Raw genomic sequence first — 225,373 nt, 5'->3', positions numbered from 1 at the left:
GGCTCGCTCGGCGACTCGTTCACGCAGAGCGATCTGGAAGCGGCGTCGGAGGAGGTCCACCGCGCGCTGGTGGTCTCCCAGCGCCAGCTCAGGCTGCGTGACGTGATGGACCCGGCCACGATCGAGCCGCTGCTCTTCCGGTGGCGGGTGGCCCGGGGCGCACGCCACCGGGGCCGGTCCTTCTCCGCGGCCATCAACTGGCGCCAGGACGAACGGGTGCCGCTGCGCACCTCGTTCTCCGAGGCCGAGGTGGAGGCGGCGCTGTGGGCCGAGGGCGCGGCGACGGCACGCCAGGTCTTCAAGGGCACGGCCCACCTCGGCACGGTCGTCTCGGCCGGCGCGTACGCCGACCCGGTCATGGTGCGCAGGAAGGTGGGCACGGGCAGCCCGATCGAGCCGCGGTTCCTCGTCGAACACGCGGTGCTGCGGGCCATCGAGGACTCGGGGGCGGGCGTCAGGGCGCCGAAGGTCCTGGCGCTGGGGGTGAGCGATTTCGCGGAGCCGTTCACCATCCACACCTATGAGGGGCCGCCGGACACGGCGCAGCGCCCCCAGCACCCCGTGCACGGCCTGCTCCCGGGCGAGGCCCACGACCTGATCGATCAGCTGAGCCGGCTGGCCCGGGTGGACCCGTGGCTGCTCACCCAGGACATGAAGGGCACCGGTTTCTACGGGTGGCTCTGCGACCGGCTCGTCGAGATGGTCGCGGGCCTGTCGCGCGGCTCGAAGGAACTGGCCGCCCGGCTCGGTCTGCCGGACGCGACGGGCCTCCAGGAGCGGCTGCGCCAACACGCGGTGCACGAGCGCCCGTACGTCCTGCTCCACGGCGACCTGAACCCGTGGAACCTGGTGCGCGGCGAGCGCGGATTCGGGCTCACCCTCATCGACTGGGAGATGGCCATGGTCGGCGATCCCCTCTACGACCTGGTGCGGCACATCCACCTCACACCGACGACCCGCGAGACCCGGGAGCGCATGTACACCCGCTGGGCGCGGCTGCTGCCCGAGCCGTACACGCACGGCTGGGACGACGACGTCCCGGTCTACCAGGGGGTCGAGGTCGTCCGGTCCGCCTACGTGGACCTGGACCGGCTCGTCACGGGTTCCGGTCTGGACGCCCCCAACGTCCGGCGGGCCGTGGGCTCGTACACCACCACACTCCATAAGGCTCTCAAGTGGCTGGGAACGATTCCCGGCTCCGGAGCCGCGGCCAACCCCTATCTTGCCCTGGCCCTGCCGCACGCGGACCATGAGGGAGGGGGCGCGCCGGGAGCACTCGCGGCGGTCTGAGCACGGCGTGCCTTCCTGTCCCGGGGGGAGGACGAGCATGGTCGACAGCAGACGCGGCGGTGCGGACACCGGCGGGGTTCGAAGGGCGCTGAAACGCTTTCAGCAGCGGGTCGAGCCGACGGTCGTCCGCTGCCTGCTCCTCGCCATCGCCGTGACCGGCCTGGTCGCCCAGTTCGTACGGCCCGTCGGCGACGCCCTCGAAGGCAAGACGTTCCTCGGCGGCGCGCTGCTCAGCCTCGTCGGCTACCTCCTCTACGACGCGCTGAAGGAGCTGACCGCGTCGGCACGCCCGCCCGAGCGGGGGCGGGTCGACTCGCGCGATCTCGGGGGGTACGTCGCCGACGCCTTCGGCGCCCGCCACGTGGAGGTCAGCTTCTTCGGATACACCGGGGAGACCCTCTACAACGAGCTGTACCACCGCCTGGAGCAGCTCGCCCGCAATCCGGGCGTGACGCGGCGGGTGCGTGTGCGCTTCATCGTCCCGGACTTCGCGCGGCCGATGAAGATGCCGGCCAGGGTCGGCGCGGGGGACCGGCCCGAGGACGATCCCGCGTTCCGGCGCCGCCTGGAGGAGAAGTGCCGGGAGTACGACGAGATCCTCTCCAACCTCGCGGTCGGGCTCACCGCCATCGGCCGGATGGACGTGCAGTGCGAGTACCGCGTCTACCAGGGGCCTCCGCTGTACAAGCTCTGCATCTTCAACCGCAAACGGGTGCTGCACGGGCTGTACGACCTGTCGGCCCGGATGCCCCTGCGCGGCCCCGAGTACTACGACCCCAAGGGTTACGACACGGATCTCTCCATGTTCGCCGGTGAGAACGGGGCGGAGGACGAGCTGGCCATCGCTCAGTGGGCCAAGCACTTCGACGACCTGTGGACGCTGGTGGCGGACCCACCGGCGTGGCGGCGGGCGACGGCGGCGTGAGCGCGGGCCATACCGGGGGGTGTCTACGGCTGCCTGGGTGCCGGTCCGTACCCGTGGCTCGGCGGCTGACGGCAGTCGCCTGGGTGTCGGTCCGTACCCGTGGCCCGGCGGCTGACGGCGGTCGCCCGGCCGCCGGCCCGTACCCGTGGCCCGGCGGTGAGGGGCGGGGCCGGCGCGCGGACCAGTACCGGCGGCCCGGCGGCTGACGACGGTCGCCCGGCCGCCGGCCCGCACCCGTGGCTCGGCGGCGAGGGGCGGGGCCGGCGCGTCGGCCCGTACCCTCCTCCCCATGACCACCCCCGCCCCCGACCCCACCTCCGGGCCCGCGCCGGCCCCCGCCCCCGCCTCCGCCCCCGGTCTCCGGGAGCGGAAGAAGCGGCGGACGCGGCAGAACCTGTCCGAGACCGCCGTCCGGCTCTTCCTGGAGAAGGGCTACGACCAGGTGTCCGTCGCGGAGATCGCGGCGGCGGCGGAGGTGTCGAAGCCGACGCTGTTCCGGTACTTCGCGGCCAAGGAGGACCTGGTCCTGCACCGGTTCGCCGACCACCAGGACGAGGCGGCCCGGGTCGTGGCGGGCCGGGACGAGGGGGAGGCGCCGCTGGAGGCACTGCGGCGGCACTTCCTGGCGGGGCTCGCGCGGCGCGATCCGGTGACGGGGCTCTGCGACCACCCGGCGGTGCTCGCCTATCAGCGGCTGCTGTACGGGACGCCGTCCCTGGTGGCGCGGTTGTACGGGTACCAGGAGGCGGCGGAGCGGGCGTTGGCCGAGGCGCTGGGCGGGCCGCCCGTCGCGGCCCGGCTGGCCGCCGGGCAGATCGTGGCGGTGCAGCGGATCCTGGCCGAGGAGAACGTCCGGCGGATCCGGGAGGGGGAGGAGGCCGACGCGATCGCGGCCGACGCGGTGCGCGCCGCCGCGCTGGGGTTCGGGCAGCTGGCGGACGGGCTGCCCAGTGAACTGTGCGTGACCGAGTAAAAAACGTAACCTGGTAACAGAATATGGGTTACCGTAGCGGGATGAGTCCGCCGTCCCTGGATGCCGAGCGCCGTTTCCACGACACCTGCCGCGCCGCCCTCACCGCCATGATCGAAGGCGCCGACGAACAGGTCGTCATCGGGGAGGACGCCTCCGCGTCCGGCGCCGACGCCGAAGTGCTCGGGTACCAGCTGCGCAGCCACGCCAAGGAGCTCCACGAACTGCCGCAGGCGCCCCTCTTCTTCGGCCGGCTCGACTTCGGGGCCTCCGGCGAGCACGCGGGCCAGAGCTACCACGTCGGCCGGCTGCGCATCACCGAGCACCCGGCCGCGCCACCCCTCGTCGTCGACTGGCGGGCCCCGGTCTCCCGCGCCTTCTACCAGGCCGGCGCCGACGATCCACAGGGTGTGGACGTACGCCGCCGGTTCGGCTGGGCGCCGGGCAGCCTCGGGGAGTCGGCCGACCTGACCGGCATGGAGGACGAGCGGCTCGGCGCGGGGGAGGCGGGCACCGGCGGCCGCATTCTCGCCGGGGAGATCGAACGGCCCCGGGTCGGACCGATGCGGGACATCGCCGCCACCATCCAGCCCGACCAGGACGACCTGGTGCGCGCCGCCCTCACCACCTCGCTGTGCGTGCAGGGCGCGCCCGGCACCGGCAAGACCGCGGTCGGCCTGCACCGGGCCGCGTACCTGCTCTACACCTTCCCCGGACGGGTCCAGCGGGACGGCCTCCTGGTCATCGGCCCCAACCGCACCTTCCTGTCCTACATCTCCGCCGTGTTGCCCGCGCTCGGCGAGAGCGGCGTACGCCAGGCGACCGTCGAGGAACTCGTCGCGCTCGGCGAGGTGCGCGGGCACGACGACCCGCGCGCCGCCGTCGTCAAGCACGACGTACGGATGGCGGAGGTGCTGCGCCGCGCCCTGTACGCGCGGGTCTCCTCGGACGCGCTCACCGACGCGCTGGCCGTCCCGGACGGCTCGTACCGGTGGCGGGTACCGCTCGCCGAACTCCGCCGCATCGTGGCCGACGTACGCGCCGAGGAACCGCTCTACGCCGTGGGGCGCGAGCGCGTCCGCAGCCGGGCCGTGCGGTACATCCAGGAGCGGGCGGAGCGGCGCGGCGTGAGCGCGACCGGACTGTGGCTGCAGAAGATCGGCCGGTCCCGGGCGATGAGCGCCTACGTGGACGCGGTCTGGCCCCGGGCGCGGGCGCAGGAGGTGCTGTGGCGGCTGCTGTCCGACGCCGGGGAACTGGCCGCGGCGGCTGACGGGGTGCTGGACCGCGCCGAGCAGGAAGCGGTGTGCTGGGCGCGCCCCGCACGCTCGTACAAGTCCGCGAAGTGGTCCGCCGCCGACCTGGTGCTGCTCGACGAGATCGCCGGGCTGCTCGACCGCCCCGAGGGGTACGGGCACATCGTCGTCGACGAGGCGCAGGACCTGTCGCCCATGCAGGCGCGGGCCGTCGCGCGGCGGTCCTCCTACGGTTCGCTCACCGTCCTAGGCGACCTGGCCCAGGGCACCACGCCCTGGGCGGCGCGCCGCTGGGCCGACCTGCTGGGGCATCTCGGCAAGCCCGACGCGCGGGTGGTGCCGTTGACGACGGGGTTCCGGGTGCCTGCGGCCGTCGTCGCGCTCACGAACCGGGTCCTGGAGCGGATCGACGTCGACGTGCCGGCCGCGCGGTCGCTCCGCGGGGACGGGGAGGTACGGCTCTCGCCGGCCGCCGACGTACCGGCGGGCGTGGTCACCGCCGTGCGCCGGGCACTCACCCGCGAGGGCTCGGTCGGGGTCATCGCCGCGGAACAGGACGTCCCCCGCGTACGAGACGCACTGACCGCCGCCGGGCTGCCGACGGCGGGCCCCGAAGTCCTCGGCGCCCGCGTCACCCTGCTGCCCGCCACCGTCGCCAAGGGCCTGGAGTACGACCACGTGATCGCGGTCGAACCGGCGACCGTGGTGGCCGCGGAGGAGCGGGGCCTGGAACGGCTGTACGTGGTACTGACCCGGGCGGTGTCGCGACTGGAGGTGGTCCACGGGGGGTCGTTGCCGTTCGGGGTGGGGTGAGGAGGGGATGGGGGAGAGGGCCGGGCAGGCGGCGTACGCAGCCGCGTCCACGCCTGTGGCCGACCGGGAACCTGCCCCCGGGCGCCCTCGTGCCGCTCAGATGTGGAGAGCCCCGAACCCGCCCTCACCGCTTCGGATCTGCACCCGGTGATGTGCTGTGCGCTGTGCACCTTTACCTGTACGCCGTGCTGAACTGCACTGTTGATGGGGAGTCGAACCCCCGCGTTGCTCTTCACGCGCCAGGAGTGGACCGGAAACCGCCGGCCCGCGGTGTGTGCACGCCTCCGAAGCGGCTACCTGCTCCACATCGTCCTCGCCTGCTGGACCACTCAGTCCAGCAGATCGGCCTCCCAGTTCGTGCGCTGGATCCGCACATCGATCTCGCGGATCTCCCGCGCCAGGACATCGGCCTGACCGCGCAGTTCCGCCACCGGGAGCGCGGACAGCATCATCAGCTCGGACCGGAGCTGCCGCCCGTACCCGCGCTCGCCGCTGCCCGCCGCCGCGTCCGCCGCCGCGGTGACCACGGAGTGGCGCAGCCGCAGGACGTCCCGGCGGGCGAGGGCGTCGGTGAGTGTGCCGTCGGGGCCCATGTCCACGGCGGCGTTGGTCCGGTTGATCCGCCGGATCAACGTCTCCAGAGCACCCAGCACCTCACCGGCCTCGGCCAGCAACTGGGCGGCGTCCTCGGCGGGCGTCTCCCCCTCCTGGTACCGCGCACTGCTGACGACGCGGGCTCGCAACTGCTCCACACGGCGCGTCGCCTCCGCCCGCTCCGCCAACGCCTCGGCAAGCTTCACGGTCTCCACCTCCCCCTCTGTGAACTCGGGCAAGTATGGAGCGAGCATCGGCGCACATGCACGCGAATTTCCAGCCCGAGGGCGCTCTGACCAGGGGCTGGAGCGGGCGCAAGACGGATACGCGTGCCCGAGTCGGTCCAGTCACTCGACTTGGCCGCGCACGTTGTTGATGGCCGCCTGAAGCTGGAGCCACGTCGGATCTGCCTCGGACGCTGTGTCGACGGTCGCCAGGTCCTCCGCATCCCAGGTGGTGACTCCGTTCGTGAGGATCAGATCGCTGTCCAGATCGGCCTCGTCGGAAACCTCGGAGGTCGAGTCCAGGAATGCCGTGACTGCGGCCTTCGCCCTGGCGTCGTCGGCTCCATCGGTCGGGGCGGCGTCCACGGACAGGAACACGAGTTCGCCGGAGCCGCCGGCCACGACGAGTTCGCCTGACGCGGCGCGGCCCACCGCGGACACCGGGGAGCCGGCGAAGATGTCGTGCTCCCGGGCGGCCAGGGCCTCGATGTCGACCTCGACGAGTGCCCCGGTCGGCGTTCCGACCCAGAGGACACCGCGCCGGGTCCCGAAGACGAGGTTCTGCCGTGACCAGGCGCGCATTTGGTCGCGCCACTGCCGTGGGTAGGGGTAACCCGGGTTGGGTTCGCCGAGAGTTGTCGAGAAGACGCGGCGGAGGGAGGGGAACTCGAAGACGTCCAGTGAGTTGCCGTACGCGTTGCCGCGGATCGCGAGGTGGCGTCCGTCGGAGCTGAAGACCGGGGGCTCGTACCCGTCGGCGTCCAGGATGAGTGCGTGTCGCAACAGACGCATCGTCGCGGGGGCGTTACTGACATCGACCCGGGCGAAGAGCGCGAGGGTCGCGCCCTGGTCACTGGAGAGCGTGGTCACGAGACCACCGCCGGGGTGCTCCGCGATGCCGGTGTCCCACTGCGGACCGACGCTGACGGCTCCGGAGGTGAGGTCGAGGACGTCGGATCGTTCCCATGCGTCGTCCGCGCCGTCCGACGACGGCGAGGCCCACAGGGTGTGACCGTCCGGGCTGAACGCCAGGTTGTTATAGCGGGCAGTGGGCGGCAGGTCGACCGGTGCGGTCGGTCCGGATGGTTGCCACTGCACCGTCGTGTCCTCGAAGGCCACCATCAGCAGCGGCTGGTGGGGGTGCCACGCCACGGCCGGTGTCCGTCGCGCTCGTTCCCATCCGAGGGCCTCACCGTAGACAGCCGATTCGGCGCCGATCGAACCGAGTTCACGTAGTGACCCCGCGTCACAGGTCCAGACACTGACGGCAGGACGCTGAGAGTCCAGACAGGCGAACAGTGGAAGCCGCGGATGGCAGACCAGCCGCTCGACAGGCTGCCCGTCACTGATGCGCGCACGCGCGACAACCTCGACATCAGTCATCCGGGCACCGTAGTTCTTGGCACTGACACTGACACTGGCACTGGCGGTGGCATCGGCATGCAGGGCCTTTGCGCCAGGCCAGCCTGCGGCATCCTCGCGGGTGGCACCCGACGCAGAGGGCAAGAAACGGCCGACGCCGCTGAGATCACCTGCCGGGAACTCCGTCGACATGGGCCGCTGTGCGAGAGACCCTCGACGCGGATCGCACCGAGGAGACGACTTGATCACGGAGTACCAGCAGAAGCTGCAGATCGCCCGCGACCGGGACCCCGCCCCGGAAACGAGTACCCCCGACGCCCACCCGGACCTCACCTGCCCTGGGCCCGGCCCGATCGCGGGCGTCCCGGTACGCGTAGCCGGACTCTTCGGCGGCGGCCTGCACCGCACCACTTCCGACGGCTGGACCCTGGACGTCGTCAGCCCCGAGCGGCCCCACGACCGCGTCATCCTCTCCGCCGACGGCGGGTCCCACCAAGGCCCGGCGGGAGGGACGTGGTGGCAGGTCTTCCACTCCGAGTACTCAGAACTTCGCGCGGCCGGGTTCTCCCCCTCCGGCCGGACCCTGGCGGTCGCCACCAGCAGTGACCTCACACTCTGGACCCGGCCCGGCCTCCGCTTCGACGACTGATCGACAGCGGGACAGCGGGACAGCAGGCGGGAGGAGGACAGATGGACCGGGCGGAACTCGCCGGGATGCTCGGCGTCCAGACCACGGCCTGCGAAGCCGCCAGGGAGGCGCTTCTTGCTGGAGGCGACTTTGTCGTATGGGACGGCGGCGTTGCCAGTCAGCAGCTTGCCGGCATCTACGCGGCTCGTCTCCGACGGGCGAGCAAGCGAGGTGCTGAGACTCTCGCCCTGCCGTCCACCGTCGACATCCTCACCCGGCTCCAAACCGATCAGGTCAGGATCGGCTGCATCTTCTCACCGGACCGGACGTGGGCCTTCATGCTCTTTCTCGCCGGCGACGCCGACGCAGTCCTCGCCTGCACGGGAGTCCGCCGAACTGAACGGTGACGGCGGTCTGTTGTCCCGGCTACGTCGTTCGGGCGTGCTGGTGAGTGCCCCAGAGGCGCCGGAGGGCTTCGAGTTCGGTTCGGGGGAAGTGCTCGCCCCACTTGCCTCGATAGCCGCTCTCGCCGTAGGTCTGCGCGACCTCGTCGAAGCAGCGGATCATGGTGCGGGCGAGCTGGTCGATGCCGAGCCGGCTGGACCAGATCTCGGTTCCCTTGTTGTCGTGATCGCTGCCGTGCCGCAGTTCCAGCACGCGGAACCAGGCGTCCAGGCCTTCGCGGTAGAAGATCCACCGGTAGGCGATCGGTTCGGCCTCGAACTGGGCACGGGTCTCTGTCTCGCCCGCGACGAGCCGGGCCACCGCGGTCAGGAGCTCCTCGGGCGCACTGGTGATGTCGGACGCGGTGAGTTCGGCCTTCGCCCGGTGATCTTCAAGGGTGCAGTCGGCCCACCCAGACCCCGCCAGCGTCCAGGTGACGCGCATCACCGAGGCGTCCCAGCGGCCTGCGGCCCGAGGCCATGGCCGCAAGGTCCGGTCAGCCGACGCGGTGCGCGCCGCCGCGCTGGGGTTCGGGCAGTCACGGTGACTTCGTGATCAGTGCCGACGTCTGGGGTGGTCATGGGTGGAACGCTAGGTCAGCGGCCCGTTCGAGGTCACTTGGATTCGTTGTCGGTGGGGTGGAGAACTGCTTCGGCGATTGCACGGACGCGCTCCATGGTGATGCCGGTCCGCTGTTCGACTGCGAGAGGGTGGTCGGTCGGCTCCAGCTCGATGAAGGGACGTTGTCCGATGGGACGAGTGTGGACGCGGGTCTTCAAGTTGATGGTGCTGGGCGAGTAGAGGAAGAAGTCGGTGGACAGCCACCCGAAGTACGGTTCCTCGTTCTCCCGTCCCGCGGTGTCCCAAAGGTCTGCAAAACGGGAGAAGTTGTCCCGGCTGAGGGAGACCCATGCGGCCCAGGAGAACGCCTTGTCGCTGCCGATGATCGGTATCTCGACCAGGCCCTTGACGAAGTAGTGCTGTGCCTGGATCACGCACTGATCCGACGAGAGAAGGCAGTCAGCAGAGTCGGCGAAGCTCGGGTCCCAGACGTACGGGGCGTGGGCCGAGTAGTTCATCGGTAGCTCGGCGTGGTGACTGCCGCAGCATGAGCAGGTGAATCCGAGGTTGCTGGTCATGAGCGGAGCCTAGTGATCGCCTCCGATGCAGCTGTCGTCAGCGTCTCGGTGAGGGCGGAGGCCGTTCACCGTGCGTGTGCTGGGGAACGCTTCAAGATCCTTCGGACAAGAATCTGCCTGCTCACCGATGGAGCTTGACGCAGAGCTGGTCAAGGTTGACTGAGACGAGCGACCGGATGGTCCAGGCAGACCGAGGCTGGTCCACCCTCAGCGAGACACGTCACCGGGCCGTCGCGAGGCGGGGCGGGGCGGGGTGCAAGGCGTGGTGTGGAACACTTTTGCAAGCGGGCGCTTGCAATAGTTAGCGGGGGTGCGGCAGTATCGGGGTATGGCATCGCTCAACGTCGGAAGTCTCGGCGAGTACCTGCGCGAGCAGCGGCGCACCGCGCAGCTGTCGTTGCGTCAGCTCGCCGATGCCGCCGGGGTGTCCAACCCGTATCTGAGCCAGATCGAGCGCGGGCTGCGCAAGCCGAGCGCGGAGGTGTTGCAGCAGGTCGCCAAGGCGCTGCGGATCTCCGCCGAGACGCTGTACGTGCGCGCCGGCATTCTGGACGCGGAGCGGGAGCGGGACGAGGTGGAGACGCGTGCGGTGATCCTCGCCGACCCTTCCCTCAACGAGCGCCAGAAGAACGTTCTGTTGCAGATCTACGAGTCATTCAGGCATGAGAACGGGACCAGCTCCGGCGACGGCGCCGGCGGCGATGCCGAGCCCTCGAGCACGTAAGCAGATGTGATCCGGGAGGACCACGCAATGGCCATCAAGGACGACCTGCGCAAGACCTTCTCCGACCCGACCCCGCTCTACTTCGCCGCAGGTACCGCCGAGTTGGCGTTCCAGCAGGCCAAGAAGGTGCCCGGGCTCGTCGAGCAGTGGCGGAGCGAGGCGCCCGCGCGCTTCGAGGCCGTGCGCAACACCGACCCCAAGGACGTGCAGGACAAGGCCGCCGCGCGGGCCCGGGAGGCCCAGGCCACCGTCAGCGCGAAGGTGACCGGGTTCGTCGCGGCCCTCGACACCGACCTGAAGAAGTTCGGCGAGAGCGCCCAGGACCTCGCCCTGCGCGGGGTGGGTCTCGCCGCCGAGGCGGCGGTGAAGGCCCGTGAGGCCTACGAGAAGGTCGCCGAGCACGGCGAGGAGACCGTGAAGGCCTGGCGCGGCGAGGCGGCCGAGGAGATCAACGAGATCGCCGTGGCCGTCGAGCCGGACCCGGAGCCCGCCACCCCGCCCGCCCCTGCGGCCGCCGCACCGACGGCCACCCCGGTCGCCACTCCGCCCGGCGAGGCCGCCGCCAAGAAGGCCGCCACCGCGAAGAAGGCACCGGCCGCCAAGAAGCCGGCCGCCGCGAAGAAGGGCCCGGAGGCCGCGGCCTCCGACGACGCCAAGGACAAGTAGGGGCCACATCACGAGCCGGGCACGCAGCGCGTGTCCGGCTCGTTGTACGGGTACGGTGGCCGCAGACCGGCGGGACCGATCCCGGGGACGCCGAGGAAGACGATTTTGGTGGTGGCGTTGTGCTGATGCAGGGGTTCGCCAATGTGATGTGGCTGCTGAGCCTTGCGCTGATCGTCTTCAGCGGCTTCGCGCTCTTCGACGCCGCCATCCGCCGCGAGGACGCCTACCGCGCCGCGGACAAGAAGACCAAGCCGTTCTGGCTGATCATCCTCGGGCTCGCGTTCGTCGTGAACCTGCTGTTCCCGATCCTGTCGTTCCTGCCGATCATCGGCCTCATCGCGACCATCGTGTACATGGTGGACGTCCGGCCCGCCGTCCGGCAGATCACCGGCGGCGGTGGCCGCAAGGGGCGCGGCTCCAGCAGCGACGGGCCGTACGGGCCGTACAACGGCGGGCGCTGAGCCCCTCCCGGCCCCCGGCTGCCGCCCGGGGCCACGCCCGCGGGCTCAGCGGTCCAGGAGCAGGACCGCCACGTCGTCCGTCAGGTCGCCGCCGTTGAGGTCGCGGACCTCGTTCATCGCCGCTTCCAGGAGCTCCTCGCCGCCCAGGCCGTCGGCCCGGCGGCGGCGGATCAGCTCCAGCATCCCCTCCTGGCCCAGGCGCTGGTTGCCCTCGCCGATCCGGCCCTCGATCAGGCCGTCCGTGTAGAGCATGAGGCTCCAGGACGCGCCAAGCTCCACCTGCATCCGCGGCCAGCGGGCCTTGGGCAGCAGCCCCAGGGCCGGTCCGCTGTTCTCGTACGGGAGCAGCGCCGCCGGCCGGCCCGGGCTCGCGATCAGCGGGGACGGGTGGCCCGCCAGGCACAGGCCCGCGCGGCGGCCGTCCGGCGCTATGTCCACCGTGCACAGCGTCGCGAAGATCTCCTCGCTCTCCCGCTCGTGTTCCAGGACCTGCTGGAGCGTGGAGAGCAGTTCGTCGCCGCAGAGGCCCGCGAAGGTCAACGCCCGCCAGGCGATGCGCAGTTCGACGCCGAGCGCCGCCTCGTCGGGGCCGTGCCCGCAGACGTCGCCGATCATCGCGTGCACGGTGCCGTCGGGGGTGCGGACCGTGTCGTAGAAGTCGCCGCCGAGCAGGGCGCGGGAGCGGCCGGGCCGGTAGCGGGCGGCGAACCGCAGCGGGGAGCCGTCGAGCAGCGGGGTCGGCAGCAGGCCGCGCTCCAGGCGGGCGTTCTCCTGTGCGCGCAGCCGGGACTCGGTGAGCTTGCGCTGGGCGATGTCGGCGCGCTTGCGCTCCACGGCGTAGCGGACGGCGCGGCCGAGCAGCCGCGCGTCCAGCTCGTCGCGGAACAGGTAGTCCTGGGCGCCGACGCGGACCGCCTCGGCGGCGCGCTCGGCGTCGCCGGACGTGGTCAGCGCGAGCACGGCGTGGCGGGGCGCGAGGCGCAGCACGTGGCGCAGGGTCTCCAGCTCGTCGCTGCCCGCGTCGGCGCCCGCCTTCGGGCCGGGCAGCGCGAGGTCGAGCAGGACGCAGTTCACGTCATGGGTGAGCAGCCGCTCGGCCTCGGTGAGGTTGCGGGCGGTACGGACCCGGATCGGCCGGCCCGCGGCGTCGGGCATCTCCGGGATGCTGAGGGACCCGGCCGGGTCGTCCTCGATGACCAGGAGGGTCAGCACGGACGGGCCGGAGCCCTGCCGGTCGGGGTCGGTCCCCGGCCGGGGCGGTGGTGCGGTCTGCGTGGTCGCTGTCGTCGGGGCGGCGTGAGCCTGACCACCTTCCACGGCGGGGATGGCTCTCTGCCGCGGTACGGGTACGGGCATCGCTCGGTTCCTTCCCTCCCCCGAGGGCGCGGTGGGACGAAGGTCCTCGTCCACCAGACGGGGACCTTAGCGGTACCCGGCGCTCGAACGGAATGGCGAGCTGTGAACGGCCAGTGTCATATGCCGCAACCGGTACCGGAATTGGGCACCTTCGCGCCCCGGCGCCCCGCCACGGAATGACGAACATCACCCCACCCCCCAGGAACCACCCCACCCGACGTGCGCTTCCTCACGTGCCCCGCATCACGAACCCCGGTCAGGCAGCAGAGGAACGACACACCCCACCTCGCCAGGGGCGCGGGGAACCGCGCACGCCCGCCCCAGCCCCGCCGAAGGCACCAGCACCCCTACCCAGACCCCGCCAGGGGCGCGAGGAACCGCGCACGTACTTCCCAGCCCCGCCGAGGACACCAGCGCCCTCACCCAGACCCCGCCAGGGGCGCGAGGAACCGCGCACACCCGCCCCAGCCCCGCCGAAGGCACCAGCACCCCCCACCCAGACCCCGCCAGGGGCGCGGGGAACCGCGCACACCCGCCCCAACCCCGCCGAAGGCACCAGCACCCCCCACCCAGACCCCGCCAGGGGCGCGGGGAACTGCGCACGCCCGCCTCAGCCCCGCCGAGGGCACCAGCACCCCCCACCCAGACCCCGCCAGGGGCGCGGGGAACTGCGCGCCCAGCCCAGAACAACCCGCACCCGCGAGACAACCCGACCCACCCCCAGGCAGGGCAGGGCACACCAAGACCCCCGGCACCCCCAGCCCCACCCCCCCCGCCGGCCAGGCGTCACGCGTCGGGCCGCACCACCCCGAGAATCACCATCGACCCCGCCCCCGCGACCGTCACACTCCGCCCCGGCCGCGGCGCGTGAATGATCGCCCCGTCCCCGATGTACATCCCGACATGGCTGGCGTCGCCGTGGTAGATGATCAGGTCACCGGGCCGCATGTCCCGCACGGCGATGTGCTTCAGCTGCTTCCACTGCTCCTGGGACGTGCGCGGGATCGGCCGCCCCGCCGCCGCCCACGCCTGCGAGGTGAGCCCGGAGCAGTCGTACGACTTCGGCCCCTCGGCCCCCCACACGTACGGCTTGCCGAGCTGGGCGGTGGCGAACTCCACCGCTTCCTTGCCGGCCTTCGTCGCCTTGCCGTCGATCTCCTTCAGGACGCCCGAGGAGAGCCAGGCCGTCTGCGCCGCGCGCTCGGCGTCCTCCTCCAGCTTCTGGAGCCGCTCGCGCTCCTTCTTCTCGAGCTTGCTCTCCAGCGCCTGGGCCTGCTTGATCTGCTTCTCGACCTTCTTCTTCGCCGCGGCCTTCTTCTTGCGGCCCTCCTCCAGCTCCTTCCAGCGGGCGGAGGCGTCCTCGGCGTACCCGGCGAGGTCCTTCTGCGTGCGGGTCAACTCGGCCAGCAGGTTCTTCGTGGCCTGCTGGCCCTGGTACATCCGCCCGGCGTGGTCGAGGAACTGCTGCGGGTCGCCGGAGAGCATGAACCGGGCCTCGCGCGGGATCCCGCCGGAGCGGTACTGCTCGCGGGCGGCGGCGCCCGCGCCGCTCTTGAGCCGCTCCAGCCGCTGCCGGCCCGCCGCGATCTTCTGGGCCAGCTTCACGATCTCGGCGGACTGCTTGTCGGCCTTCTCCTCCGCCGCGTTGTACTCGTCGGTGGCGACCGCGGCGTCGTGGTACAGCGCGTCGATCTTCTTGCGGACCGCCTCCAGGTCCTCGCTCCGCAAGGCGCTCGACGGGGTCGTCGCCGCCCCGGAGCCGGACGCGGAACCGGACGCGGAATCGGACGCGGAGCCAGACGCAGCGCCGGCGCCGGACGCGGCACCAGAACCGAACGCGGAGCCGGAAGGCGAAGGACCGGGGGCCGGTGGTGCCGCGAAAGCCGCGCCCGGCGCCGTCAGGACGGTCACGGCACAGACCAGCGCCACGGCCGCCATCGTCGTCGTGCTCCGCTTGCCCATCCGCCCCGCCCCCACAGCCGACTCACACCTGATTTACCGTCAGTAACTTGTGCGCGCTCCGGGGATCGTGCCACGCGAACGCCGAAACCGACAGACCCCGCACGGTGTGACGAATGGCGCGCGGTGATCGTTCCCCGGAACGGCGGACGGATGCCGCTCAGCCGGCGAAGGGTGCGCGCGGCGCCAACGCGGACCAGGCCACGGTCAGTTCACCCTGGCGCCACCGCGCGGGCCCGTCCACCACCGGCCAGTCGCCCGCCAGCGCCAGCGCCGTACGGATCCAGCGCTGGCGCGCCCCGTACGAGGCGTAGGGCGCGGCGGCCGCCCAGGCCCGGTCGAAGTCCCGCAGGAAGGCGTGGACCGGCTCGCCCGGCACGTTCCGGTGGATGAGCGCCTTGGGCAGCCGCTCCGCGAGGTCGGAGGGGGTGGCCAGGGAACCGAGCCGGGTCGCGAAGGTCACCGTGCGCGGGCCGGACGGGCCCAGCGCCACCCACACGTGCCGCCGCCCGATCTCGTCGCAGGTCCCCTCCACCAGGAGCCCGTCCGGTGCGAGCCGCCCGCAGAGCAGGTCCCAGACCCCGGCGACCTGCTCCTCGTCGTACTGGCGCAGCACGTTCGCGGCCCGGATCAGCACGGGCGCGGTGGTCAGCGGCAGCTCGAAGCCGCCGTGCCGGAAGGTCAGCCCGTCCCGCTCGTAGGGCAGCGCGGCGGCGACCCGGGCCGGTTCGATCTCGATGCCGACCACGCGCGCGTGGGGCGCCGCGCGCCGCAGCCGGGCGAGCAGCTCCACCGCGGTCCAGGGCGCCGCCCCGTAGCCGAGGTCGACCGCCAGCGGGTCGCCGGCGCGGCGCAGCGCGGGCCCGTGCGCGGCCGCGATCCAGCGGTCCATACGGCGCAGCCGGTTCGGGTTGGTGGTGCCTCGCGTCACTGTTCCCACGGGGCGGGAAGGGGTACGCGGGCTCATGGCTACGAGGGTATGCGCTCGGCCGCCCGGGCCCGCCGTCGAGCCCCGGACGGTAATGATTCGGCAAACTGGAAATGGAGCGGACCGCTCCGGCGTTGCCCCCCTTGGACGAGGGCCACCGCCCTCCCCTTGCCGTGCCCGCTGTACCGCTTGTACGCCCCATCGAGGAGGGCCCGCCACGTGACTCAGTACGTGACCAGGTTCCGCCGGACCGGGGCCCCGCCGGCCCGGCTGAGGTTCCCCGGCGGCTCCCGGCGCCCCCGCCGGATCGCCATGCTCAGCGTGCACACCTCCCCGCTGCACCAGCCCGGCACGGGTGACGCGGGCGGCATGAACGTCTACATCGTGGAGCTGGCCAAGCGGCTCGCCGCGATCAACATCGAGGTCGAGATCTTCACCCGGGCCACCACCGGGGGCCTGCCCCCCGAGGTCGAGCTGGCCCCGGGCGTCCTGGTCCGCCACGTCGACGCGGGCCCCTACGAAGGCCTCGCCAAGGAGGAGCTTCCGGCCCAACTGTGCGCCTTCACGCACGGCGTCATGCAGGCCTGGGCCGGCCACCGGCCCGGCCACTACGACCTCGTGCACTCGCACTACTGGCTCTCGGGGCACGTGGGCTGGCTGGCCGCCGAGCGCTGGGGCGTGCCGCTCGTGCACGCCATGCACACCATGGCCAAGGTCAAGAACGCGGCGCTCGCCGAGGGCGACACCCCCGAGCCCGCCGCCCGCGTCATCGGTGAGACCCAGATCGTGCGCGCCGCCGACCGGCTCATCGCGAACACCTCCGAGGAGGCCGCCGAGCTGGTGCGCCACTACGAGGCCGACCCCGGCAAGGTCGCCGTCGTCCACCCCGGCGTGAACCTCGACCGCTTCCGTCCCGCCGACGGACGCGCCGCGGCCCGCGCCCGCCTCGGCCTGCCGCAGGACGCCCTGGTCCCCCTCTTCGCCGGCCGCATCCAGCCGCTCAAGGCCCCCGACATCCTGCTCAGGGCCGTCGCCGTGCTGCTCGACGAGCGGCCCGAGCTGCGCGCGCGGATCGTCGTGCCGGTGGTCGGCGGCCCCAGCGGCAGCGGCCTCGCCAAGCCCGCGGCCCTGCAGAAGCTCGCCGCCCGGCTCGGCATCGCGGACGTCGTCCGGTTCCACCCACCGGTCGGCCAGGACCAGCTCGCGGACTGGTTCCGCGCCGCGTCGCTGCTGGTGATGCCGTCCTACAACGAGTCCTTCGGGCTCGTCGCCATAGAGGCGCAGGCCGCCGGGACACCCGTCCTCGCCGCGTCCGTCGGCGGTCTGCCCGTCGCCGTGCGCCACGACGAGACCGGCTTCCTGGTCGAGGGGCACGAACCGGCCCACTACGCGCGCGTGCTGCGCGAATTCGCCGACCATCCCCGCCTGGTGGACACCATGGGCGACGCGGCGGCCCGGCACGCCCAGCGCTTCGGCTGGGACACGGCGGCCGCGGCGACGGCCGACGTCTACACCGCGGCCATGCACGAACACCGCCGTCACGTACCCTCGCACCATGGCTGACCAATCACGGGCCGCGGAGACCGTCGAGGCGACGCTCAAGGACGCCGAGCTGACGTGGGAGTGCCCGCAGCCGGGGTCGTACGTGGTCACCCTGCCCGGCACCCGCAAGCTCTCCACGACGCTCTCGCTCCGCGTCGGACAGCACAGCCTGTCGCTGAACGCCTTCGTGATCCGCCACCCCGACGAGAACGAGGGCGGCGTCCACCGCTGGCTCCTGGAGCGCAACCTCCGCCTGTACGGCGTGAGTTACGCGGTCGACCCGCTCGGCGACATCTACCTGACGGGCAAGCTGCCGCTGGCCGCCGTCACCCCCGAGGAGCTCGACCGGCTGCTCGGCTCGGTACTGGAAGCGGCCGACGGCGCGTTCAACACCCTCCTGGAGCTCGGGTTCGCCGGCGCGATCCGCCGGGAGTACGAGTGGCGGGTCGCGCGCGGCGAGTCCACGCGCAACCTGGACGCGTTCACACATCTGATCGAGCGGCCGTCGTCGGACACCGCCGAGTAGCGCCGAGGCGGGGCTGATCGGCCTCCACTGCTCCCCGCTGCGGCTCTACTGTTCCCCGCTGCGGGACCCCTTCCGCGTCGGCGGTCGCCGTGGCATGCTCGCGCCCGGCATAGACGTGAATATCATTCACGTATGTGTACGCACATTGGTCGGTCGGTTCGGTCGGTGGAGGGTGGCAGCGATGCGGGACATCAGTAGGCGTGGCGTACTGGGCGCGTCGATCGCGGTGGCGGCGGCCGCGGTGACGGGAGGGGCGGCGAGCGCGGCACCGGGCGCGGGGCAGGCGGCGGGTGCGGCCACGAGGACGGGGTGGACGGCGGGCGCCGCCGCGGGACCGGGGCCGGGGCCGGTGGCGAGCGGTGCGCACGGTGTCGGTCAAGTCCCCGCGATCTGGCGGGAGTTCACCCGGGCCCCCTTCACTCACCCGCAGATCCCCTACGTCGGCCGCGCCGGAGACCGCACCGGCCGCGACCGCCCCGCGCGCCCCGCGCGCCCCGCACGGTCCGGAAAGGTCTTCCGCGCCGAGTCCTACGGCGCCGTCGCCGACGGCACGACCGACAGCGCCCCCGCGATCAACCGTGCCCTCGCCGCCGCCGGACGGGCCGGCGGGGGCACGGTGCACCTGCGCCCGGGCACGTACCGCATCGACGGCCTGATCCACATCGGCCACGACGACGTGGTGCTCAAGGGCGCGGGCAGCAGCCGCACCACCCTGTACGCCACCAAGAACCTCACCGAACTCATCGGCGTCTACGGCTCCCGCTACGGCGGCACCAAGTCGTCCTGGTCCTGGGCGGGCGGCCTGATCTGGCTCTGCCCCGAGGACCGGTTCCGGACGCTGACGGACGCGATCCGGGCCCAGGAGTGGCCGTTCGAGGGCTGGACCGGCAACAAGCGCGACGCCTGGCGGACGCTGACCACGCTCGCCCCGGCCCGCCAGGGCTCCTGGTCGGTGACGGTCGCCGACGCCTCGCGGCTGCGCGCGGGCGACCTGGTCCTGCTCCGCCTGGCCGACGACGCCGGCCACACGCTCCTGGAGCACATGGCGGGCGGCGGCCCCGGCCCCGAGGCCTACACCTGGGACGACAAGACCAAGCTGACCTCGTACGTGCCCTACGAGTGGCCGGTGCGCATCGCCTCGGTGCGGCGCGACCGGGTCACCTTCGAGCGCCCGCTGCCCCTCGACCTCCGCCCGGAGTGGGACCCGCGGCTCACGACGCACGTGAAGGCGCTGACCGGCGCGGGGGTCGAGGGCCTGACCCTGGAAGCCGTCGAGACGCCGCAGTCCCCGCACCTCCTCGACAAGGGCTACAACGGCGTCGCGCTGCAGTGCACGTACGACTGCCGGGTCGACGACGTCACGGTCCGCAACGTCGACAACGGCTTCGGGTTCGTCGCCGCCTCGGCCTCCACCCTGCGCCGTACGAAGGTCGCCGGGCGCGGCGTCCACCACCCGTACTTCTGCCGCGAGGGCTCGCACGACAATCTGGTCGAGGACTTCACGATCGAGCGCAGCACGGTCGAGCCGCCCGCGGGCACCCAGCTGCACGGCATCAACGTGGAGGGCCTCTCCTCCTACAACGTGTGGTCGCGCGGCCGGATGGAGCGGGGCACCTTCGACTCGCACCGCGGCCTGCCGTTCGCGAACGTCCGCACGGACATCACGGTCCTCAACGACGGCCAGCACGGCGGCGACGCCTCCGCGGGCCCCCTGTTCGGCGCGCGCTTCACCCACTGGAACATCAGGGTCACCAACGAGCGGGCGGGCCTGATGAAGATCGACGGGCTCGCGCCGTGGAGCGCGACGGTCGGCCTCAACACGGTCCGCGAGTTCGGCCAGACCGACGTGCCCGACTTCACCGGGGACCTCCACTCCCGTCTGGAGCTGTACGGGACGACGGACGTCGTGCGGCCGGCCAATCTGTACGAGGCGCAGCGGGGGGGGGGCGGTGCGCTGAGCCCGTTGCCGAGGCGTCCGCCGGCGGCCGGTGACCGGTGACCGGCGGCCGGTCGCCGTGGTGACTGCTCCTCGGCGGTGATCTCCGGCGGCGGCCGGCTACCCCAGGGCGACCATCCGCACGACGGTCACGGTGAGGACGGTCCCGGACACGTAGTAGAGGACGATCGCCCCGCCGATCGTCGCCTCCCGGCGGTCCCGCTCGCCGGACACCGAGCTGGAGCCGTGCCCGTACGGATCGTGCGAGAGGGTGCGGGCCATCTCCGCGCGGAAGACGTCCGGGTCCGCCATCTTGGCCAGGGTGTCGTCGGCGGGCGGGGCGTACGCGATACGGCAGGCGCTGCGCCTGCGGCGACGGCTCAAGCCGGGCCCCGCCTCTCCGCCTCGTCCCGGGCGAGCCGGGCGAGGATCGCGTCGGCCTCGGGATCGGGCACGGCCTCCAGCATCCAGTGCCGCATGACGGCGTGGATCTCGCCGACGCCCGCCGCGTTGATGGCCCGGTCGAACTCCGTGCGGCGCCGCAGCGGGAGGGCCGCACGGATCGCGGGGATGCTGTTGGGCACGGAGACCTCGACACCGCCGACCAGCGTTCTGGGCGGCTCGTCGGTCCGGGAGACGTCGGCCATGTACGGTCCCGTACCCAATGCGCTGTGCGGTCAAGCGGGGGGCGCGGGGGTCGCCGGGGTCGCCGGGGTCATGGGCGCCGCCACCACGGGTGCTGCCGCCACCACGGGCGCTGCTGCCACCACGGGTGCTGCTGCCACCACGGGTGCTGCTGCCACCACGGACGCTGCTGCCCCCACCGGCGTGGCCGTCCCCACCGGCGTGGCCGTCCCCACCGGCGTGGCCGCCACCACCGGCGTGGCGAGCTCCGTGTGTCCGGGCAGGCCGCGCATCAGCAACCGGTACCCCACCGCCGTCACCGTGCCGAGCGCCGCGCACCCCGCCCACAGCCACCCCGCGCCCGCGGAGTCCAGCACCCAGCCGCCGGCCAGCGGCGCGACCAGCGCGGCGGCGGACCACGACAACGTATAGACGCCCTGGTAGCGGCCGCGGCCCTCGGCGGGGGCGAGACGGGCGACGAGACCGGACTGGGTGGGCGCGTTGACCATCTCGCCGAGCGTCCACACCGCGACGGTCAGCGCGTACGCGCCGAGGGAGCCGGCGAACGCGGTGAGCGCGAAACCGTAGCCGATCAGGAGCGAGGAGACCGTCAACAGGCGGCCGGGGTCGCGGCGTTCGATGAACCGGGTCAGCGGGATCTGCAGGGCGACGATGATCACGCCGTTGACGGCGGCGACGAGCCCCACGTCCGCGCTGGACAGCCCCTCCTGCCCCATCACGATCGGCAGGCCGACCGAGCTCTGCGTGAAGACGACGGCGACGAGGAAGGAGAGCCCGACCATGACCATGAACCGCCGGTCGCGCAGGACCGTCCCCATGGTGACGGGCCGCGCCGGGGCGGTGCCCGCGCCGGGGACGGGCCGCTCGGGCCGCGACTCCTTCACCTTCACGAAGACGACGCAGGCGCAGGCGAACGTCATGCCGGCCTCGACGAGGAACCCGAGCGCGTAACTCTGGGCGACGAGGAACCCGGCGTACACCGACGAGACGGCGAACCCCAGGTTGATCGCCCAGTAGTTCAGGGAAAAGGCCCGCACCCGGTCCTCGGGGCGCACGATGTCGGCCATCATCGCCTGGATCGCGGGGCGCGAGGCGTTCGAGGCGAGGCCGAGCGCGAGGCCGGTGGCGGCGATGGCGACGGGGTCGCGCACGAAGGCGAGGACGGAGACGGTCGCGGCCGTGGCGAGCTGCGCGCCCAGCAGGGTGGGCCGCCGCCCGAACCGGTCGGCGAGGATCCCGCCGAGCACCGAGGCGATGACGCCGCCGAGCCCGATGAGCGAGGCGACGAGACCGGCGTACGCGGCCGAGAACCCGCGCTGGGCGGTCAGGTACAGGGCGAGGAAGGTGAGGACGAAGCCGCCGAGCCGGTTCACCAGGGTGCTGGTCCACAGCCACCAGAACTCGCGGGGGAGCCCGGCGACGGACTCCTTGGCGGCACGTCTGAGCGCGGTGACTGGCATGGGTGCGTCCCCCGGGGTGATGTAAGCGGTGCGGCAGGTCCCCGAAACTTACGATCCGGGTGCGGGCCCGGGCCACCGGATTGACGGTGACCGTCAATCGAGACTCGTTCGGCGTGCTCCGAGCGGGCCGATTAGTCTGGCCCCATGGCCGACGCACCGTACAAGCTGATCCTCCTCCGCCACGGCGAGAGCGAATGGAACGCCAAGAACCTGTTCACCGGCTGGGTGGACGTCAACCTGAACGAGAAGGGCGAGAAGGAGGCGATCCGCGGCGGTGAGCTGCTGAAGGACGCCGGCCTGCTCCCGGACGTGGTCCACACCTCGCTCCAGAAGCGCGCGATCTGCACCGCGCAGCTGGCGCTGGAGTCCGCCGACCGCCTCTGGATCCCCGTCCACCGCTCGTGGCGCCTGAACGAGCGGCACTACGGCGCCCTCCAGGGCAAGGACAAGGCTCAGACCCTCGCCGAGTTCGGCGAGGAGCAGTTCATGCTCTGGCGCCGCTCCTACGACACCCCGCCGCCGCCGCTCGACCGCGACGCGGAGTACTCGCAGTTCGCCGACCCGCGCTACGCGACGCTCCCGCCCGAGCTGCGCCCGCAGACGGAGTGCCTCAAGGACGTCGTCGTCCGCATGCTCCCGTACTGGTTCGACGGCATCGTCCCCGACCTCCTGACCGGCAGGACGGTCCTGGTCGCGGCCCACGGCAACAGCCTGCGCGCCCTGGTCAAGCACCTCGACGGCATCTCCGACGCCGACATCGCGGGCCTGAACATCCCCACGGGCATCCCGCTCTCCTACGAGCTCGACGCCGACTTCAAGCCGGTGAACCCGGGCGGCACGTACCTCGACCCGACCGCGGCGGCGGCGGCGATCGAGGCGGTCAAGAACCAGGGCAAGAAGAAGTAGCCCCACGCTTTTCCGGCCCCCTGCCTGCGGGTTCTTCGCCGGCAGGGGGCTTTTGTGTACCCGGCGGGGGCCAGCGGTACTTAATGGCGGCATGAAGTTCTTGATCGTGGTGCTGGCCGTTGCCGCCGGGTTCGGGGTGCCGACGGGGGTGTGCTGGGTCCTGGGGCGGTGGGCCCGGATTCCCGTCGGGCCGCTTGTGGTGGCCGTGGTGGCGGGGTGGGTGGCCGTGATCGCCGGGGGCGTTCTGTACTTCCGGACGGACGCGGGGCTGTTTCCCGAGACGGGGCCCTGTCATGGGATGCGGGGGGCCGTGCGGCAGGTCGTACCGCCGGACTCGTTCTGTCTGCATGACGACGGCGAACTGCGGTCCGTCAACGGGCCGAACGGCAAGGCCGTCTTCTGGGCGGGCGCCGCGGTCGCCATTGGCGTACCGGTGAGCGTGCTGGTGCGGCGGGGGTGGGGGCGGGGGCGCCGGTCCGGGTGACGGTGGCGGCCGGGTGCGTGGGGGCCGCCCCTCGCGCGCCGGGTGCGGGGCCGAGCTGGTGCGCCGGGCCCGCTCCTCGTGCGCCGGGTTCGGGGCCGGCCCGGTGCGCCAGGTTCGGGGTCGTGCACGGACCGCAGGGGACCCCGCCCGTGCACGGACCGCAGGGGGCCCCGCCCGGGCGACCCGTTATTCTGCCTCGTCCCGAACCGGCCAGGAGGCCCCCGCATGCGCAGCAACCCGTCGTCCTTCCCCGAGCGGATCGAGCTCGTGGGGGAGGGGCTCGTCCTGCGGGACTGGACCGAGGGGGACCTGGGGGCGATGCCCGCGCTGTTCGACCACCCGGATGTCGCGTACTGGACGCCGATCGTCTCCCCGTTCGACGACGCGGCCGCCCGCGCCCGGCTGGACCTGGTCCGGCGGCTGCGGGCGGAGGGGACGACGATCCTGCTCGCCGTCACCGTCGACGGCGGCGCGCCCCTCGGCGAGGTGATGGTGCGGCGGGCGCCGGAGGGGACGGAGATCGGGTACGTCATCGGCCCGGCCCACCGGGGGCAGGGGCTCGCGGCGCGGGCGGTGCGGGTGATGGCCGCGTACGCCTTCGCGGAGTTGGGGGTGGAGCGGGTGATCCTGGAGCTGGAGGCCGAGAACGCCGCCAGCGTCGCCGTGGCCACCAAGGCGGGCTTCACGCTGCTGGACGTACCGCTCATCACGGGCGAGGAGAAGGGCCGGCCCTTCGCTCTCCAGACGTGGGGTCTGGAACGCCCCTGAGCGCCGGAGCGGCGGCGCTCCCCGCCGTATGAACTTCCGCCGAAGCGTGCCTGGCCCGTAGCTGTACGGGTGCCGTCCACTCCCTCATCCGTGCAGCTCAGGGTGGGTGTGAGTGGCCACAGCGCACCTATGTGTGGCCTGCAACCAAAAGCCTCCTCCCGGGGTCACCTGTAGTCGGAACCACGGACCACGGACCACGGACTCCCCATGGAGGTTCAGCAATGCGCTCCCACCCCATCGGTCACCGCTCGCTGACGGGCGCCGCCGCCGCGGCGGCCCTCGTCCTCGCCGCCGCACCCGTCCTGCTGGCGGGCACGGCCACCGCCGCGGCGCCGGCCGCCGCCACCGCCGCGCTCGACCCCAGCGGACACTTCGCCGTGTACACCGCCGCTCCCGGCCAGGTGAACGACGCTGTCGTCACCGCCACGAAGGCCGACGGCTCGGCCGACATCAGCTACGTCATCGACGACGTCGTCCCCATCGACGCCGGGGACGGCTGCACCTACCCCGACGCCACCGACCGCACCGCGGTCACCTGCACCGTCACCACGCTGGACAGCCAGGACCCGTACGCCACCCTGCAGTTGGGCCTCGGCGACCAGGACGACACCGTCCGGTACGCCAACGCCACCGGCCAGACCTACAACTTCGCCGCGATCGACCTCGGCGACGGCGCCGACGCGCTCACCGACACCGGCGACGAGGACGGCAACTCCGTGCGCGGTGGCGCCGGCGACGACACCATCGAGGTGGGCGCCGCCGCCGTCGTCCTCGGTGACGACGGCGCCGACACCGTGCGCGCCACCGGCGGCGGAGCCGTCGTGCAGGGCGGCATCGGCGACGACACGATCGACGCCGACGGCGACTCCAGCTCCGTGTCGGGCGGCGCGGGCGACGATCTGATCCGCGGCGGCGCCTACGACCAGAACCTCTCCGGCGACGACGGCGACGACGAGATCCACGGCGGCCCCGGCAACGACTGGCTCTACGGCGGCAAGGGCGCCGACCTCCTCTACGGGGACGGCGGCGACGACACCCTGTACGGCAACAGCGGCAACGACACCCTCTACGGCGGCCCCGGCACGGACACCCTCTCCGGCGGCCCGGGCACGAACACGGTCCACCAGAACTGACCCCGTCCCCGCCGGACCCGGGAACCGCACATCGGCGCCCGGGGTCCCCGCACGCCGGTCCGGCACGCCCGTGCGCGCGTATGCGCCGTTGATGCGCCCGCCCGGTGCGGCATCCAATGAGAGCGGTACTCCACCGGGGAGGCCAGCGAGGAGGTAACCCATGGCTGCCGAGTCCGCCGGGCCCGCGCCCGTCCGGGTCCCCGAAGCGTCCGCCCGCGCCGACCGTGGTGGTGGGGCCGTTCCGCGGCTGGTGCTGCTCGGGGCCTGTGGCTGCGGTTCGGGGTGCGGGTGCGGGTGCCAGTCGGGTGCGCCCTGCCAGTGCGGCGGCTGCACCGGCTGAGACGTACCCGTGCACCACGGACGGCATACGACCGCGGGGCCCTCACCGATGCCGGTGCGGGCCCCGCGGGCACGGTGGAGCGGAGACTCGGGCCGGTTATTCGAGGGCCACTCCGACGCGCCCGGACTCAGGCCGGTTCGACGGCCGGCGCGGCCGGCCCCCCGGCGGAACCGGTAGAGCCCGCAGAGCCCGCGGCGCCCGCTGCGTCCGCCGAGCCCCCCTGCGCACCCGCGTGCTCCCCCGTCACCAGGTACACCACCCGCTTGGCGACCGAGACCGCGTGGTCCGCGAAGCGCTCGTAGTAGCGGCCGAGCAGCGTCACGTCGACCGCCGTCTCGATGCCGTGCTTCCACTTCTCGTCCATGAGGTGCTGGAAGAGCGTGCGGTGCAGCAGGTCCATCTCGTCGTCGTCCTGCTCCAGCTGCATCGCCAGATCGACGTCCTTGGTGATGATGACCTCGGCCGCCTTCGCCATCAGGCGCTGCGCGAGCTGGCCCATCTCCAGGATGGTGGCGTGCAGGTCGTGCGGCACGGCCCGGTCGGGGAAGCGCAACCGCGCCAGCTTGGCGACGTGCTGGGCCAGGTCGCCGCTGCGCTCCAGGTCCGCGCTCATCCGCAGCGACGTGACCACGATCCGCAGGTCCGTGGCGACCGGCTGCTGCCGGGCGAGCAGCGCGATCGCGCGCGCCTCCAGGTCGTGCTGGAGGTCGTCGACCTTCTGGTCGGCGGCGATCACGTTCTCGGCGAGCTTCAGGTCGGCGTCGAGCATGGCCGTGGTGGCGCGCCCGATCGCCGACCCGACAAGGCGGGCCATCTCGACCAGGCCCTCGCCGATCGAGTCCAGTTCCTCGTGGTACGCGTCACGCATACGAACGTTCCCTCTCTGTACGTGAGGCTCTACGTGGGGCCGGATCAGCCTCACGGTCCCACGTTCGGCCCCGTACGCGTCCGGATCCGGCACCCCAAGTGAACCAACCCCGTATCCAAGGTGAACTCTGGGCGACGAGTGTTCGAGCTACCACTCGGACGGCTGTGGAGGAACGGCCCGGGCCGCATAACCTGAGGACATGGACGTGAACGCGGCGGTCGCCGCAGCGGCAGCGATCGCCGGAGTGTGCACCGGTGTCATCGCCATGCTGGCGTTTCGCTGGAGCGAACGCGACCAGAAACGCCCCACCCGCACCTCCCTGCACACGGACCCGGTCCTGCCGCCCGGCGTCGACACCGTCCTGTCGGTGCTGCGCTCCTCCGCCGTCGTCCTCGACGAGGGCGACAGCGTGGTCAAGGCCAGCTCGGCGGCGTACGCGCTCGGCCTGGTGCGCGGCGGCAAGCTCGCCGTCGAACCGATGCTGCAGATGGCCCGCGACACCCGGCGCGACGGCGAGATACGCCAGGTCGAGCTGGACCTGCCGCGGCGCGGCACCGGCCGGGGCGACGCCCTCGCGGTCTCCGCCCGCGTGGCCCCGCTCGGCTCCCGCCTGGTCCTGCTCCTCGTCGAGGACCTGACCGAGGCCCGCCGCATCGAGGCCGTCCGGCGCGACTTCGTCGCCAACGTGAGCCACGAGCTGAAGACGCCGGTCGGCGCCCTGTCGCTGCTCTCCGAGGCCGTGATGGACGCCTCCGACGACCCCGAGGCCGTCGAGCGGTTCGCGGGCCGCATGCAGATCGAGGCGACCCGGCTGACCAGCCTCGTGCAGGAGCTCATCGACCTCTCCCGGGTGCAGAACGACGACCCGCTGGAGGACGCCGAACCGGTCCGCGTCGACGAACTCGTCACCGAGGCCATCGACCGCTGCCGCCAGCCCGCCGCCAGCAAGCAGATCACCATGGCCGCGGGCGGCACCGCCGACCTGCAGATCTGGGGCAACCGCGGCCAGCTCGCCGCCGCGCTCGGCAACCTCGTGGAGAACGCGGTCAACTACTCGCCCGCCCGCACCCGCGTCGGCATCGCCGCGCGCCGGGTGGCCGCGCCCGGCGGCGACCTCATCGAGGTGGCCGTCACGGACCAGGGCATCGGCATCTCCGACAAGGACAAGGAGCGCATCTTCGAGCGCTTCTACCGCGTCGACCCGGCCCGCTCCCGGGCCACCGGCGGCACCGGCCTCGGCCTCGCCATCGTCAAGCACGTGGCCGCCTCGCACGGCGGGGAGGTCACCGTGTGGAGCTCCGAGGGACAGGGCTCCACCTTCACGCTGCGGCTGCCCGAAGCGGTCGCGACCCGCACCCTCAAGAAGACCCCGCAGACCCCGCAGACCTCGCAGACCTCGCAGACCTCGCAGACCTCGCAGACCTCGCAGGTCACGCAGTCCTCGCAGACCTCGCAGGTCACGCAGTCCCCGCAGACCCCTCACGCCTCAGGCCCCGGAGACGTACGCGACGAAGACGACGCACACGGGCCCGACCGCTCCACCGCATACGAATCCATTCCTGCCGCCCCGGAGGTCCTTCCGTGACCCGAGTGCTTGTCGTAGAGGACGAGGAGTCCTTCTCCGACGCCCTGTCCTACATGCTCCGCAAGGAGGGCTTCGAGGTCGCCATCGCGGCAACCGGGCCCGACGGCCTGGACGAGTTCGAGCGCAACGGCGCCGACCTGGTACTGCTCGACCTGATGCTGCCGGGCCTGCCCGGCACCGAGGTCTGCCGCCAGCTGCGCGGCCGTTCGAACGTCCCGGTCATCATGGTGACCGCCAAGGACAGCGAGATCGACAAGGTCGTCGGTCTGGAGATAGGGGCCGACGACTATGTCACCAAGCCCTTCTCCTCGCGCGAGCTGGTCGCCCGCATCCGGGCCGTCCTGCGCCGCCGCGGCGAGCCCGAGGAGGTCGCCCCGCAGGCCCTGGAGGCGGGCCCGGTCCGCATGGACGTGGACCGGCACGTCGTCACGGTCGCCGGAGCCAAGGTCGACCTGCCGCTCAAGGAGTTCGACCTCCTGGAGATGCTGCTGCGCAACGCGGGCCGCGTCCTGACCCGTATGCAGCTCATCGACCGGGTCTGGGGCGCGGACTACGTCGGCGACACCAAGACCCTCGACGTGCACGTCAAGCGGTTGCGCGCCAAGATCGAGCCCGACCCGGGCGCGCCGCGCTACCTGGTGACGGTGCGCGGCCTGGGCTACAAGTTCGAACCGTAGGCCGCGGGCGGCGCGGGCCGCGCCGCACACGCACACGCCTGAGGGCGGACCCCATGGAAGACGGGGTCCGCCCTCAGGCGTGTGTGCCGCGCGCGCGGCGGGGGTCAGTTGCCCTCGGCCTCGCCCGACGCGGAGGAGGACGCCGAGGTCGACGCGGAGGCCGAGCCCGAGGCGGCGTCCGACGGGGACGCGGAGTCGGAGGGCGAGGCCGACGTGCTCGCCGAGGCGCTCGCCTCCGGCGTCGCCGGGACCTCGCTCGGCCCCCACTTCTTGAAGTAGCTCTCGGCGGGCACCACGAACGCCTTCAGCTTCACGTCGCCGGTCTTGCTGAACCCGAAGGTGATCGGCTGCGCGTTCCCGTCGAGGACGGCCGTGCGGCTGTTGGGGAGCTCGGCGGTGGCGTTGCCCTCGCCGCCCAGGGTGAGCGACCCGCCGGCCGGGACCGTGAGCTTCGAGCCGCCCTTGGCGTCCGTCAGCTTCGCGGTCTTGCCGACGCCGTCGACCGTGATCGCGTCGAGGGTCTGGTCCGTCGAGCCGTTGTTGAAGACCGTCGCGGTGACGACGGCCGGGCCCTTGGAGGCGCGGTCAGGCTGCGTGATGACGGTGGCGTTCTGGATCTTGATGTCGCCGACCGAGGTGGCGGCGTTGTCCGGCTTGACCTCGAGGGTCTGGGCGTTGTTGCCGGCACCGCACGCGGCGAGCGAGGCGATCGAGAACGCGATGGCGGCGGCGGCGAGGGCGCCGCGTCGAAGGCTGCTGCTCACGGCGGCGGCATCTCCTTGAACGTGGGCGGGCAGGGGCGGCTCACTTGTAAAGCCGCCCTAAGGGACTGTCAGCGGCCTTAGGCTACCGAGCCGTTCCCACGTCATCGCACCCGACCCGCCCCTACGGGTCCGCCGGGTGCGCGGACCCGGCCTCGTTCGGCGCCCCGACGCCCCGTGCGTCCCGCGCTCCCCACGGTCACCACCGTCACCATCGCTGTCACCCCCCAGGACCATTGGTCTCCTGTTCATCATTCACATAACCGCTGGCCACCGGGTGTGGGGATTTCCGGTAAGGAATGCGGGGGCGGTGCGGAAAAACGATCATCCGGTGGCGGGAATCCCGGTGATCAATTCTTCTTCCGGTCCGAACGGGCGAGGTCTCTCCCGAACGGAGTAGCGGAAGTTCAGCGCTTCGAACTACGCAAACCGGGACGTTCTTCCCCTCGGGGGTCTCTTCAGGCGTGTGTGACGGAACCGTTTCGGGCCTGCCGGAGAGCCGCTCCGACCTGCGAATACCGTGCTCCGCTCGCCCTCCGCAGCACGTTCCTGTTGTTGTTGTCAAGCCCCGAGATGTGCCCTGACCTGCGAAAACGCCATTCAGAACCCGCCGTTTCCGTGTTACCCTGGATAGCCACGGAAGGGGTACCTGTCACATGACGTTCAAGGTTGGCGACACCGTGGTCTATCCCCATCACGGGGCCGCGCTGATCGAGGCTATCGAAACTCGCCAGATCAAAGGCGTGGACAAGACCTACTTGGTGCTGAAGGTCGCCCAGGGCGACCTGACGGTACGTGTGCCAGCGGACAATGCGGAGTTCGTCGGCGTGCGTGATGTGGTCGGTCAGGACGGGCTGGACCGGGTCTTCGAGGTACTGCGCGCGCCGTACGCCGAGGAGCCCACGAACTGGTCGCGTCGTTACAAGGCAAACCTGGAGAAGCTCGCCTCCGGTGACGTCATCAAGGTCGCGGAAGTCGTCCGTGACCTGTGGCGTCGGGAGCGTGAGCGCGGTCTGTCCGCGGGTGAGAAGCGCATGCTCGCCAAGGCTCGCCAGATCCTGGTGAGCGAGCTTGCTCTCGCGGAGAACACGAACGAGGACAAGGCCGAGGCCCTGCTCGACGAGGTTCTCGCGTCCTGATACGCGCTGTTGCCGCGTAGGAACAATGCCGTGGTGCCCGCTGACCCTGATGGTGTCGCCGGGCGCTGCGGCATGTTCGTACCCGCACATGCGTCCCCCGGAGGATCACGCCCGTACGCGGGTGTGCCGGGCCCGGAGTGCTGGCTCGACCAGTGTCACGGAAGGGTCCGGTCAAGAAGTCGCGCCCGACACGATGTGGCCATACCCACCACCCCCGAGCGCACAAACCTGAACGGAACCGATGTCTGACGAAACGCGTCCCGTTGCTGGTGGCAGCCGTACCGCGGCCGTGATTCCGGCCGCCGGACGGGGCGTACGCCTCGGTCCGGGCGCCCCCAAAGCGCTCCGCGCGCTCAGCGGCACCCCGATGCTGATCCACGCCGTCCGCGCCATGGCGGCCTCCCGCTCCGTCTCCCTCGTCGTGGTCGTCGCCCCGCCGGACGGCGCCGCCGAGGTCAAGTCGCTGCTCGCCGACCACTCGCTCCCCGAGCGGACCGACTTCGTCGTGGTGCCCGGCGGGGCCTCGCGCCAGGAGTCCGTGAAGCTCGGGCTCGACGCGCTGCCGCCCGGCATCGACATCGTGCTGGTGCACGACGCGGCCCGGCCGCTCGTCCCGGTCGACACCGTCGACGCGGTCATCGAGGCCGTCCGCGACGGAGCGCCCGCCGTCGTCCCGGCGCTGCCGCTCACCGACACGGTCAAGGAGGTCGTCCCGACGGCCGACGGCTCGCCCGAGCCCGTCGTCGCGACACCGCCGCGGGCCCGGCTGCGCGCCGTCCAGACGCCGCAGGGCTTCGACCACGCCACGCTGGTGCGGGCTCACGAGTCCGTCACCGACGCCGTCACCGACTGCGCCGGCATGGTCGAGAAGCTGGGCGGCCAGGTCGTGCTGGTGCCCGGCCACGAAGAGGCGTTCAAGGTGACCCGGCCGCTGGACCTGGTGCTCGCCGAGGCCGTGCTCGCCCGCAGGAGGGCCAACGATGGCTACTGAGCAGCACCCCGCCCCGTCCCCGTCCTCATCCCCGTCCCCCTTCCCCTACGCCTTGCCGCAGGTCGGCATCGGCACCGACATCCACGCCTTCGAAGAGGGCCGCGAGATGTGGTGCGCCGGGCTGAAGTGGGAGGCCCCCGACTACGAGGGCCCCGGGCTCGCCGGGCACTCGGACGCCGACGTCGTCGCCCACGCCGCGTGCAACGCGCTGTTCTCGGCCGCCGGACTCGGCGACCTCGGGCAGCACTTCGGCACCGGCCGCCCCGAGTGGTCCGGCGCGAGCGGCCTGACGCTGCTCGCCGAGGCCGCCCGCATCGTCCGCGCCGCCGGCTTCACCATCGGGAACGTCGCGGTCCAGGTCGTCGGCGCCCGGCCGAAGATCGGCAAGCGGCGCGACGAGGCGCAGAAGGTGCTCTCCGAGGCGGCCGGGGCACCGGTCGCCGTCTCCGGCGCGACCACCGACGGACTCGGCTTCCCGGGCCGTGACGAGGGCCTCCTCGCGATCGCCACGGCACTGGTGCTCCGCCTCCCGGCGTCCTGAACCGGGGACCTCCCTGCGTCCCGCCGAGCGCCTTCCGGTGTCCTGACCGGCTCTCTCGCGACGGCCCGGCCGGGCGGTCTCGCGGTGGCCGTCCGGTGTGTTGACCGGGCGGTCTCGCGGCTGCCTCCCGGCGTCCCGCCGAGTGCCTGCCATCGTCCCGACCGGCCCTCTCGCGACGGCCCGGCCGGGCGGTCTCGCGGCGACCTGCCCGGGCGGTCTCGCGGTGGCCATCTGGTGTCCCGGCCGGGCCGTCTCGCGGCTGCCGTCCAGTGTGCTGACCGGGCCGTCTCGCGGCTGCCTCCCGGCGTCCCGACCCGTCTCCCGGCGCCTGACCTGTTGCCTCCCGGCGCCCCGGCCGGTCGCCTCCCGGCCGCCTGATCGACGGCCCCCTTGCGCCCCGTCCGGCGGCCCCCCCCGCGTCCCGACCGGCGGGTCCCTCGCCCCCGGCCGGCGGGCCCCCGCAGCCAGACCGGCAGGTCCCCGCCCCCCTGACCGGCACCGATGCCCGCCCCGCGCGGCTTACTGCGCATTCGTCGCAGTTACCATGGCTGGGCAGGTGTCCCGCACGGTGAAGGCAGAGCAGGCTATGGGTGAGTACGCGATCCGCGTGGCCGGTGACGGGGACGTGGACGGGGCCCGTGCCGTCATGCTGGACACCGTCTACCGCGACCTGCGGTCCGGGTACGTGCCGCGCTGGCACGCCGACATCATCGATCCGGCCGCCGCCTACCTGCGGCCCGAGCGGTGCACCCTGCTCGTCGCCGAGCACCTGCCGAGCGGGGAGACCGTCGCCACCGGCGCGGTCCGCGACCGCGGGCCCGCCGCCCCGCCCAACCCGCCCTGGGTCGCCGACCGCTTCCCCTCCGGCACCACCGCCCAGCTCTGCCGCGTCTACGTCCGCCCCGAGCACCGCCGCCAGGGCCTCGCCAGGACCCTGGTGCGCGCGCTCTGCGACTTCGCCGCGACGGCCGGCGGCTACGAAGACCTCTACCTGCACACCGACCCGGCCGTGCCCGGCGCCGAACCCTTCTGGCGCTCGCTCGCGCACGAGGTCTGCGACGAGCGCACGCTGCCCGGCGGCGGCCAGGGCATCGTCCACTTCTCGCTGCCGCTGCCCGCCGCCGTGCCCGCCGCCTGATGCGCCGCCGCGGCTTCCTGCTGGCGGCGGCCGGAACCGCGCTCACCAGCGCCTGCGGCTCCTTCACCGGCACCGCGGGCGGCGGCAGGCTCGCCGTCGACCTCGCCTTCGCCCCGACCCAGGGCCTGTCCCCGTACGGCGACGACGGCCTGCTGCTCAGCCGGCTCGCCGTCGTCGACGGGCTCACCCGCATGGACACCGACGGCGCCGTCCACCCGGCGCTCGCCCGCACCTGGACCAGGACGGCCGCCACCACCTGGGAGTTCACCCTGCGCGACGCGCGGTTCCAGGACGGCGGGCCGGTCACGGCGGCCGCCGTCGTGGGCGCGCTGCGCGCCGCGGCACGCGCCGAGGTCACGCCGCGGGTGCTCAGCGACGTCGAGCTGACGGCGCGGGCGACGGGGGAGCGGACCGTGCGGATCACCACCGGCACCCCCGACCCCCTGCTGCCCGCCCGGCTCGCCAACCCCTCCCTCGCCGTCCTCTCCCCGGCCGCGTACCGGTCCGGGGACGGCACGGTCGACCCCGTCGGGACCGCCACCGGGCCCTTCGCGCTGACGGAACTGAACGGGGCCGTCTCCGCGACCCTCGACCGGTTCGACGGACACTGGGCCGGGCGAGCCGCCGCCCCCGGCGTCGACGTGACCTTCGTCGCCGACAACAACGCCCGCGCCAACGCCCTGCGCTCCGGCCAGATCGAACTCGCCGAGTTCGTCCCCGCCGCCCAGGCCCTGCTCCTCGGCGGCCGGGCCCGCAAGGTCCCCACCGTCCGCACCACCACGCTGTACCTGAACACCCGCACCGGACCGCTCGCCGACCCCGCGCTGCGCGCCGCCGTCCGCACCCACACCGACACCTCCGCGCCGGCCCGCAGCGTCTACGAGGGGTACGCCGAACGCGCCACCGGACTGTTCGGCCCCGGATTCGCCTGGGCCCACGGCGCCCGGCGCCCCGTCACCGGCCGCGCGGCCCCCGCCGCGCCACGCGGCCGGAGCCTCACCCTCGCCACGTACCCGAACCGCGCCGAACTGCCCGAGGTGGCCGCCGCCCTGCAACAGCAACTGGAACGCGCAGGCTTCACCGTCCGCCTCGTCGTCAAGGACTACGCCCGCCTGGAGTCGGGCGCCCTCGACGGGCAGTACGACGCCTTCCTCATGTCCCGCTCCACCGCGCTCGACACCGGCGACCCCGTCTCCTACCTCGCCTCCGACTTCACCAGTGACGGCAGCTTCAACATCTCCCAGCTGCGCGACAAGGCCGTGGACACCGCGGTGCGCACGGCCGCCCGGCTCGACGGCGCCGAGCGGCAACAGGCCGTGCTCGCCGCCGAAGCCGCCATCCTGCGCACCGACGCGGCCGTGCCGATCGTCCACGAGGAACACCTGCAAGGCGTCGGCGGCACCGTGCGCGGCGTCGTCCTCGACCCCTACGAGCGACAGTTCGTCGGACTGGAGACCCGCACCCGATGAACCACGCCCGGACCGTCGCCGGCCGGGTGGCCGCCGCCGGCGCGCTGCTCGCCCTCACCGCCCTGCTGCCCCGGCTCACCCGCACCGACCCGGCGCTCACCGTGCTGCACGCCCGCTACGGCGACGCCCCCACCACCCCGCGCCAGCTCACCGACGTACGCCGCCAACTCGGCCTGGACGACGGCACCTTCGGCTTCCTCGGACAGTGGGCGCGCGGCCTGGCCCACGGTGACCTGGGCACCTCCTGGGTGACCGGGGCCGACGTCGGCGCGGACGTCCGCGCCGCGTCCGGGGTCTCCCTGTCCCTGATGGCGTACGCGATGGCGGTCGCCGTCACCGTGGCCGCCGCGCTGTGCCTGCCGGCGCTGCGCCGCGCGACGACCACGCCGCCGGGCGGCGCCGCAGCCGGGACCCTCGCCGCGCTCCCCGAGTTCCTGCTCGCCTCCGTCCTCGCGACGCTCTTCGCGGTCCGCCTCGGCTGGTTCCCCGCGCAGGGCTGGCAGTCACCCGCCTCCGCCGTGCTGCCCGCCCTCGCCCTCGGCATCCCCGCGGGCGCCGTCCTCGGGCGGCTCGCCCAGGACGCGCTGCCCGCCGCGTTCGCCGAACCCTGGGTGCGGACCTGGCGGGCGAGCGGCCTGAGCCGGGCCCGCATCGCCCGGCACGCGGCCCGCCGCGCCCTGCCCGCCGTGCTGCCCCAGGCCGGCTTCACCGTCGTCGGCCTGACCGGGGCCGCCGCCGCCGTCGAGGCCGTCTTCGCCGTCCCCGGACTCGGCGGCACCGCCGTCGCCGCCGCCCTCGACCTGGACCTGCCGCTCCTCCAGGGCTGCCTGCTCGTCCTGCTCGCGCTCGGCCTCGCGGCCGCCGTCGCCGTCGGGCTGCTGCGCCGCCGGCTGCTCGGCCCCGCCCTGCGCGCGGGCGCGCTGCCCGCCCTCGCCAGGACCCCCGGCGCGGGACCGGCGCGGCGCCGCGCCGCCGCCGCGCTCGGCGCAGTCCTCCTCGCCGTCCTCGTGTGGGGCCTCACCCGCGACGCCCTCCACGTCGACCTCGCCGCCCGCCTCACCGCACCCGGCGCCGCGCACCCCTTCGGCACGGACGCCCTCGGCCGGGACGTGCTCGCCCGGCTCGGCCACGGCGCGCTGCGCACCCTGGCGGTGGCCGCGGCGGTCTGCGCGGTCTCCTTCGTCGTCGGCGTCGCCCTCGGTCTGACCCGCTGGGCCACCGGACTCACCGAGGTCGCCAACGCCCTGCCCGCGATCCTCGCCGGACTGCTCGTCACCGGCCTGTTCGGCGCGGGCCCCGCGGGCGCGGCCGTCGCCGTCGCCGCGGTCGGCTGGGCACCGCTCGCCGCGCACACCGCCGCCCTCGCCGAGACCGAACGGGCCGCAGGACACGTCGAGGCCGCCGTCGTGCACGGCGCCGGACGGTGGCACATCCTGCGCCGGCACGTCCTGGGCGGCGTGCTGCCCCCCGTCGCCCGGCACGCCCTGCTCCGCCTCGCCCCCACCACGCTGGCCCTGGCCTCCCTCAGCTTCCTCGGCCTCGGCACGCAGCCCCCCGACCCCGAATGGGGCCGCCTGCTCATGGAGAACCTGCCGTACGCGGAGCGGGCCCCCTGGTCGGTGCTGGCCCCGGCGGCCGCGCTGGCCTGCGTCGGCGCCCTGGTGGCACTGGCGTCGGCGGCCCGCGCACCGGCCGGACCGGGCCGCGCCCGGCGCTCGCCCGCCGGGTGACACCCGGGAACCGCCTGCCGGGAAATGCCGCGCGGCACCGCGGCGTTCCCGCAGGATCGGGTACGCGTCCACCGATGCCACGTACACCGTCCGAGAAGGAGTGCGGCCCATGACCGCTCAGCTGTCCGACGAACTCAAGGCACTGCTCGACAGCAAGGTCTTCATCAACGTCGCCACCGTCCAGCCCGACGGCAGCCCCCAGGTCTCCCCGGTCTGGGTCAAGCGCGACGGCGACGACGTCCTGTTCTCCACCACCGTCGACCGCCGCAAGGAGAAGAACCTCCGCCGCGACCCCCGGGTGACCGTCCTGGTCCAGCCCGCCGACAACCCGTACACGTACGCCGAGATCCGCGGCACCGCCGAGATCACCACCGAGGGCGGCCAGGAACTCATCGACGAGCTCTCCCTCAAGTACACCGGCAAGAAATACGCGGAGTTCAACCCGGCGTCCGGGCAGGACGCGGAGCGGGTCGTGGTGCGCGTGCGGGCCCGCAAGGTCGTCGGCGGGCTGTGACGCCGTCGGGCCCATGGCACCCCTCCGGGCCCACTACCCTGGAGGGGTGACTATTCGCCTGTACGACACCAGCGCCCGGCAGACTCGTGACTTCACCCCGCTCACGCCGGGCTGCGTCTCGATCTACCTGTGTGGCGCTACCGTCCAGGCCGCCCCGCACATCGGACACATCCGCTCGGGGCTGAACTTCGACATCATGCGCCGCTGGTTCACCTACCGCGGCTACGACGTCACCTTCGTGCGCAACGTCACGGACATCGACGACAAGATCATCCGGAAGGCGGCCGAGCAGAACCGCCCCTGGTGGTCGATCGGGTACGAGAACGAGCGGGCGTTCAACGACGCCTACACCGCGCTCGGTTGCCTGCCCCCCACCTACGAGCCGCGCGCCACCGGCCACGTCACCGAGATGGTCGAGATGATGCGCGGCCTCATCGAGCGCGGCCACGCCTACGAGGCCGAGGGGAACGTCTACTTCGACGTCCGCTCCTTCCCCGGCTACCTGGAGCTGTCCAACCAGGACCTGGACGAGCTGCGCCAGCCCTCCGGCGAGGGCGAGACCGGCAAGCGAGACCCACGCGACTTCGCCATGTGGAAGGCCGCCAAGGAGGGCGAGCCCAGCTGGGAGACGCCCTGGGGCCGCGGCCGGCCCGGCTGGCACCTGGAGTGCTCGGCCATGGCCCACAAGTACCTCGGCACCGCCTTCGACGTCCACGGCGGCGGCATCGACCTGATCTTCCCGCACCACGACAACGAGATCGCGCAGGCCAAGGCCTTCGGCGACGAGTTCGCGAAGTACTGGGTGCACAACTCCTGGGTCACCATGTCCGGCGAGAAGATGTCCAAGTCGCTGGGGAACTCGGTGCTCGTCTCCGAGATGGTCAAGCACTGGCGCCCCATCGTCCTGCGGTACTACCTGGGCACCCCGCACTACCGCTCCACCATCGAGTACAGCGAGGACGCGCTGCGCGAGGCCGAGTCCGCCTTCGCCCGCATCGAGGGCTTCATCCAGCGCGTCGCGGAGAAGGCCGGCGGGATCGTCGACCCGGCCGACGAGGTGCCGCCCGCCTTCGCCGAGGCGATGGACGACGACCTGGGCGTGCCGCAGGCGCTCGCCATCGTGCACACCGCCGTGCGCCAGGGGAACTCGGCGCTCGCCGCCGACGACAAGGAAGCCGCCGTGGCCCGCCTCGCCGAGGTCCGCGCCATGCTCGGCGTCCTCGGCCTCGACCCGCTCGACCCGCAGTGGGCCGACGAGAGCGACCGCGGCGACGACCTGCACGGTGTGGTCGACAGCCTCGTCCGGCTCGTGCTCGACCAGCGCGAGTCGGCCCGCGCCCGCAAGGACTGGGCCACCGCCGACGCCATCCGCGACCAGCTCGGCCAGTCCGGGCTCGTCATCGAGGACGGCCCGGCCGGCCCGCGCTGGAGCCTCGGCCCCCGCTGAGCCCCGGATGTGCCGCCCGCGCCGTCGGGCGGCACACTTCATAGACGTACACACATTCACGAACGTAAGAGACAGGTAGGTCATGGCCGCCAACAACAACCGCCGCATGTCCGGCAAGAAGGGCGCGCAGGTCGGCAGTGGCGGCCAGCGGCGCAAGGGCCTCGAAGGCAAGGGCCCCACCCCGCCCGCCGAGGCACGCAAGGGCCACAAGAAGAACCGCGTCGCCAACGCGGCCGCCAAGCAGGCCGCCCGCCGCCCCACCAGCCGCACCGGCGGCCCCCGCGGCAAGGCCACCTCCGAGATGGTCGTCGGCCGCAACCCCGTCGTCGAGGCGCTGCGCGAGGGCGTGCCCGCCATCACCCTCTACGTCCAGCAGTTCATCGACAACGACGAGCGCGTCCGCGAGGCGCTCCAGCTCGCCGGCGAGCGCGGCGGCATCCACCTGATGGAGGCCCCCCGCCCCGAGCTGGACCGGATGACCAACGGCCTCAACCACCAGGGCCTCGTCCTCCAGGTCCCGCCGTACGAGTACGCGCACCCCGAGGACCTCGTCGCCGCCGCCTTCGACCAGGGCGAGGACCCGCTGATCGTCGCCCTCGACGGCGTCACCGACCCGCGCAACCTCGGCGCGGTCGTCCGCTCGGTCTCCGCGTTCGGCGGCCACGGCGTGGTCGTGCCCGAGCGGCGCGCCGCCGGCATGACCGCCGGTGCCTGGAAGACCTCCGCGGGCACCGCCGCCCGCACCCCGGTCGCCCGCGCCACCAACCTGACGCGCGCCCTGGAGCAGTACAAGAAGGCCGGCGTGACCATCGTCGGCCTCGCCGCCGACGGCGAGAGCGAGATCGGCGACCTCGCGGCGCTGGCCGGACCGGTCGTCATCGTGGTCGGCAGCGAGGGCAAGGGCCTGTCGCGCCTGGTCGGCGAGACCTGCGACCACCGCGTCCGCATCCCCATGCCGGGCGGCGCGGAGTCGCTGAACGCCGGTGTGGCGGCCGGAGTCGTCCTCTACGAGGCGGCGCGGCGCCGCGCCTGAGCGGTCCGGTCCGGGCCCCGCCCCATCGGCACCATTTCGACCGGGTTGCCAGGGTTGACGGGGCCCGGACATTTCGGTGCGGTCAAGGCAGTGTCCTAAACACACATCACTCGGTTAGATGAGTGTGGACACCAGAACACCCCGCACTCCCTCGGGGGACCGCTCGTCGGGATTCGACGACGCTCCCGCGCTGAGCATGGTGAAGGTTCCGTGCGACCCGGCGCAGGTCATCGTCAATCACGCGACCTTCCGCGTGCAGCTTCCCAGGGCGCAACAGACGCAACTCCCGCGCATCGCACGGCACGTGAGCGCCATGGGCCCGGCCGGAGCCGCCGCGGCGACCGCCCGCATCCCCGTCATCACGGCGGCCGGCACGCCCGGCGCCCGGCGGCGCCCCGTCGTCATGAGCGGAGCCGGGGACCTCGCCGCCAGCGGCCTGCTGCGGACCGCGCGTCGCGCAGGCGGCCCGGACGAGGCAGGCGACGGCGGTGCCACGCAGGTCATCCCGCGTGTCGACCTCGACCGCGACCTCGCCGACGGGCGGTACGCGGGGGACGGCACGGACGAGACGTCCGTCGTCATCGGCCCCCGCCAGGGCGGCCCCGGCACCCGCATCCTGCCGCAGATGCGGCAGGCGGGCAGCGCCTTCGAGGAGACCGGCGAACTCCCGCACCTGCCGTACGAGGACGAGGAGTTCGACGACGGCGAGGGGCCGGGCGAGAGCACCGCCGCACGGCGCTACGGACCCGTCCGGCACGCCTACTACCCGGGCCGCCGGATGAACCTCGGCGTCGTCCTGCTCCCGCTGCGCGTCTTCCTCGGCTTCATCTCCATCTACGCCGGCATGGGCAAGCTCTGCGACCCCGTCTACTTCGACGGCGGCGAGCGCGGCTCCATGGTCAAGTGGCTGAACTCGCTGCACCCCTGGGCCCTCGCCGAACCCATGCGCGACTGGGCGCTCCAGCACCCCGTCGGCGCCGGGCTCGTCATCGCCTTCCTCCAGGTCATCGTCGGTGTCCTCACCGTCCTCGGCCTGTGGCAGCGGATCGCGGCCGTCTTCGGAGCACTGCTCTCGGCCGCGCTGCTGCTCACCGTGAGCTGGAAGACCGTCCCCGCCTACGACGCGCCCGACATCATCTACCTGGCCGCCTGGTCACCGCTGATCATCGCGGGCGCCCCCGTCTACTCCATCGACGGACGGCTGGCCGGCGGCGCCTGGCGGCGGCTCGGCCCGCGCACCTCCCTGTGGGACCTGCGCCGCTACGTACTGCGCCGGGGCACCGTCGTCGCCACCCTCGTCATCGGCGGCACGCTGCTCATCGGCTCGGTGCTCGGCGGCGCCGTCCGCGACGCCGACCGGGTCACCGCGCCAGGCCCGGGCGACACCCCGCGCAACGAACTGCCCGGCTCCCCGCTGCCCTCCGCCCCCGGCCACAAGCAGCGCCACTCGCAGAGCCCGTCGGCCTCGAACTCGCCGACCCAGGGCACCACCGCGAGCCCCTCCGGAGCGGCCGGCACGCCCGGCGCCGCCCGCGAGACCGGCAGCGTCAGCGGCTCCACGACCACGCCGACCCAGGGGTCGACGGCCGGTCAGGCCCCGTCGCGCCAGACCACGCCGCAGCAACAGCAGCAGCCCCCGGCCGGCGGCACCGGCGGACCGACCTCCGGCGGCACGACCGGCGGCGGCACCAGCACGGACGGCGGCACCTCCACCGGCGGCACCGACGGTGGCGGCGGCGCCGGAGACGGCGGTGGCAGCACCGGTGGCGGCAGCGGCGGGAGCAGGCTCGTCGGCGGCCTCCTCGGCTGACCGCCACTCCGGCGGCCATGGCCACTCCGGCGGTCACGGCCTCCTCGGCTGACCGCCGCCCCGGCGGTCACGGCCACTCCGGCGGTCACGGCCACCTCGGCTGACCGCCGCCCCGGCGGTCACGGCCACTCCGGCGGCCATGGCCACCCCGGCGGCCACGGCCACCCCGGCTCCACCGCCACGGCGAAGGGCCCCGCACGGATGACGTGCGGGGCCCTTCGCCGTGGGCCGGGAACCTTCGCCCCGCGCCGGGGTCGAGGACCTTCGCCCGCGGCGGGCGGCCGAGACCTTCACCCCAGGCCGGGGACGCTCACCTCCACCGGGGCACGAGTGCCCTCAACGCCCCTGCGCCGCCAGCTCCTTGGCCGCCTCACGCAGATCCTTCGCCGTGTCGATCGCCCGCCAGTACGCGCCCTGCGGGATCGGGAAACCGGCCAGCCGCTCGGCGCGGGCCAGCCGCGGGAACGTGGTGCGCTCGTGATCGCCGACACCCGGCAGCAATGACGCGAACTCGGCGGAGAAGACGTACACCCCCGCGTTGATCAGGAACGGCGACGGCGGGGCCTCCACGAAGTCCGTGATGTGGCCGAACGCGTCCGTCTCGACCGCCCCCCACGGGATACGCGGCCGGGCCAGCGCCAGCGTCGCCGTCGCCTCCCGCTCATGGTGGAAGTCGGCCATCTCACGCAGCGAGAACCGGGTCCAGATGTCGCCGTTCGTCGCGTACCAGGGGCGGTCCGGGTGCGGCAGGTGCCCGGCCGCGAACTTCAGGCCGCCGCCGCGCCCCAGCGGCTCCTTCTCCACCACCGTCGTGACCCGCAGCGGCAGCTCGGCCCGGTCCAGCCACTCCTGGAGGACCTCGGCGAGGTGCCCGCAGGAGACGACGGCGTCCGTGACGCCCTCCTCGGCGAGCCAGTTCAGCTGGTGGCCGATGATCGGCGTCCCGGTCCCCGGGATCTCCACCATCGGCTTCGGCCGGTCGTCGGTGTACGGGCGCAGCCGGGAGCCCTGGCCGCCCGCCAGGACGACGGCCTGCGTGGGGCGGTGCGCATACGGGTGCGGGCCGTGCGCGGACGGTTCATCGGTCGTCATGACCGGAACTGTACGTGCGCACGGCCCGCCGGGGGCGTCGAGGCTCAGGCGCGGAAGCCGGCCACCCCCGAGGCGAAGGACGTGTCGCAGACCGGCCGCGCGTACGACTGCGCGCGCGCCGGGCCGTAGGCCTGCACCGCGGCGCGGCCGAGGGCCTTGGCGATCGTCATGCAGTGCTTGGCCAGCGAGGGACGACGGTCGATCTCCTGCTGGAGATGGGTCAGGGCGACACCGGGATTCTCCTCCTGGAGCTCCTGGAGGAGGCGGTCGCGCAGGAGGTCCTGCGGGGCGCGGGACTTGGCGCGCGCGGAGACGTCCTGGGCGGAGGCCGTGAGGATGGAGTCCGAGTCGCTCCCGGACCAGTTGACCCGGGTGACCGCGAGGGTCCCGGAGAGCACCAGCATCACCGGCAGGACGAACGCGAGCGTGCGGGCGGCGCGGCGGGCGGGGCCCTGGCCCCGGGCTCGGCGCGGCTTCTGGGTGTAGTCAGCGGAGTGCGTCACGCGAGTGAGCGTAGCGGTCAGTGATGATTTGGCGACATTTAGTCACTCGACCGAGGGATGGGCAACTGGGTTTCTTTGCTTACCCGTTGACGCCACTGGCCTATATGTCCTACTTGCCGGGGTATTTGTCGACACCGTCGGCGGTACGCGAAGGACCCCGCGCCGGAGCGCGGGGTCCTCGGGACCGCTGCAAGTATGTCAGCCGAAGCGCCGGTCGAGGCGTCAGTCGGAGAGGCGCTCGCCGGTCGACGTGGAGAAGACGTGGGTCTCGCCCGGCCGCGGCACGACGTGGAGCTGCGCGCCCTTCTCGGGCACCTGGCGGCCGTTGACCCGCACGACCAGGTCCTTGTGCTCGCCACCGACCTGCGCGGCGCCGTAGACGTAGCCGTCGGCGCCGAGCTCCTCCACCACGTTCACGGAGACCGCGAGGCCCGCCGGGGCGTCGGTGGCGTCCTTCGTGAGGGTCTTCGCGGCCTCGCCACCGTGCTCGACGATGTCGAAGTGCTCCGGGCGGACGCCGACCGTCACCGTGGTGTCGCCGCGGTCGGAGGCGGCCTTGAGGGCCTCGCGGCTGACCGGCACGACCGAGTTGCCGAACTTCACGCCGCCGTCGGTGATCGGGACCTCGACCAGGTTCATGGCGGGGGAGCCGATGAAGCCGGCGACGAAGAGGTTGGCCGGGCGGTCGTACATGTTGCGCGGCGAGTCGACCTGCTGGAGCAGGCCGTCCTTCAGCACGGCCACCCGGTCGCCCATGGTCATGGCCTCGACCTGGTCGTGGGTGACGTAGACGGTGGTGATGCCGAGGCGCCGCTGGAGCGAGGCGATCTGCGTACGGGTCGACACGCGGAGCTTGGCATCGAGGTTCGACAGCGGCTCGTCCATGAGGAAGACCTGCGGCTCACGCACGATCGCGCGGCCCATCGCGACGCGCTGGCGCTGACCGCCGGAGAGCGCCTTCGGCTTACGGTCCAGGTACTCGGTGAGGTCGAGGATCTTCGCGGCCTCCTCGACCTTCTGCCGGATCTCCGCCTTGTTCACGCCGGCGATCTTGAGCGCGAAGCCCATGTTGTCGGCGACCGTCATGTGCGGGTACAGCGCGTAGTTCTGGAACACCATGGCGATGTCCCGGTCCTTGGGCGGCAGGTGCGTGACGTCGCGGTCGCCGATGCGGATCGCGCCGCCGTTGACGTCCTCCAGGCCCGCGAGCATCCGCAGGGAGGTCGACTTGCCGCAACCGGACGGGCCGACGAGGACGAGGAACTCGCCGTCCTCGATCTCGATCTCCAGGCCGTCGACGGCGGGCTTGGTGGAACCCGGGTAGACGCGGGTCGCCTTGTCGAACGTGACAGAAGCCATGGCTGTGAAGCCCCCTTCACCGGCAGGAACGTGCCGGACGATCCGTTGTAAAGGTGGGGCCGCCACGGCAGGTGCCACGGCGGCGTGAAGCACGGAAGGAACCACTGCGGACTACAGATGAAGCACTGGTGTAGTCCACGCGGGTGAACTGATCGGACCGTACCTGGCAGGCGGGGGATCTGTCAGTAGGTCGGAGCCTGTGAGATTCGCCGGAATTTTCGAGCAGGCAGAGCCACGCACTTTTGACCCCGCCTCATGGCTTCCTGCTTCACAGCCCGCCGCCAACGGGCAACGGACTCCTCCGCCGCACCGCACGGTCTCACGCAAGCTCCACAGGCATTCCGGCCGACAGCCCATCGGTCCGTACCGCACACACACGCACCAGCCGCCGTCCTACGCGGCCACCACCACCTCACCCGGCAACTCCGACGCCCTGATCACCGAAGGCACCGCCCGCCCCGGCGGCAACGCCGACGCCACCAGCCAGTACAGCCGCATCCCCTCGTCCCGCAGGTTCACCGCCGCGTTCACATCACGGTCATGCACCGCACCACAGCCGGCGCACACCCACTCCCGCACCGACACGTCCAGCTTCGGACCCTTCTCGTGGCAGTGCGAACAACGCCGCGTCGACGGAAAGAACCGGTCCACGACCACAAGCGTCCGCCCGTACCACGCGCACTTGTAACGGAGCTGCCGCAGCAACTCACCCCACGACGCATCCTTGATCGAATCGTTGAGCCGTGCCTTGCGCCGCCGCCCCTTCCCCTTCGCCGCGGCCATCAGGGTCATGACGGACAGCTCCTCCACCACGAGCACTTGGTTCTCGCGCACGAGGCGGGTGGTGAGCTGATCCAACATGTCCCGGCGCACATCCCCCATCAGGACGTACAACCGCGCGATCTTCTGCCGTGCCTTCGCCCGGTTCCGCGAACCCGGCTTCTTACGATGCAACTCCCGCTGCAGACCGCTCAGTTCAGCCGCGTACTTCCGCAACAACCGCGGATGATCCACCTTCGTACCGTCGTCGAGCGTCACCAGCGACGCCAGACCGAGATCGATCCCCACCGCCCGCGGCTCCCGGGACCCCGCGACGAACACCGCAGGCAACGAGTCGACCACCTCCTCCACCAGAAACGCCACGAAGAACCGACCCGCCCGATCCCGCTCCACCGTCAACCGGACCGGCAACAACCCCGACGGCAACGGCCGCGACCACCGCACCTCCAGCGGTTCACTCTGCAACGCCAGCTTCACCGCACCCGTCCCCGGCCGCCCCGGATCCTCCCGCCACGTGAAACCGGTCCGCACGTACACCGCCGTATCCAGCGACCGCCCCTTCTTCTTTCGCCTCGGATACTTCGACGAACCACCGAAGAACCCCTGGAACGCCGCCTGCAAGTGCCGCAGCGGCTGCTGCAACACCGTCGACGACACCTCCTTCAGCCACGACGTCCCCTCCGCGCGCCGCCACCCGGTCAGCGCCCGGCAGGTCTCCGCGAACCCCACCGACACACGATGCTCACGCCACGCCTTCTCCCGCAGCGCCAGACCCTCGTTGTAGACCCAGCGACACGCGCCGAACGTCTTCGCCAACTGCTCGGCCTGGGCCTCTGTCGGATAGAAGCGGTAGCGATACACCCGCTCCCGGGTCCCCTCGTCCTTCACGCGGCGCTTCACGGGACCGGCGGAGCGACTACGCGGCCTGCTGCTGTCGGCGATACCAAGCGCCTCGCGCTTGACGCGCTTGGCCTCGGCGCCGGTCAGCGAGCGCGGCTTCTCCGCCGGAGTGTCCATGAGCCCCCGCCCAATCGTGCAGTCCGATATTCGGAACAGCATGTCTGTCCGTTCAACGAACGGGTGCACGGGTGGTCACGCACCAATTTCGATCGATCGGGCGCGCGAGAAGTTCTTGGCCTGCGGTAAGGGGGACTGTGTAAGGTGGGGGAGATTCCGTGCGCGGCAGTGTGGCGCGCGGTGCCGCCTTAGCTCAGTCCGGGAGAGCGGCGCACTTGTAATGCGTAGGTCGTCGGTTCGATTCCGACAGGCGGCTCTGTAAAAGCCCAGGTCACACTCCGTGTGGCCTGGGCTTTTCGCTGTCCGGGGGCCGGGTCAGTGGCGGCCCGTGATGCGGTCCGCGATGCGGGCCAGGCGGGAGGAGGTCGTCGAGGGGGTGGTGCGTTCGCGGTGGTCGGCTGCCGCGTAGGTGGCGTAGAGGCCGTGGACGCCGAGCCAGCGGAAGGGTTCGGGCTCCCAGTTGCGGACCTTGTGGTTGACCCAGGGGAGCGTGGTGAGGTCGGTGGGGCCGCTCTGGCCGGAGTCCTGCTGGACGAGGTCGCGCAGGGTGCGGGCGGCGAGGTTGGAGGTGGCGACGCCCGAGCCGACGTAGCCGCCGGCCCAGCCGAGGCCGGTGGAGCGGTCGAGGGTGACCGTGGCGCACCAGTCGCGCGGGACGCCGAGGACGCCGGACCAGGCGTGGGCGACGGGGACGCCGGTGAGCTGGGGGAAGAGGCGGGTCAGCAGGGTGGTGAGGGCGTCGATGGTCGCGGGCTGGGTGCGGCCGTCGTTGTCGGTGCGCGAGCCGTAGCGGTAGGGGATGCCGCGGCCGCCGAGGGCGATGCGGTCGTCGGCGGTGCGCTGGGCGTACATGTAGGCGTGGGCCATGTCGCCGAGGGTCTCGCGGCCTTCCCAGCCGAGGGAGTCCCACTGGGCCGGGGTGAGCGGCACGGTCGCGATCATCGAGGAGTTCATGGGGAGCCAGGTGCGGCGGCGGCCCTTGAGCGAGGCGGTGAAGCCCTCGGTGCAGCGCAGGATATAGGGGGCGCGGACGGTGCCGTAGGGGGTGCGGGCGTGCTTGGGCTCGATGGCGGTGACCGGGGTGGATTCGTGGATCGTGACGCCGAGGGCCTCATCGCGTGCTGGAGGCGGACGGCGGCGTCGTGGCCGTGCAGCGCGGCGTAGCGGTCGCGGCCGGCGATGCCGTTGTAGAGCCAGCCGCCGTTGCGGCCGGAGGCGCCGTAGCCGCAGAACTTCTGTTCCAGGACGGTGATCCGCAGGAAGGGTGCGGCTTTTTTGAGGTAGTACGCGGTCCACAGGCCGGTGTAGCCGCCGCCGACGATGACGACGTCGGCGCTGGCGTCGCCGGGGAGGGGTTCGCGGGCGTCGGGGAGGCCGTCGTCCGCGTACCAGAACGATATGCCGCCGTTGACGGTGGCGTGTGCGCCGCTGCCGGTGCTGTTCGCGCTGCTCATGGCGGTGGAGGTTACTGTGCGGGCCGCGTTCGCGGCAGGGGTGCGCGGCGGCCGGGGCACAGCGGGTAGCAGGCGAGGCCGATCAGCAGGGCGGTGAAGTGGCCGAGGTCGGTGAAGGTGCGGCTGGTGGCGAGCGGGCTGCCGAAGAGGGTGAGGACGACGGCGAGGTACACGTAGCGCCAGGGGGGCGGCAGCCGGTAGGTGAGGATGCCGATGGTGCCGGCGAGGGCGTAACTGACGCCGATGTCGAGGGTGTTGACGGCGCTGGCCGGGGCGTGGCCGGTGCTGATCGCCCACAGCAGGGCGCCTTCGCTGATGAGGGTGGCCAGTACGTGGGCGGCGGCGACGACGACGAGCCAGCGGAGGGTGCCGAGCCAGTGTTCGGCGTGGGCGTGCAGGACGGTGTAGAGGAGGGCGTAGGGCCACCAGGGGCCGTCGGTCCACAGGGCGGAGGAGACGAGGACGCGTACGGGGTGGGTGGACAGCTCGTGCAGGTTGGTGGAGCGCTGCCGGAGGAACTCCTGCTCGAAGTGCGGGTCCATGCGGTGCAGGGCGACGGTGGTGATGAAGAGCGCGAGCAGCCAGGTGTACGTGCCGGGGGCGCGGCGCAGGTACGACCCGGCGGACGTGCGCAGGCGGCGGAGGAAAGGGCGCATGGTCGATTCAGGCACGTGGGTAGGGTCGGTGGGGTGATCGACATTCCGCGGGGGCTTGCCGAGTCGCTGGACGCGTATGCGGGGGAGGCGGGCCGGGCGTTCGTGGCGGCGTTGCCGGCACGGGTCGAGGAGTTCGTGGAGCGGTGGGGGCTGCGGGTCGAGGGCCCGCCGATGCACGGTGTGGCGGCGCTGGTGCTGCCGGTGGTGCGGCGGGCGGGCGGGGTGCGCGCGGCGGTGAAGTTCCAGGTCCGCGACGAGGAGACGGCGGGGGAGCCGGTGGCGTTGCGGGCGTGGGACGGGCGGGGCGCGGTGCGGCTGCTCGACCATGACGCGGAGACGGGCACGATGCTGCTGGAGCGGCTCGACGAGCGGCGGATGCTGAGTTCGGTGGCGGATCCGCGGGAGGGTGTGCTGGTGATCGCGGAGTTGCTGGCGCGGCTGACGGCGGGGGCGGCGCCGGAGGGGATGCGGACGCTGTCCGGTATCGCGGCGCGGATGCTGGCGGACGTGCCCGGGGCGCTGGTGAGGATCGGCGATCCGTGGCGGCGGGGGATCGTGGCGTCGTGCGCTGCGGCGGTGCGGGAGGTGGCGGGGGAGGCCGGGGACCGGCTGTTGCACTGGGATCTGCACTTCGAGAACGTGCTGGCCGGGGCGCGTGAGCCGTGGCTCGCCATCGATCCGAAGCCGCTGGCCGGGGACCCGGGGTTCGAGCTGTGGCCCGCGCTCGACAACCGGTTCGACGCGCAGGACGTGGTGTGGCGGTTCGAGGCGATGACCGGGGTGCTCGGCCTGGACCGGGAGCGGGCCCGGGCGTGGACGCTGGGGCGGGTGCTGCAGAACGCGCTGTGGGACGTGGCGGACGGCCGGCCCCTGGCGGACGACGGGATGGAGATCGCGCGGCGGCTGCTGGGGTGGAGCGGCGCGGGGCGGGTGGTTACCCTGCGCGCATGATCCGTACTGCGACACCGGCCGATGTGCCCGTCATCCACGCCATGGTGCGTGAACTCGCCGAGTACGAGCACTGCCTGGAGGAGGTCCGGGCCACCGAGGAGCAGTTGCGCGAGGCGTTGTTCGGGGAGCGGCCCGCGGCGTTCGCGCACCTCGCGGAGGATCCGGGCAGCGGGGAGCCGGTGGGGCTCGCGCTGTGGTTCCTGAACTTCTCGACGTGGCGCGGGGTGCACGGGATCTACCTGGAGGACCTGTATGTACGTCCGCACGCGCGGGGCGGTGGTCACGGGAAGGCGCTGCTGACCGAGCTGGCGCGGATCTGCGTGGAGCGCGGGTACGACCGGCTGGAGTGGGCCGTGCTGAACTGGAACGAGCCGTCGATCCAGTTCTATCGCTCTCTCGGGGCCCGGCCGCAGGACGAGTGGAGCGTGTACCGGCTTGCGGGGGAGGCGCTGGGGCGGCTCGGGGCGTGAGCGGGGGCGGGGGGCGGGGAGTGCCGGTGCGGGGTGTGTCAGTGGCGGCGGGCAGCATGGGGGGATGGCGGACAGGAACGGTGCGGCGGTACGGGTGAAGCAGGCGCGGCGGCCGGAGGTGCGGCTGCCTCCGCTGGTGCCCTGGGAGGAGGGGGGCCGGCTGGAGCCGGACGGGGACTACGACGGGGTGGAGTTCGGTGGGGCGGATCTCGCGGGGCAGGAGGGGCACGGGGCGCGGTTCATGGACTGCGCGGTCCGGGGCTGTGGCCTCGACGGTACGCAGTTGCGCCGGGCGCGGGTGCTGGACTCGGTGCTGAGCGGGGTCCGCGGGGTCGGTACGGACCTGGCGGAGGCGACGCTGCGGGACGTGGAGGTGGTGGACGCGCGGCTCGGCGGGGTGCAGTTGCACGGTGCCGTCCTGGAGCGGGTGGTGTTCCGCGGCGGGAAGATCGACTACCTGAATCTGCGCACGGCGCGGCTGAAGGATGTCGTCTTCGACGGCTGTGTGCTGGTGGAGCCGGACTTCGGGGGCGCGCGCCTGGAGCGGGTGGAGTTCCCGGGGTGCGTGCTCAGGGGCGCGGACGTGACGGGCGCGGTGCTCGCCGACGTGGATCTGCGGGGCGCCGCCGAGCTGGGGATCGCGCGGGGCGTGGACCGGCTCGGCGGGGCGGTGATCTCGCCGCCGCAGCTGTTCGACCTGGCTCCGGCGCTGGCGGCGCAGTTGGGGGTGCGGGTGGTGGGGTGAGCGGGGGTTGAGGGGGGTGCGGGGGGTGCGGGGGGGGGTGCGGGTTCCGGGTGGCGGGGGCCCGGGAGGGTCAGCGGTTGTCGGAGACGCGGGGGAAGCGGGCCTGGAGGTCCCAGATCACCGGGTTCTCCGCGAGGTCCTCGTGCATGTCGGCGAGGTCGGCGATCAGGTCGTGGAGGAAGTCGCGGGCCTCGCGGCGCAGTTCGGTGTGGGAGAAGGTCAGCGCGGGCTCGTCGCCCGCCATCCAGTCCGCCTCGACGTCGACCCAGCCGAAGCGGCGCTCGAACAGCATGCGGTCGCTGGACTCGGTGAAGTCCAGCTCCGCGTACTGGGGGGTGGCGCTGCGGCTGCCGCGCGGGTCGCGGTCGAGCCGCTCGACGATGTCGCACAGGGCCCAGGCGAAGTCCAGGACGGGGACCCATCCCCAGGCTGTGGACAGTTCCCGGTCGGCCTTGGTGTCGGCCAGGTAGACGTCGCCGCAGAACAGGTCGTGGCGGAGCGCGTGGACGTCCGCGCGGCGGTAGTCCGTCTGCGGGGAGTCAGGGAAGCGGCGGGAGAGGGCGTAGCCGATGTCGAGCACGTAGGGATGGTGTCACGGGGCGGGCGGGGTGTGCCCGGGGGCGTCAGGGGAGCAGGCGCTGCTCCTTGGCGAGGGCGACCGCGCCCGCCCGGGTGTCCACGCCGAGCTTGTCGTAGATCCGGCCGAGGTGGGTCTTGACCGTGGCCTCGCTGATGAACAGGGCCTTGGCGATCTCCCGGTTGCCCAGGCCGCGGGCGAGCTGCGCCAGGATGTCCCGCTCGCGGTCGGTGAGCGTGGGGCGCGGCGTGCGCATGTTGGCCATGACGCGGCTGGCGACGGGGGCGGAGAGGGTCGTACGGCCCTGGGCGGCGGCGTGGATCGCGGCGAACAGCTCCTCGGGGCGTTCCGCTTTGAGCAGGTACCCGGTGGCGCCCGCCTCGATGGCGCGGGTGATGTCGGCGTCGGTGTCGTACGTCGTCAGGACGAGGACGTGCGGGTGGGTGGCGCCGGGCGCGGAGGTGAGGCGGCGGGTCGTCTCGACGCCGTCGATGCCCGGGCCCAGCTGGAGGTCCATCAGGACCACGTCCGGGGTGAGGCGGGCCGCCAGGGCGAGGGCCTCCTCGCCGGTGCCCGCCTCGCCCACCACCTCGATGCCGGGGGCGCTGCCCAGGAGGGCGAGGAGGCCGGCCCGGACCACCGCGTGGTCGTCGCAGAGCAGGGTGCGTACCGGGCGGTCGGGCGGGGTGGTGGGTTCGGGCATCTCCGGGGGCTTTCTGTGGGGTGTGGGTGGGGCCGGCCGGGTGGTTGCCCGCGCCCCTGAGCGGCTCGCGTCCCTGCGGCCGGTCACCGGGGGGTCAGGGGGATGGCCGCTGAGAGGACCGTGCCGTCGGTGGGGTCGGACTCGATGGTGAGGGTGCCGCCCAGCTGGTGGACGCGGGCCCGGATCGCGGGGAGGCCGTGGCCGCGTACCCCGGCGGGGGTGTCCGGCAGCGTCGCCGGGTCGAAGCCGTGGCCGTCGTCGGCGACGTCCAGGACGACCTGGTCGTCGAGGAGCGTGAGCGTCAGCGCGGCCCGTGCCGCCCCGGAGTGCTCCCGTACGTTGGCCAGCGCGCCCTGCGCGATCCGCAGCAGGGCCGACTGGATCCGGTCGGGCAGCGGCGGCGCGGCCGGGGCGCCGCTTGCCGCGTCGACGTGGACGCGGACCGTGAGCCGTTCGCCGGACTCCCGCGCGGCGACGGCCCGCAGTCCCTCCTCCAGGCCGTGGGCGAGGTCGGCGGGGGCGAGGTCGTGCACGAAGCGGCGGGCCTCGGTGAGGTTGTGCTCGGCGACGGACTCCGCGGTCCGTACGTGGGCGCGGGCCCTGCCGGGGTCGGACTCCCAGACCCGGCCGGCCGCCTGGAGCAGCATCTGCTGGCTGGACAGGCCCTGCGCGAGGGTGTCGTGGATCTCCATGGAGAGGCGCTGCCGCTCGGCGAGGGTGCCTTCGCGGCGCTCGGCGGCGGCGAGTTCGCGCCGGGTGCGGATCAGGTCGTCGATGAGGGCGCGCTGGCGTACGCCCTGGCGCTGCATCTGGAGGAAGACGGCGGTGGCGATCACCACGACCGCGGGCGGGCCGAGCACCAGGTCCGGGTCCCAGCGCCCGGCGAGCCGCAGCTGTGCGGCGATCACCAGGCCGGTCAGCAGCGTCACCAGGACGAGCGCGGCGCGGGTCGGCAGGGTCCGCAGACCCGTGTAGAAGAGCGGCACCGCGCACCAGGCGAAGCTGGGGGCGAGCGCGACGAGCACCACCCAGACCACGACCACGGTGGTCAGCCAGATCCGCCGGCGCGCCGTGGACCGTTCCGCGGTGCCGCCGCCGCGCCCGCTGCTCCTGATGCCTTCGATGCCTCCGATGCCCCGGGTGAGTCCGGTGCCGTACGCGAGTGCCAGTACGGCGCTGAGGCCGATGATCCATGGGGTGCGCTCGCCGCCGGGGTGGCGCAGCAGGAAGCGGGCGAGGGCGACGGCCAGCAGCAGGAAGAACGCGGCGTGCATCACGGTGGCCAGTCGGCGGGTGTCCGCTTCGTAGCTGTCGTCGATCCGGTCGACGGGTGTCCGCCGCTGCGTGTCGGGCACGGCACCTGCACCTCCTCCACGCCCCTGGCGACCTGGCCGGTCCGGCCCGTGCGGTGGCTCCGGGCCGGGCACACCCTTCCATTGTCGGGGGGCCGTGCGCCCGCGGGGTCAACCGATCGGATGACGCCGGCGTCGGCCGCTCGGCCGCGCGTGAGCAGCCGGTTCGTCGACGGGTGGGAGGTCGTGGCGGGCCCAGGCTGGAGAGCGGAAGGAACGCCGGTCCGGTTCGGGCCGGCCGGTAGCGGATCGGCCTGGTCCGGTCACCACCCCACCCGCTCTCCCGAGGAGTCACCATGAAGAAGCTCTCCCGCCGCTCCACCGTGCTCACCAGTGGCGCCGTGCTCGCCGCCGTCGCCGCGGGTACGTTCGGGACGGTTGCCGCCAGTGCGTCGGCGCCGGCCGCGCCCGCCGCCTCTTCTGCCGGTGCCGGTGCCGCCGCCTCTGCCAAGGGTGGCAGCACCATGACGACCACCCACCTGACGCTGGCGTCCGCCACCAAGGCCGCCGAGGCCGCGCTGGACGCCGCGAAGAAGGAGAACCAGAAGGTCTCCGTCGCCGTCGTCGACCGTGACGGCAACACGATCCTGACGATGCGCGGGGACGGTGCGGGGCCGCAGGCCTACGAGGCGGCCGAGAAGAAGGCGTTCACCGCCGTCTCCTGGAACGCGCCCACCTCTGAGCTGGCCAAGCGGCTGGAGAAGGCGCCGACGCTGAAGGACATCCCGGGCACGCTGTTCCTCGGTGGCGGGGCGCCCGTCGCGTCCAAGGGGGCGCCCATCGCGGGGGTCGGGGTCGCGGGTACGCCCTCGGGGGAGCTGGATGAGAAGTTCGCCCAGGCGGGGGTTGCGGCTGTCCGTTAGGGCCCGGTGGTGAGTTCGGCCGGGGTCCGGCGTGCCCGGTGGTGAGTTCGGCCGGGTCCGGCGTGCCCGGTGGTGAGTTCGGCCGGGGTCCGGCGTGCCCAGCGGTGAGTTCGGCCGGGGTCCGGCGCGCCGACGCGGGGCTCTGCCCCGGACCCCGCTCCTCAAGCGCCGGAGGGGCTGAATTCTGGCCCGCTTCTCAAGGCCGGAGGGGTTGGATCGGGGCCGAAATTGTTGGAGATTCGAATGGAGCCGTCCCTTATGCGTGATCCCGCCGCCCGTGCCCTCCTCGACGCCGCTGCCGTCGGTGACGCCGACTCCGTGCGGGGTGCGCTCGCGGCCGGCGCGGGTACCGAGTGCCGCGACGCGCAGCAGCGCACCCCCCTCCTGCTCGCGGCCCTGAACGACCACGTCGCCGCCGCCGGGGCCCTCGTCGCGGCCGGTGCCGATCCCGACGCGCAGGACGCGCGCGACGACAGCCCCTGGCTGGTCACGGGGGTCACCGGCAGCGTCGCCATGATGCGGGCCCTGTTGCCCGCCCGGCCTGATCTGAAGGTGACCAACCGGTTCGGCGGCATCGCTCTCATCCCGGCCTGCGAGCGCGGCCACGTCGATTACGTACGCGCCCTGCTGCGCGAGACCGACATCGACGTCGACCACGTCAACCGGCTGGGCTGGACCGCCCTGTTGGAGGCCGTCATCCTCGGTGACGGCGGCCGCCCGCACCAGGAGATCGTGGAGCTGCTGATCACGGCGGGCGCCACGCCCGGCCTGCCGGACGGCGACGGCGTCACCGCCCTGGAGCACGCCGAGCGGCGCGGGTTCACCGAGATCGCCGGTCTGCTGCGGGCCGTACGGTGAGGCGCCCGCGACGCCTCGTGTCGGGCGCGGGCATCGCCCTGGGGCTGGTGCTCTCCGGGTGCGCCGCGCAGAGCGAGGACGTCCCGTCGCGGGCAGCCGACAGTCCGGGCGCGCAGGCCTCGGCCGGGGCCGGGCCCCGGGAGACGGCCCCGGGCCGGACCGCGACCGGCGGAGGCGCTCCCCGCGGGACGACGCCCGACGGAACGCTCCTCGTCACCGACTCCGGCTCCGACACGGTCACCTTCGTCGACCCCGGCACGGGCCCGTTCGACTCGGTGGAGGTCGGCACCGCGCCGTACGGTCTCGCCGTCGGCGACGACGGCCGGGCCTGGGTCGCGACGGCCGAGGGCATCGCGGTCGTCGACACCGGCAGCCGCACGCGGACCGCGCTGATCCGTTACGAGACGCCGAATCTCGGCGCGCCCGCGCACGGCGAGTACCGCGGCGGCGGCATGGGCATCGCCCTCGCCCCCGACGGCGCACACGTCTACGTAGGCGTCAACGTCCCCGGTGCGAAGGGGACGTTGGAGGCCGTCGACACCCGCACCCTCAAGGTCACCGGCACCGCGGACGTCGGCCGCCGCCCCTTCGACGTGGACGTCTCCCGGGACGGCCGGCAGGTGTACGCCACCGGGCACGACTCGTTCGACGTCACCGTCGTCGACCCCGCCCGCCTCGGTGCCACCCGCCGTATCGAGGTGGCGCCGTACGGGACCGAGGGCGGCCTCGGCTCCTGGCTGAAGCCGCACTACGCGGCCGTCCGCCCCGCCGACGGGAAGCTCCTGTTCCCCTTCGAGGGCGAGAAGCTGGTGGTCGTCGACCCGGACACCGGGCGCTCGACGGTCCGCCGGATGACGGCAGACACGCACCAGCACGGTGTCGCGGTCGCCGCCGACGGCACCTTGTTCGTCGTCGGCACGGGCCCCATCGACCCGGACCGGGACGAGGGCCCCTCGCTGACCGTCCGTGCGCCCGGCGGGTCGGAACGGGTGATCCCGCTCGACGGTCCGCACGAGGACGTCACCGTCTCCGCCGACGGCCGCACGGCCTACGTCACCGGGGGCTTCACCCGCGACGGCTACTGGAACGGGCTCACCGTCGTCGACCTCGACAGCGGTACGACACACCGGCTCACGGCGGGCGAACGGCCGTTGGGCATCGCCGTGCTGAAGCGGCGGCCGACCGGCTGACCGCTCGGCTGACCGCCTCCGGGCACGACCGGCCGGGCGCGGGGCGTCCGGCCGACCGGGTGCGGGGCGTAAGGCCGACCGTCCCCGGGGCTTCGGCCAGCTGTCCCCGGGAACTCCGGCCGGCCGATCGCGGGGGCTCCGACCGGCTGACCGCCTCGGGGGGGCGTCCGCCCGGCTGTCCCCGGCGGCTCCGGCCGGCCATCCGCGGGGGTACCGGTCGGCCGATCCCGGGCGTGACCGGTCCACCAGCCGTGGGGGCGACCCGGAATGGCCTCGCGGCCCACTGGCTGACGGGCCCCCGGGGCCGACCGCCGGCCGATCGACACCAGCGCCGGCCGGCCGCGGCCCCGGGCACGACCGGCCGGCCGGTTACGGGCCCACGGGTCGGCCGTTCCCGGGGACGGCCGGCCGCGTGGCCCCGGGGCGCCCCGCGCTCGGCCCCTAGGATCGAGCGGTGCGTACCCCCCGCCCCCTCCTCGCCGTCCTGCTCCCGCTCCTCGCCGTGGCCGGATGTTCCGGTGGGGTGCACGGCACTCCGGGGGCCGCCGGGGTGCGGGATCCGTACTTCGGGCGGCTGGGCAACGGCGGGTACGACGTCCGGCACTACGCCCTCGACCTCGCCTACGACCCGGCCACCCATCACCTCTCCGGCACGGCCACCCTCACCGCGAGGGCGACGCAGGACCTCAGCGCCTTCGACCTCGACCTCAAGGGGATGACGGTCCAGGGGATCACCGTCGACGGGGAGCGCGCCGCGGGCAGCCGCGCCGGGCAGGAGCTGCGGGTGCGGCCGCACGGCGAACTCGCCGAGGGCAGCACGTTCCGCACCACCGTCCGCTACTCCGGCGAGCCCGTCACGATCACCGACCCGGACGGTTCACGGGAGGGCTGGCTGCGCACCCCCGACGGCGCGCTCGGCCTCGGCGAACCCACCGGCTCCATGGCGTGGTTCCCCGGCAACCACCACCCCTCCGACAAGGCGACGTACGCCATCAGGGTCACGGTCCCGCGGGGCGTCCAGGCCGTCTCCAACGGGGACCCGGCCGGCGCGGAGCCGTCCGCCGACGGGCGCCGCACCACCTACACCTGGCGCGTCGCACAGCCCATGGCGAGCTATCTGGCGACCGTCGCCGTCGGGAGGTTCCAGCGGAAGGACACCCGGACCGCCTCCGGCCTGCCCCTGCACACGGCGGTCGACCCGGCGGAGGCGAAGGCGAGCGCCAAGGTCCTCGGCCGCCTGCCCGAGGTGCTCGACTGGGGGACGGAGACGTTCGGCCCCTACCCGTTCACGTCCGCCGGGGCGATCGTCGCCCGGGACGGGGCCGCGGAGTACGCCCTGGAGACGCAGAACCGGCCCGTCTTCCCCGGCGCACCCGATCTGCCCACCCTCGTCCACGAGGTGGCGCACCAGTGGTACGGCGACTCGGTCACCCCGGCCTCCTGGCGGGACATGTGGCTCAACGAGGGGTTCGCCACGTACGCGGAATGGCTGTGGGCCGAGGAGCACGGCGGTGCCACGGCCGCCGCGACCTTCGAGGGGCTCTGCGCCCGTCCGGGGGGCGACGGCGTCTGGGCCTTCCCGCCCGCCGTCCCGCCCTCCGCCGCGCAGCTGTCGGACCCGCCCGTCTACCAGCGGGGCGCGATGGTGCTGCACCAGGTGCGCCGGACGGTCGGCGACCGCGCGTTCCGCGCGCTGCTGCGCGGCTGGCCCGCGGCGCACAAGTACGGCGTCGCGGACACCGGCGACTTCACGGCGTACGTCGAACGGGAGAACCCGGGCAAGGCGCGGGCGCTCGCGCACGTCTGGGACGTGTGGCTGCGCGGGTCGGGCAAGCCGGCCCGGGCGTGCGGGAGTTAATGCGTTGCGCCGGGCGCGGGCGGGGTCGCAGGATGCCGGCATGACCTCGTCCGCGTACACCTCGCGCCCGCTGTCCGCCCCGGCCCGTGCGGCCCGGCGACAGCAGCGGACCCTCCCGGGGCGGAGGCCGATCCCGCCCGTCGCATGAGCGGGGCGGTGGTCGCGGGGGTGCTCGCGGGGTACGGCATCGCCGTCCCGGTCGGCGCCGTCGGGGCCTACCTGGTCTCCCTGTCGGCCCGGTCGGGCTGGCGGACCGGTGCCTCCGGCGGGCTCGGCGTCGCCACGGCGGACGGGCTCTACGCGCTGACCGCCGTCGCGGGCGGCGCGGCGCTCGCCCCGCTGATCCGGGCCGTGCGGACGCCGCTGAGCTGGGGCGCGGCGGCGGTGCTGCTGGTCCTCGCCGTGCACGGTGCCGTCCGGGCGGTGCGCGGGCGGCACGTCGACGTCCCGCCGGGGCCGCGGCTCGCGCCGTCCCGTGCCTACGTGGGGCTGCTGGGACTGACGCTGCTCAATCCGATGACCGTCCTGTACTTCGCCGCGCTCGTCCTCGGCGGCGGCAGCGCGGCGGACGGTGTCGCCGCGCGGGCGGCCTTCACCCTGGCGGCCTTCGCCGCGTCCGCCAGCTGGCAACTGCTCCTCGCGGGCGGCGGCGCACTCCTGGGCCGCGTCCTGACCGGCCCGCGGGGGCGGCTCGCGACGGGGCTGGTGTCGAGCGTGCTGGTCGGGGGGCTGGGGGTGCGGTTGGTGGTGGGGGCGTAGCGGGCGGGGCGGGTCCCTTGTGGGTGCCCCGGCGACCCGGTGCGGGGCGGGCGGTGTGGCACCGGGCACACCTGTCCGGTGCCGGGCGGTTCGGTGCCGGGCGGTTCGGTGCCGGGCGGTTCGGTGCCGGGCGGTCCGGTGCCGGGCGGTGCGGTGCCGGGCGGTTCGCTGCCGGGCGGTGCGCAGGGCGGTGGGACCGGCCACGGTGACAGGGACGGGCCCCGGCACGCCCTGTTCGGCGCGTGCGGGGCCCGTCCTGTCAGGTCCGGTCGATCCGGGTGACTGCGGTCGGCGCCGGGCTCAGACGTTGACGCCGAAGTCCTGCGCGATGCCGGTGAGGCCCGAGGCGTAGCCCTGGCCGACGGCGCGGAACTTCCACTCCGCCCCGTTCCGGTACAGCTCGCCGAAGACCATCGCCGTCTCGGTGGCGGCGTCCTCGGAGAGGTCGTAGCGGGCGATCTCGGTGCCGCCGGTCTGGTTCACGATGCGGATGTACGCGTTGCGGACCTGGCCGAAGTTCTGCGAGCGGGTCTCCGCGTCGTAGATCGAGACCGGGAAGACGATCTTGTCGACGTCGGCCGGGAGAGCCGACAGGTTCACGTTGATCGCCTCGTCGTCGCCGGCGCCCTCGCCCGACCGGTTGTCCCCGGTGTGGACGATGGACTGGTCCGGCGTCGCCTTGTTGTTGAAGAAGACGAAGTGGCCGTCCGAGTAGACCTTGCCCTGCGTGTTCACCGCGATCGCGGAGGCGTCGAGGTCGAAGTCGGTGCCGGTGGTGGTGCGGACGTCCCAGCCGAGGCCCACGGTGACGGCCGTCAGGCCCGGAGCCTCCTTGGTGAGCGAGACGTTGCCACCCTTGGACAGGCTTACAGCCATTGCTGGAGTCCTTCCCTCGTTACGTTCGTACCCGGCGTACATGCGTAGCCGAAGCTACTCGTACCCGTATGAACGCGGAGCGGGTACCGGAGGTTCCAGCTCTCTTTACTTTCTTTACCCGTGGGAAAACCGGGTGACGTGGCGGCGCGGGCACGCGACCATGGAGGCATGTCCGGTCCCTATCCCATCCGCGGTTCGGTCGTCCTTCCGGAGGCCGAGCTCCAGTGGCGTTTCTCGCGGTCGTCCGGGCCGGGCGGGCAGCACGTGAACACCAGTGACACGCAGGTGGAGCTGCGGTTCGACCTGGCGGCCACGGCGGCGCTGCCCGAGGTGTGGAAGGCGCGGGCCCTGGAGCGGCTGGCGTCCCGGCTCGTCGACGGGGTCGTCTCCGTGCGGGCCTCGGAGCACCGTTCGCAGTGGCGTAACCGTGAGACGGCGGCGGTGCGGCTTGCCGCGCTGCTGGCGGAGGCGTCCGCGCCGCCGCCGAAGGTTCGGCGGCCCACGCGGAAGTCTCGGGGGGTCAATGAGCGGCGGTTGCGGGAGAAGAAGGCTCGGTCCGAGACGAAGCGGGGGCGGGCCGGGCGGGACTGGTAGGCGGTCACGGGGGTGCCGCCTATCAGTCCCTGCCCGACCATGACCCGGCGCGGCTCCAGGCGCAGTTCCCCGCGCCCCTGAAAGGCGGTTTTTCGTCTGCGGGCCCGGTGGGGGCTGGTCGCGCAGTTCCCCGCGCCCCTGAGATGCGCACTTCGTGCGCTCCGGTTTTCGTCTGCGGGCCCGGTGGGGGCTGGTCGCGCAGTTCCCCGCGCCCCTGAGGTGCGCACTGCGTGCGCCCCTGTTTTTCGGCTGCGGGCCGGTGGGGGCTGGTCGCGCCGTTCCCCGCGCCCCCAAGATGCGCACTTCGTGCGCTCCGGTTTGTCTGCGGCGCCGTCGTGGCTGGTCGCGCCGTTCCCCGCGCCCCTGAAAGGCGCACTGCGTGCGCCATCTCAGGGGCCCACCAGCCCCCCGGGGGACCCAGCGGCAAAGCCACAACCCCCTCAGGGGCGCGGGGAACTGCGCGAGAAGCCCCACCGGCCGGCAGCCGACGAACTGCCTTTGAGGGGCGCGGGGAACTGCGCGAGCAACCACGACGGCGCGTCAGCCGAAGAACCGCCCTTTGAGGGGCGCGGGGAACTGCGCGAGCAACCACGACGGCGCGTCAGCCGAAGAACCGCCCTTTGAGGGGCGCGGGGAACTGCGCGAGCAGGCCCCACCGGCCCGCAGTCGAGGAAACTGCCTGTTAAGGGGCGCGGGGAACTGCGCGAACTGACCCCGCCGGGCCCCCTGGGGGCAGATCGTTCCTCGCCGCCCCCCGGGACAGGTCAGCCGAGTTGGCGGTAGCGGCCGCGGAAATAGGTGAGGGGGCCGCCCTCCGCGCTGGGGAGCGCCGCACTCAGGACCCGCCCGATCACCAGCGTGTGGTCCCCCGCCGGCACCAGCTGCTCCGTACGGCACTCCAGCGTGGCGAGCGCCCCACCCACCAGAGGCGCCCCGGTATGGGCCCCCCGGACGTACGGGATGTCCTCGAAGAGGAGCCGGTCGCTGAGGCGGCCCTTCATCGCGAAGCGGCCCGCGATGTGCTTCTGCGACTCCGAAAGAAGCGAGACGCCCCACAGGGGCTGGTCGTCGAGGAGGTCGTCCATCCGGGAGCCGTTGCGGATCGAGACCAGGACGAGCGGGGGGTCGAGCGAGACGGACATGAAGGCCGTCGCCGTCATGCCCGCGTCCTCCCCGGCGGGCCCGTCGGGGTCGAGCGGGGCCTCGTACGCGGTCAGCAGGACGACACCCGCGGCGAGGCGGGACAGGGCGGCGCGGAACTCGTCGGTGCTCACCCCCTCAGCATGCCCGGAGCCGTCACCGGCGGCCGGTATGGGGGAAGCGGAGGAAGAGGGAGGAGAGGGGGAAGGGGCGGCGGGCTTGGCGGGGGAGGTGTTCAGCACAGCTGAGACGCTAGCCTTACCCGCGCCCGCCCCACATCGGACCGATGACCGAGTCCGGTCCTAGGACCGACGGACCGAGCCGGACCGAGCCGGACCGAGCCGGGCCAGCGGGACCCGCCGGGCAAGGGGCCCGGGGTCCACGGACCAGGCCACCCGGCGGACGCCGAGTTCTCACTGCGCAAACAGTTACCGTTGCCCCACCCTCGTCCCCCAACCCACCCACGCCACCTGTGACTTGAGTCACAGGAGCCAGATTTTGTTGACCCTGTGTACCGGGTGGGCAGCTCGCTGTGATTCAGTGGCGTTGATACTGCGAGATGAACGTGCTCCTGCACGTGCGCGTAGAGAGCCGATCAGAATTCTGGAGTGCTGTCGAGGTCTCGGGGAGAACTGAGCATGGAGACCGAGTCGGAGCCCTACGTCCGTCTTGCGACCCTGCATCAGCTGCACCAGGTGATGGCGGACATGAACACCGCCCGCAGCCTGGCCGACACCCTGCAGACGGTCGCCGACGGCGTGGTCAACGGGCTCGGTTACGAGCTGGCCTGCGTCAACCTCGTGCGCCCCGACGGCGACCTGGTCGTCGCCGCCTTCGCCGGGAACAGCGCCGCGGAGGCCCTCATCACCGGCCGCGTCGGCTCCCGCGACTCCTGGGACCGCCGCCTGGCCATGGGCGAGGCCTGGGGCGAGCTGCGCTTCATCCCGTACACCGAGGGCTGGGTCCTCGACGAGGACGACGTGCCGCAGTGGTTCACCGACGGCCCCCCGCCCCGGTTCGACGACGAGTGGCACCCCTCCGACCGCCTCTTCGCCCCGATGTACGCGACGGGCGGCGCCGGCGGCGAACTGCTCGGCGTGATCTCCGTCGACCGCCCGCGCAACGGCCGCAGGCCCGGCGCCTGGGGCCGCGAGGCGCTCCAGATGTACGCCTTCCAGGCCGCCATCGCGATCAGCAACGCGCGCCTGCGGGCCAACATGCAGCGCGCCCTGGTCCGGCTCGAACGCGAGCAGCAGGCCCTGCGCGCCAGCGAGGAGAGCTTCCGCCAGGCCTTCGAGTACGCGCCCTCCGGGATGGCCGTCGCCGAGATGGGCGGTGACCAGCACGGACGCATCCTGCGGACCAATGACGCGCTGTGCCGCCTGCTGGGCCGCCAGGCCTCCGCGATGCGCCGCTACTCCTTCTCCGACCTCGTGCACCCGGAGGACATAGGCACCCTGCTGCGCACCTCGGCCGAGGGCGGCCGGGCGGAGCTGCGGCTGGCGCGGCGCGACAACACGTACGTCTGGGTCAGTCTGCGCAACTCGGTGGTCGCCGACGCCGCCGACGGGCCCCGCTTCCTGCTCACGCACGTCGAGGACATCGAGGAGCGCAAGCGCCGCGAGCTGCAGCTCGCCCACCGCGCCTCGCACGACTCCCTCACCGGCCTGCCGAACTCCGCGGAGCTGCGGGCCCGGCTCTCCGCCCGGCTGTGCCGCCGGCCGCAGGAGACCAGCAGGCCGAGCGCGGTCGACTCGCTCGACGCGGCCTACGGGGACCACGGCGGTCAGGGCGGACAGCTCGCCGCCGCGGCCGGCGGGCACGGCTTCGACTACGACGCGCCGCTGCCGGCGCCCGCCCGCTCCGGCCTCTACGACGGGTTCGAGGGGTACGACGGGTTCGACCACCATGTGCACGTCATCGCCCCGGAGGGCCCCGAGGGCGAGCCGGTGGGGGCCGACGACGGCACCAAGGGGCTGGCCGTCCTCTTCTGCGACCTCGACGGCTTCAAGTCGATCAACGACCGGTTCGGGCACAACGCGGGCGACGCGGTGCTCATCGAGGTGGCGCGCCGGCTGACCAGCGGGGTGCGCGACGGGGACACGGTGGCCCGGCTCGGCGGGGACGAGTTCGTGGTCCTGGCCGACGGTCTGGGCCGCGCGGACGCCGAGGACCTCGCCGTCCGGTTGCGGAACGCCATCATTCCGCCGATCCGTGTCGATGGCCGGGCGGTGCGCGTGGGGGCCAGTTTCGGCATCGGCTGGGCCCACTGCGGGATGACCGCGGAGGACGTGCTGCGCTCCGCTGACCAGCGGATGTACGTGGAGAAAAGATCACGTGCCAAGCAGCACCGGCGGGCCGGCTGACCGGAGGGGAGCGCCGTGTTCCCGGGTGTCGGTGAGGTCAAGGCCACGTCGTCGGGGCGCGCGCAGCGGGTACGCTCGCCCCGGTAAGCAAACGCGTAGGGAGTGATCAGGGATGGCGCCCGGCAACAACGGCGCGAGCACCACGCCCGAGGACGACGATCCGTTCGGCTATCTGTACGCCGACGGACAGGCGGCCGGGGCGACCCCGCCAAGCGGCGGGGGTGGCGGCTACGGCTACCCGAATCCCCGCTCCTCGTACCACCACGTCCGCACGGTCGGTGAACGCCAGTACGGCGGCCAGCAGCAGCCCACTTACGGCCAGCAGGCCCCGTACGGGCAGCAGCAGGTCCCGCAGCAGCAGCAGACGGCCGCGTACAACCAGCCGAACGCCCACTACCAGGCGCCCGAGACGCTGCCCGGTGGCGGCGCCCCGACGCAGCCGGGCCCGCCGCAGCCCGCGCGCGGCGGTGGCGGCCGGGGCCGCGGGCCGAACACGAAGGCGCTGCTGATCGGCGCGGTCGCCGTGGTGGCGGCCGTCGTGATCGGCATCGGCGTCGCCATGATGAGCGCCGACTCGGGCGACGACAAGGGCGAGGCCGGCGGCAAGCCGACGGCCGGCTCGCAGACGGTGGAGCCCAGCGCGACGCCGTCCAAGTCCGCCTCGGCCGAGCCGGTCGACCTGCCGAAGACCGACGCCAAGGCGCTGAAGCTGGACGGCGGCACCACCACGGCCTCCGACGTCAAGGGCGCGAAGGCGACCGGCGGGGTGTACGTGGCGGGCTTCAGCCAGGTCGGCGCCAGCGTCACCTGGACGGTCAACGACATCCCGAAGGACGGCGCGTACCGGCTGTACGTGAACTACGGGGTGCCCGGCAAGGACTCCGACGCCACGATCAACGTGAACGGCACGAAGCAGACCCGGCCGCTGAACATGGAGAACTTCGCCCACGCCAAGGAAGGCGACTGGGCGAACGGCTGGACGAACACCTGGGCCCTCGTCCAGCTCACCAAGGGGACGAACGCGATCACGGTCTCCTGCGAGCAGGGCAACACCTGCGACGCCAACCTCGACCAGATGTGGCTGGCCAAGGACCAGTAGGGACGACCGGGACGGATCAGGCCGCGTCGGCCTGGTCCGTCACCCGCACCTCGCCGACGAGCCGCTCGTACGTCGCCCGGTCGAACTCGCCCGCCACCGGGGCCACCACCGTCGCCGCCGACAGGGCGACCGCCCGGGCCAGCCGCTCGGGCCACGTCAGCTTCTCCACGTAACCGCAGAGCAGGCCCGCGACGGCGGAGTCGCCGGCGCCCGTCGGGTTGCCGTCGAGGCGGGCGGGGGGCGGGGCCTGCCAGGTGCCGTCCGGGGTGAGGGCCCGCAGGCCCTGCGCGCCGAGCGAGGCGACGACGGCGTGCGCGCCGCGACGGCGGGCGTCCTTCATCGCCACCGACGGCTCGTGGGAGCCGGTGAGTTCGGCCAGCTCGTCCGCGTTCGGCTTCACGATGTCGGGGCGGGCCGCGATGCCGCGGCGCAGCGGTTCGCCGCTGGTGTCGAGCAGGACCGGGACCTCGGCGGTGCGCGCCGCCCGGATCAGGGTCGCGTAGGCGCCGACCGGGACGCCCGGCGGCAGGCTGCCGCACAGGGCCACCGCGGACGCGGAGCCGAGCAGCCGCTCGTAGGCCTCCTGGAAGGCGGCCCACTCGGCGGGGGAGACCAGCGGGCCCGGTTCGTTCAGCTGGGTGGTGTCGCCGGTGGAGGCGTCGACCACCGCGACGGTGCGGCGGGTCGCACCGGAGACGGGGACCAGCGCGTCGTGCAGCCGCTCGGCGCCCCGCAGCCCGTCCTGGAGCATGCGGCCCGTGGCGCCGCCCGCGAAGCCGGTGACCGTCACCTCGTGGCCGAGGGCGGCGAGCACCCGGGCCACGTTCAGGCCCTTGCCGCCCGGGCGCTCGGTGACGGCGCTGACGCGGTGCGAGGCGTGCGGACGCAGTGCCTCGACCCGGTAGGTGATGTCGAGCGCGGTGTTCATGGTGACCGTGAGGATCACAGGACCTCGCCCCCCGATAAATGACGCGTACGTGCGGTGACGCTTTTCGGCTACGGGGGCCGATCATGCCAAAGTCACGGCGGTTGGCCCAGCCGTGGGGCCGACCGCCGTGCTGTTCACGCCAGGTGCGGCTCGACGATCCACTCGCCCTTGCGCATGACACCGGTCAGTTCGAACTGCGCGTCCAGGACCACGAGATCGGCGTCCTTGCCGGGCTCCAGGGAGCCCACCGTGTCGTCGATGCCGAGGAGCCGGGCCGGATTGGCCGAGATCGCCCGGACGATGTCCTCGACGGGGAGCCGGTCGACGGTGGCGGCGCGCTTGAACGCCCGGTCCAGGGTGAGCGTCGAGCCCGCGATGGAGCCGCCCTCGACCAGCCGCGCCACGCTGTCCTTCACCTCGACCTCCATCGGGCCGAGCATGTAGCGGCCGTCGCCGAAGCCGGCCGCGTCCATCGCGTCGGTGATGAACGCGACGCGCTCACCGCCCTTGTGGTGGAAGGCCAGTTGGAGGGCGGCGGGGTGCAGGTGCGTGCCGTCGTCGATCAGCTCGACGGTGATCCGCTCGTCCTCCAGGAGCGCCGCGATCGGGCCGGGCGCGCGGTGGCCGAGCGGCGGCATCGCGTTGAACAGGTGCGTGGCGACGGTGGCGCCCGCGTCGATGGCCTCGACCGTCTGCTCGTACGTCGCGTCGGTGTGGCCGATCGCGGCGATCACGCCCAGTTCGGCGAGGAGGCGTACGGAGTCCAGGCCGCCGGGCAGTTCGGTGGCGAGGGTGACCATCTTGGCCTTGCCGCGCGCGGCGTCGACCAGCTTGCGCACCTCGGCCGGGTCGGGGTCGCGCAGCAGCGTCTCGTCGTGGGCGCCCTTGCGGCACGGCGAGATGAAGGGGCCCTCGAAGTGGATGCCCGCGATCTCGCCCTGCTCGGCCAGCTCGGAGAGCAGGCCCGCGCGCTGCACGAGGAAGTCGCTCTCGCCGGTCACGAACGAGGTGACGACCGTCGTGGTGCCGTGCAGCCGGTGGGTGTGGACGCCCTGGAGGATCTCCTCGACGGTCCCGGAGGTGAAGGAGGCGCCGCCGCCGCCGTGGTTGTGCATGTCGACGAAGCCGGGCACCACCCAGTGGCCGGAGAGGTCGAGGGCGGGCGTGTCCGCGGGGGCGTGGCCCGCGATCCTCGTGCCGTCGACGATGACGCGTCCGTCGGTGACGGTCCCGGTGGGCAGTACCACCCGGGCGCCCGCGAGCACCTTTGCTGTGGCCATCAGGCGGTTACCTCCGCGCTGTCGGTGGATGTGTGGTCGAGCAGGTCCCAGGCGAGCAGACCCGCGCCCAGGCAGCCGGCGGTGTCGCCGAGGACGGCCGGGACGATCGTGGGGAGGGTCTGGAACGACACGCGCTCCGCGACCGCCGCCCGCAGCGGTGTGAACAAGGTTTCCCCGGCTTCGGCGAGACCGCCACCGATGATCATGGTGCGGGGGTCCAGCAGGGTGAGCGCGAGGACGAGCCCGTCGGCGAGCGCGTCCACCGCGTCCTGCCAGACGCGGGCCGCGCGCGGGTCCCCGGCGTCGACGGCGCGCGCGCAGTCCGCCGCGGTGGCCTTCTCGTCGCCGCTCGCGGCCTGCCAGGCCAGGGTGACGGCGGAGGCGGACGCGTACCGCTCCAGGCAGCCGCGCTGGCCGCAGCCGCAGGAGACCCCGCCGGGGCGCACGACGACGTGGCCGATCTCGCCGGCCGAGCCGTGGGCGCCCGGCTCGATGCGCCCGTCGATGCCGATGGCGCCCGCGATGCCGGTGCCCAGCGGCATGAACAGGAACCGGTCGGCGTCCTTGCCCGCGCCGAGCCGCCCCTCGCCGAGGCCGCCGGTGCGCACGTCGTGGCCGAGCGCGACGGGGATGGAGCCGAGCCGCTCGCTCAGCAGGGCCCGCATCGGCACGTCCCGCCAGCCGAGGTTGGCGGCGAAGACGGCGACGCCGGCCGCCTCGTCGACGACGCCCGGCACGGCGACCCCGGCGGCGACCGCGGGCCCGCCGAAGTGCGCCTCGCCGTGGGCGCGCAGCTCGGCGGCGAAGCCGAGTATCGTCTCGACGACCGCGTCGGGGCCGCGCTCGCGCAACGTCGCCCGGCGCGCCTGGTGCAGCAGCGTGCCGTCCGCCGCGACCAGGGCGGCCTTCATCCCGGTGCCGCCCACGTCCAGGGCGATGACATGTTCCACGGGGCACAGTGTCGCGCGAACACCCTTGAGAGGTCTAGTCCATTCACCGGGATCTTGACCGGGACCGCCCTGTTGCCGGACCGAGATCCGGGTGGTGTAGACCTTAGGGTTCGGGCCTGGGGACCCCCGGGGGACCCGCGGACACATCACGTGACACACAGACGAGGGTGGGAACAGCGGTGCAGCGGCACATCACCGGGATGATCGCGGCGGCTGCCGCACTGGGCATGGCGGGCACGCTCACCGCCTGCGGCGGCGCGGGGTCGGACGACGTCACGCTGAAGCTGGTCGCCGCCGACTACGGCGACTCCGCGGGCAACAGCTCGCAGAAGTACTGGGACAAGCTCGCCGCCGCCTACGAGAAGGACCACGAGGGCGTGACGGTCGACGTCGACGTCTACTCCTGGAACGACGTGGACGCCAAGGTCAAGGCCATGGTCGCCGACGGGCACGCCCCGGACATGGCGCAGATCGGCGCCTACGCGGACTACGCGGCGGACGGCAAGCTCTACCCGGTCGGCGACCTGCTGAACGTGCCGACCCAGGCCGACTACCTCTCCCAGCTCGCCGACGCGGGCAAGGTCGACAGCACCCAGTACGGCATGCCCTTCGCCTCCTCCACGCGGCTGCTGTTCTACAACAAGAAGCTCTTCAAGGACGCCGGTCTGACGCCGCCCACCACCTGGGCCGAGCTGGCCGCCGACGCCAAGGCGCTCAAGGCCGACGGGGTGAAGATCCCCTACGCGCTGCCGCTGGGCCAGGAGGAGGCCCAGGCCGAGACCATGATCTGGATGCTGAGCGGCGGCGACGGCTACACCGACGACGTCGGCTCGTACACGATCGACTCCAAGCAGAACGTCGCCACGTTCGACTGGCTGAAGGACGACCTCGTCGGCAAGGGGCTCACCGGTCCCACCGCGCCCGGCAAGCTCGACCGGGCCACCGCGTTCGCCGCGTTCGCCAAGGGCGAGGTCGGCATGCTCAACGGCCACCCCACGCTGATGCGGATGGCCGCGCAGCAGGGCGTCGACTACGGCACCGTGCCGCTGCCGGGGCCGAACGGGCCCGCCAAGTCCACGATGGGCGTCGCCGACTGGATGATGGCGTTCAAGCAGAACGGCCACCGCAAGGAGGTCGGCGACTTCCTCAACTACGTGTACAGCGAGAAGAACGTCCTGGAGTTCTCCCGCGAGTACAACCTGCTGCCGGTCACCAACAGCGCCTCCGAGGCCATGGCGGGCGCCGAGCAGGACAAGAAGCTCTGGCCGTTCCTGGAGAGCCTCTCCAACTCCGAGATCTACCCCGTCGGCAAGACGTCCTGGGCCTCCGTCAGCGCCGACATCAAGGAGCAGATCGGCGCGGCCGTCTCCCCGCAGAGCAGCGCGGGCGCGGTGCTCGGCCGGATCCAGAACCAGGCGGCGGCCGCGGAAGCCGCCGAGTAGCGTGGCGGGCATGGAACCCCTGGGCGAGCGGGAGCGGGCGGTGCTCGCCTTCGAGGGGCGGGGCTGGGAGTCGCCGGGCGCGAAGGAGCGGGCGATCCGCGAGGAGCTCGACCTCGCGCCGGTCCGCTACTACCAGGTGCTGAACGCCCTGCTCGACGATCCCCGGGCCCTGGAGGCCGCCCCGGTGACGGTGAACCGGCTGCGGCGGGTGCGGGAGGGCAAGCGGCTTCAGCGGTGACGCTGGGCGCTTGGCGGGGGGATCGGCCGGGCCGGGGTTCTTCAGGTGGGTTCGCCCGGTGCGGCTCGGTGGGGGCTGGGCGCGCAGTTCCCCGCGCCCCTGAAGGCGCACTGCGTGCGCCTCCGCGGGCGCGCTGGGTGCGGCCCCGTTTTTGGGTGCGGGGCGTGGATAGGGTTTGTTGCATGGTGAGCCATGAGGATGACCTTCTGACCCCGACCACCTCCGCCGGCCGCGACGGGCTGGCCGCCATCGTCGACCGTCCGGCGCGCAGTGTCATCGCCGTGGACTTCGACGGGACGCTCGCGCCGATCGTCGCCGACCCCGAGCGGGCCCGCGCCCACCCCGACGCGGTTCCGGCGCTCGCCGCGCTGGCGCCCCGGGTCGCGTCCGTCGCCGTCATCACCGGCCGGCCCGCGGGGGTCGCGGTGCGGCACGGCGGGTTCGCGGGCGTTCCCGGCCTGGAGCACCTCGTCGTCCTCGGGCACTACGGGGCCGAGCGGTGGGACGCCGTCACCGGTACCGTCAGCGCGCCCGCGCCGCACCCCGGGGTCGCCGCGGTGCGCTCCGAACTCCCCGGTGTGCTGGCCGAGTTCGGACTGTGGCAGGACACGTACGTGGAGGAGAAGGGGCGGGCCGTCGCGGTCCACACGCGGCGGGCGGGTGATCCGCAGGGGGCGTTCGAGACGCTGCGCGAGCCGCTTTCGGCGCTGGCCGCGCGGAACGGGCTGGTGGTCGAGCCCGGGCGGATGGTGCTGGAGCTGCGGCCGCCGGGGGTCGACAAGGGGGTCGCGCTCACGGAGTACGTCCGTGAGGTGGGGGCGGAGTCGGTGTTGTACGCCGGGGACGATCTGGGGGATCTTCCGGCGTTCGCGGCGGTGGAGAAGTTGCGGGGGGAGGGGGTGCGGGGGGTTCTTGTCGCCGCCGGCGTGGAGGTTGCCGAGTTGGCGGAGCGGGCCGATCTTGTGCTTGACGGGCCCGTGGGTGTGGTGCGGTTGCTTCGCCGTCTCGGGGGGAGCCTGGCCGCGCCCGGCGCCTGAACGGCCCCCTTCCGGCCGCGGCCCGGTGGGGCTTCTCGCGCAGTTCCCCGCGCCCCTGAAAGGCGCACTGCGTGCGCCCCGCTTTCGTCTGCACGCCCGGTGGGGGCTGGTCGCGCAGTTCCCCGCGCCCCCAAGATGCGCACTGCGTGCGCTCCCGGTTGTCCGCGGCCCGGTGGGGCTTCTCGCGCAGTTCCCCGCGCCCCTGGCGCGTGCGGTTTCGCCGCAGCCCCAGCGGCCGATGAGATGGCGCACGAAGTGCGCATCTCGGGGGCGCGGGGAACTGCGCGACCAGCCACGACGGTGCGTCAGGTGAAGGACGGCCTGTTAGGGGCGCGGGGAACTGCGCGACCAGCCACGACGGCGCCGCGGACGAAGTCCAGGTCGTCAGGGGGCGCGGGGGCGTGTTACTCCCGCAGCGCGGCCAGCTGGTCCAGGAACCACTGGCCCGGGGGAAGCGCGGTCCCGGCGGCAGCCAGCCGCTTCGTGCGCTCCGCCCGCTCCTCCCCCGGAAGGGCAAGCGCAGCGCCCAGCGCCGACGCCGTCCCGGACACGTCGTACGGGTTCACCACGAGCGCGTCCTCGCCGAGCTCCTCGTACGCCCCCGCCTCCCGCGAGAGCACCAGCACGCACCCCTCGTCGGAGACGACCGGCACCTCCTTGGCGACGAGGTTCATGCCGTCGCGGATCGGGTTGACCAGCGCGACGTCCGCCAGCCGGTACGCGGCGAGCGAGCGCGCGAAGTCGTCCTGCACGTGGAGCACGACCGGCGTCCAGGACGGCGTACCGAACCGGGAGTTGATCGCCTCGGCGACCCGCGCCACCTCGTCCGTGTAGTCGCGGTACACGGCGAGGTCCTGCCGCGAGGGGTAGGCGAACGCCACGTGGACGACCTGTTCGCGCAGGTCGGGGCGGGTCTCCAGGAGCAGTTCGTAGGCGTGCAGCCCGCGCACGATGTTCTTCGACAGCTCGGTCCTGTCCACCCGCACGATCACCTTGCGGCCCTCGCCCACCTGCTCGCGCAGCGCGGCGAGCCGCTCCTCGACGTCCGGGCGGCTCGCGCGCTCCCGCAGGAAGTCCGCGTCGGCGCCGAGCCCGTGCACCCCGATCCGCGTCCCGGACGTGCCCCCGAGGATGCGCGTACAGCAGTCGGTGAAGGCGTCCGCCCAGCGGCGGGTCAGGAAGCCGAGCCGGTCCGCGCCGAGCATCCCCCTGAGGATCTGTTCGGCGATGTCGTCGGGGAGCATCCGGAAGTAGTCGACGGGCGCCCAGGGCGTGTGCGAGAAGTGCCCGATGCGCAGGTCGCCGCGGAGTTCGCGGAGCATGCCGGGGACCAGGGTCAGGTGGTAGTCCTGCACGACGACCGTCGCGCCCGGCGCGGCCTCCTCGGCCAGCGCCTCCGCGAACGCCCGGTTGTACGCCTCGTACGACGCCCACTGGCGGCGGAACTCCGGGCCGAACGACGGCTCCAGAGGCGTCTGGTACAGCATGTGGTGCACGAACCACAGCACCGAGTTGGCGATCCCGTTGTACGCGTCCGTGTGCACGTCCGCGTCGATGTCCAGCATCCGCACGCCCGGCTCGGCGACGCCGCGCCGGACGGCCTCCCGGTCCCCGTCGCTGAGCGCCGCGCAGACCCACAGTTTGTCCTCGACGACGCTGAGCGCGGAGACCAGTCCGCCGCCGCCGCGCTTCGCCTCGATCGTGCCGCCGTCGTCACCGTCCCCGAGGACGTAGGAGACGGGGCCGCGGTTGGACGCGACGAGAACCTCAGCAGCACCTTGCGTGGAAGCCATAGGGGCACGCTAGCCCGGCTCACCCGGGTTCAAACGTACGACCGGATTCCGTCAGGGATCCGGCCGTACGTCCGTGCGCGGGGCAGGTCAGCCGCGGCGGCTGCGGACCGCCGCCAGGGCCAGCGCGCCGAGGCCGCACAGCGAGACGGCGAAGCCGCCGTACAGCAGCAGCGGCGACTCGTCGGAGCCGGTGTCGGCGAGTTCGGAGCCGTGCGCGTGGTGCGCGGGGGCGGGCCCGGACGGGTGGTGCTGCGGGGCGCCCGCCGCGGGGCACGGGCCGTCGGCGCCGGCGCCGGTGGCCGTGGCGCACGGGGACGGGGACGGGGGCGTGGTGGCCGGTCGGCGGGTGCTCGTCGGGGACGGGACGGGTGGGCGCGGGTCGCGCCGCTTCTGGATGACCGGCGCGGTCCCGCAGTTCGGGTCGGGCGCGCCGGCCGCGCAGTTGGTGCGCGGGGTGTCGGCGGTGACGTGGTTGGTCAGTCTGCCGTCGCCGCGCAGCGGGTCGTGCAGCGTGACGCTGTAGGTGATCTTCGCGGCGGCGCCCGCGGGCACGTCGCCGCGCCAGGTCAGTCTCGGCCGCTGGTAGGAGACCCGGCCGAGGGTGGCGCGGGCGTCGCCGTCGTAGTCGGCGTCGTCGAGGACGTCGCTGAGGTCGTCGCTGAGCCTGGCGCCCGGGTAGTCGACCTCCCCGATGTTCTTCGCGGTGATCGTGTACGTCACCTTGCCGCCGGGCGCGACCTTCTTGGGGGCCGCGGTCTTGGTGACCTCCAGGTCCGGCACCGGCACGGAGAAGGCGAGCGCCGAGGGCAGGTACGTGTCGCCCTTGGTGCGGAACGTCAGGGCGGCGGAGGTGGCGCCCGGCGGCAGTGCGGCCGAGGGGATGACGGCCGCCTTCGCGTCGATGCTGAAGTTGTTGTGGTCGTCCGGGTCGAGGGCGCCGTCGGCGTGGCTGTCGAAGAAGTTGCCGGTGCCGCCGCCGTCGGGGTCCCCGATCCGGTGCCCGTTGACGAGGAACTGGTCGCCCGCCACGTTCGCGTCGCCCTCGTAGGCCGTGACGCTGGCGCGTACGTCGCCGCCGCCCGCCCGGTAGAAGTCGTCGATGGGGATCGTGGTGTCCGGGTCCTTGGACTGCTGCACGACGTGGCCGCCGTACACGTAGACGTTGCGGCGCGTGGGCGCGTACGTGCTGTCGGGCCCGGGGTACTTGTAGACGACGGTCAGTGACCAGCCGCCGACGCAGCCCTTGCCGGTGGGGGCCCATACGTCGCCGACGGAGACGGGCACCTCGACGCCGGTGGCGACGCCGGAGAAGAGCGAGGTGACGTCGGACTCGGCCGTGTAGTAGTGCGGGCCGCCGACCCCGGCCGGGGTGCGCACCGCGTCGCGCACGGCGACCCGGGACGCGGCGGCGCCGCCGACCGAGACCAGGGGCCGCCGGGTGAGCGGGCTGCCGGGCGGCGCGGTGGCGGGGCCCGCGGTGTCGCACCGGGCGATCTGGTTGCGGCCGAGCTTGTACGTGCCGTCGTTGCCGCCCCAGAAGAGCCGGGCGTGGGCGACGGTGGCGCCGGGCGGGACCGTCACCCGCCCGGTGGAGGAGTTCAGGACCGCCGTGCCGAGGCCGGCGGTGTCCGCGTACTCCATGGCGAACTGGTTGTTGTTCTCCGAGGTCCGCCCGGCCTGCGCGCCCGCGCAGCGCGCCGCCGCGGACCGGGGCGCGGACGGGCACCGCAGGACGGTGTTGCCGAGCGTCAGGAAGTCCCCGTAGAGGGCCTCCTCGTAGCGCTTGGCGAACGGTTGCACGACGACGGCGGAGGCGGGCGGCGCCGTGGCGAGGAGGGACGCGACGGCCGTCGTCACCGCGGCGAGCACCGCGGGGCCTCTGAGATGTCTGAGCCACATAAAGGGGCAATGTAGGCACAAAACCTGATCAGCCCAGGATTACGCCACGCGACGCTCCGCGTACTCACCGATCTCGGTCATCGGCGGCCGCTCCTCGGTGTCCACCGGGTACGTCCGCGGTTCGAAGCCGTGCGCGCCCCGCTCGAACTGGGTCAGCTCCGGGCGCACCAGGTGTCCGCGGGCCAGCCGCAGCTGCGCGGTGCGGTAGATCGCGGCGGCCATCCGGCCCAGCGCCGGTCCGTCCTGGTAACGGTGGCGGCGCACCCCCACGTCGACCTGGGCGAGCGCCTCCAGGCCCACGGTGTGCAGCGCGTCCACCAGCAGCCCGAGCTCGACGCCGTAGCCGACGGGGAACGGCAGCCGCTCCAGGAGCGAGCGGCGCGCCGCGTACTCGCCGCCGAGCGGCTGGACGAACCCGGCCAGGCGTGGCCAGTGCAGATTGAGGACCGGGCGGGCCATCAGCTCGGTGACCCGGCCGCCCTGGCCGCCGGTGTCGCCGAGCGGCCGGTCGTACATGGCCTTCACGAAGCTGACGGCCGGGTCGGTCAGGAGCGGGCCGACGATCCCGGAGACGAAGTCCGCGGAGAACTCCTTCAGGTCCGCGTCCACGAAGCAGACGATGTCGCCGCGGGTGGCGTACAGCGAGCGCCACAGCACCTCGCCCTTGCCGGGCCGCGCGGGGATGCGCGGCAGGATCGCGTCCCGGTGCACGACGCGCGCCCCGGCCGCCGCGGCCACCTCGGAGGTGCGGTCCGTGGAGCCGGAGTCCACGACGACCAGCTCGTCGACGAGCGGCACCGCCGCCGTCATCAGCTCGCGCCGGATCGTGGCGACGATCGCGCCGACCGTCTCCTGCTCGTCGAGCGCGGGCAGCACCACGCTCACTGTCTGCCCGGTGGCGCGCTTCGCGGCGAGCAGATGGTGCGGCGGCCGGTCGGCCACGGACCAGGAGCGCCGTTCCAGCCAGCGCTCGACTTCTTCCAGCACGGTCTGCGGCTCCTTGACGGCGGGGGGTGGTGCGGGTGGTGGGGGCGGGCGCGAAGGCCGGTGAGAGGGCCGGTGTGATCCATCTCGCGGTTCGGACGACTATCTCAAGGGTGCGGGCCTTCGGTTACAGTCTTGAACAAGGCCGGTGACCATCGCATGCCGGGGTCGCCGCCACTCAACCGCTCCACATAATCGAATACCGCTCATCCAGAGGGGCAGAGGGATACGGCCCGTTGAAGCCCCGGCAACCCTCCAGCCGGTCTCGTCCGCACACGCCAGTGCGCCCGCGAGGCTCCCGGCTAGGGAAGGTGCCAAATCCGTCTCGTGGCGAGATGCGCCGCGAGGAAGATGAGGAGAAAGGGCCTCGCCTCTCATGGCTGTACAGACCGTCGCCACCGCAACCGCCGCTTCCCCCGCGGGCACCGTCGACCTCGGGCCCGCCTCCGGCCTCTCCTGCCGGGAGTGCGGCACCACCTTCGAGCTCGGCCCGATCTTCGCCTGCGCCGAGTGTTTCGGTCCCCTGGAAGTCGCCTACGACCTGCCCACCGGTGACCCCGAGGCGCTGCGCAAGCAGATCGAGGCGGGCCCGGCCAACGTGTGGCGCTACGCCCCGCTGCTGCCCGTCCCGGCCGACGTCGCCGAGAAGCCGAACCTGAACCCGGGCTGGACCAAGCTCGTCAAGGCCGACAACCTCGCCCGTGAACTCGGGGTCGAGCAGGGGAAGTTGTTCGTCAAGGACGACTCCGGCAACCCGACGCACTCCTTCAAGGACCGCGTCGTCGCGCAGGCCATCGAGGCCGCGCGCGCCTTCGGCTTCACCACCCTGTCCTGCTCCTCCACGGGGAACCTGGCGGGTGCGGTCGGCGCCGCCGCCGCGCGGGCCGGCTTCCGTTCGTGCGTGTTCATCCCGCACGACCTGGAGCAGGGCAAGGTCGTCATGGCCGGTGTCTACGGCGGTGACCTCGTCGCCATCGAGGGCAACTACGACGACGTGAACCGCTTCTGCTCCGAGCTGATCGGCGACCCGCTCGGCGAGGGCTGGGGCTTCGTCAACGTGAACCTGCGCCCGTACTACGGCGAGGGCTCCAAGACGCTGGCCTACGAGATCTGCGAGCAGCTCGGCTGGCGGCTGCCGGACCAGCTGGTCATCCCGATCGCGTCCGGCTCGCAGTTCACGAAGATCGACAAGGGGCTCCAGGAGCTGATCAAGCTCGGCCTCGTCGAGGACAAGCCGTACAAGCTGTTCGGCGCCCAGGCCGAGGGCTGCTCGCCGGTCTCGGTGGCGTACAAGGCCGGGACGGACGTGGTGCGGCCGCAGAAGCCGGACACCATCGCCAAGTCGCTGGCCATCGGCAACCCGGCCGACGGCCCGTACGTGCTCGACATCGCGCGCCGGACCGGCGGCGCGGTGGAGGACGTGAACGACGAGCAGGTCGTCGACGCCATCAGGCTGCTCGCGCAGACGGAGGGCATCTTCGCCGAGACGGCGGGCGGGGTGACGCTCGGTGTCACCAAGAAGCTCATCGAGGCGGGGCTGATCGATCCGTCGCTCACCACGGTCGTGCTGAACACGGGTGACGGGCTGAAGACGCTCGACGCCGTCGCTGAGTCCTCGCAGGCCACCGCCACGATTCGGCCTTCGCTGGAGGCGTTCCGGGCCGCGGGGCTCGCCGCCGAGTAAGTTCCCCACCCCGCCCCTTCCCGAAACCGGGGGCTCTGCCCCCGGACCCCCGCTCCTCAAACGCCGGAGGGGCTGACAGTCGAGGTGAATTCATGAGCGTCAACGTCCGCATCCCCACCATCCTGCGCACCTACACCGGCGGGCAGGCCGAGGTGAGCGCCGAGGGGGCCACGCTCTCCGACGTCCTCGCCGACCTGGAGAAGAACCACACCGGGATCGCCGCGCGCGTCCTGGACGACCAGGGCAAGCTGCGCCGGTTCGTGAACGTCTACGTCAACGACGACGACGTCCGCTTCGAGCAGGGCCTGCAGACCGCCACGCCCGACGGCGCCGGCGTCTCGATCATTCCGGCCGTGGCCGGCGGATGATCGTCGTCCGCTTTACTGCGCGTCACTGAAATTGCCCCCTCCGCGAGAGAAGCGGAGGGGGCAATTCTGCATGGTTGAGCGGGGTACAGTTGGGGAAGCCGCTTCTTTTCCGTATGTGGTGCATGACGGGCGCATATGAGTTCTCGCGCGAGCCGCGACGAGAAGCAGCCAAACTGCCCGGCCCATTCGGGCCCTTTATGGCATTTACGCGGCCCGACTTGCCCCGGGTTCCGGTGGGTCGCCCCGGTTCCGCCGGTCCACGCTGCCCAGAATTCTCGTCCGATTGACCTGTTGCAGACGGCAGTTGGGCAGATACATTCAGCCGCGGTCGACGCGTTCCGGCGCACACCCCCACCCATTGGGGAGGGTGAGGTCTGACCCGGATCCGCGAAGTGCGGGTCTGTGCAAGGGCCAGTAATAGGGGAGTTAGGCATGGCTCAGGGCACCGTCAAGTGGTTCAACGCGGAGAAGGGGTACGGCTTCATCGCGGTCGACGGTGGTGCGGATGTGTTCGTCCACTACAGCGCGATTCAGATGGACGGCTACCGCACCCTCGAAGAGGGTCAGCGAGTGGAATTCGAGATCTCGCAGGGCCAGAAGGGGCCGCAGGCCGACATGGTCCGCCTGGCCGCCGGCTGACGCGCGTCGCGACTGACAGCAGGCTTGGTACGGCACGCAGGGTCCGTGTCCCCACCGGGGGCGCGGGCCCTTCGTGCTGCTCGCGCCGGTCCCAGGGCTCCCGCGCGCGCCCCCTCGGGCGCCCCTGGCTTCGCGGGAGCACCTTGCACTCGCCGGGGTCGAGTGCTAATCATTGGGCTTAGCACTCTCCGCGTGAGAGTGACAGAACTTGGATCGGGTCGGTGAGGCCCGCAGGCCGGGTGGGGCAAGGAACCACAAGGGCTGCAGGCCGTCCGTCGCGGGCACCAGCACGGTCCGTTTGCTTGCTTTTCCACCCCGTCCGGGAGGACCACTTCACATGGCCAAGATCATCGCGTTCGACGAGGAGGCACGGCGCGGCCTCGAGCGCGGCATGAACCAGCTCGCCGACGCCGTCAAGGTGACCCTGGGCCCCAAGGGTCGCAACGTCGTCCTCGAGAAGAAGTGGGGCGCCCCCACGATCACCAACGATGGTGTGTCCATCGCCAAGGAGATCGAGCTCGAGGACCCGTACGAGAAGATCGGCGCCGAGCTGGTCAAGGAGGTCGCGAAGAAGACGGACGACGTCGCCGGTGACGGCACGACGACCGCGACCGTCCTGGCCCAGGCCCTGGTCCGCGAGGGCCTGCGCAACGTGGCCGCCGGTGCCAACCCGATGGCCCTCAAGCGTGGCATCGAGAAGGCCGTCGAGGCCGTCTCCGCCGCCCTCCTTGAGCAGGCCAAGGACGTGGAGACCAAGGAGCAGATCGCTTCGACCGCCTCCATCTCCGCCGCCGACACCCAGATCGGCGAGCTCATCGCCGAGGCCATGGACAAGGTCGGCAAGGAAGGCGTCATCACCGTCGAGGAGTCCCAGACCTTCGGTCTGGAGCTGGAGCTCACCGAGGGTATGCGCTTCGACAAGGGCTACATCTCGGCGTACTTCGCCACCGACATGGAGCGTATGGAGGCGTCGCTCGACGACCCGTACATCCTGATCGTCAACTCGAAGATCGGCAACGTGAAGGACCTCCTTCCGCTGCTCGAGAAGGTCATGCAGTCCGGCAAGCCGCTGCTGATCATCGCCGAGGACGTCGAGGGCGAGGCCCTGTCGACCCTGGTCGTCAACAAGATCCGTGGCACCTTCAAGTCCGTCGCCGTCAAGGCCCCGGGCTTCGGTGACCGCCGCAAGGCCATGCTCGGCGACATCGCCATCCTCACCGGTGGCACCGTCATCTCCGAGGAGGTCGGCCTCAAGCTGGAGAACGCCGGTCTCGACCTGCTCGGCCGTGCCCGCAAGGTCGTCATCACCAAGGACGAGACGACGATCGTCGACGGCTCCGGTGACAGCGACCAGGTCCAGGGCCGCGTCAACCAGATCCGCGCCGAGATCGAGAACAGCGACTCCGACTACGACCGCGAGAAGCTCCAGGAGCGCCTGGCGAAGCTCGCGGGCGGCGTGGCCGTCATCAAGGCCGGTGCCGCGACCGAGGTCGAGCTCAAGGAGCGCAAGCACCGCATCGAGGACGCCGTTCGCAACGCGAAGGCGGCCGTCGAAGAGGGCATCGTCGCCGGTGGTGGCGTGGCCCTCCTCCAGGCCTCCGCGGTCTTCGAGAAGCTGGAGCTGGACGGTGACGAGGCGACCGGCGCCAACGCCGTGAAGCTCGCCCTGGAGGCCCCGCTCAAGCAGATCGCCGTCAACGGCGGCCTTGAGGGCGGCGTCGTCGTGGAGAAGGTCCGGAACCTGGCCGTCGGCCACGGTCTGAACGCTGCCACGGGCGAGTACGTCGACATGATCGCCGAGGGCATCCTCGACCCGGCCAAGGTGACGCGCTCCGCGCTGCAGAACGCCGCGTCGATCGCCGCGCTGTTCCTCACCACCGAGGCCGTCATCGCCGACAAGCCGGAGAAGGCCGCCGCGGCGGGCGCTCCGGGCGGCATGCCGGGCGGTGACATGGACTTCTGATCCGGTCCCCGACCTGATCGGCCTGTCCTGACGTACCGAGGGCGGCACCTCCTCTTCGCGAGGGGGTGCCGCCCTCGGGCGTTGGCGCGCCCGCCGCCGGGTCCCGGAACGCCCTTGTCCCCTTGATCGCCGCGGGTTACTGTCCCCGGGCGCGTACTGGGGAGTAGAGCGCATTTCACGGTGGGTGGGGACATGAGTGACAGCAGTGGCGGGCCGGAGCAGGGCATGAACCCGGTGGGGCAGGCCATCTCGGCCGTGGCCCTGGTGGGGGCGCTCGCCGTCGGGTTCTGGGCGGTCTCCCGGGACACGGCGTCGGACCAGGGCGGCGCGCCCGAGGCCGCCGTCTGCTCCGGGGGCGGGGCGGAGAAGGGCGACCGGGCGGCCGGGCGGGTGCACGGGAACCAGCTGTGCACGGCACTCAACCAGCCGGAGCTGGCGTCTTGGCTGGGCACGCCCGGCGAGAGGGCGAAGAGCGCGTCCGGCAACAGCAGCTCGGCCGGGACCGGCACGAACGAGATCTACTATCCGTCGGCCCGGATCGAGTTCGAGACGTACACCGTGGAGCTGCACGCGTCCTACGACCGGTACCCGGTCGACGCGCGGACCGCCGACCTCATCGGCCGGGACGTCCACACGCAGCAGGTGCTGCGCCGCCCCGCGGTCTTCTTCTCGACGCAGACGATGGGTATCCGCTTCCGGCTCGACGGATCGGACGCCGAGAGCGCGCCGGGCAAGCCGGCGGAGGCGCTCAGTGTGGCGTTCGACGCGAAGAACCGCGGTGGTTCCTACGAGTTGGTGGTGTGGCGCAACAGCGGCGGCTACCCGGACCGCAGTGTGCTCCTGGACGTCGCCGAGCACGTGCTGCCGGTGATCCCCGGCTTCGACTCACGTACGGCGCCGGGCACGACCGCGGGCCCGGCTCAGGACACGGCCTCTTCCTGAGGGGCCTCTTCCTGAGGGTGCTCCTCGACGCTGTGGGAGTCGGTGAGGCTCAGCGCGCCGCCGGCCGCGATCAGTCCGACGACGACGGCGAGCAGGCCGTAGGCGATCCGCTCCCCGTGGAAGAAGGACGCGACGAGGCCGTCGCTCCAGGCGCCCGCGGGCAGCTGGGTGGTGACCAGGGCGGCGATCAGGGTGCCGACCACGGCCGTCCCGACGCTGGTGCCGACCTCCTGCGCGGTGTCGTTGAGCGCGGCGCCGATCGACGTGCGGTTGGCCGGCATCGCGTCGACGAGGGCGACCGCGCAGATCGTCATCACGGTGCGCAGCCCGACGGTCATGAGCACCATGCAGGCCGCGATGACCGCGTAGCCGTGGGAGACGCCCCAGGCCAGGCCCGCCAGGGACACGGCCAGGCAGGCCGCTCCGACCAGGCAGGCGATCCGGTGCCCGTAGCGGCGCGCGAGCCCTTCGGAGAGCGGGGTCGCGAGGAGCATGGTCACGATGATCGGCAGGTTGGCGAGGCCGGCCCGCACGGGGCTCCACCCGTAGGCGAACTGGAAGTGCAGGATCAGGCCGAACATCACGCCGGCCATCGCGATGGACGTGCCGATCTGGGCGACGGCCGCGCCGCGCACAGTGCCGTTGCGGAACAGGCGCAGGTCCAGCATGGGGGCCTTGCTGCGGCGTTCGTGCGCGACGAAGGCGACCGCGGCCAGGACGGCGCCGGCGATCGAGGCGAGGGTGGGCGCGGAGTGCCAGCCGTGCTCGACGCCGCTGGTCAGCGCGTAGCAGGCGAGGCCGATGGCGGCGACGCTGAGGGCGGCGCCGGGCACGTCGAGCCGGTCGCGGGTCAGGTCCTCGGGCCGGTCGGCGGGGACGCCGAGGCGGACGCCGACGCAGGCGATGAGTGCGATCGGCGCGTTGACGAGCAGCAGCCACTCCCAGCGGACATGGGCCAGGGCGGTGCCGCCGAGCAGCGGGCCGAGGACGAAGCCGGACATGCCGACGACGATCATCACCGTCATCGCGCGCATCCGCAGCGCCTTGTCGTCGAAGAGGCGGAAGACCAGTGAGTTGGTGATCGGCGCCATCGCCGCGGCGGCTATGCCGAGCGCGGCGCGCAACGCGATGAGCTGGCCCGCGGTGGTGACCCAGACGACGCACAGGCTCAGCGCGCCGAAGACGGCGAGCCCGGTCAGCAGCACGCGGCGGCGGCCGAGCCGGTCGGCCATCGATCCCGCGGTGAGCAGCAGGCCGCCGAAGGTCAGTGAGTAGGCGCCGGTGACCCATTGCAGCGCGGTGGTGCCGCTGCCGAGGTCGCGGCCGATGGTGGGCAGCGCGATCGACAGCAGCGTGTTGTCGACCATCTCCACGAAGAAGGCCAGGCAGAGCGCGGCCAGCGGGATCCACGCGGCGCGCAGGGAGGTGTAGGTGCGGGAGGTGGGCGGGGGCGGGGGTTTCAGCGGGGTGGTGGTCATGGCGGCGGTCCCTTCATCGAACAGCGATCGGTTATCGAACCTCGTTCGATAAGGTACGATAGAACAACGTTCGATGCGATGCAAAGGGATTGAGGTAAGGCCCATGCCACGCCAGCAGAACCGCGCCGCCGGGGGCCGACGGCGGGCTTCGCACTCGATGGAGTCCGTGCTGACGGAGGCGGTCGCGCTGCTCGACGAGGCGGGGCCATCGGCCCTGACGTTCCGGGCGCTCGCGCAGCGGCTCGGCGGCGGTGTCGCCAGCATCTACTGGTACGTCGCGAGCAAGGACGAGCTGCTCGACCGCGCCACGGACCACGCCATCGGCGGCGTCCTCGCCGCCATCGAGGCGCGCACGCCGAGCGAGGACCCGATCGAGGACCTGCGCGCGATGGGCCTGATGCTCTTCGACGCGATCGTCGAGCGGCCCTGGCTCGGCAATTACTTCATGCGCAACACCGACGTGCAGGGCAACGCCCTGCGGCTCTACGAGGCCCTGGGCCGGCCGACGCTGCGGCTCCGGCTGACCGCGCGCCAGCGCTTCCACGCGGTCTCCGCGGTCACGGGTGTCGTCGTCGGCTCGGCCGTCGACCTCGGGCAGGAGCCGCCGCAGGAGGTGCTCGACGGCGCGGTCTCCCGGGAGGACTTCCTCAGCCGCTTCGCCGCGACGTGGCGCGAGCTGGACCCGGAGGCCTTCCCGTACGTGCACGAGATCGTCGACGAGTTCGACAACCATGACGACGTCGTGCAGTTCCGGGCCGCGCTGGACCTGACCCTGGCGGGGCTGCGCCTCCAGGCCGGGGCCGGGGACCAGTCCTAGGGCGCTAGCGGACCGGCGTCTCCTCGTAGCTGGTCCAGGCGTCCCGGCCCGCCTGGGCCGCGCTCTGCGCCTGGTGCAGGGCGCGCGAGGCCAGCACGCCAGGCGGCACCTGCCACGCATTGGTCCAGGTGCGTCCCGCCCGGTACAGCTCGTACGCCAGGACGCCCGCGCCCGCCGCGGCGACGAGCATGCCCGCGCCCGTCACGACGGCGCCGGTGACCAGGCGCCGCCGGTCGGGACGGAAGTCGGACCAGGAGATGTTACGAAGGGTGCTCTCAGCCATACGGCCAGGATGGGGGAGGGGCGGCCCGGCCGCATGTGGAGCGGGCCGCGCCCGTCACGGCCGGCGCCGCAGGCCACCGATGAACGCGGACCAGGTCTCCGCCCGCAGCACGAGCGCCGGGCCGGCGGGGTTCTTGGAGTCGCGGACGGGGACGACGCCGGGGAAGTCTGTGGCGACTTCGAGGCAGTCGCCGCCACTGCCGCCGCTGTACGTGGACTTGTGCCAGGCGGCGCCGGGGAAGTCTTTGGCGACTTCCAGGCAGTTACCGCCCTCGCCACCGCTGTATGTGGACTTGTGCCAAGTGGCCGAGGTGAGGTCAGGCCCCGGGTGCGTGATCTTCATGCGCGTAATCCTCCGCCACTGATTCGATCAGGGCCAGGGACTGCTTCGGAGTGAGTGCGTCGGCCCTGAGCAGATCGTAGGTCAGGTGGTGGCGTGTGACGGTGGCCGGATCGTCGGTCAACTGGCCCAAGCCGGAGGCCTCGACGAAGGACATCGGGGGCGCATCTTCGAACTGCATGAGGTTGAGGGGGCCGCTCAGAGACGCGTGCGCGCCAGCGTCGAACGGCAGTACTTGCAGGATCACGCGGCGTCGATGCACCAGTGCGGCCAGATGTAACAGGACTCCCGCCATCACCGCCGCGCTGCCGATCTTCCGGCGCAGGGCTGCCTCGTCAACGACCGCCCACAACTGCGGCTTTGTTGGATGGTCAAGCAGCCGCGCCCGCTCCATCCTGTTCGCCACCAGCCCGTCGATGACCTGCTCCGGCGCTGTCGGCTGGTACGCCAGGAAGACCGCGCGGGCGTACTCCGGGGTCTGGAGCAGGCCCGGGATCAGCAGCGACTCGTACTGCCTGATCTCCACGGCGACGGCCTCCGCTTCGGCGGCTTCCGCGAAGTGCTCCGGGTGCTTCGACGCGTTCGCCTTCGTGCAGTGCCGCACGAAGAAACCCCCCGTCTCCAGGATCTCGTCCAACCGCACCGCCATGTCCGGCAGGATGCGCCGCGTGCCCGCCTCCATCTGACCCACGTACGAGCCGCTGACGAACAACTTCTCACCCAGCGCTTGTTGGGTGAGCGGAGCGCGCTCGCGGGCGTGGCGTAACTCCTCGCCGATCATGATGCGGCGGGACGAGGGATCGAGGTCCTTGGGTCCGGTCATGTACATCACTCCCCGTACAACAGTCGGTTCTGTTGCTCAGTTGCCCCTGGTCAGCGTAGACCCGCGATGGTCACGCTGGGTGCCGAAAGCGGAACTCGGCGTGAAGGAGAGTGAGATGGTGGTGCGCGACGCGGAACGGCTGCGGGTGGTCGAGGAGACCATCGGCCAACTGCGGGCGGAACTCGGGGTGCTGGGGGTACTGCTGCCCTCGCTGCGGGTCGACGCGGCCTCCGCGGCGTCCGAAGTGGCGTATCCGCTGGTGAACCTGGGGTGCGTCAACCTGGACACCGCGATGCGGCTGGTGGCCGTCCTGCACGAGCGCCGGAGGCTGGGATGAGCCTAGGCCCCTACGTGATCGACACCCGGGACGGGCGCGTCGGGCAGGTGATGGCGCGCGAGGGCGGGTTCGTCCAACTGCGGCCGCCCGGCGGCGGCGTGGAGTGGGACTGCCCGCCGGAAGCGGTCGCGCCCGCGCCCGAGCCGCAGGGGCCGGGGGCGCGGGCGACGCGTCAGGAGGGGCGACGGCCCTGATCAGGGCCGCTCGTAGTGGTACCGGCAGGCGGCCACGCGGATCTCGTCGTCGACGATCCGGTACAGGAGCCGGTGCTCCTCGGTGATGCGCCGGAACCAGTACCCGTGGAATCCGTGGCGCAGGGGCTCCGGTTTGCCCAGGCCCTCGTTGCCGTTGCGGGCGATGTCCTGGAGCAACATGTTGATGCGCTTGGTGATCTTGCGGTCCTGAGTCTGCCACCAGACATAGTCCCGCCAGGGGTCTTCGTCGAAGACGATCTTCACTCCGCGAGCTCCCTGACCGTGCCGCCGCCGTTCTCAAGGCGTTCGATGGAGGCCAGGATGCGGCGTGCGTTCTCCGGGCTGCGGAGCAGGTACGCCGTCTCCTTCAGGGACTCGTACTCGTCGAGGGCCACGATCACCACCGGGTCGTGGCCCGCCCGCGTCACTATCACTTCTTCGCGATCGTCCACGACCGCGTTGAGCGTCTCGGCGTACTTCGCCCGCGACTCGGTGTAGGTCATGGTGCGCATCGCAGCCTCCTGGGTCGACGTACGTGTGGCTGTACGTACAGAAAAGAGTACGTCAACCCCGGAAGGCGCTGCAAACAAGCAGCTCAGCCCGGTCAGGCCCGGGCCGGCTCGGGGGAGGCCGGGGCGGCCTCCGCCTGGGCCGCGGGGGACTCGCCCGCGTCGACGTCCTGGTTCAGCTCGGTCAGCATCTGCTTGCTGAAGCCGAAGAAGTACGTGGCCAGGAAGCCGACCGCGTAGCCGATGAGCAGGCCGCCGCCGTAGATCAGGCACGTGCTGCCCAGGCCGTGGTTGCCCTTGAGGAGGGGGAACAGGGCCCAGCCGGACGGGCCGATCGCCGTCGAGCCGACCTTCGTGCCGAGCATCGAGAAGAGGCCGACGAACGCGCCGCCCGCCGCGCCGCCGACGCACGCCGTGATGAAGGGACGGCCCAGGGGGAGCGAGACGCCGTAGATGAGGGGCTCGCCGACGCCGAGGAAGCCCGCGGGCAGCGCCGACTTGATCGTCGTACGGATCGACTTGTTGTGCTTGAGCCGCTTGAAGACCGCGATCGCGCAGCCGACCTGGCCCGCGCCCGCCATCGCCAGGATGGGCAGCAGCACGGTGTAGCCCTGCTGCTCGATCAGCGTGGTGTGGATCGGGATCAGCGCCTGGTGCAGGCCCAGCATGACCAGCGGCAGGAAGAGGCCGCCGAGGACCAGGCCCGCGAACGCGCCCGTGTTGTCGAGCAGCCAGTTGGCCGCCGTGCCGATGCCGGTGGAGACCTCGCCCGCCACGTACATCAGGCCGAAGATCGTGACCAGGCCGGAGACGAGGACCGTGAGCGTCGGCGTGACCAGGACGTCGACCGCCTCGGGCACCCACTTGCGGCACCACTTCTCGACGTACACCGCGAGGACCGCCGCGCCCAGCGCGCCGAGGACGCCGCCCTGGCCGGGGCTGAGCTTCTGGCCGAACGCCGAGATGTTCGCGACGCCCGCGTACACGATGATCGCCGCGACCGCGCCGCCCAGGATCGGGGTGCCGCCGAACTCCTTCGCCGTGTTGTACCCGACGAAGACCGCGATCAGCGCCATGAAACCGGAGGCGATGGCGGCGAGCGCGGGGGTGATGCCGGGCAGCCACTCCAGGTTGATCAGCAGGCCGTTGATGCCGGCGATGATGCCGCAGCCGATCAGGGCCGGGATCAGCGGCACGAAGATGTTGGCGATCCGGCGCAGGAAGAGCTTGAGCGGCGTCGCGTTCTTCGCCTTGCGGGCGGCGCGCAGCTCGGCGCCCCGGTCGGCGAGTTCGCCGGCGGTGGTGGCGTGGGCGGGGGCGGCGGCCTGCGGGGTCCCGCTCACCGGGGTCTCGCTCGCCGGGGCGGTGGCGGCCGGGGTGCCGGCCTCCGCCACCAGCGCCTCGAACTCGGGGGTGACCCGGGCGACCTTCCCCGGACCGAGGACGATCTGGTACGTCTCGTCCTCGACCACGCCCATCACGTCGGGCAGCGCCTTGAGCGCCTCGTCCTGGACGAGCGAACGGTCGGCCAGACCCAGCCGGAGCCGGGTCATGCAGTGGACTACGGAAGTGACGTTCGCGGCGCCGCCCACGAGGGGGAGGATCGAGGCCGCCACGTCGCGGTTCTTGTTCTCAGCCATGGTGCGTGCTGCCTTGCTGTGCGGGTGGTGCGGTGACAGGGGTGTCAGGTGGGTCAGGGGGCGGGGGTGGTGCGGGCGGACGCCGCGAGCGCGGCGCGCAGGTGGCCGTCGGACTCGGCCAGCAGACGGGCCGCCGTCGGCCCGTCGACCTCGCCGAGGACGACGAGGATCGCGTTCTTCACCTCCCCGTCCGTCGCGGCGAGCGCGGCCTCGATGGCGGCGTCGTCGGCGCCCGTGGCCAGGGAGACGATGCGGCGGGAGCGGGCCCGCAGCTTCTCGTTCGACGCGCGTACGTCGACCATGAGGTTCCCGTACGTCTTGCCGAGCCGGATCATGGTGATCGTCGACAGCATGTTCAGGACGAGCTTCTGCGCCGTGCCCGCCTTCAGCCGGGTCGAGCCGGTGAGCAGCTCCGGGCCGACGACGACCTCGATGCCGTGGTCCGCGGCGGCGGCCAGCGCGCTGTCCGCGTTGCAGGACAGGCCGATGGTGAGCGCGCCGACGGCGGTGCGGGCGTGTTCGACCGCGCCGATCGCGTACGGGGTGCGGCCGGAGGCGCTGATGCCGACCACGACGTCGTCCGCGGTCAGGTTCAGCGCGTCCAGGTCCTCGGCCGCCAGCTCCTTGGAGTCCTCGGCGCCCTCCACCGCGGTGACCATCGCGGAGGGGCCGCCGGCGATCAGGCCGAGGACCTCGCCCGGGTCGGTGTTGAAGGTCGGCGGGCACTCCGAGGCGTCCAGGACGCCGAGCCGGCCGGCCGTGCCCGCGCCCGCGTAGATCAGGCGGCCGCCGCGGGCCATGCGCTCCGCGGTGCCGTCGATCGCGGCGGCGATCTGGGGGAGCTGGGCCGCGACGGCGGTGGGGACGGTGGCGTCCTCGCCGTTCATGATCCGGGCGATCTCCAGGGTGGGCTGCTGGTCGATCTCGGCGAGTTCCGGGCGGAACGCCTCCGTCGTGAGGGTGGCCAGCTGGGCGCGGAGTTCTTGGTAGTCGCCGTTGGTGGAGGGGGCGGCGTCGGTGGAGGTCATGGTCGGTTCGGCTCTTTCTGGGTGGCGGGTTCAGAGGGGGCGGGGCGGGGGCGTCGCCGGGTGCGGGTGGGTCGTGGCTGGTCGCGCAGTTCCCCGCGCCCCTGGGGCGTCGTTCGTCCGCGGGCCCGGTGGGGCTTCTCGCGCAGTTCCCCGCGCCCCTGGAGCATGCGGCTCCGCCGCAGCCCCAGCGGCCGCTGGGATGGCGCACGCAGTGCGCATCTCAGGGGCGCGGGGAACTGCGCGACCAGCCACGACGGCGGGTCAGGCGAAGTCTTTTCAGGGGCGCGGGGCCCCGTCGACGGGCCCGGGGTCATGATCTGGCTGCCCGCGGAGCGGAGCGGTGGCGGTGGGCCAGGGCCTCGTACGACGCCGACAGGGCAGGCGCCGCAGTCTCGTAGGAGCGCTGCGCCACCCCCACGAACAGGCAGTCCACGACGAGCAGCTGACTGGTCCGGGAGGACATCGCCGCGGGCCGCAACTCGCTCTCGCGGGCGATGGACGTGGTGAGGATGTGGTCCGCGTACTGCGACACGGGCCCGTCGGGCCGCCCCGTGATCGCGATCGTCGTCGCCCCCTGCTCGAAGGCGACCCGCAGCGGTTCGATGACGTCCCCCGTGGCGCCGGAGTGCGTGATGGAGACGGCGACGTCCCCGGAGCGCAGCGTCACCGCGTTCGTGATCGCCAGGTGCGGATCGGAGTGCGCGTGCGCGATCTGCCCGATGCGCAGCAGCTTCTGCGCGAGGTCCTGGGCGACGAGCCCGGAGGCCCCGACCCCGTACACGTCGACGCGGCGGGCGCCCGCGAGCGCGCTCACGGCGGCGCCGAGCTGCACGGTGTCGAGCCCGGCCGCGGTGTCGGCGAGGGTCTGCTGCTCGTCGTAGGCGAGCTTGGCGACGACGTCGGCTATCGGGTCGTCCACGGCGATGTCGGCCGTCACGGCGGGGGCCCGGCCCGACTGCTGCTGGGCGGCGAGCCCGGCGAGCGCGAGACGCAGGTCACGGTAGCCGGGGTAGCCGAGGATGCGGGCGGTGCGGACCACCGTCGCCTCGCTCGTGCCGGTGAGCTCGGCGAGGCCGGTGACCGTGAGCGCCGCGCACCCCGCGGGGTCCGCCGCGACCGCCTCGGCGACCCGCTGCATGGAGCGGGTCATCGACGGCGCGAGCGTGCGCACCTTGGCCGCGAGGGCCGCCGGGGCGGGCGGCGCGTCGCTGGAGAAACTTTCCTTCACATCATTGCTCACGACTGAAAGATATTTTCAAAAGGTCGGGGGGTCAAGAGGCGCACAATTGCTGCATGGACACCATCAGCCCCCTGGAGCAGGCCCTGCACGCGGCCCGCGCGCTCGTCCTCGCCGACCTGAGAGCGGTGGACGCCGCTGACCCCGACGTCGTCTCGCTCGTCGAGGAGTCGATCACCTCCCGGCGCTGGTGGGTGGAGCAGTGGCCGGAAGGGGTCGAGTTCGTCGCCGGGCTCGTCGCCCAGGACGTCAAGGACGGCATCCTGGAGCGGTACGGCCGCTGGCCGCTCTGCCCGGTCTGCGGCCCCGGCTCGGGGACCCAGGGCCCGCACGCCCTGGACGTCGAACCGGAGCTGGGCGCCGACCCGCACTGGGTCTGCTCCGAGGCGGGCGTCGTGGTGGCGCCGGTCGGCTCGCTCGGCAAGGTCACGGGCTGAGCGACCGGTGACCCTCTACATCGACCCGCCGACCTGGCCCGGCCACGGCCGGATGTGGTCCCACCTGGTCAGCGACGTGTCGTTCGACGAACTCCACGCGTTCGCCGAGCGGTTGGGCGCCCCGCGACGCGCCTTCGACCGCGACCACTACGACCTCCCGTCGCACCGCTACGAGGACGCGGTGCGCGCCGGGGCCGTCACGGTCGGCTCGAAGGAACTGGTGCGCCGGATCACGGACGCGGGGCTGCGGCGGCCCAAGGGGCGGCCCGCGTAAGTTTTTTGCCGGTTCGGCTCTGCGCCGCGTCTAGAGGGTGAAACTTCTTTGGTTACACGCAGAGCGGAGCAGCGGTGGTCGGTCACGAGAACGTCCGAGGAGGCTGGGGCCGTACGGCACCCGGCCGGGGGCAGTGCGCGCCGTGGGCGGGGCACGACATCGTGGACGGCGACCGCCGTCCTCAGGTCGCCGGGGCGCCGGCATTCGGCTGGGCCGAGCCCGAACGCGGCGCTGAGCAGCGTGAGTCCGGGCCCGGGGCGTTGCCGCGGGCCTGCCTGACGGTCACCCCGACGCGGGGGCTCCGGGGGCTGTCCGCATGGCTGGCGGCAGAATTGCGTGCCGTGCTCGCGCGCCGGGGGCGGCGGTGCGGGTGCTGCGCGGAACGCTCCGGCCGGTGGTCGACCCTGGTGTTCTGGCCCTCGACCGTGGCGGGACCGGACGGCTTGCCGGAGTATCCGCCGGGGTGGCGCAAGTGGAGCCACGGGTCTCTCCCGGGCCTGCGGAGCTACTTCTGGTTCAACGCCGAGCACCTCACCAGCCCCGGCATGGGGAAGACCGCCTACATCGCGGCCCTGCTGCGCGAACTGAGCGACAACGCCTATGAGTCAGGGCCCCCCACCCCGGCCGCCGACTGGGCCCGTTGCGCCTACACCGCGGCCCGCTCCGCCCGGGACGCCGCGCTGCGCGGGGACCACGCCGAGGTGGACGTGTTCTCCCGGGTCTGGCTCGGTGTGAAGGACGCCGAGGCGTGGCGCGACGGCGTGGTGGACGCGCTGCTCAGCGAGGGCTGGGACCGGGGGCCGCTACAGCCCGACCACACGTTCGCCAAGTGGCTGAAGCTCCGCGCACAGCGGCTGCTGGCCCTGTGGAAGCCGCTGTGGGAACGGATGCAGGGCCGTCAGTACGTACGGCTGCTCTCCGAGCCCCTGGTGCCGGGCCGGGAGGACCTCGGCACCCTCGCCGACGCCCTCCGCTCCACCTCGCCGAGCGCCGAGGACATCGTGCTGGGGCGCGAGCCGGAAGACCCGCGCCTGGGCTGGGTCCTCGACCGGCTCGCCAAGGACCCGATGGACGTGCGGGTCGCCCACGCCTTCGCCGAGAACCCGGGACTCACCTGGTCCCAGGCGGCCCGGCTGGCGGGCGCCCGGGATCCGCAGGACGCCGAGCGGCGCGGCGAACGCGTGCGCAGGAAACTGAAGCGGCTCGCCGCGCAGTACGTCGCGCTGCACCCGGTGGCCACGCCATGAGCGCCGGGTCGCACCCGTCCCCGTCGGTCAGGCTCACGGTGACCGCCCGGCTCACCGTGAACAGCAGCTGCGTGCGGCCGCTTCTGCGGGGACTGCGGGCGGTGGGCCGGACCGCGCGGGCCATGGCCGCCTCGGCCGCGGTGGCGGCCGTGGCCGCCGCCGGACACGCGGGAGCGCAGTGGCCGGTCGGCCGGGAGACCGCGCCCGAGCTGCTGTTCTGCCTGGGATGCGCGGTCTTCACCGACGGCGTACGCCATGTCGCGGCCGCTGTCCGGAGCCGGAGCGCGGCCCGCCGGTAACCGTGAGGTTCCGGGATCAGGCCGCGCCGGACTCCAAGGCCGCCGCGACAGGCTCGCCCGGCACGGACGTCGCCGTAGAGCCCGTGACCACCTTTGACGGGGTGCGGCGGTGCAGACGCAGGGATGCCGCGGTGAGTGCCAGGGCGGTCACCGTCATCGCGCCGCCGGCCCACGCCGTGGCCGGATAGCCGAGACCGGCGTCGATGACCGTGCCGCCGAGCCAGGGGCCGCCCGTGTTGCCGAGGTTGAAGGCCGCGGTCGTGGTGGCGCCGGCCAGGGTGGGCGCGGCGCCCGCGACGTTGAACATGCGGGCGTTGAGCGCCGGAGCCGTGAAGAACGCGGACAGGCCCAGCAGGAAGGAGAGGGCCACCGCCGCGATATGGCGACCGCCGCGCCCACCGCCCAGAACCCGGCGCAGGCGAGCGCGGAGACGACGCGGGAGGCGAACAGGACCGCGTAACCCGGAGCGAGCGCGCCCGCGATCTGGCCGAGGCCGAAGAGGGAGATGAGCGCGATCAGGGTCGTGCGGCGGGGCAGGCGCAGCGTCGCCACGGCGAGCAGCGGGGCGCCCACCACCATGCCGATCGCGAACGCCGAGATCAACAGCCCGGCCTGCGGGATCGTGACGTCCATGTCGTCGGCGACGGCCGGGAGCAGCCCGGAGAGCATGAACTCGGACGTGCCCAGGGCGAAGACGCTGAGGCCGAGGATGTAGACGGCCAGGGGCATGCGCGTGGTGGTGGTGGCGGCGGGTGAGGGCATGTACGGGGCAACGGGGGGTGGGTGGGCGGCATTCCCGGGGTGGCGGTATGCCGGGTTTGTCCGCCGGGGGCGTCAGGTGGGGGTGCTGAGGAGGTCCAGCTCCGTCGCCAGGTTCTCCCGGGCCGGGGACTCCCAGTGCGTGGCGCCGTGCGGCGTGCGGAAGAGGCGGGGCTGGTCCAGGAGCCGGCGCAGGATCGCCGCCCGGCCCGTACGGAACGCCTCGGCCGGGACGAAGGCGTACTCCTCACGGATCGCCTTGGTGTACGCGGCGTACGCCTCCGGGGGCGACGCCAGGATCGCCAGGTCGGCGTCGCACAACGCCTCGCCGTTGGTGTCGCCGTCCGCCGGGTCGTGGTCGACGGTGAGGCGGACCAGGCGGGCGACCTCGGTGACGGCTGCCGGCGGCAGGCCCGCCTCGGTCAGCGCGCGCTCGGCCAGCACGGCGGAGCGCTCCTCGTTCTCGGAGCGGTCCGGGCGGTACACGGCGTCGTGGAACCACGCGGCGAGCCGCACCAGGTCCGCGTCGTCCGCGTGGTCCGCCAGCGCGTCGATCCGGTCGAGGACCGCCGCGAGGTGGGCGGTGGTGTGGTACTTGCGCTGCGGCTCGGCCCAGCGGGCCAGCAAGTTGTCGGCGTAGGGGTACGGGTCGGCGTCCGGGCGCCGTGTCGTCGCGCGCAGGGCGCGGGCCCAGTGCTCGCGCAGGCGCGGTGGGGCGTCGTGCTCGGGGTCCATGGCTCGACCCTAGCCCGGGGCTCCGCCGGTTCTGCGGGTCCGGTCCGCGCCGGGTCGTTCGTCGGCCGCGCGCCGGTGGGGCTTCTCGCGCAGTTCCCCGCGCCCCTAAAAGACTTCGTCTGCGGGCCCGGTGGGGGCTGGTCGCGCAGTTCCCCGCGCCCCTGAGATGCGCACTTCGTGCGCCATCTCATCGGCCCTCCGGGAAGCGGCCCTCCGCCAGGGGCCCCTGAGGCTGCGGCGAAGCCGCATGCCTTCAGGGGCGCGGGGAACGGCGCGAGAAGCCCCACCGGACCCGCACCCGAAAACGGGGGCGCACGCAGTGCGCATCTTGGGGGCGCGGGGAACTGCGCGCTCAGCCCCCGCCGGGCGTGCGGACAAATGCGGGGCGCGCGCAGTGCGGAAAATCGTTGGAAGCGGCACCCACCCGTCCCGTACAATCGCGCGTCTGCCCGCCTCCCTTCGCCGCCCCCGCGCCGCTGAAGCCGGAGCGCCGCCGACCGGACGGAAACCGGCCGGACCCCGTCGCACACGCGTACCTGGAGCCGGAGGCACCACCCCGTGAGCCCGTCAACGCCCTCGCCGACATCGACATCGACATCGACCTCACCGCTCGACCGCGAGCGCGCCCACCTCGACTCCTCCCGCGCAGCCCTGCGCGCCATGCGCGAGGACGCCGAGGCGCTGGACATCCGCGACGTCACCGCGAACTGGGTCAACGCCGAGGTGCTCCAGCGCCAGGTCGACGAGCGGATCAAGGCGCTCGCCGACCTGAGCCACACCCCGCTCTTCTTCGGCCGCCTCGACTACCTGCACGCCCCCGGCGTGGACCTCGCCGAGGGCGCGGAGGGCGAGCAGTTCTACATCGGGCGGCGGCACGTCCACGACGCCGACGGCGACCCCATGGTCATCGACTGGCGCGCACCCGTCTCCCAGCCGTTCTACCGGGCCTCGAAGAAGGACCCGATGGACGTCGCGCTGCGCCGCCGCTTCGGGTACACCGGCGGCGAGCTGACCGCGTACGAGGACGAGCACCTCTCCGACCCGGCCGAGGCCGAGCGGACCAGCGCGCTGCTCCAGCGGGAGATCGAGCGGCCCCGCGTCGGCCCGATGCGCGACATCGTCGCCACCATCCAGCCCGAGCAGGACGAGATCGTGCGCAGCGGGCTCGCCGGTTCGGTGTGCGTCCAGGGCGGGCCCGGCACCGGCAAGACCGCCGTGGGCCTGCACCGCGTCGCGTACCTGCTCTACGCGCACCGGGAACGGCTGGCCCGCACCGGCACCCTGGTCATCGGGCCGAACGCCTCCTTCCTGCACTACATCGAGCAAGTGCTGCCCGCGCTGGGCGAGTTGGAGGTGCGGCAGGCGACCGTCGACGACCTGGTGGCCCACGTCGAGGTGCGGGGCACGGACAGTGCCGCGACCGCCCTGGTCAAGGGGGACGCCCGGATGGCCGAGGTGATCCGGCGCGCGCTGCGTTCGCACATCACCGCCCCGGACGAGGGCGTCGTCGTGGTGCGCGGCTCGCGCCGCTGGCGCGTTCCCTCGTACGAACTCGCCGACATCGTCCAGGAGTTGCGTGAGCGCGACATGCGGTACGGGGCCGCGCGCGACGCCCTGCCGCAGCGCGTCGCGCACGCCGTGCTGGTGCAGATGGAGCGGGCCGGGGAGGCCCCCGACGACCGGGTACAGGACGCCGTCGCCCGCAACACCGCGGTGAAGGCGCTGGTCAAGGCGGTGTGGCCGGCGGTCGACCCGGCCAGGCTGGTGCTGCGGCTGCTGTCGGACGCGGAGTTCCTCGCCGTGCACGCGGACGGGCTGCTCGACGAGGAGGAGCAGCGGGCGGTGCTGTGGGAGAAGCCCGCGCGCAGCACGAAGAGCGCCAAGTGGTCCGCCGCGGACGCCGTCCTGATCGACGAGGCGAGCGATCTGATCGGGCGCACGCACTCGCTGGGGCACGTCGTCCTCGACGAGGCGCAGGACCTGTCGCCGATGCAGTACCGGGCGGTGGGGCGGCGCGCGACGACCGGTTCCGTGACCGTCCTCGGGGACCTCGCGCAGGGCACCACGCCGTGGGCGACACGGAGCTGGGACGAGGCGCTGGCGCATCTCGGCAAGCCGGACGCGGTGGTGGAGGAGCTGACGGCCGGGTTCCGCGTGCCGACCGACGTCATCACGTACGCCTCGCGGCTGCTGCCGTCCATCGCGCCCGGGCTCGCGCCGGTGGAGTCCGTGCGGGAGAACCCGGGGGCGTTCGAGGTGCGGGCGGTGTCGGAGGTCGCGGAGGTCGTCGCGGCGTGTGTCCGGGCGCTGGAGAACGAGGGGTCGGTGGGGCTCATCGCGGCGGATGCGCGGTGCGGGGCTCTGGGGGCGGCGCTGGAGGCGGCGGGCCTGACGTTCCTCGCCCCGGGCGAGGAGACGACGGCCCGGGCCCGGTTGACGCTGGTGCCTGCGTCGCTGGCGAAGGGGCTGGAGTACGACTATGTGGTGCTGGACGAGCCGGCCGCGGTGGTGGGCGCCGAGCCCGACGAACGTACCGGGCTGCGCCGCCTCTACGTGGCCCTGACCCGAGCCGTCTCCGGCCTCACGGTCACCCACACGTCTCCGCTCCCGCTCCAGTTGACCCGCCTCTGATGTGACCCCGCTGGGGGGCGCGGGGAACTGCGCGCCCAGCCACGACGCTGCCGCGCCCGGCGATGGTGCTGAGCCCCGGGGCTCCGCCCCGGCCCCCGCTCCTCAATCGCCGGAGGGGCTTGATTCAGCCCCGCTCAGGGGCGCGGGGAACTGCGCGCCCAGCCACGACGCTGCCGCGCCCGGCGATGATGCTCAGCCCCGGGGCTCCGCCCCGGCCCCCGCTCCTCAATCGCCGGAGGGGCTTGAAACTGCCGGTGGAGCTGGGTGCCGCCAGGGGCGCGGGGAACTGCGCGCCCAGCCACGACGCTGCCGCGCCCGGCGACGGACCCGCCCGGCCCCCCCTACGCCGCGACCGCGTCAAGCGCCTCGCGCCACACCCGCACCGCCTCCGCAGAGACCGGCTCGCTCCAACCCCCCGGCCGCGCCGCCCCCCCGATGTGGAACGCCGACACCCCGCCGGCCCGCAACCCCCGCACATGCTCAAGACGGAGCCCGCCCCCCACGAGCAGCTGCGGCTCGTACCCGGGTTCGGTGCCGCGCGCCGCTTCCGTGAGGAGGACGTCGAGCCCGGCGTCGACCCCCTCCGGCGACCCCGCCGTGAGGTACGTGTCGAGCCCGGGCAGATCCGCCAGCTGCTTGCGCAGGGCGTCCCGGTCCGCGGCCCGGTCGATGGCCCGGTGGAACGTCCAGCCGCAGCCGTCCAGCTCCGCCACGACCCGCTCGACGGCGACCAGGTCGGGCGCCCCGTGCGCGTCCAGGAACCCGAGCACGAACTCGTCCGCCCCGGCCGCCCGCAGCGCCCGCGCGGCCGCGACCAGCTCCGCCGTCCCCTCGGGCCCGCCCGACGAGAAGCCGTCCGCGAGCCGCAGCATCACGCGCAGCCGGATGCCGACGGCCGCGCGGATCGCCGCGAACGTCTCCACCGACGGCGTCAGCCCGTCCGCCGCCATGTCGGTGACCAGCTCCAGACGGTCCGCACCCCCGGCCTCGGCGGCGACCGCGTCCTGCGCGTCGAGGGCGATCACCTCCAGGACTGCACGCTTGCTCATGAGGATGAGGCTCCTGTCGCGATCGACCCGCCCGGAGCACCGACGACAGGTCTAGTCCAATGTCCCGCTCACCCTACGCCGCGTGCACGGTGAACGCAGCCGTCCTGACCTCCCCGCCGTGCCGGAAGTCCAGGAAGAGCCGGTACGTCCCCGTGCTCGGCGCGGTCGCCGTGAAGGAAACCCCGGGCCCCGGCCCGCCGTCGTGCGGGTGAACGTGGAGGTACGCCAGGTCGCCGGAGCGCAGCGCGACCAGATGCCCGTACGCGCCGAGGTAGGGCTGGAGGTCGGTCACCGGCCGTCCGTCCTTGCTGACGCGCAGGGTCAGCCCGCTCGCCGCGCCCGCCTTCAGGCCGCCCTCCAGCCGGACCTCGTACCCGCCCGGTACGCGCGCCGTCGCGGAGGGCGCGGGCAGCGGCGCCGGTGCGTACCGCCCGGCCACCCCGAGGCCCGCGCCGAGAGTGAGCCCCTCCTTCTCGCCGCGGGGCGTGAAGTCCGCGAAGATTCGGTAGTCGCCGGCCGCGGGCAGCGCGACGGGTGTCGACCAGGTGCCGTCGGCGGCGCGCACGGGGTGCAGATGCCGGTACCCGGTCAGGTCGCGGGAGACGACGATCAGGTGCAGCTCCTTGCCGTGCTCCTTCCGGTACGCGGTCACGGCCGCGCCGGTGGCGTCCTTGCGGATGGTGAAGCGCAGCTCGCCGGTCCTGCCGGGGAGCCGGTCGCGCTCCAGGTCGAGCGAGTAGCCGCGCTCGGAGACCTGGAGCCCGCCGGGCACGGCGTCACCGAGCCCGCCAGGCACGGCGTCACCGAGCCCGCCGGGCACGGCGTCACCCGCGTGCCCGGCCTCCGCCTCCCCGTGTGTCTGCTCCTTCTGCGCGTGCGCGCTGTCGTGCCGCGGCGCGGGAGGCGCCTCGGCGGTGACGGGGCCGACCCCGCTCCCCACCCCGTACGCGGTGCCGAAGGTGGCGGCGACGGCGGCGGCGAACGCGGCGATCTTCGTTCCGGTGTGCATGGCGGGCTCCTCGAGAGGAATGGACGGCGGGCTTGTACGCGTAAGACGACAGTACCCCCCGGGGGTATGGAGTCAAGCGGCGGAGCGGCTTGCGTTTGATACCCCCCGGGGGTACAAATGGATCTCAGTACGGGGTACCCGCCCCGGGTATCCGTCCGACCTCAGGAGGCACCATGCCGGCGCAGACCGTCGCCCCGCCCGCCCAGGTGGAGCTCGCCATCGGCGGCATGACGTGCGCGTCGTGCGCCGCCCGCATCGAGAAGAAGCTGAACCGGATGGACGGCGTCGAGGCGACCGTCAACTACGCGACCGAGAAGGCCAAGGTCGCCTACGCCGACGGGGTCGAGGTCGCGGACCTGATCGCCACGGTGGAGGCCACCGGGTACACCGCGCGCCGGCCCGCGCCCCCGGCGCCCCGGGGCCCGCGGTCCGCGGCGGGCAGCGGAGACAGCGCCGGGAGTGGTGGGAGTGGCGGTGACGGCGGCCTGGACGACGAGCTGCTGCCCCTGCGCCAGCGCCTGACCACGGCGGTCGTGCTGGCCGTCCCGGTGATCGCCATGGCGATGGTCCCGGCCCTGCAGTTCACGTACTGGCAGTGGCTCTCGCTCGCCCTGACCGCCCCCGTCGTCACCTACGCGGCCTGGCCCTTCCACAAGGCGGCCGTCACGAACGCGCGGCACGGCGCCGCGACGATGGACACGCTGATCTCGGTCGGCACCTCGGCCGCGTTCCTCTGGTCGCTGTGGGCGCTCTTCTTCGGCACGGCCGGGGAACCCGGCATGACCCACCCCTTCGAGCTGACCATCGCGCGCAGCGACAACGCCGGGAACATCTACCTGGAGGCCGCCGCCGGGGTGACCGCCTTCATCCTCGCGGGCCGCTACTTCGAGGCGCGCTCCAAGCGCAAGGCGGGCGCCGCGCTGCGGGCCCTGCTCGAACTGGGCGCCAAGGACGTCACCCTCGTCCGGCAGGACGGCCGCCAGGAGACCGTGCCGGTCGGGGAGCTGACGGTGGGCGACCGGTTCCTCGTCCGCCCCGGCGAGAAGATCGCCACCGACGGCACCGTCGTCGAGGGCTCCTCCGCCGTGGACGCCGCCCTGCTCACCGGCGAGTCCGTACCGGTCGAGGTCGAGGCCGGCGACGCGGTCACCGGGGCCACGCTGAACGTCGGCGGCCGGCTCGTCGTCGAGGCCACCCGGGTCGGCGCCGACACCCAGCTCGCCCGGATGGCCCGCCTCGTGGAGGACGCGCAGAACGGCAAGGCCGCCGCCCAGCGCCTCGCGGACCGCATCTCCGCCGTCTTCGTGCCGGTCGTCATCGCGCTCGCCGTCGCCACGCTCGGCTTCTGGCTGGGCAGCGGCGCGGGGCTCACCGCCGCGTTCACCGCCGCCGTCGCCGTCCTGATCATCGCCTGCCCGTGCGCGCTGGGCCTCGCCACCCCGACCGCGCTCATGGTCGGCACCGGGCGCGGCGCGCAGCTCGGCATCCTCATCAAGGGGCCCGAGGTACTGGAGAGCACCCGCAAGGCCGACACGATCGTCCTCGACAAGACCGGCACCGTGACGACCGGCCGGATGACGCTGCTGGCCACGCACGTCGCCGAGGGCACCTCCGAGGAGGACGTCCTGCGGCTGGCCGGCGCGGTGGAGCAGGCCTCCGAGCATCCGGTCGCGCGGGCCGTGGCCGCGGGGGCGGCGGCGCGGGTGGGCGAGCTGCCCGGCGTCGAGGAGTTCGCGAACAGCGCGGGGCTCGGCGTGCAGGGCGTCGTCGACGGGCACGCCGTCCTCGTCGGGCGGGAGCGGCTGCTCGCGGAGTGGGAGATCCCGCTGCCCGACGCGCTGGCCCGCGCCAGGGCCGAGGCCGAGGCGGGCGGGCGTACGGCCGTCGCCGTGGCCTGGGACGGGCAGGCCCGGGCCGTCCTGGAGGTCGCCGACGCGGTCAAGGAGACCAGTGCGGAGGCCGTCCGGCGGTTGCGGGGGCTCGGGCTGCGGCCGGTGCTGCTGACCGGGGACCACGAGGTGGTGGCGCTCGCGGTGGCCGCGCAGGTCGGGATCGCGCCGCAGGACGTCATCGCCGGGGTGCTCCCCGAGGAGAAGGTCCGGGTCGTCGAGCGGCTCCAGGCGGAGGGGCGGTCGGTGGCGATGGTCGGGGACGGTGTCAACGACGCGGCGGCGCTGGCGCGGGCCGATCTGGGGCTTGCGATGGGGACGGGGGCGGATGTGGCCATCGAGGCGGGGGACTTGACGCTGGTGCGGGGGGATCTGCGGGTCGCCGCGGATGCGGTGCGGTTGGCGCGGCGGACCCTGGGGACGATCCGGGGGAATCTGTTCTGGGCGTTCGGGTACAACGTGGCGGCGGTTCCGCTGGCCGCGGCGGGGTTGTTGAATCCCATGATCGCCGGGGCGGCCATGGCGTTCTCCTCGGTCTTCGTCGTGACCAACAGCCTCCGCCTCCGCGCCTTCCGCCCCACGCCCTGAGCCCCCGTATGCGCAGTTCCCCGCGCCCCCCTGTTTTGTCTGCACGCCCGGTGGGGGCTGGTCGCGCAGTTCCCCGCGCCCCTGAGATGCGCACTGCGTGCGCCATCTCATCGGCCGCCCGCGCCCCTGGAGGCAGCGGCGAAGCCGCATGCCTCCAGGGGCGCGGGGAACTGCGCGACCAGCCCCCACCGGGCCGGCAGGCGAAGTCTTTTAGGGGCGCGGGGAACTGCGCGAGAAGCGCCACCGGAGCCGCGGACGGAGTCTTATAGGGTCGCTCAGCGTGATGACCCATCTCCGCACAGTGACCCCGTACTTCACCCTGGCCGCCTCCCTCACCACCCTCCTCACCCTGTGCACCACCCACCCCACCCCCATGGCCGACACCCTCGTCTACCGCGCGGAGGGCGCATCCGCGGCGAACGGCGGCGCCGACCTGTACGGGTTCACGGTCACCGCATGGCACCTCCCCGCCACCTACCCCCCGTTCGCCGCCCTCCTCTTCATCCCCACCGCCTGGCCCCCGCTCCCCGTGCTCAAGGCCGCCGTCCTCCTCGGCAACATCGCCCTGACCGGAGCCCTGGTCCACCACGCGTGCCGCCTCGCGGGGCTGCGGCCGACCCGGGCCACGGTCTGCCTGCTCACCAGCGGAGCGCTCTGGCTCGAACCCGTCTTCCAGACCGTCCTGTTCGGCCAGATCAACCTCGCCCTGGCCGTCCTGGTCCTCTGGGACCTGAACCGCCCGCCCGGCGCCCGCGGCAAGGGCCTCGCGCTCGGCATCGCCGCGGGGATCAAACTGACCCCGGCCGTCTTCATCGGCTACCTGTTCCTGACCGGCCGCCGCAAGGAGGCGGCCCGCGCGACCGCCGCAGCAGCCGGCACCGTACTGCTCGGGGCGGCCGTACTCCCGTACGCCAGCGTGGAGTTCTGGACGCGGCGGATCTTCGAGACCGGGCGGGTCGGCAAGGCCTGGATCGTCGACAACCAGTCGTTGCAGGGGCTCGTCGCCCGCGCCTTGCACACGGCGGAGCCGGGCGCGCTGTGGGCCGTCCCCGCGGTCCTGGTCGCGCTGGCCGGGCTCCGCGCCGCCGGCCGCGCCCGCACCGAGGCGCGGGGCGTCACGCTCATCGCGTTCACCGCGCTGCTCGTCTCGCCCATCAGCTGGACCCACCACTGGGTGTGGTGCGTGCCGCTGCTCGCGGTCCTGTGGGCGGAGGGGCACCGCCGTACGACGGTCGCGGTGGCGGCGCTGTTCACCGCCCGCACCATGTGGCTGCTGCCCCACCAGGGCGACCTGGACCTGCACTTCGCCTGGTGGCAGCAGCTCCTGGCGAGCCCGTACCCGCTGTTCGGCCTCGGGCTCGTCCTGCTCGCGCCGCGTCAGCCCTCGGCGAGCAGCTCGTCCGCGTCGACGATCCGGTACGCGTAACCCTGCTCGGCCAGGAAGCGCTGGCGGTGCGCCGCGAAGTCCTGGTCGATGGTGTCGCGGGCGACCACCGAGTAGAACCGGGCCTCGTGCCCGTCCGCCTTCGGGCGCAGCACCCGGCCGAGCCGCTGCGCCTCCTCCTGGCGGGAGCCGAACGTGCCCGACACCTGGATGGCGACCGTCGCCTCCGGCAGGTCGATGGAGAAGTTCGCGACCTTGGAGACCACCAGGACCGAGATCTCGCCCTGGCGGAAGGACTCGAAGAGCTTCTCGCGCACCGCGTTGGTGGTCTCGCCCTTGATGACCGGGGCGTCCAGGTGCTCGCCCAGCTCGTCGAGCTGGTCGATGTACTGGCCGATGACCAGGGTCTGCTCGCCCGCGTGCTTGCGCACCAGCGCCTCGGTCACCTTCCGCTTCGTCGCCGTCGTGGCGCAGAACCGGTACTTCTCCTCGGTCTCCGCGGTGGCGTACGCGAGCCGCTCGGAGTCGGTGAGATTCACGCGGACCTCGACGCAGTCGGCGGGCGCGATGTACCCCTGCGCCTCGATCTCCTTCCACGGCGCGTCGAACCGCTTCGGGCCGATCAGCGAGAAGACGTCCGACTCGCGGCCGTCCTCCCGTACGAGAGTCGCCGTCAGGCCGAGGCGGCGGCGCGCCTGGAGGTCGGCGGTGAACTTGAAGACCGGCGCGGGCAGCAGGTGCACCTCGTCGTAGACGACCAGGCCCCAGTCGCGGGAGTCGAACAGCTCCAGGTGCGGGTAGACACCCTTCCGCCTCGTCGTCAGCACCTGGTACGTGGCGATGGTGACCGGACGGATCTCCTTGCGCGTCCCGCTGTACTCGCCGATCTCGTCCTCGGTCAGCGAGGTCCGCTTGACCAGTTCGTGCTTCCACTGGCGGGCCGAGACGGTGTTCGTGACGAGGATCAGGGTGGTCGCCTTGGCCTGCGCCATCGCCCCGGCGCCCACCAGCGTCTTGCCCGCGCCGCAGGGCAGCACGACGACCCCGGAGCCGCCGTGCCAGAAGCCCTCCACCGCCTGCTTCTGGTACGGGCGCAGCGACCAGCCGTCCTCCGCCAGCTCGATGGGGTGCGCCTCGCCGTCCACGTACCCGGCGAGGTCCTCGGCCGGCCAGCCCAGCTTCAGCAGCGTCTGCTTGATCTGGCCGCGCTCGGAGGGGTGCACGGCCACCGAGTCCGCGTCGATCCGCGCTCCGACCAGCGGCTGCACCCGCTTCGAGCGCAGGATCTCCTCCAGGACGGGCCGGTCGGTCGTGGTCAGGACCAGGCCGTGCGCCGGGTGCTTGGAGAGCGTGAGACGGCCGTAGCGGTCCATCGTCTCCGCGATGTCGACCAGCAGCGCGTGCGGCACCGGGTACCGGCTGAACTCCACGAGCGCGTCCACGACCTGCTCCGCGTCGTGCCCGGCCGCCCGCGCGTTCCACAGGCCGAGCGGCGTCAGCCGGTAGGTGTGGATGTGCTCGGGCGCCCGCTCCAGCTCGGCGAACGGGGCGATGGCCCGGCGACAGTCGTCGGCCCGCTCGTGGTCGATCTCCAGGAGCAGGGTCTTGTCCGACTGGACGATGAGTGGACCGTTCACGCGCGGCACCCTTTCTGCATGGGCCAGGCCCCCGGGCTCGGTGTGGCCAAACGTCCAGTGTGCCGCATGCCGGGGCGGGCGCGGAGTGACGCAGGTCGCCTCCGGCTCCCGCCGCGACCCCGGTCCCCTCCGGCTCTTGCCGCGACCCCGGCCCCCTCCGTCCCCGGGCCCCTCCGTCCGCGGCCCGCGCCTCGGCCGGCCCCTCCGCCTCGGGCCCGCGCCCCTCAGCTCGCGTCCGGCCCCTCCGCCTCGGGCCCGCGCCCCTCAGCTCGCGTCCGGCCCCTCCGCTTCCGGCCCGCGCCCCTCAGCTCGCGTCCGGCTCCAGCTCCGCCACGCCCGTCACCCGGTGCAGCGGATACGTGCGGACCTCGTCCGCCGTGTGGTCGTACGCCGTCACGAAGCCGCCCTCGACCCGGATCGGGGCGATGACGCGCTGGCTGGCGGCGCCCTCCGCGTTCACGTACCCGATCCACAGGCTGTCGCCGGTCAGCACCGCGGCCTGCATCGTGGCCAGCGTCTCGGCGGCCGCCGTGCGGGGCAGCTCGCCGTCGCCGGGGTGCGCGGGCGCCGTCCTGCGCGGGGTCGTCGCCGCCCGGTCGCCCGCCCTGATCGCGCGGATCGCCGCGTCCAGCAGCGTGCCGTCCGGCAGCGCGGGCCCCTCCGGAACCGGCTCGGGGGCCGCGCGCGGCGGCGTGCGGTGCGCGTGGGCGCGGGTGATCAGCACATCGCCCTCGGCGGTCTCCGCCGCGGGCGCGAACCCCATCGAGCGCAGGCCCTCCAGGAGCGTGCCCGGGTCCACCTGCGCCGCCAGGACCGTCGGGGCGAGCCGGCGCAGCCGCAGCGGCGCCGCCCGCTTGTCGGCGAGGATCTCGCTCATCACCGCGTCGTCGTCGCAGCGCACGTACGCCGAGGCCGCCCCGATCCGCAGGTGCCCGTGGCGCCGGGCCACGTCGTCGATCAGGTACGAGAGCGGCTGCGGGACCGGGGTGCGGGAGTGCCGGGCGAGGAAGGCGTGCACGTCGGACGCGGTCCGGCCGGCGTCGAGCGCGCGCCGCACCGAACCCGGCGTGAACCGGTACACCGTCGCCCCGCCCTTCGACTCCACGTCCGCCAGCACGGCCAGGGCCTCGGCGAGCGGGCGCACCAGCGGGCCCGGCGCCACCGCCGTCAGGTCCGCCTGCAACAGCACGTGGTCGAGCGGCTCGGGCAGCAGCGGGGCGATCAGCTTCTGCGCCCGCGCCGTCGCCGCCGCCCGCTGCTCCGGGTCCGGCCCGCCTCCCTCGGCGAGCAGCGCGCGGCCGTGCGCCGACAGCGCGCCACGGCCCGTCACACCGAGGAACTCGGCCTCCGACAGCGTCCACTCGGCCAGCCGCGTCCGCAGCTCCCGGGCGGCCGGGGAAGGCCGCTCCCAGGTCAGCCGGGCCACGACCGACTCCGGCTCGGGAGCCGTGCCCTCCGGGAGGTCCGCGAGGAGGGCGAGGACGCGGTGGCGCACCTCCGGCGCCGCCGAGCGGTCCAGGTGCGGGCCGAGCGCCGACAGCGTGCGGTCCTTGCCGTCCCGGCCGCCGACCAGGCCCGCCGTGCGCGTCGCCGCCAGCCAGGCCGCCGCGAGCCGCGTCCACCGCTCGGCCGGCGGCCGCTCCAGCCACGCGTCGTAGGCGGGCGTCGCCGCGTACCGCTCGTCGGCCTCGCCGTCCGCCGCCAGCAGCCCCGCCGCGTAGGCCAGTTCGACCCAGAAGGCGGCCTGCGGTTCCGTACTGTCCAGGGCCGACGCCGTCCGCTTGAGGTCCCGCACGCTCAGGCCGCCCGCGCGCAGCACCGCCGGGCCGCCCTCGTCCCAGTCCTTCAGCAGCTCCTCGACCGTGGCCAGCGCGGTGTACGCCTGCGCGGCCGCCGTCGCGTCCACCACCTGGGGGCGGTGCGCCGCCTTCGGGCGCACCTCGGGCGCCACCGGCTCCAGCTCCCGGTGGGCCCGGCCGCCGCGCAGGTGCAGCGCCGCCTCCCGGGGCAGCACGACCGTGCCCGGCGCGGTCGGCAGCAGCAGGCCCCGGTCGAGCAGCCAGCGCAGGTGCGCGGCCGGCTGCGCGGTCACCTGCCCGTAGGGCGGCCCCCACACCAGCCGGTTCAGTACGTCGATGGACTGCGGCGGCGCCTCGTCGAGCAGCGCCGACATCCGGGGGGCGTCGGTGAACAGCCCGGTCAGCGCCGCCACCGCCGACACGCCGTCGTGCGTCGACGGCAGCCCCGCCGCCGCGACGATCTCCTGGACGCGGGTCGGCGACAGGCCCGAGGTGGCCTCGGCGACGGTCGGGCCGAGCCCGGTCGGGGACGGGTGCTGCGGGGCGGGCGCGAGCAGTTCGCGGGCCGTGCGGACGAGGCGGATCTGGTCGTCCGCGCCCCAGAGCAGGGCCTGTTCGCGCAGGGTGGCCACGGCGCCGGGCAGCGCCCGTCCGGCGTCCTCGTCCGGCAGCAGCCCGAGCAGCGTCCCGTACGCGGTCGGCTCCGGGGCCACCGCGAGGGCCTGCGCCACCTGCTGCGTGAACCGGTCAAGGCGGTCCAGGGCCCGCACCACGGAGGCCCGGGTGCCCGCCCGGGTGGCCAGCTGCGTCAGGTCGTTCGGAACCGGGCCGAGCAGGTCCGGGCGGGCGCGCAGCAGGCGGGCCAGGGAGGCGTCGTCCCTGGCACGGAGGGCCTCCGCCAGGGAGCGCGGGGCCGTGGGCGCCGCCGGGTTCTGCTCGTTGAGGCTCATCTGACCCACGGTAGCGGCCCCACGCCCCCCGCCCCCGCTTCAACCACGACGCGGGCCCCACCCTTAACCGTCAGCCCAAATCCAGCCCCCTGGGGGTCCCCCCGGACGGAGTCTGGGGGAGTTTGAGGAGCGGGGTCCGGGGCGGAGCCCCGTGTCCCGAGTCCAGACCCCGGGCCGCCCGCCTCCGGCCCAGTTCCAGCCCCCCCGGCGCAAATCCAGCCCCCTGGGGGTCCCCCCGGACGGAGTCTGGGGGAGCTTGAGGAGCGGGGTTCCGGGGCAGAGCCCCGTGACCCGCACCCCGACCCGGAGGTCGCCACAGCCCCCGCCCAGGCAACCCCCCTCATCCGCGATACCGTCGACCCAACAACTGCACCACCCCGGAGGGGACTTCGTGGGGATCGAGAGTGATCAGCTCGTCTTCGACTACCTGAGCCGCGTCGGCGACCTGGCCCAACAACGCCAACTGCCGTCCGCCACCCGCATGCGCCTGGTCACAGAGCTGCGCGGCGAGATCGACCGCCACCGCGCCCAGGCCACCGTCGACAGCCCCGGCGCGGTCCGCCGCATCCTCGACCGGCTCGGCACCCCGGACCGGATAGTCAGCGAAGCCCAGGGCGGCGGCGCCACCCCCGCAGACCCGGCAGCGCCCCTGACCCGCCCGGTCCCGATACAACGCACCCCCGAACCCCCGCGCCGCGCCCGCCGCATCGTGCCCCGCCCCCGCCGCTCACCCACCTCCGAGCCCGGCCCGGAGGCCGACTCCGGCGACCGGCGCGACCGGCGAGACCGGCACGACCGGCAGGACGCCCCCTCCCCGCCGCACCTCGCCGGCACCGACGAACTCGGCACGGCCGACGGCGACACCGACTGGTGGCGGCTCGGCGCCTCGGGCGGCGGACCGCTCGCGGAGACGGACAGCGTGCCCGGCTTCACCGGCGGGGTCGAACTCCCGGAGCTTCTCAAACCGCCCCCGGGCGAGCGCAGGGGCCCGGACCTGCGCAAGCCCGTACCGCCACCCGCCGCGGCTGCCACCCCCGCCACGCCCGACGCCGACGCGGCCGGCACCGAGGCGACCCCACCACCCCGGGGCGTCCGGCGCCTGCTGCCCCGCCGCACCCCCGGCATCCCCCGAACGCCCCGCACCCCCGCCGTCGTGGTCGCAGGTGGCTGGACCAACCCCGTCCTGCTGCTCGCCGCCGCGGCCCTCGTCGCCGGCGCCGTCCTCGGCAACATCCTCGTCCTGCTCATCGGCTGGGCCGTCGTCTACCTCTCCCGGCGGCTGACCCTCAACCAGAAGAAGCTGGCCGTCTTCGGCCTGCCGGGCCTCGCCGTCCTGGGCGGCGTCGCCTGGCTCTGGGGCCGCAGCGTCGGCAAGTGGGGCGCGCCGATCCCCGACGGGCAGATGAGCGGCGCGCTCGGGGAGACCTGGCCCTGGGTCCTGCGGTGCGCAGCGGTCGCCTCGGCGCTGTACCTGGTGTGGCGGTCGCAGCGCCCCCGCGGCTGAGCGCGAACGCCCCGGGCCTGCTGACGTGCCGGCTCAGCCGGTCAGATCCGACTGGAGCTCCGAGAGGATCTGGCCGGCCGCGGTGTAGCCGATGCCCTGGATCCACAGTTCGTCGTCCACCGGGAACACCCGGTCGTCCCGGACCGCCCGGAGCCCCCGCCACAGACCGCTCGTCGTGGTCCGGGTGACCTTCGCCCGGCCCGGATTCCCGTACGTGGACGTGAAGATGACGTCCGCGTCCGCCTTGTCGATCTGCTCGGGGCTGACGTCGTACGAGAACCCGTCCGCGGCCTTGTCGGTGACCGCGGGGCGGCCGAGGCCGACGTCGGCGAGGAGCGTGCCGATGTAGTTCTGCTTGCCGTAGATGCGGATGTCGGCGCCCTCGACGAAGCGGACGACGTTGACCTCGGTCGCCGCGGCCTTCGCCCGCCCGCCGAGGGCCTTGGTGACCGCCTTGGTGCGTGCCTCGTACGCCGCGATCGCCTTGTCGGCCCGGTCGGTGCGGCCCAGCGCGGCCGCGTGCGTACGGAAGTTCTGCTTCCAGGGGTAGCCGGTCGACTCGGTGAGGACCGTGGGCGCGATGGCGCTGAGCTGCGGGTAGCGCCGGCCGTCGCGGACCTTGCTGCTCAGGATGAGGTCGGGGTGGAGGCCGGCGATCTTCTCCAGATCGGGGTTGGCGATCTCGCCGACCTCGGTGATGCCCGCGGTCAGGGACTTGGGGAGGTAGGGGAGGAAGGAGTGCGCGGCGCCGGCGCGGGTGGCGCCCACGGGCTTCACGCCGAGCGTGACGGCGGAGTCGAGTTCGGCGGTGTCCAGGACGACGACGCGCCGGGGCGCGGCCGGGACCTTCACGTCGCCCATCGCCGTCTCGACGGTGTGCGTCGCGCCCTTGCCCCCGCCGTCCGCGCCGCCCCGGCCGGCGCCGCGGTCCGCCGGGTCGGAGCCGGTGCAGGCGGTGAGGCTCGCGGCCGTGCCGAGGAGCAGGGCCAGGGCCAGGGTGGTGACGAAGGTGCCGCGGCGGGTGGGGAGGACGGGCATGGCGGGTGCCTTTCGGGTCCGGGTTCCTCGGTGCGGTGCGATACGTCTTTCTTCGGTACGTCTGTCTTCGGGTCTTTCTCCGGGACGTCTTTCTCCGGGGCGTCCTACTCCGGTACGTCCTTCTTCGAGCCCTGCGGTGATCCGGCCCCCGGATCAGACCGACGGCGACCACGGCGTGCCGGGCACCACCAGCGGCGAGCCGGTCACCGGGTCCGGGACCACGACACACGGCAGCCCGAAGACCTCCCGTACCAGCTCCGCCGTCACCACCTTCTCCGGCGCCCCCTCGGCCACGATGCGCCCCTCCTTCATGGCGACCAGATGGTCGGCGTAACGCGCCGCCTGGTTGAGATCGTGCAGGACGAGGGCGACGGTACGCCCCTTGTCATGGTTCAACTGCCGGACCAGGTCCAGGACTTCGACCTGATGGGCGATGTCCAGGAACGTGGTGGGCTCGTCGAGCAGGAGTATCTCCGTCTCCTGGGCGAGCGCCATCGCGATCCAGACACGCTGGCGCTGCCCGCCCGACAGCTCGTCGACGTCCCGCTCGGCGAGCGCCGCGACGTCCGTACGGGCCATCGCCTCGGTGACGGCCCGCTCGTCCGCGTCGGACCACTGCTGCCACCAGCTCTGGTGCGGCTGGCGCCCGCGCGCGACGAGGTCGGCGACGGTGATCGCCTCCGGCGCGGCCGGGGACTGCGGCAACAACCCGATCTGTTGGGCGATCCGCTTCGTCGGCAGCTCGGCGAGGGCCTTGCCGTCCAGGAGCACCGAGCCGCCGGCCGGCTTCAGCAGACGGCCGAGCGCGCGCAGGGTGGTGGACTTGCCGCAGGCGTTCGGGCCGACGATCACGGTGACCCGGCCGTCCGGCACCGTCAGGTCGAGGTCCCGGACGACCGTGCGGTCGTCGTAGGCGAGCGTCAGGTCGCGGGCCGTGAGCCGGCTCATGCGGTGCCTCCGGAAGTGCGGACGGAGCGGCTGCGGATGATCAGCCAGATCAGGTACGGGGCGCCGACGGCCGCCGTGAGGACGCCCACCGGCAGCTCCGTCGGCGCGAACAGGCGGCGCCCCAGCAGGTCGGCGACGACCACGATCACCGCGCCCAGCAGCGCCGAGCAGAGCAGCGGGATCTGCGCGGTGCGGGTCAGGCGGCGGGCGATCTGCGGGGCGAGCAGCGCCACGAAGTCCACCGGGCCCGCCGCCCCCGTGGCGAGCGACGCCAGGACCACGCCGAGCGCCACCAGGCCCAGCCGCACCCGGCCGAGCCGCACGCCGAGCGCCGTCGCCGTGTCGTCGTCCAGCAGGACCGTGCGCTGCGCGCGGGCCGCCCACACCACGCAGGGCGCCAGCAGGAGCAGGCTCCAGGCGAGCGGCTGCGCCTCGGGCCGGCCCCGGCCGTTGAGGGAGCCCGTCATCCAGATCTGCGCCTGCTGGGCGACGAGGTAGTCGCCCTTGGTCATGAACAGCGTGGTCACCGAGCGGAGCGCGATCGCGAAGCCGATGCCGATCAGGACGAACCGGGTGGCGTGCAGGCCGCCGCGCCACGCGAAGACGTAGACGAGGGCCGCGGCCACCACGCCGCCGGCCACGGACACGTAGGGCAGGACGGTGTACGACGTCAGGCCGAAGGTCATCGCGGCCACCGTGACCGCGCTCGCGCCCTGGCTGACGCCGATGATGTCCGGGCTGGCCAGCGGATTGCGCGCCACCGTCTGGATGAGCGCGCCCGCCACCCCGAACGCCGCGCCCACCAGCAGCCCCACGGCCATGCGCGGCTCGCGCAGCGTGCCGACCACGAGGGTGTCCGGGGACGGTTGCCCCGTGACCACCTTGAAGACCTCCACCGGGCTGGTGAACGTCTCGCCGACACACAGGTACGCCACACAGCCCGCGACCAGCGCCAGCGCGAGGACCACCGCCACCACGGCCGCCCTGCGGTGCAGCAGGAAACGGGCGCGGCCCGCGCGCACCAGCGTGTACCCGGCCGGGCGGACCCCGGTGAGCGCGCTCACGCGGGCACCGCCTTCCTGCGGACCAGGGTCACCAGGAACGGCACCCCGATCAACGCCGTCATCACGCCCGCCGGCACCTCGCTCGGCGGGAAGACCACCCGGCCGACCGTGTCGGAGACCAGCAGCATCACCGGCCCGGTCAGCGCCGCCATCGGCAGCAGCCAGCGGTGCTCCGGGCCGACCAGCGCCCGCGCGATGTGCGGCACCGCCAGGCCGACGAACGCGATCGGGCCGGCCGCCGCCACCCCCACACCGGTCAGCACCGTCGCGCCCAGACCGCCGACGACCCGGACCGTCGCCACCCGCCGGCCCAGGCCCCGCGCCACGTCCTCGCCCAGCGCCAGCGCGTCGAGCCCGCGCGCGACCGAGAACACCAGCACGGCGCCGGCCAGCAGGAACGGCCAGACCTGCTGGACGAGGTCGCCGTCGCGCCCGGAGAGCGACCCCACCTGCCAGAAGCGGAACTCGTCCAGCGCCGAGGCCTTCGTGGTGAGGACCGCCGTGGTGACCGAGACGAGCAGCGCGTTGATCGCCGCGCCGCCCAGTGCCAGCTTCACCGGCGTCGCGCCGCCCCGGCCGCTCGACGCGATGGCGTACACCGCCACCGAAGCGGCCCCCGCCCCGGCGAACGCCAGCCACACGTACCCGGTGAGGGTGTGGATGCCGAGGTAGGCGATGGCCAGGACCACCCCGACCGACGCGCCCTGCCCGATGCCGAGGATGCCGGGGTCCGCGATCGGGTTGCGGGTGATGCCCTGGAGCACGGTGCCGGCCAGCGCCAGCGCCGCCCCGACCATCACGCCGACGACCGTCCGCGGCAGCCGCAGGCCCCTGATCACCTCGGCGGCGTCGCTGTGCCCGCCGTGCAGCAGGGCGTCCAGGACGGCGGACGGCGCGATCGCGCGGGCCCCCACCGCGAGGCTGAACAGGACCGCCAGGACCAGCGCCGCGGCCGCCGCCACGAGCGCGAGCACTCTGGCGTCACGGCGTCTGACAGGCATGGGGCCCCCGGGGAGTGGTGACGGGTAAGGCTTGGCTTGGCTAAGTACGAGCGGTGAGGCCGTCATCGTATGCCGGGCAGAATGGGGGCCATGACAGACCGCATAGCCCCGGCCCCCCTCGGGCCCACCGTCGGATTCGACCTGGACATGACGCTGATCGACTCGCGTCCCGGAATCCGGGCGACCTGGCTGGCCCTGTCCGAGCGGACCGGCACGTACGTCGACGCCGACCTGGCCGTCTCCCGGCTCGGGCCGCCCCTCGTCGACGAACTCGCGCAGTGGTTCCCGGCAGCCGAGATCCCGGCCGTGGCCGACCTCTACCGCGAGATGTATCCCGCCTACGCCATCGAGCCGACGCTGCTGATGCCCGGCGTCCACGAGGCGATGGACGCCGTGCACGCCACGGGCGGCCGCACGATGGTCGTCACCGCCAAGTACGAGCCGAACGCCAAGCTCCACCTCGCCCACCACGGCATCGACGCGGACGTCGTCGTCGGCGGCCTGTGGGCCGAGGGCAAGGCGGAGGCGCTGCGCGCACACGGCGCGAGCGTCTACGTCGGCGACCACGTGGGCGACGTCCGCGGAGCCCGCGCCGCCGCAGCGGTCGCGGTCTCCCTCACCACGGGCCCCTGCGACGCCGCCGAACTCGAAGCGGCGGGCACCGACGTCGTCCTCCCGGACCTGACGGCGTTCCCGGCCTGGCTACGGGGGCACGTCCAGGGCTAGGACGCCTCCGGGCCGGGTCCTACGTGGAGCGGGCCGAGCGGCGCTGGGCCGAGACCGCGCGGAGGAGGCCGGCCGCGGCCAGCAAGAAGCCGGCGCCCATCAGCATGCAGACGCCGTAGGCGGCGGGCGGGAACGGGTCGGTGCCGAGGAAGAGCGGGGCCACCGTGACGAGGGTGGCGATCGCCCCCACGACGAAGACGATGCCGCCCGCCCTCACGAGGCCGTCACCGGGTCCCGCCTCGGCCGACCGGGAATTGACTTGGGTTTTGTCGCGCACCCCGCCAGGGTAGTTCCCACCCCGGAGCAACAACCCGCCGCCGTCCCGCCACCGGCCACGGGACCCCTAGTCTTGGTCGCGGCGGGTCGTCCCACGACCCGCTTCCCTGCTGTCCAGAGCCCTATCCACCGCGTTTTTTCCTAGTACGAGGACGAGGACTTCACGTGCCTACCGGCAAGGTCAAGTGGTTCAACAGCGAGAAGGGCTTCGGCTTCCTCTCCCGCGACGACGGCGGTGACGTCTTCGTGCACTCCTCCGTACTTCCCGACGGTGTCGACGCCCTCAAGCCCGGTCAGCGCGTCGAGTTCGGCGTGGTCGCCGGGCAGCGTGGTGACCAGGCGCTCTCCGTCACGATCCTCGACCCGACGCCGTCCGTCGCCGCGGCCCAGCGCCGCAAGCCGGACGAACTGGCCTCCATCGTGCAGGACTTGACGACGGTCCTGGAGAACATCACGCCGATGCTGGAGCGCGGCCGCTACCCCGACAAGGCGGCCGGGGCGAAGATCGCCGGGCTGCTGCGGGCGGTGGCGGACCAGCTCGACGTCTGAGCCGCCACCACCGGCCGCGACAGGCGCGTCCTAGGGGAACGCGAGCGCGTCCGGGGCGAGCGCCGGGACCAGGCCCTCGGCCGCGGCCCGGGTCAGCAGGCCCCGGATCGCCGCGTAGCCGTCCTCGCCGAGGTCGGCCGTGAACTCGTTGACGTACAGGCCGATGTGCTGGTCCGCGACGGCCGGGTCCATCTCCTGGGCGTGCGCCATCACGTAGGGGCGGGACGCCTCGGAGTCGTCCCAGGCCATCCGGACCGAGGTGCGGACCGCGTCCGCGTACCCGCGCAGCTTCTCGGTCCCCAGGTCGCGGCGGGCGATGATCGCGCCGAGCGGGATCGGCAGGCCGGTCGTGGCCTCCCAGTGCTCGCCCATGTCGGCGAGCTTGTGCAGGCCGTAGTTCTGGTAGGTGAAGCGGGCCTCGTGGATGACGAGCCCCGCGTCGATCTTCCCGTCGCGCACCGCGGGCATGATCTCGTGGAACGGCATGACGACGATCTCGCCGACCCCGCCGCCGGGGACGGTGTCCGCCGCCCACAGCCGGAAGAGCAGGTAGGCGGTCGAGGTCTCGCTCGGTACGGCCACGCGCTTGTCGGAGAGGTCCACGCCCGGCTCGCGGGTGAGGACCAGGGGGCCGCAGCCGCGGCCCAGGGCGCCGCCGCAGGGCAGCAGCGCGTAGTCGTCGAGGACGTACGGCAGGACGGCGTAGCTGACCTTCAGGACGTCGTAGGCGGGGTCGCGGCGCTCCGCGACGCCGTTGGTGATGTCGATGTCGGCGAACGTCACGTCGAGCGCGGGGGCGCCGGGGACGCGGCCGTGGGCCCAGGCGTCGAAGACGAAGGTGTCGTTCGGGCAGGGCGAGAAGGCGATGCGCACCGGCTCGGTGGCGCGGGCGGGGTCCGTCGTGTCCGTCATGTGTTCTTCCAACTCTCCAGTACGGGCGCCGTCTTCCCGAACGCGTCGGTGAGCGCGGCGAGCGCGTCACCGATGCGCCAGGCGGCGCGGTCGCGGGGCCCGACGGCGTTGGAGACGGCGCGTATCTCGGCCACCGGCACGTCGTGCGCGGCGGCGGCCTCGGCCACGCCGAAGCCCTCCATCGCCTCGGCGACGGCGCCGGGGTGGCGCTGGGCGAGCAGCGCGGCGCGGTCGGCGGTGCCGGTCACCGTGGAGACCGTGAGGACGGTGCCGACGCCGGCGGCGGGGACGGCCGCGGCCAGCTCCCGTACGAGGGACGCCGGCGGACGGTGGGTGACGGTGCCGAAGCCGAGGCCGGTGACCGGCACGAAACCCTCCGGGGTCTCGGCGCCGAGGTCGGCCACGGTGATCGCGTCGGCGATCAGCACCGTGCCGGGCGGGGCGGCGAACCCGCCGCCGATGCCGGCCGAGACGACCAGCGTGTACGGGCGGCCGGTCACCTCGGCGCGGGTCAGGGCGGTGGCGGTGCCCGCGGCGGCCGCGGCGGGGCCGACCCCGACGGCGCTCACGTCGAACGCCGGGTGGTCGTGGAGCGCACGCGCCACCGCGTCCCGTTCGGCCGGGACGGCGGTGGCGACCAGTACGCGGGCTCCGGTGTCCGTCAGGAGTCCTTCTTCAGCTTGAACGACCACAGGCCGTACGCCTTGGAGTCGCCGCCCTCCAGGATCGTCACGGTCGTGGAGCCGCCGGTGGCGCCGTACTGCTGGTTGAAGAAGACGCTGCCGGGGACCGTGCGGTACGTCTTCTTGCTGGAGTCGGTGAGGGGCTGACCGTTCATCAGGATGGTCCAGCCCTTGTCGGCGATCTCCGGGTCGACGCCGAAGCGGACCGTCTCGTCCGGGTCCACCTTGATGGTCTTGGCCTTCTTGTCCTTCAGGCAGCCCTCCAGCGACGACGCGGCGAGTGCCTTGCCGTCGTTGTGGCAGGAGGCCTCGGAGTTCACCGTGTCCCGGCCCACCGTGACGGTGGCCAGCGGGGTCGGCTTGTCGCAGGCGGAGAGGGCGAGCAGGCCGGCGCCGAGGGCACCGACGGCGGCCACGGTGCGCCTGTGGCGCCCTACGAAACGCTGGGAGGTCATGCCCGCAGGTTATCTGGCTCCGCCGGGGGGGTGGGGGGTGGGTCGGTCGCGCCGCGCGCCGTTCGCTCCGCGTGGTGCCGGGGTGTCTGCTGGCCGGGGTGCTCGTGGGTGCGGTTGCGCCGTTCCCCGCGCCCCTTGAGCGGCAGTTCTTCGGCTGCCCGGCCGGTGGGGGCTGGTCGCGCCGTTCCCCGCGCCCCTGAAAGGCGCACTGCGTGCGCCCCGGTTTTCGGCTGCCCGGCCGGTGGGGGCTGGTCGCGCAGTTCCCCGCGCCCCTGAAAGGCGCACTGCGTGCGCCCTGTTTTTCGGCTGCGGGCGGGTGGGGGCTTCTCGCGCCGTTCCCCGCGCCCCTGGAAGGCGCACTGTGTGCGCCTCGGTTTTCGGCTGCCCGGCCGGTGGGGGCTGGTCGCGCCGTTCCCCGCGCCCCTGGAAGGCGCGCTGTGTGCGCCCTGTTTTTCGGCTGCGGGCGGGTGGGGGCTGGTCGCGCCGTTCCCCGCGTCCCTGGAGGCTTGCGGCTTCGCCGCAGCCCCAGCGGCCGATGAGATGGCGCACGTAGTGCGCATCTCGGGGGCGCGGGGAACTGCGCGACCAGCCCCCACCGGGCCCGCGGACGAAGTACCGCCCAGGGGCGCGGGAACCGCCGAGCGGGGCCCAGGCTAGGACACCTTCGCACGCGCGGCGGCGCCTCCGTGGGGGGACGAGAGGAGGCCGCGGACCGTCGTGGTCCAGCCGATCGCGACGATCCCGGCCGCCACGGAGAGCCCCAGCACCCCGTTCAAGGGCAGCGCGATCCCGATCGCACCCCCCACCACCCACGCCATCTGCAACAACGTCTCGGACCTGGCGAAGGCGGAGGTCCGCACGGCCTCGGGCACATCCCGCTGGATCATCGCGTCGAGCGAGAGCTTGGCCAGCGCCTGGGCGAACCCGGCGACCGCCGCGAGGCACGCCGTCATGAACGCCCCGAAGAAGACCGCGGAGACGACCGCCGCCCCGAGCACCACCGCCACCACCGTCACGACGATGATCTCGGGCGCCCGGGACCGCAGCCACGCCCCGACGGCCGTCCCCAGCGCGTTGCCCGTCCCTGCCGCCACGCCGACCAGGCCGAGGGAGACGGCCGCGCTCTGCCCGGTCAGCGGATGCTCGCGCAGCAGGAACGCCAGGAAGAAGATCAGGAAACCGGAGAGGCACCGCAGCGCGGCGTTGGCGGCGAGGGCGTGGGTGACGGCCGTGCCGACGGTCCGCAGCCCCGGTTTGCGCTGCCGCTTGCCCGGGCCGTGCAGATGCGCCTCGTCCGCCGCGAGCAGCGCCTTGCTCTCGCCCTTGGCCGAGTCGACCCCGGGCGGCAGCGAGAACGAAAGGAACATTCCGGCGACGAAGAGCACGAAGGCCCCGTACAGCGGCCAGCGCGCCCCGATGACCTGGAGCCCCGCCCCGACGGGCGCCGCGGCCCCGGTGGCGAGCAGCCCGCCGAGCGTGACCCGCGAATTGGCCTTGACCAGGGAGAACCGTGGTGGGAGCAGGCGGGGCACGACCGCCGATCTGACGACGCCGTACGCCTTGGAGGAGACGAGGACGCCGAGCGCGGCCGGGTACAGCTCGATGCCGCCGGTCACCACCGCCCCCGACAGGACGAGCGCCAGCAGGGCCCGCGCCAGCATCGCCCCGGCCATCGCGGCCCGCCGGCCGTGCGGCAGCCGGTCCAGGAGCGGCCCGATGACGGGGGCCAGCAGGGTGAAGGGGGCCATGGTGATGGCCAGGTAGAGGGCGACCCGGCCGCGCGCCTCGTCCGTGGGCACCGAGAAGAAGACCGTCGAGGCGAGCGCGACGGTGATCATGACGTCGCCCGCGCCGTTCACCGCGTGCAGTTCGATGAGTTTTCCAAGGCCCGACTCGCCCGCGCCGTGCGCGTGTGTCACTTTCCTGATGCCGCGCGCCGTGCCGGTGAACGGCAGCCGCAGGGCACGCCCGACCTTGCGGACGGCCCCGCTCACCGGGCCCGAACCGCTGCGCGCGTACGCCGACCGTGCGGTTGCCACCCAGTCATAGTGCCCCGGGAACGCGCCACTAGTGCCGTTATGCGGGGCGCGGGTCGGCTTTCGTGTGGGGTGCCGCTCGTACGTCGGTGTGGGCGTCGGGCGCGGGAGGAGGTAGCGTGCGTAGCGCGCCCGCGGCGGTTGTTATCGGCCGCGCGCCTCTCGGCCATCCCGCAGAATGGATGACGTAGGTGCGCCCGGAACGTCGGGTGCGGACGTCGACGCGGCCCTCCGGTCCGCTCCGTCCGCGCTCCCGCAAGGATGGCGCACTCGAGAGACGGCGTAGGAGAGAAGCGATACCTGTGAGCGCAGCGACAACGCGAAGCCGCACCCCTGACCGTCTGTGCGCCGAGGCGGTCGACCTCGCCCGGACAGCGGCCGAGGAGGCCGCCGCGCCCGGTGTGGTCGGCGAGCACGTCGACATGGTCGTCGAGGGCGACCGGGTCGTCACGCACCTCTTCGAGTGCAAGGAGTTCGGCTACCGGGGCTGGCGCTGGGCCGTCACCGTGGCCCGCGCCTCCCGTGCCAAGTACGTCACGCTCGACGAGACGGTGCTGCTGCCCGGGCCCGACTCGCTCCTCGCTCCCGAATGGGTGCCGTGGAGCGAGCGGCTGCGCCCCGGCGACATGGGGCCCGGCGACCTGCTGCCCACCGAGGCCGACGATCTGCGCCTGGAGCCCGGCTACACCGGTGAGGACGGCCCGCCGCCGAATTCACCGCTCTCCGCGGAGATGGCCGAGCTGGTCGAGGCGGAGGACGCCGAGGTGACGGCCGGGCCGGTCGGCGAGCTGCCCGTCGCGCCCGCCCGCGGTTCGATCGCGGCGGTCGCCGAGGAGCTGGGGATGCGGCGGGCGCGGGTGCTCTCGCGGTACGGGCTGCATGTCGCGGCCGATCGCTGGGAGGAGTCCTACGGCGCGAAGACGCCGATGGCGCAGGCCGCGCCGGCCACGTGTGTCTCCTGTGGGTTCCTGCAGCCCGTCGGGGGGTCGCTCGGGCAGGCGTTCGGGGTCTGTGCCAATGAGTTCTCGCCGGCGGACGGGCGGGTCGTCTCGTTGTCCTACGGGTGTGGGGGGCATTCGGAGGCGGCGGTCATGCCTGCCGCTCCGCGGCCTGCTCCGCCGGTTGTGGATGAGATGCGGGTGGATGCGATGCCGCTGGGGCCTGACGCGGGCGGGGACGCCTCCGCCCCGGGTCCCGCCTAGCCCCTTCCCGGGGCCGGGCCCCGGGGTCCTGACGGTCGCCTTTACGGCCGCGGGCCGGTGGGGCTTCTCGCGCCGTTCCCCGCGCCCCTGAAGGCGCACTACGTGCGCCCCGTTCGTCTGCACGTCCGGTGGGGGCTGGTCGCGCAGTTCCCCGCGCCCCTGAGATGCGCACTGCGTGCGCCATCTCATCGGCCGCTGGGGCTGCGGCGAAGCCGCATGCTCCAGGGGCGCGGGGAACCGCGCGAGAAGCCCCACCGGCCGGCAGACGAAGAACGAGGCATTGAGGGGCGCGGGGAACTGCGCGAGAAGCCCCACCGGCCCGCAGCCGATCAACCCACTCGGCCCCACCCGCCCGCGGGGAACCGCACACGCACCCGCGCGGGCCGTCGCGATACCGTGCGGCGGTCCCGCAGCAACCCCCCGAAGGAGACACCCGTGAGCGTGAGCACCAGCGCACCGGAGGGCATGGACCCGTTCGGCACCGCCAGGCTGCGCCGCGGGGTGCTGGACGCCTGGACCGGCAGCGCGGCCCGCTTCCGCGAGGACGCCAACGCCGAGGAGGACCTCGCCCTCGGCGGCTACCGCGACCGGCTCGTCGTCGAACTGGCGCAGAACGCCGCCGACGCCGCCGCCCGCGCCGGCGTCCCGGGCCGCCTCGCGCTCACCCTGCGCGACGGCGTCCTGGCCGCGGCGAACACGGGCGCGCCGCTGGACGCCACCGCGGTCGAGTCGCTGTCCACGCTGCGGGCCTCCGCCAAACGGGGGGACGCGGGGACGGCCGTGGGCCGGTTCGGCGTCGGGTTCGCCGCGGTGCTCGCCGTCACCGACGAGCCCGCCGTGGTCGGGCGGACCGGCGGCGTGCGCTGGTCGCTGGGCGAGGCCCGGCTGGCCGCCGCCGACGTGGCCCGGCACAGCCCGGCCCTCGGCGACGAGCTGCGCCGCCGCGACGGCCACGTACCGCTGCTGCGGCTGCCGTTCGCGGCCCAGGGCCAGGCCCCCGAGTCGTACGACACCGTGGTCATCCTGCCGCTGCGCGACCAGGCCGCGGAGGCGCTCGCGGCCCGGCTCCTCGCGGACGTCGACGACACGCTGCTGCTGGCCCTGCCGGGCCTGACGGAGGTCACGCTCACCACGGACGCCGGGACCCGGGTGCTGCGCCGCTCGGCGGCGGACGCGTACACGGTGATCTCGGACGACGCCCGGGACCCCGCCGAGCTGCGCTGGCGCACCGTCACCCGCAGCGGGGCGCTCACCGCCGACCTGCTGGCCGACCGGCCCGTGGAGGAGCGCCTGCGCCCGCACTGGTCGCTGACGTGGGCGGTGCCGGTCGACGCGGCGGGCGCCCCGCAGCCGTTGCGCGGCGCGCCCGTGCTGCACGCGCCCACGCCGAGCGACGAGGCGCTCGGGGTGCCCGCGCTGCTCATCGGTTCGTTCCCGCTGGACACCGCCCGGCGGCACGTCGCGCCGGGCCCGCTCACCGACCACCTCGTGCAGCGCGCCGCCGACGCCTACGCCGAGCTGCTCGGCGACTGGCGGCCGGTGGGCCCCGGCGTCCTGGACCTCGTGCCGGGCCCGCTCGGCCGCAGCGAGCTGGACGGGGCGCTGCGCGCCGCCGTCCTGGAGCGGCTGCCCCGCACCGCCTTCCTGCCGCCCGCGCTGACACCCGCCCCGGACGACGACGAGCGGCCGTCCGCGCTGCGGCCGCGGGACGCCGAGGTCGTCGAGGGCGTCGGGGCCGACACCGTGCGCGTCCTCGCCGAGGTGCTGCCCTGCCTGCTGCCCGCCGGGCTCGAACGCCGGGCCGAGCTGCGGACGGTGGGGGTGGCCCGGGTCCCGCTGACCGAGGCGATCGACCGGCTCGCCGGCCTGGAGAAGGATCCGGGCTGGTGGCGGCGGCTCTACGACTCGCTGGCCGGCGTCGACCCGGACCGGCTGACCGGCCTTCCCGTGCCGCTGGCCGGGGGCCGGACCGTCATCGGGCCGCGCCAGGTGCTGCTGCCGACCGGTGAGGCCGCGGCGCTGCCCGGCGACGCGCTCGCCCGGCTCGGCCTGAAGGTCGCCCACCCGGACGCCGCCCACCCGCTCCTGGAGAAGCTGGGCGCGCTGCCCGCCACGCCCCGCGCCGTGCTCCTGACCCCGCAGCTGCGGGCCGCCGTCGCCGCGTCCCTGGACTCCGAACCGGCCTGGGACGACGAGGGCGCGCTGGGCGCCGACGAGCTGGCCGACGTCGTCCTCACCCTGGTGCGCGACGCCCACCTGGACGTCGGCGACGAGCCCTGGCTCGGCGCCCTCGCCCTCCCCGACGAGCACGGCGAGCTGGCCCCCGCCGCCGAGCTGGCGCTCCCCGGCAGCCCGATCGCCGCCGTCCTGCGCGAGGGCGAGGTGCCCTACGCCGACGAGGAGCTGGCCGAACGGTGGGGCGAACAGCCGCTGGCGGCCTGCGGGGTGCTCGCCACCTTCGCCCTGGTCCGCACCACCGACGTCGTCCTGGACCCCGACGAGCTCGACCCGCGCTACCCCGACACCACCGACTTTCCCGAGCCCGACGACCCGGGGCTGCTCGACGCCGTCGACGTGTGGTGCGAGGACGTCCTCGACCGGCTGCCGGACACCCCGGTCCCGCCGGTCGCCACCGAGCTGATCGCCGTCCGCGACCTGGACCTGGTCGACGAGGACCGCTGGCCGCAGGCGCTCGCCCTGCTGTCCCGGCCGCCGCTGCGCGACGCCCTCACCCAGCCGGTCCGGGTCCTGCTGCCCGACGGCACCCACGAGCTGGTCCGCCCGTACACAGCGTGGTGGCTGCGCGGCAACCCGGTCCTGAACGGCCGGCGGCCCGCCGGGCTGCGCGCCGAGGGCTCCGACCCGCTCCTCGTCGGCCTGTACGAGGCCGCCGACGCGAGCGGCTTCGACGACGAGCAGGTGCTGCGCACCCTGGGCGTGCGCACGTCGGTGGCCGCGCTGCTCGACGAGCCGGGCGGCGCCGCGGAACTCCTGGACCGCCTCGCCGACCCGGACCGCCCGGTGAGCGCGGCCCAACTGCACGCCCTGTACGGCAGGCTGGCCGAGCTGGACCCCGAACAGGTGACGCTCCCCGACGAGTTGCGTGCCGTGCGCGACGGCGAGGTCGTCGTGGTGGACGCCACGGACGCCCTGGTCGCCGACGCCCCCGACCTGCTGCCGCTGGCCGCCGGGCGCCCGCTGCTGCCGGTCGCCCCGGGCGCCGCCGCGCACCTCGCCGAGCTGTTCCAGGTGCGCCTGCTGAGCGCGGCGGTCGACGCCGCGGTGTCGGGGGAGGGGACCGAGCACCCGGTGCCGGACCCGGTGCGCGCCCTCCTCGGACCCGCGGCCCCGGCCTCGTACGTCGAGTACGAGGAGCTGTACGTCGCCGGGGCCGAGGCCGACTGGCGGCGCACCCCGGACGGCACGGTGCACGCCGCCACCCTGGAGGGCGTCGCCGCGGGCCTCGCCTGGGCGGCGGGGCAGTGGCCGCGCCGGTTCGAGGTGGCGGCGCTCCTCGAGGATTCCTCCCGGACCGCGGAGTTGGCGCGGGACCGCTGGTTCGACTGAGATGTAGATCACGTGAAGATCCGGCGAACATCGTGCAACCGCCGAGGTGATCGACCGGTCTACCTTCCGAGTCAACAGACTCCTAGGTCACTTCGGGCCCGCGTGACGGCACCAGCACCGCGGGCCCCCTTCTCCACCATGGGGAACACATGCGCATTCGTGCCACCGCGGCCGCCGTGACGGTCTCCGGCGCCCTCGCCCTCACCGCGCTCGCCGTCCCGGCGCAGGCCGCCGACACCACCCTGGCCGCCTCGGCCGCCAAGGTCACCGCCGGCTACAAGGCCGCCGGTCACGCGACCGCGCGGGCCACCACGCTCGCCGCGTCCTCCACCGAGGACGAGCAGGTCGGCGACACGGCCATCTCGAACGTCGTCGTGCACGGCGGCAAGGACGTCGTCCTCGGCATCTCCGCCAAGGCCAACTTCAAGGTGACCTACACCGCCACCGACGACTCCGGCATCGACAACAAGTCCGGCTGGGCGGTCGTCTACCACGGCACCGACCTGGACTCCTCCGACATGGGCGCGCTGCCGAACGAGGCGGTCGACGCCACCGTCTGCAAGACGGTCAGCGCCACCCGGTCCACCTGCACGCTGTCGTTCACGGTCGACCCGCGCACCCTGTACAACAAGGACGCCGGCTCCTGGAAGGTCTGGGTGGGCGTGCAGGCCAAGGACTACGACTACTCCGTGCGCGAGAAGGCCAAGTCGTACAACACCAAGCGTTTCTCCAAGCTCACCACCAACGCCGCCCCCGAGCCCGTCAAGAAGGGCAAGACCCTCACGGTCACCGGCCTGCTGTCCCGCGCCAACTGGGACACCAGCAAGTACGCCGGCTACACCAAGCAGAAGGTGACGCTCCAGTTCCGTAAGAAGTCCGCCAGTACGTACTCCAACGTCAAGACGGTCACCTCGGACACCAAGGGCAACCTGAAGACCACGGTCAAGGCCTCCGCGGACGGCTACTTCCGCTACCAGTTCGCCGGTACCTCCACCACCCCGGCGGTGACGTCGACCAGCGACTTCGTCGACGTCCGCTAGACAGCACGCCGCGCTAGTCGGGGAAGCGGCGGCCGACCCACCTCCACAGGAGTTCCAGGGCGGCCGCCGCCACCGCCGCGACGCCCACCGCCGTCCACGGCATGCTCGTGCCGACCAGCTTCAGGGCGAAGAAGTCCTGGAGCCACGGCACGGCCAGCACCAGCAGGAAACCGAGGCCCATCGCCGCCACCAGCGCCACCCGCCACCACGTGTACGGGCGGGCGATGATGGCCAGCACCCACATCGAGATCAGGAACAGCGTCAGCGTCGCCGAACTGGTCTCCGCGTCGAGGGCCCCCGCGCCCGTGTAGAAGTGCCGGGCGATCATGTACATCAGGAAGGTGGCGATCCCGGCGACGGCGCCGCCCGGGATCGCGTACCGCATCACGCGCTTCACGAAGTGCGGTTTCGCGCGCTCCTTGTTCGGCGCGAGGGCCAGGAAGAAGGCGGGGACGCCGATGGTCAGCGTGGACAGCAGCGTCAGGTGCCGGGGCAGGAACGGGTACTCGACCTGGCAGCAGACCACGAGGAGCGCCAGGATCACCGAGTAGACCGTCTTGACCAGGAACAGCGTCGCCACGCGCGTGATGTTGCCGATGACGCGCCGGCCCTCCGCGACGACGGAGGGCAGCGTCGCGAACGAGTTGTTCAGCAGGACGATCTGGGCGACCGCCCGCGTGGCCTCCGAGCCCGAGCCCATCGAGACCCCGATGTCGGCGTCCTTCAGGGCCAGTACGTCGTTCACGCCGTCGCCGGTCATCGCGACCGTGTGCCCGTGCGACTGGAGCGCGCCCACCATGTCCCGCTTCTGCTGCGGGGTGACGCGGCCGAAGACGGTGCCCTCGTCGAGCGCGTCGGCCATCCGCGAGCGGTCCGCGGGCAGCGAGCGGGCATCCACGGTGTGCTCGGCGCCGTCCAGGCCCAGCTTGGCGGCGACCGCCCCGACGGAGACGGCGTTGTCGCCGGAGACGACCTTGGCCCGCACGTCCTGCTCGGCGAAGTAGCGCAGGGTGTCGGCGGCGTCGGGGCGCAGCCGCTGCTCCAGGACGACGAGTGCGGCCGGTTCGGCGCCGTGCGCCACCTTCGGGTCCTCCAGCTCCGCCGAGGTGCGGGCCAGCAGCAGCACGCGCAGGCCCTCCTCGTTGAGCTGCTCGATCCCGCGCAGGGTTGGGTCGTCGTCGGGCAGCAGCACGTCGGGCGCCCCGAGCAGCCACGCGCTGTGCGTCCCGTCGTCCTCGCGGAAGGCGGCGCCGCTGTACTTGCGGGCCGAGGAGAAGGGCAGCGCCTGCGTGCACCGCCACCCCTTCTGGTCCGGGTAGGCGTCGATGACGGCCTGGAGGGAGGCGTTGGGCCGCGGGTCGGAGGCGCCGAGCGCGCCGAGGACGTCGCGGACGCGGTCCTCGCCGGTGGCGCCGAGCGGGCGCAGCTCGGCGACGTCCATGCCGCCCTCGGTGAGCGTGCCGGTCTTGTCCAGGCAGACGGTGTCGACGCGGGCCAGGCCCTCGATGGCGGGCAGCTCCTGCACGAGGCACTGCTGGCGGCCGAGGCGGATGACGCCGATCGCGAAGGCGACCGAGGTGAGCAGGACGAGCCCCTCGGGGACCATCGGCACGATGCCGCCGACGGTGCGGGCGACGGAGTCCTTGAACCCGTGCTCCTTGACCACGAGCTGGCTGATGACCAGGCCGATCGCGGTCGGGATCATCATCCACTGCACGTACTTGAGGATGGTGGAGATGCCGGAGCGCAGCTCGGAGTGGACGAGGGTGAAGCGGCTGGCCTCCTCGGCGAGCTGGGCCGCGTAGGCCTCCCGGCCCACCTTCGTCGCGGTGAACGCGCCGCCGCCCGCGACCACGAAGGAGCCCGACATCACGGCGTCCCCGGGCCGCTTGACGACCGGGTCGGCCTCGCCGGTCAGCAGCGACTCGTCGATCTCCAGGCCGTCGGCCTCCACGCAGGTGCCGTCCACCACGATCTTGTCGCCCGGCCCGGTCTCGATCAGGTCGCCGAGGACGATCTCGGAGGTGGCGACCTGGGTGGCGGCGCCGTCGCGGCGCACGGTGGGCCGCGCCTCCCCGATCACGGCGAGGGAGTCCAGGGTCTGCTTGGCGCGCCACTCCTGGATGATGCCGATGCCGGTGTTGGCGAGGATCACGAAGCCGAAGAGGCTGTCCTGGATCGGCGCCACGCAGAGCATGATCACCCAGAGCACGCCGATGATCGCGTTGAAGCGGGTGAAGACGTTGGCGCGGACGATCTCCGCGAGCGAGCGCGAGCTGCGGACCGGTACGTCGTTGACCTCGCCGCGGGCGACGCGCTCGGCGACCTCGGCCGCGGTCAGTCCGCCCGCCCGGTCCGGGGCGGGTTCCGGCCGCGCCGGTCCGAGGCCGGTGCCCGCGTCGGTGTGCGTCATGGATTCGACAGTACGGGCGATTTGGGGGGTTCACCCGTCGGCCGGGCGAAAGATCCGACCTGCGGAGGACCCGTGTCGTCCGGCGGGCGTACGCGGGTCCGGGCGACCCGGAAGGCTCCCCTCGGGGGCTCCCCTAGGAGGCCTGGGCCGCCGCGCGCTTGATCGCCGCGTCGCGCTTGCGGACGTACCAGATGCCGATGAGGCCGAGCCCGGCGCCGGCCAGGCAGGTCCAGACCCACCAGGTCTGCCCGCGGTCGTCGAACCAGCCGTAGAACGGCAGCTGGACCAGGAAGAGGACGAACCACAGGATGGTGCCGCCGGTGATGGTGGCGACGACGGGACCCTCCAGGGGTTCCGGTGCCTCGTGCTGCGGGGTCCACTTCGCCATGCGCACAGTTTACGAGGGTCCCCGGCCGCGGGCGGCCCCAGCCCCGCTCGGGGCTCACCTCACCCAGCTGCCGCAAGGGTCTACGCGCAGAGATAGCGATTTCGGCCTCATATGTTCATACTGAAACGGCCCGAGTCTGGCCACTTCTGTTCGTACGAAACACCAACGGAACCTCGGGGAAACCGCTCGGTGATCACGCACCGGCCAGACTCGCTTCCGTCCCCGCCCGCAGATGCGCCCTTCCGAACACCGCTGAGGTCACCCATGTCCACTTCGGCCACCGCCCCGGTCGATGCCCACGAACAGCCGCCGTCGGCGCCGAAGAACGGTTTCGACCGGTACTTCAAGATCTCCGAGCGCGGCTCGACGGTCGGCCGGGAGATCCGCGGCGGCCTCGCCACGTTCTTCGCGATGGCCTACATCATCGTGCTGAACCCGATCATCCTCGGCAGCGCGAAGGACATGTACGGGCACCAGCTCGACAACGGCCAGCTGGTCACCGCGACCGCGCTGACCGCCGCGTTCACCACGCTGCTCATGGGCGTCATCGGCAACGTGCCGATCGCGCTCGCCGCCGGGCTCGGCGTCAACACCGTCGTCGCGCTCCAGCTCGCGCCCCGCATGTCGTGGCCGGACGCGATGGGCATGGTCGTCCTCGCCGGCTTCGTGGTGATGCTGCTGGTCGCCACCGGGCTGCGCGAGCGCGTGATGAACGCCGTGCCGCTCGGCCTGCGCAAGGGCATCGCGATCGGCATCGGCCTGTTCATCATGCTGATCGGCCTGGTCGACTCCGGGTTCGTCTCCCGGATGCCCGACGCCGCGCAGACCACGGTCCCGCTGCAGCTGGGCGCCGACGGCCACCTCAACGGCTGGCCCGTGCTGATCTTCGTCCTCGGCGTGCTGCTGACGCTGGCGCTGCTGGTGCGCAAGGTGCCGGGCGCCATCCTCATCTCCATCGTCGTGATGACCGTCGCCGCGGTGATCGTGGACGCCGTCGCCAAGGTGCCCTCCTGGGGCCTGACCACCCCGAAGTGGCCCGGGAACCCGGTCTCCACCCCCGACTTCGGGCTGGTCGGCGACGTCAGCCTGTTCGGCGGCTTCCACAAGGTCGGCGTGCTGACCGGCGTCCTCTTCGTCTTCACCGTGCTGCTGTCGTGCTTCTTCGACGCGATGGGCACGATCATGGGCATCAGCGACGAGGCCCACCTGACCGACGACAAGGGTCAGATGCCGGGCATGAACAAGGTCCTGTTCATCGACGGCATCGCGGTCGCCGCGGGCGGCGCCTCCTCGGCCTCCGCCACCACCTGCTTCGTGGAGTCCACGGCCGGGGTCGGCGAGGGCGCGCGCACCGGCTTCGCCAACGTCGTCACCGGCGGTCTCTTCGCGGTCGCGCTCTTCCTCACGCCGATCGCCACGATGGTCCCGTCCCAGGCGGCCACCCCGGCGCTGCTCGCGGTCGGCTTCCTGATCCTGTCCGGCGGCATCCGCGCCATCGACTGGAGCGACTACACGATCGCGATCCCGGCGTTCGTGACGATGCTGATGATGCCGTTCACGTACTCGATCACCAACGGCATCGGCATGGGCTTCATCACCTTCACCGTGCTGCGCGTGGTGGCCGGCCGGGCCAAGGAGGTGCCGGTCGCCATGTACGCGGTCGCGGCGGTCTTCACCTTCTACTACCTGATGCCGGCGCTCGGTCTGACCTGACCTGATCTGACCTGGCCCGACCGGGCCGCACGGGGCGGCGGCTCAGGCCGCCCCGTAGAACCTCTCCGTCTCCTCGACCGCCGACTTGAAGCGTTCGTCGAAGTCGTCTCGAATGAGCGTCCGGGCCACATAGTCCTGGACGCTCATTCCGCGTTTCGCGGCATGCCCCTTGAGCCGGTCGAGCAGCTCACCGTCTATCCGCAGGCTGAGCACTGTCGATCCCATGCGGACCAGGGTCCCCGGCCCGCCGCGCCCGGCGTGTCGCTTTCTGCAGCCGACTCACTCGTTCGGGTGATGAAGTGGTTCGGTGGCGCGTATCACGGGCACCTCGCGCCCCCCTGGGTAGTCGTTAGACACAGTAATGAGTTACGCTAACGAACATGCCGGACCTCTCCCATGGCGATGACGTAGCCGCCGTGAACTCCCTGCGCTCCGCCGTGATGCGCCTGTCCCGTCGGCTCAAGCACCAGCGCGTCGATGAATCGCTGAGCCCCACCGAGATGTCGGTGCTCGGCACCCTGGCCGGCTGCGGCTCGGCGACCCCGGGCGAGCTGGCCCGCAAGGAGCACGTGCAGCCGCCGTCGATGACCCGCATCGTCGCGCTGCTGGAGGCCAAGGGACTGGTCGGCCTCGAACCGCACCCCGAGGACCGCCGGCAGAAGGTCGTCACGTCGACCGAGCGGGCCGAGACCATGCTCGCCGAGTCCCGCCGCAAGCGGAACGCGTGGCTGGCCGACCTCGCCGCCGGCCTCGACGAGGACGACTGGGCCAAGCTGCGCGCGGCCGCCCCCGTCCTGGAGAAGCTCGCCCATCTGTGAGCCGCCGCTGACCCCGACCGCCGAGGAGGCGAACCCACTTTGAGTACGGGATCCGGAGCAGACTCCGCCCCCGCACCAGCCGCCCACGACTCCACCCGCCCGTCCCCCGACCGCCGCTCCTGGCGGAACCTGCTGCGCAGGCGCACCCCCGCCGGCGCCCGCAAGAACTCGATGTTCGCCAGCCTGAAGATCCGCAACTACCGGCTCTTCGCGACCGGCGCCGTCATCTCCAACACCGGCACCTGGATGGCCCGCATCACCCAGGACTGGCTGGTGCTGTCCATCACCGGCTCGTCGGCCGCCGTCGGCATCACCACGGCCATGCAGTTCCTGCCGATGCTCCTCTTCGGGCTGTACGGCGGCGTGATCGCCGACCGCTTCGCCAAGCGGAGCCTGCTCTTCTGCACGCAGGGCGCGATGAGCCTGTCCGGCCTGTTCCTGGCCGCGCTGACGCTCTCCGGCCACGTGCAGGTCTGGCACGTCTACCTCGCCGCGTTCTTCACCGGCCTCGTCACGGTCGTCGACAACCCGACGCGGCAGTCCTTCGTCTCCGAGATGGTCGGCCCCGACCAGGTCCGCAACGCGGTCTCGCTGAACTCGGCGAACTTCCAGTCCGCCCGGCTCATCGGCCCCGCCGTCGCCTCCGCGCTGACCGCGGCCGTCGGCCCCGGCTGGGCGTTCCTCGCCAACGGCCTCTCCTTCCTCGCGCCCATCACCGGGCTGCTGCTGATGCGGACCGGCGAGCTGAGCGAGATCAAGCGGGCCCCGCGCGGCAAGGGACAGCTGCGGGAGGGGCTGCGGTACGTGTCGCTGCACCCCGAGCTGATCTGGCCGATCGTCCTCGTCGGGTTCGTCGGCACCTTCGGCTTCAACTTCCCGATCTGGCTCAGCGCCTACGCCGACGACGTCTTCCACGGCGGGGTCGGCCAGTACGGCCTGTTCAACACGTTGATGGCGATCGGATCGCTGGCCGGGGCGCTGCTCGCCGCGCGGCGGCGCTCGACGCGGCTGCGGGTGCTGGTCGGCGCCGCGGTCGGGTTCGGCGTCCTGGAGATGCTGGCCGCGTGGTCGCCGGGGGTCTGGGCGTTCGCGCCGCTGATCGTGCTGCTCGGCATCCTCGGGCTGACCGTCAACGTGACGGCCAACTCAACGGTGCAGATGGGGACGGACCCCGAGATGCGGGGGCGCGTCATGTCCCTGTTCATGATGGTGTTCACCGGGGGTACGCCGCTGGGCGGGCCGCTCTTCGGCTGGCTCGCCGACCAGTACGGGGTGCGGGTCAGCTTTGCGCTGGGCGGGGTGATCTGTGCGGGGGCCGCCGTGGGGGTGGGGCTGATGCTGGCCCGGGCCGCGAATCTGCGGCTCAAGGTTGATCTGCGGCGGGGGGAGCGGCATGTGCAGTTCGTTCCACGGGAGTTGACGGTGGTGGCGTAGCGGCCCCTGCCACGGCCCCGGCCCCGGTTCTTCGTCGGCTGCCGGCCGGTGGGGGCTGGTCGCGCAGTTCCCCGCGCCCCTGGAGGCATGCGGCTTCGCCGCTGCCTCAGGGGCCGATGAGATAGCGCACGCAGTGCGCATCTCAGGGGCGCGGGGAACTGCGCGAGCGGCCACGGCGGCGCCGCAGACGAAGGACGTACCGGGAAGGTCGCCGCCCTGCCGCGCGGGGCCGCGCGTTAGGCTCAGGTACGTGGACCCGAAGACGCGGAACCGGATCATGGCCGGTGTGCTTGTGCTGATGTTCGTCGTGGTGGCCGTGGCGGCGGCCGTCGGCTCGTAGCCGATCCCGGTCCGCCGCCACGCACGCCGCGCGCGCCCGCTACCAGGCGAACGCCTCCGGGGACGGCCCCGGACCCGGGAAGATCTCGTCCAGGCCCGCCAGGACCTCCTCGCCCAGTTCGAGCTCGACGGCGCGCAGCGCCGAGTCCAGCTGCTCCTGGGTGCGCGGGCCGACGATCGGCCCGGTGACGCCGGGACGGGTCAGCAGCCAGGCCAGGGCGGCCTCGCCGGGCTCGATGCCGTGCTTGTCGAGCAGCTCCTCGTACCGCTGGACCTGCTCGCGCACCTGGGAGTTCTCCAGGGCGCCCGCGCTGCGCCCGCCGTTGCGCCGCTTCCCTTCGCGCTCCTTCTTCAGCACGCCGCCGAGGAGACCGCCGTGCAGCGGGGACCACGGGATGACGCCGAGGCCGTACTCCTGCGCGGCCGGGATCACCTCCATCTCGGCGCGCCGCTCGGCCAGGTTGTAGAGGCACTGCTCGCTGACGAGGCCGACCCGGCCGTGCCGGGCGGCGGCCTCGTTGGCCTGGGCGATCTTGTAGCCGGGGAAGTTGGAGGAGCCCGCGTAGAGGATCTTGCCCTGCTGGACGAGGACGTCGACCGCCTGCCAGATCTCCTCGAACGGGGTGGCCCGGTCGATGTGGTGGAACTGGTAGATGTCGATGTAGTCGGTCCGCAGCCGCCTGAGGCTGCCCTCGACGGCCCGCCGGATGTTCACGGCGCTGAGCCGGTCGTGGTTGGGCCAGACCTGGCCGGCACCGGTCATGCTGCCGTAGACCTTGGTGGCGAGGACGGTCTTGTCGCGCCGGTCGCCGCCCTGCGCGAACCAGTTGCCGATGATCTCCTCGGTGCGGCCCTTCTCGCTGCGGCCGTACACGTTCGCGGTGTCGAAGTAGTTGATGCCACTGGCCAGCGCCGCGTCCATGATGGAGTGGCTGGCTGCCTCGTCGGTCTCCGGACCGAAGTTCATCGTGCCGAGGACGAGGCGGCTGACCTTGAGTCCTGTGCGTCCGAGCTGCGTGTACTTCATAACGTCCCAGCCAAGGACGTGGAGTGCGCTCTAGGCAAGCACCGCGGGCGGGTGGATCTCTGGGAGCCGGTAGGGGGCGCCGATGCCCCAGGCCTGGTGCAGGGCGTCCGCGAACGCCCCGGCCAGCTTGTGTTCGCCGGACGCGTTCGGGTGCGTGCCGTCGTAGGTGTCCGTGTGGATGTCGTACGACTCCGGGACCGAGGCGAGCAGCAGCGGCGAGCGGGGCTCGTCCAGGTCGGCGACCGCCTTCGCGAGCAGCGTGTTGAAGTGGGCGACCTCGGCGGCGAAGGGGGCGTCCGTCTCGGCCCGGATGTTCGGGATCACGGGGAGGGCGACCATGCGCAGCGCCGGGTTGGCGGTGCGGGCGCCGGTGACGAAGCGGCGTACGTTCTCCGCGGTCTGCTCGGCGTTCGTGTAGAAGCCGAGGTCGATCAGGCCCAGGGAGACCAGGAGGAGGTCGGCGCGGGCCTCGGTGACCGCGTCCGCGATGGCCGGGGCCATGTGCAGCCAGCCCTCGCCCCAGCCCGCGAAGTGGTGCTGCGGGAAGTCCGGTTCGGCGTAGTCGTGGCCGCCGCCGTGCAGGGCGGTGCGGGGGCCGGTCACCGTGCAGTCGGTGCCGGTGGCGCGCAGGTGCTGCCACATGCGGTGGCGCCAGGTGTGCTCGCCCGCGCTGCCTATCGTCATCGAGTCGCCGACGAACATGAACCTGAGCATCCGCTCATCATCGTCGATCACCGGGGCCGCGTGCGTGTGAGACCGAACACGCCTGGCAAGCTGGGGGCATGCGTTCGTACCAGGCGTCGTCGCGTGTGGGTGGGGTCGCGGCCGCCGCCGTGCTGTTGTGGGGGCTCGCGGCCGGACCGGCCCTCGCCGACGCGCGGCCCGCGGGCTCCGACGGCTTCACCATCCAGGACCCGCGGATCACCGAGTCCAGCGGCCTGGCCGCCTCCCGCGCCCACCCGGGCGTCTACTGGACCCACAACGACAGCGACGACGGCGCGTACCTGTACGCCGTCGACGGGCGGACCGGCAAGACACTCGCCACGCTCACCCTCACCGGGATCGGCTCCCCGCGCGACGTCGAGGCGATCTCCGTCGGCCCCGACGGCGACCTGTACGTCGGCGACATCGGGGACAACCTCGGCGGCACCTGGGACCACGTGTGGATCTACAAACTGCCCGAGCCGAAGGAGCTGCGCGACCAGACCGTACGCGCCACGCAGTACGTAGTGAAGTACGCGGACGGGCCGCGCAACGCCGAGGCGATGATGGTCCATCCCAAGACCGGCCGGGTCTACATCGTGGAGAAGGACGAGGACGGCGGCGGCCTCTACGAGGGCCCCGACCCGCTGAACCCCTCGGCCACGAACGTCTTCAGGCGCATCGCCGACATCGACCTGTGGGTGACCGACGGCGCCTTCTCGCCCGACGGGAAACAGCTTGCCCTGCGCGGCTACTTCGGCGGCATCGCCTACTCCTGGAACGACGGGAAGCCCCGGCGGCAGGGCCAGTTGAGCGTGCCCCTGCAACCGCAGGGCGAGTCGGTGACGTACACCGTCGACGGCCGGACCCTGCTCTACGGCAGTGAGGGCAAGGGGAGTTCGGTGCGGGCCGTGGAGGTCGAGGGCGCGGGCGGGAACTCCGGCGGCGGTGGTGGTGGCGGGAGTGCGAGCGGGGACGGCGGCGGCGACGGGGGCGGGTTCACCGGCAAGGCCGGGGCCGTCGGGGCGGCCGTCGTGCTGATCGCGGTGCTCGGGGTGGGGCGGCTGGTGCGCAGGCCCCGGGCGAAGTGATGCGCCGGGCGGGGTGACGCGCCGGGCGGGGTGTGTGCTGAGGTCACGGGGCTCCGCCCCGGACCCCGCTCCTCAAGCGCCGGAGGGGCTGAAAACGGCCGCCGCCGGGGCCGGAGTGACCGCCGGAGGGGCTTGCACCCCTCCGGCTGCTGGGCGGAGCGTCAGAGCTTCTCGATGACGTGGTCGATGCAGGCCGTCAGCGCCTGGACGTCGGCCGGGTCGATCGCCGGGAACATCGCGACACGCAGCTGGTTGCGGCCCAGCTTGCGGTACGGCTCGGTGTCGACGATGCCGTTGGCGCGGAGCACCTTCGCGACGGCGGCGGCGTCGACGTCGTCGGAGAAGTCGATCGTGCCGATGACCTGCGAGCGCTTCGCCGCGTCCGTCACGAACGGCGTCGCGTGCTTGGACTCCTCGGCCCACGAGTACAGGCGGGACGAGCTGTCCTTGGTCCGCGCGGTCGACCAGGCGAGACCGCCCTGCCCGTTGATCCAGTCCAGCTGCTCGGCGAGCAGGAAGAGCGTGGCGAGGGCCGGGGTGTTGTACGTCTGGTTCTTGCGGGAGTTGTCGATCGCCGTCGGCAGGGAGAAGAACTCCGGGACGTGGCGGCCGGAGGCGTGGACGCGCTCGGCGCGCTCGATCGCGGCCGGGGAGAACACGCCGATCCACAGGCCGCCGTCGGAGGCGAAGGACTTCTGCGGGGCGAAGTAGTAGACGTCCGTCTCGGCGATGTCCACGGGCAGGCCGCCCGCGCCGGACGTGGCGTCCACCAGGACGAGGGCGCCCTCGTCGGCGCCGGCCACGCGCTTGATCGGAGCGGCGACACCGGTCGAGGTCTCGTTGTGGGTCAGGCCGTAGACGTCGACGCCGGCCTCGGCGCGGGCCTCCGGGTGGGTGCCCGGGTCGGAGGCGATGACGGTCGGCTCGGCCAGCCACGGGGCCAGCTTGGACGCCTTCGCGAACTTGGAGGAGAACTCGCCGAAGTTCAGGTGCTGCGACTTGTTCTCGATCAGGCCGTGGGTCGCCACGTCCCAGAAGGCGGTCGAGCCGCCGTTGCCGAGGATGACCTCGTAGCCCTCGGGGAGCTGGAACAGGTCCTTCACGCCCTCGCGGACGCGGCCGACCAGGTTCTTGACCGGGGCCTGGCGATGGGAGGTGCCGAGCAGGGAGGTACCGGTGGCGGCCAGGGCGTCCAGCGCCTCCGTACGCACCTTGGAGGGGCCAGCGCCGAAACGTCCGTCGGCGGGCTTGATGTCAGCGGGAATCTGGATCTCAGCCACGTCTTGGAGGGTAGCGGGTGGATATGGCGGGGCTGGGAGGTGTCCGGCGTCTGAGATACGGGGTCTCGTCCGAGGGGGGCGGGTTCTGACGTGGGCGGCGTCCGTCGCGGCGGGCTGCCCTGCCGGCGGGCTGTTCGCCTGCCCGCCCGGCGGGGCTCCGGCTTGCGCAGTTCCCCGCGCCCCCAGGTGATACGTCGGCTCCCGGCCGGTGAGGCTTCTCGCGCAGTTCCCCGCGCCCCCAGGTGGTACGTCGGCTCCCGGCCGGTGGGGCTTCTCGCGCAGTTCCCCGCGCCCCTGGGGCGTGCGGCTTCGCCGCAGCCCCCTGCCGATGAGAGGCCGCACGAAGTGCGCCTCTCAGGGGCGCGGGGAACGGCGCGACCAGCCACGACGACGGGACAGTCGAACGACAGCCGCGTAGGGGGCGCGGGGAACTGCGCGAGACGCCCCACCGGCCGGTAGACGTACGACTGCTCAGGGGCGCGGGGAACTGCGCGATCAGCCACGACGGCCGGGTCAGCCGAACGACAGCCGCGTAGGGGGCGCGGGGAACTGCGCGAGATGCCCCACCGGCCGGTAGACGTACGACTGCTCAGGGGCCGGGGGGCGCATGCTGGGGGGATGGCTGACGACATCGGTAGGGTCCTGCGGGACACCGTCCGGGGCGACGTCGACTTCGGCGCCCGCGCCCGCGCACTGCACACGATGGACGCGTCCAACTACCGAAGAGTCCCGCGGGGCGTAGTCGCGCCGAAGGACGCCGCCGACGTCCACACCGTCCTCGCGATCTGCGCGGAGCGAGGCGTCCCCGTCGTAGGGCGCGGCGGCGGCACCTCCATCGCCGGCCAGGCCACCGGCACCGGCGTGGTCCTCGACTTCACCCGCCACATGAACCGGCTGATCGACCTCGACCCCGCCGCGGGAACGGCCACCGTACAGCCCGGCCTCGTACTGGACCGGCTCCAGGCGGCAGCCACCCCGCACGGGCTGCGGTTCGGCCCCGACCCCTCGACGCACAGCCGCTGCACCCTCGGCGGGATGATCGGCAACAATTCGTGCGGCTCGCACTCCGTGGCCTGGGGCACGACCGCCGACAGCGTCGTCGCGCTCGACGTCGCGGGCGCGGACGGCACCGCGTACCGGCTCGGGCGGGGCTGGGACGGCGCCCCGGGCGGCCTGCGGGCGCTGGTGGAGGGGGAGCTGGGGACGATCAGGACCGGGTTCGCCCCGTTCGCCGGGCTGCCCCGGCGGATCTCCGGGTACGCCGTCGACGCGCTGCTGCCCGAGCACGGCACCGACCTGGCCCGCTTCTTCTGCGGCACCGAGGGCACCCTCGGGCTCGTCACGGAGGCGACCGTGCGGCTCGTCGAGGCGCCGCGCGCGAAGGCGCTGGCCGTCCTCGGCTACGGGGACGAGAGCGCCGCCGCCGAGGCCGCCGCGGGCCTGCTGCCGCTGGGCCCGCTGACCGTCGAGGGCATGGCCGCCGACCTCGTACCGGCGGACTCGGGGCTGCCGAGGGGCGGGGCGTGGCTGTTCGTGGAGACCGGGGGCGCGACGCCCGGCGAGGCGCGGGCCGCCGCCGAGCGGATCGTGCGGGCGGCGGACGTGACGGACGCGCTCGTGGTCGACGACCCGGCCGGGCAGCGGACGCTGTGGCGGATCCGGGAGGACGCCAGCGGCACGGCGACGCGGATGCCGGACGGCAGCGAGGCGTGGCCCGGCTGGGAGGACTGCGCCGTGCCGCCCGCCCGACTGGGCCCGTACCTGCGGGAGTTCCGGGGGCTGCTGCGGGAGCACGGGCTGCGCGGGACCCCGTACGGGCACTTCGGTGACGGCTGCATCCACGTACGGATCGACTTCGACCTGCTGACGGCGGCGGGTGTCGGGCGCTTCCGGCGGTTCTCCGAGGAGCTGGCCGTGCTGGTCGCCGCGCACGGCGGGTCGCTCTCCGGCGAGCACGGGGACGGGCAGGCGCGGGCCGAGCTGCTGCCGACGATGTACGGCACCGAACTCGTCGGGCTCTTCGCGCGCGTGAAGGGCGTCTGGGACCCCGGCGACGTACTGAACCCGGGGATGCTGGTGCGTCCCGCCCGCCTCGACGAGAACCTGCGCTTCGCCGTGCTGCCGCGCGAACCGGTGGACGTCGTCTTCGGCTACCCGCACGACGGCGGGGACTTCTCGGCCGCGGTGCGCCGCTGCGTCGGGGTCGCCAAGTGCCGTACGGAGTCGGCTGGTTCGGGCGGTGGCGTGATGTGCCCCTCCTTCCGGGCCACCGGCGACGAGGCGCACTCCACGCGCGGGCGGGCCCGGCTGCTGCACGAGATGCTGGCCGGTGAGATCGTCACCGACGGCTGGCGCTCGGAGGAGGTGCGGGACGCGCTCGACCTGTGCCTGTCCTGCAAGGGGTGCCGCAGCGACTGTCCGGTGGGCGTGGACATGGCCACGTACAAGGCGGAGTTCCTGCACCACCACTACGAGGGGCGGCGCCGGCCGGCGGCGCACTACGCGATGGGGTGGCTGCCGCGGTGGCTCCGCCTGGTCGAGCGGACGCGGACGGCGGGGATCGTCAACTACCTGGCTTCGGTACGGGTGTTGGCGGGCATCGCGAAACGGGCCGGGGGGATCGCGCGGGAGCGGGGGATTCCGCGGGTGGCCAGGGGGACGTTCAGCGGGGCCTGGCGCCGGGGGCTCGGGCGGCGGTTCGCGGCGGCGCGGGCCGGTGGCGGGGGGTTGGAGGTGGTGCTGTGGCCGGACACGTTCACCGACCATCTGACGCCGGCGGTGGCGCTGGCCGCGACGCGGGTCCTGGAGGCGGCGGGGCTCGCCGTGACGCTGCCGCCGACACGGACGCGGGGCGGCCCGCGTCCGGGGGTGCGGGGCCGGGTGTGCTGCGGCCTGACGTATGTGTCCACCGGGCAGCTCGACCGGGCCCGCGCCGTGCAGCGCCGCACCCTCGACCTGCTGGAGCCGGTGCTCGCCGGGGAGCGGCCGGTCGTCGTCCTGGAGCCGTCGTGCGCGGCCGCGCTCCGCTCGGACCTGCCGGAACTGCTGCCGGGCGATCCGCGGGCGCGGCTGCTGGCCGAGCGGGTCGTCACCTTCGCGGAGGCGCTGGAACGGTTCGCGCCGCACTGGCAGCCGCCGCGGATCGACCGGCCGGTCGTCGGGCAGACCCACTGCCACCAGCACGCGGTGCTCGGCGACGCGGCAGACCGCAGCCTGCGGGAACGGGCCGGTCTGGGCGGTGAGTTGAGCGGCGGCTGCTGCGGCCTCGCGGGCAACTTCGGTTTCGAGCAGGGGCATTACGAGGTGTCGCTGGCCTGCGCGGAGGAGGCGCTGCTGCCCCGGGTGCGGGCGGCGGGCGACGACACGCTGGTCCTGGCGGACGGCTTCTCGTGCCGGACGCAGGTGGAGCAACTGGCGGGGGTGCGCCCCCGCCACCTCGCGGAGATCCTGGCGGCCGCCCTGCCGGCCGACCCACCCTCCGACTTCTGAGGCTCTTTTGAAAGCCCCTCCGGCGATTGCGGAGCGGGGTCTGGGGCAGCGCCCCGGGGTGTGTCGCCGGGCGCTCGTCTCATTGGGCCGTGGCGGAAGCCGTGCTCCACGGCCGGGAGCCGTGAGGCCGTGCTCCACGGCCGGGAGCCGTGAAGCCGTGCTCCACGGCCGGGAGCCGTGAAGCCGTGCTCCACGGCCGGGAGCCGTGAAGCCGCGCTCCACGGCCGGGAGCCGTGAGGCCGTGCTCCACGGCCGGGAGCCGTGAGGCCGCGCTCCACGGCCGGGAGCCGGAGCCAGGCCCGGGCCCCTGAGCCAGGCCCGGGCCCCTGAGCCGGAGCGCCTACGCCCGGGCCACCTCATGCGCGAGAGCGATGAGCGCCGGGGCCGACGGATGCCCCGGACCCTGGCGCCGGGCCAGGTGGACCGGCAGCGCGGGCGCGTCGGTGAGCGGGACGTAGACGACCCCGGGATGCGGATGCATCCGTACCGTGGCGGTCGACGTGACGCCGACCGCCCGGTCCGCCGCGATCGCCGCCAGCCAGTCGTCGGTGTTGGCGACCGGCAGCGTCGCGGCCGGCCGGACCGCCGCGGGCCACAGGCCGAGCGTGGTCGTGCCGGAGACCGTGTTCAGGGCGATGACCTGGTCGCTCAGGTCTGCGAGGGTGAGGGAGGCGTGCCGGGCCAGCGGGCTGTCGGAGGGCAGCGCGGCCACCCGGGTCTCCTCGTGGAGCACCTCGGTGACCAGGCCGGGCGCGTCGACCGGGCCGCGCAGCAGGGCGACGTCGACGGCGCCGCGGGTCAGCCCGGCCGTGCGGTCGTCGATCCGCAGCAGTTCCAGCGGGACGTCCGGGTGCGCCTGACGCCAGCGCCGCAGCAACGGCGTGGTGAGGTCGCCCGCCGCGGACCACGCGTGGCCGAGCCGCAGCGGCCTGCGCTCGGCGCGGGCGGTGGCGAGCGCGTCCTCGAACGCGGCGACCGCCACGGCGGCCTTCTCGCGGAACGCGTCGCCCTCCGGGGTGAGGGCGAGGTGGTGCGTGGAGCGGTCGACGAGGCGCACCCCGAGCGCGCTCTCCAGGGCGGCCAGCGTCCGGGAGACGGCGGGCTGGGTCAGGCCGAGCCGGGCCGCGGCGCGCGTGACGCCGCCCTCCTCGGCGATGGCGAGGAAACAGCGCAGGTGACGCAGGTCGATGGGGTGGTCCCGGTCCCGGCTCATGTCCGCGGAGCATAACGGGAGCGCAGAAGGCATTTCACAGGCCGCGCCCGGCGGTCCTAGCGTGATGGTTCACGGGCCGCCCTCGGTGCAGTACGGTGGACGTGTAAGTCCAACATAATGAACATCGCGCACGCGTGCGCAGCAGGAACGAGAGGGCCGGGGCCCTCCAGGGCGAGGAAAGGGGCGAGGCACAGTGAGCGGCTCGCACACCGAACAGCAGCTGCCGGTGCCGGACGCCGCCGTCCTCGTCGGCGGCGACGGCGCCGCCGCCGCGTCCGCGGAGACCGGCCGCGGCGGGGCCCTCGGCCCGGTCGGCCTGGTGCTCGCGGGCTGCGTGTCGGTCCAGTTCGGCGGCGCGCTCGCGGTGAGCCTCATGCCGCGGGTCGGCGCGGTCGGCGTGGTCACGATCCGGCTGGTCGTGGCGGCGCTGGTCCTGATGGTGGTGTGCCGGCCGCGGCTGCGCGGGCACTCGCGTGCGGACTGGGGCACGGTCCTCGCGTTCGGCGTCGCCATGGGCGGCATGAACATGATCTTCTACCAGGCCGCAGCGCGTATCCCGCTCGGCCTCGCCGTCACCTTCGAGGTGCTCGGCCCCCTCACGCTCTCCGTCCTGGCCTCGCGCCGCGCGGTGAACTTCCTGTGGGCGGGGCTCGCCCTGTGCGGCGTCTTCCTGCTCGGTGGCGCAGGGGACGGGCTTGGCGGCCTGGACCCGGTCGGGGTGGGCTGCGCGCTCGCCGCGGGCGGCATGTGGGCGGCCTACATCGTCTTCAGCGCCCGGACCGGCCGCCGCTTCCCGCAGGCGGACGGGCTCGCGCTGGCGATGGCGGTCGCCGCGGTGCTCTCGCTGCCGCTGGGCGTCGTCGCGGCTGGGACCCGGCTCCTGGACCCGGTGACGATCGGCCTCGGCGCGGCCGTCGCCGTCCTCTCCTCGGTGCTGCCCTACACCCTCGAACTCATCGCCCTGCGCCGCCTGCCCGCGTCCACGTTCGCCGTGATGATGAGCCTGGAACCGGCCATCGCGGCGCTCGCCGGCTTCCTCGTCCTGAGCCAGGCCCTGTCCTGGCTGGAGGCGCTGGCGATCGCCCTGGTCATCGCGGCGAGCATGGGGGCGGTACGGACGCAGGTGGGGCGGCGACGCAAGCGCTGACCGCGCGGAGGGCGGTCTCAGACCCGGCCGAGCGAGGCTGCCGTCACGAACGCGGTGAAGGCGGCCGGTGTCACGCGGAACGGTCCCGCGTCCAGGTTCTTGGAGTCGCGGACGGCCACGGCTGCGGGGAGCGCCGCGACCTCGACGCACTCGCCGCCGTTGGTCCCGCTGTAGGACGACTTACGCCACAGCGCGGCGACCTCGACGCAATCACCGCCGTTGGTCCCGCTGTAGGACGACTTACGCCACTGTGTCGCCGCTGGAATCCGGTGGTTCCTGCCCATAGCGCTCCTCCGTCGGATTCGGCGCCGGGTTCAGACCCGGCCGTGTGAGGCCGCCGTCACGAACGTGGCGAAGGCGGCCGGTGTCACGCGGAACGGTCCCGCATCCAGGTTCTTGGAGTCGCGGACGGCGACGCTCGTAGGCAGGGGGGCGACCTCAACACAATCACCACCGTTAGGTCCGCTGTAGGACGACTTACGCCACTGGGCGTTGGTCGAGATCGGGTTCCTGTCCATAGCGTTCCTCCATGACACGAACGATCATTTGGGCCGACTCCTCGGGGGCGAGAGCGCAGGCTTGCAAGCGAGCGTAACCGACCGAACGCTCCCTGATGAGCTGCGGGTTGGCCGTCATGTGTCCCTGGTCGTAACTCTCGGAGTAATAGAGGTCGGGGTCTTCGTCGAAGCGCAGTAGATTGAACGAGCCCAACAATCCCGCATGTTGCCCCACCGCGAACGGCAGAACCTGGATCTTCACCCAAGGGTCCCGCGCGAACGCCGCCAAGCGCCCGAGCTGGTCCCGCATGACTTCCGGGCCACCGATCTCCTGGAGCAGCACTGCCTCGGAGAGCACGACCCAGAGGGCCGGGGGAGTGCCCCGATCAAGGATGCGCTGCCGTTCCATGCGCGCCGCCACCTGCTCCTCCACCCGCTCGGGATGGTTCATGCAGATCAGCGCCCGCGCGTATGCCTCCGTCTGGAGCAGCCCGTGCACCAACTGGCACTGATACGTAGAGATATACGCAGCCCGCGCCTCCAGCTCCGCATACGGCTGGAACCACGTAGGCAACCGGCTGCGCAGCACCAGACCCAGCAGGCGGGAGAAGAAGCCGCCCGTGCCGAGCGCCGCGTCCGCCCGCTCGCTGAAGTCCCGGGTCGGGATGCGCTTGGTCGTCTCGATCTGACCCACGAGTGAACCCGTGCAGAAGATGCAGGAGCCCAGCTGATCCTGGCTGAGCCCCGCGTCCTCACGCAGGCGGCGCAGTTCGGAACCGTAGAAGTCGAGTGGGGAGGCGCTCGGGTCGAGCGGGCGGACGATGGGCATGTGGGGCACCCCGTTCCTGTCGTCTCGTCGCAGAAGGTAGCGGAGCGGATACGTTGCGGTGGCCGGAATTTTCCATGCAAGCACGCTTGATTGTTTCCTGACCCGCTGCCATGCTCCTCGCACGCCGCACACACACCGCCGTGCCCCCGGGAGCGCTCCGTGTCCGAAATGACGGCCCCGTTCGACGACTTGCGGGATGAGAGCCAGCAACTCGACTCCCTGGTAGCCGCGTTGACGCCCGAACAGTGGGCCGCGCCGACCCCCGCCCCGCGCTGGACCGTCGCCCACCAGATCGCCCACCTCGCCTGGACCGACCGCGCCGCGCTGCTGGCCATGGGCGACCCGGAGGCGTTCGCCGCGGAGGTCGCCAAGGCGCTCGCCGCGCCGGAGTCGTTCGTGGACGACGGGGCCGACGAGGGAGCGGCGCAGGAGCCCGCGGCCCTGCTGGCGCGCTGGCGCGACGGGCGGGAGGAGTTGCAGGAGGCGTTGCGGGCCGCCGCGGCGTCGAAGGCGAAGTTCCCCTGGTACGGGCCGCCCATGTCCGCCGCCTCCATGGCCACCGGGCGCCTCATGGAGACCTGGGCGCACGGCGAGGACGTCGCCGAGGCGCTCGGGGTCGAGCGTCCGCCCACCGGCCGGCTGCGGCACGTCGCCCGGATCGGGGTCCGCGCCCGGGACTTCGCCTTCGCCGCGCACGGGCTGCCCGCACCCGATGCCGAGTTCCGCGTCGAACTCGTGGGGCCGGGCGGCGAGTTGTGGGCCTACGGGTCCGAGGGCGCGGGCCAGCGGGTGACCGGGCCCGCCCTGGACTTCTGCCTCCTCGTCACCCAGCGTGCTCACCGTGACGACCTCGCCGTCCGCGCGGACGGGCCGGACGCCGACCGCTGGCTGGACATCGCCCAGGCCTTCGCCGGACCGCCGGGGCGGGGGCGCCCGCCCAAGGGGCCGCGGCCGGGGCCCGCCGCGTGAGCCGCCCGCCGCTGCGGATCGGCAACGCGTCCGGCTTCTACGGCGACCGCTTCGACGCCCTGCGCGAGATGCTGACCGGCGGCCCCCTCGATGTGCTGACCGGCGACTACCTCGCCGAGCTGACCATGCTGATCCTGGGCCGGGACCGGCTCAAGGACCCGGGGCGCGGCTACGCCCGTACCTTCCTGCGCCAGCTGGAGGAGTGCCTCGGGCTCGCCGTCGAACGCGGCGTCAAGATCGTCGCCAACGCGGGCGGGCTGAATCCCGCCGGACTCGCCGCCGCGGTGCGGGAGTTGGCGGATCGGCTCGGCGTCCCGGCCCGGGTCGCCCACGTCGAGGGCGACGACCTGCTGGCCACCGGACGCTTCCCCGGCGCCCTCACCGCCAACGCCTACCTCGGCGGCGCCGGGATCGCCTCCTGCCTGGGCGCGGGCGCCGACATCGTCGTCACCGGCCGCGTCACCGACGCCGCCCTGGTCAGCGGGCCCGCCGCCTGGCACTTCGGCTGGGCCCCCGACGCGTACGACCGGCTCGCCGGGGCCGTCGTCGCCGGGCACGTCCTGGAGTGCGGGACCCAGGCGACCGGCGGCAACTACTCGCAGTTCGCCGCGCACGCCGAGCAGGTGCGCCGGCCCGGGTTCCCGCTCGCCGAGATCCACGAGGACGGCACCGCCGTCATCTCCAAGCACCCCGGCACCGGCGGCCTCGTCGACACCGGCACCGTCACCGCCCAGCTGCTGTACGAGACCGGGGGCGCCCGGTACGCCGGACCCGACGTCACCGTCCGCCTCGACACCGTCCGCCTCGCGCAGGACGGGCCCGACCGGGTGCGCGTGCACGGCGTACGCGGTGAGGCGCCGCCGCCCACCCTCAAGGTCGGGCTCAACCGGCTCGGCGGGTTCCGCAACGAGGTCGTCTTCGTACTCACCGGGCTCGACATCGAGGCCAAGGCCGCGCTCGTACGACGGCAGATGGACGAGGCCCTGCGCGCAGCCAAGTCGAGTCCCGCCGAGGTTCGTTGGGAGCTGGCGCGGACCGACCGGCGGGACGCCGACACCGAGGAGACCGCCAGTGCCCTGCTGCGGCTCGTCGTACGCGACCGGGACCAGGACGCGGTCGGGCGCGCGCTGAGCGGGGCCGCCGTGGAGCTGGCGCTCGGGTCCTACCCCGGGTTCCACGTCACCGCGCCGCCCGGCAAGGGCTCCCCGTACGGCGTCTTCGAGGCCGCGTACGTCGACCGCGACGACGTCCCGCACCTCGCTGTGCTGCCGGACGGTGAGCGCCGGGACGTGCCGCGGTACGAAGGCGCCACCCGCGCCCTGGAACCCGTCGACGAGCCCGGGCTGCCCCCGCCGCCGCCCGCCGGACCCACCCGCCGCGCGCCGCTCGGCCGCGTCGTCGGGGCCCGCAGCGGCGACAAAGGCGGGGACGCCAACATCGGCGTCTGGGCCACCGGCGAGGCGGCCTGGCCGTGGCTGGCCCACACCCTCACCGTCGACCTGTTCCGCCAACTGCTGCCCGAATGCGCCGGACTGCCGGTCACGCGGCACGTCCTGCCGAACCTCCGCGCCCTGAACTTCACCGTCGAGGGCCTCCTCGGCGAGGGCGTCGCCGCGCAGGCCCGCTTCGACCCGCAGGCCAAGGGCGTCGGCGAATGGCTGCGCTCCCGCCACCTCGACCTCCCGGAGGCTCTGCTGTGACCGTCCTGGCCAGCGCCCTGGACACCCGGTCCGACGACTATGCCGCCCACCGCGCGGCCCTCCTCGACAAGCTCGCCGCGCTCGACGCCGAGCACGCGAAGGCCCTGGCCGGGGGCGGCGAGAAGTACGTGCGGCGGCACCGCAAGCGCGGCAAGCTGCTGGCCCGCGAACGCATCGAGCTGCTCGTCGACCCCGACACCCCCTTCCTGGAGCTGTCGCCGCTCGCCGCCTGGGGCAGCGACTACACCGTGGGCGCCTCCCTCGTCACCGGGATCGGCGTGGTCGAGGGCGTGGAGTGCCTGATCACGGCCAACGACCCGACCGTGCGCGGCGGCGCCAGCAACCCCTGGTCCCTGAAGAAGGCGCTGCGCGCCAACGAGATCGCCTTCGCCAACCGGCTGCCCTGCGTCTCCCTCGTCGAGTCCGGCGGCGCCGACCTGCCCTCGCAGAAGGAGATCTTCATCCCGGGCGGCGCGATCTTCCGCGACCTCACCCGGCTCTCCGCCGCGGGCATCCCCACGGTCGCCGTCGTCTTCGGCAACTCCACGGCCGGCGGCGCCTACATCCCCGGCATGTCCGACCACGTGATCATGGTCAAGGAGAAGGCCAAGGTCTTCCTCGGCGGACCGCCCCTGGTGAAGATGGCGACCGGCGAGGAGAGCGACGACGAATCGCTCGGCGGCGCCGAGATGCACGCCCGCACCTCCGGCCTCGCCGACCACTTCGCCGTCGACGAACAGGACGCGATCCGCCAGGCGCGCCGCGTCGTCGCCCGCCTCAACCACCGCAAGGCGTACGGCGATCCGCCGCTCGCGCAGGAACCCGAGTACGACCCGGAGGAACTGCTCGGGATCGTGCCGGAGGACCTGAAGGTGCCCTTCGACCCGCGCGAGGTCATCGCGCGGATCGTGGACGGCTCCGACTTCGACGAGTTCAAGCCGCTGTACGGAACGAGCCTCGTCACCGGCTGGGCCTCCCTGCACGGCTATCCCGTCGGCATCCTCGCCAACGCGCAGGGCGTGCTGTTCAGTGAGGAGTCCCAGAAGGCCGCACAGTTCATCCAGCTCGCCAACCAGCGCTCCATCCCGCTGCTCTTCCTGCACAACACCACCGGCTACATGGTCGGCAAGGAGTACGAGCAGGGCGGCATCATCAAGCACGGCTCGATGATGATCAACGCCGTCAGCAACAGCCGCGTCCCGCACCTGTCCGTCCTCATGGGCGCCTCCTACGGCGCCGGGCACTACGGCATGTGCGGGCGCGCCTACGACCCCCGCTTCCTCTTCGCCTGGCCCAGCGCCAAGTCCGCCGTCATGGGGCCGCAGCAGCTCGCGGGCGTGCTGTCGATCGTGGCGCGGCAGTCCGCCGCCGCGAAGGGGCTGCCGTACGACGAGGAGGCCGACGCCGGACTGCGCGCCATGGTCGAGCAGCAGATCGAGGCCGAGTCGCTGCCGGCGTTCCTGTCCGGCCGGCTCTACGACGACGGGATCATCGACCCGCGCGCCACCCGTACCGTCCTCGGCATCTGCCTGTCCGCCATCCACACCGCACCGTACGAGGGCGCCCGCGGCGGCTTCGGCGTCTTCAGGATGTGACCCCGATGATCACCAGTGTTCTTGTGGCGAACCGCGGCGAGATCGCCTGCCGCGTCTTCCGTACCTGCCGTGACCTGGGCATCCGCACGGTCGCCGTGCACTCGGACCCGGACGCGGGCGCGCTCCACGTCCGCGAGGCCGACCTCGCCGTACGCCTCCCCGGCGCCACCCCCGCCGAGACCTACCTCCGCGCCGACCTCGTGGTGAAGGCCGCCCTGGACGCGGGCGCCGACGCCGTCCACCCCGGGTACGGCTTCCTCTCCGAGAACGCCGCCTTCGCGCGGGCCGTCACCGACGCCGGGCTCGGCTGGATCGGCCCGCCGCCCGCCGCGATCGAGGCGATGGCGTCCAAGACGCGCGCCAAGGAGCTGATGGGTATCGCGCCGCTCGGCGAGGTCACCGAGGCCGACCTGCCGGTCCTGGTGAAGGCCGCCGCGGGCGGCGGCGGCCGCGGCATGCGGGTCGTCCGCGAACTTGCCGCGCTGGAAGATGAGTTGGCGGCGGCGCGGGCCGAGGCGCTGTCCGCGTTCGGGGACGGCGAGGTCTTCGTCGAGCCGTACGTCGAGGGCGGACGCCACGTCGAGGTGCAGGTCCTCTCCGACGCGCACGGCACCGTGTGGATGCTGGGCACGCGCGACTGCTCGCTGCAACGACGGCACCAGAAAGTGATCGAGGAGGCGCCCGCGCCGGGCATCACGGGTGAACTCGAAGCGCGCGTGTATGGGTTGGCCGAGCGGGCCGTACGGGCCACCGGGTACGTGGGCGCCGGAACCGTGGAGTTCCTCGTCGCCGACGGCACCGCGCACTTCCTGGAGATGAACACCCGCCTCCAGGTCGAACACCCCGTCACCGAAGCCGTGTTCGGCGTCGACCTCGTCGCCCTGCAACTGCGGATCGCCGAGGGCGAGGCGCTCGACAAGGAACCGCCGGGCCCGCGGGGGCACGCCGTCGAGGCCCGCCTGTACGCGGAGGACCCGGCCGCCGGATTCGCCCCGCAGACCGGCACCCTGCACCGGCTCCGCGTCCCGGGTGGCGTACGGCTCGACACCGGGTACACCGACGGCGACCCCATCGGCGTGCACTACGACGCCATGCTCGCCAAGGTCGTCGCGCACGCGCCCACCCGGGCCGCCGCCGTCCGCGCCCTCGCCGGGGCCCTGGAGCGCGCCGAGGTGCACGGCCCGGCGACCAACCGGGAGCTGCTCGTCCGCTCCCTGCGCCACCCCGAGTTCACGGACGCCCGCATGGACACCGGGTTCTACGAGCGGCACCTCGCCGCCCTCACGGCCGCGGAACCCGACCCGTACGCGCCGCTCGCCGCCGCCCTCGCGAGCGCCCGCGGCCACCGGTTCGCCGGGTTCCGCAACGTGCCCTCGCAGCCCCAGCTCAAGCGCTACCGCACCGAACCGGACGGCACCGAGCACGAGGCCCGCTACCGGCACACCCGCGACGGCCTCGAAGCCGACGACGTGCACGTCGTGCACGCCTCCCCGGACCAGGTCGTCCTCGAAGTGGGGGGAGTGCGGCGCAAGTTCGCCGTCGCCGCGTACGGCGACCGCGTGTACGTGAACGGCACCGCCCTCACCGCCCTGCCGCGCTTCACCGACCCGAGCGAGCAGCGTGCCCCCGGCTCCCTGCTCGCACCGATGCCCGGCACCGTCGTCCGCGTCGCCGACGGACTCGCCGAGGGCGCCGCCGTCACCGCCGGGCAGCCCCTGATCTGGCTGGAGGCGATGAAGATGGAACACCGCATCACCGCGCCCGCCTCCGGCACGCTCACCGCGCTGCACGCGGCTGTCGGGCGGCAGGTCGAGGTGGGGTCGTTGCTGGCCGTGGTGGAAGGGGCCGCGCCCTCTGAAGGCGCTGCCGCCGCCGAGGGACCGGCCGCCACCAACGCAGGACCGGCCCCCACCGCAGGAGTGGCCCCCACCGCCGAAGAGTCACCCGTCACCGCAGCACCGTCCGGGGAGGAAACCACCGCATGAGCACTGTCGGCACCGTCGTCGAGACCGAAGAGCACCAGGCGCTGCGCGCCGCCGTCGCCGCACTCGGCAAGCGGTTCGGCCGCGACTACCTGACCCGGGTCACCGCGGCCGGCGGCCACCCCGAGGAGCTGTGGGCCGAGGCCGCCAAGCTCGGCTACCTCGGCGTCAACCTCCCCGAGGAGTACGGCGGCGGAGGCGGTGGCATCGCGGAACTCTCCATCGTCCTTGAGGAGTTGGGGGCGGCCGGGTCCCCGCTGCTCATGATGGTCGTCTCGCCCGCGATCTGCGGCACCGTGATCGCCCGGTTCGGCACCGAGGAGCAGAAGCGGGCCTGGCTGCCGGGGCTCGCCGACGGCAGCCGCACCATGGCCTTCGGCATCACCGAACCCGACGCCGGATCGAACGCGCACCGCATCACCACCACCGCCCGCAGGGACGACGACGGCTCCTGGATCCTGACCGGCCGCAAGGTCTTCGTCTCCGGGGTCGACATCGCCGACGCCACGCTCATCGTGGGCCGCACCTCCGACGCCCGTACCGGAAAGCTCAAGCCCTGCCTGTTCATCGTCGGCCGCGACACCCCGGGCTTCGGCCGCCGGCAGATCGACATGGAGCTGCACGCCGCGGAGAAGCAGTTCGAGCTGACCCTCGACGAGGTGCGGCTGCCCGCCGACGCGCTGGTGGGCGACGAGGACGCGGGCCTGCTCCAGCTCTTCGCCGGGCTCAACCCGGAGCGCGTGATGACCGCCGCCTTCGCCATCGGCATGGGCCGCTTCGCGCTGCGCCGCGCCGTCGCGTACGCCCGCGAACGCACCGTGTGGCGCGAGCCCATCGGCGCCCACCAGGCCATCGCCCACCCGCTGGCCCAGGTCCACATCGAGCTGGAGCTGGCCCGCCTGATGATGCAGAAGGCGGCCCGGCTGTACGACGCGGGCGACGACGCCGGCGCGGGCGAGGCCGCCAACATGGCCAAGTACGCCGCCGCGGAGGCCTGCGTCCGCGCCGTCGACCAGTCCGTGCACACGCTCGGCGGCAACGGCCTGACCCGCGAGTTCGGCCTCGCCTCGCTCGTCACCGCCTCCCGCGTGGCCCGGATCGCCCCGGTGAGCCGCGAGATGATCCTCAACTACGTGTCCCACCAGAGCCTGGGACTGCCCAAGTCGTACTGAGCCCGATGCCACTTCCGCCACGAGGAGTTCAGCATGGTGTATCGCAGTGCGTACGAGGACGTCGCCGTCGTCGACCAGCCCATCCACGACGCCGTGCTCGGCGGGGCCGCCGCCCGCGGCGACACCCCCGCCCTCGTCGACGGGGTGGCCGGCACGACGCTCGGCTACGCCCAGCTCGACCGCTTCCACCGCGACGTCGCCGCGGGCCTCGCCGCGGCCGGGGTCCGCAAGGGCGACGTCCTCGCCCTGCACAGCCCCAACACGATCGCCTACCCGGTCGCGTTCTACGGCGCCACGCGCGCCGGCGCCTCCGTGACCACGGTGCATCCGCTCGCCACGCCCGAGGAGTTCGCCAAGCAGCTGCGGGACTCCGCCGCGCGCTGGATCGTCACCGTCACCCCGCTGCTCGCAGCCGCCCGCGCAGCCGCCGAACTCGCGGGCGGCATCCGGGAGATCCTCGTCTGCGACCCGGCGGGGGAGAGCGGCCACCGCTCCCTGCTCGACATGCTCGGCACCGACGCCGCCGTGCCGGAGGTCGCCTTCGACCCGGCCGGGGACGTGGCCGCGCTGCCCTACTCCTCGGGCACCACCGGCCTGCCCAAGGGCGTCATGCTCACCCACCGCAACATCGCCACCAACCTCACCCAGCTGGAACCCCTCGTCCCGATGGGCCCCGGCGACCGCATCCTCGCCGTCCTGCCCTTCTTCCACATCTACGGCCTGACGGCCCTGATGAACGCCCCGCTCCGGCAGGGCGCGACCGTCGTCGTCCTGCCCCGCTTCGAACTCGACACCTTCCTCGCCGCGATCCAGGAACACCGCATCAACGCCCTCTACGTGGCGCCGCCGATCGTCCTCGCCCTCGCCAAGCACCCGGCCGTCGAGGGCTACGACCTGTCGTCGCTGACCTACGTCATCAGCGCGGCGGCCCCGCTGGACGCCGAACTCGCCCAGGCCTGCTCGCGCCGGCTCGGCCTGCCGCCCGTCGGCCAGGCGTACGGAATGACGGAACTCTCCCCCGGCACCCACGTCGTCCCCCTGAACGCCGCGGACGCCCCGCCCGGCACCGTCGGCAAGCTCATCGCCTCCACCGAGATGCGGCTGCTGTCCCTGGACGACCCGGCGAAGGACGCCGCGCCCGGCGAACCCGGCGAGGTCCTCATCCGCGGCCCGCAGGTCATGAAGGGCTACCTCGGCCGGCCCGAGGCCACCCACGACATGATCGACGCCGACGGCTGGCTGCACACCGGGGACGTCGGCCATGTGGACGCCGACGGCTGGCTGTTCGTCGTCGACCGGGTCAAGGAACTCATCAAGTACAAGGGGTTCCAGGTCGCCCCCGCCGACCTGGAGGCGCTGCTGCTCACCCACGACGGCATCGCCGACGCCGCAGTGATCGGCGTCCCCGACGACGACGGGAACGAGATCCCGAAGGCGTTCGTCGTCCGCGCGGCCCCGCCCGGCCCGTCGGACCTGTCCGCCCCGCCCCTGACCGAGGAGGCCGTCATGGCGTACGTCGCCGAACGCGTCGCCCCGTACAAGAAGGTCCGCCGCGTCGCCTTCGTCGACGCGGTGCCGCGCGCGGCGTCGGGCAAGATCCTGCGCCGCGAACTGAGGGGGAGCTGATGGCGCCGGAGCCGCTGGTCCGCGTCGCCGCCGCGCAGGGCCTGGTCACGCTCACGCTGAACGCGCCCGAGCGTCGCAACGCCCTGTCGGCGGCGCTCGTCGGCGAACTGGCGGACCTGCTCACGGTGGCCGGGAAGGACCCCGGGGTGCGGGCCGTGGTCCTCACCCACACCGGCACCACGTTCTGCGCCGGCGCCGACCTGCGCGACCCGCCGGACCCGGACGCGCTGGTGGACCTGTTCCGCCGGATCGTGCGGGTGCCCAAGCCCGTCGTCGCCCGGGTCGACGGACACGTGCGCGCGGGCGGCCTCGGCCTGCTGGGCGCCTGCGACATCGCGGTGGCCTCCGCGGCCTCCTCGTTCGCCTTCACCGAGGTACGCATCGGGGTCGCGCCCGCGGTGATCTCCCTGCCGCTGCTGCCCCGCCTCGATCCGCGCGCCGCGGCCCGCTACTACCTGACGGGGGAGCGGTTCGACGCGGCGGAGGCGGTGCGGCTCGGCCTGGTGACCGTGGCCGGGCCGGACGCGGACGAGGCCCTCGGACCGGTCCTCGACGGGCTGCGCCGGGCCTCCCCGCAGGGGCTGGCCGAGACGAAGCGGCTGCTGACGGTTAAGGTCCTGGAAGCCTTCGACCGGGACGCGGGGGCGCTGACGGCGCTGTCGGCGCGGCTGTTCGCCTCCTCCGAGGCCCGCGAAGGGATGACCGCCTTCCTCGAACGACGGGACCCCGCATGGGTGTGGTGACCCCACCGAAGCAGGACCGCTCGCGCGCCACCCGGCAAAAGCTCCTGGAGTCGGCCGTGGCGTGTCTCGCCGCGCACGGCTGGTCCGGCTCCACGGTCTCCGTCGTGGCCGAGCACGCCGGGGTGTCGCGCGGCGCGGCCCAGCACCACTTCCCGACCCGCGAGGACCTGTTCACGGCGGCCGTCGAGTACGTCGCCGAGGAGCGGTCCGAGGCCCTGCGCGGCCTGCGCCCGCGCGGCCGGGCGGAGGCCGTCGCCGCCCTCGTCGACCTGTACACGGGCCCGCTGTTCCGGGCCGCGCTCCACCTGTGGGTCGCCGCCTCGAACGAGCCGGCGCTCGGGGAGCGGGTCGCGGAACTCGAAGCGCGGGTGGGCCGTGAGACCCACCGGATCGCTGTGCGGCTGCTTGAGGCGGATGAGGGGGTGGCCGGGGTGCGGGAGGTTGTGCAGGGGTTGCTCGACATGGGGCGGGGGCTCGGTCTTGCGCATCTCCTCACGGATGACGGGGCTCGGCGTGAGCGGGTCGTCTCCGAGTGGACGGCGCTGGTGGACCGAGCGCTCTCGCCCTGACCCGCCACGACTCACCCGGGGCCCGGCACCACGGGGCCGCGCCCCGGCCCAGCCCTCCACGGCCGACCCGCGGGTCGTCTCGCGCAGTTCCCCGCGCCCCCTCCCCTTCGGCTACGGCCCGGCGGGGGCTGGTCGCGCAGTTCCCCGCGCCCCTGGGCGGTACTTCGTCCGCGGCCCGGTGGGGCTTCTCGCGCAGTTCCCCGCGCCCCTGAAAGGCGCACTGCGTGCGCCCCCTGTTCTACGGCTGCGGGCCGGTGGGGGCTGGTCGCGCAGTTCCCCGCGCCCCTGGAGGCTTGCGGCTTCGCCGCTGCCTCAGGGGCCGCTCCCCAGCGGCCGCTCCCCTGGGGGACCGATGAGATAGCGCACATAGTGCGCATCTCAGGCGGACGCGGGACCGATGAGATGGCGCACGTAGTGCGCATCTCGGGGGCGCGGGGAACGGCGCGACCAGCCCCCACGGCGCGTCAGCCGAAGGACGGCTTTTGAGGGGCGCGGGGAACGGCGCGACCAGCCACGACGGCGCGGCAGGTGAAGGACGGCCTTCGAGGGGCGCGGGGAACGGCGCGACCAGCCACGACGGCGCGTCAGCCGAAGGACGGCCTTCGAGGGGCGCGGGGAACTGCGCGACCAGCCACGGCGGCGCGTCAGTCGAAGGACGGCCTTTGAGGGGCGCGGGGAACTGCGCGAGCGGCCACGGCGGCGCGGCAGGTGAAAGACGGCATCAGTGGCCCGCCCCCCCGGCAGGGCTAACGCTCAAGCCCCTCAAACCCGCTGATGTCACTGAGCGGCCGAGTCCCAGGCCCCACATACCGCGCGGACGGCCGCACCAACCGCCCCGTCCGCTTCTGCTCAAGAACATGCGCACTCCACCCCGCAGTCCGCGCACACGTGAACATCGACGTGAACATGTGCGCCGGCACCTCGGCGAAGTCCAGCACGATCGCCGCCCAGAACTCCACATTCGTGGCCAGCACCCGATCGGGCCGCCGCGCGTGCAACTCCGCCAGCGCGGCCTTCTCCAACGCCTCGGCGACCTCGAACCGCGGCGCCCCCAACTCCCGCGCCGTACGCCGCAGCACCCGCGCCCGCGGATCCTCCGCCCGGTAGACGCGGTGCCCGAAGCCCATCAGCCGCTCACCCTTGTCGAGCGCCCTGCGGACGAAGCCCTCCGCGTCCCCGGTCCGTTCGATCTCCTCGATCATGCCGAGGACCCGCGAGGGCGCCCCGCCGTGCAGCGGCCCGGACATCGCCCCGACCGCCCCGGAGAGCGCCGCCGCGACGTCCGCCCCGGTCGAGGCGATGACGCGGGCGGTGAACGTGGACGCGTTCATGCCGTGCTCCGCGGCGCTGGTCCAGTACGCGTCGACGGCCGCGACGTGCTTGGGGTCCGGCTCCCCGCGCCAGCGGATCATGAACCGCTCGACGACGGACCGCGCCTTGTCGATCTCGCGCTGCGGCACCATCGCCACGCCCTGCCCGCGCGCCGACTGGGCGACGTAGGACAGCGCCATGACGGCGGCCCGGGCCAGGTCGTCGCGGGCCTGCCGCTCGTCGATGTCGAGCAGCGGCTTGAGGCCCCACACCGGCGCCAGCATGGCGAGCGCCGACTGCACGTCGACGCGGATGTCACCGGAGTGGACCGGGATCGGGAAGGGTTCGGCCGGCGGCAGCCCGGGGTCGAAGGCGCCGTCGACGAGCAGCCCCCACACGTTCCCGAACGACACCTGCCCGACGAGATCCTCGATGTCGACGCCCCGGTACCGCAGGGCGCCGCCCTCCCTGTCCGGTTCGGCGATCTCCGTCTCGAACGCGACGACTCCCTCGAGGCCGGGTACAAAGCCGGGGTCAGACATCAGGCGGCTCCTCGTGATGCGTGGGGTGGGTAGCGGCAGTGCGCGGCTACTTCGTGCTCCGGAGGCAGGGGATGCGCGGCCGCACGGCTCGCGCTCCGGTCCGCCACCCCGGTCATGCCCCGTACGGCACGGGATCACCCAACCGGACCGGGGCCGGTTCCGGCACCGTCTCGTCCCTGGACGATAACCCTCAGTGCCACGAATGGCGAGAGGTGGCGGCACTGAGTGCCATGTTTCTCGCCGCGGCCCGCCGGTGCGGCAGGATGGCGCCGTGAGCGCCCACGACGACCGCGTACCCGATCCCGCCGTCATGCGGGAGCAGTACCGCACGCACGACGGCGGCCTGCTGGAACCCGACCTCGCCCCGCACCCCATGGCCCAGTTCACCCGCTGGTTCAAACAGGCCGCGGCCCCCGGCTGCCCGGTCGCCGAGCCGAACGCGATGGTCGTCTCCACCGCCGACGCCGCCGGCCGGCCCAGCTCCCGTACCGTGCTGCTGAAGTCCTACGACGGCGAGGGCTTCGTCTTCTACACCAACTACGGCTCCCGCAAGGCCCAGGACCTCGCGGCCAACCCGCACGTCGCGCTGCTCTTCCCCTGGCACCCGATGGGCCGTCAGGTCCAGGTCACCGGGACGGCGGCGCGTACCGGCCGGGAGGAGACCGAGGCCTACTTCCACTCGCGGCCGCACGGCTCCCAGCTCGGGGCCTGGGCCAGCGCCCAGTCCTCGGTGCTCGCGGACCGCGCCGGACTCGACGCCGCCTACGCGGAGTTGGCCCGGCGCCACCCGCCGGGCTCGGCGGTGCCGGTGCCGCCGCACTGGGGCGGCTTCCGGGTCACCCCGCGCACGGTGGAGTTCTGGCAGGGCCGCGAGAACCGGCTGCACGACCGGCTGCGGTACGTCGCGACCGGGGACGGCACCTGGCACGTCGAACGCCTCAGCCCCTGAGGCCCGTCCGGCGGCTCCCGTCCGTCCCAGTGGCCGGGCCCGTCACAGCCCGGCCAGCACCCCGTCCAGGAACGGCTCGATCGCCGCGCGCCACGCCTCGGGCTGGTCGTAGTGGACCAGGTGCCCGGCGTCGGTCACCTCCGCGTACTGGCCGCGCGGCAGCACCCGGACCATCTCCTGCGCCTCCGCGCGCCCCAACTCCCCGTCCAGGCCCCGTACGACGAGCGTCGGGCACCGCACGGCCGCCAGCTCCTCCCAGTGCGCGTCGTACACCCACGTCGAGCGCGCCTGGAGCATCTGGGGCTGGGAGAAGACAGGGCGCCAGCCGTCCGTGGACTCGGTCATCACCTCGGCGTAGAACTCGCCGCGGGCCGGGTTGGGCCGCTCCACCCAGGGATCGTCCTCGCCGAACCACTTCCGCACGTCCGCGAGCGTGGTGAACGGCAGCGGCCAGGCCCGGAACCAGTCCTCCCACTCCCGCTGGGACGCGGCGCCGAGCGCCGAGGCCCGCATGTCGCAGATGATCAGGCCGCGCACCAGGTCCGGGCGGCGGGCGGCGAGCTGCCAGGCCGTCAGCGCGCCCATCGAGTGCCCGATCAGCACCGCGGGCCCGAGCCCCAGCTGGACCAGGGCGGCCTCCGCGTCCAGCACGTACGCCTCGCGGTCGAACGGGCCCTGCGGGGGCTTCTCGCTGCGGCCGTGGCCGCGCTGGTCCAGGGCGACCGCCCGGTGCCGCTCGGCCAGCCAGCGCGCCGTGCCCGCCCAGTGGGAGGCGCGGCCCATCAGGCCGTGCAGCAGCAGGACCCCCGGGGCGGGGCCGCCGTCGCCCGTCTTGGGCGGGTCGGTGAACTCCCAGGCGGCGAGGCGCACCCCGTCCGCCCCGGTCACGTCGATACGCCGCGCCATGGCCCCTGGCACCCCCTGATGGTCGCGCCTGCACTCGCGTACCCGAGCACGCTATCGAACAATCTTTCGAAAGCGCGGTGCTCGCGGACAACACCCCTCGTTTGAGTGACATCCCTCAAGGAATGACTCGCGTCGCCGAGGGGATCTCTTCCTCGGGAGGCGGATCACTCGGGGAAAGGGATCCGCCGGGGGAGACCCTGGGAGCTCGGGGCTCCGGGTCGACACAGGGGAGGACAGGCCCCGGCGCCGCACGGCGCCGGGGCTCTCTGTCCGCCGGGACCGTCTCCGCGCACCGCGCGCCCCCCGCGCTCCCCGGCCCCGACACGTCCCGAGCGGATGGTCCATACCAGCACCCCTCCGGTCATATGCCTCACGCGACAGACTGGCACGAGACGCGCGCGGGCGCTGCGATTCCGCACAGTGAATCTTGCCGGGCAGTGGATTCAGGGCCACGCGGCTGCCCACCCCGCCCTCCCCCTGCCACACCGTCCCGGCGCCCCCGAACCCGGCGTCGGCCTCTCGCGCAGTTCCCCGCGCCCCTAAAGGGCACACTGCGTCCGCCCCCAGTTTGTCTGCACGCCCGGTGGGGGGCTGGTCGCGCAGTTCCCCGCGCCCCTCAAAGGCGCACTGCGTGCGCTCTCCGTTTGTCTGCCCGTCCGGTGGGGCTTCTCGCGCAGTTCCCCGCGCCCCTGAAAGGCGCACTGCGTGCGCCCCCGTTCGTCTGCACGTCCGGTGGGGGCTGATCGCGCCGTTCCCCGCGCCCCCGAGATGCGCACTTCGTGCGCCATCTCATCGGGCCCCTGAGGCAGCGGCGAAGCCGCAAGCCTCCAGGGGCGCGGGGAACTGCGCGAGAACCCCCACGGACCCGCAGACGAAGTCCTTTTAGGGGCGCGGGGAACTGCGCGACCAGCCCCCACCGGCCCGCAGACGAACAACAACCCACCCAGGGGCGCGGGGAACTGCGCGACCAGCCCCCACCGGGCCGCACCCGAAGAACTGCCCAGGGGCGCGGGGAACTGCGCGACCGGCCCCCACCGCAGCCGCAGACAAAATCTCCCGGGCGCGGGGGAACGGCGCGAAGCCACACCCCAGCCGCAGGCAAAGTCACTGGGGGGCGCGGGGGCCCGCGCGCTGGGACTCCGCTGATGCCGGACTCAAGAAGCGGCGGGCACGCCTACCGCTTGGCCACGAAGACGTGCGACGCAATATCCGCCGCCAGCTCCGCCGCCTCCCCACTGCTACCCACCAGCACCCCACCCGGCGACTGCGTCACACTGACCACCGAACCGGGCTGCACCCCGGCCCGCCGCAACGTGTACATCAGCTGCGCATCCGTCTGGATCGGCTCGCCGATACGCCGCACGACGACCGTCTTGCCGTCCGCCCCCGGGTCCAGGTCGGCCAGCGAGACCATGCCCTCGTCCAGGAACGGATCGGCGCCGTCCTTCTCGCCCAGCTCCTCAAGGCCCGGGATCGGGTTCCCGTACGGCGACTCCGTCGGGTGCCGCAGCAGCTCCAGGACGCGCCGCTCCACGGCCTCGCTCATCACGTGCTCCCAGCGGCAGGCCTCCGCGTGCACCTGCTCCCACTCCAGGCCGATCACGTCGACCAGCAGGCACTCGGCGAGCCGGTGCTTGCGCATCACGCGCGTCGCGAGCCGGCGCCCCTCGTCGGTCAGCTCCAGATGGCGGTCGGCGGCGACGGCGACCAGGCCGTCCCGCTCCATACGGGCCACGGTCTGGCTGACCGTCGGGCCGCTCTGGTCGAGCCGCTCGGCGATCCGGGCGCGCATGGGGACCACACCTTCCTCTTCGAGCTCGAGGATGGTGCGGAGGTACATCTCCGTGGTGTCGATCAGTCCGGACATACGTGCCCCTCGTGTAGCTCTCTGCTCCGTGACGGCCCCGCTGGCCGCCGCGTCGCTCCTGCGCCGGCCCTGCCCCCAATTCTGACGCATACCGCTGACAACCGTTCCGCGCCAGTGCGACGGGGCCCGGCAGGGCCGCGGAAGCGTATTGACACAACCCTGGTCCAGACCGCACCGTGATCCGCGACACCACGACGCGAGGGGCTACGCAGATGCGCGAGAGCAAGCCGGCCACGCAGTATCTCGACGCCGCGATCGGCCTGCTGCAGCGGGTCCGCGACGAGGAGACGGAGAACATCACCGCCGCCGGCACCCTGCTCGCCGACACCGTCGTCGCCGGCGGCCGCCTCTTCGCCTTCGGCGCGGGCCACTCCTCGCTCGCCGCCCAGGACGTCGTCTACCGCGCGGGCAGCCTCGCCCTGATGAACCTGCTGGCCGTCCCCGGCGCCGTCGGCGTCGACGTCATGCCCGCCACCCTCGGCTCCGCCCTCGAACGGGTCGACGGCCTGGCCGCCGCCGTCCTCGACTCCAGCCCCGCCACCACGGGCGACGCCCTGGTGATCATCTCCCTGTCCGGGCGCAACGCCCTGCCCGTCGAGATGGCGATGAACGCCCGAGCGCTCGGCATCAAGGTCATCGGCGTCACCTCCCTCGCCTACGCGACCGGCCCCGACGCCCCCCGGTCCCGGCACGCCTCCGGCACGTACCTGCGCGACCACTGCGACGTCGTCCTGGACTCCAAGATCGACGTCGGCGACGCGGAGCTGGGCCACGACGGCGTCGACGCCCCCTTCGCCTCCGCCTCCACCGTCACCACCAGCGCCCTCATGCAGGCCACCCTCGCCACCTGCGCCACCACGCTGGCCGACCGCGGCATCCAGCCGCCGTTGCTGCGCTCGGGCAACGTGGACGGCGGCCACGACTGGAACGCCCGGGTCTTCGCCGAGTACCGCGACCGCATCTTCTACCAGCACTGAGGCCCGCTCCCGCGTCGGCCCTGAGGCCCCGGCGCTGACACCCGCACCGGCACGGCCGCCCGCGCCTGCTCCAGCACGACCGCCCGCGGCCGCCACGCGACACCGCGCCGGCCACGCGACACCGCGCCGGCCACGCGACACCACGGACACCACGCGACACCGCGCCCGCCACGCGACACCACGGACACCACGCGACACCGCGCCCGCCACGCGACACCACGGACACCACGCGACACCGCGCCCGCCACGCGATACCACGCCCGCCACGCGACACCACGGACACCACCGGCACCGCTCCCACCAGACCCCGCGCTCAGCCCCCCGCCCCGCCCAGCGCCGCCAGATCCACCGCGGCGGCGATCCGCGCGGCCACGCTCTCCGCATACATCGCGTCCCCCCGCTCGAACCCGGCCCGGCTCGCGCCCCGTAGGAACGTCACCACGCCCAGCGTCCGCCCCCTGCTGCGCAGCACCGCGCACAGCGCGAACACGGACCCCTCCGGCCACTGCCGGGACTGAGCCCACCGCTGCGCCCGCGCCCCGCCCTCCTCCGGCGCCGCGGCCCGCACCGAACCGGCCCGCTCCACGCACTGCACCGCCGGATGCCCCTCCCCGTACCGCACGGGCAGCGCACCCCGCGTCACCAGCAGACTCGCGCCGGGCGCCCCCGACGGCGTCGCCGCGGCCCGCACCAGACGCAGCGGCTCCTCGCTCGCCACCAGGTCGATCACCGCGTGGTCGGCGAACCCCGCCAGCGCGAAGTCCAGATGGACGGTGGCCGCCTCCGCCGGGTCCTCGCACTCCGCGGCGGCCCGCGCGGACCGGTGCAACTGATTGGCCCGGAACCGCAGTTGCGCGGCCTCCTGCTCGACGAGCCGCGCGTCGGTCACGTCCTGGAACAGCCAGCCGACCCCCAGCGGCACCGGCTCCTCGGCCAGCGGCGACGACAACCGGACGAACCCGCTCCGCCAGCACCTGCGCTCCGCCCGCCCCCCGCTCTCACCGGGCAGCCGCAGCGTCACCCACACCTCCATCGGCGACGGCGGCGCCCCCTCGGAGAGCACATGGCCGAGCGCGCCCTCCAGCTCCTCCACGCCCTGGCCGATCAGCTCACCCAGTGGCCGCCCCAGCAGGGCGGTGCGCCCGGAACCCAGCGCCCGCGCCGCGTACGCGTTCACCACCGCGGGCCGCAGGTCGGCGTCGACCAGCACCACGCCCCACGCGGCGTCCTCGAACAGCGCCTCGCTCAGCGCGATGGACCGCTCCAGATCGATCTGCGCGTGCACCTCGCTGAACGCGCAGTACACCCCGGCGGGCTTGCCGTCGCCCCCGCGCACGGCGGCGGACTGGGTCCGCACCAGGACCCGCCCCCCGTCCTTGGTCACCAGCGCGAACTCGTGCACCTGGCGCCCCGGCGCGTGCATCACGGCCAGCAGCCGCCCCTGCACCTCGTCCGCGTCGGCGGAGCGCACGGCCCACCCCGCGAACCCGGTGCGCCCCACGGCCTCCGCCGCCGTCCAGCCGAGAATGCGCTCGGCCTCGCGGTTCCAGTGGGTCACCACCCCGTCCGCGTCGAAGGCGCACAACGCGGCGTCCATCCCGTCGAGCAACGCGGCCAGCAGATCGGCCCCGTCCCGCCCGGGCTCGTCGGGCCCGAGCGCGTCGGCGGTCCCCGTACGCCGGGAAGCACTCACCTGGCACCCCCTGCGGGCTGTGTCGGCGCTACGGAATCGGCGCGGTCCTCGTACTGCTCCAGATCATTCAACTCGAACGTGACGCATCCCACACGGAGTTCGGTCAACTTCGCGACATCCGACATGATCATCCACCCAGCATGCCTGTTCGCCTCCGGCCGGGTGCGCCGAGGTCGCGAAAAAGCGGTTGAAGGGCGGGCCGGGCCTTCCTAAGGTGGTTGGTACACGAGAAGGGAGGTGGTTCGGCAGATGTATGAGAACCGGACGCGTGAGGTGACTGCGGGCTAGCGGCCCGACGTCGCATCTCGGATTCGGCGCCGGACCGGCACGTGTGAGTGGCGTGCAGCCGGCCCTATTCCCAAGCAGTCACCCGACCCGCGAGCCGCCGGTACGTCCGGCCGGCTTCCGACCGCCTCGTGCGGGAGGAACCATGGCTCGCGGGTCGTCTGCGTGTTCAGCCCTTGCTGACCGCCGTCAGGATCTCCGGCAGCCGGGCCGCCGTGCGCGGGGCCGCCAGGCGCAGGCCGAGGAAGGCCGCGGCCGTGCCGTAGGCCGCGCCGAGCGGCAGGAGCGTCCAGGACCAGGCGGCGGCGCCCGCCGCGTGCAGGGCGACGGTGAGCGCCAGGACGGGGGCGCAGAGCAGGGCCGCGGCCACCATGCCGCCGAAGATGGAGATCCAGGCGAGACCGGCCTGGCCCGGGGCGACGTTCTTGTAGCCCTCCTGCGGGATCGAGTACGGGAAGCGGGCCGAGGACCAGGCGCCCGTCGCGAGCATCGCGCCCAGCAGGGCGAAGGAGAGGCCCAGGACCTCGGCGAGGTCCCCCCAGGCGCCCAGCATCGCCGTGGTGACGACGGTGACGAGAGTCGCGTAGGGCAGGGTGATCACGAGCAGTGCCAGGGCCCGGGCACGCAGCTCCAGGTAGGCGTCGCGGGGTGCGGCGATGGTCATCGCCACTATCCAGAACGCGGACGTGTCCTGCCCGAACTGGTTGTACATCTGGATGCCGAGCATGCCGGAGGCGAAGCACGCGAAGTAGACGGAGCCGGTGCCCTGGAGGGCGTTGAAGACGGGCACGATCAGGCCGATGGCGAGGGACGTCACCCAGGCGGCCTTGGTCTTCGGGTCGCGCCACACGTAGCGCAGGGTGCGCTCCATGACGACGGCGGTGCGGCCGTCGGGGAGCGGGCGCCGGTTGCCGCCGGTGCGGCGCCGCGTGGGTTCCGCCGCCTGGAGTGTCGATCCGTCGGGGGAGGTCATCAGGCGGGTCAGGGCGCGCCGCCAGACGGTGAGCAGGGCCGCCAACCCGGCCGCGGTGAGCAGGAGTTGGGCCGCGGCCCGGAGGTAGGCGCCGTCGCCCGCCGCGTCGACGGCGCCGATCGCCGCGGCGGGCGGGATCCAGCGCAGCACGTCCGCGGCCGGGTCGAGCGCCCCCACGCCGCCGGCCGAACCGAGGCGCTGGACGCCGAAGTTGACGAGCTGGGCGCCGACGGCGACGACGAGGCCGCTGAGGACGGCGAGGTCGCGCCCCTTGCGGCTGGTGAGCAGCCGGATGTTGGCGGCGGCGACGGCCCGGGCGAGGGCGACGCAGGTCAGGACGGTGAGCGGGACCGCGAGGACGGCGACGATCGCGGCGGCGGGGCCGCGTGCGGCGGCGTAGGCGGCGCCGGCGGCGAGGCAGAGCGTGAAGAGGGGGCCGATGCCGATGAGGGAGGCGACGAGCAGGCCGCGGACGAGCGGGTCGGGCCGCAGCGGCAGCATCGCGAGGCGGGTCGGGTCGAGGGTCTCGTCGCCGCTGGGGAAGAAGAGCGGCAGGACGGCCCAGCCGAGCGCGAGCAGGGCGGTCAGGAGGGTGCCGACGGTGGCCGCGTGGGGGTTGCCGTGGAGCAGGACGAGGCCGAGGAGCTGGAGCGCGGTGAGCAGCAGGACGGCGGTGACCGAGGCGAGGTAGGCGGCGCGGCGCCCCGCGGACCGGCGCAGGCCGTTGCGGAGCAGGGCGAGTTTGAGCTGGACGAGGACGCGGGTCACCGCGCGCCGCCCAGCCAGTCGAGGGTGCCGCCGCCGTCGCGGCCGCCGGCCCCGACCAGTTCGAGGAAGGCCTCCTGGAGGGTCGCCGCGTCGCCCTTGACGTCGGCGAGGGGGCCCTGGGCGCGGATGCGGCCGGCGGCCAGCACGGCGACCCAGTCGCAGAGCGATTCGACCAGTTCCATGACGTGGGAGGAGAAGACGACCGTGGCGCCGCCGCGGGTGAAGCGCTCCAGGACGCCGCGGATGGTCTGCGCGGAGACGGGGTCGACGCCCTCGAACGGCTCGTCCAGGAAGAGGACTTCGGGGTTGTGCAGGAGCGCGGCGGCGAGGCCGATCTTCTTGCGCATGCCGGTGGAGTAGTCGACGACGAGCTTGTGCTGGGCGGAGGCGAGGTCGAGGACGTCGAGGAGCTGCGCGGCGCGCTGGTCGACCTCGGCGCCGGGCAGTCCGCGCAACCGGCCGGTGTAGGCGAGGAGTTCGCGGCCCGAGAGGCGCTCGAAGAGGCGCAGTCCCTCGGGCAGGACGCCGATGCGGGCCTTCACCGCGGCGGGGTCGGCCCAGACGTCGTGGCCCGCGACGTGCACGGTGCCGCGGTCGGGCCGCAGCAGGCCGGTGATCATGGAGAGGGTGGTGGTCTTGCCGGCCCCGTTCGGGCCGACGAGGCCGATGAACCTGCCCGCGGGCAGGGCGAGTTCGATACCGGCGACGGCGGTCTGGGGGCCGAACGCCTTCCACAGGTCGTGTACGCGTACGGCGGCCGTTTCCTCGGTCGAGGTCACCGGGCGCGCTCCCTTCGTCGGCGACATCGTGCGTCCGCGACGATACGTCGGCCGTCAGCCGGGCGCGGGGAGGGTGCTCAGCCGCGCCGTCCCTCGCGCGCGCATGCGTAGGCGAGGGGCGAGACCAGTTCCTCGGCGTCGGGCAGCCAGCGGTTGGCGGCGGTGGGGCGGCAGGCCCACTGGGCGGCGCCCCGGCCGCCGAAGCGGGTCGGCGGCGCGGCCACGTAGCGGCCCTCGCCGAGGGTCACGAGGTCCAGGGTGGCGGGCGGCCAGCCCAGCTTGCGGACGAGGTCGGGGACCTTGAGGCCGGCGCCGGGCAGCACGAAGAACTGCATGCGGCGGTCGGGGGTGCAGGTGACCGGGCCGAGGGTGAGCTCCATGCGCTCCATGCGGGCCAGGGCGAGGAAGCCGGCGGTCTCGGGGACGTCGATCGCGTCGAAGGTGCGGCCGGTGGGGAGCAGGATCGAGGCCCGCGGCTGCTTCGACCACAGGCGGCGGGCCCCGGTCGCGCTGCCGGTGGCCTGGGCCGCCCAGTCGGGGCGCGCGGGGTGGGCGCCGGGCGCCGGGCACCCGGTGTCGCCGCACGAGCAGCGCTGGACGCCTTCGTCGTGCTCCAGCCAGGTGCCGGGGACCACGTCCCAGTGCCGCTCCTCCGCGTAGCGCACGGCCGCGTCGAGCAGGGAGTCGCCGCGCTGCTGGGGGATCTGGCCTGCGGCGGTGACGGGTGAGGTGACGGCTGAGGTGACGTCCGAGGTGCCTGTGATGGTCTCTTCCACGACGTTCTCAACTCCCGCCGCCATTCGGGGTTACGGGCGTACACGCGCGCGGGGCGGGAGCATCGTTCCCGCATGTGGGGCGCATGGATGCATGGACGGGGGCGCGCACGCGAGGCGGCCGCGGGGGGTGGGTAGGCCGGTGAGGGAACGAGGGGGAGACCGACGAGGAGGCCCCACCGGGCGGCGCCGCGCCGACTGCGCGGTTTGATACCCGTTTGTGGTGCATCTTCCGTTTCTCCGCCGGGCAGTGATCCATCGGCCGGCTGCCGTCGCAGCCGGGACACCGGGAGACGGGCACAGCAGGGGGTACGCCATGGCCGCACGGCCACTCGTCGCGCGACAGCCCAACGAACGGCTGCAGGCACTCATCCAGGAGGCGGGGTGCTCGAACGCGGGCCTGGCCCGCCGGGTCAACATGTGCGGAGCGGAGCACGGCCTCGATCTGCGGTACGACAAGACGTCCGTGGCGCGCTGGCTGCGCGGGCAGCAGCCGCGCGGCCGGGCCCCGGGCATCATCGCGGAGGCGCTCGGCCGCAAGCTCGGCCGGACCGTGACGATCGACGAGATCGGCATGGCCAACGGCAAGAACCTCGCCTCCGGGGTCGGCCTGCAGTTCTCGCCGACGGTGCTCGGCGCCATCGAGCAGGTCTGCGAGCTGTGGCGCAGCGACGTGGGGCGGCGGGACTTCCTGTCCGGCTCCTCGGTGGCCTCCTCCGCCCTCGTCGAGCCCAGCCGCGACTGGCTGATCTCGGTGCCCGACTCGCAGGTCGGCCGCGCGGCCGGGCCGCGGGTGGGCCCCTCGGACGTGGCGGCGGTGCGGGCGATGACGCGGGCGCTGACCGAGCTTGACCATCAGTACGGCAGCGGGCACGTGCGCCCGGTGCTGGTGCACTACCTGAACAGCGTGGTGAGCGGCCTGCTCGCCGGCTCCTACCGGGAGGCCGTGGGGCGCGAACTGTTCGCTGCCGTCGCGCGGTTGACGGAACTGGCCGGATACATGGCGGTCGACACCGGGCAGCCGGGCCTCGCGCAGCGGTACTACATCCAGGCGCTGCGGCTGGCGCAGGCGGCCGGGGACCGCGGTTACGGCGGATACGTCCTGGCCGCGTCGATGAGCCACCTGGCGGCGCAGTTGGGCAATCCGCGCGAGATCGCCCAGCTGGCGCGCGCCGCCCAGGAGGGCACGCGCGGGCGCGTGACGCCGCGCGCCGAGGCGATGTTCCACGCCGCGGAGGCCCGCGGTCACGCCCTGCTCGGGGACGCGCGGGCCGCGCAGGTCTCCTCGGGCGCGGCGATCGACGCGATGGAGCGGGCCGACGCGGTGGCCGGTTCCGGCGACGACCCGGTCTGGATCGGCCACTTCGACCACGCCTATCTCGCCGACGAACTCGCGCACTGCCACCGGGATCTGGGGCAGGCGCGGGAGGCGGCCCGGTGGGCGCAGGAGGCGCTCGACGGCCACCCCGAGTCGCGGGCCAGGCGGCGCGCCATCGGCCTCGTCCTGCTGGCCACGGCGCAGGTGCAGCAGCGCGAGGTGGAACAGGGCTGTGCCACGGGACTCCGGGCCGTCGAGCTGCTCGGCACGCTGCGTTCGAACCGGGGCGCGGAGTACCTGGAGGACTTCAAAGAACGGCTCGAACCGTTCGGAGAGGAGTCGGTGGTACGGGAGTTCGGGGCCCGCGTGGAGTTGCAGGCGGCCTGATCGCGGTGCGGGGCGTGTAAACAGCGCCCGGCCGCGTTGTTTTGTTACTCCCGTCGCGGGGGAGGCTCCCGAGATTTGAGGTGCGTAGCACGGGCGTGCGGGGACCCGGTAGCGTGAGCCGACGATTCCGACCCCCATACGTAGGAGTCCCGGTGACGCAGCAGCGCGGACACGGAGAAGATCCGCACCTTCCCGCGGCACGGCACGCACACGAAGGTGTCGTGCTGCCCGCCGACGGCGGAGAGCCTCTGTTGCCGGGCACGTTCGGCGACCAGGCGGGGCCCGCGGGCGCCTCCCCGTGGGGCCAGCCCTGGGGCCCCGAGTCGCAGCAGGCGCAGGCCGCGGGCCCGATGCCGACCTACGAGTGGGGGCAGCCGCAGCAGGGTGCCGCCCCGCTGCCGCCGCAGGCCCCGGAGCGGCCGCAGCCCCCGCACGGCGCGGCCGCGCCGCTGCCGCCCGCCGTGCCCACCGGGTACGAAGGGCCGCGGGGCGGGGGGTACGACCCCTCCGCGCACGGTTCCTCGTACGACGCTTCCTACGACGCCTCGTACCCGGGCTCCTTCGACAGCGACGCCACGCAGTACATCGCGCCGGTCGCCCAGCCGCAGCCGCACCAGCAGCCGCAGCCGCACCAGCAGCCCTACCCGCAGCAGCACCAGCCGCAGCACGGGCACGGTGGTGCCGCCCCGCTGCCGCCGGAGGCGCCTGTCGCGGACGCCACCCAGTTCCTGGGCCGGCCGGTGCCGGGGGCGCTGCCCGACGCCGTGCCGGGCGGCCCGGACAGCGAGGCGACCCAGTACATACCCCCGGTGCCCGCGCAGCCGTCGCCGCCGCAGGGCACCTCCTACGACGTCCGGCCCGGCGCGCCCGGCGAGCGGCAGCCGCCGGCCGAGTTCGACGCCCTGTTCCGCACGGAGCCGGAGAGCGCGGCCGGATCGACCCAGCAGATGCCGCGCTTCGACCCGCACACCCAGCAGCCCCGCCCCGCGCCGCACGCCGCGCACGGCCCGGCCGGCCGCGGACCGCAGGGCCCGCCGCAGCAGCCGCAGGGGTACGAGCCCGGGCCGGGGCGCCGCTCCCCCCGCACCGGTTCCAAGGTGCCGGTGATCGCCGCGATCGGTGTCGCGCTCCTGGTGGTCGGCGTCGGCGCGGGCGCCCTGCTCAGCGGTGGCGGCGACGACGACAAGAAGGCCAACGCCACCGAGACCGTCTCGGACTCCTCGCCCGCCGCGTCGGACGCGTCGTCCCCGGCCGCGGACCCCGCGAAGGCGCAGGCCGTGGCCCTGGACAAGCTGCTCGCCGACTCCAACAACAGCCGTGAGGCGGTCGTCGGCGCCGTCGCGAACATCGGCGCCTGCAAGGAGCTGGGCGCCGCCTCCAAGGCCCTGCGCGACGCGGCGACCCAGCGCACCGGCCTGGTGACCCGGCTCAACGCCCTCGCCGTCGACCAGCTCCCCGGCAACGCCGCGCTGAAGGACGCCCTCACCAAGGCGTGGAAGGCGTCCGCGTCGGCGGACACCCACTACGCGGCCTGGGGCGACCAGGCCGCCGGGAACAAGGGCTGCCACAAGGGGCACGCCAAGGTCACCCCGCAGCGGCACGCGGGCGACGCGGCGAGCCGGACGGCGTCCGCCGAGAAGACCAGGGCCTCCGGCCTGTGGAACACCATCGCCGCGAAGTACGCGCTGACCCAGCGGTCGGCCGTGCAGCTGTAGCGGTACGGGGAGGGCGCCCGCTCAGGGCGCCTTCGCCAGGATGTCGGTCACGTCGACCGCGCTCCTGCGGGTCGCGACGAGCCGGCCCTCGCGCACCTCCTGGAAGGTGACCCGGGCGTTGACCAGGCGGGGGAAGCCACCGGCCGCGGACATGTGGTCGTAGCCCCAGCGCAGCGGCGGCGTCAGGCCGCCCGTGGTGACCTTGCGGCCCTGGTCGAGGGAGATGCGCAGGGCGCGCGCGTCCACCTCGCCGTCGCCGAGCCCCTCGACGAGCTGCTTCAGGACGGTGTACGCGATCCAGGTGGTCTGCACGCCCGCGTCCGCCGGGTCGATCCGGTTGTCGCCGAACGCCTGTTCGTTGATGGCCTTGCGCAGCTGGTTCCACCGCGCGTCGTCGGCCGCCGGGTACCAGCCGGTGACGTACGCGCCCTCGTATGGGCTGCTCGCGCCGCCGGTGCGGTTGATGACGGTCTGGTCGACGCTGCCGAGGACGCTCGCCGTGCGCACCTTCGGATAGTCCTCGCGCAGCCGCCGGAAGGAGTCGAAGAACGTGTCCGTACGGTCGCCGAGCACGGCGGCGACGCAACCGTCGGCGAGCGGATCGGAGCCGGCCGCCTGGAGGGCCCGGCGGGCCTGGTCGCCGTAGTCGGTGGCGTTCTCCGCGGCGCGCAGATCGATGGCGGCGGGCCGGTCGCGCAGCGCGAGGCCGTTGTCGAGCAGGGCGGGCAGCTCGTCGCCCGCGATGGTGTCGGGGCGGATCAGGACCGTGCGGTCGCAGGCCCCGGCGAGCTGCTCGCCGATGCCCGCGAGCAGGGCCGCCTGGCCGCCGTTGACCGGGTAGGAGAGCGGGCTGGTGAACTCCGCGTCGCTGACGCCGTAGCCGCCTATGTAGGGGATGCCGGCGGACTCCAGCGGCGAGAGGAAGGCGCGGCCGTGCTGGCTGTAGGAGCCGACGACCGCGACGACGCCCTGGTCGACGGCGGAGCGGGCGCACTTCGCGGCGCCCACGCTGTCGTTGTGGTCGTTGCAGGTGAGGACCTTCAGGGTGCGGCCGCCGAGGCCGCCGTGGGCGTTGACCCAGCGCGCGTACGCCTGCGCCATGGCCGGCATGCCCGGCATGTTCGTCGCGTCGGTCTTCTCCGGGGCCCAGGTCATCACGGTGACGGTGCCGCCCGCGGCGGAGCCGGCCGTGCCGGGGACGAGTCCGCAGCCGGCCACCAGGGCCGCGCCCAGGGCGAGGGCGGCGGTGCGGAAGGTGCTCTTGCTGCTGAGGTGACGCCGACCGGTCATGGACCTGCACGATTCCCCCGCACACCGAACCATCGAGTGACCGGCGGTCAACATGGGGTGACGCGGAGGTGAATTACGGGGGGAGGTCGGGGCGATCCGGGACGGGAACGTACGATCGATGACCGTGCAAAGCTCGGAGAACTCTTCCCGCCGCGGCCGTCGCTCCACAAAGATGGGCGCCATGCCACTCAACGACATGCCGTGGTGGCGCTGGCGCAGCAATGTGCGCTCCGCGCTGCACATGCTCTCCGACCCCTCGTTCCAGCGGAACGTCTGGCTGGCGGGCGTGGACGGGTACGGGGACGTGACCGACGCCGTCTACCGCCTCGTCGAGGACACCTGGCTGGACAACTGGTCCGCCGAGAAGTACGTCGGGACGATATTCCGCGACTCGCAGGAGGCGGCGCTCGTCGACACCGCCGTGCTGCGGGTGCTGCGGATCATGCACCAGGTCGGCCCGGACGCGCCCGTCTCCGCCTACCTCGACGACCCCGGATGGCCGGACGCCGTCCGGTCGGCGCGGGACGCGCACGTGCGGCTCGCCACCAGCGACGGCGAGGACCCGGACACCGCGCCCCGCACGCTCGAAGTGCTCCAGATCATGACGCGGGCCGCGTAGCCGGCACCGGCCGCGGGGCCGGATCGGGGCGTCCGGCACCCAAGACGTGCCGACGCCGGACCCCGCCGGTGTGCGAACCTTTTCGCATGAACGCGCCCGCGCCTGTCGCCACCGGCCCCGCTCAGTACGTCCTCACGCTCTCCTGCCCCGACAAGCAGGGCATCGTGCACGCCGTGTCGAGCTACCTCTTCATGACCGGCTGCAACATCGAGGACAGCCAGCAGTTCGGCGATCACGACACGGGGCTGTTCTTCATGCGCGTCCACTTCAGCGCGGAGGCGCCGGTCACCGTGGAGAAGCTGCGCGCCAGCTTCGCCGCCATCGGGGACTCCTTCCAGATGGAGTGGCAGATCCACGCGGCCGCGGAGCGGATGAAGGTCGTCCTGATGGTCAGCAAGTTCGGGCACTGCCTGAACGACCTCCTCTTCCGGGCGCGGATCGGCGCCCTGCCCGTCGACATCGCCGCGGTCGTCTCCAACCACACCGACTTCCGCGAGCTCGTCGGCTCCTACGACATCCCCTTCCACCACATCCCGGTCACCAAGGACACCAAGGCCGAGGCCGAGCAGCAGGTCCTGGACCTGGTGCGGGCCGAGGGCGTCGAGCTGGTGGTGCTCGCCCGGTACATGCAGGTGCTCTCGGACGACCTGTGCAAGCAGCTGAGCGGGCGGATCATCAACATCCACCACTCGTTCCTGCCGAGCTTCAAGGGGGCGAAGCCGTACCACCAGGCGCATGCGCGGGGGGTGAAGCTGATCGGGGCGACCGCGCACTATGTCACCGCTGATCTCGATGAGGGGCCGATCATCGAGCAGGAGGTCGAGCGGGTGGGGCATGACGTCACGCCCGATCAGCTGGTCGCGGTGGGGCGGGATGTCGAGTGCCAGGCGCTGGCGCGGGCCGTCAAGTGGCATGCGGAGCGGCGTATTCTGCTGAATGGGCGCCGTACGGTGGTCTTCGCGTAGCCCGCGGCGGGGGTGCGGCCGCGTCCCGGCGGCCCGCGCCCCTAGGACAGTCGCCCACCCGCGGGCCGGTGGGGGCTGATCGCGCAGTTCCCCGCGCCCCTATGTAGTCGTTCGCCTGCGGGCCCGGTGGGGCTTCTCGCGCAGTTCCCCGCGCCCCTGGAAGGCGCACTGCGTGCGCCCCTGTTCTTCGGCTGCGGGCCCGGTGGGGGTTCTCGCGCCGTTCCCCGCGCCCCTGAAGGCGTGCGGCTTCGCCGCAGCCTTTGGGGACCGTCCTGCAAGCCGGTCTCAGGGGCCGCTCCACGGGGGCCGATGAGATAGCGCACGAAGTGCGCATCTCAGGGGCGCGGGGAACTGCGCGACCGGCCACGATGGCGCGTCAGGTGAGGGACGGCCTTTGCGGGGCGCGGGGAACGGTGCGAGAAGGACCGCCGGGCCTCAGCCGACACGCCCGCCCAGGGGCGCGGGGAACCGCGCAGGCCGGGGCGGGGGCCGGGCAGGGGCCCGTTACAAGCGGCTCAGCGCTGCCGTGGCGCAGAGGACGTCCCGGATCGCCGCGCGGTCACCGACCTGCCCGGCCGCCGCCTCGTCGGGAGACACATGCCCCGCCGCGAGCCGGCAGAACTCCACCCCGTCCAGCGCGACATGCGCCACCTCGCGCCCGGCCGCACCCCCGTCGAGGGAGATCAGCCACTCACCCCCGCCCGCCCCCTCGACCTCCAGCCGCACCCCGCGCCCGGCTCCGTCCTGGGCGAGCAGCCCGAGCTCGCGGCGGGCGGCGAGCGACCCGGGCAGCATCCGCGCGGCCAGCTCGATCATGCGGCCGAGGTGGCGCGGCGCGGGCGGCTCGTAGGGGTAGTCGACGGCGTCCGCGATGTCCCCCGCGTGGATCCAGCACTCGAAGGCCCGGTCGACCATGGCGTCCCGCAGCGCGAGCTCGAAGTCGCCGTACGAGACGGGCAGCAGCCCCGACCCACCGGCCCCGGCGGCGTCCGAGCCGGCGAAGGAGACCGTGCGGATGAGGGCGTGCGACTGGTCCCGCCAGGTCCCGCGCACGGCCCGCGACGCCGGCAGCCACTCCGCCCGCCAGTACGCCTCCGTGCGCGCGGCGGGCCCGAGCCCGGCCAGCGCGGCGGCCGCGCCCGGGCGCTGCCCCGCGCCCGGCGGCGGATCGTCGAGCCCGAGGGCGCGGGCGACGAGCCCGTCGACGCCGGTCAGATGGGCGATCACCCCGGCGACCGTGGTCCGGCGGCTGACCTGCTCCTCGCGCTCGTACCAGCGCAGCTGTACCGGCGCGTGCCACTCGTCGTCCCCGATGTCCTGGAGCAGCGCGTCGAGCCGGGCGGTCTCCGCGTCGTACGGGGCGGCCCAGCCTGGGACCGGGATGCGGGCCGGGCGCCGGCTGAGGCACCCCTCCAGGACGCGGGCGCGCAGCATGGGGTCGAGGTCGAGGGACTCTTCGGCGTGCAGCAGCCCCACCGCGTCGCGCAGCCGCAGCGCCTCCTCGGCGCAGGCGCCGCAGCCGCCCAGGTGGGCGTCGACGGCGGCGGCCTCCTCGGGCGAGCAGGCGGCGAGGGCCCAGGCGCCGAGCAGCGAGGTGAGGACCCGGTGGTCCAGGACGGGCGGCGGGTGGGCGGGCGGCTCCGGCAGCGGGCGCGCGGCGTCCTCGACGGAGACGCGCGGCGGCGGTATGCGGGGCGCGTCCGCGGGGCCGCCCGGCTCTGGTCCGCCCGGCGGTTCGTTGCCGGACGGGTCATAGGAGTCGTAGGGGTCGAAGCGGCCCGGCCCGTGCTCACCGTTCATCCCGGCCTCCCGGGCCGGCCGGGCGGGGTGCCGCTGTCGCGCGCCGTCGAGAGCAATTGCAGGCCGAGGCGGAGCCGGCGGCGGGCCTCGTCCTCGGTGACGCCGAGGTCGGTGGCGGTCTGGCGGTAGTCGCGGCGCTGGAAGTAGGCGAGCTCCAGGGCGGCCCGCAGCGGGGCGGGCATCGACGTGACGATGTAGTCGGCGCGGGCCGCGGCGGAGGCGTGGCGGACCTTGCGCTCCAGGTCCTCGGTGGTGCCGAGGCCGGTGCGGGCGAGGACGGCCGACTCGGTGCTGCGCAGCTGCCGGACGGCCTGCTGGTGGGCGAGGGTGGCGAGGTAGGAGCGCAGGGGTCCCTGCCGGGGCTCGTAGGCCTCGGGGTTCTCCCAGATCCGGGTGAAGACCTCGCGGGTGATCTGGTCGGCGGCGTCCTCGTCGTCCAGGACGCGGTGGGCGAGGCCGTGCACCAGGGACGCGAAGCGGTCGTACAGCTCGCCGAGCGCGGCGGCCTCGCCGTGCGCGAGGCGCTGCTGCATCCTCCGGTCCCAGCGGGACGGAGTCTCCTTGGGCATGGGGCCCCCTCACCGACCGCCCGTGCTGCTCAACTGCTGAACTGTTGTGTCCAGTACCCGAATGTAGACCGCGGCACCGGCCCCGTCGCTTCCTTTCCCGCATTGTGCGCGCCGGTGCCGTAGCGGGTGGTAAAGAACGACACCCCGCAGTGACCGTAAGTGATCGAATCTGACCGGCCGGGCTTTGACAAGTCCTGCCGGGGCAGGTCTGCTGGGTGTTTCAGCGTGTCGCTGCCGGGCAGCCGCGCTGTGCAAGCGTAGGGACAGGTTCCGGATGTGGGCCGTCGGTGAGCGGGAGGAGGCGTGGCGCGTGACGCTCAGGATGAGCGAGACAGGACGGGGCGAGTGGGCCGTCGTGCGGGTGTCGGGCGAGATGGACCTCGTGACCTCACCGGCGCTCCGCCAGCAGGTCCACGACGCGGTGGCCGAGGGGCGCCGCAGTCTCGTGCTCGACCTCTCCGACGTGCTGTTCTGTGACTCCAGCGGGGTCGGCGTGCTGATCGCCGCGCGCCGCCTGATGCGCTCCTGCCAGGGCCGGCTGCGGCTGATCCTGCCGGCGCAGGGCGCGGTCGACGGCTCGCACGTGAACCGGGTGCTCGGCGCCCTCGGCGTGCGCCGCCTCTTCGAGGTCTACCCGGACGTCGCGGCGGCGGTGGACGACGAGGCGGAGCCGCTGTCGGCCTGAGCGCCGGCCCGGGACGGTGTCCGCAAGCGCGGGGTTGGCGCAATCCTCCGGATCTGCCCCAACTCCCGTACTTGTGGCCCTGGTCGGGCCTGTTCGACGTACGCTCCCAGGTGTAGGACCCACCGATGCGAGAGGCGGCTCATGAGCATGGACGAGCGGAGGATCGCGGACCGGTTCGCCGGCTTCGACCAGGACGGCAACGGCTACATCGACCGCGAGGACTTCTATGTCGCGGCGAAGGCACTCCTCGCCGAGTTCTCCACGACGGCCCGCTGCGACAAGGGGCAGGCGCTGTTCGCCGGGGCCGAGGCGTTCTGGCAGGGCATGGCGGGGATCGCCGACGTGGACGGCGACCAGCGGGTGACCCGCGGCGAGTTCGTCACCGGTGCCGTGAAGCGGCTGCGGGACAGCCCCGAGCGGTTCGCCGAGATCGCGCGGCCGTTCCTGCGGGGCGCCCTGGCGGTCGCGGGCGCGGACGACGCCGGGATCGGCGCGCCGGAGGCCCGGCGGGTGCTGAAGGCGCTGGGCGTCGAGGACGGCCTCGCCGGGACCGCGGTCGACGCGCTGGACGCGGACGGCGACGGCCGGATCTCCGAGGAGGAGGTCGTCCAGGGCTTCGCCCGGTACTTCACCGTCCCGGAGTGAGCCCGCCGCCCCCGGCCCCGTCGGTGCCGCTCCCGCTCCCGTAGCGCTCCCGCAGCTTGTACTTGAGGACCTTGCGGAGCGTCTCGTTGCGGGGCAGGGCGGCCACCACCTCCAGCTGTTCCGGGAGTTTGACCGGGGACAGGCCCTGACCGCGCAGGTACGCCGTGACGGCCTCCAGCGTCAACGGGGCCTGTTCCTCGTGCAGTTCGAGGACCGCGCAGACCCGCTCCCCGCGCTCGGCGTCCGGCAGGCCGACGACCGCCGCGTCCCGGACGGCCGGGTGCCGGTGGAGCAGGTCCTCGATCTCCCTGGCGGAGATGTTCTCGCCCTTGCGGATGATGACGTCCTTGGCGCGGCCGGTGAGCACCAGGTGGCCGCTGGGGAGCAGGTGCCCCAGGTCGCCGGTGACCAGGAAGCCGTCCGCGTCGAAGGCGTCCGCGTTCTGGCGCGGGTCGAGATAGCCCCGGCAGACGGCCTCCCCGCGCAGCCGGACCGCGCCGTCGGTGCCGGCGGGCAGCTGCTTGCCGTCGTCGTCGACGATCCGGATCTCCATGCCCGCGGGCGGCCGGCCCTCCGTCGTCGCCAGGTGGTGCGCCGTGTCGTCCGGCGACCCCATCGTGATCATCGGTACCTCGGTCATGCCGTACCCGTGGGTGAGCTGGACGCCCATCTCGCGCACCACGGCGTGGTAGAGCTCCGGCGGCTTGGGCGCGCCGCCGCCCGCGAGCAGCCGCAGCGTCGGGATCAGCCGGTCCTGCGGCGCCTTGCGCTGCTCGGCCAGGAACATCGAGTAGAACGCCGTCGAGCCGCCCGCCACGGTGACGCCGTGCCGCCGGTACTCCGCCAGCGCGCCGGGCAGCGCGAACTCTTCGAACATCACCGCGGGGAAGCCGTAGAGCAGCAGCATCACGGTGTAGTCGGGGCCCGCGATGTGCGCGTAGGGGAAGGCCATGGAGCCGACGTCGGCGGCGGACAGGCGCAGCGCGTGGGCGAGGCAGGAGCCGCCCGCGAGCAGGGACCGGTCGGTGTGCAGCACGCCCTTGGGGTCGGAGGTGGTGCCGGAGGTCCAGTAGATCCAGCGGACCGCGGTGCCGTCGGCGGGCGGGGGCGGCAGCACGGCGGGGTCGGCCTCCGGCAGGTCCGCGTAGGCCTCGAAGATCCCGCGGGCGCCGAGCCGGTGCGCCATCGCGGTGTGGTCGAAGCCGCGCCACACGCCGGGCGTGGCGAAGAAGTCGGCCCGCGACCCGCGCAGCGCGAAGCCGACCTCGCGCTCCCGGTAGAAGGGGATGACGGGGGTCTGGACCGCACCGATGCGCGCCAGCGCGAAGGTGAGCAGGGCCGTCTCGATGCGGGTGGGCAGCTGCCAGGCGACGACGGTGCCGGGGCGGACGCCGCGCAGGTGGAGGGCGGCCGCGACGCGTTCGGCGCGGTCGCGCAGCCCGCCGAAGGTCAGGGTCCGGCCGCCCTGGAGCAGGACGGGGCGGTCCGGGGTGAGAGCGGCGCGGCGTTCGACCAGCTCCCAGAGGGTGCGCGAGGTGCTCAGGGCGTGTGCGGTGCTCTGCGTCATGGCCGTGACCCCCATTGCGGACCCGGGCCGGCGCCCGGAACTGACGGAGCGTCAGAATGAGGGAGAGCGTAGGTCCGTCCTTCTTGTCGGTCCAGAGGTGCGGGGCTAGCCTGCATCTGACGGGTCATCAGATATGGCGGAGGGGCTCAGTACTCATGACGGAACTGCCGCGCATCGTCAGCGTCGACGACCATGTGATCGAACCGGCCCACCTCTTCGAGACCTGGCTGCCCGCGAAGTACCGCGACCGCGGCCCCCGGCCGCTCACCGCAGGGATCGGCGAACTCGCGTACGTGGCGGGCAAGTACCAGATCACCATGGACCCCGACGGCCCGCCGGCCGACTGGTGGATCTACGAGGACCTGAAGTTCCCGTACAAGCGCAACATCGCCGCCGTCGGCTTCGACCGGGACGAGATGACCCTGGAGGGGATCACCCGGCAGGAGATGCGGCGAGGCTGCTGGGACCCCGCGGCGCGCCTCGCGGACATGGACCTCAACCACGTCGAGGCGTCCCTGTGCTTCCCGACCTTCCCGCGCTTCTGCGGCCAGACCTTCGCCGAGGCGCACGACAAGGAAGTGGCCCTGGCCTGCGTGCGCGCCTACAACGACTGGATGGTCGAGGAGTGGTGCGGCGACAGCGGCGGCCGGCTCGTCCCGCTCTGCCTGATCCCGCTGTGGGACATCGACCTGGCCGTCGCCGAGATCCGGCGCAACGCCGCCCGGGGCGTGCGCGCCGTGACCTTCTCCGAGATCCCGACGTACCTGGGACTCCCGTCGATCCACTCCGGGTACTGGGACCCCTTCTTCGCCGCGTGCCAGGAGACCGGCACGGTCGTCAACATGCACATCGGCTCCTCCTCCCAGATGCCCGCCGCCTCCCCGGACGCACCCCCCGCCGTGCAGGCCTCGCTCAGCTTCAACAACGCCATGGCCTCGATGATGGACTTCCTCTTCAGTGGCGTCCTGGTGCGGTTCCCGACGCTCAAACTCGCCTACAGCGAAGGGCAGATGGGCTGGATCCCGTACGCCCTGGAACGCGCCGACGACGTGTGGGAGGAGCACCGCGCCTGGGGCGGCGTCCGCGACCTGATCCCCGAGCCGCCGTCCACGTACTACTACCGGCAGATGTTCTGCTGCTTCTTCCGCGACAAGCACGGTGTCGCCTCGCTGGACGCCGTCGGCCGCGACAACGCCACCTTCGAGACCGACTATCCGCACGTCGACTCCACCTTCCCGCACACCAAGGACGTCGCCCTCGACCACGTGAAGGGTCTCGACGAGGCGACCGTGTACAAGCTGATGCGCGGCAACGCCATCCGCATGCTGGACCTGGACCTCGATAAGGGCGCCAAGGACGACAAGGGCGCCGGGCACGCCGTGCGCGGCGAGTAGGCCGGGCATGGACCTCGCGTACACCGACGAGGAAGAGGAGTTCCGGGCCGGGCTGCGGGAGTGGCTCGCCGCCGCGCTGCCGGCGCTGCCGCCGCGCCCGTCGCCGGACGACTGGCCGGGGCGGCGCGCCTACGACACCGGCTGGCAGCGCCGGCTCCACGACGCCGGTTACGGGCAGGTCCACTGGGACGCCTCCCCGACCACCCGGCTGATCTTCCTGGAGGAGACGGAGCGGGCGGGCGCGCCCTATGTCGGCGCCAACTTCGTCGGCCTGCTGCACGCCGGGCCCACCGTCGCCGCCGAGGGCAGCGCCCGGCAGCGGGAGCGCTGGCTGGCGCCGATCCTGCGCGGCGACGCCGTGTGGTGCCAGGGGTTCAGCGAACCGGACGCGGGCTCCGACCTGGCCGCCCTGCGCACGCGCGCCGTCCGCGACGGCGACACGTATGTGATCAACGGATCGAAGATCTGGACCTCGCACGCCGAGGTCGCCGACTGGTGCGAGCTGCTCGTGCGCACCGACCCCGGCGCCCCCAGGCACCGCGGCATCTCCTGGCTGGCCCTGCCGATGGACACCCCGGGGATCACCGTGCGCCCGCTGCGCACGCTCGCCGGGTCCACGGAGTTCGCGGAGATGTTCCTCGACGACGTCCGGGTCCCGGTCGCCAACCGGGTCGGGGCGGAGAACGACGGCTGGCGCGTCACGATGGTCACCCTCTCCTTCGAGCGCGGCACCGCCTTCGTCGGGGAGGTCGTCGCCTGCCGGCGCACCCTCGGCGACCTCGCGGCGCACGCCCGCAGGACAGGCCGCTGGGACGATCCCGTCCTGCGCCGCGAACTGGGACGGCTGAACGCCGAGTTCGGCGCGCTGTGGCGGCTTACGCAGTGGAACGTCAGCGAGGCCCAGGCGAGCGGCGGCGTGCCGGGCGTCGGCGGCTCCGTCTTCAAGCTGCGCTACTCCCACGCCCGGCAGCGGCTCTACGACGTGGCCGCCGGGGTCCTCGGCGGTGCCGGGGCGCTCGACACCGGCCAGGAGTGGACTCGCGACCGGCTCTCCTCGCTCTCCTACACGATCGCGGCCGGGACGTCGCAGATCCAGCGCAACATCGTCGCCGAGCGCATCCTCGGCCTGCCGCGGGAGCCGGGACCGGCCGGAGAGGGGCGATGACGGTGCGCTTCCGACTGACGAGCGACCAGCGCGCGTTGCGGGACGGCACCCGGGAGCTGCTCGCCCGGCGGTTCGGGCCGGACGCCCTGCGCGAGGCGGTGGACCGGCCCGGGCTCGACCGGGCGCTGTGGCGGGAGCTGGGGGCCGCGGGCCTCTTCTCGCTCGGCCTGCCGTCCTCCGCGGGCGGTCTCGGGCTCGGCCTGCCGGAGGCCGTCGTGGTCTTCGAGGAGTGCGGACGGGCGCTGCTGCCGGGTCCGCTGGTGGCCACCTTCCTCGCGGCGGGCGAGGTGCCGGGCGCGTCGGCCGGCGAGGCGGTGGTGACGCGGCCCTGGTACGGGCTCGTGCCCTGGCTGGAGGCGGCCGACGCGGTCCGCGGGGACGTCACGGACGCCGCGCCGCTCGCCTCGGTCGACCCGCTCACACCGCTGCACGCCACGCCCGGCGGCGGCCCGGCGGCGCCGCCCCGGGACGAGGCAGCCCTGCTGTACGCCGCCGAGCAGCTCGGCTCGGCCGGACGCACCCTCGCCCTGGCCGTCCAACACGCCCGGGAACGACACCAGTTCGGTCGCCCGGTCGGCGCCTTCCAGGCCGTCAAACACCTGTGCGCCGACATGCTCGTACGGACCGAGGTCGCCCGTGCGGCGGTGTACGCGGCGGCCGTCACCCGGGACCCGGTGGAGACCGCCGCCGCCGCGCTGCTCGCCGGCGAGGCCGCCGTGCAGGGTGCCCGCGACTGCCTCCAGGTCCACGGCGGCATGGGCTTCACCTGGGAAGCCGAGGTCCATCTGCATCTGAAGCGGGCCTGGGTCCGCGCCGAACTGGCCGGCGGCGCGCGGGCCGCGGAGGAGGTGCTCGCCGCCGCGCTGTGAGCGGATGGCCGGTACATCCCGCGCGGGAGCCGCGCGCCCTGAGGAAAGGTGTACGCACAGTGACGGTGCGTCGATACCGGGTTGTGTCCTTCGGGAGGCTCGTCACGGCATGGAGTCGGCCTCCCGCTCCGGTACCTTGTGGCAGATGCGAGTGGTGCTGAACCCGAGCGACGGTGCCGGTGTTGCCTCTGAGGCGGCTCCGGGGCCGGGGATGCCCGCCGTTCGCGGCGCAGGCCGGAGCGGCACGCCTGCCTGTTCGACCCCCCTCAAGACGCGTCGCACAGTATGCCGCACGCGTACTCCTTCGCGCTGGAATATGCCCGAAGCGCTTGTTGGGGTGACTGTACGTCAACCATGCTGTGCAGCAACGGGATCACGGACCGTGATCCCGGGCAGTGACCAGGATGGTCAGTGGCGCGAGGCGACGTGTCCGCCGGTTCGGATGGTGTGAGCGGTGCAGCTGCTTCAGGTTCAGTTGGAGGTCGGGGCCGACCCCGCGGAGGTGGGACGGGCCCGCAGGTGGGTGCGGACGCGCCTCGCCGGTTCGGGTATACAGGCCGACGAGCCGCTGGCCGAGACGCTGCTCCTGCTCGTCTCCGAGCTCGTCACCAACGCCGTCGTGCACACCGGTCACCCGGCGGTGCTGCGCATGGTGCTGCACGGCGGCGAGGAGCAGTCGCCCGGCACCGTGCGGGTGGAGGTCTCCGACACCAGCGCCCGGCCCCCCGCTCCCCGGCACGCGGACGGCGACGAGACGAACGGGCGCGGCCTGGAGCTCGTCGACGGCCTCGCCGACCGCTGGGGCTGGCGGCCCGAGGGCGCGGGCAAGGCCATCTGGTGCGAGATCGACCGCTGCGCGGCCGCCGCCGGAGGCGTGGGTGTGAGCGGCTTCGACGGCGTGGGCGGCTACGACAACGTGGCCTTCGAAGCGGTCTGACGCCCCGGGGCGGGTCCGGGGCGGCGCGCCGGACCGCCCCCGGTCCGTGTTGCGGTGCGCGCCCGGACGGCGGGCACATCAACGGCAAATATCCGGCCCGGTGTTGACGGTTCGTGTCCGGATGAACACGCTGAGGGGGAGCGATCCGCCACGAGGGGACGCCGGGAGTCCTTGTGACGGGGGCCCCGGAGCCGGCCGGATCGCCGTCACGGGGGCGCCGGGCGGCTGCCGGGCGCGGATCGGCGCACCGCTGTCCGGCAGCCGCCGCGCCGCACATCGGCGGGCGGCCGCCGCCCGGACCTCAGAGCACCGCCACGGGCGCCACCGGTGTGCCCGTCGCCCCCCTGAACGGTTCGGGCATCGCCGCGAGGAGGAAGGTGTAGCGGCTTTCTTCTCCACAGGCTGTGGACAGGGTTTCGAGATTCCAGTTCTGGCCCTGGATCATGCCCATCTCCACCAGGTCGAGGGCGTGCACGGGCAGCCAGAGGTCCTCGATCTCCGGCGGGAAGATCTCGAAGGTCAGGGTGTCGTTCGCCACGGCCGCCACGTCGTGGGCGTGGAACCACTCCGGGGTGCGCACCGACAGGCCCGGTGACGGATGGCCGTAGGCGTGCTTGTCGCCCGCCAGGCAGAGCTGGATCTGCCCGGTGCGGACCAGGACGACATCGCCGGGACGCAGTCCGACCCGGCCGAACTCGGCCGCCTCGTCCAGGTCCGCGGGGGTGACCGCGTGGTCGCCGGGGAGCCGGTCCAGGCCCTTGGCCGCCGCCACGTCGAGCAGGACGCCCCGGGCGACGACGTACGGGATCTTGTCGATGCCGCTGAACCCGGCGCCACCGTGCGCCGTGACGGAGTGCGCCGGGCGGCCGTTGTAGAGCCGCCCCGAGTGCGAGACGTGGCTGAGCGCGTCCCAGTGGGTGGCCGCCTGCAACCCCATGGTCACCGCGTCGTCGCTGGTCGCGACGGTGTCCGGGCCGAAGATCTGCTGATTGATCTGCACCATCGTGTGCAACGGGTTGACCCGGCCCGGGATCAGGCCGGTCTGCACGCCGTCCTGTTCGAGCGGGAGCGCGAGCGGCACGCGGCGGCCCGTGCGGACCTCGGCCGCGGCCCCGCGGACCGCCTCGTCGGTGATGAGGTTCAGGGTGCCGATCTCGTCCGCCGCCCCCCAACGCCCCCAGTTGTTCACGCGTTTCGCGATGTCGTGGAAGTCGGCGGGCAGCGGCATCGGAGGCCTCCCGGGTCTTGTGCCGTGGTAGCTGACGGGTCGTAGAATCCGAGCCCGGGCAGAATCTAACGGATCGTCAGAAACCGCGGGAAGGGGCCGGGCGTGGGGAACTTCTTGGCTGACAAGGTCGTCGCCGTGACGGGGGCGGGGCGCGGCATCGGGCGGGCGGTGGCGCTCGCCTGCGCCGCCGAGGGCGCCCAGGTCGTCGTCAACGACTACGGGGTCTCCGTGGCGGGCGCCGAGCCCACCTCCGAGGTGGCGCAGGGCGTGGTGAAGGAGATCGAGGCCGCGGGCGGCACCGCCGTCGCCGTCGCCGACGACGTGTCGGCCATGGCCGGGGGGCAGCGGGTGGTCGACGTGGCCGTGACGGAGTTCGGCCGGCTCGACGGGGTGGTCTGCGTCGCCGGCATCCTGCGGGAGCGGATGCTCTTCAACATGTCCGAACAGGAGTGGGACGCCGTCGTGGCCACCCACCTGAAGGGCACCTTCACCGTCTTCCGGGCCGCTGCCGCCGTCCTGCGCAAGCAGGGCTCCGGCACCCTCATCGGCTTCACCAGCGGCAACCACCAGGGATCGGTGGCCCAGGCCAACTACAGCGCCGCCAAGGGCGGGATCATCTCGCTGGTGCGCAGCGCGGCCCTCGGGCTGCACAAGTACGGGGTGAGCGCCAACGCCGTCGCGCCGGTCGCCCGTACGCGGATGTCCGCCGACGTGCCCATGGAGCTGAAGGAGATCGGGGAGCCGGAGGACGTGGCCGCGCTCGTCGTCTACCTGCTCAGCGACCGGGCCCGCGCGCAGGGGATCACCGGCCAGGTCTACACGGTCGCCGGGCCCAAGATCGCCGTCTGGGCACAGCCGCGGGAGCTGCGCGCCGGGTACGCGGAGGGGCCCTGGACGCCCGAGCGGATCGCCGACTTCCTGCCCGGGACCGTCGGGACCGACCCCATGCCGCTGCTCGACGCCGTGGCGGAGATGGCCCGGGCCGCGGCGGCGCGGGAGCGGCCCAACCGGTAGGCGGCGGGCGCGGTGTCGGCAAACGTGGGGACGGGCCCTGGTGCCCGGGTGCGGGGAGGGCGGTCGGGATGGAGTTCGGGATCGGGGCGCAGGACGGTGCGTTCCGGCGGGCGGCGCGGGAGTGGCTCGGCGCGCACCTCGTCGGGCGGTTCGCCGTGGGGGCCGGTGCGGGGCCCGGCGGGCCCGGCAGCGAGCACCTGGGGGCAGGGGTGCGGCGGGCGTGGGAGCGGGAGGTGGGCGCCGGGGGCTGGATCGGGCTGGGGTGGGCCGAGCCGGGGGCCCGGGGCGAGCAGGGGCGGACGCGGGCGCGGGGGGCGTACGGGCAGCGCAGGGCCTCGCTGACCCAGCAGGTCGTCTGGGCCGAGGAGTACGCGCGCGCCGGTGCTCCGGCGCGGTGCGGCCACATCGGGGAGAACCTGCTGGCGCCCACGCTGCTCGCCCACGGCACCGAGGAGCAGCGGCGGCGGTTCCTGCCGCCCGTCGCACGCGGCGAGGAGCTGTGGTGCCAGGGGTACAGCGAGCCCGGCGCCGGGTCGGACCTCGCCTCCGTACGGACGGCCGCGGCGCGAGGCGGTGACGGGCGGTGGCGGGTCACCGGGCAGAAGGTGTGGACCTCGCTGGCCCGGGAGGCCGACTGGTGCTTCGTGCTCGCGCGCACGGAGGCGGGGTCGGTGCGGCACCGGGGGCTCTCGTTCCTGCTGGTGCCGATGGACCAGCCGGGCCGGATCGACGTACGGCCCATCCGGCAGCTGACCGGGACCAGCGAGTTCAACGAGGTGTTCTTCGACGGGGCCGTCGCCGCGGAGGTCGTGGGCGGCGTGGGGGAGGGGTGGCGGGTCGCGACGGGGCTGCTGCGGTACGAGCGGGGGGTGTCGACGCTGGCGCAGCAGGTGGGGTTCGCGGAGGAGCTGCGGGCGGTCGTGCGGTGCGCGGTCGCGTCGGGGGCGGACCGGGACCCGGTGGTGCGCGGGGAGATCGTCCGGCTCTGGGCCGAGCTGCGGGTCATGCGGTGGAACGCGGTACGGACACTGGGCGGTGCGGGCGATGTGGCTGATACGGGTGGTGTCGGCGGTGTCGGCTTTGTCGGCGGTGTGGGCGTGCCGAGTGTGGCCAAGTTGCTGTGGGGCGGGTGGCACCGGCGGCTGGGGGAGCTGGCGGTGCGCGTGCGCGGAGCGCGGGGAGCCGTCGGGCCCCGCGACTGGGACGCCGCCGCGCCCTACGAACTCGACGAGCGGCAACGGCTGTTCCTGTTCAGCCGGGCCGACACGATCTACGGCGGTTCGGACGAGATCCAGCGGAACATCATCGCCGAGCGCGTGCTCGGCCTTCCCAGGGAGAAGGCGTAGGAGATGAGGGGTGTGCTGTTCGACGGGCGGCGGGCGGTGGTCGTCGACGACCTGGAGGTACGGGGGCCGGGGCCCGGGGAGGTGCTCGTCGCGGTCGCCGCCGCCGGGCTGTGCCACTCGGACCTGTCCGTGATCGACGGGACCATCCCGTTCCCGCGGCCGGTCGTGCTGGGGCACGAGGGCGCGGGGGTCGTCGAGGCGGTGGGGGCGGGGGTGCGCCATGTCGTGCCGGGCGACCACGTGGCGCTGTCCACGCTGGCCAACTGCGGGACCTGCGCCGACTGCGACCGGGGGCGGCCGACCATGTGCCGCCGGGCGATCGGGAGGCCGGGGCAGCCGTTCTCGCGGGGCGGGGAGCCGGTGTACCAGTTCGCGTCGAACTCGGCGTTCGCCGAGCGGACCGTGGTGAAGGCGGTGCAGGCCGTGCGGATTCCCGCGTCCCTCCCGCTGACGTCGGCCGCCCTGATCGGGTGCGGGGTGCTGACCGGGGTCGGGGCCGTGCTGAACCGGGCGCGGGTGGACCGGGGGGAGTCCGTCGTGGTGATCGGGGCGGGCGGGGTGGGCCTGAACGTGCTGCAAGGGGCGCGGATCGCGGGGGCGTCGACGGTGGTGGCGGTCGACGCGAATCCGGAGAAGGCGGCGGTGGCCCGGCAGTTCGGGGCGACGGAGTTCCTGACGGACGTGGCGCGGGTGCGGGACGTGCTGCCGGACGGCGCCGATCACGTCTTCGAGTGCGTGGGACGGGTGGAGCTGGTGCGGGCGGCGATCGACCTGCTGGACCGGCACGGGCAGGCGGTGCTGCTCGGGATGCCGGCGGCGGACGCGGAGGCGTCGTTCGTGCCGGCCGCGCTGTTCCTGGACAAGTCGGTGCTGGGGTGCCGGTACGGGTCGTCGCGGCCGCAGCGCGACGTCCGGCTGTACGCGCGGCTCTACGAGCAGGGCCGGCTGCTGCTGGACGAGCTGGTGACACGCACCTACGGGGTGGAGGAGTTCGGGAAGGCGGTGGAGGACGCGGAGGCGGGGCGGGTGGCGCGGGGGGTGTTGACGTTTTAGGCGGGGTGGTCGCCGGGGTGCCGGGGTGCGGGTGCCTCGGCCGGTGCGGCGCCGTCGTGGCTGGTCGCGCGGTTCCCCGCGCCCCTGAGAGGCGCACTTCGTGCGGCCTCTCAGGGGCGTCGTCACGGGAGCGAGGGCGTCGCGGGCTGGTCGGGGTCCCGTTACGGGAGCGCCTGGAAGGTGCGGCGGTACGTCGTCGGGGTCACGCCCACCGCCGCCTGGAGATGCTGCCGCATGGACTGCGCCGTGCCGAACCCGGCGTCGCGGGCCACCTGGTCGATGGAGAGCGCCGAGGTCTCCAGCAGGTGGCGGGCCCGCTCCACGCGCTGCTGCGTGAGCCACTGCCCGGGGCTGACCCCGGTCTCCTCCCGGAAGCGCCGCGTGAAGGTGCGGACCGACATGGACTCCTGCTCGGCCAGGTCGCGCAGCTGGAGCGGTTCGTGCAGGCGGGCCAGGGCCCAGGCGCGGGCCGTCGTGGTGGTCGCCACCTGGGGCTCGGGCACCGGGCGCCGGATGAACTGGGCCTGGCCGCCGTCCCGGTGCGGCGGCACCACCGTGCGCCGCGCCACGTCGTTGGCGACGGCCGCGCCGTGGTCGCGCCGCACGATGTGCAGGCACAGGTCGATCCCCGCGGCGACCCCCGCCGAGGTCAGGACGGACCCGTCGTCGATGAAGAGCACCTCCGCGTCGACCCGGACGGCCGGGAACATCCGCTGGAACGCCGCCGCGTCGGCCCAGTGCGTGGTCGCGGGCCGCCCGTCGAGGTACCCGGCCGCCGCCAGCACCCAGCTGCCGGTGCAGATCGAGACCAGCCGGGTGCCGGGCCGGACCCGGGCGAACGCCGCCGCCAGCTCGGGCGAGAGCCGGCCCTCCTCGTAGACCGGGCCGAGTTCGTACGACGCCGGGACGATCACGGTGTCCGCCGCGGCCAGCGCCTCGGGGCCGTGCGCGACCAGGATGTCGAAGTCGGCGTCGGTGCGCACCGGCCCCGGGCCGCGGACCCCGCAGGTCGCCACGGAGTACAGCGCCCGGCCCTCCGGGGTCCGCGCGCGGCCGAAGATGCGCTGCGGGATGCCCAGTTCGAAGGGGATCACCCCGTCGAGGGCGAGCACGGCGACGTGGTGCGGCTGCGCGGTCATGGCCCGATCCTAGCGAACTATGGCATTCGGGCCACTCGTGGTGCGCGGGTGGTTGCCGCAGGCTCAGGGGCGTGACGACGCAGACCCAGCAGGACCCCATCCGGACCGGACCCGCCCGCCGGCGCCCCCACCGCGCCTGGGCCGTGGCCGCGGTCACCTTCGTGACGATCATCGGGGCCGCGGCCTTCGCCTCGCTGCCCGGACTGCTCATCGAACCGCTGCACGACCCGGAGCTGGGCTTCGGCTGGTCCCGCGGCACCATCGGCTTCGCCGTGTCGGTCAACCTCGCGCTGTACGGGGTCACCGCGCCGTTCGCCGCCGCGCTCATGGACCGGTTCGGCATCCGCCGGATCGTCGCCGTCGCCCTGCTCGTCATCTCGCTGGGCTCGCTGCTCACCGTGTGGATGACCGCCGCCTGGCAACTCGTCCTGTACTGGGGCGTGCTGGTCGGCCTGGGCAGCGGCTCGATGGCGCTCGCGTTCGCGGCCACCGTCACCAACCGGTGGTTCGTCGCCCGCCGCGGACTGGTCACCGGGCTGCTGACCGCCGCCGGCGCCTCCGGTCAGCTGATCTTCCTGCCGCTGCTCGCCTGGATCGTCCAGGAGCACCAGTGGCGGCCCGCCGCGGTCACGGTCGCGCTGGCCGCCCTCTCCGTCGTGCCGTTCGTCTGGCTGCTGCTGCGCGACCACCCCGCCGACGTGGGCGTCGCGCCGTACGGGGCCACGGAGTTCGTGCCGAAGCCCGCTCCGGTGACCGGGGCGGCCCGGCGCGCGGTCACCGTCCTGGTGAAGGCCGCCCGCACCGGCCCGTTCTGGCTCCTCGCCGGGACCTTCGCGATCTGCGGTGCCTCCACGAACGGCCTGGTCAAGACCCACTTCGTGCCCGCCGCCCACGACCACGGCATGCCGGTGCCCGCCGCCGCGTCGCTGCTCGCGGTCATCGGGGTCTTCGACGTGGTGGGCACGGTCGCGTCCGGCTGGTTCACCGACCGGTTCGAGGCGCGCCGGCTGCTCGCCGGGTACTACGCGCTGCGCGGTGTCTCGCTGCTGTTCCTGCCGGTGCTGCTTGCGCCGAACGTGCACCCGCCGATGGTCTTCTTCATCGTCTTCTACGGCCTGGACTGGGTGGCCACGGTGCCGCCGACCATCGCGCTGTGCCGCGAGCACTACGGCGAGGACAGCGCCATCGTCTTCGGCTGGGTGCTCGCCTCGCACCAGGTCGGGGCGGCGCTGGTCGCCTTCCTCGGCGGCCTGGCGCGGGACGCCTTCGGCTCGTACGACGTGGTCTGGTACGCGGCCGGGGCGCTGTGCGCCGTCGCCGCGCTGATGTCCCTGGTGATCCGGCGCGGCGGGCGGACCGCGGGGGTGGCGGGCGTCGCCGTCGCGGCGTGAGCCCGCCCGGGGCGCCCGGGTGCTTCGGGTTCACAGGTGCGTGAGCCCCGCGAAGCGGCCCCGGTGGAAGAGGAGCGGGGCGCGGTCGGCGGAATCGGCGCCGAGGGCGGTGACGCGGCCGACCACGATCAGGTGGTCGCCGCCCGGGTGCACGGCGTGGACCGCGCAGTCGACCCACGCGGCGGCGCCGTCGAGCAGCGGCGCGCCGGAGACGGGCGCCGGCCGGTGCCCGACCCCGGCGAACTTGTCGGCCCCGCTCACCGCGAACGCGCGGCACAGCGCGCCCTGGTCCGCGCCGAGCACGTTCACGCAGAAGACGCCCGCGCGGGCGATGCGGGGCCACGTCGTCGACGTACGCGCCACCATGAACGCCACCAGCGGCGGGTCGAGGGAGAGCGAGGCGAACGACTGGCAGGCGAACCCCGCGGGCCCCTCGCCGGGCCCCGCGGGCGGGGCCGTGACGACGGTGACCCCCGTCGCGAACGTGCCCAGGACGCGGCGGAAGGCGGCCGGGTCGACCGGGGCCCGCTCGTGGGCGCCGACGGCCCGCAGGTCGGGGCGGGGCAGCGGCTCCACCGGGCCCGCCGTGGTGGGGGCGCCGACCGACCTGAGGTAGCGGACGGCGGTGGCCGCCATCCCTGCGTGTCCCATCATGGTCCCAGTACAGCTGACGGCCCGTCAGATGGGAAGGGGCAAGGGCCCGTCACCGGCCCTGGTACCGCGGGTCGCGGCGCTCGCGGAACGCGGCGACGCCCTCGCGCGCGTCGTGCGTGGCCATGTTCAGCTCCTGCGCCGCCGCCTCCGCCGCGAAGGCCGTGCCGCGGTCCGTGTCCAGGGCCGCGTTCAGCAGCTGTTTGGTGAGGGCCAGGGCCCGCGTCGGACCGGCGGCGAGGCGCCGCGCCCAGTGCCGTGCCGTCGCCTCCAGCTCGGCGTCCGGCACCGCCCGGTTGACCAGGCCCAGGCGCTCCGCGTCGGCCGCCGACAGCGCGTCGCCGAAGAACATCAGCTCCTTGGCCCGCTGCGGTCCCACCAGACGCGGCAGCAGGTACGCGCCCCCGGCGTCCGGGACCAGGCCGCGCCGCACGAACACCTCGATGAAGCGGGCCGACTCCGCAGCCAGCACCAGGTCGCAGGCGAGCGCGAGGTGCGCGCCGAGGCCGGCCGCCGTGCCGTTGACCGCCGCGAGCACCGGCTTCTCGCAGTCGAGGACCGCGCCGACCAGCCGCTGGGCGCCGAGCCGGATCGTGCGGGCCACGTCGCCCGCGACCGGCTCCCCGGGCGCGGCCAACGCCCCGCGCAGGTCCGCGCCCGCGCAGAACCCCCGCCCGGTCGCCGTGAGCACCACGGCCCGCACCCCGGGGTCCGCGGAGGCGGCGGCGAGCAGGGCGATGACGCGTTCGCGCTGCTCCCAGGTGAGCGCGTTCATCACCTCGGGCCGGTCCAGGGTGATCCAGGAGACGTGCCCGTCCATGGTGTGCAGGACGGCGGCGCCGGGGTCGGGCGCGGGCGCGGACGACGGCTCGTTCATACGGGCGGGACTCCGTTCCGGGAGGTCAGCGGCAGACGGCCAGCGCGTCGAGCGCGACCGCGCCCTGGCCGCGGCCGAGCACCATCAGCGGGTTGATGTCCAGCTCGGCGAGGTCGTCGCCGAGTTCGAGGGCCATGCGCTGGACCCGCAGGACCACCTCGACGAGCGCGTCCACGTCCGCGGGCGGCGCCCCCCTGACCCCGTCGAGCAGGGCGCGGCCGCGCAGCTCGTCCAGGGCGGCGCGGGCCTGGTGCTCGCCGAAGGGCGGCACGCACACCGCCGTGTCGCGCAGCACCTCGACGAGGACGCCGCCGAGCCCCACGGTGACGGTCGGGCCGAACAGGTCGTCGTGCGTGACCCCGACGACCATCTCCACGCCCCGCTCGACCAGTTGGCAGACGAGGACGCCGTCGAGGTCGATGCCTTCGTAGCGGGCGATGTCGGTGAGTTCGCGGTACGCGTCCCTGACCTGGCTCGCGGAGGTCAGGTCGACCTTGATCAGGCCGAGTTCGGACTTGTGGGCGAGCTGCGGCGCGGACGCCTTCATGACGACGGGGTAGCCGACGAGGGAGGCGGCGCGCACCGCGGCCGCCGCGCTGGTCACCAGCTGTTCGCGCGGGACGCGGATGCCGTACGCCCGCAGCAGCTGCTTCGCCGCGTGCTCGCTGAGCTGCCTGCCGGGCCGCATCAGGGCCTGCGCCTTGCGGAAGGAGGGCGAGGGGGTGCGGGGCGCCTCGTCGAAGGGCGAGCGGTAGGCGGCGGCGAACCGGTGGTGGCCGAGGTAGGCGCGGACGGCGGTGACGCAGTTGGCGAAGGTGCGGAAGGTGGCCACCCGGGACGAGCCGAGGAGCGTGGAGCGGTACGCGGCCTCGGTGCCGACCGGCGAGCCCCACACCACGCAGACCAGCTTGTCGGTCCGCTCGGCCGCGGCCACCAGGTCCCGGGCGAGCTTGTCGCTCATCGGCGGGAAGGGGCCGGTGATGGGGCAGATCAGCACGCCGACGGCCGGGTCGGCGAGGAGCGCGTCGATGATCTTCGGGCCGCGTTCGTCGCCGACCGGGTGGCCGCCGTTGTCGACCGGGTTGGCGACGTTCAGGTAGTCGGGGATCCACTGGTGCAGTTCGGCCTGCTTCGCCGCGGACAGGGCGGGCAGGGTCAGGCCCGCCGCGGTCGCGAGGTCGGCGAAGTGGGCGCCGGTGCCGCCGGATATGGAGTAGACGCAGACGCCGTCGGCCCGGGGCGGCCGGGCGCGGGCGAGCAGCGCCGCCGTGTCCTGGAGTTCGTCGAGGCCGTCGACGCGGACGACGCCGAACTGCCGCATCGCCGCGTCGACGACGGCGTCGGCGCCGGTCAGCTTCCCGGTGTGCGACGCGGCGGTGCGCGCGCCGGTCTCGGTGCGGCCCACCTTGACCGCGACGACGGGCACGCCCGCGCGCGCGGCCCGGTCGGCGGCGAGCAGGAAGGCCCGGCCGTCCTTGAGCCCTTCGACGTAGGCGGCGATGGCCCCGACCTCGGGGCGCTGTGCGAAGTACGCGATGAAGTCGGCGCTCTCCAGGTCGGCCTCGTTGCCCGTGGGCGCCCAGTGCGAGAGGCGGATGCCGAGTTCCTGGAGGGCGAAGACCGGGCGGCCCTGGTGGCCGGATTGCGTGATGAGGGCGATGGCGGGTCCTTCGAGGTCGTCCCGGAAGTGCTCGAAGGCGTTGAGGTTGGTGTTCGGGCCCAGCAGCCGCAGCCCCGAGCCCGCGACCGCCGCGGCGAGCCGCTGCTGCGCGGCGGCGCCCGCCTCGCCGGTCTCGGCGAAGCCGGACGCGAAGGCGACGGCGAACTTCACCTTGGTGTCGGCGAGTTCCGTGATGACGGGCAGCGGGTCGGCGACCAGCAGGACGGCGAGGTCGACCTGTTCGGGCAGGTCCGCGACGCCGGGGACGCACGGCAGGCCGAAGACCGTTTGCCGGGTGGGGTGCACCGGGTGCAGGCGTGCGCCGACCCGCTGCGCCCAGGCCAGCAGCTGGCGGGTGATGCCGGTGTTCGGGCGGCCCTCGGCGTCCGAGGCGCCGACGACGGCGACGGTCTCCGGGCGGAAGAACCGGTCGAGGTCGGGGACGTCGGCGTGCAGCGGCCGGCCGCTCACGTCGCGTTCGTCGGTGCCGGTCCTGCCGTGCACGGCAGGACCGGAGTGCTCGCCGCAGGCGATCACGCGGGCCCGGCGGGAGTCGGTGGTCAGGGTGCCGTACGTCGATCCAAGCATCGGTCCGCCCCGCTCCTGTGTGACAGCGACAACTGTGGCTCGTGCGGTGCGTCGGCGGGCGCGTGGCGCCGGACGCCAACTGACACAGTGTCAGATTACTGAACTGACGCTCCGTCAGGAACGGTTCGGTACGCAAAGGATGGGACAGGTGCGGCGCCCACCCCGGCGGGCCGCCCGGAGCGCGGGCCGGAGTGCTGACCGAACCGCGGGCCGGAGCACGGACCGGAATGCGGACCGGAGTGCGGACCGGCCCGTGGGATCACTCCTGCCCACCGCGGGCACGAGCCGAACGGGGGCAGGGGCGTACAACCCTCCGGGTGGCCGGATCGTCTCCTTCGCGGGCGGCCGCATCCGGCCGCACCTCCCACCACCGCGGAGGACGCCATGAGATTCGCCGCTCACGCCACGGCCGCGGCCGCGCTGACCGCCCTGGCCGCATTCGGCCCGGCGGGCGCGCCCGCGTCCGCCGACGAACCGGAGAGCGACCAGCTCTGGCTCGCCACCTCCTACGAGCTGCCGCTTCCGGCCGGGAGCGCCCAGGACCCGGGCGCCGGGCGGCCCTTGGACATCGGGCTCTACCACGACAACGCTCACTTCGAGGTGGCCGACGGCCGGGTGCGCGTCGACGTCTCCGGCATCGCCGCCTTCGCCGCGGTCGACTGGCCCGCGAACTGCGCGCCCACCGGCACGACGGCGCTCTGCTCGGTGGCCGACGTCGGCACCACCGGCGACCCCGACGACATCCGGCTCACCGTGCGGGCGGCGCCGGGCGCGGTGGCCGGGGAGCGGGGCACGGTCCGCTACTCCGCCACGGCCACCGGCGGCCCCGACGGCACGCTCACCGCCGCCGGGCAGGAGACCGCCGTCTCCGTGGCCGCCGGACCCGACCTCGCCCCGGCCGGTGTGCACGACGTGGAGCACGCGGTGCCCGGCTCCACGCTCACCCAGCCGGTGGCGGTCGAGAACCGCGGCACCGAAGCCGCCCACGGCTTCACCCTGGAGATGAACCTCCCCTACGGGCTGGACTTCGCCGGGCGCAGGCCCGAGTGCCAGTACCGCACCACGGGCGGCGGCGACGCCCCGATCACCTTCGCCACCTGCGCCTACGACACCACCGTGGAGCCCGGCGCGAGCTTCGCGCTGCCCGGCGGGGTGGGGATCGCGGTGCGCGCGCACGCGATGGACGAACGGTTCGGCGTGAGCGTGACGCCCGGCGGCGGCGCCACCGACATCGACACCGGCAACGACGCGGCGTACGCGGGCATCCGGGCCGACAACACGGCGGACTTCCGGGTCCGCGGCGCCACGCTCCGCGCCGTGGCGGGCCGGACCGTCACCGCGAGCCTGCGCTTCCGCAACGCGGGCCCGGCCTGGGTGGCGAACCTCGGCTCCGGCGACCCGGTGGCCTCCGTCGGCTTCGTCGTGCCGCGCGGCGCGACCGTCACGGGCTACCCCGAGACGGACTGCCACCCCACCACCCTGGACGGCGGGTACTACGAGGGCACGACGGGCGCCCCGCGCTACGCCTGCTCCCTGCCGCTGTGGGTCGCCCCGGACGCGGTCCGCGCCTTCGCCTTCAAGCTGCGCGTCGACACGGTGGTGCGCGACGCGGCCGGTGCGGTCACGCTCCGGCCGCCCTACGGCGACGGCACCTTCGCGTTCGACCCGAGGCCGGGCAACAACAACGCGAAGGTCGTCCTGAACCCGACGGCGAAGCCGTAGCCCCCGGCACCCCGGGAGCCGGTCCGGTGGCGGGGCCGCGCTGCCCCGGGCCGGCCAGGCGGCGGGGCCGGCGCGCGGGGAAGGCCTCCCGTCAGAGGGACTTGGCCAGGGCCCTGCCGATGCGGTCCGCGTCCCGGGCCAGTTCGCGCAGCATCCCGCTGATCGGGTTCGTGTAGCCGGAGAAGTACAGGCCCGGCGCGGCCGGGAGGGTGCGGGCGCCGTGCGGGCGGGGGCGGCCGGTCGCGGGGTCGAGGACGCCGAGGTGGCCGACGAGCGGCTCCAGGCCCCGGTGGTAGCCGGTCGCCGCGATCACCGTGTCCGGGCGCAGCCGGGCCCCGTCCGCCAGGACGACCTCCGCGCCCTCGAAGGACGCGACGGCCGCCACGGGCTCGACCCGGCCGGAGCGCACCGCGGCGACGAGCCCCGCGTCCTGCACGGGGATGGCGCCCGCGCGGGCCCGCGCGTACAGCCCGGTGTCGGGGCGCGGCAGCCCCTGGGCGGTCAGGTCCGGCACGCTCAGCCGGCTCAGCGGGACGGCCAGCCGGTCGACGAGCCGCACCGGCAGGCGGCGGCAGAGGATGCCGGTGCGCTGGGCGGGCCAGCCCAGCGTGGAGCGGCGCACGATGTGCGGCGCCGTGCGCACCGCGAGCCGCACGCGCGCGGCGCCGCCCTCCACCAGGTCGACGGCGATCTCGGCGCCGGTGTTGCCGACGCCGACGACGAGGACGTCCTGACCGGCGTAGGGGGCGGGGGAGCGGTACGCGCTCGCGTGCAGCAGCCGCCCGGGGTACGCGGCGGCGCCCGGCCAGTCGGGCAGCCGCGGGGTGTGGTTGTAGCCGGTGGCGACGACCACGGCGGCGGCCGTCAGCTCGCGCCCGCCGGTGGCCCGCAGCAGCCAGCCGGTGCCGTCCGGGGCCCGGTCGACGCGGGTGACCTCGACGCCGGTGACCACTTCCAGGTCGTGGAACTCGGCGTACTTCTCCAGGTAGCGCACCACGTCGTGGCGGGCGACCCAGCGGCCGAAGCGGCGCGGCATCGGCAGGCCGGGCAGGGCCGAGAGGCGGCGCGTGGTGTGCAGGCGCAGCCGGTCGTAGTGGCCGCGCCACGCGGCGCCGACCTCCTCGGACTTCTCCAGCACGACGGCCCGTACGCCGTGGGCCTTCAGGCGGGCGGCCGCCGCGAGTCCGCCGGGGCCACCGCCGATGACGTACACGGGCGGGCGTTCGTGGCTGCGGGGGGACGGTGAGGAGAGCGGGGCGGTCATGTGCGGGAGCGTAATCGCGCCGCCACTTGATGGGTCTCGGTCAAGGCCGGAATCGGTTGCGAATTGATCACGGATGCCAGGACGCGGTGGTTTCGGTGTGCGGACTCTTGCGCGCGTGACGGGGGTTGCGCTGAACTGACGTACCGTCAGAAACGCGGGACGCAACCGATCACGGGACGGCGGGAGCGCATGGACGCGATAGGTCTCAGTGGCGCCGAATGGCTCGCCGTGCTGCGGATCGGGCTCGGCCTGTGGTGGCTGGAGAGCTGGCGGCACAAGGACAAGAAGGGCTGGTTCGAGCGCGGCACCGGCATCGCGTGGGCCGCGGACGTCGCAGCGAGACACCGGTGGGCCGCCGTGCGCCGCGGCTTCGACACCGTCGTCGCGCCCCGGCCCCGGGTCATCGCCCGCGTCGTCGTGTACGCCGAACTCGCCCTGGGGCTCGGCCTCGTCGCCGGTCTCCTGACCCCCGTCGCGCTCGTCGGCGGGCTGCTGCTCAACCTGCTGTACTTCACCCTCATGATCCACGACTGGGCCGAGCAGGGGCAGAACGCGATGATGGGGCTCATCTCCCTCGTCGCCCTGTTCGCCATGGCCTGGCAGACCTGGTCCCTCGACAGCGCGATCGGCCTGTTCCGGTGACCGCCGAAGAGGCTGGTGCGGCCGGTACGGGCAGGCGTTTCGACGCTCCCGAGCCCGACGCCTTCAGCCGGGCCTACTGGGACGCGGCCGCCGAGGGACGGCTGCTGCTGCGCCAGTGCATGGCGTGCGGCCGCGCCCATCACTACCCGCGCGAGTTCTGCCCGTACTGCTGGAACGACGACCCGCGGACCGTGCGGTGGCAGGACGCGAGCGGGCGGGCCGTGCTCTACACGTGGTCCGTCGTGCACCGCAACGACCTGCCCCCGTTCGGCGCGCGCGCCCCTTACGTCGCCGCCGTCGTCGACCTCGCGGAGGGGCCGCGGATGATGACGGAGATCGTGGACTGCGCGGCGCACGCCCTGCGGCCAGGGATGGCGCTGCGCGTCGCCTTCCGGCCCGGCGGGGGCGGGTGGACCGTACCGGTGTTCCGGCCCGCCGCCGACGCCTGACCGGCTCCGCTCAGGGCCACAGCAACTGCTTGGCCCAGCCGTCCGCCCGCCGCGTGTAGGTGAGTCGCACGTGCCGGCGGCGCGCGTCGCCCTGGAAGAACTCGACCTCCTCCGGCTCCAGTTCGTACACCGTCCACGACGGCACGGCGGTGTCCGGCTCGCGCCGCGCCCGCTCCCAGGCCTCCTCGGAGGCCCGGACCAGCGCGTCGTAGGAGGCGAGTGGCTCGCTCTGGCGGCCGGTCAGGGCGGCGGCGAGCGCGCCCGTCGAGCGGGCGTGCAGGTCGGCGTGGGCGGCCTCGGCGGGGGCGGTGCGCACGGGGCCGCGCAGCCGCACCTGGCGGCCCTGGACCGGCCAGTAGAAGCCGAGCGCCGCGTACGGCCGGGCGGCGAGCTGACGGCCCTTGGCGCTGCCCGCGTGCGAGGCGAAGTGCAGGGAGCGGGCGTCGGCGCCGTGCAGCATCACCGTGCGGACGTCCGCGCGGCCCGCCGCGTCCGTGGTCGCCAGTGCCGGGGTGTGCGGCTCGCTCTGCCCCGCCGCCACGGCCGCCGCGAACCACTGCGTGAACAGCGGCAGCGGCGCCTCCGGCGTGGCCCCGGGGTCGAAGTCGGGCAGCTCGGTGTCCCACACGTGCAGGGACCGCAGCAGGGTGTCCAGTTCCGTGTCCATGGACCGATTGTCGCGGCCACCGCCTCAGCTGGGGGCGGCGCCGTGCGGGCGGAGGGCGCGGCACTGTGCGGGCAGGGTCGGCCGTGGCACGGCGCGGGGGCGGTCGTGGCATCGCCCGGGCGGGGCCGGTCGCGAGGCCGTGCCGACGGGGCGCGGCACCGCGCGGGCGGGGGTCAGTCGCGGCCCAGCACGACCGTGCCCGAGGAGCAGAACCAGCCGCCCGTGCCGGAGGCGACCGCGAGTGCGGGCGGCGAGCCGTCCGGCCGGCGCACCTGGTGTCCGCCGGCCGTGCCGCGCAGCTGCCGCACCGCCTCCACCAGCAGGAACAACCCCCGCATTCCGGGGTGCTGGGCGGAGAGGCCGCCGCCGTCGGTGTTGGTCGGCAGCGCGCCGTCGTACCGCAGCCGCCCCTTCTCGACGAAGGAGCCGCCCTCGCCCTTGGCGCAGAAGCCGAGGTCCTCCAGCGTCACCAGCGTCATGTACGTGAACGCGTCGTAGATCTCGGCGACGTCGATCTCGTCGGGGCGGACCCCGGCCCGCTCGAAGGCGAGCCGTCCGCTCACCGCCGCCGGGGAGAGCGTGAAGTCGTCCCACTGCGACATCGCCGTGTGCGAGACGTACGCGCCCGAGCCCAGCAGCCAGACCGGGCGCGTGGCGCACTGCGGCACCAGGTCCCCGGCCACGATCAGCACGGCGGCGCCGCCGTCGGAGCGGATGCAGCAGTGCAGCTTGGTGAACGGATCGGCGATCATCGGCCCGGCCAGCACGTCGTCGACGCCGATCGGGTCGCGGAACATCGCCTCCGGGTTGCGCGCCGCGTTCTGCCGCGCCTGCACCGCCACCTCGGCGAGCTGGTCGAGCGTGGTGCCGTACGTGTGCATGTGGCGCCGGGCCGCCATCGCGTACTTGGCGATGAGCGTGTGCCCGTAGGGGACCTCGTACTGGAGCGGGCCGCGTGCGCCGAACGACAGGTTCGCCGTGCGCCGCCCGGCCCGGACGTCGGCGCGGGCCGTCGAACCGTAGACCAGCAGCACGGCGCGGGCGTGCCCGGCCGCGATGGCGTCCGCCGCGTGCGCCGCCATCACCTCCCACGTGGCGCCGCCGACCGCGGTGGAGTCGACCCAGCGGGGCCGCAGCCCCAGGTACTCGGCGACCTCGGCCGGGGCGAGCGTGCCCAGGCCCGCGCTGGCGAAGCCGTCGACGGCGTCCGGCCCGAGACCGGCGTCGGCGAGGGCGCGGCGCGCGGCCTGGGCGTGCAGGGCGTAGGGAGTGGCGTCGTCGACGCGGCCGCAGTCGGAGAGGGCGACCCCCGCGACGGCGGCCTTGCGGTGGGAGCCGGTCATGAATCTGACGGTACATCAGATAGGGCCGTGCGTAACGGGGTCGCGTGACGGGAGTCCGTGCGGCGAAGGTGGTGCGCCTCTGGGCATCCAGGGCCCCCGGCCGTAACATGACGGCCCGTCAGAAAGGGGCGTCGCATGGATGCCAGGTTCACCGAGGAACAGCGGGAGATCCGCCGCACCCTGCGCGAACTCACCGCCGCACGCTGCACCCCGGACGAGGTCCGCGCCGCGGTCCGCACCCCCGGCGGCCACGACCTCGCCCTGTGGAGCACCCTCGGCGCCCAGCTCGGACTGGCCGGGCTCGCCCTGCCCGCGGACCTCGGCGGCGTCGGCGCCGGCCCGGTCGAACTGGCGCTGGCCGGCGAGGAGCTGGGCCGCGCCCTCGCGCCGACCCCGCTCCTGGCCACCAGCGCCCTCGTCGCCCCGCTGCTCCAGGCGCTCGGCACCCAGGCGCAGCGGGCGGCGCTGCTGCCGCGGATCGCCGACGGAAGCCTGACCGGGGCCCTCGCCGTCCCAGGGGAGGGGCTCGCCACCGCCCTCGGGCTCGTCGCCGACAACGCGGGCGACTGGGCGGGCGGCGGCCGCGCGGGCGGGGTGCAGGCCACCCGGCACGCGTCCGGCTGGCAGCTGTACGGGCAGGCCGCGCAGGTGCTCGACGGGCACAGCGCGGGACTGCTGCTCGTCGCCGCGCACACCGGCGGCTTCGCCCGCTCGCGCACCCTGCTCTTCCTCGTCCGCGCCGGCGCCCCGGGCCTCGCCCGCACCCGGCAGACCTCCCTCGACGAGACCCGGCCGCAGGCCCGCCTAGAACTGCGCTACGTACAAGCCGAGTTGCTCGGCGACGAGGACACCGGCGTGGCGGACGCGCTCGCCGCCACCGGCGACACCGCCGCCACCCTGCTCGCCGCCGAGGCCGTCGGCGCCGCCGACCGGGCCCTGGAGCGGACCGTCGAGCACGTGCGGCAACGCGAGCAGTTCGGCCGCCCCATCGGCTCCTTCCAGGCGGTGAAACACCGGCTGGCCGACGTGTACGTGGGGGTGCAGGCCGCCCGCTCCGCCGCGTACTACGCCGCCTGGGCCGCGAGCGTCCCGGACGGCGAACGCGTCGGCGCCCTCGCCCTCGCCCAGGCCCTGGAAGCCCTGCGCACGGCCGCCGCCGAGGCCGTCCAGTTGCACGGCGGCACCGGCATCACCTGGGAGCACGACGCCCACCTCTACCTGAAGCGGGCCACCGGCGACGAGCTGCTCTTCGGCCCCGTCCACCTGCTGCGGGCGCGCGCGGCGCAGCTGGCCGAGGTGTTCGGGCGGGCCGCGGGGGCGAGCGCCTGATGGCCGGGCCCGGCGTCCGGCTCGTCCAGCAGGTCTCCTCGACCCGCGCCTTCGCCCGGCTCGCCCCGCACGTCGTCCCGGCGCTCGACCGGGCCGTGCACCGGCTGACCCGCGGCAAGGTGCTGCTCAGCGCGCGACTGCTGCCCGGCGTCGTCCTCAGCGTCCGCGGCGCACGGACCGGCACCGTGCGGCGGACCCCGCTCGCCTGCATGCCCGAGCGGGAGCGGGGGACCTGGCTGCTGATCGGGTCGAACTTCGGCCGGCCCGGTCATCCGGCGTGGACGGCGAACCTGCTGGCCCACCCGGACGCGGAGATCAGCCGGCAGGGCGAGGACGTGCCGGTCAGGGCGCGGCTGCTGCACTCCGCCGAACGGGAGGAGGCGTGGGCGGCCGCCCTGGAGTTCTGGCCGCCGTACGCGGCGTACCAGGCACGGGTGGAGCGCGAGATCAGACTGTTCCGGCTGGAAAGACGCTGACCGGCACGGCCCGGGGCCGGGCGGCGGGGAAAGCAACGGCGGCGGCTCACGAGGACACGCGAGCCGCCGCCGCACGACAGGACCAGGACCAGAAAACGGGAGGGACCGTTACTTCGTCGGCTTCTTCCCGGTCACCCCGAGGTGCACCAACAGCGCGAGGTTCGGTTTGAGTTCGGCCTGCTTGACGCCCCACGTCTGGAAGCCGCGCTGGTGCGAGGCGACCGCGGCGAGCATCGCGACCAGCGAACCGGCCACCGCGGCCGGGCTCACGTCCTTGTCGACCCTGCCCTTGTCCTGCAACCCCTTGACCGCGTCCGCAAGGGAGTTGTTCACCGAGTTCAGGATCTTCATACGGAGCTTGTAGAACCGCTTGTCGCCCTCGGCGGCGCCCAGGTCGACCACACGCAGGATCGCGTCGTTGCGGCGCCAGAACTCCAGGAACCCGTCCACGAGTTCCTGGGCGGTGGCCCAGCCCGCCTTGCCGGCCCAGGAGCGGCCCGCCACCAGATCGGTCAACCCGGCACCCTCGGCGGCCATTTGCTCGGCGATCTCCAGGACGGCGCCCTCGACGTCCGGGAAGTACTGGTAGAAGGTCGCCGGCGACGTGCCTGCCTTGCGGGCCACATCAATGACTTTGACGTCCCGATAGGGCGAGGAGCTGAGCATCTCGCCGAGGCAGTCGAGCAGCTTCTGACGTGTCGCCTGACCACGCCGTCCGGCCACACGGCCGTCGACGGTACGCACTTGTCCTGTCATGCCGTCAGCTTACCGAGGGGTGATCGGAGCGCGATCTGACCGACTGCAAATGGGGTCAGGCCCCTGTGACGACCTGCTCAGGCCCGTCGCCCGGGGCGCGGGGGCGGCGCGGGAAGGGCCGGTCGCCGGACAAAAGAGGGGGCCGGGGGGCCACAATCCGGCCAGAGGGACGCCGGCGGAACCACCGGCCCCGCACCCCGTGGCTAGCGTTGATTCATGTACCCGGACTTCCCCGAGGGCGCGCCGTGCTGGGCCGACGTCCGGCTGCCCGACGTCGAGGCGGGCAAGCGCTTCTACGGCGACCTCTTCGGGTGGACCTTCGACGAGGGCGCGGGCGCCGAGCGCGGCTTCTACACCGGGGCCTACGACGAGGACCGGGCCGTCGCCGCCCTCGCCCCCGGGGGCCGCGGCTGGACCGTGTACTTCGCGGTCCGGGACGCCTACGCCGCGGCGGGCCGGGTCGTCTCGGCCGGCGGGCACCTCGTGTCCGGGCCGGTCTCCGACGGCGCCGTGGCCACCGTCGCGCTCGCCGCCGGACCCGACAGCGCGGTCTTCGGCCTCTGGCAGGCCGGCAGCCACCAGGGCTTCGAGCGCACCGGGGCGCCCGGAGCCCTGTGCCGCGCCGAGTTACGGACCCCGGACGCGGGCCTGAGCGACACCTTCTACCCCCGGGTCCTCGGCTACCCGGCGCCGCTCCCGGACGGCGCCACCCCGTCCGACCTGCGGGTATGGCGGCCGGGCAGCGCGGCGCAGGCCGGTCCCGGGGTCCCCGAGGTGAGCCGGCGGGCCGTCTCCGGGTGGAACGCCCGCTTCCTTCCGCACCTCGGCTCGGCCGACCTGGCCGCCACCTGCGCCGAGGCGCTCCGGCTCGGCGGGCAGGTGCGGGCGGCGCCGCACCCCACCCCGTACGGTCCCGTCGCGGTCCTCGGCGACGACCAGGGCGCCGTCTTCGCCGTGTGCGCCGCCTGAGGCCCCCGCGGCCCGGGGCCGGAGCCCGGGACACCCCGATTTGCCCCCAGGTTCGCCACCGGCGCCTCGGACAGGAAGAATCAGGGTGCGTGCCGCCGTAGCGCTGCGGTGGTGAGACGCTGACGGGGGCCGTATGTGCGAGGGGCCGGGAAACCCGGGGATTCCGGCATCGCACGGGGAGGTGGCAGGCAAGTGATGGATCAGCTGACGCAGCACGATCCGAGGAGGATCGGCCCGTTCGAGGTCCTTGGGCGGCTCGGCGCGGGCGGCATGGGTCTGGTCTATCTGGCCCGCTCGGCCTCCGGCCGGCGCGTGGCCATCAAGACGGTCCGCACCGAACTCGCCGAGGACCAGCTGTTCCGGGTGCGCTTCACCCGCGAGGTCGAGGCGGCCCGGGCGGTGTCCGGCTTCTACACGGCGGCCGTCGTCGACGCCGACCCGCGCGCGGCCGTGCCCTGGCTCGCCACCGCGTACGTGCCGGCGCCCTCCCTCGAAGAGATAGTGAACGAGTGCGGGCCGCTGCCCGCCCAGGCGGTGCGCTGGCTGGCGGCGGGCGTCGCCGAGGCCCTCCAGTCCATCCACGGCGCCGGCCTGGTCCACCGCGACCTCAAGCCGTCGAACGTGCTGGTGGTCGAGGACGGGCCGCGCGTCATCGACTTCGGCATCGCGTCCGGCGTCTCCAACACCCGCCTGACCATGACGAACGTGGCCGTGGGCACCCCCGCGTACATGTCGCCCGAGCAGGCGAAGGACTCGCGCAGCGTCACCGGCGCCTCCGACGTGTTCTCGCTCGGCTCGACCCTCGTCTTCGCCGCCACCGGGCACGCCCCCTTCCACGGCGCCAACCCCGTCGAGACGGTCTTCATGCTGCTGCGCGAAGGCCCCGACCTGGAAGGGCTCCCCGCCGAGCTGCGGCCGCTCATCGAGTCGTGCATGCAGATGGACGCGGTCCGCCGGCCCTCGCCCGCCGACCTCCAGGCCCAGCTCGCCCCGCACCTGTTCGGCCCCGGCAGCGACGACAGCGGGACGGCGTCGGCGTGGCTGCCCGAGCGGTCGGTGGCGCTGATCGAGGCGCGGCGCGGGGTCCGCACCGTCGCCAAGCCCGCCGCCCGCACCCCGGGCCACGGCGCCCGGGTGCCCGCCATGCCCGCGCAGCCGCCGGGCCCCGTCTCCGCCGACGGGCCGCGGCCGGTGGCCCTGGCCGGGGCCCGTCCCGGCACCGAGGGGCCGGTCCACCTGGCCGGGGCGCGGGTGCCGATCGGCCCGGGACCGCGGGTCGCCGACGCGCGCGCCGCCGCGGTGAAGGCGCCGCCCGCCGAGTCCGGCCTCGTCGCCTCCTGGACCCGGGCCCGCACCGCCACCGCCCCGCGCAACGGCGGCCCGGACCCCGTCGTGCCGCCGCCCGCCCCCGCCGAGGGCTCCGCCTGGCGGCCCTGGCGCTTTCGTATGTCGAACGACGTGTGGGGCACGCCCAAGGTCGCCGGCGACCTCGTCTACGTCACCTCCTTCGAGGTCCACGCGCTCGACGTGGCCACCGGCAGACGCCGCTTCAAGACGCGGGACGTCGCCTGGGCCATGGACGTCGCCGACGGCCGTATCCACGCCTCCGACGGCCCGACCCTGTGGGCGCTCGACGCCCGCGAGGGCGGCGACCTGTGGCGGCTCGGCACCGACGCCTGGGTGTACGCGCTGCGGGCCGACCGCGGCACCGTCGTCACCGCCACCCGCGGCGGCGGCGTCCAGGCCCGCGAGGCCGTCACCGGCGACGAACTGTGGGAGATCACCGGCTGCCAGACCGACTTCGAGGCGCCCGAGGCGGGGCCCGTCGTCCACGACGGCACGGTGTACGTGTGGCAGGACGCCCGGCTGCGCGCCCTGGAGGCCCGCACCGGCGAGGAGCGCTGGTCGTACCCGATCGGCGACGCGGCCTCCTGCGGCGGCGTCCCCGTCCGGCTCACCCCGGCCTCCGACGGCTACGTGTACGTCGCGGCCGGCACGCGGGTGCTCGCCCTCGACGTCGGCAACGGGCACGTCCGCTGGCACTTCGAGGCGCCCGCGGTCTTCCTCTGCCCGCCCGCCTTCGCCCCCGGCCCCGCGGTGGCCGGCGGCGGCATCTACCTCGCCGACCACCTGGGCACGGTCTACGCGCTCGACGCGACGGACGGCCGGGACCGCTGGCGCATCGCCACGGAGGCGCGGCCCGCGTCCACCGACCCGGTGCTCGTCGCCCACGGCCACGTGCACGTCGGCAGCGGCCAGGGCCTGTACACCCTGGACGCCGTGGCCGGGACGCCGAAGTGGCGCTTCCAGGCGGGCGGGGAGATCGTCGGCTCCCCGGTGGTCGCCGACGGCCGGGTGCACTTCGGCTCCACGGACCACCTGCTGTACACGCTGAAGGCCGACGACGGCCGGCTGCGCTGGAAGCTGGCGACCGGCGGGGAGATCACCGGGACGCCGGTGGTGCGGGACGGGGTGGTGTACGCGTGCAGCAAGGACCGGTGCGTGTACGCGCTGGACGCGGAGAAGGGCACCGGCACCAGCCGCTGACCCCGGCCGGGATCAGTCGCCTGTGCGGGCCCGCCGGACCCGGGACCGGCTGATCCCTGTCCGGCCGTCAGGCCGGGCCGCCGTGCCGGGTGCTGCCGGAGCCCTCCGGGACACCGGAACCGTCGCCCGGCTCATCGTCGTCGGCGCTCCCCACACTCGCGGGGCGGCCGTTCGGCCAGGTAGGGGGATGGTCGGGGGGCGGGCCGGGGTCCGGGGTCACGGGCGGGTTCGTGGCCTGGAGGTCCGGGTCCGCGGCGGGGTCGGGCTCTGCGCCTGTCGGCTGGGCCGGGCCCGGGGCCAGGTCGGGATCGATGGGCGGGGCGGTGTCCGCGGGCGTCGGCCGACTGAGGTACGTGCCCGTGGGCTGGGCCGTGTTCGGGTCCAGGGCGGGGTCCGGCGGCGGGGCGGAGCCGGTGTTGGGGCCGGGGGTGGTGCCCCAGGGCGGGGCGGTGTCTGCGGCGGGGTTCGTCTCTGTCGGCGGGGCCGGTTCCGTGCTGGGGCCGGGGTTCGTCGGCGTATCCGGATACGGGCCAGGGGCAGTGCCCGTGGGCCCGGCTGTGTCCGTGTCCGGCGCCGTGCTGGTCGGCGGGGTGGTGTCGGCGCCGGGGGTGGTGGTGTCCCAGGGTGGGGTGGTGTCTGTGGCGGGGTTCGCCCGCGTCGGCGGGGGCTGTTCCGTGCCGGGGTCGGGGGCCGTCGGCGGGGCCGGTTCCGGGCCGTCCGTCGGCTGGGCCGGTTCCGGGGCGGGGGCCGTGCCCGGGTGCTGTTCCGTTCCGGGGGCGGGGGTCGTCGGCGGGGCCGGTTCCGGGCCGTCCGTCGGCTGGGCTGATACCGGGGCAGGGGCCGTGCCCGGGTGCTGTCCCGCGGGGGTCGGGGGGTAGCCGTAGGAGGGGATCTCCTGGGTGTCGCCGGTCGTCGTGCCCCAGGTGACCGGGCGCATGGCCTGGGTGGCCTCCGCCGCGGGCGGGCGGGTGTCGTAGAGCGGGCCCGTGATCGTCGGCGGGCCGTCGTCGGGGGTGCCCGTGGCGGGCGGCGGGGCGTTCCGCAAGGTGTGCGGGGTGGTCCAGGCGACCGGCTGTCCGGTCTGGCCGGTGCTGTCCCAGGCGGGGGGCGCCTCGCGCCGGGCGTCGTCCCAGGCGCCGGGCGCCCCAGGCGGACCGGCCTGGCCGGGGCCGTCCCAGCTGCCGGGCGGGCGGGCCGGGTCGTCCCACGCCCCGGCGGCGGGCTGCGGGGTGTCGTCCCAGCCCTGGGCGTCGGCCGTGGCGGGAACCGGGTCGTCGCGGCGGTGGCGGTGCCGGCGACCCCGGCCGCTCATCACCAGCGCGCCCACGAGCAGCAGCAGCCCACCGCCCAGCGCGGCCGCGACCCCGTCGCCGAGACCGTTCCCGTCGGCGGTGAGGACCAGTCGGTCCTCGGCCTGGGCCACCCGCACCATCCACAGCACCGTGCCGGCCAGCACCACCAGGCCCGTCAGGGCGACCAGCAGCCGGGACCGCAGCACGAGCCCCAGCAGGGCGAGCAGCGCCAGGATCACGAAGGGCAGGAACAGGGAGCCGAACAGCTCGGCGCGGGCGTCCGTGACGCCGCCGCTCGAGAACAGGTCCCCGAGCCGGTAATCACGCCCGTCCCGGCCGTCGTTCCAGACGCGGAACGGGCTCCAGGCGACGGCCACCGCTCCGACGAGGGCCAGGACCGAACCGACGATGTTGCGCAGCATCAGGCCTCCTCGGTCTCCGTTCCGACGCTACGCCGGGTGGGTCGGGGGTGCCACGCGGCCATGGGCGGGACCCGTGGGGGGTAGGGTCCCGGGCGTGATGAAACGGGGATTGAAGCTGACAGCGGTGGCGGCGATGGTGGTGCTGGCCCTGACGGGGTTCTCCACCGGACGGGGGCATTCGCGCGGGCACAGCGGCAGCGGGGGCGGCGGGTGCAGCAGCTCCTCGCAGAACCACGGCGGCTCGTCGAACTCCTCGACGTCCGGCGGCGGTTACGGCTCATCGGGTTCTTCGGGTTCTTCGGGTTCGACCGGCTCGACGTACGACGACGATGACGACGACCGCTACGGCAGCGGCACCACGGGTGGCAGCAGCTACAACCGGCGGCGCGGGTACCGGTCCACGCCCACGTCGTCCGCGTCCGGCCGCGGCCGCACCGCGCAGGACGGCGTCGCGCGCCTGGTCGCCTGCGCCGACGTGAGCAGGCCCTACGCCACCGTCGAGGTACGCAACCCGAACGCCGAGCGCCTGCGGTTCGCCGCGCACATCACCTTCACCGACGCGTCCGGCGCCACCGTCAAGGACGTCTACCACGAGGTCAAGGCGGGCGCGAAGGAGAAGGTCACCGTCAAGGTGCCCGTGGGCAGCGCCGACCGGGCCGCCCGGGTGGCGCACTGCGCGGTCGACCGGGACGCCCCCGCCGTGTGAGCCCCAGGACACGGCCTGGGGCCCGTCTGTCGGATGGGCCTCAGCGCACGCGGTGGCCGCCCGGCGCCCGGGCGGCGAACAGCTCCGCCTGCTCGGCGGGCGGCGCGTTGCCGAGGGCGATCAGGTGCGGGGCCTGCGCGAAGGCGTGGGCGCGGGCGGCCTCCGTGGCCGCCCACACCGCCCGCACCGTGCCCTGCACCGCGGCCGTCGGATGCCCCGCGATCGTGCGGGCGCAGCGCAGCGCCGCCGCCAGCGCGCCACCGGGCGGGGTGACCTCGCTGACCAGGCCCGTCTCGTGGGCCCGCCGCGCCGACATCCGCTCCGCGGAGCCCAGCAGCGCGAGCCGCGCCACGTCGCCGGGCGCCATCCGCTGCGCCAGGTGGACCGACTCGTAGGCGCTGACCATGCCGTACGTGGTGTGCGGGTCGAAGAACGTGGCCGTCTCGTCCGCGATCACGAACTCCGCCTCGCCCAGCAGGTAGAAGGCGCCGCCGCAGGCCATGCCGCGCACGGCGGCGATCACCGGTTTCCACAGGTCGTTGGCCTTGGGGCCGATGCTTAGCAGCGGATCGTCCATGGAGAAGGGGGAGTCCGGCTGCGGGACGTCGGTGGCGCGGTCGATGCCCGTGCAGAACGCGCGCTCGCCCGCGCCGGTCAGCACGATCGCCCGTACGCCGTCGTCGCGGCGGAACGCCCGCCAGGTCTCCGCCAGTTCGCGGGCCGTCCGCGCGTCGACGGCGTTGTGCCGGTGCGGGCGGTCCAGGGTGACGACGGCGACCCCGGTCGCCGGGTCGGTCTCGGTGCGCAGCGTCACGGCCGCTCCAGGACCCAGCGGGGCACGGTGACGTCGCCGATCCGCGCGAAGACGGCCTGGACGCGCGCGCCGATCCGGATGCGGTGCGGGTCGACCGAGTCGAGGCGGGTGCCGGCGCCGGCGTCGGCGACCAGGTTGCCGACGAGGCGGATGCGGGGGGCTTCCGCGAGTTCGACGACGATCACGTTGTACGGGGCCTGGGCGGCGTAGGCCGGGAGCAGCGGGGGGTGGGGGACGACGTAGGACCAGATGCGGCCGCGGCCGCTCATCAGGCGCCACTCGCTGTCGAAGGAGTGGCAGTGGGGGCAGCAGGGGCGGGGTGGGAAGCGGAGTTCTTGGCAGGGGGGGTTGGTGCAGGCCTGGATGCGGAGTTCGCCTCGGGCGGCGTGGGTCCAGAAGGGGGTGCCGTCGGGGTCGGGGGTGGGGGGGAGCAGGGTGGTCGTGCCCGGGGGCTCTTCCTCGGGTGTGCCCGGGGCCGGGGCCGGGGCCGGGGCGGGGAGTGCGTCTGCCATGTTCGTGTCCTTTGCCGGGTGCCGGTTCGTCGTGGCTGGTCGCGCAGTTCCCCGCGCCCCTGGCGGGGCGCTTCCTCGGGTCGGTCGTTGGTGCGCCGTGCCCCTGGCGGGGCGCTTCCTCGGGTCGGTCGTTGGTGCGCCGTGCCCCTGGTGGGGCGCTTCCTCGGGTCGGTCGTGCAGTTCAGAGCGTTGTCAGGAGGAGGGCTGAGGTCGGGACGCCTTCGCCCGCCGTCACCAGGCAGGTGCGGGCGCCGGGGACCTGGGCGGTGCTCGTGCCGCGGAGTTGCTTCACGCCCTCGGTGATGAGGTTGAAGCCGTGGACGTACGCCTCGGAGAGGCCGCCGCCCGCGGTGTTGACCGGCAGCCGGCCGCCGATCTCCAGGGCGCCGCCCTCGGTGAACGCGCCGCCCTCGCCGCGCCCGCAGAAGCCGTAACCCTCCAGGGAGAGCGGGATGAGCGGGGTGAACGCGTCGTAGATCTGCGCGACGTCGACGTCCTCGGGGGTGAGGTCGGCGTGCTTCCACAGGTGCCGGGCGGCCGTCCAGGCGGGACCGGTCAGCGGGTCGTCGTTCCAGTAGTTGACCATGCCGTGGTGCTGGGCGGGCAGGCCCTGGGCGGCCGCGTGCACGAGGACGGGCCGGTGCCGGCAGTCGCGGGCCCGCGCGGCGGAGACGAGGACGCAGGCCAGCGCGCCGTCGGTCTCCAGGCAGTTGTCGAACAGGCAGAGCGGCTCGCTGATCCAGCGGGCCGTCATATACATGTCCCGGGTCAGGGGACGCTCGTACATCATCGCGGCCGGGTTCTGGTTGGCCCGGTTGCGGCAGGCGAGGGCGACGTTGAAGAAGTGGTCCCGGGTCGCGCCGTACTCGTGCATGTAGCGGCGGGCGAGCAGGCCGATCTCGTCGGCGGGGCGCAGCAGCCCGAACGGGCGGGTCCACTGGGCGGGGGTGGGGAGCTGGACGGCGGTGTTCTTCCACGGCCGCGGCCCGCTGCCCCGCTTGCGCGAGCGCCACGCGACGCCGACGGTGGCCTGGCCGGTGGCGATGGCGGCGGCCAGGTGGGCGAGGGTCGCGCAGGAACCGCCGCCGCCGTAGCCGACCTTGCTGAAGTGGGTGACGTCGCCCGCGCCGATGGACTTGGCGATCTCGACCTCGTCCGTCTCCTCCATCGTGTACGAAGCGAACGCGTCCACCTCGCTCGGGGCGATGCCCGCGTCGTCGAGCGCGGCGAGGATCGCCCGGCAGGCCAACGTCTTCTCGGACTCGGGGAGTCGTTTCGCGAACGCCGTCTGGCCGATGCCCACGACGGCCGTCGCGTCCTTGATGCCTGCGGTGATCCCGGTCGTCGCGTGCGCCATGGCCACCCCCACCTGGTTCCCTGTGTGCTGACAGCGCGTCAGGCTACAGCTAATCTGACGGTTAGTCAGCTACGGTGCGGCGGAAGGTCGTTCGATGCGTGCGGATGGCGAGTGGCGGACGATCCCGGAGCTGGTGCGGGACGCGGCCGGGCGGCACGGCGGCCGGGAGGCGGTCGTCGAGGGACGCACCCGGATCACCTACGCGGAGCTGGGCGAGCGCGTCGAACGGGCCGCCGCGGCCTGCCTCGCCGCCGGCACCGAACCCGGTGACCGGGTCGCCGTCTGGGCGCCGAACACCCTGGACTGGATCGTCAGCGCCCTCGGCGCCGTCACCGCGGGCGCCGTCCTCGTCCCCCTCAACACCCGCTTCAAGGGCGCCGAGGCCGCCGACGTGCTGGCCCGCTCCCGCGCCCGCCTCCTCTTCGTCACCGGTACCTTCCTCGGCACGTCGTACGTCGCCTCGCTGCGCCGCGCCCACCAGGCAGGCGCCGAACTCCCCTGCCTGGAACAGGTGGTGGTGCTGGGCGACACCGCGCCCGACGTGCCCGGCTACCGCCCCTGGAAGGAGTTCCTCGCGGCCGGGGAGAAGGTGACGGCCGAGGAGGTCCGGGCGCGCGCCGACGCCGTCACCCCCTCCTCGGCCTCGGACATCGTCTTCACCTCCGGCACCACCGGGCGGCCCAAGGGCGCGGTCGTCAGCCACGCGCAGACCCTGCGGGGCTACGAGATCTGGGCGGACCTCGCGGGGCTGCGCGAGGGCGACCGGTACCTCATCGTGAACCCCTTCTTCCACACCTTCGGCTACAAGGCGGGGATCATCGCCTGCCTGATGCGCGGTGCGACGATGGTCCCCCAGCCCATCTTCGACGTGGACACGGTCCTGGCCAACATCGCCGCCGAACGCATCTCCGTGCTGCCCGGCCCGCCCACCCTCCACCAGGCCCTGCTCGACCACCCCGGCCGCGACGCGCACGACCTCTCCGCGCTGCGCCTGGTCGTGACCGGCGCCGCCGTGGTGCCGCTGCGCCTGGTCGAGCGGCTGCGCGGGGAGCTGCACATCGACACCGTGCTCACCGCGTACGGACTGTCGGAGGCCAGCGGCATCGTCACCATGTGCCGGCGCGGCGACCCCGCGGAGCTGATCGCGGCGACCTCCGGGCGGGCGATCCCCGGCACCGAGGTGCGGGTGGCATCGGCGGGCCCCGGGGAGCCCGGCGAGGTCCTGGTCCGCGGCTTCAACGTGATGCGGGGGTACTTCGAGGACCCGGCCGCGACGGCCGAGGCGGTCAGCGAGGACGGCTGGCTGCGCACCGGCGACGTCGGCGTGCTCGACGCCGACGGCTACCTGCGGATCACCGACCGGATCAAGGACATGTTCATCGTCGGCGGCTTCAACGCCTACCCCGCCGAGATCGAGCAGCTCCTCGGCCTGCACCCGGGCGTCGCCGACGTGGCGGTCGTCGGGGTGCCGGACGGCCGGCTCGGCGAGGTCGGCAAGGCGTACGTGGTGCGGCGCCGGGGTGCGGTGCTGACCGGGGACGACCTGATCGCCTGGGCGCGGCGCGAGATGGCGAACTACAAGGTGCCGCGCGAGGTGGAGTTCGTCGGCGAACTGCCCCGCAACGCCTCCGGCAAGGTGGTGAAGGGCAGGCTGCGCACGCACCCGCACCCGCGCCCGCACACGCCGGCCGGCTGAGACCCGGGGCGCCCGCGGCAGGGGGTCCGGCTCCGGGCGGACTCAGCGAGGTGTGGGGCGGCCTCGGCGTCCCTTTCCGGGTCGGCGGGGTGCCGGGTCTCGGCGTCCGCTTCCGGGTCAGGCGTCCGGTGGGGTGTGCGTGGTGCCGGTGTCCAGGTCCACGACCAGGTCCGCCCGCTGCCGGCCGGAGGCCACCCGGCGGGCGTTCGCCTCGTCGGAGCGCCGCACCCAGGCGCGGGCGGCCGCCGGGGACTTGCCGAACGCGACGTGCCGGGCGGTCAGCCGCTCCACCCGCAGCCGGTCGTCCACGGCCACCCACCACACCGCGTCGAGGAGCGGTCGCACCGCCGTGGACCAGGGCTCCTCGTCCAGGAGCAGATAGTTGCCCTCGGTGACGACGAGCGGGACGTCCGGCGGGACCGGCAGCGACCCGGCGACCGGCTGCTCCAACTCCCGTTCGAACGCCGGGGCGTAGACCGTCTCACCCGGGTGGCGCGGTGCGCGCAGCCGGGCCAGCAGCGCCGCGTACCCGTACGCGTCGAACGTGTCCGGCGCGCCCTTGCGGTCGGCCCGGCCCAGCCGGGCCAGTTCGGCGTCGGCGAGGTGGAAGCCGTCCATCGGGACGAGGGCGGCCAGCCCGTCGAGGGCGGCCACGAGCCGCCGCGCGAGCGTGGACTTGCCCGCGCCCGGCGGGCCCGCGACGCCGAGGACGCGGCGCGGGCCGCCGGGGGTCGCCAGGGACCGCGCACGGGCGGCCAGTTCATCGACGTACGGCAGAGACTCGGACTCGGACATGGCCCGAGCCTGCCAGACGCCGGGGGCGGCGGGCACCGACGTCACCAGCTCAGGACGGAGTCCATCGACTGCTGCCAGTAGGTGACCTCCAGGGTGTCGTCGACGTAGACGCCCTTGGGGGGCAGCGCCGGGCGGGCGCCGGAGCCGACGCTCTCGTTGCCCGAGCGGCCGTGGAAGTAGACCGCGAGGGACGTGACGGTGCGGCCGTTCGCCCCGCTGCCGTCGTCGCCCCCGGACAGCCGCACCGCGGCGTAACCGGACTGGCCGGGTTCGAGCGTGACGACCGCCTGCGGCTGGGTGCTCTCGTCCACCGGCGGCACGGACTGGGCCTCGCCGAAGCGGACGGCCGGGTAGCTGTAGAGGAAGCAGGGGTTGCTGCCGGTGTTGGTGACCGTGAGCAGCATGTGGTTGATGGGGCGGGTCAGGGGGGCCGCGACCGTCTTGGTGTTGGAGCCCTCGCAGGTGACGAACTTCCGGCCGGCGTCCGGGGCCTTGCCGGCCGCCGGGGCCTTCGCCGCCGGGGCCGTGGCGGCGGGGGCGGCGGCGCCCGGCTTCGCGTCGCTGGAACCCTGCGCCTGCTGCGCGCCCTGCGCACCCTGCGCGCCCTGCGCGCCCTGCGCGCCCTGCGCACCCTGGGTGTCCTGCGCACCCTGGGTGTCCTTGGCGTCCTTCGCGCCGGCGGAGGCAGAGGCGGCGGCGGTGGGCGCCGTGGTGGAGCCCGCTGCGGCGGCCGGACCCGCCGAGCCCGACGCGCCCTCGTCCTTGACGCCCGATCCGTCGTTGCACGCGGTCAGCGAGAGCGCGGCGATCACGACGGAGGCGGCGGCGGTGACGAGACGGGCGCGGGAGGTGCGGTTGCTGTTCATGTGGTGGAGCCCCTTCGGTGTTTCGGTGGGTGTGGTGCTTGGATGACCGGAGCTTGCGGCGCGATCTGTCCCAGCCGCCACAGGCGGCGGGCAGTTGGGGACGCCGGAACGGTGAAACGGGCTCTGACCAGGGGTTTCCTATCTGCCCTGGAACGGTCGAACGGGATGCGGGGAAGGGATGAGGGGGAGATGGCGGACGACTTCGCGGAGCAGTTGCGCGCGCTGAAGGACCGCTCGGGGCTGAGTTACGGGACGCTGGCGAAGCGGCTGCACACGAGCACGTCGACGCTGCACCGGTACTGCAACGGCACGGCGGTGCCGAACGAGTACGCACCGGTCGAGCGGTTCGCCCGGGCCTGCAAGGCCACCCCCGAGGAACTCGTCGCCCTGCACCGCCACTGGATCCTGGCGGACGCGGGGCGGGGAGCGAGTCCCGCAGCGGCTGCGCGTGGGGGCACGCCGGCCGGCGGGAAGGCAGGCGCCGCGGCGGACCCGGAAGCGGTCCCGGGAGCGGTCCCGGGAGCGGACCGGGAAGCGGTCCCGGGAGCCGGGACGCAAGCCCCCGCGACGACAACCGCGCCGGCAGGCGCCGCGACGACAACAGCGTCGGCAGGCGCCGCGGCGGCGGACCCGGCGGCAGGCCCCGCGGCAGCGGCGCGCGAGGGCGCGTCGGCCGGCGGGAAGGACGCTGCCGCAGCGGAGGCCGCGGCTGCGGGGACGGACCGGGAAGCGGGCACGCAGGCGCAGCCCGCGGCGGACGCGTCGGCGGGAGCCCCGGCGGAGGCCGCCGCGGCGGGCCCGGCCGGCGGACCCGCGACGGCCCCGCAGGCGGACGGTCCTGCCGGTGGGCAGGCACCCGCCGAAGGCGACGTTCCCGGCGCCGTCCCGCCCGTGGGTGGTGCCGACCCGGGTGAGCCCGTCGTCACCGACGGCCGTCGCACCGGGGCCGCACCCGCCTCGCGCACCCGGCGCCGCCGCACCCTCGCCGTCGCCGTCGTCACCGCGGCCGCGGTCGTCGCGGCCGTCGTGCTCGCCGTCGACCTCTCCGGCTCCGGCGACCGGGACCCCGGCGACCGGGCAGGCCGGCAGCCCGCCGGGGCGACGGCGACCACCGACGGCCCGGCGCCACCCCCGGCCTCCGCCTCCGCCTCCGCGTCCCCCAGCGGCAAGCCGAGCCACCGGCCGTCCGCGAGCGCCTCGGTCCCGCCCTCCGCGCGGGCGAGCCGGACGGGCGGCACGGGCGGCGGCGCCGGCGGGAGCGGCGGCGGCACCCTGCTGAACGTCGCCACCCGGCCCTACGTCTACGACAGCCCGTGCAGCCAGCACTTCCTCGTGGACAGCCGGCCCGAACAGGTCGGCCCGCCCGCCCCGACCGAGCAGGACGCCCCGCGCTGGGCCGCCGCGTACGGGGCCGTCTCCGCCGACGAGCAGGAGGTCGCGCTCACCCTCCAGGGCACCGGCAGCGACACCGTCGTCCTGGAGAAGATGCACGTCCGCGTCCTCGGCAAGGCCGCGCCGCTCGCCTGGAACGACTACTCGATGGGCGTCGGCTGCGGCGGCAACGTGTTCACCAAGTCCTTCGACGTGGACCTGGACAGCGGCAGCCCCACCGTCACCGCCAAGAACGGCCAGCGCGACTTCCCGTACAAGGTCAGCGAGTCCGACCCCGAGGTCTTCTACGTCACCGCCCACACCAAGGCCCATGACGTCCGCTGGGACCTGACCATCGAGTGGTCCAGCGGCGCGCGCCGCGGCACGGCCCACATCGACAACAACGGCGTCCCGTTCCGGACGAGCGCCGCGACGGGACGGCCCGGCTACGACTACCCGCTGGGCGGCAGCGAGTGGATCGCGCGGGAGGAACAGACGCCGTGACGGGCGGCGCCCACCGGGCCCCGCCCGCCGCCCACCGGGCCCCGCCCGCCGCCCGCCCGGCCCGTCCCGCCTCGCCCGCGTCCGGATCGCGGAAATGCATGTGCTGCCCACGGTCTTCTCCGTAGGGTCCCCGGGGAGACCGCCGCCGTAAGGAGCCGCCCGCCATGACCGCCGCAGATCCCGGAACCGCGACGCCCCGACGCACCGCGCCCACCCCGCCGTTGGCCGCCCGCACCACGGCCACCGGCGGTTCGCCGATCCGCGACATCCTCGCCGTCACGGCCCGCCCGGAAGTCATCAACTTCGCCGGCGGCCTGCCCGCCCCGGAGCTCTTCGACACCGACGGCATAGCGGCGGCCTTCGCCCACGTCCTGGCGCACGAACCGCAGCGCGCGCTCCAGTACTCCACCACCGAGGGCGAACCCGCCCTGCGCGCCGCCCTCGCCGCACGCACCACCGCGCGCGGCCTGCCCACCGACGCCGACGACCTGCTCGTCACCACCGGATCGCAGCAGGCCCTCTCCCTCCTGGCGACGGCGCTGCTGGAACCCGGCGACACCGTCCTCGTCGAAAGCCCCTGCTATCTGGCGGCACTTCAGGCCTTCGGTCTCGCCGGGGCCCGCGTCGTCGGCGTGCCCTGCGACGACGACGGCATCGACCCGGACGCCCTCGACGCGCTCGTCGCCGAGCACCGCCCCAAGTTCCTCTACACGGTCCCGACGTTCCAGAACCCCACCGGCCGCACCCTGTCCGCCGGCCGCCGCGCCGCCGTCGCCGCGGTCGCGGCCCGGCGCGGCCTGTGGATCGTCGAGGACGACCCGTACGGCGAGCTGCGCTTCGCGGGCGAACGCGTCGGCTGGATCGCCGCCGACGCCGCCGCCCGGGACCGCACGGTCCTGCTCGGCTCGTTCTCCAAGGTGATGGCGCCGGGCCTGCGCCTGGGCTGGCTGCGGGCGCCCCAGCAGCTCCGCCGCGCCTGCGCCGTCGCCAAACAGGCCGCCGACCTGCACACCCCGACCGTCACCCAGCTGGCCGCCGCCCGCTACCTCGCCACCCGCGACCTGGACGCGCACGTCGCACAGGTGGCGGGGGAGTACGGCAGGCGCCGCGACGCGATGCTCGCGGGGCTGCCCGACTGCCTCCCGGCGGGCTCCACCTGGACCCGCCCCGAAGGCGGCATGTTCCTGTGGGCCCGGCTCCCCGAAGGCCCCGCACACGACACGACCGCCCTGCTCAGCAAGGCGGTCGCGCACGAGGTCGCGTACGTCCCGGGCGGCCCGTTCTACGCCACCGCCCCCGACCCCGCGACCCTCCGCCTCTGCTTCGTGACGCAGACCCCGGAAGAGATCACCGAGGGCCTGACCCGCCTCGGCCGGGCCCTGAACGGCTAGAGCTTCTCGGGGGTCCGGATGCCCAGCAGGGTCATGCCCTGGTGGAGCGTGCGGGCCGTCAGGTCGCAGAGGAACAGCCGGTTCTCCCGCTGCTCCGCCGTGTCCGCCTTCAGCACCGGGCACTGGTCGTAGAACGTCGTGTACAGCGACGCCAGCTGGTACAGGTACGCCGTCAGCTTGTGCGGCGCGTACTCGGCCGTCGCCTCCGCCAGCAGGTCGCCGAACGCGTCCAGGTGCAGGCCGAGCGCCCGCTCCGCCGGGGCCAGGGCGATCTCGGGGTGCGCGGCCGGGCGCGCGCCCTCCGCCTTGCGCAGGATCGACCGGATCCGGGCGTACGCGTACTGCAGGTAGACGCTCGTGTCGCCGTTCAGCGAGACCATCTGGTCCAGGTCGAACTTGTAGTCCCGGTTCGCCGACGTCGACAGGTCCGCGTACTTCACGGCGCCGATCCCGACGTACCGGCCGTTCTCGACGATCTCCTCCTCGGTCAGGCCGACCTTCTCCGCCTTCTCGCGCACCACCGCGGTGGCCCGCTCGACCGCCTCGTCCAGGAGGTCCTCCAGGCGGACCGTCTCGCCCGCCCGCGTCTTGAACGGCTTGCCGTCCGCGCCGAGGACCGTGCCGTAGCCCATGTTGTGCGCGGTGACCCCGTCACCGAGCCACCCCATCCGGCGGGCCGCCTCGAAGACCATCTTGAAGTGCAGCGACTGCCGCACGTCCACCACGTACAGCAGCGTCGTCGCGTCCAGGTCCTGCACGCGGTTGCGGATCGCGGAGAGGTCGGAGGCCGCGTAGCCGAAGCCGCCGTCCTTCTTCTGCACGATCAGCGGCACCGGCTCGCCGTCCTTGCCGCGGATCTCGTCGAAGAAGACGACGAGCGCGCCGTCCGAGCGCACCGCGACACCCGACTCCTCCAGGAGCCGCGCCGTCTCCGGCATCATGTCGTTGTACGCCGACTCGCCGACGATCTCCTCGTCGCGGATCTCCATGTCGAGCTTCTCGAAGACCGAGTAGAAGTAGACCTTCGACTCGTCGACGAACCGCTGCCACAGGTCGAGCGTCTCCTTGTCGCCGGACTGGAGCGCCACCACCCGCTTGCGGGCCCGCTCCTTGAACTCCTCGTCCGCGTCGAAGACGGCCCGGGAGGCCTTGTAGATCCGGTTCAGGTTCGACATGGCCTGCTCGCCGTCGACCTCGTCGGCCGGGGCCAGCTCGCCCGGGTTCTCGATCAGGTACTGGATGAGCATGCCGAACTGGGTGCCCCAGTCCCCGATGTGGTGGCGGCCGACCGTCGTCTCACCGGTGAAGTCGAGCATGCCGCGCAGCGCGTCGCCGATGACGGCCGAGCGCAGGTGGCCGACGTGCATCTCCTTCGCCACGTTCGGCTGCGCGTAGTCGATGACCGTGACGCCCGGGTGCTCCTTGAGCGGCACGCCGAGCCGGTCGCCGTCGGCGGCGCGCGCCGCGAGCGTCTCGGTGATCGCCCGGTCGGTGACCGTGACGTTCAGGAAGCCGGGCCCGGAGACCTCGACCTCCTTCAGCAGGTCACCGTTGACGATCTCCGCCACGACCTGGGCGGCCAGCTCCCGCGGGTTCGCCTTGGCCTTCTTGGCGAGGGCCAGGATCCCGTTCGCCTGGTAGTCCGCCCGGTCGCTCCGTCGCAGCAGGGGGTCCGCGCCCGCGCCGGCCTCGGGGAGGGCGGCGCCGAGGGCGTCGGCGAGACGCTGGTGGACGCAGGACGTGAGGGACGTGACCGAGGCCATGGAGTAGATGCCGTTCCGCTCGAAGGTGCCAGAGACAGGAGTCAGGAGTACCGAAAACGCCTCCAGTCTCCCACGGGGGCGAACGGGCGGTCGCCTGGATTCCCGCCCGCCCCCGCGGTCCGGCACGTCAGGACGTGGGCGCCAGCGCCACCGCCGTGAGGGCCGGGGCCGACTCGGTGCCGTCCGCGAACACCGCGCTCACGCGGTAGTACACGGCGGTGCCGGCCGGGGCCTCCTCGTCGCGGAAGTGCCGGAACTCCCCGGAGTACGGGTTCTCCATGGCACCCTCGGCGATGCGCGCGTACGCGCCCGCCGCCCGGTCCCAGCGGTAGACCCGGTAGCCAGTGGCGCCGTCGAGCGCGTCCCAGTTCAGGACCGCGTCACCGGCGTTCTCCACCGCCTCCAGGCGGGCCACCGGGGAGCCCGGCGCGGTCGCCTCGGCGGGCCGGGTGTCCTGCTCGGCCGCGTAGACCGTGACCGGCTCGCTGTAGTTGTTCGCGCCGTCCACGGCGTACAGCTCCCAGCAGCGCTCCTCCCCGTCCGGCAGACCCTCGGTGTCCCGGGCGGACGTGGCGTCGCCGCCGAGGACCTCCGTGTTCCCGCCCGCGCAGGTCCGCACGGAGTCGACCGTCCGCGCGCGGCCGGCGCGCAGCCAGTAGGAGTGCAGGTCGGCTGCGGCGGAGGCGTCCCAGCGCAGCGTCGTGCCCCACGGCTCGGGGGTCGCGGCCAGGCCGGCGGGGGCCGGCGGCGCGACCTTGTCCTCGTACGGCACTGCCTTGAACTGGCTGGACGTCACACCGTTGCCCGCGACGGCGAGAACCGTGATGTAGCGGTCCGTCGAACCGCCGAAGTCGGTGAGCGCGCAGGTGTACTCGACGTACAGGGACGTCCGGAAGACCTCCTGCGGCGCACAGGCGCGCAGTGTGGTGCGGACCGTGGACGCGCTGGAGCCCGAGTAGACCTTGAAGCCGCCGCTGTGGTCGTTGTCCGTCACCACCCTGATGTGCAGCTCCGGGCGGCCCTGCGCGTCGGGGCGCAGGCCCACGGGCATCGCGGGCGCCACCTGTCGCTGCGCGGTGACGGTCGCCGCCTTCGAGCGGTTCCCCGCCGCGTCGAGCGCGTACACCGTGTACGTGCGCCGCACACCCGGCTTCGCCGTGGTGTCCCGGTACTCGGCGGCCGGGACGGCGGCGAGCAGCGCCGGAGCCGCGTCGCCGTCCGCGCCGTACACCTCCCAGCGCACCGCGCCGTCGGACGACGCGCTCCACGTCAGCACGGTCTTGGCGGTGTCCGGCGTGGCCGTGAGGCCCGCCACCGCGCCCGGCGCCGTCGTGTCCGGCGTGCTCGCCTTCACGGGCGTGGTGCGCGCCGAGGTGTTGCCCCCGGCGTCGGCCGCCGACGCCGCGTAGTAGAACGTCCTGCCCTCGCCGGGGGCCTCGTCGTACAGGTACTGCTCACCCGGTGTCCTGCGCAGGTCCATGGTGGCGACCGCGGTGAACGGGCCCGCCGCGGCCGTGGCCCGCCACAGCGTGAAGACCGGCCCCTGGGACGGCTGCACCTGGCCCAGCCACACGTTGACGCGCGGCCCGTCGACGCCCGCCGAGACCGTGACGTCCGAGGTGCGCACGGCCGGGACGGGCGGGGCCGTCTTGTCCGGCGGGGTGACGTACGGGCCGCAGGCGGTCTTGCCGTAATTCGTCCACTTGTCGACGGCCTGGACGCAGAACCGGTACTTCTGGCCGTCCTTCGGCAGCGCGTACGACGTGCTGGTGCCGGTGGCGTCCCACCGCTTCACACCGGTCGTGGAGGTCTCCAGGAGGACCCGGTAGCGCGCGATGTCCAGCTCGCGGTTCTTCGTCCAGCGGGCGGTCGCCCTGCCGGTCGACGTGGAGTACGAGGTGGTGACGCCGGTCGGGGCGAGTGGCGCCTTGCTGTCCGACGAGGCCGGCCACGTGAACTTCACCCGGGACAGACCCGTCCAGTTCGTGTGGTCGACGCGGACGGTGTGCTTGCCCGAGCCGACGCAGAACGTGCCGGGGACGCTGTTGCCGCCGTCCCCGGTGTTCGTCCACTTGTTCACCTCGCGGACGCTGTCCACGTAGAGGCGCAGACCGTCCGTACCGGCGAGCCGGTAGGTGAAGCAACCGCCCGAACCGAAGTCACGGGTGAGCGAGTAGCGCACCGAGAAGTTGTTCGCGGCCATCCCGGAGAGCGGGGCGCCGGTCCACTTCTGGTCGATGGTCGTGTCGCAATCCGTCTTCCTCGGCGTCCCCGAGAAGGTGGTGTTGCTGTAGAACGTCCGCTTGAAAGTGGTGTCGCCGCAGGTCACGGCGGCTTCGGCGGAGGGCGCCGCGAGGACGAGGCAAGCCGACGGCAGGGCTATGGAGAGCCCGGCGGCCCCTACGCGCAACCCCGCGCGGAATCTGTCTGTGATCACGCAGAGAGGACACGCGTGCGGCCCCTGGGGTTGTACGGCGCCTTATCCGTTTTCCGGCACGAAGCGGCGCGGGTGACAATGGACGGCGGGCCTCCACGACGGAGGACGTACCTCGTGCGCCTCGTGCGCGAGAACCAGGATGAGACGGAACAGAGAGAAGGACGTGCCGACCGTGGCTGACAGCAGCGCTCCGAACGCCCAGCAGGACTGGGTGTCGCGCTATGCGGACGAAGTGATCGCCGAGTCCGAGCGCCGCGCCCCGGGCAAACCGGTCGTCGTCGCCTCCGGTCTCTCCCCGTCCGGCCCGATCCACCTGGGCAACCTGCGCGAGGTCATGACCCCGCACCTGGTCGCCGACGAGATCCGCCGCCGCGGTCACCAGGTCCGGCACCTGATCTCCTGGGACGACTACGACCGCTACCGCAAGGTGCCGAACGGCGTGCCCGGCATCGACGCCTCCTGGGCCGAGCACATCGGCAAGCCGCTCACCTCGGTGCCGGCCCCGGCCGGATCGGCGTACCCGAACTGGGCGGAGCACTTCAAGGCCGCCATGGTCGAGGCGCTCGACGCGCTCGGCGTGGAGTTCGACGGCATCAGCCAGACCGCGCAGTACACCTCGGGCGTCTACCGCGAGCAGATCCTGCACGCGATGAAGCACCGCGGCGACATCGACGCGATCCTCGACCAGTACCGCACCAAGAAGGCCCCGGCCAAGCAGCAGCAGAAGCCGAAGGACGAGGCCGAGGTGGAGGCCGCGGAGGGCTCCGGCGCCGCGGCCGAGGACGACGGCAGCGGCGGCGCGGGCGGCTACTACCCGTACAAGCCGTTCTGCGGTGCGTGCGGCAAGGACCTCACCACCGTCACCGCGTACGACGACGAGACGACCGAGCTGTCCTACACCTGCACCCTCGACGGCCACACCGAGACCGTCCGGCTCAGCGAGTTCGACCGCGGCAAGCTGGTGTGGAAGGTCGACTGGCCGATGCGCTGGGCCTACGAGGGCGTGATCTTCGAGCCGTCCGGCGTCGACCACTCGTCGCCCGGCTCGTCGTTCCAGGTCGGCGGCGAGATCGTCACCCTCTTCGGCGGCGAGCGCCCCATCGGCCCGATGTACGCGTTCGTCGGCATCTCCGGCATGGCGAAGATGTCGTCGTCGAAGGGCGGCGTGCCGACCCCGGGCGACGCGCTCGAGATCATGGAGCCGCAGATCCTGCGCTGGCTCTACGCCCGCCGCCGCCCCAACCAGTCCTTCAAGATCGCCTTCGACCAGGAGATCCAGCGGCTCTACGACGAGTGGGACAAGCTCGCCGGGAAGGTGGCCGACGGCAGCGTCCTGCCCGCCGACGCGGCCGCGTACAGCCGCGCCGTCGGCACCGCCGCCGGTGAACTGCCGCGCACCGCCCGCCCGCTGCCCTACCGCACGCTGGCGTCCGTCGCCGACGTGACGGCCGGGGACACGGCGCAGACCCTGCGCATCCTCGCCGAGCTCGACCCGGAGAACCCGGTCACGGAGCTGTCCGTCGTCCGCCCCCGGCTCGACAAGGCCGAGGCCTGGATCTCCAAGTACGTGCCCGCCGAGTCGCGCACCATCGTCCGCGCCGAGCCGGACACCGAGGCGCTCGCCGCGCTCGACGAGGAGAGCCGCACGTCCATCGCCCTGCTCCTGGAGGGCCTTGACTCGCACTGGTCGCTCGACGGCCTGACCCACCTCGTCTACGGCGTCCCGAAGGTGCAGGCCGGCTTCCCCGCCGACGCCACCGCCAAGGAGCTCCCGGCCGAGATCAAGGTGGCCCAGCGCACGTTCTTCGCGCTGCTCTACCACCTGCTCGTGGGCCGCGACACCGGCCCGCGCCTGCCCACGCTGCTGCTGGCCGTCGGCGCGGACCGGGTCCGCAAGCTGCTCGCCGCGTAAGCGGCGCACACGTAAGGGGCGGCACCGGATCTCTCCGGTGCCGCCCCTTCCCGTACGGCCGTGCCCGTACAGCCGTGCCCGTACGGCCGTGCCCGTACAGCCGTGCCCGTGCCCGTGGCGGGGCTCAGGCGATGTGGTCCTCCATCAGCTCCGCGTTGTACCGCGCCTCGAACAGGTCCGCGTACCGGTTCACGTCCCGCGGCTGGAGCCGGATGCCGAACGAGTCCTCCACGTCCGCGGCGAACCGCCCCGGCGACGGCACGCCCTCACCCTGTATGGCCTGCCGGTAGACCCGGTACAGGTCCTCCTCGGACGGCGCCGCGCCCGCCGCCTCCTGCACCCCGTCGCCCAGCGGCCGCGTGCCGCCGGCCCCGGTCGGCACCGGGAACGCGGGGTCCGCGTACTGCGGCTCGGGACCCGCCGCCGGCTCCGGCGCCACCGACCCGGCCCCGGCCTGCCGCGGCCGGGGCACCGGCACCGGGATCTGCTGCGGCTGGTCCTCGTACCAGTCCTGGTGCTCCTGCTCCGGCACGTACGTCGGGTCGTACCCGCCCTGGTACGGCTGGGCCTGCGGCGGCGGCGACGCGAACCACTGGCTCGGCGCCTCCGCGACCGCCTCCGTGACCACCTCCGCGCCCGCCTCCGCCTCCGGGCCGGCCACGGCCGCGGGCGGCGCCGCCGGCGCCTGCTCCAGCTCGGCCGCCGCCACCGGCTGCGGCGGCAGCAGCTGCGGCTCGATCCCGGCCGCGGCGAGCCCGGCCGGCGCCGTCTCGGCCAGCGGCACCCCGTAGCGAGCGAGCCGCAGCGGCATCAGCGACTCCACCGGGGCCTTGCGCCGCCAGGCCCGCCCGAACCGGGAGCGCAGCCGCGCCTGGTACACGAGGCGCTCCTGCTCCAGCTTGATCACCGCGTCGTAGGAACGCAGCTCCCACAGCTTCATCCGCCGCCACAGCAGGAACGTGGGCAGCGGGGAGAGCAGCCAGCGCGTGAGGCGCACGCCCTCCATGTGCTTGTCGGCGGTGATGTCCGCGATGCGGCCGGTCGCGTGCCGGGCCGCCTCGACCGCGACCACGAACAGGATCGGGATGACGGCGTGCATGCCGGTGCCCAGCGGGTCCGGCCAGGCCGCCGCGCCGTTGAACGCGATCGTCGCCGCGGTGAGCAGCCACGCGGTCTGCCGCAGCAGCGGGAACGGGATGCGGATCCACGTCAGCAGCAGGTCGAGCGCGAGCAGCACGCAGATGCCCGCGTCGATGCCGATCGGGAAGACGTAGGCGAAGTTCCCGAAGCCCTTCTCCAGGGCGAGCTCGCGCACGGCCGCGTACGAACCGGCGAAGCCGATCCCCGCGATGACGACCGCACCGGCCACCACCAGGCCGATGAGCATCCGGTGCGTCCGAGTCAGCTTCAGTGGCGCGGCCACTCCAGTTCCCCTCCCAGTTCGGCATGTTGCGCCCCACAGACTGGCACACGCGTGCGGAAGGGCGCGTGCCGGTACGCCCGGAGCCCGGCACCCCACAGGGTCCGGGCTCCTCAAATCGCGGTGAGCGGCGCTTACTTGTCCTTGGCGTCCGTCTTCTTCGCGTCCGACTGCGCGTCAGCCTTCTTGGAGGCGGACGCGGAGGCCGACGGCTCGGCGGACGGCTTGCCCGAGGAGCCCGCCGACGTCGACGCGGAGGCGGACGGCTTGCTCTTCGCCGAGTCCACGACCGAGGCCACGGCCTCCTTCGCCGCCTTCTCGGTGTCCTTCGACAGGTCGTCCGCGTCCGGGGTCTTCTCGCCCGCGAGACCCGAGCCGTTGTAGTTGACCGTCACCACGACGTTGTCCACGCGCGAGACGACCGTCTGCTGCTTGGACGTGACGTCCTTCTTCTTCTCCTTGTACGTGCTGTCGAAGCGCACCAGCGTCGCCTCGTCGCCCGCACCCGGCACCGGCTGCGTCTTGACGCCCTTCGCGCCCTGCGTGGCCTGCGCGTCCTTGACCTGCTTCGCGTAGTAAGCGGTGGCCAGCTTGTCGCCGCTGCCCCGGTTCGCATCCGACTCGAAACGGACCAACGAGACATTCAGCCAGCGGAACTGGGAGCCCTTGACGCCGTTGTTGTCCAGGCTCGACCAGGAGCAGTTGGCCCGCGTCTGCTCGTCGTCCGACGCGCCCGCCTTGCTGTCGCCCTTCGGCACCAGGTCGTCCAGCGTCTTCTTCGACAGCGCGGAACAGGCCTTCGGCAGCCCCTTGTACGTCGCCGGAGCCACCTTCTTCGCCGCGTCCGCGGTGGCCGAGGCGGAGGAGGCCGAACCGGCCCCCTTCTCCGCCGTGTCACCGGAGCCGGAACCGGAGTCGGAGGAGCAGCCGGCTACGACGAGGACCACCGGCACGGCGGCGGCGCAGGCGAGGACGCGGGTGAGTCGCTTGGTCGGACGGTGCATGGTTCCTTCACTAGGACGCTGACAGGAGCACGGCCCCGGAGGGGCGACGGCTTCTTCACAGCGTCGTCACGAACCCGGGTCCGATGGGCCACCGTACGCGGTAGCGGCGCCGCGCGCGTCGGCTTCGTCCGGCCGCGCGGACCCCGGGAGGCCCGCTACTCGCCGAACTTCCCGACCAGCTTCCGCGCCAGTTCCTGCGCTGTGTCCTGCGATTCCTTGCTGTCCGGCGCCTCGCCCGGGGTCGCCGACTGGGCCGTGTACGCGATGGTCACCAGCGCGTTCGACGTGCGGAACACCACAGTCACCGTGCGGCTGCGGGACGCCCCGGGGCCCGACAGCTCGTCGTCGATGAAGGCCTCGTCGCCGAGCCCCTCCAGGAGCCGGGGCTGCAGTTCGGCCGACGACGCCGTGGGCGCGGCCGGCTCCGACGGGGCCGAGGACGAAGGGGAGGCGGGCGGCGCGGACTTCCCGTCCCCCTTTTCGTCCCCGTCCCCCTGTCCGGTCTTCCCGGCCCCGCCGTCCGCGCCCTTCTTCCCGCCGGACTTCCCGTCCTCTGACTCCGACGCGTCGGCGGACCCCGTCACCGAGCTGGTCGGCGCGGCGGCCGGCAGGTCCGCCTTCTCCTGCTTCGCCGCGAACACCGCCTCGGCCCGCGCGTCGTCGCTGACCGCGGCGTCGTACGAGACCACCCGCTCGAAGTCCAGCGTCAGCCGGTGGGTGCCGCCGGCCGCCGAGTCGTCCTTCCAGCCGCACCCGGCCCGGCGGTCCGTGTCGTACGTGGCCGTCGCCGTGCCCTCGTACGCCTTCTCCCGCTGCCGCTCGTCCGGCAGCTCCTGGATGCCGGGGAGCATCGCGTCCAGCGTCGCCCGGTCGGGCTGGGCGCACGGCTCCGGCAGCGTCCGGTACTTGCCGGGCTTGGCGGCCGAGGCGGAGGCGTCGGCCCCGCCCGGCTTCGCGTCGCCCGTCCCGGAGTCCGAGCCGGAACCGCCGGTGCACCCGGCGAGGAGCGCCGTCAGGAGAACGGCGACGCCCGGCACGTACGCGTACGACTTCCGCTGCACCGTAGGGGCTCCTCTCGGCGGGTTCCGCCTGGTTATTGGGTTGCCGCCGCGGGGCGACCAGTGCTGACAATGTCTATCGCACGCACTGCCGTGGAGGCCGGTCCGTCTTCCCTTTCGTGGACCTTGGCCCCGGTATTTGCGTTTTCCGACTCCAGCACCACTCGTGACTCTTTCACCAACCAAGCCTGTTTTCGGGGGATTTCATGTCGTACGTAGAGGTACCGGGCACCAAGGTTCCCATCCGCATGTGGGCGGACCCGGCGACCGTCGAGGACGGCGCGATGCAGCAGCTGCGCAACGTGGCGACGCTGCCCTGGATCAAGGGGCTCGCCGTCATGCCCGACGTCCACTACGGCAAGGGCGCCACGGTCGGTTCGGTGATCGCGATGCAGGGGGCGGTCTGCCCGGCGGCGGTCGGGGTCGACATCGGCTGCGGCATGAGCGCGGTGAAGACCTCCCTGACCGCCAACGACCTGCCGGGCGACCTCTCCCGGCTCCGCTCGAAGATCGAGCAGGCGATCCCGGTCGGCCGCGGCATGCACGACGCCCCGGTCGACCCGACCCGCCTGCACGGCTTCGCCACGAGCGGCTGGGAGGACTTCTGGGGGCGGTTCGGGGGCGTGGCGGACGCGGTGCGGTTCCGGGAGGAGCGGGCAGTGAAGCAGATGGGCTCGCTCGGCTCCGGGAACCACATGATCGAGGTCTGTCTCGACCAGTCGGGCACGGTCTGGCTCATGCTGCACTCGGGCTCCCGCAACATCGGCAAGGAGCTGGCGGAGCACCACATCGGGGTCGCCCAGAAGCTCCCGCACAACCAGGGTCTGGTCGACCGGGACCTGGCCGTCTTCGTCTCGGACACTCCGCAGATGGCCGCCTACCGGAACGATCTGTACTGGGCGCAGGAGTACGCGAAGTACAACCGGGCCATCATGATGGCGCTGTTCAAGGACGTGATCCGCAAGGAGTTCAAGAAGGCCCGGCCGGTCTTCGAGCAGGAGATCTCGTGCCACCACAACTACGTGGCCGAGGAGCGGTACGAGGGGATGGACCTGCTCGTGACCCGCAAGGGCGCGATCCGGGCCGGGTCCGGCGACTTCGGCATCATCCCCGGCTCGATGGGGACCAGCTCCTACATCGTGAAGGGGCTCGGCAACGCGAAGGCGTTCAACTCGGCCTCGCACGGCGCCGGGCGCCGGATGAGCCGCAACGCCGCGAAGCGGCACTACACGGTGCGTGACCTGGAGGACCAGACGAGGGGCGTGGAGTGCCGCAAGGACTCCGGCGTCCTGGACGAGATCCCCGGCGCCTACAAGAACATCGACCAGGTCATGGACCAGCAGCGCGACCTCGTGGAGGTCGTGGCCAAGATCAAGCAGGTCGTCTGCGTGAAGGGCTGAGCGGGCCGGGGGCCGGGCCCGCACCGGGCCCGGCCCCCGCGCCGGTGCTCACGGGACCAGCACCAGCCGGCCCCGCACCCCGCCCCCGGCGAGC

At 73.6% G+C, this 225,373-nt stretch carries 199 protein-coding genes, 1 tRNA gene, 3 pseudogenes and 1 riboswitch (2 of these 204 only partly in view); of the genes and pseudogenes, 108 read left to right on the top strand and 95 right to left on the bottom strand.

Annotation, left to right across the window (positions count from 1 at the left end; genetic code table 11):
• The 4 genes from ACIBW6_RS07265 to ACIBW6_RS07250 all read left to right on the top strand — a co-directional run.
• Positions 1–1,290, top strand: the 3' portion of a protein-coding gene (locus ACIBW6_RS07265) for a phosphotransferase family protein (protein ID WP_399057528.1). Its footprint begins 954 nt before the window's first position; the window shows 1,290 of its 2,244 coding nt (coding positions 955–2,244); its start codon lies beyond the left edge, outside the window; its stop codon occupies positions 1,288–1,290.
• A 37-nt stretch (positions 1,291–1,327) separates the two neighbouring features.
• Entirely contained in the window at positions 1,328–2,215 is an 888-nt protein-coding gene (locus tag ACIBW6_RS07260) for a hypothetical protein (RefSeq protein ID WP_399057526.1), read from the top strand.
• A 289-nt stretch (positions 2,216–2,504) separates the two neighbouring features.
• Positions 2,505–3,188, top strand: coding sequence for a TetR/AcrR family transcriptional regulator (locus ACIBW6_RS07255; RefSeq protein WP_399057524.1), 684 nt, complete (start codon positions 2,505–2,507; stop codon positions 3,186–3,188).
• Between the two features lie 41 nt (positions 3,189–3,229).
• Complete coding sequence (locus ACIBW6_RS07250) at positions 3,230–5,254, top strand: HelD family protein (protein ID WP_399057522.1); 2,025 nt, start codon at positions 3,230–3,232, stop codon at positions 5,252–5,254.
• A 329-nt stretch (positions 5,255–5,583) separates the two neighbouring features.
• On the opposite strand, the gene ACIBW6_RS07245 is transcribed toward ACIBW6_RS07250, so the two are convergent.
• The gene (locus ACIBW6_RS07245; RefSeq protein WP_399057520.1) at positions 5,584–6,054 is read right to left on the bottom strand and encodes a DIP1984 family protein; all 471 of its coding nucleotides are present in this window, start codon (positions 6,052–6,054) and stop codon (positions 5,584–5,586) included.
• A 141-nt stretch (positions 6,055–6,195) separates the two neighbouring features.
• Positions 6,196–7,626 carry a hypothetical protein gene (locus ACIBW6_RS07240; RefSeq protein ID WP_399057518.1) on the bottom strand — a complete coding sequence of 477 codons (1,431 nt, stop codon included), beginning with the start codon at positions 7,624–7,626 and terminating at the stop codon, positions 6,196–6,198.
• A 76-nt stretch (positions 7,627–7,702) separates the two neighbouring features.
• On the opposite strand from ACIBW6_RS07240, the pseudogene ACIBW6_RS07235 reads away from it, so the two are divergent.
• Together ACIBW6_RS07235 and ACIBW6_RS07230 are read left to right on the top strand one after the other, a co-directional pair.
• Positions 7,703–8,083, top strand: a pseudogene (locus ACIBW6_RS07235) (hypothetical protein); the annotation flags it as partial.
• A 41-nt stretch (positions 8,084–8,124) separates the two neighbouring features.
• Entirely contained in the window at positions 8,125–8,469 is a 345-nt protein-coding gene (locus ACIBW6_RS07230) for a hypothetical protein (protein WP_399057516.1), read from the top strand.
• A gap of 19 nt (positions 8,470–8,488) precedes the next feature.
• On the opposite strand, the gene ACIBW6_RS07225 is transcribed toward ACIBW6_RS07230, so the two are convergent.
• Both ACIBW6_RS07225 and ACIBW6_RS07220 read right to left on the bottom strand, forming a co-directional pair.
• Positions 8,489–8,950: a hypothetical protein gene (locus ACIBW6_RS07225; RefSeq protein ID WP_399057514.1), complete on the bottom strand. Its 462-nt coding sequence runs from the start codon at positions 8,948–8,950 to the stop codon at positions 8,489–8,491.
• 170 nt (positions 8,951–9,120) lie between these two features.
• Entirely contained in the window at positions 9,121–9,585 is a 465-nt protein-coding gene (locus ACIBW6_RS07220) for a DUF2199 domain-containing protein (protein ID WP_399057737.1), read from the bottom strand.
• 388 nt (positions 9,586–9,973) lie between these two features.
• Here ACIBW6_RS07220 and ACIBW6_RS07215 point away from each other — a divergent pair, with 388 nt between their 5' ends.
• The 3 genes from ACIBW6_RS07215 (at position 9,974) to ACIBW6_RS07205 (ending at position 11,496) form a co-directional block, all read left to right on the top strand.
• Complete coding sequence (locus tag ACIBW6_RS07215) at positions 9,974–10,369, top strand: helix-turn-helix domain-containing protein (RefSeq protein ID WP_399057512.1); 396 nt, start codon at positions 9,974–9,976, stop codon at positions 10,367–10,369.
• Positions 10,370–10,396: 27 nt separating this feature from the next.
• Entirely contained in the window at positions 10,397–11,035 is a 639-nt protein-coding gene (locus tag ACIBW6_RS07210; RefSeq protein ID WP_399057510.1) for a hypothetical protein, read from the top strand.
• Between the two features lie 125 nt (positions 11,036–11,160).
• Entirely contained in the window at positions 11,161–11,496 is a 336-nt protein-coding gene (locus ACIBW6_RS07205; RefSeq protein WP_399057508.1) for a DUF2516 family protein, read from the top strand.
• 45 nt (positions 11,497–11,541) lie between these two features.
• On the opposite strand, the gene ACIBW6_RS07200 is transcribed toward ACIBW6_RS07205, so the two are convergent.
• The 3 genes from ACIBW6_RS07200 to ACIBW6_RS07190 all read right to left on the bottom strand — a co-directional run bounded on the left by ACIBW6_RS07200 (position 11,542) and on the right by ACIBW6_RS07190 (position 15,778).
• Positions 11,542–12,852 (bottom strand): PP2C family protein-serine/threonine phosphatase, encoded by a 1,311-nt coding sequence (locus ACIBW6_RS07200; RefSeq protein ID WP_399057506.1) that lies wholly within the window; start codon positions 12,850–12,852, stop codon positions 11,542–11,544.
• Between the two features lie 786 nt (positions 12,853–13,638).
• Positions 13,639–14,814: an NlpC/P60 family protein gene (locus ACIBW6_RS07195; protein WP_399057504.1), complete on the bottom strand. Its 1,176-nt coding sequence runs from the start codon at positions 14,812–14,814 to the stop codon at positions 13,639–13,641.
• Between the two features lie 157 nt (positions 14,815–14,971).
• A complete protein-coding gene (locus ACIBW6_RS07190; protein ID WP_399057502.1) occupies positions 14,972–15,778 on the bottom strand; it encodes a class I SAM-dependent methyltransferase in 807 nt (268 codons plus the stop codon).
• 180 nt (positions 15,779–15,958) lie between these two features.
• On the opposite strand from ACIBW6_RS07190, the gene mshA reads away from it, so the two are divergent.
• The 3 genes from mshA (at position 15,959) to ACIBW6_RS07175 (ending at position 19,806) form a co-directional block, all read left to right on the top strand.
• On the top strand, positions 15,959–17,302 hold the full coding sequence (mshA, locus tag ACIBW6_RS07185) for a D-inositol-3-phosphate glycosyltransferase (RefSeq protein WP_399057500.1): 1,344 nt from the start codon (positions 15,959–15,961) through the stop codon (positions 17,300–17,302).
• Entirely contained in the window at positions 17,295–17,807 is a 513-nt protein-coding gene (locus ACIBW6_RS07180; protein WP_399057498.1) for a YbjN domain-containing protein, read from the top strand. Before mshA ends, ACIBW6_RS07180 begins: the two co-directional genes overlap by 8 nt.
• A 181-nt stretch (positions 17,808–17,988) precedes the next feature.
• On the top strand, positions 17,989–19,806 hold the full coding sequence (locus tag ACIBW6_RS07175; RefSeq protein ID WP_399057496.1) for a glycosyl hydrolase family 28-related protein: 1,818 nt from the start codon (positions 17,989–17,991) through the stop codon (positions 19,804–19,806).
• A gap of 57 nt (positions 19,807–19,863) precedes the next feature.
• Here ACIBW6_RS07175 and ACIBW6_RS07170 read toward each other — a convergent pair whose 3' ends face one another.
• The 3 genes from ACIBW6_RS07170 to ACIBW6_RS07160 form a co-directional block, all read right to left on the bottom strand.
• Positions 19,864–20,055, bottom strand: a complete 192-nt coding sequence (locus tag ACIBW6_RS07170) for a hypothetical protein (RefSeq protein WP_356491648.1) — start codon at positions 20,053–20,055, stop codon at positions 19,864–19,866.
• 68 nt (positions 20,056–20,123) lie between these two features.
• A complete protein-coding gene (locus ACIBW6_RS07165; RefSeq protein WP_399057494.1) occupies positions 20,124–20,390 on the bottom strand; it encodes a hypothetical protein in 267 nt (88 codons plus the stop codon).
• A gap of 30 nt (positions 20,391–20,420) precedes the next feature.
• Entirely contained in the window at positions 20,421–21,848 is a 1,428-nt protein-coding gene (locus tag ACIBW6_RS07160) for an MDR family MFS transporter (protein ID WP_399057492.1), read from the bottom strand.
• Between the two features lie 144 nt (positions 21,849–21,992).
• Between ACIBW6_RS07160 and ACIBW6_RS07155 the strand changes: the two genes are divergently transcribed.
• The 5 genes from ACIBW6_RS07155 to ACIBW6_RS07135 all read left to right on the top strand — a co-directional run bounded on the left by ACIBW6_RS07155 (position 21,993) and on the right by ACIBW6_RS07135 (position 25,479).
• On the top strand, positions 21,993–22,754 hold the full coding sequence (locus ACIBW6_RS07155; protein ID WP_399057490.1) for a phosphoglyceromutase: 762 nt from the start codon (positions 21,993–21,995) through the stop codon (positions 22,752–22,754).
• Positions 22,755–22,845: 91 nt separating this feature from the next.
• Complete coding sequence (locus ACIBW6_RS07150; protein WP_399057488.1) at positions 22,846–23,238, top strand: hypothetical protein; 393 nt, start codon at positions 22,846–22,848, stop codon at positions 23,236–23,238.
• Between the two features lie 225 nt (positions 23,239–23,463).
• The gene (locus ACIBW6_RS07145) at positions 23,464–24,006 is read left to right on the top strand and encodes a GNAT family N-acetyltransferase (RefSeq protein WP_399057486.1); all 543 of its coding nucleotides are present in this window, start codon (positions 23,464–23,466) and stop codon (positions 24,004–24,006) included.
• 221 nt (positions 24,007–24,227) lie between these two features.
• The gene (locus ACIBW6_RS07140) at positions 24,228–25,139 is read left to right on the top strand and encodes a calcium-binding protein (RefSeq protein ID WP_399057484.1); all 912 of its coding nucleotides are present in this window, start codon (positions 24,228–24,230) and stop codon (positions 25,137–25,139) included.
• A gap of 160 nt (positions 25,140–25,299) precedes the next feature.
• A complete protein-coding gene (locus ACIBW6_RS07135; protein WP_399057482.1) occupies positions 25,300–25,479 on the top strand; it encodes a hypothetical protein in 180 nt (59 codons plus the stop codon).
• A gap of 127 nt (positions 25,480–25,606) precedes the next feature.
• On the opposite strand, the gene phoU is transcribed toward ACIBW6_RS07135, so the two are convergent.
• Positions 25,607–26,347 carry a phosphate signaling complex protein PhoU gene (gene phoU / locus ACIBW6_RS07130; protein ID WP_399057480.1) on the bottom strand — a complete coding sequence of 247 codons (741 nt, stop codon included), beginning with the start codon at positions 26,345–26,347 and terminating at the stop codon, positions 25,607–25,609.
• 199 nt (positions 26,348–26,546) lie between these two features.
• On the opposite strand from phoU, the gene ACIBW6_RS07125 reads away from it, so the two are divergent.
• Together ACIBW6_RS07125 and ACIBW6_RS07120 are read left to right on the top strand one after the other, a co-directional pair.
• Entirely contained in the window at positions 26,547–27,932 is a 1,386-nt protein-coding gene (locus ACIBW6_RS07125; protein ID WP_399057478.1) for a sensor histidine kinase, read from the top strand.
• The gene (locus ACIBW6_RS07120) at positions 27,929–28,609 is read left to right on the top strand and encodes a response regulator (protein ID WP_399057476.1); all 681 of its coding nucleotides are present in this window, start codon (positions 27,929–27,931) and stop codon (positions 28,607–28,609) included. The genes ACIBW6_RS07125 and ACIBW6_RS07120 overlap by 4 nt, the downstream gene beginning before the upstream one ends.
• Before the next feature lie 104 nt (positions 28,610–28,713).
• Here ACIBW6_RS07120 and ACIBW6_RS07115 read toward each other — a convergent pair whose 3' ends face one another.
• On the bottom strand, positions 28,714–29,373 hold the full coding sequence (locus ACIBW6_RS07115; RefSeq protein ID WP_399057474.1) for a DUF461 domain-containing protein: 660 nt from the start codon (positions 29,371–29,373) through the stop codon (positions 28,714–28,716).
• A gap of 653 nt (positions 29,374–30,026) precedes the next feature.
• On the opposite strand from ACIBW6_RS07115, the gene ACIBW6_RS07110 reads away from it, so the two are divergent.
• The 10 genes from ACIBW6_RS07110 to ACIBW6_RS07065 all read left to right on the top strand — a co-directional run bounded on the left by ACIBW6_RS07110 (position 30,027) and on the right by ACIBW6_RS07065 (position 41,182).
• A complete protein-coding gene (locus ACIBW6_RS07110) occupies positions 30,027–30,509 on the top strand; it encodes a CarD family transcriptional regulator (RefSeq protein WP_003953493.1) in 483 nt (160 codons plus the stop codon).
• 241 nt (positions 30,510–30,750) lie between these two features.
• Entirely contained in the window at positions 30,751–31,500 is a 750-nt protein-coding gene (ispD, locus tag ACIBW6_RS07105; protein WP_399057472.1) for a 2-C-methyl-D-erythritol 4-phosphate cytidylyltransferase, read from the top strand.
• Positions 31,490–32,041 carry a 2-C-methyl-D-erythritol 2,4-cyclodiphosphate synthase gene (ispF, locus tag ACIBW6_RS07100; protein ID WP_399057470.1) on the top strand — a complete coding sequence of 184 codons (552 nt, stop codon included), beginning with the start codon at positions 31,490–31,492 and terminating at the stop codon, positions 32,039–32,041. The genes ispD and ispF overlap by 11 nt, the downstream gene beginning before the upstream one ends.
• Before the next feature lie 586 nt (positions 32,042–32,627).
• Positions 32,628–33,179, top strand: coding sequence for a GNAT family N-acetyltransferase (locus ACIBW6_RS07095; RefSeq protein ID WP_399057735.1), 552 nt, complete (start codon positions 32,628–32,630; stop codon positions 33,177–33,179).
• Complete coding sequence (locus ACIBW6_RS07090; protein ID WP_399057468.1) at positions 33,179–34,648, top strand: ABC transporter substrate-binding protein; 1,470 nt, start codon at positions 33,179–33,181, stop codon at positions 34,646–34,648. Before ACIBW6_RS07095 ends, ACIBW6_RS07090 begins: the two co-directional genes overlap by 1 nt.
• Positions 34,645–36,378 (top strand): ABC transporter permease subunit, encoded by a 1,734-nt coding sequence (locus ACIBW6_RS07085; RefSeq protein WP_399057466.1) that lies wholly within the window; start codon positions 34,645–34,647, stop codon positions 36,376–36,378. The genes ACIBW6_RS07090 and ACIBW6_RS07085 overlap by 4 nt, the downstream gene beginning before the upstream one ends.
• Positions 36,379–36,487: 109 nt before the next feature.
• Positions 36,488–36,892 (top strand): PPOX class F420-dependent oxidoreductase, encoded by a 405-nt coding sequence (locus ACIBW6_RS07080; protein WP_399057464.1) that lies wholly within the window; start codon positions 36,488–36,490, stop codon positions 36,890–36,892.
• Between the two features lie 46 nt (positions 36,893–36,938).
• On the top strand, positions 36,939–38,339 hold the full coding sequence (gene cysS / locus ACIBW6_RS07075; RefSeq protein ID WP_399057462.1) for a cysteine--tRNA ligase: 1,401 nt from the start codon (positions 36,939–36,941) through the stop codon (positions 38,337–38,339).
• An 82-nt stretch (positions 38,340–38,421) separates the two neighbouring features.
• Positions 38,422–39,372 carry a 23S rRNA (guanosine(2251)-2'-O)-methyltransferase RlmB gene (rlmB, locus tag ACIBW6_RS07070; RefSeq protein ID WP_399057460.1) on the top strand — a complete coding sequence of 317 codons (951 nt, stop codon included), beginning with the start codon at positions 38,422–38,424 and terminating at the stop codon, positions 39,370–39,372.
• 124 nt (positions 39,373–39,496) lie between these two features.
• Positions 39,497–41,182: a DoxX family membrane protein gene (locus tag ACIBW6_RS07065; RefSeq protein WP_399057733.1), complete on the top strand. Its 1,686-nt coding sequence runs from the start codon at positions 39,497–39,499 to the stop codon at positions 41,180–41,182.
• A 336-nt stretch (positions 41,183–41,518) separates the two neighbouring features.
• On the opposite strand, the gene ACIBW6_RS07060 is transcribed toward ACIBW6_RS07065, so the two are convergent.
• The 4 genes from ACIBW6_RS07060 to ACIBW6_RS07045 form a co-directional block, all read right to left on the bottom strand.
• Positions 41,519–42,274: an NDP-sugar synthase gene (locus ACIBW6_RS07060; RefSeq protein ID WP_399057458.1), complete on the bottom strand. Its 756-nt coding sequence runs from the start codon at positions 42,272–42,274 to the stop codon at positions 41,519–41,521.
• 44 nt (positions 42,275–42,318) lie between these two features.
• Positions 42,319–42,777 carry a hypothetical protein gene (locus ACIBW6_RS07055; protein ID WP_399057456.1) on the bottom strand — a complete coding sequence of 153 codons (459 nt, stop codon included), beginning with the start codon at positions 42,775–42,777 and terminating at the stop codon, positions 42,319–42,321.
• A gap of 222 nt (positions 42,778–42,999) precedes the next feature.
• Positions 43,000–44,136: an ABC transporter ATP-binding protein gene (locus ACIBW6_RS07050; protein WP_399057454.1), complete on the bottom strand. Its 1,137-nt coding sequence runs from the start codon at positions 44,134–44,136 to the stop codon at positions 43,000–43,002.
• Positions 44,137–44,529: 393 nt separating this feature from the next.
• The gene (locus ACIBW6_RS07045) at positions 44,530–45,933 is read right to left on the bottom strand and encodes an RNA-guided endonuclease InsQ/TnpB family protein (protein WP_399057452.1); all 1,404 of its coding nucleotides are present in this window, start codon (positions 45,931–45,933) and stop codon (positions 44,530–44,532) included.
• 182 nt (positions 45,934–46,115) lie between these two features.
• On the opposite strand from ACIBW6_RS07045, the gene ACIBW6_RS07040 reads away from it, so the two are divergent.
• A tRNA-Thr gene (locus tag ACIBW6_RS07040) sits at positions 46,116–46,189 on the top strand.
• Between the two features lie 59 nt (positions 46,190–46,248).
• On the opposite strand, the pseudogene ACIBW6_RS07035 reads toward ACIBW6_RS07040, so the two are convergent.
• Positions 46,249–47,387 (bottom strand): annotated as a pseudogene (locus ACIBW6_RS07035) (NAD(P)/FAD-dependent oxidoreductase).
• Between the two features lie 11 nt (positions 47,388–47,398).
• Positions 47,399–48,043: a rhomboid-like protein gene (locus ACIBW6_RS07030; RefSeq protein ID WP_399057731.1), complete on the bottom strand. Its 645-nt coding sequence runs from the start codon at positions 48,041–48,043 to the stop codon at positions 47,399–47,401.
• A 33-nt stretch (positions 48,044–48,076) separates the two neighbouring features.
• Between ACIBW6_RS07030 and ACIBW6_RS07025 the strand changes: the two genes are divergently transcribed.
• The 3 genes from ACIBW6_RS07025 to ACIBW6_RS07015 all read left to right on the top strand — a co-directional run bounded on the left by ACIBW6_RS07025 (position 48,077) and on the right by ACIBW6_RS07015 (position 50,209).
• Positions 48,077–48,994, top strand: coding sequence for an aminoglycoside phosphotransferase family protein (locus ACIBW6_RS07025; RefSeq protein WP_399057450.1), 918 nt, complete (start codon positions 48,077–48,079; stop codon positions 48,992–48,994).
• A complete protein-coding gene (locus tag ACIBW6_RS07020; protein WP_399057448.1) occupies positions 48,991–49,464 on the top strand; it encodes a GNAT family N-acetyltransferase in 474 nt (157 codons plus the stop codon). Before ACIBW6_RS07025 ends, ACIBW6_RS07020 begins: the two co-directional genes overlap by 4 nt.
• A gap of 64 nt (positions 49,465–49,528) precedes the next feature.
• Positions 49,529–50,209, top strand: coding sequence for a pentapeptide repeat-containing protein (locus ACIBW6_RS07015; protein ID WP_399057446.1), 681 nt, complete (start codon positions 49,529–49,531; stop codon positions 50,207–50,209).
• Positions 50,210–50,279: 70 nt separating this feature from the next.
• Here ACIBW6_RS07015 and ACIBW6_RS07010 read toward each other — a convergent pair whose 3' ends face one another.
• The 3 genes from ACIBW6_RS07010 to ACIBW6_RS07000 form a co-directional block, all read right to left on the bottom strand.
• Positions 50,280–50,789, bottom strand: a complete 510-nt coding sequence (locus ACIBW6_RS07010) for a hypothetical protein (protein ID WP_399057444.1) — start codon at positions 50,787–50,789, stop codon at positions 50,280–50,282.
• A 43-nt stretch (positions 50,790–50,832) separates the two neighbouring features.
• Positions 50,833–51,489 carry a response regulator gene (locus ACIBW6_RS07005; protein WP_399057442.1) on the bottom strand — a complete coding sequence of 219 codons (657 nt, stop codon included), beginning with the start codon at positions 51,487–51,489 and terminating at the stop codon, positions 50,833–50,835.
• A gap of 83 nt (positions 51,490–51,572) precedes the next feature.
• A complete protein-coding gene (locus ACIBW6_RS07000; protein WP_399057729.1) occupies positions 51,573–52,763 on the bottom strand; it encodes a sensor histidine kinase in 1,191 nt (396 codons plus the stop codon).
• 374 nt (positions 52,764–53,137) lie between these two features.
• Here ACIBW6_RS07000 and ACIBW6_RS06995 point away from each other — a divergent pair, with 374 nt between their 5' ends.
• The 5 genes from ACIBW6_RS06995 to ACIBW6_RS06975 all read left to right on the top strand — a co-directional run bounded on the left by ACIBW6_RS06995 (position 53,138) and on the right by ACIBW6_RS06975 (position 58,369).
• Positions 53,138–53,704 (top strand): heme-binding protein, encoded by a 567-nt coding sequence (locus ACIBW6_RS06995; protein WP_399057440.1) that lies wholly within the window; start codon positions 53,138–53,140, stop codon positions 53,702–53,704.
• A gap of 258 nt (positions 53,705–53,962) precedes the next feature.
• Positions 53,963–54,562 (top strand): ankyrin repeat domain-containing protein, encoded by a 600-nt coding sequence (locus ACIBW6_RS06990; protein ID WP_399057438.1) that lies wholly within the window; start codon positions 53,963–53,965, stop codon positions 54,560–54,562.
• Positions 54,559–55,752 carry a hypothetical protein gene (locus ACIBW6_RS06985; protein ID WP_399057436.1) on the top strand — a complete coding sequence of 398 codons (1,194 nt, stop codon included), beginning with the start codon at positions 54,559–54,561 and terminating at the stop codon, positions 55,750–55,752. Before ACIBW6_RS06990 ends, ACIBW6_RS06985 begins: the two co-directional genes overlap by 4 nt.
• A 454-nt stretch (positions 55,753–56,206) precedes the next feature.
• A complete protein-coding gene (locus tag ACIBW6_RS06980; protein WP_399057434.1) occupies positions 56,207–57,610 on the top strand; it encodes a M1 family metallopeptidase in 1,404 nt (467 codons plus the stop codon).
• Between the two features lie 144 nt (positions 57,611–57,754).
• A complete protein-coding gene (locus tag ACIBW6_RS06975) occupies positions 57,755–58,369 on the top strand; it encodes a LysE family transporter (protein WP_399057432.1) in 615 nt (204 codons plus the stop codon).
• A gap of 300 nt (positions 58,370–58,669) precedes the next feature.
• Here the strand turns inward: ACIBW6_RS06975 and ACIBW6_RS06970 are convergent, their stop codons facing one another.
• Positions 58,670–59,245 carry a TerD family protein gene (locus tag ACIBW6_RS06970; RefSeq protein WP_399057430.1) on the bottom strand — a complete coding sequence of 192 codons (576 nt, stop codon included), beginning with the start codon at positions 59,243–59,245 and terminating at the stop codon, positions 58,670–58,672.
• Between the two features lie 168 nt (positions 59,246–59,413).
• On the opposite strand from ACIBW6_RS06970, the gene arfB reads away from it, so the two are divergent.
• Complete coding sequence (gene arfB / locus ACIBW6_RS06965; RefSeq protein WP_399057428.1) at positions 59,414–59,839, top strand: alternative ribosome rescue aminoacyl-tRNA hydrolase ArfB; 426 nt, start codon at positions 59,414–59,416, stop codon at positions 59,837–59,839.
• A 764-nt stretch (positions 59,840–60,603) separates the two neighbouring features.
• Here arfB and ACIBW6_RS06960 read toward each other — a convergent pair.
• Positions 60,604–61,221 carry a flavin reductase family protein gene (locus ACIBW6_RS06960; RefSeq protein WP_399057426.1) on the bottom strand — a complete coding sequence of 206 codons (618 nt, stop codon included), beginning with the start codon at positions 61,219–61,221 and terminating at the stop codon, positions 60,604–60,606.
• 396 nt (positions 61,222–61,617) lie between these two features.
• On the opposite strand from ACIBW6_RS06960, the gene cdgB reads away from it, so the two are divergent.
• Positions 61,618–63,345, top strand: coding sequence for a diguanylate cyclase CdgB (gene cdgB / locus ACIBW6_RS06955; RefSeq protein WP_399057424.1), 1,728 nt, complete (start codon positions 61,618–61,620; stop codon positions 63,343–63,345).
• Positions 63,346–63,457: 112 nt separating this feature from the next.
• Complete coding sequence (locus tag ACIBW6_RS06950) at positions 63,458–64,444, top strand: carbohydrate-binding protein (protein ID WP_399057422.1); 987 nt, start codon at positions 63,458–63,460, stop codon at positions 64,442–64,444.
• Positions 64,445–64,460: 16 nt separating this feature from the next.
• Here the strand turns inward: ACIBW6_RS06950 and ACIBW6_RS06945 are convergent, their stop codons facing one another.
• The 3 genes from ACIBW6_RS06945 to ACIBW6_RS06935 all read right to left on the bottom strand — a co-directional run bounded on the left by ACIBW6_RS06945 (position 64,461) and on the right by ACIBW6_RS06935 (position 67,602).
• Positions 64,461–65,390, bottom strand: coding sequence for a 1-phosphofructokinase family hexose kinase (locus tag ACIBW6_RS06945; RefSeq protein WP_399057420.1), 930 nt, complete (start codon positions 65,388–65,390; stop codon positions 64,461–64,463).
• A 116-nt stretch (positions 65,391–65,506) separates the two neighbouring features.
• Positions 65,507–66,652 (bottom strand): N-acetylglucosamine-6-phosphate deacetylase, encoded by a 1,146-nt coding sequence (gene nagA / locus ACIBW6_RS06940; protein WP_399057418.1) that lies wholly within the window; start codon positions 66,650–66,652, stop codon positions 65,507–65,509.
• Positions 66,652–67,602, bottom strand: a complete 951-nt coding sequence (locus tag ACIBW6_RS06935; protein WP_399057416.1) for an ROK family protein — start codon at positions 67,600–67,602, stop codon at positions 66,652–66,654. The genes nagA and ACIBW6_RS06935 overlap by 1 nt, the downstream gene beginning before the upstream one ends.
• Before the next feature lie 200 nt (positions 67,603–67,802).
• On the opposite strand from ACIBW6_RS06935, the gene ACIBW6_RS06930 reads away from it, so the two are divergent.
• The 3 genes from ACIBW6_RS06930 (at position 67,803) to otsB (ending at position 70,319) form a co-directional block, all read left to right on the top strand.
• Positions 67,803–69,044 carry an ABC transporter substrate-binding protein gene (locus tag ACIBW6_RS06930; RefSeq protein ID WP_399057727.1) on the top strand — a complete coding sequence of 414 codons (1,242 nt, stop codon included), beginning with the start codon at positions 67,803–67,805 and terminating at the stop codon, positions 69,042–69,044.
• Positions 69,045–69,054: 10 nt separating this feature from the next.
• Complete coding sequence (locus ACIBW6_RS06925) at positions 69,055–69,282, top strand: DUF3263 domain-containing protein (protein WP_399057414.1); 228 nt, start codon at positions 69,055–69,057, stop codon at positions 69,280–69,282.
• Positions 69,283–69,464: 182 nt separating this feature from the next.
• Complete coding sequence (gene otsB / locus ACIBW6_RS06920; protein ID WP_399057412.1) at positions 69,465–70,319, top strand: trehalose-phosphatase; 855 nt, start codon at positions 69,465–69,467, stop codon at positions 70,317–70,319.
• A gap of 404 nt (positions 70,320–70,723) precedes the next feature.
• On the opposite strand, the gene ACIBW6_RS06915 is transcribed toward otsB, so the two are convergent.
• The 3 genes from ACIBW6_RS06915 to ACIBW6_RS06905 all read right to left on the bottom strand — a co-directional run bounded on the left by ACIBW6_RS06915 (position 70,724) and on the right by ACIBW6_RS06905 (position 74,998).
• Positions 70,724–72,112: a trehalose-6-phosphate synthase gene (locus ACIBW6_RS06915; RefSeq protein WP_399057410.1), complete on the bottom strand. Its 1,389-nt coding sequence runs from the start codon at positions 72,110–72,112 to the stop codon at positions 70,724–70,726.
• An 87-nt stretch (positions 72,113–72,199) separates the two neighbouring features.
• On the bottom strand, positions 72,200–74,011 hold the full coding sequence (locus tag ACIBW6_RS06910) for a hypothetical protein (RefSeq protein WP_399057408.1): 1,812 nt from the start codon (positions 74,009–74,011) through the stop codon (positions 72,200–72,202).
• A gap of 39 nt (positions 74,012–74,050) precedes the next feature.
• On the bottom strand, positions 74,051–74,998 hold the full coding sequence (locus tag ACIBW6_RS06905; protein WP_399057406.1) for a glucosyl-3-phosphoglycerate synthase: 948 nt from the start codon (positions 74,996–74,998) through the stop codon (positions 74,051–74,053).
• 200 nt (positions 74,999–75,198) lie between these two features.
• Positions 75,199–75,353, top strand: a riboswitch (SAM riboswitch).
• Positions 75,354–75,371: 18 nt separating this feature from the next.
• Between ACIBW6_RS06905 and thrC the strand changes: the two genes are divergently transcribed.
• The 5 genes from thrC to ACIBW6_RS06880 all read left to right on the top strand — a co-directional run bounded on the left by thrC (position 75,372) and on the right by ACIBW6_RS06880 (position 80,591).
• Positions 75,372–76,679 carry a threonine synthase gene (gene thrC / locus ACIBW6_RS06900; protein ID WP_399057404.1) on the top strand — a complete coding sequence of 436 codons (1,308 nt, stop codon included), beginning with the start codon at positions 75,372–75,374 and terminating at the stop codon, positions 76,677–76,679.
• 92 nt (positions 76,680–76,771) lie between these two features.
• Positions 76,772–77,047 (top strand): ubiquitin-like small modifier protein 1, encoded by a 276-nt coding sequence (locus ACIBW6_RS06895; RefSeq protein WP_399057402.1) that lies wholly within the window; start codon positions 76,772–76,774, stop codon positions 77,045–77,047.
• Positions 77,048–77,479: 432 nt separating this feature from the next.
• Positions 77,480–77,686 (top strand): cold-shock protein, encoded by a 207-nt coding sequence (locus ACIBW6_RS06890; RefSeq protein ID WP_005486335.1) that lies wholly within the window; start codon positions 77,480–77,482, stop codon positions 77,684–77,686.
• 337 nt (positions 77,687–78,023) lie between these two features.
• On the top strand, positions 78,024–79,649 hold the full coding sequence (gene groL, locus ACIBW6_RS06885) for a chaperonin GroEL (RefSeq protein ID WP_399057399.1): 1,626 nt from the start codon (positions 78,024–78,026) through the stop codon (positions 79,647–79,649).
• 192 nt (positions 79,650–79,841) lie between these two features.
• Positions 79,842–80,591 (top strand): DUF6215 domain-containing protein, encoded by a 750-nt coding sequence (locus ACIBW6_RS06880; RefSeq protein WP_399057397.1) that lies wholly within the window; start codon positions 79,842–79,844, stop codon positions 80,589–80,591.
• On the opposite strand, the gene ACIBW6_RS06875 is transcribed toward ACIBW6_RS06880, so the two are convergent.
• Positions 80,570–82,069, bottom strand: coding sequence for an MFS transporter (locus ACIBW6_RS06875; protein WP_399057395.1), 1,500 nt, complete (start codon positions 82,067–82,069; stop codon positions 80,570–80,572). The genes ACIBW6_RS06880 and ACIBW6_RS06875 overlap by 22 nt on opposite strands.
• Positions 82,070–82,226: 157 nt before the next feature.
• Between ACIBW6_RS06875 and ACIBW6_RS06870 the strand changes: the two genes are divergently transcribed.
• Complete coding sequence (locus ACIBW6_RS06870; RefSeq protein ID WP_399057725.1) at positions 82,227–82,886, top strand: TetR/AcrR family transcriptional regulator; 660 nt, start codon at positions 82,227–82,229, stop codon at positions 82,884–82,886.
• A 4-nt stretch (positions 82,887–82,890) separates the two neighbouring features.
• Here the strand turns inward: ACIBW6_RS06870 and ACIBW6_RS06865 are convergent, their stop codons facing one another.
• The 3 genes from ACIBW6_RS06865 to ACIBW6_RS06855 are packed head-to-tail and all read right to left on the bottom strand — an operon-like array spanning position 82,891 to position 84,331.
• Positions 82,891–83,169 carry a hypothetical protein gene (locus ACIBW6_RS06865; protein WP_399057393.1) on the bottom strand — a complete coding sequence of 93 codons (279 nt, stop codon included), beginning with the start codon at positions 83,167–83,169 and terminating at the stop codon, positions 82,891–82,893.
• 54 nt (positions 83,170–83,223) lie between these two features.
• Positions 83,224–83,511 (bottom strand): DUF397 domain-containing protein, encoded by a 288-nt coding sequence (locus ACIBW6_RS06860; protein WP_399057391.1) that lies wholly within the window; start codon positions 83,509–83,511, stop codon positions 83,224–83,226.
• The gene (locus ACIBW6_RS06855) at positions 83,486–84,331 is read right to left on the bottom strand and encodes a helix-turn-helix domain-containing protein (protein ID WP_399057389.1); all 846 of its coding nucleotides are present in this window, start codon (positions 84,329–84,331) and stop codon (positions 83,486–83,488) included. The genes ACIBW6_RS06860 and ACIBW6_RS06855 overlap by 26 nt, the downstream gene beginning before the upstream one ends.
• Positions 84,332–84,431: 100 nt before the next feature.
• Between ACIBW6_RS06855 and ACIBW6_RS06850 the strand changes: the two genes are divergently transcribed.
• Together ACIBW6_RS06850 and ACIBW6_RS06845 are read left to right on the top strand one after the other, a co-directional pair.
• Positions 84,432–84,668 (top strand): hypothetical protein, encoded by a 237-nt coding sequence (locus ACIBW6_RS06850; RefSeq protein ID WP_399057387.1) that lies wholly within the window; start codon positions 84,432–84,434, stop codon positions 84,666–84,668.
• Positions 84,665–84,862, top strand: coding sequence for a hypothetical protein (locus tag ACIBW6_RS06845; RefSeq protein WP_399057385.1), 198 nt, complete (start codon positions 84,665–84,667; stop codon positions 84,860–84,862). Before ACIBW6_RS06850 ends, ACIBW6_RS06845 begins: the two co-directional genes overlap by 4 nt.
• Here the strand turns inward: ACIBW6_RS06845 and ACIBW6_RS06840 are convergent, their stop codons facing one another.
• The 5 genes from ACIBW6_RS06840 to ACIBW6_RS06820 form a co-directional block, all read right to left on the bottom strand.
• Entirely contained in the window at positions 84,863–85,126 is a 264-nt protein-coding gene (locus tag ACIBW6_RS06840; RefSeq protein WP_399057383.1) for a Txe/YoeB family addiction module toxin, read from the bottom strand.
• Entirely contained in the window at positions 85,123–85,374 is a 252-nt protein-coding gene (locus ACIBW6_RS06835) for a type II toxin-antitoxin system Phd/YefM family antitoxin (protein ID WP_399057381.1), read from the bottom strand. The genes ACIBW6_RS06840 and ACIBW6_RS06835 overlap by 4 nt, the downstream gene beginning before the upstream one ends.
• A gap of 92 nt (positions 85,375–85,466) precedes the next feature.
• The gene (locus tag ACIBW6_RS06830; RefSeq protein ID WP_399057379.1) at positions 85,467–87,011 is read right to left on the bottom strand and encodes a PTS transporter subunit EIIC; all 1,545 of its coding nucleotides are present in this window, start codon (positions 87,009–87,011) and stop codon (positions 85,467–85,469) included.
• A 53-nt stretch (positions 87,012–87,064) separates the two neighbouring features.
• Positions 87,065–88,039: an N-acetylmuramic acid 6-phosphate etherase gene (gene murQ, locus ACIBW6_RS06825; protein WP_399057377.1), complete on the bottom strand. Its 975-nt coding sequence runs from the start codon at positions 88,037–88,039 to the stop codon at positions 87,065–87,067.
• A 310-nt stretch (positions 88,040–88,349) separates the two neighbouring features.
• Positions 88,350–89,279: a MurR/RpiR family transcriptional regulator gene (locus ACIBW6_RS06820; RefSeq protein WP_399057375.1), complete on the bottom strand. Its 930-nt coding sequence runs from the start codon at positions 89,277–89,279 to the stop codon at positions 88,350–88,352.
• A 53-nt stretch (positions 89,280–89,332) separates the two neighbouring features.
• Between ACIBW6_RS06820 and ACIBW6_RS06815 the strand changes: the two genes are divergently transcribed.
• The 4 genes from ACIBW6_RS06815 (at position 89,333) to ACIBW6_RS06800 (ending at position 91,533) form a co-directional block, all read left to right on the top strand.
• Positions 89,333–89,713 carry a hypothetical protein gene (locus tag ACIBW6_RS06815; protein ID WP_399057373.1) on the top strand — a complete coding sequence of 127 codons (381 nt, stop codon included), beginning with the start codon at positions 89,333–89,335 and terminating at the stop codon, positions 89,711–89,713.
• A gap of 7 nt (positions 89,714–89,720) precedes the next feature.
• Complete coding sequence (locus ACIBW6_RS06810; protein WP_399057371.1) at positions 89,721–89,987, top strand: DUF4031 domain-containing protein; 267 nt, start codon at positions 89,721–89,723, stop codon at positions 89,985–89,987.
• Between the two features lie 443 nt (positions 89,988–90,430).
• On the top strand, positions 90,431–91,234 hold the full coding sequence (locus ACIBW6_RS06805) for a hypothetical protein (protein ID WP_399057369.1): 804 nt from the start codon (positions 90,431–90,433) through the stop codon (positions 91,232–91,234).
• Positions 91,231–91,533 (top strand): hypothetical protein, encoded by a 303-nt coding sequence (locus ACIBW6_RS06800; protein WP_399057367.1) that lies wholly within the window; start codon positions 91,231–91,233, stop codon positions 91,531–91,533. Before ACIBW6_RS06805 ends, ACIBW6_RS06800 begins: the two co-directional genes overlap by 4 nt.
• A 16-nt stretch (positions 91,534–91,549) precedes the next feature.
• Here ACIBW6_RS06800 and ACIBW6_RS06795 read toward each other — a convergent pair.
• Both ACIBW6_RS06795 and ACIBW6_RS06790 read right to left on the bottom strand, forming a co-directional pair.
• Positions 91,550–92,262 (bottom strand): annotated as a pseudogene (locus ACIBW6_RS06795) (MFS transporter).
• A 105-nt stretch (positions 92,263–92,367) separates the two neighbouring features.
• Positions 92,368–93,027 carry a hypothetical protein gene (locus tag ACIBW6_RS06790; protein ID WP_399057365.1) on the bottom strand — a complete coding sequence of 220 codons (660 nt, stop codon included), beginning with the start codon at positions 93,025–93,027 and terminating at the stop codon, positions 92,368–92,370.
• A gap of 660 nt (positions 93,028–93,687) precedes the next feature.
• Here ACIBW6_RS06790 and ACIBW6_RS06785 point away from each other — a divergent pair.
• A complete protein-coding gene (locus ACIBW6_RS06785) occupies positions 93,688–95,658 on the top strand; it encodes a HelD family protein (protein WP_399057723.1) in 1,971 nt (656 codons plus the stop codon).
• A 341-nt stretch (positions 95,659–95,999) separates the two neighbouring features.
• On the opposite strand, the gene ACIBW6_RS06780 is transcribed toward ACIBW6_RS06785, so the two are convergent.
• Complete coding sequence (locus ACIBW6_RS06780; RefSeq protein WP_399057363.1) at positions 96,000–96,707, bottom strand: copper homeostasis protein CutC; 708 nt, start codon at positions 96,705–96,707, stop codon at positions 96,000–96,002.
• Positions 96,708–96,780: 73 nt separating this feature from the next.
• Positions 96,781–97,716: a hypothetical protein gene (locus tag ACIBW6_RS06775; protein ID WP_399057361.1), complete on the bottom strand. Its 936-nt coding sequence runs from the start codon at positions 97,714–97,716 to the stop codon at positions 96,781–96,783.
• Between the two features lie 173 nt (positions 97,717–97,889).
• Here ACIBW6_RS06775 and ACIBW6_RS06770 point away from each other — a divergent pair, with 173 nt between their 5' ends.
• Positions 97,890–100,193 carry a heavy metal translocating P-type ATPase gene (locus ACIBW6_RS06770; RefSeq protein ID WP_399057359.1) on the top strand — a complete coding sequence of 768 codons (2,304 nt, stop codon included), beginning with the start codon at positions 97,890–97,892 and terminating at the stop codon, positions 100,191–100,193.
• A 283-nt stretch (positions 100,194–100,476) separates the two neighbouring features.
• Positions 100,477–101,619, top strand: coding sequence for a glycosyltransferase 87 family protein (locus ACIBW6_RS06765; RefSeq protein ID WP_399057721.1), 1,143 nt, complete (start codon positions 100,477–100,479; stop codon positions 101,617–101,619).
• Here the strand turns inward: ACIBW6_RS06765 and ACIBW6_RS06760 are convergent.
• Both ACIBW6_RS06760 and ACIBW6_RS06755 read right to left on the bottom strand, forming a co-directional pair.
• A complete protein-coding gene (locus ACIBW6_RS06760; protein WP_399057357.1) occupies positions 101,571–103,214 on the bottom strand; it encodes a DNA repair helicase XPB in 1,644 nt (547 codons plus the stop codon). The two genes, ACIBW6_RS06765 and ACIBW6_RS06760, sit on opposite strands and share 49 nt — an antisense overlap.
• Positions 103,215–103,518: 304 nt before the next feature.
• Positions 103,519–105,963 (bottom strand): helicase-associated domain-containing protein, encoded by a 2,445-nt coding sequence (locus tag ACIBW6_RS06755; RefSeq protein ID WP_399057355.1) that lies wholly within the window; start codon positions 105,961–105,963, stop codon positions 103,519–103,521.
• A gap of 391 nt (positions 105,964–106,354) precedes the next feature.
• Between ACIBW6_RS06755 and ACIBW6_RS06750 the strand changes: the two genes are divergently transcribed.
• Positions 106,355–107,467: a hypothetical protein gene (locus ACIBW6_RS06750; protein ID WP_399057353.1), complete on the top strand. Its 1,113-nt coding sequence runs from the start codon at positions 106,355–106,357 to the stop codon at positions 107,465–107,467.
• A gap of 33 nt (positions 107,468–107,500) precedes the next feature.
• Here the strand turns inward: ACIBW6_RS06750 and ACIBW6_RS06745 are convergent, their stop codons facing one another.
• The 4 genes from ACIBW6_RS06745 to ACIBW6_RS06730 all read right to left on the bottom strand — a co-directional run bounded on the left by ACIBW6_RS06745 (position 107,501) and on the right by ACIBW6_RS06730 (position 111,518).
• Positions 107,501–108,505, bottom strand: coding sequence for an ABC transporter substrate-binding protein (locus tag ACIBW6_RS06745; RefSeq protein ID WP_399057351.1), 1,005 nt, complete (start codon positions 108,503–108,505; stop codon positions 107,501–107,503).
• A gap of 153 nt (positions 108,506–108,658) precedes the next feature.
• Entirely contained in the window at positions 108,659–109,453 is a 795-nt protein-coding gene (locus ACIBW6_RS06740; RefSeq protein WP_399057349.1) for an ABC transporter ATP-binding protein, read from the bottom strand.
• Positions 109,450–110,517 carry a FecCD family ABC transporter permease gene (locus ACIBW6_RS06735; protein WP_399057347.1) on the bottom strand — a complete coding sequence of 356 codons (1,068 nt, stop codon included), beginning with the start codon at positions 110,515–110,517 and terminating at the stop codon, positions 109,450–109,452. Before ACIBW6_RS06735 ends, ACIBW6_RS06740 begins: the two co-directional genes overlap by 4 nt.
• The gene (locus ACIBW6_RS06730; protein WP_399057345.1) at positions 110,514–111,518 is read right to left on the bottom strand and encodes a FecCD family ABC transporter permease; all 1,005 of its coding nucleotides are present in this window, start codon (positions 111,516–111,518) and stop codon (positions 110,514–110,516) included. Before ACIBW6_RS06730 ends, ACIBW6_RS06735 begins: the two co-directional genes overlap by 4 nt.
• 81 nt (positions 111,519–111,599) lie before the next feature.
• Here ACIBW6_RS06730 and ACIBW6_RS06725 point away from each other — a divergent pair, with 81 nt between their 5' ends.
• Positions 111,600–112,244, top strand: a complete 645-nt coding sequence (locus ACIBW6_RS06725) for an HAD family hydrolase (RefSeq protein ID WP_399057343.1) — start codon at positions 111,600–111,602, stop codon at positions 112,242–112,244.
• 19 nt (positions 112,245–112,263) lie between these two features.
• Here the strand turns inward: ACIBW6_RS06725 and ACIBW6_RS06720 are convergent, their stop codons facing one another.
• Positions 112,264–112,521 carry a hypothetical protein gene (locus tag ACIBW6_RS06720; RefSeq protein WP_399057341.1) on the bottom strand — a complete coding sequence of 86 codons (258 nt, stop codon included), beginning with the start codon at positions 112,519–112,521 and terminating at the stop codon, positions 112,264–112,266.
• 164 nt (positions 112,522–112,685) lie between these two features.
• Here ACIBW6_RS06720 and ACIBW6_RS06715 point away from each other — a divergent pair, with 164 nt between their 5' ends.
• Entirely contained in the window at positions 112,686–113,069 is a 384-nt protein-coding gene (locus ACIBW6_RS06715; protein WP_399057339.1) for a cold-shock protein, read from the top strand.
• Between the two features lie 30 nt (positions 113,070–113,099).
• On the opposite strand, the gene ACIBW6_RS06710 is transcribed toward ACIBW6_RS06715, so the two are convergent.
• From ACIBW6_RS06710 to ACIBW6_RS06695, 4 genes are all read right to left on the bottom strand, one after another.
• Positions 113,100–113,981, bottom strand: coding sequence for a 1,4-dihydroxy-6-naphthoate synthase (locus ACIBW6_RS06710; RefSeq protein WP_399057337.1), 882 nt, complete (start codon positions 113,979–113,981; stop codon positions 113,100–113,102).
• Entirely contained in the window at positions 113,978–114,673 is a 696-nt protein-coding gene (locus tag ACIBW6_RS06705) for a futalosine hydrolase (RefSeq protein ID WP_399057336.1), read from the bottom strand. The genes ACIBW6_RS06710 and ACIBW6_RS06705 overlap by 4 nt, the downstream gene beginning before the upstream one ends.
• Complete coding sequence (locus tag ACIBW6_RS06700) at positions 114,643–115,119, bottom strand: DUF2771 domain-containing protein (protein WP_399057334.1); 477 nt, start codon at positions 115,117–115,119, stop codon at positions 114,643–114,645. The genes ACIBW6_RS06705 and ACIBW6_RS06700 overlap by 31 nt, the downstream gene beginning before the upstream one ends.
• 653 nt (positions 115,120–115,772) lie before the next feature.
• Entirely contained in the window at positions 115,773–117,113 is a 1,341-nt protein-coding gene (locus ACIBW6_RS06695) for an MFS transporter (protein WP_399057719.1), read from the bottom strand.
• 344 nt (positions 117,114–117,457) lie between these two features.
• Between ACIBW6_RS06695 and ACIBW6_RS06690 the strand changes: the two genes are divergently transcribed.
• The 3 genes from ACIBW6_RS06690 to ACIBW6_RS06680 all read left to right on the top strand — a co-directional run bounded on the left by ACIBW6_RS06690 (position 117,458) and on the right by ACIBW6_RS06680 (position 122,964).
• On the top strand, positions 117,458–118,357 hold the full coding sequence (locus ACIBW6_RS06690) for a DUF3027 domain-containing protein (RefSeq protein WP_399057332.1): 900 nt from the start codon (positions 117,458–117,460) through the stop codon (positions 118,355–118,357).
• 465 nt (positions 118,358–118,822) lie between these two features.
• Positions 118,823–121,924, top strand: coding sequence for a sacsin N-terminal ATP-binding-like domain-containing protein (locus ACIBW6_RS06685; protein ID WP_399057717.1), 3,102 nt, complete (start codon positions 118,823–118,825; stop codon positions 121,922–121,924).
• 149 nt (positions 121,925–122,073) lie between these two features.
• Positions 122,074–122,964, top strand: coding sequence for a DUF5707 domain-containing protein (locus tag ACIBW6_RS06680; RefSeq protein ID WP_399057330.1), 891 nt, complete (start codon positions 122,074–122,076; stop codon positions 122,962–122,964).
• 13 nt (positions 122,965–122,977) lie between these two features.
• Here ACIBW6_RS06680 and ACIBW6_RS06675 read toward each other — a convergent pair whose 3' ends face one another.
• Positions 122,978–125,377: an HAD-IC family P-type ATPase gene (locus tag ACIBW6_RS06675; protein ID WP_399057328.1), complete on the bottom strand. Its 2,400-nt coding sequence runs from the start codon at positions 125,375–125,377 to the stop codon at positions 122,978–122,980.
• Positions 125,378–125,510: 133 nt separating this feature from the next.
• Complete coding sequence (locus tag ACIBW6_RS06670; protein ID WP_399057326.1) at positions 125,511–125,765, bottom strand: DUF2530 domain-containing protein; 255 nt, start codon at positions 125,763–125,765, stop codon at positions 125,511–125,513.
• Positions 125,766–126,029: 264 nt separating this feature from the next.
• Between ACIBW6_RS06670 and ACIBW6_RS06665 the strand changes: the two genes are divergently transcribed.
• Positions 126,030–127,478: an NCS2 family permease gene (locus tag ACIBW6_RS06665; RefSeq protein ID WP_399057324.1), complete on the top strand. Its 1,449-nt coding sequence runs from the start codon at positions 126,030–126,032 to the stop codon at positions 127,476–127,478.
• Between the two features lie 42 nt (positions 127,479–127,520).
• Here the strand turns inward: ACIBW6_RS06665 and ACIBW6_RS06660 are convergent, their stop codons facing one another.
• Positions 127,521–127,703, bottom strand: a complete 183-nt coding sequence (locus tag ACIBW6_RS06660; RefSeq protein WP_356491445.1) for a ribbon-helix-helix protein, CopG family — start codon at positions 127,701–127,703, stop codon at positions 127,521–127,523.
• Between the two features lie 155 nt (positions 127,704–127,858).
• Here ACIBW6_RS06660 and ACIBW6_RS06655 point away from each other — a divergent pair, with 155 nt between their 5' ends.
• Positions 127,859–128,296, top strand: a complete 438-nt coding sequence (locus ACIBW6_RS06655; protein WP_399057322.1) for a MarR family winged helix-turn-helix transcriptional regulator — start codon at positions 127,859–127,861, stop codon at positions 128,294–128,296.
• 39 nt (positions 128,297–128,335) lie between these two features.
• Positions 128,336–129,730, top strand: coding sequence for an MFS transporter (locus tag ACIBW6_RS06650; protein ID WP_399057320.1), 1,395 nt, complete (start codon positions 128,336–128,338; stop codon positions 129,728–129,730).
• Positions 129,731–130,109: 379 nt separating this feature from the next.
• On the opposite strand, the gene ACIBW6_RS06645 is transcribed toward ACIBW6_RS06650, so the two are convergent.
• Complete coding sequence (locus ACIBW6_RS06645) at positions 130,110–131,096, bottom strand: aldo/keto reductase (protein ID WP_399057318.1); 987 nt, start codon at positions 131,094–131,096, stop codon at positions 130,110–130,112.
• Positions 131,097–131,126: 30 nt separating this feature from the next.
• On the bottom strand, positions 131,127–131,810 hold the full coding sequence (locus ACIBW6_RS06640) for an SGNH/GDSL hydrolase family protein (protein WP_399057315.1): 684 nt from the start codon (positions 131,808–131,810) through the stop codon (positions 131,127–131,129).
• 68 nt (positions 131,811–131,878) lie between these two features.
• Here ACIBW6_RS06640 and ACIBW6_RS06635 point away from each other — a divergent pair, with 68 nt between their 5' ends.
• Complete coding sequence (locus ACIBW6_RS06635) at positions 131,879–132,889, top strand: WD40 repeat domain-containing protein (RefSeq protein ID WP_399057313.1); 1,011 nt, start codon at positions 131,879–131,881, stop codon at positions 132,887–132,889.
• 161 nt (positions 132,890–133,050) lie between these two features.
• Here the strand turns inward: ACIBW6_RS06635 and serC are convergent, their stop codons facing one another.
• Positions 133,051–134,169 carry a phosphoserine transaminase gene (serC, locus tag ACIBW6_RS06630; protein ID WP_399057311.1) on the bottom strand — a complete coding sequence of 373 codons (1,119 nt, stop codon included), beginning with the start codon at positions 134,167–134,169 and terminating at the stop codon, positions 133,051–133,053.
• A 618-nt stretch (positions 134,170–134,787) separates the two neighbouring features.
• Here serC and ACIBW6_RS06625 point away from each other — a divergent pair.
• A complete protein-coding gene (locus ACIBW6_RS06625) occupies positions 134,788–137,658 on the top strand; it encodes an FAD-binding and (Fe-S)-binding domain-containing protein (protein ID WP_399057309.1) in 2,871 nt (956 codons plus the stop codon).
• Positions 137,659–137,998: 340 nt separating this feature from the next.
• Here the strand turns inward: ACIBW6_RS06625 and ACIBW6_RS06620 are convergent, their stop codons facing one another.
• Positions 137,999–138,904 carry a LysR family transcriptional regulator gene (locus ACIBW6_RS06620; protein ID WP_399057307.1) on the bottom strand — a complete coding sequence of 302 codons (906 nt, stop codon included), beginning with the start codon at positions 138,902–138,904 and terminating at the stop codon, positions 137,999–138,001.
• 193 nt (positions 138,905–139,097) lie between these two features.
• Here ACIBW6_RS06620 and ACIBW6_RS06615 point away from each other — a divergent pair, with 193 nt between their 5' ends.
• Positions 139,098–140,018 carry an EamA family transporter gene (locus ACIBW6_RS06615; RefSeq protein ID WP_399057715.1) on the top strand — a complete coding sequence of 307 codons (921 nt, stop codon included), beginning with the start codon at positions 139,098–139,100 and terminating at the stop codon, positions 140,016–140,018.
• A gap of 17 nt (positions 140,019–140,035) precedes the next feature.
• Here ACIBW6_RS06615 and ACIBW6_RS06610 read toward each other — a convergent pair whose 3' ends face one another.
• The 3 genes from ACIBW6_RS06610 to ACIBW6_RS06600 are packed head-to-tail and all read right to left on the bottom strand — an operon-like array spanning position 140,036 to position 141,344.
• Entirely contained in the window at positions 140,036–140,302 is a 267-nt protein-coding gene (locus ACIBW6_RS06610; protein WP_399057305.1) for a DUF397 domain-containing protein, read from the bottom strand.
• Positions 140,303–140,332: 30 nt separating this feature from the next.
• Entirely contained in the window at positions 140,333–140,536 is a 204-nt protein-coding gene (locus ACIBW6_RS06605; protein ID WP_399057303.1) for a DUF397 domain-containing protein, read from the bottom strand.
• Positions 140,496–141,344: a helix-turn-helix domain-containing protein gene (locus ACIBW6_RS06600; RefSeq protein ID WP_399057301.1), complete on the bottom strand. Its 849-nt coding sequence runs from the start codon at positions 141,342–141,344 to the stop codon at positions 140,496–140,498. The genes ACIBW6_RS06605 and ACIBW6_RS06600 overlap by 41 nt, the downstream gene beginning before the upstream one ends.
• A gap of 168 nt (positions 141,345–141,512) precedes the next feature.
• Between ACIBW6_RS06600 and ACIBW6_RS06595 the strand changes: the two genes are divergently transcribed.
• From ACIBW6_RS06595 to ACIBW6_RS06560, 8 genes are read left to right on the top strand one after another with little or no spacing between them, the layout of a single operon-like run.
• Positions 141,513–142,313, top strand: coding sequence for a TIGR03084 family metal-binding protein (locus tag ACIBW6_RS06595; protein WP_399057713.1), 801 nt, complete (start codon positions 141,513–141,515; stop codon positions 142,311–142,313).
• Positions 142,310–144,013: an acyclic terpene utilization AtuA family protein gene (locus ACIBW6_RS06590; protein ID WP_399057299.1), complete on the top strand. Its 1,704-nt coding sequence runs from the start codon at positions 142,310–142,312 to the stop codon at positions 144,011–144,013. Before ACIBW6_RS06595 ends, ACIBW6_RS06590 begins: the two co-directional genes overlap by 4 nt.
• Complete coding sequence (locus tag ACIBW6_RS06585; protein ID WP_399057297.1) at positions 144,010–145,608, top strand: acyl-CoA carboxylase subunit beta; 1,599 nt, start codon at positions 144,010–144,012, stop codon at positions 145,606–145,608. Before ACIBW6_RS06590 ends, ACIBW6_RS06585 begins: the two co-directional genes overlap by 4 nt.
• A 5-nt stretch (positions 145,609–145,613) precedes the next feature.
• Complete coding sequence (locus ACIBW6_RS06580) at positions 145,614–147,593, top strand: acetyl/propionyl/methylcrotonyl-CoA carboxylase subunit alpha (protein WP_399057295.1); 1,980 nt, start codon at positions 145,614–145,616, stop codon at positions 147,591–147,593.
• Positions 147,590–148,762: an acyl-CoA dehydrogenase family protein gene (locus ACIBW6_RS06575; protein ID WP_399057293.1), complete on the top strand. Its 1,173-nt coding sequence runs from the start codon at positions 147,590–147,592 to the stop codon at positions 148,760–148,762. Before ACIBW6_RS06580 ends, ACIBW6_RS06575 begins: the two co-directional genes overlap by 4 nt.
• A gap of 33 nt (positions 148,763–148,795) precedes the next feature.
• Entirely contained in the window at positions 148,796–150,388 is a 1,593-nt protein-coding gene (locus ACIBW6_RS06570) for a 4-coumarate--CoA ligase family protein (protein ID WP_399057291.1), read from the top strand.
• Positions 150,388–151,131 carry an enoyl-CoA hydratase family protein gene (locus tag ACIBW6_RS06565; RefSeq protein ID WP_399057289.1) on the top strand — a complete coding sequence of 248 codons (744 nt, stop codon included), beginning with the start codon at positions 150,388–150,390 and terminating at the stop codon, positions 151,129–151,131. The genes ACIBW6_RS06570 and ACIBW6_RS06565 overlap by 1 nt, the downstream gene beginning before the upstream one ends.
• Complete coding sequence (locus ACIBW6_RS06560) at positions 151,119–151,700, top strand: TetR/AcrR family transcriptional regulator (protein ID WP_399057287.1); 582 nt, start codon at positions 151,119–151,121, stop codon at positions 151,698–151,700. The genes ACIBW6_RS06565 and ACIBW6_RS06560 overlap by 13 nt, the downstream gene beginning before the upstream one ends.
• Before the next feature lie 746 nt (positions 151,701–152,446).
• Here ACIBW6_RS06560 and ACIBW6_RS06555 read toward each other — a convergent pair.
• The gene (locus ACIBW6_RS06555; protein ID WP_399057285.1) at positions 152,447–153,553 is read right to left on the bottom strand and encodes a citrate synthase 2; all 1,107 of its coding nucleotides are present in this window, start codon (positions 153,551–153,553) and stop codon (positions 152,447–152,449) included.
• A gap of 310 nt (positions 153,554–153,863) precedes the next feature.
• On the opposite strand from ACIBW6_RS06555, the gene pdxH reads away from it, so the two are divergent.
• Positions 153,864–154,502, top strand: a complete 639-nt coding sequence (gene pdxH, locus ACIBW6_RS06550) for a pyridoxamine 5'-phosphate oxidase (protein ID WP_399057711.1) — start codon at positions 153,864–153,866, stop codon at positions 154,500–154,502.
• Between the two features lie 42 nt (positions 154,503–154,544).
• Here the strand turns inward: pdxH and ACIBW6_RS06545 are convergent, their stop codons facing one another.
• Together ACIBW6_RS06545 and ACIBW6_RS06540 are read right to left on the bottom strand one after the other, a co-directional pair.
• Positions 154,545–155,408 (bottom strand): alpha/beta fold hydrolase, encoded by an 864-nt coding sequence (locus ACIBW6_RS06545; protein WP_399057283.1) that lies wholly within the window; start codon positions 155,406–155,408, stop codon positions 154,545–154,547.
• A gap of 1,174 nt (positions 155,409–156,582) precedes the next feature.
• On the bottom strand, positions 156,583–157,275 hold the full coding sequence (locus tag ACIBW6_RS06540; RefSeq protein WP_399057281.1) for a metal-dependent transcriptional regulator: 693 nt from the start codon (positions 157,273–157,275) through the stop codon (positions 156,583–156,585).
• Between the two features lie 212 nt (positions 157,276–157,487).
• Between ACIBW6_RS06540 and ACIBW6_RS06535 the strand changes: the two genes are divergently transcribed.
• Positions 157,488–158,252 (top strand): SIS domain-containing protein, encoded by a 765-nt coding sequence (locus tag ACIBW6_RS06535; protein ID WP_399057279.1) that lies wholly within the window; start codon positions 157,488–157,490, stop codon positions 158,250–158,252.
• A gap of 313 nt (positions 158,253–158,565) precedes the next feature.
• Here the strand turns inward: ACIBW6_RS06535 and ACIBW6_RS06530 are convergent, their stop codons facing one another.
• The 4 genes from ACIBW6_RS06530 to ACIBW6_RS06515 form a co-directional block, all read right to left on the bottom strand.
• Positions 158,566–159,945 carry a PAS domain-containing protein gene (locus tag ACIBW6_RS06530; RefSeq protein ID WP_399057277.1) on the bottom strand — a complete coding sequence of 460 codons (1,380 nt, stop codon included), beginning with the start codon at positions 159,943–159,945 and terminating at the stop codon, positions 158,566–158,568.
• Between the two features lie 454 nt (positions 159,946–160,399).
• The gene (locus ACIBW6_RS06525) at positions 160,400–161,989 is read right to left on the bottom strand and encodes a transporter (protein ID WP_399057709.1); all 1,590 of its coding nucleotides are present in this window, start codon (positions 161,987–161,989) and stop codon (positions 160,400–160,402) included.
• Complete coding sequence (locus ACIBW6_RS06520) at positions 161,968–162,777, bottom strand: ABC transporter ATP-binding protein (protein WP_399057275.1); 810 nt, start codon at positions 162,775–162,777, stop codon at positions 161,968–161,970. Before ACIBW6_RS06520 ends, ACIBW6_RS06525 begins: the two co-directional genes overlap by 22 nt.
• Before the next feature lie 50 nt (positions 162,778–162,827).
• Complete coding sequence (locus tag ACIBW6_RS06515) at positions 162,828–163,550, bottom strand: bifunctional DNA primase/polymerase (RefSeq protein ID WP_399057273.1); 723 nt, start codon at positions 163,548–163,550, stop codon at positions 162,828–162,830.
• 289 nt (positions 163,551–163,839) lie between these two features.
• On the opposite strand from ACIBW6_RS06515, the gene ACIBW6_RS06510 reads away from it, so the two are divergent.
• Together ACIBW6_RS06510 and ACIBW6_RS06505 are read left to right on the top strand one after the other, a co-directional pair.
• Positions 163,840–165,228: a transcriptional regulator gene (locus ACIBW6_RS06510; RefSeq protein ID WP_399057271.1), complete on the top strand. Its 1,389-nt coding sequence runs from the start codon at positions 163,840–163,842 to the stop codon at positions 165,226–165,228.
• 152 nt (positions 165,229–165,380) lie between these two features.
• Positions 165,381–166,943: a hypothetical protein gene (locus ACIBW6_RS06505; RefSeq protein WP_399057269.1), complete on the top strand. Its 1,563-nt coding sequence runs from the start codon at positions 165,381–165,383 to the stop codon at positions 166,941–166,943.
• Between the two features lie 21 nt (positions 166,944–166,964).
• Here the strand turns inward: ACIBW6_RS06505 and ACIBW6_RS06500 are convergent, their stop codons facing one another.
• Complete coding sequence (locus ACIBW6_RS06500; RefSeq protein ID WP_399057267.1) at positions 166,965–168,233, bottom strand: ABC transporter substrate-binding protein; 1,269 nt, start codon at positions 168,231–168,233, stop codon at positions 166,965–166,967.
• 118 nt (positions 168,234–168,351) lie between these two features.
• Here ACIBW6_RS06500 and ACIBW6_RS06495 point away from each other — a divergent pair, with 118 nt between their 5' ends.
• A complete protein-coding gene (locus ACIBW6_RS06495; RefSeq protein WP_399057265.1) occupies positions 168,352–168,852 on the top strand; it encodes a hypothetical protein in 501 nt (166 codons plus the stop codon).
• 86 nt (positions 168,853–168,938) lie between these two features.
• Positions 168,939–169,817: a formyltetrahydrofolate deformylase gene (gene purU, locus ACIBW6_RS06490; protein WP_399057263.1), complete on the top strand. Its 879-nt coding sequence runs from the start codon at positions 168,939–168,941 to the stop codon at positions 169,815–169,817.
• A gap of 504 nt (positions 169,818–170,321) precedes the next feature.
• Here purU and ACIBW6_RS06485 read toward each other — a convergent pair.
• Positions 170,322–171,617 carry a zf-HC2 domain-containing protein gene (locus ACIBW6_RS06485; RefSeq protein WP_399057261.1) on the bottom strand — a complete coding sequence of 432 codons (1,296 nt, stop codon included), beginning with the start codon at positions 171,615–171,617 and terminating at the stop codon, positions 170,322–170,324.
• Positions 171,614–172,186 carry a sigma-70 family RNA polymerase sigma factor gene (locus tag ACIBW6_RS06480; protein WP_399057259.1) on the bottom strand — a complete coding sequence of 191 codons (573 nt, stop codon included), beginning with the start codon at positions 172,184–172,186 and terminating at the stop codon, positions 171,614–171,616. Before ACIBW6_RS06480 ends, ACIBW6_RS06485 begins: the two co-directional genes overlap by 4 nt.
• 322 nt (positions 172,187–172,508) lie before the next feature.
• Between ACIBW6_RS06480 and ACIBW6_RS06475 the strand changes: the two genes are divergently transcribed.
• Positions 172,509–172,871 (top strand): STAS domain-containing protein, encoded by a 363-nt coding sequence (locus ACIBW6_RS06475; RefSeq protein WP_399057707.1) that lies wholly within the window; start codon positions 172,509–172,511, stop codon positions 172,869–172,871.
• A gap of 147 nt (positions 172,872–173,018) precedes the next feature.
• The gene (locus ACIBW6_RS06470; RefSeq protein ID WP_399057705.1) at positions 173,019–173,516 is read left to right on the top strand and encodes an EF-hand domain-containing protein; all 498 of its coding nucleotides are present in this window, start codon (positions 173,019–173,021) and stop codon (positions 173,514–173,516) included.
• On the opposite strand, the gene ACIBW6_RS06465 is transcribed toward ACIBW6_RS06470, so the two are convergent.
• Positions 173,500–175,083, bottom strand: a complete 1,584-nt coding sequence (locus ACIBW6_RS06465) for a class I adenylate-forming enzyme family protein (RefSeq protein WP_399057257.1) — start codon at positions 175,081–175,083, stop codon at positions 173,500–173,502. The two genes, ACIBW6_RS06470 and ACIBW6_RS06465, sit on opposite strands and share 17 nt — an antisense overlap.
• A gap of 155 nt (positions 175,084–175,238) precedes the next feature.
• Between ACIBW6_RS06465 and ACIBW6_RS06460 the strand changes: the two genes are divergently transcribed.
• From ACIBW6_RS06460 to ACIBW6_RS06445, 4 genes are all read left to right on the top strand, one after another.
• The gene (locus tag ACIBW6_RS06460) at positions 175,239–176,477 is read left to right on the top strand and encodes an amidohydrolase family protein (RefSeq protein ID WP_399057255.1); all 1,239 of its coding nucleotides are present in this window, start codon (positions 175,239–175,241) and stop codon (positions 176,475–176,477) included.
• 7 nt (positions 176,478–176,484) lie between these two features.
• Complete coding sequence (locus tag ACIBW6_RS06455) at positions 176,485–177,642, top strand: acyl-CoA dehydrogenase family protein (protein ID WP_399057253.1); 1,158 nt, start codon at positions 176,485–176,487, stop codon at positions 177,640–177,642.
• A gap of 2 nt (positions 177,643–177,644) precedes the next feature.
• Positions 177,645–178,511, top strand: coding sequence for an acyl-CoA dehydrogenase family protein (locus ACIBW6_RS06450; RefSeq protein WP_399057703.1), 867 nt, complete (start codon positions 177,645–177,647; stop codon positions 178,509–178,511).
• A 454-nt stretch (positions 178,512–178,965) separates the two neighbouring features.
• Positions 178,966–179,448, top strand: a complete 483-nt coding sequence (locus tag ACIBW6_RS06445) for an ATP-binding protein (protein WP_399057251.1) — start codon at positions 178,966–178,968, stop codon at positions 179,446–179,448.
• Between the two features lie 301 nt (positions 179,449–179,749).
• Here ACIBW6_RS06445 and ACIBW6_RS06440 read toward each other — a convergent pair whose 3' ends face one another.
• A complete protein-coding gene (locus ACIBW6_RS06440) occupies positions 179,750–180,676 on the bottom strand; it encodes a cyclase family protein (protein ID WP_399057249.1) in 927 nt (308 codons plus the stop codon).
• 102 nt (positions 180,677–180,778) lie between these two features.
• Here ACIBW6_RS06440 and ACIBW6_RS06435 point away from each other — a divergent pair, with 102 nt between their 5' ends.
• The 3 genes from ACIBW6_RS06435 (at position 180,779) to ACIBW6_RS06425 (ending at position 184,089) form a co-directional block, all read left to right on the top strand.
• Positions 180,779–181,690, top strand: coding sequence for an SDR family oxidoreductase (locus ACIBW6_RS06435; RefSeq protein WP_399057247.1), 912 nt, complete (start codon positions 180,779–180,781; stop codon positions 181,688–181,690).
• Between the two features lie 68 nt (positions 181,691–181,758).
• Positions 181,759–183,036 carry an acyl-CoA dehydrogenase family protein gene (locus ACIBW6_RS06430; RefSeq protein ID WP_399057245.1) on the top strand — a complete coding sequence of 426 codons (1,278 nt, stop codon included), beginning with the start codon at positions 181,759–181,761 and terminating at the stop codon, positions 183,034–183,036.
• Between the two features lie 3 nt (positions 183,037–183,039).
• The gene (locus ACIBW6_RS06425) at positions 183,040–184,089 is read left to right on the top strand and encodes an alcohol dehydrogenase catalytic domain-containing protein (RefSeq protein ID WP_399057243.1); all 1,050 of its coding nucleotides are present in this window, start codon (positions 183,040–183,042) and stop codon (positions 184,087–184,089) included.
• Between the two features lie 161 nt (positions 184,090–184,250).
• Here the strand turns inward: ACIBW6_RS06425 and ACIBW6_RS06420 are convergent, their stop codons facing one another.
• Positions 184,251–185,228: a GlxA family transcriptional regulator gene (locus ACIBW6_RS06420; protein WP_399057241.1), complete on the bottom strand. Its 978-nt coding sequence runs from the start codon at positions 185,226–185,228 to the stop codon at positions 184,251–184,253.
• A 71-nt stretch (positions 185,229–185,299) separates the two neighbouring features.
• On the opposite strand from ACIBW6_RS06420, the gene ACIBW6_RS06415 reads away from it, so the two are divergent.
• The gene (locus ACIBW6_RS06415) at positions 185,300–186,619 is read left to right on the top strand and encodes an MFS transporter (protein ID WP_399057239.1); all 1,320 of its coding nucleotides are present in this window, start codon (positions 185,300–185,302) and stop codon (positions 186,617–186,619) included.
• Positions 186,620–186,649: 30 nt separating this feature from the next.
• On the opposite strand, the gene ACIBW6_RS06410 is transcribed toward ACIBW6_RS06415, so the two are convergent.
• From ACIBW6_RS06410 to ACIBW6_RS06400, 3 genes are read right to left on the bottom strand one after another with little or no spacing between them, the layout of a single operon-like run.
• Positions 186,650–187,273: a flavin reductase family protein gene (locus ACIBW6_RS06410; RefSeq protein WP_399057237.1), complete on the bottom strand. Its 624-nt coding sequence runs from the start codon at positions 187,271–187,273 to the stop codon at positions 186,650–186,652.
• Between the two features lie 49 nt (positions 187,274–187,322).
• Complete coding sequence (locus ACIBW6_RS06405; protein WP_399057235.1) at positions 187,323–188,147, bottom strand: enoyl-CoA hydratase/isomerase family protein; 825 nt, start codon at positions 188,145–188,147, stop codon at positions 187,323–187,325.
• A 25-nt stretch (positions 188,148–188,172) separates the two neighbouring features.
• The gene (locus ACIBW6_RS06400) at positions 188,173–190,395 is read right to left on the bottom strand and encodes an acetate--CoA ligase family protein (RefSeq protein WP_399057233.1); all 2,223 of its coding nucleotides are present in this window, start codon (positions 190,393–190,395) and stop codon (positions 188,173–188,175) included.
• Between the two features lie 384 nt (positions 190,396–190,779).
• Between ACIBW6_RS06400 and ACIBW6_RS06395 the strand changes: the two genes are divergently transcribed.
• Positions 190,780–192,117, top strand: a complete 1,338-nt coding sequence (locus tag ACIBW6_RS06395) for a hypothetical protein (RefSeq protein WP_399057231.1) — start codon at positions 190,780–190,782, stop codon at positions 192,115–192,117.
• A gap of 91 nt (positions 192,118–192,208) precedes the next feature.
• Here ACIBW6_RS06395 and ACIBW6_RS06390 read toward each other — a convergent pair whose 3' ends face one another.
• A complete protein-coding gene (locus ACIBW6_RS06390) occupies positions 192,209–193,381 on the bottom strand; it encodes a flavin-containing monooxygenase (RefSeq protein ID WP_399057229.1) in 1,173 nt (390 codons plus the stop codon).
• Between the two features lie 189 nt (positions 193,382–193,570).
• Between ACIBW6_RS06390 and ACIBW6_RS06385 the strand changes: the two genes are divergently transcribed.
• Positions 193,571–194,023, top strand: a complete 453-nt coding sequence (locus tag ACIBW6_RS06385; RefSeq protein WP_399057227.1) for a DoxX family protein — start codon at positions 193,571–193,573, stop codon at positions 194,021–194,023.
• Complete coding sequence (locus ACIBW6_RS06380) at positions 194,020–194,472, top strand: Zn-ribbon domain-containing OB-fold protein (RefSeq protein WP_399057225.1); 453 nt, start codon at positions 194,020–194,022, stop codon at positions 194,470–194,472. Before ACIBW6_RS06385 ends, ACIBW6_RS06380 begins: the two co-directional genes overlap by 4 nt.
• A gap of 10 nt (positions 194,473–194,482) precedes the next feature.
• Here the strand turns inward: ACIBW6_RS06380 and ACIBW6_RS06375 are convergent, their stop codons facing one another.
• Positions 194,483–195,139, bottom strand: a complete 657-nt coding sequence (locus tag ACIBW6_RS06375; protein WP_399057223.1) for a pyridoxal 5'-phosphate synthase — start codon at positions 195,137–195,139, stop codon at positions 194,483–194,485.
• A gap of 173 nt (positions 195,140–195,312) precedes the next feature.
• Entirely contained in the window at positions 195,313–196,482 is a 1,170-nt protein-coding gene (locus ACIBW6_RS06370) for a thiolase C-terminal domain-containing protein (protein WP_399057221.1), read from the bottom strand.
• 135 nt (positions 196,483–196,617) lie between these two features.
• Here ACIBW6_RS06370 and ACIBW6_RS06365 point away from each other — a divergent pair, with 135 nt between their 5' ends.
• Together ACIBW6_RS06365 and ACIBW6_RS06360 are read left to right on the top strand one after the other, a co-directional pair.
• Positions 196,618–197,811, top strand: a complete 1,194-nt coding sequence (locus ACIBW6_RS06365) for an acyl-CoA dehydrogenase family protein (RefSeq protein WP_399057219.1) — start codon at positions 196,618–196,620, stop codon at positions 197,809–197,811.
• Complete coding sequence (locus ACIBW6_RS06360) at positions 197,811–198,287, top strand: nitroreductase family deazaflavin-dependent oxidoreductase (protein ID WP_399057217.1); 477 nt, start codon at positions 197,811–197,813, stop codon at positions 198,285–198,287. The genes ACIBW6_RS06365 and ACIBW6_RS06360 overlap by 1 nt, the downstream gene beginning before the upstream one ends.
• 108 nt (positions 198,288–198,395) lie before the next feature.
• On the opposite strand, the gene ACIBW6_RS06355 is transcribed toward ACIBW6_RS06360, so the two are convergent.
• Positions 198,396–199,031 carry a TetR family transcriptional regulator gene (locus tag ACIBW6_RS06355; RefSeq protein WP_399057701.1) on the bottom strand — a complete coding sequence of 212 codons (636 nt, stop codon included), beginning with the start codon at positions 199,029–199,031 and terminating at the stop codon, positions 198,396–198,398.
• Positions 199,032–199,259: 228 nt separating this feature from the next.
• Here ACIBW6_RS06355 and ACIBW6_RS06350 point away from each other — a divergent pair, with 228 nt between their 5' ends.
• Together ACIBW6_RS06350 and ACIBW6_RS06345 are read left to right on the top strand one after the other, a co-directional pair.
• Entirely contained in the window at positions 199,260–200,012 is a 753-nt protein-coding gene (locus tag ACIBW6_RS06350) for a VOC family protein (RefSeq protein WP_399057215.1), read from the top strand.
• A 192-nt stretch (positions 200,013–200,204) separates the two neighbouring features.
• Entirely contained in the window at positions 200,205–202,559 is a 2,355-nt protein-coding gene (locus tag ACIBW6_RS06345; RefSeq protein ID WP_399057213.1) for a PQQ-binding-like beta-propeller repeat protein, read from the top strand.
• A gap of 67 nt (positions 202,560–202,626) precedes the next feature.
• On the opposite strand, the gene ACIBW6_RS06340 is transcribed toward ACIBW6_RS06345, so the two are convergent.
• A complete protein-coding gene (locus ACIBW6_RS06340; RefSeq protein WP_399057211.1) occupies positions 202,627–204,273 on the bottom strand; it encodes a hypothetical protein in 1,647 nt (548 codons plus the stop codon).
• A gap of 97 nt (positions 204,274–204,370) precedes the next feature.
• Between ACIBW6_RS06340 and ACIBW6_RS06335 the strand changes: the two genes are divergently transcribed.
• Positions 204,371–204,979 carry a hypothetical protein gene (locus ACIBW6_RS06335; RefSeq protein ID WP_399057699.1) on the top strand — a complete coding sequence of 203 codons (609 nt, stop codon included), beginning with the start codon at positions 204,371–204,373 and terminating at the stop codon, positions 204,977–204,979.
• Positions 204,980–205,019: 40 nt separating this feature from the next.
• Here ACIBW6_RS06335 and ACIBW6_RS06330 read toward each other — a convergent pair whose 3' ends face one another.
• The 3 genes from ACIBW6_RS06330 to ACIBW6_RS06320 all read right to left on the bottom strand — a co-directional run bounded on the left by ACIBW6_RS06330 (position 205,020) and on the right by ACIBW6_RS06320 (position 207,662).
• Complete coding sequence (locus ACIBW6_RS06330) at positions 205,020–205,793, bottom strand: enoyl-CoA hydratase/isomerase family protein (protein ID WP_399057209.1); 774 nt, start codon at positions 205,791–205,793, stop codon at positions 205,020–205,022.
• Positions 205,790–206,227 carry a Zn-ribbon domain-containing OB-fold protein gene (locus tag ACIBW6_RS06325; RefSeq protein ID WP_399057697.1) on the bottom strand — a complete coding sequence of 146 codons (438 nt, stop codon included), beginning with the start codon at positions 206,225–206,227 and terminating at the stop codon, positions 205,790–205,792. Before ACIBW6_RS06325 ends, ACIBW6_RS06330 begins: the two co-directional genes overlap by 4 nt.
• Positions 206,228–206,486: 259 nt before the next feature.
• On the bottom strand, positions 206,487–207,662 hold the full coding sequence (locus tag ACIBW6_RS06320; RefSeq protein WP_399057207.1) for a lipid-transfer protein: 1,176 nt from the start codon (positions 207,660–207,662) through the stop codon (positions 206,487–206,489).
• Between the two features lie 94 nt (positions 207,663–207,756).
• Between ACIBW6_RS06320 and ACIBW6_RS06315 the strand changes: the two genes are divergently transcribed.
• Positions 207,757–209,358 carry a FadD3 family acyl-CoA ligase gene (locus ACIBW6_RS06315; RefSeq protein ID WP_399057205.1) on the top strand — a complete coding sequence of 534 codons (1,602 nt, stop codon included), beginning with the start codon at positions 207,757–207,759 and terminating at the stop codon, positions 209,356–209,358.
• Between the two features lie 117 nt (positions 209,359–209,475).
• Here ACIBW6_RS06315 and ACIBW6_RS06310 read toward each other — a convergent pair whose 3' ends face one another.
• A complete protein-coding gene (locus tag ACIBW6_RS06310) occupies positions 209,476–210,153 on the bottom strand; it encodes a nucleoside/nucleotide kinase family protein (protein WP_399057203.1) in 678 nt (225 codons plus the stop codon).
• Positions 210,154–210,194: 41 nt separating this feature from the next.
• Positions 210,195–211,019 (bottom strand): DUF4232 domain-containing protein, encoded by an 825-nt coding sequence (locus ACIBW6_RS06305; RefSeq protein ID WP_399057201.1) that lies wholly within the window; start codon positions 211,017–211,019, stop codon positions 210,195–210,197.
• A gap of 189 nt (positions 211,020–211,208) precedes the next feature.
• Between ACIBW6_RS06305 and ACIBW6_RS06300 the strand changes: the two genes are divergently transcribed.
• Positions 211,209–212,894, top strand: coding sequence for a helix-turn-helix domain-containing protein (locus ACIBW6_RS06300; RefSeq protein ID WP_399057199.1), 1,686 nt, complete (start codon positions 211,209–211,211; stop codon positions 212,892–212,894).
• A gap of 164 nt (positions 212,895–213,058) precedes the next feature.
• Complete coding sequence (locus tag ACIBW6_RS06295) at positions 213,059–214,285, top strand: PLP-dependent aminotransferase family protein (protein ID WP_399057197.1); 1,227 nt, start codon at positions 213,059–213,061, stop codon at positions 214,283–214,285.
• Here ACIBW6_RS06295 and argS read toward each other — a convergent pair.
• Together argS and ACIBW6_RS06285 are read right to left on the bottom strand one after the other, a co-directional pair.
• Positions 214,282–216,048 (bottom strand): arginine--tRNA ligase, encoded by a 1,767-nt coding sequence (gene argS / locus ACIBW6_RS06290; protein WP_399057195.1) that lies wholly within the window; start codon positions 216,046–216,048, stop codon positions 214,282–214,284. The two genes, ACIBW6_RS06295 and argS, sit on opposite strands and share 4 nt — an antisense overlap.
• Positions 216,049–216,175: 127 nt before the next feature.
• A complete protein-coding gene (locus ACIBW6_RS06285) occupies positions 216,176–218,485 on the bottom strand; it encodes a hypothetical protein (RefSeq protein WP_399057193.1) in 2,310 nt (769 codons plus the stop codon).
• A gap of 163 nt (positions 218,486–218,648) precedes the next feature.
• Between ACIBW6_RS06285 and lysS the strand changes: the two genes are divergently transcribed.
• A complete protein-coding gene (gene lysS / locus ACIBW6_RS06280) occupies positions 218,649–220,397 on the top strand; it encodes a lysine--tRNA ligase (RefSeq protein WP_399057191.1) in 1,749 nt (582 codons plus the stop codon).
• A gap of 124 nt (positions 220,398–220,521) precedes the next feature.
• On the opposite strand, the gene ACIBW6_RS06275 is transcribed toward lysS, so the two are convergent.
• The 3 genes from ACIBW6_RS06275 to ACIBW6_RS06265 form a co-directional block, all read right to left on the bottom strand.
• Positions 220,522–221,820, bottom strand: a complete 1,299-nt coding sequence (locus ACIBW6_RS06275) for a DUF2637 domain-containing protein (RefSeq protein WP_399057189.1) — start codon at positions 221,818–221,820, stop codon at positions 220,522–220,524.
• A 131-nt stretch (positions 221,821–221,951) separates the two neighbouring features.
• The gene (locus ACIBW6_RS06270) at positions 221,952–222,821 is read right to left on the bottom strand and encodes a DUF3558 domain-containing protein (protein WP_399057187.1); all 870 of its coding nucleotides are present in this window, start codon (positions 222,819–222,821) and stop codon (positions 221,952–221,954) included.
• 155 nt (positions 222,822–222,976) lie between these two features.
• Complete coding sequence (locus ACIBW6_RS06265; RefSeq protein ID WP_399057185.1) at positions 222,977–223,882, bottom strand: DUF3558 domain-containing protein; 906 nt, start codon at positions 223,880–223,882, stop codon at positions 222,977–222,979.
• Between the two features lie 203 nt (positions 223,883–224,085).
• Here ACIBW6_RS06265 and ACIBW6_RS06260 point away from each other — a divergent pair, with 203 nt between their 5' ends.
• Positions 224,086–225,279, top strand: a complete 1,194-nt coding sequence (locus ACIBW6_RS06260) for an RtcB family protein (protein WP_399057183.1) — start codon at positions 224,086–224,088, stop codon at positions 225,277–225,279.
• A 48-nt stretch (positions 225,280–225,327) separates the two neighbouring features.
• On the opposite strand, the gene ACIBW6_RS06255 is transcribed toward ACIBW6_RS06260, so the two are convergent.
• Positions 225,328–225,373, bottom strand: the 3' end of a protein-coding gene (locus ACIBW6_RS06255) for an NADP-dependent oxidoreductase (protein ID WP_399057181.1). 851 nt of this gene lie beyond the right edge of the window; the window shows 46 of its 897 coding nt (coding positions 852–897); its start codon lies beyond the right edge, outside the window; the stop codon is at positions 225,328–225,330.

The sequence above is a fragment of the Streptomyces sp. NPDC049813 genome, from assembly GCF_044465085.1.
GTDB lineage: Bacteria > Actinomycetota > Actinomycetes > Streptomycetales > Streptomycetaceae > Streptomyces.
This window is presented reverse-complemented; position numbering and strand designations above follow the sequence as displayed.

Bases quoted from the DNA above. Each gene is read 5' to 3' on its own strand.
- ACIBW6_RS07260 (WP_399057526.1), top strand. From the start codon at position 1,328: ATGGTCGACAGCAGACGCGGCGGTGCGGACACCGGCGGGGTTCGAAGG.
- ACIBW6_RS07255 (WP_399057524.1), top strand. From the start codon at position 2,505: ATGACCACCCCCGCCCCCGACCCCACCTCCGGGCCCGCGCCGGCCCCC.
- ACIBW6_RS07250 (WP_399057522.1), top strand. From the start codon at position 3,230: ATGAGTCCGCCGTCCCTGGATGCCGAGCGCCGTTTCCACGACACCTGC.
- ACIBW6_RS07240 (WP_399057518.1), bottom strand. From the start codon at position 7,626: ATGTCGACGGAGTTCCCGGCAGGTGATCTCAGCGGCGTCGGCCGTTTC.
- ACIBW6_RS07230 (WP_399057516.1), top strand. From the start codon at position 8,125: ATGGACCGGGCGGAACTCGCCGGGATGCTCGGCGTCCAGACCACGGCC.
- ACIBW6_RS07225 (WP_399057514.1), bottom strand. From the start codon at position 8,950: ATGCGCGTCACCTGGACGCTGGCGGGGTCTGGGTGGGCCGACTGCACC.
- ACIBW6_RS07220 (WP_399057737.1), bottom strand. From the start codon at position 9,585: ATGAACTACTCGGCCCACGCCCCGTACGTCTGGGACCCGAGCTTCGCC.
- ACIBW6_RS07215 (WP_399057512.1), top strand. From the start codon at position 9,974: ATGGCATCGCTCAACGTCGGAAGTCTCGGCGAGTACCTGCGCGAGCAG.
- ACIBW6_RS07210 (WP_399057510.1), top strand. From the start codon at position 10,397: ATGGCCATCAAGGACGACCTGCGCAAGACCTTCTCCGACCCGACCCCG.
- ACIBW6_RS07205 (WP_399057508.1), top strand. From the start codon at position 11,161: ATGCAGGGGTTCGCCAATGTGATGTGGCTGCTGAGCCTTGCGCTGATC.
- ACIBW6_RS07200 (WP_399057506.1), bottom strand. From the start codon at position 12,852: ATGCCCGTACCCGTACCGCGGCAGAGAGCCATCCCCGCCGTGGAAGGT.
- ACIBW6_RS07195 (WP_399057504.1), bottom strand. From the start codon at position 14,814: ATGGGCAAGCGGAGCACGACGACGATGGCGGCCGTGGCGCTGGTCTGT.
- ACIBW6_RS07190 (WP_399057502.1), bottom strand. From the start codon at position 15,778: ATGAGCCCGCGTACCCCTTCCCGCCCCGTGGGAACAGTGACGCGAGGC.
- ACIBW6_RS07180 (WP_399057498.1), top strand. From the start codon at position 17,295: ATGGCTGACCAATCACGGGCCGCGGAGACCGTCGAGGCGACGCTCAAG.
- ACIBW6_RS07175 (WP_399057496.1), top strand. From the start codon at position 17,989: ATGCGGGACATCAGTAGGCGTGGCGTACTGGGCGCGTCGATCGCGGTG.
- ACIBW6_RS07170 (WP_356491648.1), bottom strand. From the start codon at position 20,055: ATGGCGGACCCGGACGTCTTCCGCGCGGAGATGGCCCGCACCCTCTCG.
- ACIBW6_RS07165 (WP_399057494.1), bottom strand. From the start codon at position 20,390: ATGGCCGACGTCTCCCGGACCGACGAGCCGCCCAGAACGCTGGTCGGC.
- ACIBW6_RS07160 (WP_399057492.1), bottom strand. From the start codon at position 21,848: ATGCCAGTCACCGCGCTCAGACGTGCCGCCAAGGAGTCCGTCGCCGGG.
- ACIBW6_RS07155 (WP_399057490.1), top strand. From the start codon at position 21,993: ATGGCCGACGCACCGTACAAGCTGATCCTCCTCCGCCACGGCGAGAGC.
- ACIBW6_RS07150 (WP_399057488.1), top strand. From the start codon at position 22,846: ATGAAGTTCTTGATCGTGGTGCTGGCCGTTGCCGCCGGGTTCGGGGTG.
- ACIBW6_RS07145 (WP_399057486.1), top strand. From the start codon at position 23,464: ATGCGCAGCAACCCGTCGTCCTTCCCCGAGCGGATCGAGCTCGTGGGG.
- ACIBW6_RS07140 (WP_399057484.1), top strand. From the start codon at position 24,228: ATGCGCTCCCACCCCATCGGTCACCGCTCGCTGACGGGCGCCGCCGCC.
- ACIBW6_RS07135 (WP_399057482.1), top strand. From the start codon at position 25,300: ATGGCTGCCGAGTCCGCCGGGCCCGCGCCCGTCCGGGTCCCCGAAGCG.
- phoU (WP_399057480.1), bottom strand. From the start codon at position 26,347: ATGCGTGACGCGTACCACGAGGAACTGGACTCGATCGGCGAGGGCCTG.
- ACIBW6_RS07125 (WP_399057478.1), top strand. From the start codon at position 26,547: ATGGACGTGAACGCGGCGGTCGCCGCAGCGGCAGCGATCGCCGGAGTG.
- ACIBW6_RS07110 (WP_003953493.1), top strand. From the start codon at position 30,027: ATGACGTTCAAGGTTGGCGACACCGTGGTCTATCCCCATCACGGGGCC.
- ispD (WP_399057472.1), top strand. From the start codon at position 30,751: ATGTCTGACGAAACGCGTCCCGTTGCTGGTGGCAGCCGTACCGCGGCC.
- ispF (WP_399057470.1), top strand. From the start codon at position 31,490: ATGGCTACTGAGCAGCACCCCGCCCCGTCCCCGTCCTCATCCCCGTCC.
- ACIBW6_RS07095 (WP_399057735.1), top strand. From the start codon at position 32,628: ATGGGTGAGTACGCGATCCGCGTGGCCGGTGACGGGGACGTGGACGGG.
- ACIBW6_RS07090 (WP_399057468.1), top strand. From the start codon at position 33,179: ATGCGCCGCCGCGGCTTCCTGCTGGCGGCGGCCGGAACCGCGCTCACC.
- ACIBW6_RS07085 (WP_399057466.1), top strand. From the start codon at position 34,645: ATGAACCACGCCCGGACCGTCGCCGGCCGGGTGGCCGCCGCCGGCGCG.
- ACIBW6_RS07080 (WP_399057464.1), top strand. From the start codon at position 36,488: ATGACCGCTCAGCTGTCCGACGAACTCAAGGCACTGCTCGACAGCAAG.
- rlmB (WP_399057460.1), top strand. From the start codon at position 38,422: ATGGCCGCCAACAACAACCGCCGCATGTCCGGCAAGAAGGGCGCGCAG.
- ACIBW6_RS07060 (WP_399057458.1), bottom strand. From the start codon at position 42,274: ATGACGACCGATGAACCGTCCGCGCACGGCCCGCACCCGTATGCGCAC.
- ACIBW6_RS07050 (WP_399057454.1), bottom strand. From the start codon at position 44,136: ATGGCTTCTGTCACGTTCGACAAGGCGACCCGCGTCTACCCGGGTTCC.
- ACIBW6_RS07045 (WP_399057452.1), bottom strand. From the start codon at position 45,933: ATGGACACTCCGGCGGAGAAGCCGCGCTCGCTGACCGGCGCCGAGGCC.
- ACIBW6_RS07030 (WP_399057731.1), bottom strand. From the start codon at position 48,043: ATGCGCCCTTTCCTCCGCCGCCTGCGCACGTCCGCCGGGTCGTACCTG.
- ACIBW6_RS07020 (WP_399057448.1), top strand. From the start codon at position 48,991: ATGATCCGTACTGCGACACCGGCCGATGTGCCCGTCATCCACGCCATG.
- ACIBW6_RS07015 (WP_399057446.1), top strand. From the start codon at position 49,529: ATGGCGGACAGGAACGGTGCGGCGGTACGGGTGAAGCAGGCGCGGCGG.
- ACIBW6_RS07005 (WP_399057442.1), bottom strand. From the start codon at position 51,489: ATGCCCGAACCCACCACCCCGCCCGACCGCCCGGTACGCACCCTGCTC.
- ACIBW6_RS07000 (WP_399057729.1), bottom strand. From the start codon at position 52,763: ATGCACGCCGCGTTCTTCCTGCTGCTGGCCGTCGCCCTCGCCCGCTTC.
- ACIBW6_RS06995 (WP_399057440.1), top strand. From the start codon at position 53,138: ATGAAGAAGCTCTCCCGCCGCTCCACCGTGCTCACCAGTGGCGCCGTG.
- ACIBW6_RS06990 (WP_399057438.1), top strand. From the start codon at position 53,963: ATGCGTGATCCCGCCGCCCGTGCCCTCCTCGACGCCGCTGCCGTCGGT.
- ACIBW6_RS06975 (WP_399057432.1), top strand. From the start codon at position 57,755: ATGAGCGGGGCGGTGGTCGCGGGGGTGCTCGCGGGGTACGGCATCGCC.
- ACIBW6_RS06970 (WP_399057430.1), bottom strand. From the start codon at position 59,245: ATGGCTGTAAGCCTGTCCAAGGGTGGCAACGTCTCGCTCACCAAGGAG.
- arfB (WP_399057428.1), top strand. From the start codon at position 59,414: ATGTCCGGTCCCTATCCCATCCGCGGTTCGGTCGTCCTTCCGGAGGCC.
- cdgB (WP_399057424.1), top strand. From the start codon at position 61,618: ATGGAGACCGAGTCGGAGCCCTACGTCCGTCTTGCGACCCTGCATCAG.
- ACIBW6_RS06950 (WP_399057422.1), top strand. From the start codon at position 63,458: ATGGCGCCCGGCAACAACGGCGCGAGCACCACGCCCGAGGACGACGAT.
- nagA (WP_399057418.1), bottom strand. From the start codon at position 66,652: ATGGCCACAGCAAAGGTGCTCGCGGGCGCCCGGGTGGTACTGCCCACC.
- ACIBW6_RS06930 (WP_399057727.1), top strand. From the start codon at position 67,803: ATGATCGCGGCGGCTGCCGCACTGGGCATGGCGGGCACGCTCACCGCC.
- ACIBW6_RS06925 (WP_399057414.1), top strand. From the start codon at position 69,055: ATGGAACCCCTGGGCGAGCGGGAGCGGGCGGTGCTCGCCTTCGAGGGG.
- otsB (WP_399057412.1), top strand. From the start codon at position 69,465: ATGGTGAGCCATGAGGATGACCTTCTGACCCCGACCACCTCCGCCGGC.
- ACIBW6_RS06915 (WP_399057410.1), bottom strand. From the start codon at position 72,112: ATGGCTTCCACGCAAGGTGCTGCTGAGGTTCTCGTCGCGTCCAACCGC.
- ACIBW6_RS06910 (WP_399057408.1), bottom strand. From the start codon at position 74,011: ATGTGGCTCAGACATCTCAGAGGCCCCGCGGTGCTCGCCGCGGTGACG.
- thrC (WP_399057404.1), top strand. From the start codon at position 75,372: ATGGCTGTACAGACCGTCGCCACCGCAACCGCCGCTTCCCCCGCGGGC.
- ACIBW6_RS06895 (WP_399057402.1), top strand. From the start codon at position 76,772: ATGAGCGTCAACGTCCGCATCCCCACCATCCTGCGCACCTACACCGGC.
- ACIBW6_RS06890 (WP_005486335.1), top strand. From the start codon at position 77,480: ATGGCTCAGGGCACCGTCAAGTGGTTCAACGCGGAGAAGGGGTACGGC.
- groL (WP_399057399.1), top strand. From the start codon at position 78,024: ATGGCCAAGATCATCGCGTTCGACGAGGAGGCACGGCGCGGCCTCGAG.
- ACIBW6_RS06880 (WP_399057397.1), top strand. From the start codon at position 79,842: ATGAGTGACAGCAGTGGCGGGCCGGAGCAGGGCATGAACCCGGTGGGG.
- ACIBW6_RS06875 (WP_399057395.1), bottom strand. From the start codon at position 82,069: ATGACCACCACCCCGCTGAAACCCCCGCCCCCGCCCACCTCCCGCACC.
- ACIBW6_RS06870 (WP_399057725.1), top strand. From the start codon at position 82,227: ATGGAGTCCGTGCTGACGGAGGCGGTCGCGCTGCTCGACGAGGCGGGG.
- ACIBW6_RS06865 (WP_399057393.1), bottom strand. From the start codon at position 83,169: ATGGCTGAGAGCACCCTTCGTAACATCTCCTGGTCCGACTTCCGTCCC.
- ACIBW6_RS06860 (WP_399057391.1), bottom strand. From the start codon at position 83,511: ATGAAGATCACGCACCCGGGGCCTGACCTCACCTCGGCCACTTGGCAC.
- ACIBW6_RS06855 (WP_399057389.1), bottom strand. From the start codon at position 84,331: ATGACCGGACCCAAGGACCTCGATCCCTCGTCCCGCCGCATCATGATC.
- ACIBW6_RS06845 (WP_399057385.1), top strand. From the start codon at position 84,665: ATGAGCCTAGGCCCCTACGTGATCGACACCCGGGACGGGCGCGTCGGG.
- ACIBW6_RS06835 (WP_399057381.1), bottom strand. From the start codon at position 85,374: ATGCGCACCATGACCTACACCGAGTCGCGGGCGAAGTACGCCGAGACG.
- ACIBW6_RS06830 (WP_399057379.1), bottom strand. From the start codon at position 87,011: ATGGCTGAGAACAAGAACCGCGACGTGGCGGCCTCGATCCTCCCCCTC.
- murQ (WP_399057377.1), bottom strand. From the start codon at position 88,039: ATGACCTCCACCGACGCCGCCCCCTCCACCAACGGCGACTACCAAGAA.
- ACIBW6_RS06815 (WP_399057373.1), top strand. From the start codon at position 89,333: ATGGACACCATCAGCCCCCTGGAGCAGGCCCTGCACGCGGCCCGCGCG.
- ACIBW6_RS06800 (WP_399057367.1), top strand. From the start codon at position 91,231: ATGAGCGCCGGGTCGCACCCGTCCCCGTCGGTCAGGCTCACGGTGACC.
- ACIBW6_RS06790 (WP_399057365.1), bottom strand. From the start codon at position 93,027: ATGGACCCCGAGCACGACGCCCCACCGCGCCTGCGCGAGCACTGGGCC.
- ACIBW6_RS06785 (WP_399057723.1), top strand. From the start codon at position 93,688: ATGCGCGAGGACGCCGAGGCGCTGGACATCCGCGACGTCACCGCGAAC.
- ACIBW6_RS06780 (WP_399057363.1), bottom strand. From the start codon at position 96,707: ATGAGCAAGCGTGCAGTCCTGGAGGTGATCGCCCTCGACGCGCAGGAC.
- ACIBW6_RS06775 (WP_399057361.1), bottom strand. From the start codon at position 97,716: ATGCACACCGGAACGAAGATCGCCGCGTTCGCCGCCGCCGTCGCCGCC.
- ACIBW6_RS06770 (WP_399057359.1), top strand. From the start codon at position 97,890: ATGCCGGCGCAGACCGTCGCCCCGCCCGCCCAGGTGGAGCTCGCCATC.
- ACIBW6_RS06765 (WP_399057721.1), top strand. From the start codon at position 100,477: ATGACCCATCTCCGCACAGTGACCCCGTACTTCACCCTGGCCGCCTCC.
- ACIBW6_RS06755 (WP_399057355.1), bottom strand. From the start codon at position 105,963: ATGAGCCTCAACGAGCAGAACCCGGCGGCGCCCACGGCCCCGCGCTCC.
- ACIBW6_RS06745 (WP_399057351.1), bottom strand. From the start codon at position 108,505: ATGCCCGTCCTCCCCACCCGCCGCGGCACCTTCGTCACCACCCTGGCC.
- ACIBW6_RS06740 (WP_399057349.1), bottom strand. From the start codon at position 109,453: ATGAGCCGGCTCACGGCCCGCGACCTGACGCTCGCCTACGACGACCGC.
- ACIBW6_RS06730 (WP_399057345.1), bottom strand. From the start codon at position 111,518: ATGCCTGTCAGACGCCGTGACGCCAGAGTGCTCGCGCTCGTGGCGGCG.
- ACIBW6_RS06725 (WP_399057343.1), top strand. From the start codon at position 111,600: ATGGGGGCCATGACAGACCGCATAGCCCCGGCCCCCCTCGGGCCCACC.
- ACIBW6_RS06710 (WP_399057337.1), bottom strand. From the start codon at position 113,981: ATGACGGACACGACGGACCCCGCCCGCGCCACCGAGCCGGTGCGCATC.
- ACIBW6_RS06700 (WP_399057334.1), bottom strand. From the start codon at position 115,119: ATGACCTCCCAGCGTTTCGTAGGGCGCCACAGGCGCACCGTGGCCGCC.
- ACIBW6_RS06685 (WP_399057717.1), top strand. From the start codon at position 118,823: ATGGACCCGTTCGGCACCGCCAGGCTGCGCCGCGGGGTGCTGGACGCC.
- ACIBW6_RS06680 (WP_399057330.1), top strand. From the start codon at position 122,074: ATGCGCATTCGTGCCACCGCGGCCGCCGTGACGGTCTCCGGCGCCCTC.
- ACIBW6_RS06675 (WP_399057328.1), bottom strand. From the start codon at position 125,377: ATGACGCACACCGACGCGGGCACCGGCCTCGGACCGGCGCGGCCGGAA.
- ACIBW6_RS06670 (WP_399057326.1), bottom strand. From the start codon at position 125,765: ATGGCGAAGTGGACCCCGCAGCACGAGGCACCGGAACCCCTGGAGGGT.
- ACIBW6_RS06665 (WP_399057324.1), top strand. From the start codon at position 126,030: ATGTCCACTTCGGCCACCGCCCCGGTCGATGCCCACGAACAGCCGCCG.
- ACIBW6_RS06660 (WP_356491445.1), bottom strand. From the start codon at position 127,703: ATGGGATCGACAGTGCTCAGCCTGCGGATAGACGGTGAGCTGCTCGAC.
- ACIBW6_RS06655 (WP_399057322.1), top strand. From the start codon at position 127,859: ATGCCGGACCTCTCCCATGGCGATGACGTAGCCGCCGTGAACTCCCTG.
- ACIBW6_RS06645 (WP_399057318.1), bottom strand. From the start codon at position 131,096: ATGAAGTACACGCAGCTCGGACGCACAGGACTCAAGGTCAGCCGCCTC.
- ACIBW6_RS06640 (WP_399057315.1), bottom strand. From the start codon at position 131,810: ATGCTCAGGTTCATGTTCGTCGGCGACTCGATGACGATAGGCAGCGCG.
- ACIBW6_RS06635 (WP_399057313.1), top strand. From the start codon at position 131,879: ATGCGTTCGTACCAGGCGTCGTCGCGTGTGGGTGGGGTCGCGGCCGCC.
- ACIBW6_RS06625 (WP_399057309.1), top strand. From the start codon at position 134,788: ATGGCTGACGACATCGGTAGGGTCCTGCGGGACACCGTCCGGGGCGAC.
- ACIBW6_RS06620 (WP_399057307.1), bottom strand. From the start codon at position 138,904: ATGCCTTCTGCGCTCCCGTTATGCTCCGCGGACATGAGCCGGGACCGG.
- ACIBW6_RS06610 (WP_399057305.1), bottom strand. From the start codon at position 140,302: ATGGGCAGGAACCACCGGATTCCAGCGGCGACACAGTGGCGTAAGTCG.
- ACIBW6_RS06605 (WP_399057303.1), bottom strand. From the start codon at position 140,536: ATGGACAGGAACCCGATCTCGACCAACGCCCAGTGGCGTAAGTCGTCC.
- ACIBW6_RS06600 (WP_399057301.1), bottom strand. From the start codon at position 141,344: ATGCCCATCGTCCGCCCGCTCGACCCGAGCGCCTCCCCACTCGACTTC.
- ACIBW6_RS06595 (WP_399057713.1), top strand. From the start codon at position 141,513: ATGACGGCCCCGTTCGACGACTTGCGGGATGAGAGCCAGCAACTCGAC.
- ACIBW6_RS06580 (WP_399057295.1), top strand. From the start codon at position 145,614: ATGATCACCAGTGTTCTTGTGGCGAACCGCGGCGAGATCGCCTGCCGC.
- ACIBW6_RS06575 (WP_399057293.1), top strand. From the start codon at position 147,590: ATGAGCACTGTCGGCACCGTCGTCGAGACCGAAGAGCACCAGGCGCTG.
- ACIBW6_RS06570 (WP_399057291.1), top strand. From the start codon at position 148,796: ATGGTGTATCGCAGTGCGTACGAGGACGTCGCCGTCGTCGACCAGCCC.
- ACIBW6_RS06565 (WP_399057289.1), top strand. From the start codon at position 150,388: ATGGCGCCGGAGCCGCTGGTCCGCGTCGCCGCCGCGCAGGGCCTGGTC.
- ACIBW6_RS06560 (WP_399057287.1), top strand. From the start codon at position 151,119: ATGGGTGTGGTGACCCCACCGAAGCAGGACCGCTCGCGCGCCACCCGG.
- ACIBW6_RS06555 (WP_399057285.1), bottom strand. From the start codon at position 153,553: ATGTCTGACCCCGGCTTTGTACCCGGCCTCGAGGGAGTCGTCGCGTTC.
- pdxH (WP_399057711.1), top strand. From the start codon at position 153,864: ATGCGGGAGCAGTACCGCACGCACGACGGCGGCCTGCTGGAACCCGAC.
- ACIBW6_RS06545 (WP_399057283.1), bottom strand. From the start codon at position 155,408: ATGGCGCGGCGTATCGACGTGACCGGGGCGGACGGGGTGCGCCTCGCC.
- ACIBW6_RS06540 (WP_399057281.1), bottom strand. From the start codon at position 157,275: ATGTCCGGACTGATCGACACCACGGAGATGTACCTCCGCACCATCCTC.
- ACIBW6_RS06535 (WP_399057279.1), top strand. From the start codon at position 157,488: ATGCGCGAGAGCAAGCCGGCCACGCAGTATCTCGACGCCGCGATCGGC.
- ACIBW6_RS06520 (WP_399057275.1), bottom strand. From the start codon at position 162,777: ATGTCGCCGACGAAGGGAGCGCGCCCGGTGACCTCGACCGAGGAAACG.
- ACIBW6_RS06515 (WP_399057273.1), bottom strand. From the start codon at position 163,550: ATGGCGGCGGGAGTTGAGAACGTCGTGGAAGAGACCATCACAGGCACC.
- ACIBW6_RS06510 (WP_399057271.1), top strand. From the start codon at position 163,840: ATGGCCGCACGGCCACTCGTCGCGCGACAGCCCAACGAACGGCTGCAG.
- ACIBW6_RS06500 (WP_399057267.1), bottom strand. From the start codon at position 168,233: ATGACCGGTCGGCGTCACCTCAGCAGCAAGAGCACCTTCCGCACCGCC.
- ACIBW6_RS06495 (WP_399057265.1), top strand. From the start codon at position 168,352: ATGACCGTGCAAAGCTCGGAGAACTCTTCCCGCCGCGGCCGTCGCTCC.
- purU (WP_399057263.1), top strand. From the start codon at position 168,939: ATGAACGCGCCCGCGCCTGTCGCCACCGGCCCCGCTCAGTACGTCCTC.
- ACIBW6_RS06485 (WP_399057261.1), bottom strand. From the start codon at position 171,617: ATGAACGGTGAGCACGGGCCGGGCCGCTTCGACCCCTACGACTCCTAT.
- ACIBW6_RS06480 (WP_399057259.1), bottom strand. From the start codon at position 172,186: ATGCCCAAGGAGACTCCGTCCCGCTGGGACCGGAGGATGCAGCAGCGC.
- ACIBW6_RS06475 (WP_399057707.1), top strand. From the start codon at position 172,509: ATGAGCGAGACAGGACGGGGCGAGTGGGCCGTCGTGCGGGTGTCGGGC.
- ACIBW6_RS06470 (WP_399057705.1), top strand. From the start codon at position 173,019: ATGGACGAGCGGAGGATCGCGGACCGGTTCGCCGGCTTCGACCAGGAC.
- ACIBW6_RS06465 (WP_399057257.1), bottom strand. From the start codon at position 175,083: ATGACGCAGAGCACCGCACACGCCCTGAGCACCTCGCGCACCCTCTGG.
- ACIBW6_RS06460 (WP_399057255.1), top strand. From the start codon at position 175,239: ATGACGGAACTGCCGCGCATCGTCAGCGTCGACGACCATGTGATCGAA.
- ACIBW6_RS06455 (WP_399057253.1), top strand. From the start codon at position 176,485: ATGGACCTCGCGTACACCGACGAGGAAGAGGAGTTCCGGGCCGGGCTG.
- ACIBW6_RS06440 (WP_399057249.1), bottom strand. From the start codon at position 180,676: ATGCCGCTGCCCGCCGACTTCCACGACATCGCGAAACGCGTGAACAAC.
- ACIBW6_RS06430 (WP_399057245.1), top strand. From the start codon at position 181,759: ATGGAGTTCGGGATCGGGGCGCAGGACGGTGCGTTCCGGCGGGCGGCG.
- ACIBW6_RS06425 (WP_399057243.1), top strand. From the start codon at position 183,040: ATGAGGGGTGTGCTGTTCGACGGGCGGCGGGCGGTGGTCGTCGACGAC.
- ACIBW6_RS06420 (WP_399057241.1), bottom strand. From the start codon at position 185,228: ATGACCGCGCAGCCGCACCACGTCGCCGTGCTCGCCCTCGACGGGGTG.
- ACIBW6_RS06410 (WP_399057237.1), bottom strand. From the start codon at position 187,273: ATGATGGGACACGCAGGGATGGCGGCCACCGCCGTCCGCTACCTCAGG.
- ACIBW6_RS06405 (WP_399057235.1), bottom strand. From the start codon at position 188,147: ATGAACGAGCCGTCGTCCGCGCCCGCGCCCGACCCCGGCGCCGCCGTC.
- ACIBW6_RS06400 (WP_399057233.1), bottom strand. From the start codon at position 190,395: ATGCTTGGATCGACGTACGGCACCCTGACCACCGACTCCCGCCGGGCC.
- ACIBW6_RS06395 (WP_399057231.1), top strand. From the start codon at position 190,780: ATGAGATTCGCCGCTCACGCCACGGCCGCGGCCGCGCTGACCGCCCTG.
- ACIBW6_RS06390 (WP_399057229.1), bottom strand. From the start codon at position 193,381: ATGACCGCCCCGCTCTCCTCACCGTCCCCCCGCAGCCACGAACGCCCG.
- ACIBW6_RS06385 (WP_399057227.1), top strand. From the start codon at position 193,571: ATGGACGCGATAGGTCTCAGTGGCGCCGAATGGCTCGCCGTGCTGCGG.
- ACIBW6_RS06375 (WP_399057223.1), bottom strand. From the start codon at position 195,139: ATGGACACGGAACTGGACACCCTGCTGCGGTCCCTGCACGTGTGGGAC.
- ACIBW6_RS06370 (WP_399057221.1), bottom strand. From the start codon at position 196,482: ATGACCGGCTCCCACCGCAAGGCCGCCGTCGCGGGGGTCGCCCTCTCC.
- ACIBW6_RS06365 (WP_399057219.1), top strand. From the start codon at position 196,618: ATGGATGCCAGGTTCACCGAGGAACAGCGGGAGATCCGCCGCACCCTG.
- ACIBW6_RS06360 (WP_399057217.1), top strand. From the start codon at position 197,811: ATGGCCGGGCCCGGCGTCCGGCTCGTCCAGCAGGTCTCCTCGACCCGC.
- ACIBW6_RS06350 (WP_399057215.1), top strand. From the start codon at position 199,260: ATGTACCCGGACTTCCCCGAGGGCGCGCCGTGCTGGGCCGACGTCCGG.
- ACIBW6_RS06340 (WP_399057211.1), bottom strand. From the start codon at position 204,273: ATGCTGCGCAACATCGTCGGTTCGGTCCTGGCCCTCGTCGGAGCGGTG.
- ACIBW6_RS06335 (WP_399057699.1), top strand. From the start codon at position 204,371: ATGAAACGGGGATTGAAGCTGACAGCGGTGGCGGCGATGGTGGTGCTG.
- ACIBW6_RS06320 (WP_399057207.1), bottom strand. From the start codon at position 207,662: ATGGCGCACGCGACGACCGGGATCACCGCAGGCATCAAGGACGCGACG.
- ACIBW6_RS06315 (WP_399057205.1), top strand. From the start codon at position 207,757: ATGCGTGCGGATGGCGAGTGGCGGACGATCCCGGAGCTGGTGCGGGAC.
- ACIBW6_RS06310 (WP_399057203.1), bottom strand. From the start codon at position 210,153: ATGTCCGAGTCCGAGTCTCTGCCGTACGTCGATGAACTGGCCGCCCGT.
- ACIBW6_RS06305 (WP_399057201.1), bottom strand. From the start codon at position 211,019: ATGAACAGCAACCGCACCTCCCGCGCCCGTCTCGTCACCGCCGCCGCC.
- ACIBW6_RS06300 (WP_399057199.1), top strand. From the start codon at position 211,209: ATGGCGGACGACTTCGCGGAGCAGTTGCGCGCGCTGAAGGACCGCTCG.
- ACIBW6_RS06295 (WP_399057197.1), top strand. From the start codon at position 213,059: ATGACCGCCGCAGATCCCGGAACCGCGACGCCCCGACGCACCGCGCCC.
- argS (WP_399057195.1), bottom strand. From the start codon at position 216,048: ATGGCCTCGGTCACGTCCCTCACGTCCTGCGTCCACCAGCGTCTCGCC.
- ACIBW6_RS06270 (WP_399057187.1), bottom strand. From the start codon at position 222,821: ATGCACCGTCCGACCAAGCGACTCACCCGCGTCCTCGCCTGCGCCGCC.
- ACIBW6_RS06260 (WP_399057183.1), top strand. From the start codon at position 224,086: ATGTCGTACGTAGAGGTACCGGGCACCAAGGTTCCCATCCGCATGTGG.